This is a genomic window from Hoyosella levis, from assembly GCF_026008515.1.
Classification (GTDB): Bacteria; Actinomycetota; Actinomycetes; order Mycobacteriales; family Mycobacteriaceae; genus Lolliginicoccus; species Lolliginicoccus levis.
In genome coordinates this window covers 1-229,077 of record NZ_BQYM01000004.1, presented here as the reverse complement: position 1 = coordinate 229,077, position 229,077 = coordinate 1, and the positions used below count along the sequence as shown (strand labels likewise).

Sequence of the window (229,077 nt, the reverse complement as noted above, 5' to 3'; positions counted from 1 at the left end):
GATATGGCTGTACGCCTGCGGATGGTTCCCCAATGCTCGCTCGGCCACCGGATCGTATTCCTCGCTGAGCAGGCCGGTCGGCCCGGCCGCCGCCACGAGCTGAGCGAACAGTGCCTCGGCCTGGGCTCGTTGCCCCGTCAGCAGGTACGCCTCCACCAGCCAGGCCGCGCACAAGTGGAAGCCACCCTCGCCGCCAGGCAACCCGTCGTCGTGGTGGTAGCGGTACACCGTCGCCCCGCTGCGCAGCTCGGCCTCGGTCGCCACGACGGTCGCGGCGAAGCGCTCGCTCGACGGGTCGATGAGCCCGGAAAGGCCGATGTGCAGTGTGGCGGCGTCAAGATCATTGCCGCCGTAGGCCGCGGTATACGAGCTGATGTGCTCGTTCCAGCCCCGCTCGCGCACCTGCGCGGAGATGACGTCCCGCAACGTTGCCCAGCCCGGCGGGACCTCATGGCCGAACCGCTCCGCCATGCGCAGCGCCCGATCCACGGTGATCCAGCACATCACCTTCGAGTACACGTGATGCCGGGGCGCGCCACGGATCTCCCAGATCCCATGATCCGGCTCCGCCCAGCGCCGCGACACCGCCGAGACCATCGCCGTCACCAGGTGCCAGTCCCGGCCTGACAGTGGCTCGTCATGCCCGGCCTCGTGCCGGACGATCGCGAGATCGTGGATGAGCTCCACGATCGGCCCGAAGACATCGAGCTGCACCTGGTTGTTCGCCGCGTTGGATAGCCGCACCGGGCGCGAGCCCGCGTACCCAGGCAGGGAATCGATCACCGACTCGGGAGGCAGCGCGCCACCATGCAATGTATAGAGCGGATGCAGCCGCTCGGGCCCGGGAACAGTATCGAGCACCCGGTGCACCCATTCCAGGTACGCTTCCGCCTCGCCCACTGAACCGACCGCCACCAGCGCGGACGCGGTCATCGCCGCATCGCGCAGCCAGCAGTACCGGTAGTCCCAGTTGCGCACCCCGCCGATCTCCTCGGGCAGCGACGTTGTCGCGGCGGCGAGGATGGCACCCGTGTCGGAATGCACCAGGCCGCGCAGCGTCAGCGCGGAGCGCTTCATCAGGTCCTGCTTCAGCGGTGGCAGGTGCAGCGTATCCGCCCAGTCCGACCAGTAGGCCCCGGCAACCCGCCGCCGATCGGCCTCGGGCAGCGCGTGCGGGCCCAGGTCCCACGTGCCGCATCGCAGCTCCAGCACCACATCGGCCCCGTTCGGCCGCACCACTGCGGTCGCGGACTCCTGCACGCCATCGCTCTCGACGGACCACGCGACACCGGGGGAGCGCAGCACGATCGGATCGTTCGTGCCCTCCACGCGCAGCCCCTCGGGCTCGGCGATGATGCGCACTGGGACCTGCCCGAACTCCGGCCGGGGCGCGAACGTCACCCGCGCCGCCGCATCGCCACTGATCACCCGCGTCACATCCGTGCGCCCGGCCGGTGCGTCATGCGGTAGGTAGTCCGTCACGAGCAGGCTCGACCAGCGCGTCTCCACCGTCATGGTGCCATCGATGTACTGCTGGCTCAGCGGCAGCGATTCCCGCTCCGGGCCGATCGTGAAGTGCCCCGAGCCAACCCCGCCGAGCAGGTGCGCGAACACCGCCGCCGAATCCGGCTCCGGATGGCACAACCAGCTCAGCGTCGCGCTCGGCGTGAGCAACGCGACCGCCCGCGGGCTCGCCATCATCGTCAGCCGCTCGATCGGCGTCGCGCTATCACCGTGCAGCCAGGTGCGCCGCTCCTCCATCAGGAACGCCAGCGCTGCCGCCACCTCGTTGGTCGACTCGATGCGATGCGCGGCCAGGGTCTCGCCATCGCCGACCTTCACGCCCACATCGGGGCCATGCAGGCGCCGGAACACCTTCTCGTCGGTCACGTCATCGCCGAAGAACACCGCCGCGGAGGCGCCCTCCTGATGGCGCAGGATATCGAGGGCTTGGCCCTTGTCGGTGGAGATGACCGCGAGCTCGATCACTGCCTTGCCCTCGGTGACCTGCACCCCCTCCCAGGTCGCCGCGCCCGCGCGCACCGCATCCAGGGCACGCCCCCCGGTGTCGGCGCTGTCAGCGCGACGGACGTGCAGCGCGATGCTCGCCGGTTTCGACTCCACCGTCACGCCAGGATGACGCTCGGCGATCGACTCCAGCTCGGCCTGCAGGTCGCGGAGCAGCGCCTTGGCCTCCGCATCGATCTCATGGACAAAACCGACCTCGAACTCGGAGCCGTGGCTGCCCACCAGATGCACCTCGGCGGGAAGCCGCGAGAGCGTGGCGAGATCGCGCAGGGCCCGGCCCGAGATGACCGCGGCAATAGTCGACGGCAGCGTCGCCATCGACCGCAGGGCCCGGACCGACGCCGAGTTCGGGTGTGCCTGATCGGGGTCGGCCACGATCGGGGCCATCGTGCCGTCGTAGTCGCATGCCACCAGCAGCCGGGGCGTGCGGGCGGCCTGTACCAGCGCCCGGCGCAGCTCGACCGGCAGATCCTGAACGCTCATGGCTGGGTCCCCTTTCCCAGCGCCAGGGCATCGAGGAAGGATCGCGCCCAGCGATCGACATCATGCGCGAGGACCTGCCTGCGCATCGCCTTCATGCGGCGCTTGCCCTCCGCCGGCGCCTGGTCAAGAGCCTCGAGCAGCGAGTCCTTCACCCCATCGAGATCGTGCGGGTTCACCAGGTACGCCTGGCGCAGCTCCATCGCGGCGCCGGTGAACTCGCTCAGCAGCAGCGCCCCGCCGAGGTCGCTGCGGCTCGCCACGTATTCCTTGGCCACCAGGTTCATGCCGTCCCGGACCGGAGTCACGAGCATCACATCGGCGGCCGCGAAGAACGCGATCAGCTCCTGCCGGGGGATCGGGCGATGGATGTAATGCACCACCGGGCGCCCCACCTCGCCATAGTCGCCGTTGATGCGGCTCACGTTGCGCTCGATCTCGTCGCGCATCTGCATGTAGTGATCCACCCGCTCGCGCGAGGGAGTGGCGAGCTGGACGAAGACGGTCTCGGATGGCTCGAGCCGCCCCTCCGCGAGCAGTTCCTGCAGCGCGAGCAGCCGGATATTGATGCCCTTGGTGTAGTCGAGGCGATCCACCCCGAGCATGATGCGCCGCGGATTGCCGAGCTCGGCGCGGATCTGCTTCGCCCGCGCCCGCACGGACTTCGAGCGGGCGAGCTCATCGATCTCCGCCGAGGCGATCGAGATGGGGAACGCCCCCACGCGCACCGTGCGGAATCCCACCGAGACCTCGCCGAACTTGCTGCGCACCCCCACGGTGCCGCGGCTCGTCGAGTGCCCGGCCAGCCGGTTAGCCAGGTAAAGGAAGTTCTGCGCGCCCCCCGGCAGGTGGAAGCCCACCAGGTCCGCGCCGAGCAGGCCCTCGATGATCTCCGCGCGCCACGGCAGCTGCATGAAGATCTCCACCGGCGGGAACGGGATGTGCAGGAAGAAGCCGATCGTCAGGTCCGGGCGCAGCATCCGCAGCATCTTTGGCACCAGCTGCAGCTGGTAGTCCTGGATCCACACCGTCGCGCCCTCGCGGGCCACCTCGGCGGTGGCCTCGGCGAACCGCCGATTGACCTCTACGTAGGTGTTCCACCAGGTGCGGTCGTAGACCGGCTTGACCACCACATCGTGATAGAGCGGCCACAGCGTTGCATTGGAGAAGCCCTCGTAGTAGTCCGCCACCTCGCGCTCGGACAAGCGCACCGGAAACAGCGACAAGCCCTCCTCGACAATGGGCTCGACATCCGCGTCCGCCACTCCGGGCCAGCCCACCCAGGCGCCCTTGTTGCGTCGCAGCACTGGCTCCAGGGCCGTCACCAGTCCGCCGGGGCTGCGCTTCCACTTGTGGGACCCATCGGGCAACTGCTCGAGATCCACCGGAAGACGATTGGCCACCACGACTAGCTGCGCGCCCGGTTCCGGCGTATCGGGAACAGGCACCGCTCCCGCACCGGTCTTGCTGCTGGAGGAAGCTCCAGAGGACATCACGAACACCTCGCTGGCTCGTCGGGCCCAACCTGGCTACCGGGCAGCGGCAACCGTATCGACGATAACCGCTCAGCGATCACTCCGCGCGAGCGACCGGACCTATTCCCAGCATGGAGAGGAACATGCGGCACTCATCGGCGTCCTTGGCATGCGCCGCGACAACACGCTGCGCCTGCCGGGCCGTCTCGTCAGCGAGCGGCTCGATCTCGTCATCAGTGATGACATGGTTCTCGGCCCGTGCAGCCATGCTTGTCCTCCAGTACTGTCACCGTCAGCGTTGTCGTCGCTCGTCACCGGCGGGCCGCCGCCATGGGCAGCGCCCAGCACGAGCGGCACGAGCGAGCGTGCGTGACCTACAGCATGACCGAACTGCCGATCCGATGCGAAATTCGGGCATCCAACAGCCAACCAGCAGCGCCGCGCGTCGGCTAGTGTCGGCGGAGGATGGCCCCAGCAGGGAGGCGACATGGAGGATTCACCACCACGATCACGGCCCCCCGTGGCGCGCGGCCGTGAGATCCTGCCGCGGGTGTTCCGCCGTAATCGCTTCCTCTTTCCGCTGGCCGTTGTCCTGCTCAGCATCTACCAGCTCGCCGAGACGCTTGTCCCCATCGCGATCGGGCTGCTCATCGACCGCGTGGTAGGCACTGCCGAAACGGATTCGATGCTCGAGTACGGTGCGCTGCTCGTCGGCCTCTTCATCGTGATCGTGGTCTCCTGGCGGCTCGCGCAACGCCTGCTGCGCCGGGTCATCGAGACCGAGGCGCATAGCCTGCGCATCGAGATCGTCTCCCGCATCCTTGACCCGCGCGGGATGCGTCGGCGCCCACGGATCGGCCAGCTCCTCACGATCAGCACGCAATCCGCGGATCGGGCCGCGGGCATCCTCGGCGTGGTGGCCAGAGCCGTCGCGGCCCTCGTTGCCGCCCTCGTCGCGGTCGCCGCGCTGCTCGTGATCAACCCAGCGCTCGGCGGTGCCGTGGTCATCGCCACCCCGCTGATCCTCGGTGCCCTCAACCGTGCCGCGCCAGCGCTCACCCGGCACGCCGCCGAGCAGCAGACCGCCGCGGGGTGGGCATCCGCGCTCGCCACGGACCTCGTCAGCGGCCTCCGGCCATTGCGGGGCATCGGGGGCGAGGAGATGGCCGCACACCGGTACCGCACGCAGAGCCGCATCGCCCTGCGCGCCGCCACCCGCTACACACGGGTCAATGGGCTCTTCACCGGGGCATCGCTCACCGCCAACGGCGTGCTCGCGGTGCTTGTCGCGGGATACGGCGGATACCTCGCCCTCGCGGGAACCATCACCGTCGGCGAGCTGATCGCTGTCGTCGGGCTGTCACAGTTCCTGCCTGGTCCGCTCGGCACGCTCTCCGCGCTGCCCCGCGCGCTGGCCACGGCCAGGGCCTCCGCCCGCAACGTCTCGGCGATCCTTGGTGCCGAGCACCTCCTCGAGGAGCGTCGCGCCGAGCTGCCCCCAGGACGTCGGGACATCACGCTGCGCGATGTCACCTACAGGTCCCTGCGCGGACTGACCCTCGAAGCGCGCGCGGGGGTCCTCATCGGGATCGTCGCCTACGATCCGCACGACGCCGAGGCGCTGGTCGAGATTCTCTCCGGCCAGGTGCCCCGCCGTGACTACAGCGGAGACGTGCTGGTGGGGGACATCAAGCTGCAGGACATCGATGCCGAGCAGGCGCGCGGCGCGCTCATCGTCGAGCCGCACAGCACAGACCTTTTCACCGGCACCATCGGCTCCAATGTCACCGCGGGCCGCCCGGACGCGACCGGGGACCACGTCGACCGGGCGCTCGTCGCCTCCGCCGCGGATGATGTCGTCTCGCTGCACGACGACGGCCTCGACCATGCCGTCACCGATCGCGGGCAGAGCCTCTCCGGCGGCCAGCGGCAACGCATCGCGCTCGCCCGCGCCCTCGTCGCTGCCCCGTCCGGGCTGGTCCTGCACGACCCCACCACCGCGGTGGATGCCGTCACCGAGAACACCATCATCGATGGCCTCGTCGAGTTCCGGCACCGTTCCACGCCGCGCGCCCACACCACCATCCTCGTGACCTCCAGCCCCACCTTGCTGGCGCGCTGCGATGAGGTCATCGTCATTCGCGACGGGCAGATCGAAGCGACGAGCACCCATGAGCGCCTCGTCGGATCGAGCGAGGACTATCGCAAGGCGGTGCTGCGATGATGTCGAGCCGAACGCCCTCGCGCTCGGGCCTGCCCATCGCCACATCCCGGCAGGCCGCGGTGTGGCTCCGCTCCATGCTGGCCCGCGAACCGTGGCAGGTCTCGTTCGCGGTCCTGTTCTCGATCATTGGCGCCATCGCCATCATCGTGCCCGTGTACGTGCTCGGGCGCCTCGTCGACGACGTCCTTGCCGGTGCCCCCACCTCGCGCATCACATCGGTCATCGTGCAGATCCTCCTCGCCGCGATCGTGGCTGGACTGCTCACCGGCGCCGCCACCTTCCTCGTCGGCAAGACCGGCGAGACCATTCTCGCGAACCTCCGCGAGCGAGCCCTCGAGCATGCGCTCCTGCTGCCTCTCCCCGTTCTCGAGAACGCGGGCAAGGGGGACCTGCTCACTCGCATCAACGATGACGTTGCCGCGATCGCTCGCTTCGTCCGCAGCTCGCTGGCGAGCATGATGTCCACCCTCACCCTCGTGGTGCTCAGCATCGCGGCGATCGCCACCATCGACTACCGGCTCGGGCTCGGCGCGGCCATCTCCATCCCCCTCGGCCTCATCGTGCTGCGCCTGCACCTGCCGGGGACCCGCCGCGCGATCACGCAGGAGCGCCAGGCGACCTCCCAGCGCGCCCAGGCGCTCATCGCCGGAATGCAGGGCGTTCCCACCGTTCGCGCGTACGGGCTCGAGCACGAGCAGACCACCCAGATCTCCGAGGCGTCCAGCCGGGCGAAGGAACAGATCCTCGCCGGCTACCAGTCGCTGTCCCGCCTCGTCTCGGCCGGCAAGGTCGTCCAGTACATCGGGCTCGCCACCGTCCTCGCGATCAGCTTCATGCTCATCCAGGAGGGCCAGCAGATCACCGTCGGGGAGGCCACGATAGCGGCCTTGCTGTTCTACCGGCTCTTCGCGCCCATGCAGGACATCCTCTTCTCCTTCAACGACATCCAGGCCGCGGGCGAGGGCATGCGCAGGCTCGTCGGGCTGATCAACAGCGAGGTCGTGCGCGAGCGGGGACGGCACGAGCAGCCCACGAGCGCCACCCTCGAGCTCGAGGACATCACGCACTCCTACGACGGCACCGCCATCGTCCTGCGCGACGTCACCCTCACCATCGAGGCGGGGGAGCGGGTGGCCCTCGTCGGCTCCACCGGCGCGGGCAAGACCACCGTCGCCGCCATCGCGGCTGGCGTCATCCGGCCCAGCTCCGGCACCGCCCGGATCGGCGGAGTAGACCTCGCCGAGCTTGGCTCCCGTGATCTCCGCAAGCAGGTAGCGACCATCAGCCAGGAGGTGCACGTCTTCTCCGGACCGCTGTTCGAGGACCTCCGCCTCGCGAACCCCTTCGCCGGGGACGAGGACCTCCAGGCCGCTCTCCGCACCGTCGGCGCCCACGCGTGGGTGCACAACCTGCCCGAGGGCATCGCGACGATGGTCGGCGAGGGCGGGTACCAGCTCACCGCGGCACAGGCCCAGCAGATCGCCCTCGCCAGGCTCGTCCTCGCGAACCCGCCCGTTGCCGTCCTCGACGAGGCCACCGCGGAAGCAGGCAGCGCCGGAGCCCGCGAGCTCGAGCACTACGCCTACGAGGCCACTCATGGGCGCACCACCCTCATCGTCGCCCACCGGCTCACCCAGGCCGCCCGCGCCGACCGGGTCATCGTCCTCGAGCATGGACGCATCATCGAGCAAGGACCACACCGCGAGCTCCTCAAGAGGGGAGGCCGCTACGCCGAGCTATGGAACGCCTGGGAAGGCCGCGACAAGGACAGCATCAACGACGACGACCTCGCGTGAGGCAGCCCGCTCGGTCAACGGTCCCGGCAGCGTGGCGCGGCGAGTGAGAATAATCGCCCCGCGGAAGCCCACATGCGAGCACGAACTCGCACCACAACCGATAAGCTGCCACAAGCAACACAACAGTCGGAACCATCGCCCGGAACATCACCGGACCCGCGATCACGCCCGGCGCGACGAATGGACGAGACCAAACCGTGCCTAGTACGGTATTGGCTGGTCGAGCAGCAGGGACGGGACACCGGACTGCCCCCCGCGGGGCGCGACGCTGGAAGCAGAGTGAGGACAGATGAGCACCAATCCTTTTGACGACGAGAACGGCCGTTTCTACGTGCTGATCAACGACGAGGAGCAGCACTCGCTGTGGCCATCGTTCGCTGACGTGCCCGCGGGATGGAAGGTCGTCTTCGGCGAGGACAGCCGGGCCGCCTGCCTCGAGTATGTAGAGCAGAACTGGACCGACCTCCGGCCCAAGAGCCTTCGCGACGCCATGGCCGCGGACGCCACCGAGGACGACGACGAATAGCTCCGGGCATCCTCGCCAGGCGAGCGTGATCGCCAGGTGAGAAGCACCCTTCGTGAACGAGCGACCCCCGCGGCCCGATCTCGGACGCGGGGGTTACTGGTGCGGGAGGCGGATAGCGTGCTGCACGAGGAGCGCTGCGGCCCCTCGGCTAGCCGCCATCCACGAGATCGGATTCGCGCAGCCCCGTAGCGGCCAGCGCTTCCTCGACCGTCCCATGGCGGAACATCGACGTGACCTGGTCATCCACCACGCGGAACGCCGAGGCCGCCTCCGCCTCATCGCCAGGAGCGCTGCCGGCGATATGCTCCTCCACCACGACCACGCCATCGTGCGCGAAGATTCGCCCCGGAGAGAGCGTCACCGTCAACGCACTAGCCCACTCGCGCAGCGCCGCGATTCCCTGGCTCGCATGATCCACCGCCGCGATGTCCACATCATCGCTCGACAGATCCACCAGGGTCTCCAGATCGCGACCGTTCAACGCCTCGTGCCATGCAAGGACCGTAGCCATATCCGACGTGCTCATGCCCCAACGCTAGTACCGCCGACCAACATTGGCACGGGCAATCGCGCACAAACCACCGAGCGCCGCGCAAGCGCCGACGGAGATTCGGCAACGACCATCCCAAGCCGCTACTATGATCCCCGGATCCGCGGGATCCAACGCTGGCGTGGCGCAATTGGTAGCGCACCCGACTTGTAATCGGGCGGTTAGGGGTTCAAGTCCCCTCGCCAGCTCTCTGAGAGCAAGGCCAGGCACTAGTGCCTGGCCTTGCTGCATATTTGGTCGCTTGATCCGCGTTCTTTGACCCCGCTATGCCTCCTGCCGGGGGAACCGGTGCCGCGCTGATTCGAGGAACGGGGCGAGCGGACCATGCGCCCCCGTCGCCGCCGCGGTGAGGTGGCTCGGCGCGGGCAGGAACGTGCCGAGCTTGTCGATGCCGTCCATGATGTGTGGCAGCAGCGGGAGCAGCGTCGGGGTGTGCGGCTTGCGGCCCTTGCTGATCGGCTCCGGCTCATCGTCGATGGTCATAGCGTTGTGGTGGCGGGCATAATCGGTGATCGCGCTGCGCAGCTGGGCATGCTCCCTGCCGGGGAGCGCGGTGACGCTCCATCCGAGCAACTGGGCGAGCAGGGGGCGCCACGTCTCGGCCCGCTGGTCATTGTTGCCGTGGATGGCGGTGAGCACGATCGTGGCGGGCAGCATCAGGTTGACGGTGTGGAATAGGATCGCCTCGCGCCGGTATGACTTGCGTGCCTGCTCGTCCCACAGCAGCGCGATGGCGATGTCGCACGCGGCGGTGAGGGGATTGGTGCGGGCCGCGATGCTGGCGGTGCGCGCCTTGTCATAGTTGAACTCGGCCTCGCGGATCTTGTTGCTGACCGCCTGGAGGGTGGCGAGCCGGGCGAGCGCCTCGGCCTGGAGCGCGTGCCGCTCGACATGCTCGAGCACCGTGGCGGCCTCCTGGTAGAGGGTCATCGCGGTCTTGGTGTCGGATGCCGCGGCGTGCGCTTCCGCGAGCCGCATGGCGCAATGCCCGGCCTCGGGGGCCTTCTTCGCTTGCATGAGCGCGGCGAGCGCGGCCTTGAAGTGATGGCGGGCCTGGCTGTCGTGCAGCGCGTACGTCTCGGCGAGCTTGACGTGGGACTTGGCCAGCCACACGGAGGCGTTGTGCTCGCGGAACACCCCGGCCGCGGCTTGGAGGTGACGGCGCGCATCGTCGATGCGGCCGAGCTTGATGCAGGTCTCGCCGAGGTGATGGTTGGCCACCGCGAGCTCGCCACTGCTGCCACTGCGGGTGAGCTGCCGGGCAGCCTCGTGGAATGCTGCCTCGGCATCGTCGAGCTCGCCGCGACGCAGGTGGGCGAGGCCGATCGCCGAATCGCAGATCGCCCGGTACTCCGCCAGGTTCAGTCTGCGGGCATGGGCGCGCTCGGCCCGCGCGTCGGCGAGCAATTGCTCGGTATCCCCGGCCGCGACCCAGCGTTGCCAGAGTGTCCGCGAGGTCGTGGTGACCGTCGCGTGGTCGTCGGCATCGCGCGCATCGCGCCGCCGGGCCATCAGCCCGGTCAGGGTCTCGGCCTGCGGCGGGGCGTCGCTTGCCACGGTGCCTCCTCAGGATGCGGTGCCCTCGCTGGCTGCATGCCGCCGAGGACCAGGGGATCGTCTTCGGCCAGGGTCGTGATTACCGTACGCGAGGGCGATGATGTACCTGGAGCACGCTCCGTTACTTTTAGGGCACGAACACTCAGGCAGCAAGGAGCGCACGGTGAACGAGCAGCAACTTGGCACCCCCTCAGGACCACTGACCGCCTGGCTCTTCCATCCAGAGGACGGAGCAGTGTCGCGACCACTACCGGGAGTGGTGGTGGTGCACGATGCGATCGGCCTGATCGACGACACGAAGCAGATCTGCCAGCGCATCGCCAACCAGGGCTACGTGGTGCTCGCGCCGGACCTGTACTCGCGGGGAGGCAAGGCCCGCTGCGTCACCCGCGTGCTCAAGGACCTGTGGGCGCAGGAAGGCCGCACCGTTGACGATCTCCTCGCGGCCCGCGACTACCTCCTCGGCCGCGACGACTGCACCAGCACGGTCGGCATCGTCGGGTTCTGCATGGGCGGGGGATTCGCCATCGTGATGGCACCCAAGGGCTTCGGGGCGAGCGCACCCTTCTATGGCGTGGTGCCGCGCAATCTCGCGGAAGCAGTGCAAGGCGCATGCCCGCTGGTGGCGAGCTTCGGCAAGCGCGACCCCGTGCTCATCGGGGGAGAGAAGCGCCTGCGCAAGGCTTGCGACGAGCACGGTGTCGAGCTGGATTCCCGCACCTATCCAGGCGTGGGTCATAGCTTCGTCAACAATCTCGACTTCGGCCCCGCCACACCGCTGCTCAAGGTCACCGGCTTCGCGTATGGCCACGACGCGGCCGAGGATGCGTGGCGGCGCGTGTTCGATTTCTTCCGCACGCATCTCGCGGACTGAGCCCGCTGGGGCGGGGGTGTGGTGCGCGTCGGCGGGGCGTGGTGCCCGCGAGGTGGCAAAAGCACCGGAAACTGGCAAACGCGATAGAAACCGACCTGGATTCTCCAAGGTTTCTATCGCGTTTGCGGATGCCGAGGCGGCGGTCGGGCTGCCGGGCTGCCGAGGCGGCAGTCGGGCTGCCGGGCTGCGGCTGGCAGCCCGGAGACCAGCCCCTAGCTGCCGGCCATCTGGTTGAACCCGTCGACGAGCACATCGGCGAGCCCACCGACCGCGACGGGCCCCACCCGTCCGGTGTGCAGCTCCTCGCCCGGCACGTCGCACCACCATGACACGGTGTGGATGCCGCCGATGACGTACGGCACTTGCTGGGTGGCGGTGCCGTTCGGGGGCACGATCACCGCCGGGGGCAGGCCGAACCAGGAGAGCGGCGAGCCGAAGAAGTGCAGCAAACCGCCGCAGGTCGCCGGCGAGGAGCTGGTGTTGGTGTAGCTGATCTCCAGCGTCGTCTCATTGACGCTGGTGGTCTCCACGATGGGCGCGGCGCTGGCGATGGCAGGCGCAGCGAGCAGTGCCGAGCCGGCAGCGAGGGCGATGACGACGGCGCGGGTGCGGCGCATGATTCCTCCAGGAGCGATGAAAATGAAAGCCTGGAGGTGATCCTATGCCGTTGTCCCGCACGCTACGTCGGATTCATGCGCGTGGATCACGGGAGCAGCTACGCCGGGTTCTCGGCAAGGCTCGCGGCCAGGTCCACCGCGCGGGGCTTTCGCCGGCGCCCGGGGAGCATCGAGACGAGCTCGCCCACTGGGCCCACCGCTCCGTTCACCACACCAGCGGCGTCCTGCAGCGCGCCCACGCTATTGGCGAGGAGGTCGAGGCTCGGCCCTAGCCGGTCGAGGCTGTCCGACAGGGAGATGAGCTGATCCAGCGTGCCACCTTGCTTGAGCATGCGCTCCATCGAGCTGTTCTCCGACAACAGGTTGTCGAGCAGCCCGTCCTTCTTCAGGAGGTTCTCGAGCGGGCCATCGGGCTGGAGCAAACGATCGAGCGCGCCGTCCTTCTCTAGCAGCCGGTCGATCAGGCCATCCTTGTCGATGAGCTTCTCCACGAGTCCGTCCTTCGCGAGGAGTCGCTCGACGGGCCCGTCCTTCTCCAGCAGCCGGTCGATCAAGCCGCCTGGCTCGGCGAGCTGGTCAAGCACGCCATCCTTGGCCATCAGCCGCTCGACGGGTCCGTTGGCATCGAGGACACGGCCGAGGGCGCGCTCATCACCTGCGCTGTCCGAGACCTTCTGCAGCAGCGCGAGCGGGCCGCGCGGGTCGATGAGGCGCAGCATGGTGCTGGTCTCGTCGACGACGGTGGCCGCAGTATCGGTGGCGATCCCGATGACCGCCCCCGCAACGGTGGCGCCGGTGCGGGCGGGAGCGGTGACAAGCGTGAACAAGCTCATTGTCGAATCGTAGGTTTCGCCCGCTCGCGGCGCTGTTACGTCGCTCTCGCTGTGTCCAACATCATGGTGGCCGCGGTGGCGGCTTGCCCCGGCGGCGAGTAGCAGCCGCCCCGGCGGCTCGCTCCGGCGGCGAGTGTGCGAAAAACGACAGGTTCGAGCACGGGAGCTGTCGTTCTTCGCACACTCACGGGGCAAGCCGCCCGACTGAGCCGCTCGACCGCGCGCCCCGGTGGGACTATGCCGAGGAGGGTTCCGCGGGCACGTGGTCGCCGTGTCCGAGCTCGCGCAACGCTGCCCGCAGGCGAACCGCGGCCGCGTCGAGCTCGGCGTCGTCGGCCGCCCGCGCGCCAGAGATGTCGAAGCCCTCGATGCTCCAGGCGGGGAAGACATGCAGGTGCAGGTGTGGCACCTCGATGCCGGCGATGAGCAATCCGGCACGGGGAGCGTCCCATGCCTTGCGCACGCCCTGGCCGATGTGCTGCGCGATCCCGCTGCAGCGCGCGAACAGGCTGGGGTCGACGTCCTGCCACTGGTCGATCTCCGCGCGGGGCACCACCAGGGTGTGGCCAGGGGCGACGGGCGCGATGGAGAGGAACGCCACCACGTCGTTGTCCTCCCAGATGAACCTACCGGGCAGCTCCCCGGCGATGATCTTGCTGAAGACGGATGCCATGCCACGAGCATGGAGGATCAGCGAGCCCCGCGCCACCATCCGCGCCGGAATTCCCCGCGTTTGGTGGCCGAGGGCAGGTCGGCCAAGTCCCGGTGCCGGCGATCCCGGTGCGAGCACGTAGGCTGGTTCACCGTGCGAGTCCTCGTTATCGGTTCTGGTGCCCGTGAACATGCATTGCTGCTGGCGTTGCAGCGCGATCCGTCGGTGACGGCGCTGATGTGCGCTCCCGGCAATGCCGGAACAGCTGACATCGCGGAGCAACGCGATGTGGATGCAGCCTCCACGGATGACGTGGTGGCGCTCGTCCGTGACTGGCAGCCTGACCTGGTGGTCATTGGCCCCGAGGTTCCGTTGGTCCTTGGTGTCGCCGATGCCGTCCGCAAGGTCGGTGTGCCCTGCTTCGGGCCCTCCGCCGCCGCGGCGCAGATCGAGGGCTCGAAGGCTTTCGCGAAGGACATCATGGCCGAGGCCGGGGTGCGCACCGCGCATGCCGAGATCGTGGATACCCCTGCGGCGCTCGATCCGGCGATGGACCGGTTCGGCCCCACCTGGGTGGTCAAGGATGATCGCCTCGCCGGCGGCAAGGGCGTGGTGGTGAGCGCCGACCGTGCAGAGGCACGATCCCACGCTGCCGAGCTGCTCGAGAAGGGCCACCCGGTGCTGCTCGAGTCCTTCCTTGATGGGCCCGAGGTATCGCTGTTCTGCCTCGTCGACGGCGAGACAGTGGTGCCGCTGCTGCCCGCGCAGGACCACAAGCGCGTCGGCGACGATGATTCGGGCCCCAACACCGGCGGCATGGGTGCCTACGCTCCGTTGCCCTGGCTGCCCGAGGGCATGGTCGAGCAGATCGTGCGTGACGTCGTGGAGCCAGTCGCACGGCAGATGGTGCAGCGCGGATGCCCGTTCAGCGGGCTTCTCTACGCCGGGCTCGCGATCGGCAAGGACGGCCCCGCAGTGGTGGAGTTCAACTGCCGCTTCGGCGACCCCGAGACCCAGGTGGTGCTCGACCTGCTCGACAGCCCGCTCGGCAGCGTGCTCAACGCTGTCGCCACCGGCACCCTTGCCGAGCTGCCGCCGCTGCGCTGGAAGCAAGGCAGCACGGTCACCGTGGTGCTCGCCGCCGAGAACTATCCTGGCCCGCCGCGCACGGGCGATGTCATCACCGGCGCCGGTATCGACGGCGTCCTCCATGCCGGCACTGCTCGCAACTCCGACGGCAACCTCGTCTCTGCTGGTGGCCGCGTGCTCAGTGTTGTCGGCCACGGCACCGATCTCGATGCTGCCCGCGCCGATGCCTACGACAAGATCGGCCACATCACACTCCGCGGCGGGCATCACCGCACCGATATCGGCAAGGCCGCCGCCGAGGGGCGCATCTCCTTGTGAGACCGTCGGCCATTGATCGGCAGCAACCATGACCAGGGCGCGCATCTCCCAGCGGTCGGGCATCGCGCCGTTCTACGTCATGGACGTGTGGAAGGCCGCGGCCGAGCGGCAGCACACCCACGGTGACGTCATCGCGCTCGCCGCGGGCCAGCCCTCGACGCCCGCGCCCCGGCCTGTCCTCGATGCTGCTCGTACAGCGCTCGACCAGCACGTCCTCGGCTACACCGAGTCCACCGGCATCCGGCCGCTGAAGGAAACCATCGCCGGGCACTACCAGCGTCGCTACGGCGTCACCGTCGATCCGGACGATGTCGTCATCACCACAGGATCCTCTGGTGCGTTCACGATCCTTTTCCTCGCGGCCTTCGACGTCGGTGACACCATCGTCATGGCGCGGCCCGGGTACCCCGCCTACCGCAATGTGCTCCAGGCCCTCGGCTGCCACGTCCACGAGCTCGACTGCGGGCCCAGCACCCGCTTCCAGCCCACGGTCGCCCAGCTCGAGGCGCTTCCCGAGCCCCCGGCGGGACTCATCATCGCTAGCCCCGCGAACCCCACGGGAACCATCATTGATCGCGCCGAGCTCGCCGCGATCGCCGCGTGGTGCGAGCGCAACGGCACCCTGCTCGTCTCGGACGAGATCTACCACGGCATCAGCTACGGCAATCACTCCGAGACCTGCGCGTGGAACCTCTCCCGCGAGGCCGCCGTCATCGGATCGGTCTCCAAGTACTACTCGATGACCGGCTGGCGCCTCGGCTGGATGCTGCTGCCCCCGCAGTACCGCGACGCCACCAACCGGCTCGCGAGCAACCTCACGGTCTGTCCGCCCGCGATCTCCCAGCATGCCGCCATCGCCGCGTTCACCGACGAATCGCTCGCCGAGCTCGACGGCCACGTGCAGCGCTACCGCATCAATCGCGACATCCTCCTCGAGGGGCTGCACGACCTGGGCATCACGCGTCTCGCCCCCGCGGACGGCGCGTTCTACCTCTACGCCGACATCAGCCACCTCACCGGCGACACGATCACCTGGAGCTCGCGGCTGCTGGCCGCCACCGGTGTAGCCGTGGCGCCCGGCATCGATTTCGATACCGCCCACGGCCACACCCACATCCGCCTGTGCTTCGCGGGCTCCACCGCCGACATGCACGAGGCCCTCGAACGTCTCCAGCGCGCGCTGCCCCACCTCGAGCGTTGATCCGGGTTGCGGCGAGGCAGTTAGCCAACTGATACGTGTTCGGCTGACAGCGTCGTGCGCCAGCTGTGACGATTCGTCGGTGACCCCCGCCCCGTCGAACCCTGCCCCGACGAACCCAGGCTCGACGAACCCAGGCTCGACGAACCCGGCTTCGACGCCCAAGGGCGAGCGGCGCAAGCAGGCATTGATCGAGGCTGCGGCCAACCAGCTCGAGGAGCTAGGGCTTGACGCGGTGACGCACCGGGCAGTGGCGCGGCGGGCAGGCCTCCCGCTCGCCTCGACCACCTACTACTTCGCCACGCGCGATGAGGTGCTGCTCGCTGCGCTCGACCATAGCGGGCAGCGGGAGCTCGATCAGCTCGGACGCAGCGCAGCTAGCGATGCGCCCGTGCCACGCCAGGCCCGCGAGCTCGCCGGGCATCTCGCCATGATCGTTGCTGGCGGTCCCGCGGGATCACGGCGCATCCCCGCCCGCGTCGAGCGGATGGTGGCAGTGGTGCGGCGACCGGCGCTGCGCCCTCATGCCCAGCGATACCAGGATGCCGAGGCAGCGATCCTCGCGGACGTGCTGGACCGCGCGGGGCGGGTAGCTACCGTGGATTCGCTGCGCACGCTGCGCGCCCTGCTCGATGGGATCGTGCTCGAGGCGCTGATCAGTGGTGCTCTTGATGCCGAGCTGGTGGTCGCGCGGTCTCTCGAGCCGGTCCTCGACGCTCTGGCGCCGCTGGCCCCGTCGCGATCGTGAAGTTCGAGCCACGTCCGGCGTGGCCTGATCTTCACGATCGGCGGACCACCCCGCGATCCCAGGCCAGCAGGAATTCGCGCATTCGGCGCCTGCCACTACACTCGTGGGCTGTGACCACCGAGGATCCCAAGCGCCCCGTGCCCAATGTCCTGGCTACCCGCTACGCGAGCGCGGGAATGACCCACGTGTGGTCGCCGGAGAACAAGATCGTGCTCGAGCGGCAGCTGTGGATCGCGGTGCTGCGCGCCCAGCAGCAGCTTGGCATCGACGTGCCCGCAGGCGTCATCGAGGCCTACGAGGCCGTCGTTGATCAGGTCGATCTGGCCTCCATCGCGCAGCGGGAGCGGGTCACCCGCCATGATGTGAAGGCCCGCATCGAGGAGTTCAGCGCGCTCGCCGGGCACGAGCACATCCACAAGGGCATGACGAGCCGTGATCTCACCGAGAACGTCGAGCAGCTCCAGGTGCGGCGTGCCCTCCAGCTCGTCCACGATCGCGGTGTCGCGGTCGCCGCGCGCCTCGCCGAGCGAGCCACCCAGTACTCCGGTCTGGTCATGGCGGGTCGCAGCCACAATGTCGCCGCGCAGGCCACCACCCTCGGCAAGCGGTTCGCCTCCGCCGCCGAGGAAGTGCTCGTGGCGCTTGCCCGCGTCCGCGAGCTCATCGACCGTTACCCGCTACGTGGCATCAAGGGCCCGATGGGCACCGCGCAGGACATGCTCGACCTCCTCGGCGGCGATGCCAGCAAGCTCGCGGCGCTCGAGGCATCCATCGCTGGCCATCTCGGCTTCGGCGAGGTCCTCACCAGCGTTGGCCAGGTGTATCCCCGCTCCCTGGACCACGAGGTGCTCTCCGCGCTCGTGCAGCTCGGTGCCGGACCCTCCTCCTTCGCGCATACGATCCGCCTGATGGCCGGGCATGAGCTCGTGACCGAGGGATTCCAGCCGGGCCAGGTCGGCTCCTCGGCGATGCCGCACAAGATGAACACCCGTTCGTGCGAGCGCGTGAACGGCCTGCAGGTCATCCTGCGCGGCTATGGCTCCATGGCCGCGGAGCTCGCCGGTGCCCAGTGGAACGAGGGCGATGTCTTCTGCTCCGTGGTGCGGCGCGTGGCCCTGCCCGATGCGTTCTTCGCCATCGACGGCATGTTCGAGACCTTCCTCACCGTGCTCGACGAGTTCGGCGCCTACCCGGCGGTGGTGGAGCGCGAGCTCGACCGCTACCTGCCCTTCCTCGCGACGACGAAGGTGCTGATGGCCGCGGTGCGCGCGGGCGTGGGCCGCGAGACCGCCCACGAGGCCATCAAGGAGCATGCGGTGGCCGTCGCTCTCGCGATGCGCGAGCAGGGTGCCGGGCAGGACTTGCTGGATCGGCTTGCCGCGGATTCGCGCATCCCGCTCGACCACGCGGGGCTCGAGGAGGCGCTCGCCGACAAGAAGGCATTCATCGGTGCGGCCGAGGACCAGGTCGCCGGGGTGGTGGCGCAGGTATCCGCACTGGTGGAGCAATACCCGGACGCCGCTGCCTACCAGCCCGCGCCCATCCTCTAGGAGTCCTCGTGGCGTGCATCTTCTGCGACATCATTGCCGGACGGGCCGAGGCCAGCGTGGTGCACGAGGACGAGCACGTCCTCGCGTTCATGGACATCCGTCCCATGACTCCCGGGCACCTGCTGGTGATCCCGAAGCAGCACGCCACCGATCTTGCCGAGCTGGATCCGGGTCTTGCGGGGCCACTGCTCGCGACGGCCCAGCGCCTCGCGGCCGCGCTGCGCCGCAGTCCCCTCAAGCCCGCGGGCATCAACTTGTTCCTCGCTGATGGTGTCGCCGCGGGCCAGGAAGTGTTCCACGTGCACCTGCATGTGCTGCCCCGGACCCCCGGCGACGGGTTCGGCCTGCGTGGCAGCTTCCAGTGGCCGCATCGCATGAGCCTCGACGCCCAGGCCGGCCAGATCCGCAGCGCACTGCCCGAATAGCCTCCCCTCGCGGCCGATCAGCAGGGCGGCAGGGGGTGAGTTTGCCCAGCAAATGAGCGGTTCGCGGAGATTGGCTCCCAGTTTGTCGGCAGGAAGCACTAGGGTGTACGCCGTGCGTCCTACATTGGCTGATTACACCCACATCGCGTCCGGCAAGGTGCGCGACCTGTACGACATCGACGGCGAGAGCCTGCTCATGGTGGTGTCCGACCGGATCTCCGCCTATGACCACGTGCTCGAGACCCCGATCCCGGACAAGGGGCGCGTGCTCACGGCGATGAGCGTGTTCTTCTTCAACGAGCTGGGCGTGCCGAACCATCTTGCGGCCGCCGCCGACGATGCGCGCATCCCGGAGGAGGTGCTGGGCCGGGCGTTGATCGTCAAGAAGCTGAAGATGATCCCGTTCGAGTGCGTGGCCCGCGGATACCTCTCCGGCTCGGCGCTGAGGGACTACCAGGCCACCGGGTCCGTGTGCGGAGTGACGTTGCCCGAGGGGCTGGGCGAGGCATCCAAGCTGGAGGAGGCCGTCTTTACCCCCGCGACGAAGGCCGCGATCGGCGAGCACGACGAGAACATCACCTTCGATGCCGTCGTGGAGAAGCTCGGCTCGGACATGGCGTACACGCTGCGCACGGAGACGCTCGACATCTACCTTCGTGCCTCGACGCTGACAGAGGCCCGCGGCTTGATCCTGGCGGACACGAAGTTCGAGTTCGGGGTGGACTCGGGCAACAACCTCATCCTCGCCGATGAGGTGCTCACGCCGGATTCGTCGCGCTTCTGGACGGTGGAGGACTACGAGCCGGGCAAGGTGCAGCCGAGCTTCGACAAGCAGTTCGTGCGCAACTGGTTGACCGGCCCGGATTCGGGCTGGGACCGTGACTCCGACAACCCGCCCCCGCCACTGCCCGATGATGTGGTCGACGCGACCCGCAAGCGATACATCGAGGCATACGAGCGCATCTCGGGCATGTCCTTCGACGATTGGCTGGGCGAGTCGGCGTGGACGAAGGCATGACGGTTCCCGTCCCGCCCCGCGCCAAGCAGGTACCGCATCACCGCGAGCACCACGGCGATGTGGTGGTCGACAACTATGAGTGGCTGCGCGACAAGTCCGATCCCGAGGTGATCGGATACCTCGAGGCTGAGAATGCGTACACCGAGGGGCGCACCGCGCACCTCGCGGGGCTGCGGGAGAAGATCTTCACCGAGATCAAGAACCGCACCCAGGAGACCGACATGTCGGTACCGGTGCGCCGTGGCCCCTGGTGGTACTACAGCCGCACGGTCGAGGGCCAGCAGTATGGCCTGAGCTGCCGCTGCCCCGTCGCCGACGACACTGACTGGACCCCGCCCGCGGTCGAGGCGGGAGCGGACATGCCGGGCGAGCAGGTCTTGCTCGATGCGAACAAGGAAGCCGAGGGGCATGAGTTCTTCAGCCTCGGCAGCTTTGCCATCACCGAGGACGGCAACCTGCTTGCGTACGGGGTGGATACCGCCGGGGACGAGCGCTACACGCTGCGCGTGAAGGACCTGCGCACCGGCGAGCTGCTCGGTGATGAGATCCCCAATACGTTCCCCGGGGCGCTGTGGGAGCCCAGCGGGACGTACCTGTTCTACCTGACCGTCGATGACTCATGGCGGCCCGACACTGTCTGGCGCCATCAGCTCGGCACTCCGAGCAGTGACGATGTCGTGGTATTCCACGAGCCTGATGAGCGCTACTGGACCGGCATCGGCATCACGCGCAGTCGGCAGTACCTCGTCATCGAGGTGGGCTCCAAGATCACTAGCGAAGCGCGCGTGCTCGCGGCCGACGACCCCACCGGCGAGTTCACCGTGGTGCTGCCGCGACGCGAGGGCGTCGAGTACGGCATCGATCATGTGGTCGTCGCGGGGGAGGACCGCTTCCTCATCCTCCACAACGACGGTGCCGAGAACTTCGAGCTCGCCGATGCACCCGTTGCCGACCCCACCGCGCAGCGGATCCTCATCCCGCACCGCGAGGACGTGCGGATCGAGGACGTCGAGTCCTTCCGCGATCATCTCGTGGTCGGCTACCGGCGCGGAGCCATTGCCCGGCTCGCGCTGTGGCCGCTCGCCGCGGACGGCTACGGAGAACTGCAGGAGATCGACTTCGGCGAGGAGCTCTACACCGCTGGAGCTGGCACCAATCCCGAATGGTCGGCTCCCTACCTGCGGCTCGGGTTCACCTCGTTCATCACGCCCGTTCGGGTGTTCGACTACGAGCTCGCCACCGGCGAGCTGCTGCTGCGCAAGGAGCAGCCCGTGCTCGGTGGATACGATCGCGGCCAGTACGTGCAGCGCCGTGAGTGGGCGACTGCCGAGGATGGCACCCGCATTCCTCTGTCGATCATCCAGCGCGCCGACCTTGATAGCCCTGCCCCGACGCTGCTCTACGGCTACGGTTCCTACGAATCCTGCACCGATCCCTCGTTCTCGGTGTCGCGGCTTTCCCTCCTTGACCGCGGCATGGCGTTTGTTGTCGCCCACGTCCGCGGTGGTGGCGAGATGGGCCGGCATTGGTATGACACCGGCAAGACCCTCACCAAGAAGAACACGTTCACCGATTTCGTCGCTTGCGCCCGGCACCTGCGCGACAACCGGCAGGCCAGCAGCATCATCGCCGATGGTGGCAGTGCCGGCGGGCTGCTCATGGGCGCGGTGGCCAACATGGCGCCCGAGCTTTTCGATGGCATCCTCGCCAACGTGCCGTTCGTCGATCCCCTTACCTCGATCCTCGATCCGTCGCTGCCCCTGACCGTCATCGAATGGGATGAGTGGGGCAACCCGCTCGCGGAGAAGGCCGTCTACGAGTACATGAAGTCCTACTCGCCATACGAGAACGTCACCGAGCAGGACTACCCGCCTATCCTCGCGATCACCAGCATCAATGACACGCGCGTGCTCTACGTCGAGCCCGCCAAGTGGGTGGCGCGGCTCCGCGAGGCCGGTGCCAGCGATGTGCTGCTCAAGACCGAGATGAGTGCCGGGCACGGCGGCGTGAGCGGCCGCTACGAGAAGTGGAAGGAAGTGGCCTTCGAGTTCGCCTGGGTCCTCGACCAGGTCGGGCTAGCGGACGCCTAGCGGACGGGCGCGCTAGCCGACGGCGAGCCCTGAGTGGTCGAGGAGGTCGCGGGCCTCGTCGGTGCGGAGGTGCTCGACGAACCGCTGCGCGGCAGCAAGGTCCGGGGATTCAGCGAGCGGCGCGGCGAGATTAGTGGTTGTCGCCGGAAAAGGCAGGTCGAGGACCGTGATGTCCTCGGTTGTGCCGTGCGTCGCGGTGGCAAGGACGAGCCCCGCTTCGGCGGTGCCGTCGCGGACCCGATCGAGGACCTCGGTGGTGGTCTGCTCCTGGAGGTCGTCGTCGATGGCGAGACCAGCCCGGCGCGCGACTTCGTGGGCGGCGTGGCCGCAGGGGAGCTCGTCCGAGCAGGTGGAGACGGCCATCGCGCTGGAGACCACATCGTCGAAGGTGGAACTGGTACCTCTGGGAAGAGCCACGACGTAGGCGTTGCGGGCGAACATGACGGGATCCCCAGTGATGAGGCCCTGGTCCACCGCCTGCCACATGAGCGACGCGTCCTCGGTGATCAGCACATCGTATTCCGCATCGGCGGAGCTGGCGTGATCCAGCGAGCGGACGGCTTGCTCGCGGGAACGCGGAGGGCCCTCGTACCGGATGGTGACGGTGATGCCCGGGTTCGCCTCCTCGAACTGCGCGGCTACCTGGTCGAGGACGCTCCGCAGTGACTCGGGCGCGCGCACGGACAGGGCTTCGCTGGGCTGGGCGGAAATGCAACCAGCAGCGAGCGCTGCCAGCAGGCTTGTAGCGGCAAGGATTCCCCAGCTAGCTCTCATGCGGCAAGTCTCACACGGTGCTCGCGCGGCCCAGTAATGCTCTGGTAATCCCGCAACGCAATGGTCGCTGGTCCTGGATGAATCCGTGACCTGCAAGCGCTGCGTCGGTACGTTGGTGGCATGTCGACAACAGTTGCCTCCATGCCCTTGCGAACCCTCGATGGGGAGCCGACCACTCTCGCGGATCTTGGCGCTGGCCCGTACCTGGTGGTGAACGTGGCGTCCCGCTGCGGGCTCACGCCGCAGTACCGGCAGCTCGAAGAGGTCGCCGGGCGCTACCGCGACAGCGGGCTGACCGTGGTGGGGGTGCCGTGCAATCAGTTCGGCGGGCAGGAGCCGGGTACGGCGGAGGAGATCGCCACGTTCTGCTCCACCACCTATGGGGTGACGTTCCCGATGCTGGAGAAGGCCGATGTGAATGGCGCGCAGCGGCATCCGTTGTACGCGGTGCTCGCTGCCTCCGCCGATGAGGACGGCGAGGCCGGGGACATCCAGTGGAACTTCGAGAAGTTCCTCGTTGATACGAGCGGCTCCGTGGTCAAGCGGTTCCGGCCAGGCACCACGCCCGACGATCCCGCTGTGACCGGGGCGATCGAATCGCTGCTGCGCTGAGCCTTGTGTTCACCGTGCCGGGCGGGCCAGCGCGACACGGGCGCGAAACGTTCGCATTCCGGACACCTCAGGGCCAGTGCTCGTACATCCGGTGATGTGACCGTGGGACTATGAGCGCAGAACTGTTGGTCTCGGTGTCCGGCATCCGCGATACCACCGTGGATCTCGCGGCGAGCTTCCTCGAGGAGCTCGAGCGACGGAACGTGCCGGCATCGCTGCTCGTCGCGCCCCGCATGAAGGGCAAGTACCGGCTGCTCAATGACCCAGCGACACAGGGATGGCTGCGCGGACAGCAGGAGCGTGGCGCCTCGATCGTCATGCATGGCTACGACCAAGCCGCGACGAAGAAGCGCCGCGCCGAGTTCGCGACCCTGCCCGCGCACGAGGCGATGCTCCGCCTGATCGCGGCTGATCGCGTGATGGAGGAGACGGGCCTGCGCACCAGGCTGTTCGCCCCGCCTCGCTGGATCGTCTCCGAGGGCGCGCTGATGATGCTGCCGCGCGCCGGGTTCCGCATGTGCGCCGATCTCACCGCGATCCGCGACCTCGAGCACAACCTGGTGACCCGGGCACGCGTGCTCGGGGTGGGGGAGGGGTTCCTCTCGGAGCCGTGGTGGTGCCGCTCGCTGGTGATGACCTCCGAGCGCGTCGCGCGACGTGGTGGGGTGGTGCGCCTCGCGATCAAGGCCAAGCACTTGCAGCGCACCGGGCCGCGGCAGGCATTCCTCGATGCGATCGATCTGAGCCTGCACCACGGCGCCACGCCTACCACGTATCGCTGGCCGTACCGGCGGGCCATCGCGGACGCCGCATAGCACTCAGGGTTTCCCCCGAGCCCGGACACGTTTTATCCGGGGGCATGTTCGGATGGCGCGGGGGCGTTCCGGTTGGAATGATGGGGCGCATGGTCGAGACGAATCCAGGCCGCGATGACATCGCCGCCAGCGCAAGCAGCCTCATGAAGATCTACGGCAGTGGAGACACCCAGGTACGCGCGCTGGACGGGGTCGATGTCGAGTTCGCCCGGGCCCAGTTCACCGCGATCATGGGCCCTTCCGGATCCGGCAAGTCCACCCTCATGCATTGCCTCGCCGGGCTCGACACCGCCACCTCCGGGTCGGTGAACATCGGCGGCACCGAGCTCACCGAGCTCAACGACCGGCAGATGACGCAGTTGCGGCGCGATCGCATCGGCTTCGTCTTCCAGGCGTTCAACCTGGTACCGACACTGACGGCACTGGAGAACATCACCTTGCCGCTCGATATCGCGGGCCGGGCAGCGGACAACGAATGGCTCGATACCGTCGTGTCCCGGCTCGGTCTCGGTGATCGGCTCGATCATCGGCCGAGCGAGCTCTCCGGCGGGCAGCAGCAGCGCGTCGCGTGCGCCCGCGCGCTCGTGGGCCGTCCCGAGATCATCTTTGGCGATGAGCCGACCGGCAACCTAGATTCCCGCTCCGGCACGGAGGTCCTCGAGATCCTGCGGGCCTCGGTCAACGAGTTCGGGCAGACCGTCATGATCGTCACCCACGATCCGCGCGCCGCGAGCTACGCCGACCGGGTCGTGTTCCTCTCCGACGGCAACATCGTCGATGAGCTCTACGAGCCCACCGCGGACTCCATCATCGACATGATGAAGAACCTGGAGAAGATCTGATGCCGGTGACTGCCGCGCCGTCGCGCGCGCCCATGCGCAAGGTGTCGCTGCGCAACCTCGCCGCCCACAAGCTGCGGTTGTTCCTCACCGTGCTCGCCGTGGTTCTCGGCACCGCGTTCGTGACCGGCTCGTTCGTGTTCACCGACACCTTGAAGAAGACCTTCGACCAGATCTTCACCGGTGACTCGCAGGGCGTCGACGTGCGAGTGGTTCCCGAGAACCAGGCCTCGCTGGGCGTGCCGCTCGACCTCGCCGATCAGATCGCGACCCTGCCGGACGTGCGGGACTCCATCAAGTACGCCGGCGGGCAAGTCATCCTCATCAAGGATGGCTCTGCCGTGCAGACCGGCGGGGCGCCCAGCATGGGCCAGCCCTACTTCCCGCCGGAGACCGCGATCGGGCAGCCTATCGAGATGGTGGCCGGCGAGCCCCCCTCGCGCGAGGGCGAGGTCATTATCAACTCCTCCGGGATGGAGAGCGCTGGGCTCGAGGTCGGCGACGAGGTGGACGTCCTCGTTCCCAACAGCGGAACCATCACCGTCACCGTCACCGGTACCTACGACCTGCCCGTCGATGTGGGCGGGTTCATCGGGGTGCAGTTCGTCGAGCAGCAAGCCCTCGACCTGTTCTCCGACGGCGACCATGTCACTCGTCTCGACCTCGCCGCCGCCGAAGGGGTCTCGCAGGACGATCTGCGCGATCAGGTCGCCGCGCTCGTTCCCGACGGGTTCGATGTCCTTTCCGGCAGCGAGGCGCGCGATAGCCAGCAGAACGAGCTCGAGCAGAACCTCTCGTTCATCAACTACTTCCTGCTCGCGTTCGGTGCCATCGCGCTGGTCGTCGGCACATTCATCATCTACAACACCTTCGCGATGATTGTTGCCCAGCGCCTCCGCGAGATGGCGCTTCTACGAGCGATCGGTGCGAGCCGCAAGCAGATCAGCCGGTCGGTCATCTTCGAGGCGCTCGTGGTCGGCACCATCGGCAGCATCCTCGGCCTCGCCGCAGGCGTCGGCATCGCCTACGGTCTGCGCATTGTTCTCGACGCCACCGGCTTCGGGCTGCCCGGTGGCGCGCTCGCCCTCGAGCCACGCACGGTGATCGTCGCGCTCGCGGTCGGCATCCTCGTCACCATTGTCAGTGCCTATGCGCCCGCGCGGCGCGCCTCCCGCATCCCGCCGGTCGCGGCCATGCGGGAGGAGAACTCCTCGGCGAGCGAGTCCACCCGATCGCGCACCCTCATCGGCGCGGTGATCGGAGTGCCCGCGCTCGCGCTGCTGATCTGGGGCACCGAGTACACCGGCCAGCCTGGCGCGATCCGGGTCGGCATCGGCGCTGGCCTGCTGATCCTCGCTGTGCTGCTGGCTACCCCCGGCCTCTCCAAGCCCGCTATCGGTGCCCTTGGGGTGCTCAGCAAGCCGTTCGGGGCGACGGGCAAGCTCGCGCGCACCAACGCGATCCGCAACCCGCGGCGCACTGCCGCCACCGCGTTCGCGCTCACCCTCGGCCTCACCCTTGTCACCGTCATCGGCGTGCTCGGCAACTCGGCGAAGGCCAGCATCGACGATCTCATCGACCAGGGTGTGCAGGCTGACTACGTGCTCAGCGGGCCGCAGATGACCGGTGTGCCGGGCGTGGTCGCGCCCGCTGTCGAGCGGGTGCGTGGCGTCGAGAAGGCCGCGGCGCTGAAGATCGCCACCGGTTTCATCGACGGGCAGAGCGTCACCGGGACCAACCTCGACGGCGGTGTGAATGGCGTCATCGAGGTCCCCATGATCGACGGCAGCAGCGACCTCGAGGGGCGCAGCGTCATGCTCGACGAGGCGACCGCGGAACGATTCGGGCTGGCGATCGGCGACACGGCCAGCATCGAGCGCCCTGCTCGCGATGGCACCGTCGATGCCGAGGTCATTGGCATCTTCGAGCGCAACAGCCTCACCGCGTCGATGGTGCTCTCCGACGAAGCGATGGACGCGCTGATCCCCGCATTCGTGCAGACCACCATCTTCGTCATGGTCATCGCCGAGGACGGTACCGACCCGGCCGGGCTGCGCGAGAGCATCGAGCAAGCGGTCGAGCCATTCGTGGTGGTGCAGGTCATGGACCGCGATGAGTTCAAGAACTCGCAGGCCCAGCAGATCAATCTCATCCTGTCGCTGCTGTACGCGCTCCTCGCGCTCGCCGTGGTCATCGCCGTCCTCGGCATCATCAACACACTGGCGTTGTCGGTGGTGGAGCGTCGTCGCGAGATCGGCATGCTGCGTGCCGTGGGCATGCACCGCAAGCAGGTGCGGCGCACCATCTACATCGAGTCCGCCCTCATCGCGGTATTCGGCGCGGTGCTTGGTGTTGTCCTTGGCATCCTCTTCGGCTGGGCGTTCGTCGAGACCCTCCGCGATGAGGGGCTGCGCATCCTCGCCGTGCCGTGGGGGCAGGTGGTGCTCATGCTCGTCGGATCCGCCATCGTCGGTGTGCTGGCAGCGCTCTGGCCTGCTAGCAGGGCGGCGCGCACCAAGCCTCTGGAGGCCATCGCGGACCTGTAGGGGCGCGTGGGAGCGGGCGCATTGCTTGCCGCCCGTCGCCCGCCGCATGTCGCCAGTCGCTGCAAACGCGATAGAAACTGCCCTGAAACTAGGGCGGCTTCTATCGCGTTTGGCGATTCCAGGTGCTTTTGCCCCGCTGCCCCGCTGCCCCGCTGCCCCGCTGCCCCGCTGCCCCGCCACCCCGCTGCCTCGCTGCCTCGCTGCCGCCACCGCTGCGGCGGTCAGCCGTCGCGCTCGATGCTGGTCTCGACCTCGCCCTCGAGCGCGCGGAACCGCGTCCCGGGCCGGGCCATCTCGGCGAGCCGGGAGTAGTAGACGCCCAGGCCGTCGTCGGACAGGATCCCCTGGTGAACCGGTATCGCGGTGCCAGGCTGCACGGCGCGCAGGTAGTCGATGGCCTCGGCGATGCGCATCCACGGAGCCGCGGCGGGCAGGGCGAGCGCCTCTACCGGTTGCGGCGGCACGTACAGGGAATCGCCAGGATGCAGGAGCTGGCCCGGGCGCTCCGCGGTGCCGAGCAGGTACGCGACGTTGTCGATGACGGGGAGGTCAGGATGGATGACGGCGTGCCGACCGCCCCCGACGGTGGCCTGGAGGCTTCCGATGGTGAGCTGCTGCCCGGGGAGCGCGGCCTGCCACCCATCGCCGAGGCTGCTGGCGGTGGAGGGGTCGGCGATGAGCCGGGCGGTGGGGTTGTGGGCGAGCAGATCGGGCAGGCGCGCGGTGTCGATGTGGTCGGGGTGCTGGTGGGTGATGAGAATGGCGTCGAGGCCGGTGATGCCTTCGAAGCCGTGCGAGAACGTTCCGGGATCGAGGAGCACGCGGGTGCCCGCGATCTCGGCGAACAGGCAGGAATGTCCGAAATGGGTCAACCGCATGTGTCCCAGTATCGGGGCCGGGGCGGCGATCGTGGGGAAAAACTGCTCCCGGGAACCGGTACGCTTAGGGCTGGCCGCGCTCCGCGCGTGGTGCAGTGCTTGCAGTGGTATCGAGGTGGCGAGGAGTGCCGGGTGGCTCGTGTAGTAGTCAGTGTCATGCCGAAGGCTGAGATCTTGGATCCGCAGGGGCAGGCGATCGAGCGCGCGTTGCCGCGCCTGGGGTTCGATGGCGTGCTCTCGGTGCGCCAGGGCAAGCGGTTCGAGCTCGAGGTCGCGGACACCGTGGACGATGAGACGGTGGCGCGGATCGCGGAGTCGCTGCTGGCGAACACCGTGATCGAGGATTGGGAAGTTGCCCGGGTCGAGGTCGAGGCGTGAGCGCGCGCATTGGGGTGATCTCGTTCCCCGGCACGCTCGACGATGTTGACGCGGCGCGGGCGGTCCGGCTCGCGGGCGGCGAGGATGTCGCGCTGTGGCATGCCGACGCCGACCTGAAGGGCGTGGATGCGGTCATCGTGCCAGGCGGCTTCTCCTACGGCGACTACCTGCGGTGCGGGGCGATCGCGCGTTTCGCGCCCGTCATGGGCGAGGTCGTCGCGGCTGCCCGCCGTGGCATGCCCGTGCTGGGCATCTGCAATGGCTTCCAGGTGCTGTGCGAGGCCGGCTTGCTGCCGGGCGCGCTGACCCGCAACGAGGGCCTGCACTTCATCTGCCGCGACGAGTGGCTTCGCGTGGAGTCGAGCGCGACAGCTTGGACGTCACGCTACGAGGCGGGCGCGGAGATCCTCGTCCCGCTGAAGTCGGGCGAGGGCCGCTACCAGGCCTCGGAGGCAACCCTTGATGAGCTCGAGGGCGATGGCCGCGTGGTGTTCCGCTACGCGGGCGCCAACCCGAACGGGTCGCAGCGCGGCATCGCGGGCGTGGCCTCGGCGAATGGCCGGGTCGTGGGCCTGATGCCCCATCCCGAGCATGCCACCGAGCCGCTGACCGGGCCGAGCGATGACGGGCTGGGCATGTTCCTTTCCGTCCTTGACGGCGTGCTCACGGCCTGACCTCCACGAGGGTGGCTGGTGGCCCCGCGACCCTCTGCTGCTCGCTGCTTGCTCCGGCGGCACCTGTGCCGGTCTCGTCTGCGCGTGCCCAGGCAGGGCGTCGCGCCACGATCACCGCGCCGATGAGCAGGGCCATCGCCATCCAGAACTGGCCATTGCCGACGACGAAGTTGTAGGCGTTCGCAGCGATCCCGCTGGGCTCGTCGATGGCGTAGCGGTGCGGCGCGACGATGAACACCACGATCGCGGTGCAGATCAGCGGGCGCCATGACCGGTATGCGGGCGCGACCGCGATCGGCAGCAGCACGAGCGCATACACCCAGTGGTGGGTGACCGCGAACGGCGCCGCCGCCAGCGACGCGAGCGCGACCAGGCCGAGCGCCACGATGTGATCCCCACGGCGCGTGAACCGCCACGCGCACCACGTCGCCGTAGCGACGATCAGCAGGGCTCCCGCGACCCACAGGGCATCCTTGGCGGTGCCCTCGAGCCCGATCCGGGCCAGCACTCCGGTCAACGCCTGGTTGGGGCCGTAGGAGTGCCCGCCGGCGCGGTCGGTGCGGAAGAACTCGTACGTCCAGTACCACATCGAGGATTCGGGCCGCACGAGGAAGCCGATCGCGATGGTCGCGAGGCCCGTGGCGATGGCGCGGGCGACGGAACCGAGATCCTTGCGCAGCAGGAACACCAGTCCGAACGCGGCCGGGGTGACCTTGATCGCGGCAGCGATGCCGGTAGCTATGCCGCGGAAGCGCCGGGGGATGGTTCCGGTGAGATCCGCGACCACCATCGTGATGAGCACGAGGTTGATCTGTCCGAAGTACCTCGTGGAAACGGTCGGCTCGAGGAAAAGAGCCACTCCCAGCAGTGCCGTGGCGACGATCGCTGTCCGCGCGGCCGTCGAGCGCAGGGCCGGCCAGGCATGCCGGAGCAGCATCCACAGGATCGCCCATACCAGGATGACGTTGACGATGGTCCAGGCAAGTCTCAGCAGCGGCAGGTCGACCAGTGCCATTGGGGCGAAGAGCATCGCAGCGAACGGCGCGTAGATGAAGCGCAGGCCGTGCGGACGCTGGAAGTCGTTGCTATAGAGGGGCGTCCCGTCCACGAATGCCTGCCCCGCGGCCTGGAACACCGCGAGATCGATGAGGTCCCCTGTTGCCGCGCGGTACATCACCACCCCGATCGCGATGATCGTCGTGATGATTCCCAGGAGGATAAGGGAGGACGCTAGAGAAATGCTCTTGCGCTCATTTTTTCCTTTTGTCGCGCGCTGGCTAATCTGGGTCAAAAGAATCTCCAAAGAGTAAGTAAAAGAATTGCTCGGCTGGTTCAGTGATAGCGACGGTACAGAATTGTGACAGATCTGGCACGTGAGTGGGGTCACAAATGGGTGCCGCCTGTTGGCCCCGTGCGCGTACCGTTGAGGGGATATCCCGGAACCAGGCAGGAGGAGCGTTGTGACCACTGCGATCACCAAGCAAGCTCCCCGCGTGGTGTGGGTGGATGTCGCCAAGGGCATGTGCATCCTGCTGGTCGTTGTGTTCCACTCCACGAATTTCGCCATCACGCGCGGCTACGGCTCCGACTGGTGGGTCGCCTTCAATGCATTGCTGGAGCCCATCCGCATGCCGTTGTTCTTTCTGGCATCGGGGTTCTTCGCGGCCGGGATCCTGGCACGGTCATGGAACGACGTATGGCGCCGTCGCATTTTCCTCATGCTCTATCTGTATGGCCTCTGGGTGGTGCTCCGGTTCGCGTACTTCACCTTCATTCCGGGCGCCAGCCTGACGCATGAGGAGGAGCACCCCTGGCGGCTGCTTACCGGCATCCTCGTTCCGCACAATGGATTGTGGTTCGTTTACGCGCTCGCGATCTACTTCGCCGTGGCGAAGCTCCTGAATGACCTTGATGTCCGTGTGCAGGTTGGAATCGCGTTCCTGGTCTCCTGGCTCGCCTACGCGCAGGACATCCTGCCGTGGACCTGGCAGAACATGGCCGCCTATTTCCTGTTCTTCCTCATCGGCGTGCGTGGGCGCGACCTCCTGACCGCGCTGGCCCGGCATGCCTCGCTCGGCCTGGTCGGTGTGCTGGCGCTCGCATACGCAGGGATGTACTACCTGTCGCTGCAAGGCGGGCTCGCGGACACCGCGCTCGGCAGCATCCTGCTGACGCTGCTGGGCCTCGCGGTGGGCATTCTTGCCGCGGCGAGCATCACCTGGGAGCCTGCGATGCGGGCACTGGCCTACCTCGGAACAGTGACGCTCCCCATCTACTTGATGCATGAGATCGCGCTGGGAACGATCGCCTACCTCGCGCTGGAAAACGGCCTCGTGCCGTCCGTTGGCACGGTGCAGGCAGTGGGACCCATCGCCATCGCTGTCGCGGGCGTCGTGGGTGCCCTAGCGCTGCACCGATCGCTGCTGGCAGCCCGAGCGACCTGGTTGTTCGGGCTCCCCAGCTGGTTGCAGGCCCCGGCGCCAGCGCGCACCGCCGCGCGGCCGGACCCACACCTGCCGGACTGGAACGCGATCATCGCCCCGGCGCGCTAGCCCTCCCGGCTCCCGGGAACCGTGTCGCTCGCATTGCCGCGATGCCCATGGCCGCGATCGCGGCCGGGGCAGCGAGCACGACCATCCACGGGGAGAGCAGTGGCACCACGGTGCCGGCGGTGGCCAGCACGGTCACCGCGGCGGCGGGAGGTGCGAGCTGGCGCAGCAGGGGACCGGCTGCGATGCCATGGCGCGCGCACCATCCGGCGATCACATGCAGCAGCGCCGCCCACGAGCCGAGGACGATCAGGCCGGTGCCCGCCAGCGGCGGAGCGGTCCCGGACAGCGCGAGCAGGACTATCGCGACCCCTACCGTCGTGAGCGCGCTCGCCCCGCCCCAGCGCGGATGGCTCGCCACCAGGGCGGAGACGACACCTGCGAGCGCCACGCCGATGCCCAGCGCCGACCGGGTGGCTCCGGCTGCTGTCGCGTCGTGGAGCGCCAGCAACCCCGTGGCAGCGATCGCCACCCAGCCTGGCACGGCGACGATCAGGGCGCTACGGATCATCGTCGCCTGCCCTGGCCGCTGTCCCGCGTCGTTCGATGCAGCAACCGGAATGCCTGCTGCAGGTCAGCGCCGTCATTGTCGCTCGCGTTCCAGGCCACCACTTGAACACCCACCGACTCGAGGTCACGGGCAAGCTTGCGCCGCTCGAGCCGCCACAGTTGCTCGGTGAGCGGCTCGACGGGCTCCTCGAACGGCAGCGTGCCCGCCAGCACATCGACGAGCACCACGGGGTGGCCGCGGCGGCGCAGCTCCATCATCGCCAGCGAGAACTGTGACTCGAGCAGGGGCGAGAACGCGATCGCAATCGCGCCAGGCGGCAGCGCATCAAGCGGCGCGAGGGTGCCAGGCACGGCGAGAGCATCCGAGCCCGCGCCGATCACGACATCGATGATGCGATAGAACTGCGTGCGGCCCTGCTCGGCGGTGATCCAGTGGGCGCGGGAGCCCAGCGTGGTGACCCCGGCCCGGTCGCCGCGCTGCAACGCTGATCCGGTGATCTGGGTAGCCCCGCGCACGGACCTGTCGAGGCTCGCGCTGGCCGGGCCGGGCGCATGCGGATAGGTGTCGATCAGCGCGACGATATCCGCGGCGCGGTCGGTGAAGCGCTCGTTGATGTACAGCCTGCCCGCGCGGGCGCTGGCCTTCCAGTTGATCGCGTGCAACGGATCGCCGGGCTGGTGCGCGCGCGTATCGGCGAACTCGATGCCCGAGCCCCGGCGGCGCGTCAGATGCGTGCCGATGCGATCCGGCAGGGGGACCCTCGGCAGGGCGACCGGCTGCGGCGGGGCGAGCGGATACACATGCAGCCTGCCGATGGGCACGGCGCACTCGGCCGCCCACAACCCGTGAGGCGCGATCACCAGGCAGGAGAGGCCGATCGGATAGTTGCCCCACCGGGAAGCGGTCGCGGTGACCTGCTGGGGCTCCGCGGTCGGCTCGACATCGAGGCCGGGGAGGGGGAGCGGCTGGACATGGAGCGATCCGGCCCCGTCGAGGCTGATCGCATGCTCGAGCGTCACGGTCTCGTCCTCGAACAGGCGGTGGGGAGCGCCCTCGGGCGGCGCGGTCACCGCGCGAGCGATGGGGCCCGCGCGGGACGGCGTGGCAAGGAGCGCCCCGAGGAAGGGCGCCGCGAACAGTGCCAGGGCCCAGGCGCCCGACAGCAGCGCCGCCGACAGCGCGAGCGCGCCGCATCCGGCGATCGCGAGGAGCAGCGTCGAGGGCTGCCAGCGGAGGGCGTGCATCACTGCTCCGGCGATCGACCGCTGACACGGGGCACGGGCAGCCGCGCGAGGATCTCCTCGACGATCTGCTCGCCCCGGATCCGGCGCACCCACATCTCCGGCCGCAGGGTGATGCGGTGCGCCACCGCGGGTACTGCCAGGGCCTTGATGTCCTCGGGGATCACGTAGTCGCGCCCGGCGAGCACGGCCCGGCCGCGCGCGAGCTGCACGAGGTCGAGCTCAGCGCGCGGGCTCGCGCCCACCTCGATCTTCGGGTGGGAGCGGGTGGCGCGCGCGAAGGAGACGACGTAGCGCAGCACATCGGGGTGGACCGTGACGTTCTCGAGGGTCTCGCGCATATCGAGCAGGTCGCCGGCATCGAGGATGGCCTGGGCGGTCGCGGGCTTGGAGCCCCGGTCGAGCCGGCGCTGCAGCATCGACCGCTCGTCCTCCTCCCCGAGGTATCCGACGCTCAGCCGCACCGCGAAGCGATCGAGCTGCGCCTCGGGCAGCGGATAGGTGCCCTCGTACTCGATGGGATTGTCGGTAGCGAGCACGATGAACGGGACGGGCAGCTCGTGGGTGATGCCATCGACGGTGATCTGCCCCTCGGCCATGGCCTCGAGCAGCGCGGACTGCGTCTTGGGCGGGGTGCGGTTGATCTCGTCGGCGAGCAGCACGTTGGTGAAGGCAGGCCCCTCGCGGAACTCGAACACGCCGGAGCGCATGTCGTAGATGGTGGAGCCGAGCAGATCGGAGGGCAGCAGGTCGGGCGTGAACTGCACGCGGGTGAAGCGCAGGCCGAACGTGGCGGCGAACGACCGCGCGATGAGCGTCTTGCCCAGCCCGGGCAGGTCCTCGATGAGGGCGTGCCCGCCGGCGAGCACAGTGATGAGGATGAGGGTCAGGGCCTCGCGCTTGCCGACGACGATCTTCTCCATCTCGGCGAGCACGGCGTTGGCGCGCGCGGTGGTGGTGGCGGCGCTGGAATCGTGGGGGCTCAACTGCGTTCCAATCGGGAGAGGATCTCGGTGAGGGCGGCGCGTCCCGGGCTGGGCCGGGCTGCTGCTTGCCGGGCGGGCGCTACCTCGCGCGGGTCTACCCAGGGCCAGAGCGTGCTGCCGAACAGCGCGAGCCCGGTGCTGGTGTAGGTGTCGGGATCACGCTGTGCGTGGAGGTGGAACGATTCCTCGAACTCGCGGGCGAGCATGGGGCGCAGGTGCAGGTTCCATTCCTGCTCGGTGCCGTCGGCCCATTCGGCGGTGAACCGGGCCCGGGCGAGCCAGCGGTCGAGCAGGCCGCGCGCGGCGGCCTGTGCATCGACCTCGGCGCTGGCCTCCGGGGCGTCGGTGTCCAGCATGAGGATGTGGTAGAGCAGGGCCAGGAAGAGGCAAGCCACGATCAGGGATGGCACCGAGAGCAGCAGGTCGTGGCGGCCCAGCAGGGCGGCGAGAAGCTGGGCCGCGGCGACCGAGGCGATCCCGGTCAGGACGAGGGCGCGGATAATGTCCTCCTCAGGTCGGCGAGCATGCTCGACAATGCTGCGGCGGCGGACTGCTGGTCCTCGCGGGTCATGGGGTGCTGGCTGAAGCGGGCCTCGGTGAACAGGTCGACGAGCACCGTGGCGGGCTCCTCGCTCAGGTAGCCGCGCCGCGAGGCACGCTGGATGACCTCGCGGGGGGTGTCGGACTCGCGTGGCGACGCATCCTGCGCGTCGCGCAGTGCTTGTTCCATCGCGGCGTAGCAGGCGATGATCGCCGCGCGCGGGTTGTCGGTGGACTGGCCGATCGCGACGAGCCCTTGCTCCGTCGCGGCGCGCAAGGAAGAACCGCGATCGATCGGGGAAGGTTGCGTCGTCGCGGGCTCGATGATGACGTTGCCGCGTGGCAGGCGCAGGACCAGCCCCATGCCTACTACGAGCAGCGCGAGCAGCACAGCCATGCCGACGAGGAGCCACACCCCTAGTCCTGGCTCGGTCGCGGCATCAGGCAATTGGCCCCCCGCGCCAGGAGCCTCGTCCGGGGGAGGCGCAGTGGGTTCGGTGGTCCCGGGCGGTGCGATCCGGATGGTGGCGGACGGCTGGCGCAGGAACAGGAGCGCCCCCGTGGCCAGCACCGCGGCGAGCGCGAACCACGCCGCGACGCGCCGGGCGGCGGGAGCGCGCCCCGGGGAGCGGGCGAATCGCCGCATCGGCGCGGCAGGCAGCGGTGGCGGACGCCCTGGCGGGTGCCGCCACACGAACAGCATCGCTAGCGCGGTGATCACGATCGCCGCGAGCAGCACCAGGGCGAGCATGACGGCGGTCCACTGGTAGGGCAGCAGGGGCCCTCCCGACGGGGCCGGATGGCGCAACGCATGGATGACCGTGCCGCAGGACAGGCCGGTCGCCGCGATCAGGGCAACGGGCGTGCGGGCCGGGGCCATGTCGGGATCGCCGCGCATGTCCACATCCTGACACGCGCGGCGCGTGCACTGGGCCCTGTTCCGCTCCGGGATTCCAGCTCATCACGCGATTCCGGCGTGCCGCGGTGATCACGGTAGACTCCTCGGTGGCACGCCGCCAGACTCCGCGACGGCGGGCCACCGCGTCGAAAGGACCCCAGCCTCCGTGTCGTCACCAGCACAGTCTGCCTCCGATTCCGTCACCGCCGAGCCGCAGCAGGCCCGTATCGATACGGTCTCTCGCGCCGGGGCGACCCCGGACATCCCCCAGCCATACCGGGAGCTGGGGCTCAAGGACGATGAGTACACGCGGATCCGCGAGATCCTCGGCCGTCGCCCCACTGATGCCGAGCTCGCGATGTACTCGGTGATGTGGAGCGAGCACTGCTCCTACAAGTCCTCCAAGGTGCACCTGCGCTACTTCGGGGAGACCACCACCGAGGAGATGAAGGAATCGATGCTCGCCGGCATCGGCGAGAACGCCGGCGTGGTCGATATCGGTGACGGCTGGGCCGTCACGTTCAAGGTGGAGAGCCACAACCACCCCTCCTACGTCGAGCCCTACCAGGGCGCGGCCACCGGTGTGGGCGGCATCGTGCGCGACATCCTGGCGATGGGCGCGCGACCGATCGCAGTGATGGATCAGCTCCGCTTCGGCGCGGTGGACCATCCGGACACGCGGCGCGTCGTCGACGGCGTGGTGCGCGGAGTGGGGGGATACGGAAACTCCCTCGGCCTGCCCAACATCGGCGGCGAGACCGTCTTCGACGCGTCCTACCAGGGCAACCCGCTGGTCAATGCCTTGTGCGCGGGCGTGATGCGCGTGGAGGACCTGCACCTGGCGTTCGCGTCGGGAGCGGGCAACAAGATCATCCTGTACGGCGCCCGCACGGGCCTCGACGGCATCGGTGGTGTGTCCGTGCTGGCCTCGGAGACCTTTGATGGCGACGAGTCCGGCGGCGGCCGCAAGAAGCTGCCCTCGGTGCAGGTGGGCGACCCGTTCACCGAGAAGGTCCTCATCGAGTGCACCCTCGAGCTCTACCACAAGGGCCTCGTGGTGGGCATCCAGGATCTCGGTGGCGCCGGCCTGAGCTGCGCGACCTCCGAGCTCGCCGCGGCCGGCGATGGCGGCATGCACATCGAGCTCGACAAGGTGCCGCTGCGGGCCGCGAACATGACCGCCGCCGAGGTGCTGTCCTCGGAATCGCAGGAGCGCATGTGCGCCGTGGTCACCCCGGACAACGTCGATGCCTTCATGGACGTGTGCCGCAAGTGGGATGTCATCGCCACCGATATCGGCGAGGTCACCGACGGCGAGCACCTCGTCATCACCTGGCATGGCGAGACCGTGGTTGATGCGCCGCCCAAGAGCCTTGCCGACGAGGGCCCGGTGTACGAGCGCCCGCTGGCCCGCCCCGCCGACCAGGACGCGCTGGTCGCCAGCCCCACCGCGGGACTGGCGCGCCCCGCCACTCCCGAGGAGCTGCGCGAGACGATCATCGCGATGATCTCCTCGCCGCAGCTGTGCAGCCGCGCCTGGATCACCGAGCAGTACGACCGCTACGTGCGGGGCAACACCGTGCTCGCCGAGCATGCCGATGCAGGAGTGATCCGCATCGACGAGGAGACCGGCCGGGGCATCGCCCTGGCCACCGACTGCAACGGCCACTACACCAGGCTCGACCCGTACCGGGGCGCGCAGCTCGCGCTCGCCGAGGCGTACCGCAATGTCGCGGCCACCGGTGCGACGCCGAAGGCCGTGACGAACTGCCTGAACTTCGGCTCGCCCGAGGACCCGGCCGTGATGTGGCAGTTCCAGCAGGCCGTGCGCGGCCTCGCGGACGGCTGCGCCACCCTCGGCATCCCCGTCACCGGTGGCAACGTCAGCTTCTACAACCAGACCGGCAGCCAGGCCATCCTGCCCACGCCCGTGGTGGGCGTGCTCGGCACGATCGACGATGTGCACCGCCGCACGCCGCAATCGTTTGGCATCGACGACGGTGAATCGCTCATCCTGCTCGGCGAGACCCGCGACGAGCTCGACGGCTCCGTATGGGCACAGGTCGCGCACGATCACCTCGGGGGAGTGCCGCCCCAGGTCGACCTCGAGCATGAGCGGCTGCTCGGCGACATCATGGTCGCGTCGAGCCGCGACGGCCTCATCAACGGAGCGCACGATCTGTCCGAGGGCGGTCTCGCGCAGGCCGTCATCGAGATGGCGCTCGCCTCCGAGACAGGCTGCCGCATCGTGCTCGCCGAGGACGCGGACCCGTTCGTGCAGCTGTTCTCCGAATCGACGGGACGCGTCCTCGTGGCCGTGCCCCGCACCGAGGAGCCCCGCTTCACCTCGATGTGCACCATGCGCGGCATGCCGTGGCAGCGCATCGGTGTCGTCGTCAACGGCTCGGACGAGGTCGAGCTGCAGGGCGTGGGCGCGTTCACGCTCAGCGAGCTCGCCGAGCATCGTGGCGGCACCCTGCCCCGGCTGTTCGGGCACACCACTGCCTGAGCCGGTGCCAGCCTGAGTCATTTCCCGGGCCCACCACGGCCCGGGCGAGCGGACCGCGACGGGGAGGTGATGCGTGACCAGCGCATCTCCTCCCCGCGCGCCCGCCGAGCTCCTTGACGAGATCGCGCGACGGACGCCCGAGCCGGTGCGCCGGGCCTGGCTGCTGCTGCGCCTCGACCTCGTGGGTCTTGCGTTCGCCGGGATGTTCTTCGCCTGGTCGATGACTCCATCCCTGCTGCCCCGGGAATGGACCTACCAGGGCCTGGTATCCGGCATCAGCCTGGCCGCTGGATACGGCACTGGAGTGATCGTCGCCTGGTTCGCGCGATCAGTGGTGCAGCCACTGCTCGAGCTGCCCCCGCTGCCACGCCGGGGGAGGTGGGCGCTCCGGGGGATCACCACCGCGGTGACGCTGTTCCTGATGGTCACCGCTGTGATCGCGTCCGCCGAGTGGCAGCGCCAGATCCGCGAGCTCATCGGCATGGATCCGCCCTCGGGCACCTCCCACCTTCGCGCCGGCCTCTCCGCGGTCGCAATCGCGCTGGGCATCATCCTCGTGGTCCGCCTGGTCCGCGTTCTCGTGCGGCTCGTCGGCCACGCCCTGCGCAAGCTCCTGCGCCTGCCCAGGCCGGTCGTCGATGCACTGGGAATCATCCTCGTCTCGGCGCTGATCATTACTCTCGTCGATGGTGTGCTCATCCGCGGCATGGTCATCGCCGCCAACTCGGTGTTCTCCGTGCAGAACGCTGAGATCGAGGACACCGTTGTCCAGCCGATCGAGCCGGAGCGCTCCGGCAGCCCGGCGTCGCTCGCCGACTGGGAGACTCTCGGCCTGCAAGGGCGCCGCTTCGTCTCGCGCGGGCTGCGGGCCGCCGAGCTCGAGCGGGCCACCGGCGAGCCTGCCGAGGAGCCCATCCGCGTGTACGTGGGCAACGACTCCGCGCCCAGCATCGACGAGCGCATCGACCTTGCCCTCGACGAGCTCGAGCGCACTGGCGCGTTCGAGAGGGAAGTGCTCGTCGTCGCCACCACCACCGGTACGGGCTGGATCAATCCGGTGGCCGCCCAGTCGCTCGAGCTCATCCACCGCGGCGACACCGCCTTCGCCACTATCCAGTACTCGTACCTGCCCAGTGCGATCTCGTTCCTCGTCGACCGCGAGATCGCTCAGGAAGCGGGCAAGAAGCTCTTCGATGCCGTCCACGCTGAATGGTCCCGCCGCGACCCCGAGGACCGGCCCGAGCTGCATGTCTACGGGGAGAGCCTCGGCTCCTACGGGTCCGAGGCAGCGTTCACCGGGCTCGCCGACCTCCGGGAGAAAGCATCCGGGGCGCTCTGGGTCGGCCCGGTCAACGCCAACCGGCTCTGGCAGGCCGTCACCGAGCGCCGTGATCCTGGTTCCCCCGAGATCCGGCCCACCTACGCGGGGGGCTTGATCGTACGCTTCGCCAACAAGCCGGAGGACCTGCCCACCGCGGACGAGCTCGAGGCCGCCCCGTGGCTCGAGCCCCGCGTGCTCTACCTCCAGCACCCCACCGACCCCGTGGTGTGGTGGTCGCCCGACCTGCTCTTCCAGCGGCCCGACTGGCTGCGCGAGCCCCGCGGGCACGATGTGTCCCCAGCGATGCAATGGCGGCCCATCGTCACCTTCTGGCAGGTCGCTTCCGATCTCGTCAACGCGGGACGGATCCCCTACGGGCATGGGCATCTCTACGGCGACCTCATCCTCGACGGCTGGCTCGCGATCGCCCGGCCCGACGACTGGACCAGCGCGGAAACCGAGGAGGCGCACAGGATCATGGACACCTTGTCGCGGTACGTGCTGCCCCGCCAGAGCCCGATCGGCGAGGAGGGACCAGTCGGGTGAAACGGATGGTGCTTGCTCTGTCCGCCAGCGGTGCCGCACTGGCCTGGAACAATGTGATCGTCCCGCGTACCGATTGGTCCTGGACTGGCCGCACCGTCGCGCACGCCGCTGTGGGGATGACGGCCGTGGCGATCGCGCATGGCGCGGGCAGCGGCACCGGATGGAAGGCGCTGGGCCTGCATCCCGGCCACGCCCGTGCCGGATTGGCCGCCGGGGCCCGCGTCGCCCTGATGCCCTCGCTTGCCTGCGCCGCAGCAGCTGGGGCCTTGGCGGCGCGCCGCCGAATGGCCGGGCGGCCCGCCCCACCGATGGGACCGCTCGCCGCATGGACGTTGTTCCACATCCCGATCGGTACCGTGCTCGCCGAGGAACTGCTGTTCCGGTCCGCGCTCGACGTCCTCTGGAGGGACGCGCTGCCGCTGGCCCGGCACGGGCGGTGGCCGGCCCGGCTCGCTAGTGCCGCCACCTTCGGCGCATGGCATATCGCGCCAGCGCGCTCCGCGGGGCACTCCGTGGGATCGACGGTGCTGGCGACCATGCTCGGAGGTGTGGTGTTCACCTCATTGACATCTGCCACCAGCAGTGTCGCCGCGCCCGCGGTGGTCCACTACGCCGTGAACGCCGGAGGCGCGCTTGTCTCCCATATGGTGGATGCCAAGCAGGACGCGATCCCAAGGGGCAGGAACATGGCACGAGGACGAAGCACCCCCGCGCGGCCCGAGGACGTGCGTGCGGCGGTGCTCGCGGTCGCCGACTGGCTGCGCGACCCCGACCACACCGAGGCTCCGCCAAAGCCGCTGGTAGCGGCCGCGGCGCGGGCATGCGCGCACGCCCTCGAGCAGAGCGCGCCCGGGCACAGCGTGGAGGTGCGCGTACCGCCCCACGTGGCGATCCAATGCATCGAGGGCCCGCGTCACACCCGGGGCACGCCACCCAACGTCGTCGAGCTCACCCCTCGTTCCTGGCTGCTGCTGGCGACCGGACTGGCGTCGCTGGAGCAGTTGTGCGCGGCCGGGCAAGGGGATGCCTCGGGCTCCCGCGCCACCGAGATCACCCGATGGATGCCGATCGTGCCCCTGTGAGAAGTTCGCGCGAGCACGGCCGCGGACCGTAGACTCGAATCGTTCCGACCCCTCGCCAAGGGAGCACTGCGCTGTGACGACCCACCCTAGCCTCGACACCGCCACGAACCCTGATGCGGACGTTTACCAGCCCGCGCTCGACGTGGAGGAACAAGAGCCACGCGAGGAATGCGGGGTCTTTGGAGTCTGGGCCCCGGGCGAGGATGTCGCCAAGCTCACCTACTACGGCCTGTACGCCCTGCAGCACCGCGGCCAGGAGGCAGCGGGCATCGCTGTTGGGGACGGCCGCCAGGTGCTGGTTTTCAAGGATCTCGGCCTCGTGAGCCAGGTGTTCGATGAGCAGACGCTGATCGCCATGCGCGGGCACGTCGCTATCGGGCACTGCCGGTACTCCACCACGGGCGCGACGACGTGGGAGAACGCGCAGCCGATCTTCCGCACCACCTCGGCCGGCACGGGCATCGCCCTCGGCCACAACGGCAACCTCGTGAACACCGCGGAGCTCGCCGCGAAGGCGCGCGAGGCAGGCCTGCTCGGCGGGCGCCGCCGCAAGGCCGCGACCTCTGACTCCGACATCGTCGGCGCGCTGCTCGCCCACGCCGCCGCCGACACCACTATCGAGCAGGCCGCCAAGGAGCTCTTCCCGCAGCTGAAGGGTGCGTTCTGCCTGACCTTCATGGATGAGAACACGCTGTATGCCGCGCGTGATCCGCATGGCGTGCGCCCGCTCTGCCTGGGCCGCCTGGACCGCGGCTGGGTCGTGGCCAGCGAGACCGCCGCGCTCGACATCGTCGGTGCCTCCTACGTGCGCGAGATCGAGCCGGGCGAGCTGCTCGCCATCGATGCTGACGGCGTGCGATCGATGCGCTTCGCGAAGCCCGAGCCCAAGGGCTGCGTGTTCGAGTTCGTCTACCTCGCTCGTCCCGATAGCACCATCTCGGGCCGCTCCGTGCATGCCACCCGCGTGGAGATCGGGCGCCGGCTCGCCAAGGAGCACCCCGCCGTGGCGGACCTGGTGATCCCCGTTCCCGAGTCCGGCACCCCGGCCGCCGTCGGCTACGCGCAGGGCTCCGGTATCCCGTACGGCCAGGGGCTGATGAAGAACGCCTACGTTGGCCGCACCTTCATCCAGCCGTCCCAGACGATCCGCCAGCTCGGCATCCGCCTCAAGCTCAACCCGCTGCGCGACATGATCCGTGGCAAGCGCCTCGTGGTGGTCGACGATTCCATCGTGCGGGGCAACACGCAGCGCGCGCTCGTGCGGATGCTCCGCGAGGCCGGTGCTCTCGAGATCCACGTGCGCATCGCGTCGCCGCCGGTGAAGTGGCCGTGCTTCTACGGCATCGACTTCGCATCGCCCGCGGAGCTCATCGCCAACGGCGCTGATTCCACGGAGGAGATGCTCGAGGCCGTGCGCTCGTCCATCGGCGCGGACTCGCTGGGCTACATCTCTGTCGACGAGATGACCGCGGCGACCGAGCAGCCCGCGTCCCGCATGTGCCGCGCCTGCTTCGACGGTGTCTATCCCATCGAGCTGCCGCACGAGAGCCGCATCGGCAAGAACGTGCTCGAAGCGATGTTCGACTCCACCGAGGGCGATGCCACCAGCGCTGGGCCCGCCTCGCCAGCAACTCCCTCGCTGGGCGTCCAGTAGACACGCGCCCCTCGCGCCTCTTCAGCCCAGCGGTCACGCCCAACGGGCTGGCTCGTGGTCGGCAACTCACCCTGGCATAGGTGCCCCCTTCCTCGCTAAGATCAAGATGTGGGGCAGATCACAGGGAGAAGAAACGATGGCTGCAAACCAGACACAGGCACCCCGATCCGGAGATAGCCTCGAGCCCCTGGCCGTGCCGGAGTTCACCCCGGCCGACCTGCCCGACCTCACGGGCCGGACCATCGTCATCACCGGCGGTGATGGCGGGCTCGGGAAGGAAACCTCCAGCGCCCTTGCTAGCGCGGGAGCCAGCGTCATCATTGCTTGCCGGAACCTCGATCGTGCCCGGGCAGCGCTCGACGACATCAGCGCCGCCGCCACCGCGGCCAAGCCAGTCCTCGTCCAACTTGACCTCGCCGATCTCGAATCGGTGCGCGCGTGCAGCGAGGAGATCGCCGAGCACACCAGCTCGGTAGACGTCCTCGTCAACAACGCAGGCGTGATGGCAGTGCCCTACCGCACCACGAAGGACGGCTTCGAATCGCAGATCGGCATCAATCACCTCGGCCCGTTCGCACTCACCGGGCGCCTGCTCCCGCTGCTGCTCGAATCGCCCGAAGCACGTGTCGTCACCCTCTCCTCGCTGATGCACCAGCAGGCCAAGCTCGACGTCGATGACCTCGACTACGGCCGCCGCAAGTACTTCCGCATCAACGCCTACACGCAGTCGAAGCTCGCGAACCTGCTATTCACGCGCTCTCTGGCCAGCCGCTTCGACATAGCGGGGACCGATGCCCGGTCGATCGCGGCGCATCCCGGAGCCGCCGCCACAGATCTGTTCGAACCCATCGTGCCCACCCTCGGGCTGCGCCGCATGGTGCGACAGATCGTCGCACTAACGGCCAAGTCAGCAGAGGAAGGTGCCTACAGCACCCTCTACGCCGCGGCCATGCCTGATGTGCGCAACGATGACTACCTCGGCCCGGCTGATTTTGGTGGCGTGCGCGGCCCCGTGCGGCGTTGTCCACGCAGTGCACAGGCCGCCGACACAGTGCTCGCCGAGGCGCTGTGGGAGCGATCCGTTGAGCTCACCGGGGTCGACTACAGCGAGATCTCCTGATGCCCGCGCGGCTCCGCTAGCATGCCGGCCCTGGGCGGCTCCGGTCCCATCCCGCAGGCCCCTGCAGGCAGCGAGGTGTAACCGGGGCCTCAAGTCCGGTAGCGTAGCCCCGTAACGTGTGACAATCCCACGGGCGGAGCTAACGGACCCCATGATCGACGACAACACCCACGATTCCGGAGCATCGTACGCCGCGGCCGGCGTAGACATCGATGCTGGCGAGCGGGCAGTGGAACTTTTCAAGCCGCTCGCGCGGAAGGCAACCCGGCCCGAGGTCGTGGGTGGCCTCGGTGGCTTCGCGGGGCTATTCGCGCTGCGCACCAACTACAAGGAACCACTGCTGGCCTCGTCCACCGATGGCGTGGGCACCAAGCTCGCGATCGCGCAAGCGATGGACAAGCACGACACCGTGGGTCTCGACCTCGTCGCGATGGTGGTCGATGACCTCGTCGTATGCGGAGCCGAGCCCCTGTTCCTGCAGGATTACATCGCCGTCGGCAAGGTCATCCCCGAGAAGGTCGCCGCGATCGTCTCCGGCATCGCCGAGGGCTGCGTGCAGGCCGGATGCGCGTTGCTCGGTGGGGAAACCGCCGAGCACCCCGGAATGATGGGCGACTCCGACTACGACCTCTCCGCCACCGGCGTTGGCGTGGTCGAGGCGGACGCCGTGCTCACCCCTGACAAGGTGCGCCCCGGCGATGTCGCGATCGCCATGGCCTCGTCCGGACTGCACTCCAACGGCTACTCGCTGGCCCGCAAGGTGCTCCTCGACATCACCCGCATGTCGCTCGAGGCTCACGTCGAGGAGTTCGGCCGTACCCTGGGCGAGGAGCTCCTCGAGCCCACCCGCATCTATGCCAAGGACTGCCTCGCGCTCGCCGCCGAGACCGACGTGCGCACCTTCTGCCACGTCACCGGTGGCGGCCTCGCCGAGAACCTGTCCCGCGTCATCCCGGCGGGCCTTGTCGTCGACCTCGATCGCGGCACCTGGAGCCCCGGCGCGGTGTTCCGGCTCATCGAGCAGCGCGGCAAGGTCGATCCCAGCGAGATGGCACGCACGTTCAACATGGGGGTCGGCATGGTCGCCATCGTCGCCCCCGAGGACGTCGACCGGGCGCTCGCGGTGCTCACCGCGCGCCACATCGACTGCTGGCCCATCGGCTCCGTGCGCCGCGCCAACGACACCGAGAACGGCAACAGCATCCGCGCCGCCCTGGTGGGCAACCACCCGCGGTTCTAGTAGCGGGGCTTGGCCACCTGCGGTCGCCAGGCACAGCTGCCACACATGGTCGCTAGCGGCCACCTTTGCGCGGGCCTGCCACGGAAATAACCGTGGCCGCTGGGGGCCAACCGTGGCGGCTGCGCGTGAAGGGTGTCAGATTCGGGCGAGAGAAGAACCCCTGGCGATGCCCGGCGAGGGAAGACCGCCGGGCCGAGCCGTAGCAGCAACTGCACGCGCCCGCCGCCAACCGCCCGCTGCTGTGACATGAAAAGGTGGGGCACTCTCGAGTGCCCCACCTTTTAACGATATTCTCAAATGCGGGAAGCGTGGCTGCTCAGCGGCCCCAGCTCTGATAATCGTCGTCGACCCAGCGCGAGTAATCCGGCTCGTATGGATCATCAGCGTTCCGGCCGTCGCGATGTCCTTGCGACGACGACCCGGACAGCTCCTTCTGGAGCTGCTCGAAGTCGGTGTTCGGAGAGCTGTACTTCAATGCCCGTGCAACCTTGGTCTGCTTCGCCTTTGCCCGGCCGCGGCCCATGGCTGACCCCCTCGCGCGATGTCGGGGTGGCCTGGGGATTTGGCGACCCCGTTCGTGTCTGATGATTCTTCCTGGCTCACACTCTACCGCTAGATGCGTATTTATGCCGCAACGACGTCGTCAACAATCCTGCGGTACGCGTGCGCGACCTAGCGGCAGGGAGTGAAACTACCAGTTCAGCGCGCTACAGGCGAAACCCGGGCGCGCACTTCGCCGACGGTGTGACCTCCGCCAAGGACGGGGGCGTCGGGCAAATCCGCGGCTTCCGGGACCTCGAGGAGCTCGAGCACGGCCCGGACGAGGGGCAGGCGGGCCCGGTCGTGACCGTCGGAGATCTTGAACGCGAACGCACGACCATCGGGGAGAGCGCCAGCGAAGACGCCGTCGGCGCCGGACTTGCACATCATTCCGGGCACCGCCCCCATGATGATCGCGTCGGGGGCGCCAGTGCCCGAGATGAGCATCGGATGCTCGCGCACCGCGGCGGCCACCGCGTTCTCGTGGCTGCCCCCTGGAGCGCCGACGAGGCGGGCGAAGGCCAGCGCGAGCCCGGCGAGGGGCACGGGGATGATCGGCAGGCCGCAGCCATCGATGCCAAGCGGGGTCTCCTCGGCGCCGCTGAGCTCGCGGACCGTGCTGATGATGGCTCGCTGCAAGGGATGATCAGCCTGCAGGTAGGTGTCGAGCGGCCAGTCGTTGCGCTGGCAGGTCGTGAGCATCGCCGCGTGCTTGCCGGAGCAGTTCATGCAGAGCCGCCGCGGACCGAGGCCGTTCACGAGCATCTTCGCGCGCGCCTGCTCGTCCAAGGGCAGGTCGGGCGGGCATCCCAGCTGCTCCTCGTGCAGGCCAGCCGTACCGAGCATGTGCTCGATGATCGCGAGGTGCTGGGGCTCCGCCCAATGCGAGGCGGTGGCAAGAGCCAGCTCCTCGCGCGAGGCGGGCTGGTAACCGGCCCGGAGCAGCCCCACGGATTGCAGGGGCTTGTTGGTGGACCGGGGGAACATGGGGGATCGGGCGTCGCCGTGCTCGAGGAGAACCTCCCCGTCCGGGCCGAGCACGACGAGCGCTCCGTAGTGCGTGCATTCAGTGAAGCCGGAGCGCACCACATCAACGAGTGGCACGAACCGCGTGCTGCTGCTCATCGGCCGCGCAGCCGGTCCACCGCGGCCCGGCCGGGCTGGACCGCCTCGTAGGAGGGAAACGTATCAGGGTCGATGGAGGCGGCGATCGTGTCCTTGCCCGCATGCAGCGCGGCCTCGAGCGCAATCGAGCGCTTGAGCAGCGCGAGCGCGAGCACCCCGTCCTCGTGGTGATCCACGACGGTGCCGATGCGGCCGACAGTACGACCATCCGCGAGCACGGGATCGCCGGTCGCGGGACGCTCGTCGGCCGAGCCATCGAGGTGCAGCAGCACGAGGTGGCGTGGCGGGCGGCCGAGGTTGTGCACGCGCGAGACGGTCTCCTGGCCGCGATAGCAGCCCTTGTAGAGATGCACGGCGCCATGCTCGGCGGTGCTGCCGATCCAGCGGGCCTCGTGCGGAATGGTTCGCTCGTCGGTATCGACGCCCACGCGCGGGCGCATGGCGGGAACCCGCAGCGCCTCGAACGTCCAGGTGCCCGCGGGCCGGGCGCCGGCGGTGGTGAGCGTGGACCACCAGGATCGCAATGATTCCCGGGGGACGATCAGGTCCCAGCGCTGCCCCTCGACCGGCCAGGGGAGCGGACGGGCGATTCCCCCTCCCGGCAGTGCCGCGGCGCGGTCCGGCGCCGTTATGGCGTCAACGCTGGTGACACCTGGCCCGAGGAGGGTGAGCACGCCCATATCGGCCTCGCGGACCTCGACCTTCGACCAGAACACCATCTTCGTGAGATGGCCCAGCAGGTCGGCGGTGCGCTCGGCCTCGGTATCGAGCCATAGCGTGCCATCGAGGTCGGTGGCGATGAAGTGGTGCTCGATGCGTCCGTTGACGTCGAGCAGGAGGGATTCGGTGGTCTCCCCATCGGCGAGGTGGGTGAAGTCCTGGCTGGCGAGCGAGTGGAGCCAGGTGAGCCGATCGGGACCGGTGATAGTGATCACGCCCCGGTGCGATCGGTCAACGACCGCGAGGCCATCACGGGCTGGCCGCTGCTCGGTGAGGGGATCCCCATAATGCCAGGCCACGCCGTGGTCCGGGGAGTCATCGGGGTGGCGAATCGCGCCAGGCAAGGCCAGTAACGGACTTGTATAATCCGGGGTCGCTGCATGGGTCGGTGGGCGCTGTGGATCTGTTGCATCGTTTACGGCCACGTCATCGATCCTACGGCCCGCGCGGCCAATACGCTTCATAGCTATGGCTGAGCAGGTTCTGGTGACTCTCGATTGCGAATTGCGTGACGCGGGCGAGCCGTTCCTCCATGCGGATGATCTCGCTGCCCTGCGCGGTGATGGTGTGTTCGAGACGCTGCTCGTGCGGCATGGCAGGGTGTGCAACCTGGACGCGCACCTCGCGCGGATCGCGCGGTCCTCGCGGGCGCTCGGGCTACCGGTGGTCGCTGCGGGTGATTGGCAGGATGCGATCAGCATGGCGGTGCAGGCGTGGGGGGACCGGCGGGAGGGAGCGCTGCGCCTGGTGTACTCGCGGGGCCGGGAGCACGCGGGCAGTGCCACAACGGGCTATGTGCTGATCAGTCCGCTGAGCCAGCGGATGCTCAAGGCGCGTGCCGGGGGAGTGGGCGTGCTGACCCTGGAGCGGGGCTATGCCAGCGATCTCCAGGACCATGCGCCGTGGTTGCTGCTTGGCGCGAAGACGCTCTCGTACGCGGTGAACATGGCGGCGATCCGCTACGCCGTGGAGAACGGCGCGGAGGATGCGATCTTCGTCAGCTCGGATGGCTACATCCTCGAGGGCCCGAGCGCAGCGGTGGTGCTGCTGCGGGGCACGACGTTGGTGACGCCGCCTGCCTCGCTGGGAATCCTGCCGAGCACGACGCAGCAAGCAGTGTTCGATGAGGCGGGGGAACATGGCTTTGGCACCGCCTACGAACCGATCACCGTGGTGGACCTGCTGAACGCGGATGGCGCATGGATGATGTCGAGCGTGACGCTGAGCGCGCGGATCACGAGCGTCAATGGGCTCCGCCTGCCCGAGCCCCCGTTGGCCGGGGATGTGGCGCGCTTGGTGGATCGCGCGGTGGAGCGGGACTAGCGGGCGGGATGGCTGTGACCAAGGTCTACTACTTGAAGTAGTTCATACTACGGCGAGTAGTAGTACCGTGGTGGTTGCTGGCCTCGTTTTTCCCGCCGCACGATCCAGCGGCGTCGTATCGTCAGCGCAACAGCCGCTCGGTGGGGCAGCGCCGCCCCGGTTTGGAGAAGCTCGTGTTTGGCCTCGACTTCCTCGACACCGTGGACATCTCGCGATGGCAGTTCGGCATCACGACGGTCTACCACTTCATCTTCGTGCCCCTGACCATCGGCCTTGCCCCGCTCGTGGCCTTCATGCAGACGATGTGGGTCATCACCAAGAAGGACCACTGGTACCGGCTCACCAAGTTCTTCGGCAAGCTCTTCCTCATCAACTTCGCCCTCGGTGTCGTCACTGGCATCGTGCAGGAGTTCCAGTTCGGCATGAACTGGTCCGAGTACTCCCGCTTCATCGGCGACGTCTTCGGGGCGCCACTGGCACTGGAGGGCCTCGCCGCGTTCTTCATCGAATCGACATTCCTCGGCCTGTGGATCTTCGGCTGGGGACGGCTCCACAGGCTCGTGCACCTCGCGACGATCTGGCTCGTGGCCATCGGCGTGAACATGTCCGCCTACTTCATCATCGTCGCGAACTCGTTCATGCAGCACCCAGTGGGCGCCACGATAAACCCCGAGAACGGCCGGGCCGAGCTGACGAGCATCTGGGCGCTGCTCACCAACAGCACCGCTCTCGCCGCGTTCCCGCACACCATCGCGGGCTCGTTCCTCACCGCCGGGACGTTCGTCGCCGGAATCGGTGGCTGGTGGATGGTGCGCCGCATGAAGCAGGCCCGCGACGCCAGCCCCGAGGTGGCCGCGGAGCTGCGCGAGGAAGCCCGCGTCATGTGGCGCCCGATCACCCGCGTCGCCCTCGTGGTCATGATCGCCTCCGGTGTGGCCCTCGGCATCACCGGTGATATCCAGGCCAAGCTGATGTTCGAGCAGCAGCCCATGAAGATGGCCTCCGCGGAGGCACTGTGCCACACGGAGCAGCCCGCCGCGTTCTCCATCCTCACCGTGGGCGACCACAACAACTGCGAGAGCGTCAGCCACTGGATCACCATTCCCGCGCTCACCTCGTTCCTCGCCACGAACGACTTCGGTGCCGAGCTGCCCGGTGTCACCGAGCTGCAGGCCGAGTACGAGGAACGCTTCGGCCCCGGCAACTACCGACCCAACCTGTTCGTCACCTATTGGTCGTTCCGCATGATGATCGGCCTCGCTGCCGGATCAGCCATCCTCGCGCTGGCCGGGCTGTGGGTCACCCGGCGCGGGCGCGTCCCCGACCAGGACTGGTACGCCAAGCTCTCCCTGATCGCCATCCCCACCCCGTTCCTCGCCAACAGCGCGGGCTGGGTGTTCACCGAGATGGGCCGCCAGCCGTGGGTGGTCGCGCCCAACCTCAACGGTGTCGACCAGATCCGCCTCACCGTCGACCAGGCCGTCTCCGGGCACCCCCCGGCGCTCGTCCTGCTCTCGCTGCTCACGTTCACCGCCGTCTACGGGGCGCTCGCGCTCGTCTGGTTCACCCTGATGCGGCGCTATGTCGTGGAAGGACCGCTCGAGCATGACCGCCACCCCCACCACGATGACGACCACGACGAGGACGACGGCGTGAAGCCGCTGTCGTTCGCCTACTAGGACGGATCGCCACGATGGAACTCACCACGCTCTGGTTCATCCTCATCGCCTTCCTGTTCGTCGGATACTTCGTGCTCGAGGGGTTCGACTTCGGCGTCGGCATGCTCATGCCGGTCCTCGGCCGCAACAGCCGCATGAACGCCGACAAGCGCCGCCGCACCGTGCTCAACACGATCGGGCCCGTGTGGGACGGCAACGAGGTGTGGCTCATCACTGCCGGCGGTGCCATGTTCGCCGCGTTCCCCGACTGGTACGCGACGCTGTTCTCCGGCTTCTACCTGCCGCTGCTGCTGATCCTGCTCGCGCTGATCTTCCGCGCGGTGGCCATCGAGTTCCGCGGCAAGATCGACGACGATCGCTGGCGCGCCCGCTGCGACGCCGGGATCATCATCGGCTCGTGGATCCCGGCGGTGCTGTGGGGCGTGGCATTCGCGACGATCCTCGCCGGGACGCCCATCAACGACGACAAGCAGGTCGTCGGGGTGTGGGAGGCCATCCTCACCCCGTACGCGCTGCTCGGTGGGCTTGCCACCACCATGCTGTTCCTGCTGCATGGAGCCGTGTTCGTCTCCCTGAAGACCGGGGGCGAGGTCCGGGCCGATGCGGTGCGCATCGCGGCCCGCCTCGCCCCGGCAACCCTCGTTGTCGCCGGGGGCTTCGCGGTGTGGACGCAGCTCGCCTACGGCTCCTCGCTGTCGCTGGTTTTCGTGGTGCTCGCTGCGGCCGGGCTCGTCGCGGCGGTGGTGCTGACGGCCCGCGAGCGCGAGGGCTGGGCGTTCATCGCGACGTTCCTCGCGGTGCTGTCGGCGACCGGGATGCTCTTCGCGGCGCTGTTCCCCAACGTCATGCCCTCGACGATCGACCCGGCGTTCAGCCTCACCGTCGAATCGGCCGCATCTTCCTCCTACACCCTGACCGTGATGACCTGGGCGGCAGCGTTCCTCGCGCCGGTGGTGATGATCTACCAGGGCTGGACGTACTGGGTGTTCCGCCAGCGCATCAGCGTCGAGCAGATCCCCGAGTCGATCGGGCTGAAGGCCTGGCGATGAGCGGGCCGGCGTGAAGCCCTTCGATCCGCGCCTGTGGCGGCTCTCCCGGCCGGTGCGCCCCTACCTGGTGCTCACCGTCATCACCGGCGCGATCACCACCGCGACGATCCTGGCCACCGCGATCCTGCTCGCGCGGATCCTCGCCGGGGCCGCCGCCTACCCCGCGCTGCGCGCCATCGATGCATGGACCACCGAGCTCGTGGCGCTCGCGGTGATCGCCGCGATACGGGCCGCAGCGTCCTGGGCGCAGGCCCGCCACGCCCAGCGCAACGCCGCCGCAGTGGTCTCCGGACTCAAGTCCGATGTGCTCGAGGCCGTGGCGGAGCTACCGCCACGGCGGCGTGCCGAAGCCCGCGACGAGGCGGCGCTGCTGGTCACCCGCGGCCTCGACGGGCTCCTGCCCTACCTCTCGGGCTACCTGCCGACCCTGGTGCTCGCGGTGCTCGTGCCCCCGGCGGTGCTCGTCACCATCGCGCTGCACGACCTGCCCGCGGCCCTCATCATCGCGGCCACCCTGCCACTCGTGCCGCTGTTCATGATCCTCATCGGCCTGCTCACCAGGAACCGCGCACGCAACAAGCTGCGCGCCATGACCGCGCTGCAGGCACAGGTGCTCGATCTCATCGCGGGCCTGCCGACGCTGCGCGCGCACCGCCGCGAGGCCGGGCAGGCCGAGCGGGTGGAGGAACTCGGCGAGAACCATCGCGTGGCGGCGATGGGATCGCTGCGCATCGCGTTCCTGTCCTCGATGGTGCTGGAGGCGCTCGCCACGCTGTGCGTCGCCCTCGTGGCCGTCAGCGTCGGGCTCCGGCTCGTCTTCGGGAACATGCAGCTCGACGATGCGCTCGTCGCGCTGATCCTCGCCGCCGAGGCATACTTGCCGCTGCGCATGGTGGGCACCCAGTTCCATGCCGCCGAGGACGGGGCCGAGGCCGCCCAGCGCTCCCTCAGGCTTCTTGACCCAGAGACCATTGATCACGAGCGCCAGGCAAGCCTAGAGGCGCGCCAGATGGTCGCAGCGCCGTTCACTATCACCGCCCGCGGGTTGTCGATGCGGGCACGGGACGGAAACGCGCCCGATGGCCTCGACGCGGTGCTCGAGCCCGGCCTGGTCACAGCGCTCACTGGCCCGAACGGTTCCGGCAAGACAACGGCGCTCCATGCCATCCTCGGGCTCGCGCGGCCAGGCGAGGGCACGGTTCAGATCAACGGCACCGCGGTCTCCCGCCTCGACCCCGACCACTGGTGGTCGCACGTCGCGTGGGTGCCGCAGCGACCGGTGCTCGTGCCCGGGACCGTCCGCGACAATCTCGAGCTCGCCGGCCCACTGCCGCCGGACGCGCTAGCGCGCGGCATCGAGGAAGCCGGGTTCGGCGAGGTGCTCGCCGATCTGCCCGACGGCCTCGGCACGCTCCTCGGCAGTGGAGGCACGGGGCTCTCGGTGGGGCAGCGGCAGCGGCTCGCTCTCGCCCGGGCACTGGCGCGGCAGGCCGAGGTGCTGCTGCTCGATGAGCCCACCGCCCACCTGGACTCGCGCGCCGCGCGGCGTGTCCTCGACGCGGTCCGGCGGCGCGCCCACCAGGACGGAGCGACCGTGATCCTCATCGCCCACGATCCTGATGTGCTCGCCGCCGCCGACCACGTCATCGAGGTGCGCGCGACCAGTGCTGCTGCTGGTCAGAGCACGCCCACGGAGGCGCGGCGGATCCACGGCACCAGTGCCAGCGTCACCAGCCCGACCGCGATCGACACTAGGCCCAATGACAGGAAGTAGGGGGCCTCGCGCGCGGGGTCGTAGAACCGGGCCAGCGTTCCCGCCAGCGCCGATCCCATCGCCACCGACAGGAAGTACAGCGCCATCATCTGCGACCGGAAGCGCGACGGCGCTAGCCGTGTCGTCAACGACAGCCCGACGGGGGAGAGGAGCAGTTCCGCGATGGTGAACACGAGCAGGATCCCGATCAGCGCCAGCAGTGGCGCGCTGCCCGGTCCGCCTCCCGCGAGCGGCAGGAAGAGCAGGAACGCCACTCCCATCAGGATGGTTCCCGCTCCCAGCTTCCACGGCGAGGACGGGCCCCGCTCGCCCAGCCGTGTCCACGCGTATGCGAACACGCCTGCGAGCAGCACGATGAACACCGGATTGATCGACTGCACCCACGCCGCCGGGAACGTCCACCCGAGCACCTCCCGGTCCAGGCGCTTGTCAGCGAACGTCGCCACCACCGTGAATTGCTGCTGGAACAACGCCCAGAAGGCGACGTTGGCGAGGAACAACGGCATGAACGCGCGCACCCGGCTACGCTCCTCGCCGGTGACCTTCGGGCTGCGCAGGATCACCACGAAGTACGCCACCGCGGTGACGGCCACTACTGTGACCACCGCGGTGGACAGGTTCTCCAGGGTCAGAATGCCAGTGAACCCAGCAAGGGCCACGAGCGCCGCCGCGCCGAGCACAGCGGCCACTATGCGCGGACCGCTGCCCGCCGGAGCGGGATCGCACACGGTCGCCGCGCTCAATGGCAGCCAGTCCCGCGTGCGCCAGTACACGGCAAGGCCGATGGCCATGCCGATCGCGGCGACGGAGAATCCCGCATGAAAGCCCCACGTGGACTGGGTGAACCCGGTGAGCAGCGGCCCGACGAGCGCGCCGAGGTTCACGCCCAGGTAGAAGATCGAGAACCCGGCATCGCGGCGCGGATCGGTGCGCGCGTACAGCTCGCCCACGATCACCGAGGCGTTGGCCTTGAGGCCGCCGCTGCCCACCGCGACGAGCACCAGGCCGACCGCGAGGCCCGCGAGGCCCGGCAGCACCGCCAGGGAGATGTGCCCAGCCATGATGAGCACGGCGCTGAGGAACAGGGTGCGCTCGGCACCGAGCATGCGGTCCGCGGTCCACGCGCCGAGGATCGTCGACAGGTACACGAAACCGCCGTAGGCACCGACGATGGAGGTGGCGGCGGCGAAACTGATGGCCAGCCCGCCGTCGGTGACGCTGTAGTACAAGTAGTACAGCAGGATGGCCTGCATGCCGTAGAACGAGAACCGTTCCCACAGCTCGATGGTGAACACCGTGGCCAGGCCCCGGGGATGCCCGAAGAACGAGGTGGAGGCGGCAGCGGGATCACCGGCGCCGCGCGTCGCAAGAGTGGTCATGGAGGGAAACGATGGCACGCGAATGTTGCGGCCGGGAAAAATAGGACACCTATGTATCCAGCGTCACGCGCACGACCCACCTGGAAAGACCTCCGGCGCGGCGTTGCCCTCCTCGACGTCCCCCGCGACCGCACCGTGCTCGCAATCCTCGCCGCCACCGTCACCCTCGGCTCCGCCCTCGCCCTCGCCGCCGTGTCCGCCTGGCTGATCATGCGCGCCTTCGCCATGCCCCCGGTGCTCGACCTCACCGTCGCCGTCGTCGCCGTCCGCGCCCTCGGCATCAGCCGGGGCGTCTTCCGCTACCTCGACCGCCTCGCCACCCACGACATCGCCCTGCGCGGCACCGTCGCCGCCCGCACCACTCTCTACCGGCGCCTCGCCACCGGCAACCCCCGCACAGCCCTCGCTGCCCGCCGCGGACAGCTCCTCGCCCGCACCGGCGAGGACATCGACACTCTCGGCGAGACGGTGGTCCGTGTTCTCATCCCCGTCGCGGTGGCCCTGCTGATCGCCCTCATCGCGGTCGGTGGACTTGTCCTGATCTCGCCGCTGGCCGCGTTCATCCTCGCGATCGCGCTGCTCCTTTCCGGAGCAGTGGCCCCCGCCCTTGCCGCGCGGGCCGCGACCATCCGCGAGCATGACGCTGATCAGCATCGCGGCGAGCACCGCGACGCCACCATGACAGTCCTCGACCACGCCGCCGAGCTGCGCGTCACCGGTCAGCTCCGCCCCACGCTCGACCGCGCCGCCCGTTCGTTGCGCCACACCGACAGGAGCATCGACCGGGCTGCCACCACCACCGCCCTCGCGAGCGCCACCACGCCCCTGGCCATCGGGGCGAGCGTCATCGGCTCGCTGCTCATCGGCCTCGAGCTGTACGGCAACGGCTCCCTCGCGCTGACCTCGCTCGGCATCCTTGTGCTGCTGCCGCTCGCCGCCTTCGAGGCCACCGGGCCCCTTCCTGATGCCGCGATCCATGCGCTGCGCGCCCGCAACGCCTCCCACCGGCTGCTCGGGCTCCTCGATGACGCCAGGTCGGGTGATGTCGCTCCGGTGGCTCCTGGTGCCCCGGCCGCCGGCCTCGAGCTGCGCGGCCTCGAGCATGGCTGGACGAGTTCGCTCGCACCGCCTCTGGACGCCACCTGGCCGGAAGGCAGCCGCGTCCTCGTCACCGGGCCCAGCGGCACGGGGAAAACCACGCTCCTGCTCACCCTCGCCGGGCTCATCCCGCCTATTGATGGGAGCGTGGAGCCTGGTGGGGCTGCATTGCGCGAGCGAAGCCTCTTCCTCGCCGAGGACGCGCACATCTTTGCCACCACCGTGCGCGACAATCTCCTCCTCGCGCGCGGTGACGCCACCGACGCGGACCTGCTCGAGGCCTGCGAAGCCGTAGGGCTGGGGGAGTGGCTCGCTACTCTTCCGGACGGCTTCGGCACCATCCTCGACGGCGGCGAGGACGCCCTCTCCGGCGGCCAGCGTCGCCGACTCCTGCTCGCCCGCGCAATGCTCTCGCCCGCCTCGATCCTGCTTCTCGACGAGCCCACTGAGCATCTCGACGCCGCGAGCGCGCTCCGACTGCTCGACGCGCTGCTCGACCGCGAGAACGGTCTGATCGACGCGCGCCGTACCGTCGTCGTTGCCAGCCATCTTGAGCCGACCGTCGAGCCGGATGAGTGGGTGCGGCTGGGCTGCTAGCTGGCGGCTTCTGCCGGGCGCGCCGCGGCTGGGCTCGCGGCAAACGCGATAGAAGCCGCGGAAAACCCAGGCCAGCTTCTATCGCGCTTGACGGTTTCCCGTGCTTCTGCCGGCCCGTCGGGTCCAGCGCCCCTAGCAACGAGCGGCTAGCGCCCCAGGGCCGATTCGAGGAACGGGCGCACCAGGGCAATGATGGTGTCCGCGGTGTCCTCGATGCTGCGCCCGGGCAGCACGCTGTAGCTGAGCAGCAGGCGAATGATCGTATCCGCGAGCACGCGCCGGTCCGTTTCCTCGATCTCGGGAAACCACTCCGAGGACAGCTCCACCATGCGCGCCGCAGCTCGCTCGAGAAGCCGGTCCCCATGCACGGTCAGCAGGGGCAACAGGCTCGCGGCCGAGGAGTCCTCGGTCAGGATCGCGTTCACTATCGGATTGTCCGACAACGCCTCGAGCACCAGCACCAGCATCCCGCGGACCGTGCCCACCGGATCATCCGCGCGGTGGGCGGGCGCTGGCAGCGCCCCGCGGATGACTCCGGTGAGCCGATCGACCTCCCGGTCCAGGTATGCGCTCGCAAGCTGCTCGCGGGTGCCGAACACCCGGTACAGCGTCGGCTTGCTCACCCCCGATGCCTGCGCGATCGCTTCCATCCGGGTCCGTGCCCAGCCACCGGCGCGGATCAGTCGATCAGCGGAGTCGAGCACCACATCGACCAGGAGCTCGCGCGCCTGCTCCGGGTAGGGGCGGGGCGCATCATCGGGAGTGTTCGGCACCCCTCTGTTCTACACGGGCGGTCTGCTACGCACCGGTGGTGGTGCCCGGGCCGGTAGCGCGTGCCTTCGCCTGATGCTTCGCGATGCGCGCGAGGACCTGCTCCCGCTTCGGCGGATGGATGTTCATCAGGGACGGATCGTTCCCGTAGAAATCGAACACGCGCTTGTCCATGACGCGGCGCCACAGCGGGGGGATCACCGCGAGCGTGATCATGGTGCCGTAGCCGCTCGGTAGCTGTGGTGCGTCCTCCATGTGCTGCAGTGCCTGGTATTCGCGAGTGGGATTCGCGTGATGGTCCGAGTGGCGTTGCAGCTGCAGGAGCATCAGGTTGCTCGGCATGGCGCAGGAGTTCCAGCTGTGGCGCGGAGCGCAGCGCTCGTACCGGCCTGATTCGGTCTTCTGCCGCAGCAGTCCGTAGTGCTCGAGATAGTTCACCGACTCGAATAGCAAGATGCTTACCCCTGCCGAGATCACGATGAAAGGGATGAGGGCAGGCCCGAAAAGCGCGATCATGGCTCCCCACAGCACGACGCTCATCGCCCAGGCGTTGAGCACGTCGTTGTGCACGCTCAGCACCCGATCGCCGCGGCGGCGCAGCCGGGTAGCCTCCAGGTTCCAGGCGGAGCGGATGCCACCGAAGGCTGTGCGGGGCAGGAACGTCCAGAACGACTCCCCGAGCCGCGACGAGGCGGGATCCTCGGGCGTGGCGACGCGAACGTGATGGCCCCGGTTGTGCTCGACGTAGAAGTGCCCGTAGCAGCACGGCGCGAGGGCGATCCGGGCGATCCAGCGGTTCACGGTTTCCTTCTTGTGGCCGAGCTCATGGGCAGCGTTGATCGCCAGCGCGGTGAGGTAGCCCACCGACCAGCTCAGGCCGAGGTAGCCAATCCACGAGATGTCCTGCTGCGTGACGATCCATGCGGCCAGGAACGTCACCACGTACTGCAGCGGGATCATCGTGTAGATGATCGCCCGGTAGTAGCGATCATTCTCCAGCCACCCCACCAGCTCCGGCGGGGGATTCTCTGGATCCTTGCGCACGAAGGTGTCGGCCAGCGGCATCAGGACGTGGAACACGATGGGGCCGATGAACCAGAAGAGCTCCCAGCCGGTCAGCTCGACCAGGCCCCACGCGACAAAGATGAGCAGTGGCATCAGCCCGCTGATGATGAACAAGTAGCGCTTGCGATCCCGCCAGGTTATGCCCAGGTCGGCGGGGGTGGGATGGGTGACGCTCATGGTGTCCTCTCCGTGCGCACGTCGGTGTGCAACACATCACACCTTGATTTTGACATAGTTCCCGCATGTGTCAACAGGTGAAACGAAATCGAATTCAGCGTTAACTCATGAGTTCAAGTGCTTGGCTGCGTAACGAGCAGGTGGCGGCGCTGCGGGAAGCGCGGGTTTCAGCCTGCGCTGCCTGCTGCTGCCTGAAAAAAACACTTGCCGCCGCCACGGGGCCGGGAGTAAACAAGTAGGTACACGAGAGAGGAGGTGGTCCAGCTGATTGGCTATAGGACACGTGAGGTGGCTGCCCGCTAGCAGCCGCGCCAGGGTCCGCCCTGTCGCGCGAGCGGCGAGCGAATCCCCAGCAGCAACCCAGCCCCCGGGACCGCCAGCACGTCCAGCTGGCACCGCGCCTCTCCTTGTGAGTGCGCACGGTCCCGGGGGCTGTTGCGCGGGGAGGTCCCGCAGTGGAAATCTGCCGCTGCGGCGGGAATCTGCGAGCGAAAGTCAACAAATCAGGCCCAAGAACCGGATATCTGTTGATTTTCGCTCGCAGATTCGGGGGTGACGGTTGGACCCTCCGGGGCGCCGGGGTCGCCGGCACAGCCGCGCCAGCGGGGTCACCGCCCCTGCGATTGCGTGACCAGCAGATCCCTCGCTGCCGACACCGTGTTCGGCAGCCACAGCATCTGGACGGGAACCAGGGGTGGGTCCGCTAGCTCGATGACGACCGCTTGGTGGTCCATCACGGGGCCAGGGGGGTCCGTGACGAATGCGACGCCCTCGTTGTCCAGGACAGCCGAGGCCGGTGGCGTGCCTTGTACCCGGTTGACCGTGATCATCGGCTCGAACCCGGCCCGACGACACGTGCTGAGGATGAAATCGGTGTAGAAGGAGGCTCCAGGCGGGCTCCAGACAATGATGCGCTCGCCGCGCAGATCGCTCACGGCAACTGATCGGCAGGCGGCGAGGCGATGGCTTGCCCGGACGGCGATCCGCGCCGGGGTGTAGGCGATGGTGGCGGCGGCCAGGTCCTGGGGGACGGCGACGCCCCGTCGCAGAGCTGCGTCGATCCGGCCTTCGAGAAGCGCCTGGTGGAAGGATCCCGGGTACATCTGGATCACGGTGATCGGCAGGTCGGGCAGCGCGGCGAGCACCGGCTCGAGAAGGCCATGGACTTCAGCAGGCGTGACGGCCGGCGTGTGCCCGATGACGAAGGGCTGCAGCGATTCGGCGGGCGCGTCGCGGGTCTGCCGCACTAGGTGATCGGCGGCCGCGAGCAGGACTCCCGCGCCGTCGTAGAGTGCCCGGCCAGCCTTCGTGAGCTGGACGTGGCGAGTTGTGCGATCGAAGAGCGCGACGCCCAGGTCTGCTTCGAGCCGGGCGATGGAACTGCTCAGGGCCTGCTGGCTCAGGTGGAGCTCCTGGGCCGCGCGGGTGAATCCTGCCGCGTCCGCGACGGCGAGGAACTGTTGCAGGCGGCGCAGGTCCAGTGGCGGAAGATTAACAACCATGGCTTGTCAATCTACCTCAACATTCTGTTTCTCATTTGTGGCCGACGCTCCTAGCGTGGAGTGTGCAATCAGCCAATCAAGCGGGAGCAGTGGCATGAACACATTGGAAGGCAAGTCGGCGGTCATCGCGGCCGGAGCGAAGAACCTCGGCGGACTGATCAGCACGGCACTGGCGCAGCGAGGCGTGAACGTGGCGGTCCATTACAACAGCGACAGCACCGAGGCTGATGCTGACAAGACCGTGGCCGCAGCACAGGACGCGGGCGTCAAGGCATTCAAGTTCCAGGCGGACCTGACCCGGCCCGAGAGCATCGCGGAACTCTTCGACGCCGCGGAAAGCGCCTTCGGCAGCGTCGACATCGCGATCAACACGGTGGGCAAGGTACTGCGCAAGCCCATCGTCGAGACCAGCGAGGACGACTACGACGCGATGTTCGACATCAACGCGAAGTCCGCCTACTTCTTCATCAAGGAAGCTGGTCGCCGCCTCAATGACGACGGCAGCGTTGTCACCATCCTGACTGCCCTCCTCGCGGCGTTCACGGACGGGTACTCCACCTACGCCGGAGGGAAGTCACCCGTAGAGCACTTCGCCCGCGCCGCCGCGAAGGAGTTCGCCGGTCGGGGCATCTCCGTGAACAATGTCGCCCCGGGGCCCATGGACACGCCCTTCTTCTACGGGCAGGAGACGCCCGAGCGCGTCGTCTTCCATAAGTCGCAGGCCATGGGCAATCGCCTGACGCGCATCGAGGACATTGCTCCCATCGTCGAGTTCCTCGTCGACGGTGGCCACTGGATCACCGGCCAGACGATCTTCGCCAACGGCGGATACACCACCCGCTAGATCTTGACGGAGGAAGGATGACCAGCGAGCTGCCCGCAGCAGTCCAGCAACTGATCGCCGCGACTGACTCTGGCGACCTCGAAGGGTTCCTCGGGAGCTATCCCGACGATGGCGTCGTGGACGACTGGGGCCGCGAGTAACCTTCCGCGCCACGACTGCAAACGCGATAGAAGCTGTGGGAAACCCCTGTTCAGCTTCTATCGCGTTTGGCGGTTTCTATCGCGTTTGCCGGCGGGCGCGGCGGCTCCACCGGCCTGCATGACCTACTCCTCGCCAGGGAAAGTCCCATCCACGTACAACCACTGCCCCTTCTCGCGGGTGAACCGGCTCCGCTCATGGAGGGAATGGCGCCGGCCGCCAGCGCGATATTCCGCGACGAACTCCACGACGCCGGTCGAATCCAGCAAGCTGCCCCGCTCGGTGCCGACGATGCTCAGTCCTAGCCATTCCTGTCCGGGATCGAGCTCGAGGCGCCGCGGCCTCGTCGTGGGATGCCATGTCCGCTGCAGGTATGCCACATCGCCCAGCACGAACGCGGTGTACCGCGAGCGCATCAACGCCTCTGCGGTTCCGGCCTTTCGTTCTCCGCTCAGCAGAGCGCCGCAGCACCCGTCGAGATCCTCGCCGCTGCCGCACGGGCATCGCGTGCTCATGACCACTCACTCATCCAGGCGAACTCATCACCGTCGCCGATCGCGTCACCAGGACGGTATTCGAGCGACACCCAGCCGTCGTAGCCGCCTGCTCGCAGGTCCTCCAGGTGCTCGCGCAACGGCACCGATCCCGTCCCCGGCGCGCCCCGGCCAGGTGCGTCGGCGATCTGCACATGCCGGATATCCGCCCGGTGCTTGTCGATCGCCGCGGGGATCTCTACCCCATTGGCAGCCCAGTGGTAGAGGTCCGCCAGCAATCCCGGCCGGATCCCCCAGGCAGAATCCACTTGGTCGATCAGCACCACCGCATCGCCGGGCGTGTGGATCGGGTAGCGTGGCGCGCCACTCAGCGGTTCCACCAGCACTGTCGCGCCGATCCGCTCGGCGGAGCGGGCCGCGAGGCCCAAATTCTCCACCGCTAGCTCGTCCTGCTCGATCGAGGAGAGCCCCTCCCGGCGATTGCCCGGCAGGGCGTTGAACCCCGTCGCGCCCAACTGCTCGCCAATGCCCACGACAACATCAACATTGTCCAGGAACTCCCGGCTGTGGCGCGGATCCGAGAGCAGCCCCCGCTCGCCCGCCGCGAGATCGCCCGCTGCGAAGTTCAATGTCGACAATCGCACTCCCGCATCGCGCACGGCGCTCACGAAGGCATCCACCTCCCGATCGGGCGGGCACGGTGAATCAAACGGCCACCAGAACTCCACTGCCTCGAAGCCCGACCGCCGCGCTGCGGCAGGGCGCTCGAGCAGGGGCAGATGCGTCAGCAGGATCGAGCAGTTGACAGTATAGGAATGCGCACTCATCGACGTTGATCCTAAAGGAGTCCACCGTGGCAACGACCGACGCGGCCCCGGACGCTGTTCCGGCCGCAGCAACCCCTGCAGTAGCGGTCGTCACCGGGGCCGGCAGCGGACTGGGTCGCGCTATCGCTCGCGAAATGCTCGACCACGGATACCGCGTCGCGCTCGCCGGACGCCATGCCGCCTCGCTCGACGAGGCCGGAGGGGGCCATCCCAACGCGCTCGCCATTCCCGCCGACGTGACTGACCCCGAGTCCGTTCGTTCCCTGTTCGCCGGGGTCATCGAAGCGTGGGGGAGGGTGGACGTGCTCGTCAACAACGCGGGAACGTTTGGGCCCGTCGGCAACCTCGACGAGATTGCGGTCGAGGACTGGACAGCCACGCTCACCACTAACGTCACTGGCTACTACCTGTGCGCGGCGGAAGCCATGCGCGCCATGAAGCAGCAGCCCGACGGTGGACGCATCATCAACAATGGCTCGATCTCCGCCCACGTCCCGCGCCCCGGCACCGCCGCCTATACGACCACCAAGCACGCCATCACGGGGCTCACGAAATCGATCTCGCTGGATGGCCGCCCCTTCAACATCGCGTGCGGGCAGATCGACATTGGCAATGCCGCGACCGATATGACCCACGGTTTCGCGGCTGGAGCCCGGCAGGCTGATGGCTCCATCAAGCAGGAACCCACCTTTGATGCTCGCCACGTCGCCGAGGCCGTCCGGCACATGGCAGACCTGCCCTTGAGCGCGAACGTGCAGTTCATGACGCTCATGGCGACGGCCATGCCTTACATCGGGCGCGGCTAGCTGCTCGTCGCCGGGGTCGTCGTCATCAGGCAGGGCCGCGGAGATTGCTCAGCGACTGGGTGGTGGGTCGCGGCGAGGTGGTGGGTCGCGCTCCTAGCCGATGAACCGCTGCAAGCGGGCCGACAATCGCGGCACTAGCTCGCCATCGGGGTTGATGCGCTCCTCCACGTATGCCAGATCGCCACCCTCGACGATCCCGTACAGGCGCTTCGCGCCGCCCATCAAGGCAGCCGACTGCGAACGAATGACCACATCGGTGGCAAGCTCCCATGACGACTGCGACAACGCCTCGCCGTAGTACAGCTCCACGACACCGGAGGCGTGGGTCAGCAGCAGCTCGATGACTTCCTCGCCATCGTGGTCGGCCACTCGCCAGAAACCGGACTCGCGCAGATCCGGGCCAACAAAGTTCTGCTCGTCATCGATCACCCACGTGCGCGAATCCCAAGCCAGGTACTCGCCGCCGTTGTGGGAAACGATGATCTCCTGGCCGAAGCGATAATCACCTGACTTGGGATGGTTGCCCTCGCCAGTGCCTCGCCACACACCCACTAGTGGGATGAGCGCCAGCAATGCATCGTTGAGGTTCTCGCCCTCGCGCAGGTTCGCGGTATCCGCGGGCAGGGGCAAGCCACCAAGCGACGGCACATTGCGCGCAGCCGTCTCCCGGGCGCGCTCCGCCGCGGCCTCGACCGCAGCGTTGCCGCTACCCGGCGCCGGCGCTATGCCGGAACCGTCTGCCTGCGCAGCGGCGCTCGGCCCAGCCGGGTCACGATCAGCTGGGTCGGGAGCGGCAGCGCCATCGCTCGGATTGTGCGCGCCACTCACTGCTTCTGCTCGTCCGTGACGAGGCGATACACCACGTACACGGAGAACCATGTGATCATCAAGCTGGACAGGACCAGGAGTGCCTCAAAGAAGTAAACCACCACGACTGAGATTGTATCCGCCCGCCTCGCGGCCAACCACACGGGGCGGCCGGAACGCCTGCGGTGCTAGGTCGTGCATGCCCGCGGCCCGTCCTCCGCAGCTGCCCCGGTGGAAACTTCTCCCGCTCCGAGGAGGAAAAGTCTCCACTGAGGGCGGCGAAACCAGTACCCAGAACCTTGGTCCCGCGACCATCACCCCACCCGCCAAGCCTCCGAAACAGCACACTGGCCCGGACCGTTCGTGACGGTCCGGGCCAGCGTTGGTGCCGGTATGGCCATCCTGGGATGGCTGCGCCGGTGGCTAGCGCGGTGGCCAGAGGGGCGCCCTGGCCACCGCGGGTGCTGCTATGCGCCGATGGTGATGTTTACCTCGTGGACGCCGTTGCTCTCGGGGGCCACGGTGGCCTGGCCGTTGCCGGCGTTGGAGAGGGCGCGGACGGTCCAGCTGCCGGGGGCGGCGAAGAAGCGGAAGTCTCCGCTGCCGGAGGCGACGACCTCGGCGGTGAACTCGCCGGTGGAGTCGAGGAGGCGGACGTAGGCGCCGCCTACCGCGGTGCCGTCCTGGCCGACGACCTTGCCGGTGATGACTGTTTCCTTCTCGGCGTCAACGCCGGAGGGCAGGTTGTGGCCCTGTACAGGTGCTCCGCACATTACTTTGCTGCTCCCAGTTCGATCGGTACGCCGACGAGAGAACCGTACTCGGTCCAGCTGCCGTCGTAGTTCTTGACATTGTCGTAGCCGAGGAGCTCGCGGAGCGCGAACCAGGTGTGGCTGGAGCGCTCGCCGATGCGGCAGTAGGCGATGATGTCCTTGCCGTCGTCGAGGCCCTCGGTCTTGTAGAGCTCGCGCAGCTCGTCGTCGCTCTTGAAGGTGCCGTCCTCGTTGGCGGCCTTGCTCCACGGCACGTTGATGGCGGTGGGGATGTGGCCGGCGCGCTGCGACTGCTCCTGCGGGAGGTGCGCGGGCGCGAGGATCTTGCCGGAGAACTCGTCGGGCGAGCGCACGTCGATGAGGTTCTTGCCACCGATGGCGTCGATGACCTCGTCGCGGAATGCGCGGATGGTGACATCCTGGGCCTGCGACTTGTAGTCGGTGGCCTCGCGGTTGGGGACCTCGGTCACGAGGGGGCGCCCGTCGAGCTCCCACTTCTTGCGGCCGCCGTCGAGGAGCTTGACGTCCTGGTGGCCGTAGAGCTTGAAGTACCAGTAGGCGTAGGCAGCGAACCAGTTGTTGTTGCCGCCGTAGAGGACGACGGTGTCGTCGTTGGCGATGCCCTTCTGCGACAGCAGCGCGTTGAACTGCTCCTGGTTGACGAAGTCGCGGCGTACGGGGTCCTGCAGGTCCTGCTTCCAGTCGATCTTGACGGCACCCTCGATGTGGCCGCCGTCGTAGGCCGAGGTGTCCTCGTCGACCTCAACGAGGACGATCTTGGGCTGGTTCAGGTTCTGCTCGGCCCAGTCAGCTGTGACCAGGACGTCGGAGCGAGCCATGGGTTTCCTTTCGTGAGGGGTGTGCGTGTGTGATTACGCTGCGGTGCCGCGCCCGGGGAGGGCGAGGCGAGCCGCGAGGGGGTAGATCTGGCAGCCGAGGCAGATGCCGAAGGCAGCGTTGAGGAATGCCGCGGCGAACGCGAAGCCAACGAGCACCTGCGCGGCGAGCAGAGCGCCCGCGAGGTAGGCAATGAGCCCGGCGGCGGCAAAGATGAGCCCAACGAACTGGGCGAACTGTACCGGTGCCGCGGGCTCGCGCTCGGTAACCGGGCCGAGGCGGGGCGCCACGATGCGGCTGAAGAGCATCCCGTAGGGGGAGTACCGGGGGCCGCGGGTGGCGCCGATGCCGAAGATGAGGGCCTGGGCGGCGAGAAGTGGCCACCAGTTGGTGGCGAGAACGAGGGCAAGGACGGCGGTAGTGATCCACGCGGCGAAGCGGGGACCACGCACGTCAATGCCGGGTGTGGTCTGGGTGAGTGCCATGGGGTCTGCTCCTGGTGTTGAGGTTCCCGCGCGTGGCACGGGGTCAACTATGGGCCTGGACGGGAATTCGTCTGGGCGTGGCGGAACAGCGACGCTCGCGCGTCACATGCTGTTCCGGCTCAGGAACAGAGACAACAACAGCTACCGAGGCGGCACAGGTCTACCGTGCGGCGTCGGGTGAGCATGAGCTCATGGTTGGTCTGCACGGTTCTCACCATACCGCGCTCTCTCGTTTTGTCAGCTTTCATGTCCACTTATTGAGACGAGTGCATCGGCGAGGGCTTCGCGTGTCGGCACTCCGGGAATGCGAAAGCGCTGGTGGCCATGGGTGTCGTAGAGCAGCGTGGTGGGCAGCGAGAGAATGCCGAGCTCCCGGCTGAGTCGCGGATGCGCGTCGATGTCGAGCTCGATGTGGGTGACATCCGGGAACTCGGGCAGCGTGCCCTCGATCACGCGGCGCACAGCGGCGCAGGGGCCGCACCAGTCGGCGGTGAAGTGCACGATGGTGGCATGGCCGGGAAGCACTCCGGCTTCGACGAGGCCCTCGTGGTGCGGCGCGCGGGAGAGGGTGCTGGGCGCGGCGGCGATGACGCTGCCATGACGGCGCTGCCAGAGCAGCCCGATGGCGGTGGCGATGGCAGTCGCGCTGCCGAGGATGATGAGCCCGGTCATGGCTGTCCTGCCCTGTCCGTGGCCCTGTCGTGGTCGAGGTCGAGCCTGACGTTCTCGGTGATGGCCTCGACGACGATGCGGCCGCCCTGCGGGTAGGCGTAGGCGGGTTCCTGGCTGAATGGCACCTCGGGAATGGTCATGGTCATCTCGAAGGAACGCAGGGCTTGCTCGCGCAATTCCTCGGGGATGGGGATATCGCGGTCGCGGTTGGGGCCGTTGTAGAAGCGCAGGGGCGCGATGGTGAGCACATTGCCCTCGAGGCGGAGGCGCGCTTCGACGGTGACGGGTTCCTCGTCGATCGATTCGGGTGGCGTGGCGGTGAGCATGACGGGGCGGAACCTGTTGATGACATCCTCGGTGGCGGCATCGAACGCGTCGATGAACGTGACGGGGAAGAAGGAGAGCCGCAGGTCAGGGAGATCGAATTGCCGCCCGAGCTCGGTCTGCCCCATGACGACCCGTCCGGTGAGCTCCTCGGCGGCGAGTGCGGTGATGCGCTGCTGGTACCAGCGGTCCGGGGTGATCCGCGCACCGGTCAGCGCTGCCTCCAGTGAGACACGCCCGGCGTAGTCGGTGGGCACATGCTCGACCTGGATGTCGATCTTGTCGTACTGGCCGGTGATGATCTGGGGGAGCACCGGGAAGCCCCGCAGGATCACCTGCGGATCGGAGTCGAGCTGAGCGCTATCGCGCAGCGCGCGGGAGATCCTGTGCTCGGCATATGCTGCGGTGCCGAGCTCGGCGATGATGGCAGCGGCGAGAAGGACGAGGACACCTAGGATCAACTTGCGCACTCCCCTATTGTTACTGACACCGGGCGGTAGAACGTCCGTACTGTGAGACTGACGCGTTAGTCTGTGTGGGTTCGAGCGACGCTCATGCCTTGCGGCGGGCAACCTCGGGCTGCTGGCTACCAGTGGAGATGAGGAAAGGGGACGGCGTGGAGCTGCTCTTGCTGACGGCCGATCCAAACCCGGAAGCGGTCCTGCCGTCCTTGGCTCTGCTGCCCCATACGGTCCGCCCCGCGGCGGCTGATGTGTCCTCCTTGCTGGAGACGAGCAACGCGGATGTGGCGCTGGTCGATGCGCGCAGCGACCTTGCCTCGGCGCGGGGGCTGTGCCGGATCCTCGCGAGCACCGGGGCCTCGGTACCAGTGATCGCGGTGCTCAACGAGGGCGGACTGGTCGCCGTCAGCTCCGATTGGGGAATCCAGGACATCCTCTTGCCCGGTACCGGCCCGGCGGAGCTGGATGCGCGCTTGCGGCTGCTGGTGGGCCGCACCACGATGCAGGCGCCCGAGGAGGAGACCGGACTGGTCACCCTGGGTGATCTGATCATCGACGAGGGCACCTACACCGCCCGGCTGCGGGGCAGGCCGCTCGACCTCACCTACAAGGAGTTCGAGCTCCTCAAGTACCTGGTGATCAACGCTGGCCGGGTGTTCACGCGCGCGCAGCTGCTCCAGGAAGTGTGGGGCTACGACTTCTTCGGCGGCACCCGCACCGTCGATGTGCATGTCCGGCGCCTGCGCGCCAAGCTCGGCGCCGAGTATGAATCGCTGATCGGCACCGTGCGCAACGTGGGCTACAAGGCCGTGCGACCGACCAAGGCGAGCAAGGCAACCCAGGAACCGGCCGCCAGGGATGCCGACGACGAGCTCGGCGTGACGGACGACGATTCGACGAACCAGGACCAGTGAGGTAGTGCCGCCGATGGAGATCGTGCCACTCGACAGCGACCGCGAGGCCGAGGTGGCCGCGTTGCTCGGCGCCGCGCGGGATCACGATCAGGCTAGCCCGGTCTCCGAACAGGGATTGCGGGCGCTCGCGGGGGAGATCGAGTCGCACAACGTCGGGGTTCTCGACGAGGGCAACCTGGTGGGGATCGCCACAGTGCGCTGGGAGAACGGCACGGCCAACGTCGAGCTCGCGGTGCATCCGGGGGAGCGGCGGCGGGGCGCGGGCAGCATGTTGCTCTCCGGCATTCGCGCGATCGCCGGAACTGGCGCGCAGGTGTGGTCCCACGGCGACCTGCCAGCGGCGCGTGCCATGGCGAAGGTCAGAGGACTGTCGCGGACCCGGGAGCTGTTGCAGATGCGCCGTCCGCTTGGCGAGGGCAGCACTCCCTTGCCCGCTCCAGCGCCGCTCGAGGGCGCACGGATCACCACCTATGCCGACAGCGCGACGAATGCTGGCGCACTGGACAGGGAGATCGTGCGGGTCAACAATGCGGCGTTCGCGTGGCATCCCGAGCAAGGCGGCTGGACGGTAGGCGATGTGGAAGAGCGCCGCGGCCTGCCGTGGTTCGACCCATACGGCCTGCTGCTCGCCTTTGGCGCGGACGACCACGACAGGCTGCTGGGGTTCCACTGGACGAAGATCCACCCGGCAGAGGGCGATGAGCCGAGGATGGGCGAGGTGTACATCGTCGGGGTGGATCCCGCGGCGCACGGTCGTGGCATCGGGCGCGCCCTGACCCTGGAAGGCATGCGCCACCTGCAGGAGCAGGGGCTCGCCACAGTGAGCCTCTATGTGGAGTCGGACAACAAGGCGGCTTTGCGCACGTACGAGCGGCTGGGCTTCGAGCGGGTCTTCACCGATGTGGCCTACACCCTCGGCTAGACCTGCTAGACGGAGTCCTCCGGGATCTTTCCCGTCACGAGGTAGATGACCTTGCGGGCAACCTCGACGGAGTGGTCAGCGAATCGCTCGTAGTAGCGCCCGAGCAGCGTGACATCGACGGCGGCGGCCACACCGTGCTTCCATTCGCGATCCATGAGCACGCTGAACAGATGACGGTGCAGGTCGTCCATGGCATCGTCCTCGTCGAGCAGCTGGAGGGCCTGCTCGGCATCGTGGTTCTCGAGCACCTCCGCCGCTCCCTTGGCGAGGTGCGCGGCCACGCGGCCCATCTCGGCGAAGTAGGCCTTGACCTCTTCCGGGAGTGCCTGCTTCGGGTGGCGCCGCCGGGTGATCTTCGCGACGTGGAGCGCGAGGCGGCCCATCCGGTCGAGGTCGTTGACGGCCTGGATGCCGGATACTACGGAGCGCAGGTCCCCGGCCACTGGCGCTTGGAGCGCAAGGAGCGCGAAGGCCTTCTCCTCGCACGAGGCTCGCATCGCATCAAGCTCGTCATGGTCGGAGATGACCTTCTCGGCGATCGCAAGATCGGCCTGCAGGAGTGCCTGCGTGGCCGATGCCATCGCCGCATCGGCCTGTCGGCACATCGTGGCGAGAGAGAGCGACAGGTCGGCGATCTTCTCGGTGTAGGCAGCTCGCATGGTGACTTAGCCTACGTTGCCAAGCGGGAATCGTCATTCGCGCGTGTTGAACGACGCGTGAATTCACGTGCAGGACAGGTCGCCGGCGTTGGTGACAGACAGATCCTCGGGGAGCGGCACATGCTGCACCACGGAGCCGTCCTCCATGATCGACACCTTTGTCCCAGGGCTGGCTGGTGCTGCCACCGAGGCATCGGAGTCGGTTCCCAGGATGATCTCGACGATGCTGCCGAGGCCGCGACGTTCCTGCAGCACCGCGCTGGGGAAGGAGGACGCGATGGTGGCGGCCTCGGCCTCGTTGCCCTCCGCATAGCGGATCACGGTCTGGTTGAGCACGCGCGGGTGGTCGCCCACGCTGTAGATCTGGAAGCCATGCCCCGCGAGAGCGCTCGCTGCGCTCCCGGCGATGCCAAGGGTTCGGGAACCGTTGGAGACCTGCACGCTCACCTGGCTAGGGTCTACCGCTTCGGCATCGCGTGGCTCGGCCTGCCCGGCGGCGGGAGGGGAGTCGCTGGACGAGCCGGGGGGCGCATCATTGGTGTTGTCGTCGCTGCTCGCCGCAGGAATCTCCTCGCCGGGCAAGGGCCAGTCGTAGATGATCGCGTCGAAGATGGCATCGATGTCGCGGTCGCGGGGGATCTCGTTCATCTGCTCGTTCGGGCCCGCGGTGGGAATTGTGAGGAACGTGACCTGTCCCGCGTCGACACCCTGCATGGAGCGGGCGAGCATCAGTAGTGATTCCGCGTCGACGTTCTCGACGAACGTGTGGCTGACGAACGCATCGATGAAGCTGTTGAGCTTGGTGGGATCGAGCAGGACGCGGCTGGAGAGGACCTCGCGGAGCAGCGAGGACAGCAGCACCTGCTGCCGGTGCATGCGGCCGTAGTCGTTGGTGCCCTCGGAGGGAACGTGGCGCGCGCGCACGTAGTCGAGGGCGGTTGGCCCGTTGATGACCTGGCGTCCCGCCTCGGGGATGATGAGCCCGAGCTCGTCGTCCCACATCGGCTGGGTGGCGCATACCTCGACACCGCCGATGGTGTCGACCATGTCCTGGAAGCCCGCGAAATCAATGCCGACGAAGCGGTTGATGTTCATTCCCGAGATCTGCTGGACTGCTTTGATCAGGCATTTCGGGCCGCCGGTGTAGTAGGCGTCGTTGAGCTTGACGTTGGGTTCCGGGGGGACGTAGTTCTCGGAGTAGGTGGCGGAATCGTTGTCGAAGCGCTGGCAGCGGGGGCGGGTGATGTTCAGGTCGCGCGGGAAGGAGACAGCGACGACGCGCCGCCGGTCAGCGGGGATGGTGACCAGCATGATCGTGTCCGATCGGGCACCTTCGTGCATCCAGCCGGTGCCGCCGATCTGCGCGTTGATGCCCGCGCGGCTATCGACACCCACCACGAGGAACGTCTCGTCGCCGGCCTGGTCATCCATGCCGCGCACGTCATCGGAGCCCATGTCCAGTGCTTCGATGACGGTGAGGTTGTTATTGGTGCTGCGGATGTAGTTCCACACCGTTCCGGTGAGGACGAGCGCGCTCAGCGACACGAGCGCGATCATGACGCGCGCAGCGATGAGGATGCGGGGATGCCGGTGCGCGACGGGGGAAGGCGGCATGACCACGCCGACCTGTCCTGCCGCGCGGGGCGTGCCGCTGCTAGGCGAATCGCTCACTCATCCATCCTCGGGTCCTGGTGCGCGCCACGGCCCCGGCCGTGGTGGGCCGGTCCGCGGGCAAAGTAGTTCCTACTAGAGTAAGCATGCACACCAGTGCACGCGCCATCATGGCAGTATCGATACCCCAATCCTGGGGGCTAGCGTGACGAATGGTGCGAGTGTTGCAGGATTGCTAGCCGCCGGAATGCATCATGTCCGCCCCCTCCGGGACCGCGCAATCATCGGGATCCTCCAGCCATCCCTCGGGCAGCATCACCTTTCCCGGTGATCCCTGCCGCCCCCGCGGGCCCTCCGCCGCAGCGGGGAACGGGACATCCGGGTCAAGCTCACTGAGCAGCGTTTTCAACTGGGCGAGGCTTTCCACGAGCGAGAGCGCCGACCGCAGGTCCGAGCCAGCGGGGAACCCCCGCAGGTACCACGCGATGTGCTTGCGCATCTCCCGCGTGCCCCGATGCTCGCCATGATGGTCCACGAGCAGCTCGGCGTGCCGCTGCATGATCTGCGCCACTTCGCCCAGCCGCGGTGGCTCGGGCACCGGATTGCCATTCAGCCGGGCGCTCAGCTCCGCGAACAGCCACGGCCGTCCCAGGCAGCCCCGGCCAACCACCACGCCGTCGCATCCCGTGACCGCCATCATCCGTTCGGCATCCTCCGCCGCGAAGATGTCGCCATTGCCAAGCACCGGGATCGTGGTGACGTGCTGCTTGAGGCGAGCGATCTCGTCCCAGTCCGCCACGCCCGAGTAGCGCTGCGCCGCCGTCCGGGCATGCAAAGCCACCGCGGCCGCGCCCTCGCCCTCCGCGATGCGCCCCGCATCAAGATGCGTGTGGTGGTCGGCATCGATGCCAATGCGGAACTTCACCGTCACCGGGATCGACGTTCCCTCGGTCGCCCGTACCGCGGCCGCCACGATCTGGCCGAACAGGTTGCGCTTGTACGGCAACGCCGCGCCACCGCCCTTGCGCGTCACCTTCGGCACGGGGCAGCCAAAGTTCATGTCGATGTGATCAGCGAGGTCCTCCTCGACGATCATCCGCGCCGCCTCATAGGTATAGCGCGGATCCACCGTGTAGAGCTGCAGCGAGCGTGGCGTCTCGGTCGGGCCGAAGGTCGTCATGTGCATCGTGGCCTCATTGCGCTCTACCAGGGCGCGCGCCGTGACCATCTCGCATACATACAGCCCCGCCGTGGACCCTGCCCGCGCCGTCTCGATCTCCCGGCAGAGCGTGCGGAACGCCACATTGGTGATACCGGCCATCGGGGCGAGCACCACGGGGCTGCCGAGCTCGAGGGACCCGATGCGCAACGGGGCGGGAGAAGTCTTGGATGCCACCATCGTGCTAGTTCTTGCCCCCACCGAGCAGGCCGCCCAGCACGCCGCCGAGCCCGCCCTGCGACTGCTGCCCGCTCAGCACGCTGCCCAGCATTCCACCGAGGCCACCCTTGCTGCCCATGTATTGCTTTGCCAGGTAGGCCATCACGATCGGCGCGATCATCGGCAGCACCTTCGCCACTAGTGATTCATCGCCACCGCCCGTGCCGTCAGCGCCATCAGCGAGCGCACGGATCGCTGTGTCCTTGTCCTCGCCGAGGATGCGGTCGACAATCTTCTCGCCATCGTCCGTATCGACCTCGTCGAGATTGATCTCGCGGTCCGCCAGGGTCGTGTCCCGGCCATCGAGCGCGCTGGCCAGGGAATCCGCGCCCTGCGAATCCTGCGCGTTGCGGTCGAGCCTGCCGAGCAGCGTGGGCAGGGCCTGCTTCACCACGCCCTCCGCGGTGGAATCATCCACTCCGAGCTTCTGGGCGATCTGGCTGATGGGGACCTGGCGGAGCAGATCGTCGAGCGCGGCCATGGCAGGGACCTTTCCTTGAAGCGGGCAATCACGTACGACGATAACCGCGCGGGGTGGGACCGGACCAGGATCCGGTCTCGGCGAGCGAGTGATCCAGCCGCGGGAGCGGGGCGATCGCTTTGCGGTTGTGCGCGCTTTCGCACCCGGTTTCGCGGGCTAGGGGGTGCATTCGGTAACACTTCCGGCGCGGTGCCCGCCCCACCCGGGATGGCCAGGCGGGGGAGTGATGTGCCCCCTCTCGGGCTCGAACCGAGGACCTGCGGATTAAAAGTCCGTAGCTCTACCAACTGAGCTAAAGGGGCATGTTCCGTGGGAACGCACCCATGCTAGCGAACGCGGCGGTTATTTAGCACACCGGCGGGGTGGTGCGCGGCGTGCATGGCATCCCGCCTCTTGAATACCCCCTGGGGTATTGCGCTATGCTGATGGCATGCCCCAGGGGGTTACGGATAGGAATCCCCGAGCGAATCCCACCACGAGGAGGCCAGGATGATCCTGGAGCAGTACTACATCGACTGCCTCTCGCACGCGTCGTACCTGATCGGCGACGAGAAGACCGGCAACGCTATCGTCGTCGACCCCCGGCGTGACATCACCGAGTACCTCACCGACGCCAAGGCCCACGGGCTGACCATCATCGGCATCATCAACACCCATTTCCACGCGGACTTCGTCTCCGGCCACCTCGAGCTCGTCGAAGCCACCGGCGCATGGATCGGCTTCGGCCACCGCGCCGACACCGAGTACCCCATCAAGCGGCTCCACCACGGCGAGCGCCTCAGCCTCGGCGACGTCGGCATCGAGATCCTCGAGACGCCCGGCCACACCTGGGAATCCATCAGCCTTCTTGTCCGCGAGACCGCGCAAGCCAGCCCCACGGCCGTGCTCACCGGAGACTCCCTGTTCATCGGCGACGTCGGTCGGCCCGACCTCGCCAATCTCGGCGATGGCAGCAACACCGACCTCGCCCGTGCCATGTACAGCACCATCCACAACGTCCTGCTGACCCTGCCCGATGACGTCATCGTCATGCCTGCCCACGGCGCGGGCTCCTCGTGCGGGAAGAACCTCTCCACCGAGCTCACCTCCACCATTGGCGAGCAGCGCCGCACCAATCTGTCCGTACAGCCCATGAGCGAGGGCGCCTTCGTCGCGCTCATCACTGATGGCCAGCCCGCGGTGCCCGGCTACTTCCTCACCGACGCTGAGCTCAACCGCCGCAACCGCGCCCTGCTCGCCCAGGACCGCCACGTCCCCGCGATCACCGCCGCGTACGTCGCCCAGCATCTCGACAACGGAGGAGTGGTCCTCGACGCCCGCTCGCCCGACGATTTCGCGGACGGCCACGTCCGCGGCTCCGTCAACGTCGGGTTCGATGGCCGCTTCGCCGAGACCGGCGGCATGGTCGCCGGGCCGCAGGACGACATCATCGTCATCACCTACCCGGGCGAGGAGCAGGACGCGGCGATGCGCCTCTCCCGCATCGGCTACGACAACGTCATCGGCTACCTCGCCGTGAGCGGCACCAGCTTCCCCGCCGCGCTCGCTGGACGTGTGGCGCCCGCGCCCCGCTACACGGTGGAGGAACTCGCCACGAGCCTCGACGCGGTGACTCTCGTGGACATCCGCAATCCCGGCGAGCGCGAGGGCGGCTACATCGAGGGCTCCGTCCACATCCCGCTCGCCCAGCTCGACGCGCGTCTCGGTGAGCTGCCCGCGGGCAAGCCCATCGTCGTGCACTGCGCCGGGGGGTGGCGCTCCAGCGTCGCCGCCAGCCTGCTGCGCGCCCGCGGGATCGGCGGAGCGAGCGACCTCGTGGGTGGCTACAACGCCTGGCTCGCGGAGCACGCGGCGGTGTAGGTGCGCGGCCCGCTCCGATCGTGAGGATCCACCCACGTACAGCGTGGCCAGGCTTTCACGATCGGGGCTAGCGCGGCCGAGTGCGCAACAATGGGCCGATGAGCCGCCAGTCCCGCCGCAGCCAGGGCCCCAGCCAGGCAGCCCGCCGCCAGGATTCCCGCAGCCAGGCCAGCCGCGTTCCCGCAGCGCCCGGCCAGGATCCGTGGGCTACTGGTGTGCTACCCGTCGACTCGGGCACCTGCGAGCTCGTGGCGGAGGGCGAGGGCGGCTGGGTGCTGTACGTGAATGGGGCGCCAAGCTCGTTCATCTCCCCGGGCGATCCCCGCCGCCTCGGCTTTGGCTACATGCACTGGATCGCGGCCGCTATCGAATGCCAGCGGCCGGGCGACGGCGCGGGATTGCGGGTGCTGCATCTCGGCGGGGGCGCGTGCACGTTGCCGCGATATGTGGCAGAGGTGCTGCCGGGCGCGCGGCAGCTCGTGGTGGAGATCGACGCGGAGCTCGCGCGGCTGGCGCGGGAGTGGTCGGACCTGCCGCGGGCGCCACGGTTGCGGATCCGGGTGGGGGAGGCCCGCGAGGTGGTGGAGGGGCTCTCGCCGGGCACGAGGGATGTGATCGTGCGGGATGTCTTCGCGGGCGACGAGACGCCGCGAGCGCTGACGACGACGGGCTTCCTCGATGGGGTGCGTCGGGTGCTCCCTCCGGGCGGGACGTACGCGGTCAATTGCGGGGCGCTGAGGGGGCTGCGCGAGGCGCGGGAGGAGGTGGCGACCCTGCTCGCCCGCTTCGGCCATGTCCTGATCGTCGGTGATCAAGCCACGCTGAAGGGACGTCGACCAGGGAACGTCGTGGTGGTAGCCAGCGATGCGCCGATCGATGCGGTGGCACTGGGGGCGAGGCTGCGCGGTGGGGCGGACGCAGCGGTGGTGCTGGACGGGGACGCGGTCGTGGAGTTCCGCAAGGGTGCGCAGCCCCGGGAGGATCCCGCGCCCGGGTTGCTATCGGAATAGCCCGATGATGACGTCGCCGAGGATCACGGCGGCGAGCACGAGGACGAGGTAGGAGAACCAGCGCTGGAGCTGGCGGGCACTGATGCGGTGGGCAACGCGTTGCGCGGCGAGCGAGCCAACGATGGCGGTGGCGGCGAAGACGGCTGTGATGGTCCAGTCGAGCTCAACGGTTCCGAGGTGGGAGGCGAGCCCGGCGAGCGAGTTGGCGATGATGATGAGCAGTGATGTCCCGACCGCGATGGACATGGGCAGGCCGAGGAGCAGGACGAGCGCGGGGACGATGAGGAATCCGCCGCCCACCCCGAACATGCCAGTGAGCACGCCGACAGCGAGCCCGGCAGGGATGGACCGGGAGGAGCAGCGCTTCCAGTTGATGTGGGGTGGCCCGCCGCCTTCCTCGGTGACGGCGCACGCGGTTCCGGTGTGGTCGGGGCTGTGGAGCATGCGGTACGCGGCGAGGATCATGATGGCGGCGAATCCGGCAAGGAGCACGTCCTCGGGGATTGCGCGGCCGATCCAGCCGCCGAGCAGTGCGGCGGGCACACCCGTGGCGGCGAAGATGCCCGCCAGGCGCCAGTTGACTGCGCGGAGGCGAGGGAGGACTCCGGTTGCCGAGGCGAGCGCGACGACGATGAGGGAGAGCGGCACCGCTTGGTGGATGGGCATGCCGACGACGTAGACGAGGGCGGGCACGGCAAGGATGGCGCCGCCCCCGCCGAGGAGGCCGAGGAGGATGCCGATGGCGATACCGAGAATGGCAACGGTGATGGTGGTGGCCATGCTTGCTCCCGTCCTGCCGCCAGTGAATCGTGCTTGGCCCAGGATATACCCTATGGGGTATCAAGGGCCATGGCGCGGGGCGCGCCTGGCTCCACGAACCATCATGCGCCCATCGCGCGGAGCTGCGCGCCGCCTTTGCCCGCCTAGGCGATCGTCTGCATCCACCAGTGAAGGGCAGGGCGCGGATCCGAAGGTGTTGCGGGGGTGTGATTACCAGCGGAAACGAAAACTGACCACGCGTTTTGTGTTTTCTCCAAGTTCTGTCCTATGCTAGTCCCGCTCCCAACGGAAACCTGTTGGGGATGCCGGCCAGGAAACTGGCAGGCCCCCTTCGTCTAGAGGCCTAGGACGCCGCCCTTTCAAGGCGGTAACGCGGGTTCGAATCCCGTAGGGGGTACGCTCTCCTAGGTCTTGGCGTAGTAGAGTAACGATGCATGGCCCTGTGGCGCAGTTGGTTAGCGCGCCGCCCTGTCACGGCGGAGGTCGCGGGTTCGAGTCCCGTCAGGGTCGCAAGTCCAGTAATGGGCATGTTTTCATCGCCGGGAACGGCGTTGATCCGGCCAGGTAGCTCAGTTGGTACGAGCGTCCGCCTGAAAAGCGGAAGGTCGCCGGTTCGATCCCGGCCTTGGCCACATTAAGTCCCCCAGGTTCAACCTGGGGGATTTTTTGTATCCCGGGGACGTGCGGCTCCTTCGCCTGCCCGTGCGAGGCCGCCACCCGGCGGCGGTGGGTGCTCGCGCCCGGCCAGTGGAAACTATTCCCGCGAGCGGGGGGAGAAGTTTCCACCAGGACGAGGATGTCGGCCAGCGGGCTAATGGACGATCAGCCGCCGCCGAGATGGTCGGCAGCCGCCGACAGGGGTTTCCTTCAAGCGAGCCCACCAAGCCACCCGGTATGCGTCTGGCGATTCGGGGCCCTAGATCGTAGTGTTTGGGGAATGAGTGGATGGTCTTCGGCGGAGATGGGCGGCCAGGCGGGCCGCACGGTGATCGTGACGGGCGCCAATAGCGGACTGGGCGCGGTGACTACTCGCGAGCTCGCGGCGAAGGGCGCCTCGGTGGTGATGGCGTGCCGCGATACCGCGAAGGGCGAGCAGGCGCGGGAGGCCATCGTCAAGGATCATCCTGATGCGGACCTGGAAGTGCGCGCGCTCGATCTCGCGGACCTGAGCTCGATCTACGAGTTCGCGAAGGACGTCTCGACGTTCGACGTGCTGATCAACAACGCGGGCGTGATGGCCGTGCCGAAGTCGCGCACCAAGGATGGCTTCGAGATGCAGTTCGGCACGAACCATCTGGGGCATTTCGCGCTGACGGGCTTGCTGCTGGGCCGCATCCGCGATCGGGTGGTGACGGTCTCGAGCATGGCGCACACCCTCGGCTCCATCGATTTCGATGACCTGAACTGGGAGAAGCGGAACTATCAGCGGTGGCGCGCGTACGGGCAGTCGAAGCTGGCCAACCTGCTGTTCACCTATGAGCTGCAGCGTCGTCTCGCGGATGCTGGCTCGCCGGTACGGTCGGTGGCCGCGCATCCGGGCTATGCGTCGACGAACCTGCAATCGCACACCCAGTCGGTGCAGGACAAGCTGATGGGCATCACCAATCTTGTCCTGGCGCAGAGTGCCTACGCGGGCGCCCAGCCGAGCTTGTACGCCGCGACGGCTCCGTCGATTCCCGGTGGCAGCTTCGTGGGGCCGGGTGGCTTCCGGGGCATGCGGGGGGCTCCTGTGCTGGCGAGATCGAATCGTCATTCGCGTGATGTTGCGGTAGCTGGTCGGCTTTGGGAAGAATCCGAAGCACTCACTGGTGTGGTGTACGACATTCGTCAGCGCCGTTGACGTAGTGGGGGCATTGGGCTAGGCACAAGAACAGTCTCGCGCTGCAGTGCGTCGGCCCAGGCAGGACTAGCCCAGAGAGGCGCGGGCAGGACAGGCGCGGGCAGGGTTGGCCCAGCCAATATGGGCAGGCTAGGCACGGCACGAGACTGGGACTGGGGGTGGGCATCCTGAGCGCGGCAGCACGCATGCTTCCCACTGGCTTCTCGGTACGTCTCGATAGCAAGGTGCGCATCGTCGATGATGGGTGCGTGCTGCTCGCTCCCTGGGGTACGGTGCTGCGCTTGTCCATCGCGCAGGCAGCTTGCCTCGACGACGGGGTTGTCGAGGTCGTGGACGAGGCTTCCTCGAAGCTGGCGCGCATGCTGCTCGACGAGCAGTTCGCGCATCCGCGCCCGCTGAAGGGACCGGGGCGCGCCGATCTGACGGTGGTGATCCCGGCGCGCGGCGATGCTGATGCGGTGCGCGAGGTAGTCGCGAGCCTCGGTGGGGTAGCGGTGATCGTGGTCGATGACTGCACGGACGTCCCTATCGAGTGCGCGCGCGCCACGGTGATCCGGCATGACCGTGCGTTCGGCCTGGCAGAGGCGCGGAACACCGGATTGCGCGCGGCGCGCACGCCGTACGTGGCATTCCTGGATCCGGGGGTGGCACCGGATGCGCTGTGGATCGAGGCGACCCTGGCGCACTTCGCGGACCCCGATGTGGCGATGGTGGTGCCGCGAGTGCTGCCGCTGCCGGGCCGCAAGCGCTGGATCGAGCAGTATGAATCGATGCGTCCGGCGATGGACCCGGGGCGGCGCGAGTGCGACCTCAATACCCGGCGCTGGGACTACAGCGTGCCAACGACGGCCCTGGTGGTGCGGCGCGATGCGGCGGTGAAGGTGGGGGGCTTCGATGGAGCATTCCCGGCTTTCAACGCGACGGACCTGTGCGTGCGGCTCGGTCGCGCGGGCTGGCGGGCACGGTTCGATCCGGTGGCGGTAGTGCGCGCTTCGGCCCCCTCGTCGATGGTGCCGTGGCTGCAGATGCGGGCGGCCACCGGCTACGGCTCGGCGCGGCTATATGTGACGAAGTCGAGCCCGGAGCGCATCGCTGCGGTGGCGCGCTCGTGGTTCGTGCTGGGCCTGACCCTGTTGCTGGCGGGCGCCCGGCGGGCGGCACTGGTGTCCGCCGTGGTGAGCGTGGTGCACACCGTCCGGCTGGCGCGGGCGATCCCGGTGGATGAGCGTCCGTTGTGGACGGCGATGTCGATGAGCGCGCTGGGCCTCAGCGGGATGGCGCAACGCTGCGCGGTCCTGATGCTGCGCAACGTCTGGCCTGTGACGATGCTGGCGGTGGTGCTGTTCCCGCGGGCCCGCCGGGTAGTGCTGGCGGTGATGATGGCGGAGGGCGTGGCTGATTGGCTGGCGCGCCGAGATGTGCCGGACCGCATCGATATGGCCCGGTTCGTGGTGCTGCGCCGTCTTGATGATGTGGCGTTCGGCTGGGGATTGTGGCGCGGCCTGCTCGAGGTGCGCTACGGGGATTCGTCCTCCTCGAGCACGGGCTGGAAGGCGCGTGGCGTGGCTCCGGTCCATCTCCTGAACGCGCGGCGGAACGCGCTGGGCTCGGAGAACCCGAGCGCGGTGGCGATCTGATCGGTCGTGTCGCCGCGGCGCAGCCGGGCGAGCGCGGCCTCGCGCAATACCTCGTCGCGGATGCGGTTGGCGGTGGTGCCCTCGCGGTGCAGGAGCCGGCGCAGGTGTGATTCGCTGAGCGCGAGCTTGGAAGCGATCTGCTCGTTGCTGGGCAGCTCGTGCAGTGGCGAGCGTTGCAGCATCCGGAGCACCTGCGTCGTGCGGGGCGTGTTCCCGGCTGGTTCGGTGAACAGCCTGGCGGGCGCGGTGCGGAGGAACTCGAGGAGGGATTGCTCGGTCTGCACGATGGGGGCGTGGAGCGCGCGGGGCTCGAACACGATGGCCGCGGTGGGTGCGCCGAGCGTGGGTGTCACGCCGAAGAGCGCCCGGTAGAAGGTGGGCGCGTAATCGTCGCGCGCGGGGTAGGGCAGCGCGACGCGGGCCGGGGCGATGGGGTGGTCGATCAGCCAGGCAGCGAAGCGATGGATCAGCAGGAACGCGAGCTCGATGAGCAGCTGGGTGGCCTCGTCGGGGTGGTGGCCGCGCAGGTCGAGAGTGATGGCTCCGGTGGCGTTGTCGATGCTGAACGTGATGGGGGTCATGGCGGGCAGCGCGGGCAGCGAGGAGATCATCCGGGCGAGCGCGTGCCCGAGGTCGGGGGAGTGGATGAGCGCGAGCGTGACGAGGCGAAAGGTGCCGCGGGGGACGGGGGCGGCTCCGAGGCCGCCGAGCTCATCGTTGGTCAGTGCCCAGACGGCTTGGGTGAAGGCGGATGCCTCGCCGGGCTTGATGGCGGGGCCGCTCGCGTCGAGGGCAGCGAGGGGTATGCGTGCGGCATCGAGGGCAGGGCGGAGGTCGATGCCGCGGGTATCGGCGGCGTGCACGGTGCGCCGGACGTATTCGGTGGGGATGCGATGCGGCATGGTCCTCCCACCCTATGCGATCGTTTCGGTCATGGACATGGGGCGGTTTGGTCATCGCCAAGCATTTAAGTGGGGCGTACTGTGACACCAACGATCGTGTCTACTTCAAGAAGGAGCCACCCAGCGTGGAACGCACCATCTACACCCCCGAGCAGATCATGTTCCGTGATTCCTACCGTGGATTCCTCAAGGAGCATGTCGCTCCCCACCATGAGCAGTGGGAGAAGGACGAGATCGTGCCCCGCGAGGTGTGGGCGGAGGCAGGCAAGCTCGGCTTCCTCGGCACCGCCGTGGACGAGCAGTACGGTGGCGGCGGCGATCCTGACTTCCGCTTCAACGCCATCGTCTCCGAGGAGACCGCCCGCGGCGGCTTCAGCGGCATTGGCTTCACCCTCCACAACGACGTGGTGCAGCCCTACCTGACCGAGCTGTGCAACGACGAGCAGAAGCAGCGCTGGCTGCCCGGCTTCGTCTCCGGCGAGATCATTACCGCCATCGCGATGACCGAGCCCGGCACCGGGTCGGACCTGCAGGGTATCAAGACCACTGCGAAGAAGGATGGCGACGACTGGATCCTCAACGGGTCCAAGACGTTCATCACCAATGGCATCAATGCCGATCTCGTCATCGTGGTCGCCAAGACCAACCCGGACGCGGGCGCGCAGGGGTTCAGCCTCTTTGTCGTCGAGCGCGGCATGGAGGGCTTCGAGCGGGGCCGCAACCTCGACAAGATCGGCATGAAGGCCCAGGACACCGCCGAGCTGCACTTCGACAACGTGCGCGTGCCCGCCGCCAACCTCCTCGGCGAGGAAGGCATGGGCTTCATCTATCTCATGCAGGGCCTCCCGCAGGAGCGCCTCTCCATCGCCGTCGTCGCGGCAGCTGCCATGGAGGCCTGCCTCGACATGACCATCGACTACTGCCGGGACCGCAAGGCCTTCGGTCGTGGCATCGGCAAGTTCCAGAACACCCGGTTCGTGCTCGCCGAGCTCGCCACCGAGACCCAGATGGTGCGCCTCGCCGTCGACAAGTGCATCGAGCAGCTCAACGAGAAGAAGCTCACCGTGCAGGACGCCGCGATGATCAAGTGGTGGTCCACCGACAACCAGGTCAAGCTGATCGATCGCTGCCTCCAGCTGCACGGCGGCTACGGCTACATGCGCGAGTACCCCATCGCCAAGGCGTACCTCGACTCGCGCGTGCAGACCATCTACGGCGGCACCACCGAGATCATGAAGGAGATCATCGGCCGGGGGCTGAACCTCTGATCCGGCCCAGGCGCAGCGTGGGATCAGCCCTCATGATCGGTGGGAAGCCGGGACGCCCCGGCCAACCGGTGCCCGGCCTCGGCGAGCACCTCGTGCCGCTTGCAGAACGCGAAGCGCACGAGGTGCCGCCAGCCCGGCTGGTCGACGGCGTCAACGAACGCGCTGACCGGTACCGCGGCCACGCCGATGCTGCTCGGCATCGCCCGGCACAGGGCGCGCGCGTCAGCATGCCCGAGCGGGCGCGCATCGGCGATCACGAAGTACGTGCCAGCACTCGCCCGCACCCCGAAGCCCGCGTCGGCGAGCGCTGCGGCGAGGGCATCGCGCTTGCCCTGCAGCCCTGCTCGCAGTCCCTCCACCCACTGCTGCTCACCGCGCAGCGCCGTGGCCACGGCGGGCTGCAACGGCGCGCCCGAGACGAACGTCATGAACTGCTTCGCCGCCCGCACCGCCGCGACGAGCTCGCGCGGGCCGCACACCCAGCCGATCTTCCAGCCGGTGCAGTTGAAGGTCTTGCCCGCGCTCGAGACGCACAGGGTGCGCTCGCGCATCCCGGGCAGCGCGGCCAGCGGGCGGTGCTCCGCGCCATCGAACACCAGCCGCTCGTACACCTCATCGGTGATCACCACGAGGTCATGCTCGATGGCAAGATCCGCGATCTGCGCGAGCTCGGTCTCGTCGAGCACGCTGCCGGTCGGATTATGCGGCGAGTTGATCACCAGCAGCCGCGTCGCGGGCGTGATCGCGGCCCGCAGCGAATCCACATCCAGGACGAAGCGATCGCCGTCCTCGACGAGGCGCGCGCAGCGCTGCCGGGCCCCGGCCATCGCCACCGCCGCTGGGTAGGAGTCGAAGTACGGCGCCACCAGCACCACCTCATCGCCCCGGTCCGCCAGCGCGATGATCGACGCGGTGATGCCCTCGGTCGCACCGACCGTCACCAGCACCTCGTCCGCGGGATCGTAGACGGTGCCATACCGGCGCGCGCGGTCCTCCGCGATGGCCTCACGCAGCTCCGCGCGACCAGCCCCCGGCGGGTACTGGTTCGCTCCGCTCGCGATCGCCTCCCGCGCGGATTCGAGCATCGCGCTCGGCCCGTCCTCGTCCGGGAAGCCCTGGCCGAGGTTGATCGCCCCGTGCCGCACCGCCAGTTCGGTCATCTCGGCGAATACGGTGGAGCGGAACGGTTCGAGACGAGGTACGAGCATCCCGCCACTGTAGCCACCACCAGCATCAACCACTGAAGAAAGGAAAGCACTCGTGACCACTAACGAGGCATTCATCTACGAAGCGATCCGCACCCCGCGCGGGCGCGGCAAGGCCAACGGCTCGCTGCACGGGGTCAAGCCCGTCTCGCTGCTCGTCGGGCTCGTCGAGGAGCTGCGCCGCCGCTTCCCCGACCTGGACGAGAACCGCATCTCCGACCTCATCCTCGGCTGCGTCACCCCCGTGGGCGACCAGGGCGCGGATATCGCCCGCACCGTCACCCTCCTCGCGGGCATGCCCGACACCGTCGGTGGCGTGCAGATCAACCGCTTCTGCGCCTCCGGCCTCGAGGCCGTCAACATGGCGGCCCAGAAGGTCCGCTCCGGCTGGGACGAGATGGTCATCGCGGGTGGCGTCGAATCCATGTCGCGCGTGCCCATGGCATCCGACGGCGGCGCCTGGGCGATGGACCCCGCCACCTCCTTCGACACGTACTTCGTGCCGCAGGGCATCAGCGCGGACCTGATCGCCACCATCGAGGGCTTCACCCGCGATGACGTCGACGCCTACGCGGTGCGCTCGCAGGACCTCGCCGCCAAGGCCTGGACCGGCGGCTACTTCGCCAAGTCCGTCGTGCCCGTCACGGACCAGAACGGCCTGATGATCCTGGACCACGACGAGCACATGCGGCCCGGTACCACCACCGACAACCTCGCCAAGCTCAACCCGTCCTTCGCCGCGATGGGCGAGATGGGTGGCTTCGACGCCGTCGCGCTGCAGAAGTTCCACCAGGTGGAGAAGATCAACCACGTCCACCATGGCGGCAACAGCTCCGGCATCGTCGATGGCGCCGCCATCGTGCTGCTCGGCACCGAGAAGGCTGGCCAGGACCTCGGCCTCACGCCCCGCGCCCGCGTCGTCTCCACCGCCACCAGCGGTGCTGACTCCACCATCATGCTCACCGGGCCCACCCCGGCCGCGCAGAAGGCGCTCGCCACCGCTGGGCTCACCGTCGATGACATCGACCTGTTCGAGCTCAACGAGGCCTTCGCCTCCGTCGTGCTGAAGTTCCAGCGGGACCTCAACATCCCCGACGAGAAGCTCAACGTCAACGGCGGCGCCATCGCCATGGGCCACCCGCTCGGCGCTACCGGCGCCATGATCCTCGGCACCATGGTCGACGAGCTCGAGCGCCGCAACGCGCGCCGCGCTCTCGTCACCCTGTGCATCGGCGGCGGCATGGGCGTCGCCACCATCATCGAGCGCGTCTGACCACCTCCGAAACTTCTCGAAAGGCAACAATCGTGACTGACAACATGATCGCGTGGGAGCAGGACGGCGACGGCATCGTCACGCTCACCATGGACGACCCCAACCAGGGCGCCAACACCATGAACGACCTATTCGGCTCGTCGTTCCAGGCGACCGTCGACCGCGTCGTCGCGGAGAAGGACAGCATCAGCGGCGTCATCCTCGCCTCCGCGAAGAAGACCTTCTTCGCCGGCGGCGACCTCGACTCCCTGATCACCGTGCAGCCCTCCCAGGCGCAGGAGATGTTCGACCAGGTGCAGGCCCTCAAGGCCGCGATGCGCACCCTCGAGACCCTCGGCAAGCCCGTCGTCGCCGCCATCAACGGCGCGGCCCTCGGCGGTGGCCTCGAGCTCGCGCTGGCCACCCACTACCGCGTCGTCGCTGATGTGCGCGGCGTGCAGCTCGGCCTCCCCGAGGTGCAGCTCGGCCTGCTCCCCGGCGGCGGTGGCGTCACCCGCACCGTCCGCATGCTCGGCCTGCAGGTCGCGCTGATGCAGGTGCTGCTGCAGGGCCAGCGGCTCAAGCCCGCCAAGGCCCAGGAGATCGGCCTCGTCAACGAGGTCGTGGGCTCGGTCGAGGAACTGATCCCCGCCGCGAAGGCATGGATCAAGGCCAACCCCGAGTCGCAGCAGCCGTGGGACGTCAAGGGCTACCGCATCCCCGGCGGCACGCCGTCGAGCCCCAAGCTCGCGCAGATGCTGCCGGCGTTCCCCGCGAACCTCCGCAAGCAGACCAAGGGCGCTCCGATGCCCGCGCCGCGCGCCATCATGGCCGCTGCCGTCGAGGGCTCGCAGGTGGACTTCGACAACGCGTCGACTATCGAGTCCCGCTACTTCGTGCAGCTCGCCACCGGGCAGGTCGCCAAGAACATGACGCAGGCGTTCTTCTTCGACCTGCAGGCCATCAACAAGGGTGCTTCACGGCCCGAGGGCATCGCCCAGCGCCAGGTCAAGAAGGTCGGCGTGCTCGGTGCCGGCATGATGGGCGCGGGCATCGCCTACGTCTCCGCCAAGGCGGGCATGGAGGTCGTGCTCAAGGACATCAGCATCGAGGCAGCCGAGAAGGGCAAGGCCTACTCCGAGAACATCGAGTCCAAGGCGCTCTCCCGCGGCAAGACCACCGAGGAGAAGTCCAAGGAGCTGCTCGGCCGCATCACGCCTACCGCGGATGCCGCTGACCTCGCCGGAGTGGACTTCGTCATCGAGGCCGTCTTCGAGAACCCCGACCTGAAGAACAAGGTGTTCCAGGAGATCGAGGACATCGTCGAGCCCGACGCCGTGCTCGGCTCCAACACCTCCACCCTGCCCATCACCGGCCTCGCGCACGGCGTCAAGCGGCAAGAGGACTTCATCGGCATCCACTTCTTCTCGCCCGTGGACAAGATGCCCCTGGTCGAGATCGTCAAGGGGGAGAAGACCTCCGCCGAGGCCCTCGCCCGCGTCTTCGACTACGTCCTCGCCATCAAGAAGACGCCGATCGTTGTCAACGACAGCCGCGGCTTCTTCACCTCCCGCGTCATCAGCACCTTCCTCAACGAGGCCATCGTCGCCCTCGAGGAAGGCGTCGAGCCGTCCACCATCGAGCAGGCCGGCCTGCAGGCCGGATACCCCGCGGCACCACTGCAGCTGTGTGATGAGCTGAACTTCCTCACCATGCAGAAGATCTTCAAGGAGACCCGCGAGGCGCTCGAGGCCGAGGGCAAGAAGATCGACGACGCCGCCATCAAGGCCGGAGCCATCGTCGACCGCATGGTCTCCGAGTTCGACCGCACCGGCAAGTCCGGCGGCGCCGGGTTCTACGACTACAGCGACGGCAAGCGCGCCGGACTGTGGCCCGGGCTGCGCGAGACGTTCAAGTCGAGCCCCGATGCGGGCGTCTCCATCGAGGAGCTCGGCGACCGCATGATGTTCGCCGAGGCCATCGACACCATCCGGTGCTTCGACGAGGGCGTCCTCACCACCCACGCCGACGCCAACATCGGCTCCATCTTCGGCATCGGATTCCCCGCCTGGAGCGGTGGCGTCATCCAGTTCATCAAGGGCTACCCCGGTGGCGTCGATGCCTTCATCGCGCGCGCCGAGGAGCTCGCTGCCAACTATGGCGAGCGCTTCGCCCCGCCCGCCTCCATCAAGGATGTGCTGGCCCGCGGCTAGCTCTCCTGGTTCTCTCGCCAGCCCGGTTCCCGTTCGCGCGGGGGCCGGGCTGGCTTTTGTGGGTTGGCCCCGGCTTGCTAGCCCGCGGTTGTGTGCGGTTTTGCACCCTGCTAGCGGCTTGGGAGGGTGCAAAAGGTAACACTTCCGGGGGAGGGGGCAGGGGCTATCCCCGGTACCCGGCCGCAGCGAGGGCCTCGCGGATGTGCGCGAGCACGATATCGGCGTCGCGCAACGACTCGGGCAGCACACGGATCACCCGCCACCCCGCGCGCAGGCAGCCATTGGCCCGGTGCGCATCGCGGCGTGCCTGCCGCGGATCGGTGAAGTGATGCGCGCCGTCATACTCCACCGCGACCTTCCACTCGGGCCAGGCGAGGTCCGCGCGAGCGATGAAAAGCCCGCGCTCGTCGCGGATGACATGCTGGGCCCGCGGCCGAGGCAGGCCCGCGCGCACGATGAGCAGGCGCAGCTTGGTCTCCTGCGGTGATTCCGCTCCTGGATCGGCGAGGTCGAGGACGGCGCGAAGTGCATTGATGCCCCAGGCGCCCCTTCGTTCCGAGGCGTAGCGGCCAAGCTGGGCGGGGGTGAGCCTCGTGGCCTGGTAGAGCGCATCGACGAGGGCGACTGCCTCATCGAGCGGCTGGCGGCGGGCCAGATCGAACGCTGTGCGCGCAGGCGTAGTGGTCCGCATTCCGCGGACGGTGGTGACGTCACTATCTCGCAGCTCGTCGCGGTGCGCGATCAAACCAGTCGCGCGCACCACGCGTGGGTACACGATCTCGGGAGGGGCATCGGGCAGCCAGCGGGTGCCTAGCACCGCGGCCGCGGAGATCCCCGAGAGCACGCACTCGCCATCCGCCCACACCCACGCGGCCCGGGCCTTCACCAGCGGGGTCAGCTCCGCGCCTCGATCCACGTACACGCCACCGAGGACGCGCTGGTACTTGCGGAGCTCGCAGCGAGTGAGCCCGGCGCGGCGGGGCTTGAAGGGATCCACGCCAATCTATGACGCACGCGATCGCGCGGAGGTTCGCGGATGCGGCGCGGATCACAGTCTCGGTTCGAGATCCCACCGGTTGTGTGCGGTTTTGCACCCTGCCGGGGCGCCTGGGTTCAAGGGGTGGTCGTAACACTTCCGGGGGCAGGGGCGCGGCGGGGCGAGCGGCCCTAGCGCTCCGAAGCGGTCTTGCAGGCTTGCAGCTTGCGGGTGTGGAGGCGGACCTCGGCGTCGAGCCCGCCGCGGTGGCGGCCGTTGACCTTGGGCATGACGAGGAATCCGATGATGATGATTCCGAAGAGGCCGACGGAGGCGATGAGCCACCAGGCGTTGATGCCCTGCACGAGCAGCACGGCGTAGAGCATGAGCATGACAGCGGAGTAGGCCATGAACACGATGCTGAGGATGGTCTCGAACTTCTCGCTGGGCGTGTTCATGGTGCTGGGGTTCCTCCGCTGTCCTCGGTGCATGTCGCTGCCCATAAGGGTGGTGGATTGGTTCCCAGCGGAGTTAGGAGCTTGGTCACACCATGAAGGGTCATCCTCGTCACAGTCAGCAATCCCGAGCCGCCCCGAATGTCCCTTTCGTGCGGGTGATCAGGCACGTTAGGCACCTAACGGGGTGTTATTTCCAGGACATAGGCGTGGCGCCGTAGGGTAGGGACATGGAGCAATCGACTCGTTCCCCGATCCAGCCCGTTAGCCTGCTCGATGCCGCGAAGGCGTTGCCCGCGTTGATCCCGGATGCGCCCGGCATGCTCGTCGATGCGGCGAGGCTGCTGTCGATCCGGGCGACCACGCGCAACTCGGTCGGCAAGGTCTTCCAGGATGCCGCGGGGAAGCATCCTGATCGGCCTTTCCTGCGGTTCGAGGGCAAGGACATCTCGTATGGCGACGCGAACGCGCTGGTGAACCAGTACGCGGCGGTGTACGCGAGCCAGGGTGTCAAGCGCGGCTCGGTGGTGGGCATTCTTGCGCCGAACCGTCCCTCGACGCTGCTGGCGGCGCTGGCCGCTGCGAAGCTCGGCGCGGTGGCGGGCATGCTGAACTACAACCAGCGCGGCGAGGTGCTGGAGCACAGCCTGAAGCTGCTCGACTCGACCGTGATCGTGGTGAGCTCGTCCGCCCGTGAGGCGTTCGATTCACTGCCGGAGGGCCAGGTCAAGGGCACGGTGCTGGGCCTGCGCGATGAGGACGCGAAGCTCGAGGGCTTCCCGGATCTTGATGACCTCGCGGAGGGGGAGCCGACCGCGGACCCGGAGGTTACGGTGCAGCTACGCGCGAAGGAGAAGGTGTTCTACATCTTCACCTCGGGCACGACGGGCATGCCGAAGGCCAGCACGATGTCGAACATGCGCTGGTTGAAGAGTATGGCAGGTCTCGGTGGCCTCGGCGTGCGCCTCGACGGCGACGACGTGCTGTACTCGTGCTTGCCGCTGTATCACAACAATGCGTTGACGGTGTCGTTGTCGTCGGTGCTGGGGGCGGGCGCGACGCTGGCGATCGGCCGGTCGTTCTCGGTGTCGCGGTTCTGGGACGAGGTGGTGCAGTCGGAGGCCACCTCGTTCTGCTACATCGGCGAGCTGTGCCGGTACCTGCTGAACCAGGACCCCAAGCCCATCGAGCGCCATCACCGCGTGCGCGTGGTGGTGGGCAATGGGCTGCGCCCGGAGATCTGGGAGGAGTTCCAGGAGCGGTTCGGCATCGAGCGCATCGCCGAGTTCTATGGGGCGAGCGAGTGCAACCTCGCGTTCGTCAATGCCCTGAACGTGGAGCGCACTGCCGGGATCTGCCCGCTGCCGTTCTCGATCGTCGAGTATGACGAGGAGAACGAGGAGCCTCGCCGCGGTGCTGATGGCAAGCTCCGCAAGGTCAAGAAGGGCGGCAAGGGGCTGCTGATCACGAAGATCACCAGCCGTGCCCCGTTCGATGGCTACACCGATCCGAAGGCCACCGAGAAGAAGGTGCTGCGCGACGCGTTCAAGGAGGGCGACTCCTGGTTCAACACCGGCGATCTGGTCTACAACCAGGGCTTCCGGCATATCGCGTTCGCCGACCGGCTCGGGGATACCTTCCGCTGGAAGGGCGAGAACGTTGCCACCACCGAGGTGGAGGGCGCGCTCGGCTCGCTGTCCGAGGTCGATCAGGCCGTGGTGTACGGGGTGGAGGTGCCCGGTGCAGATGGCAAGGCGGGCATGGCGGCGATCCAGTTGCACGACGGAGCATCGTTCGACGGGAAGAAGTTCGCGAACCACCTGATCGAGACGTTGCCCTCGTACGCGGTGCCCTTGTTCGTGCGGCTCATCGACGAGGTGGAGCAGACCTCGACGTTCAAGTCGCAGAAGGTGGAGCTGCGCAACGCCGGCTACGACCCCGAGCAGGTGGACGACCCGCTGTATGTCCTCGCCGACGCTGAGCGTGGCTACATCGAGTACTACGCGGAGTATCCAGAGGATGTGGCGAGCGGCAAGATCCGCTTCTAGCCCCGGCATCAGCCCCGCGAGGGGCACGCGGCCAGCCCCGCGAATGTGCGAATAACGACAGCTCCAGCGCAAAAGCGTGTCGTGGATCGCACACTCGCGGAGTTATGAGCAAAAGGGCCCCGGCAGTGGAATGATTCCACTGCCGGGGCCCTCGTGCTACAGGCTCAGCCCTGGAACTGGCTGATCAGGTCTGCGATGAACACTGCCCCGTCGAAGAGGCCCTCGATGCTGTAGGAGACCTCCGCGAGCGAGTAGAAGAAGCCAGCGATGTCAGCGATGGAACCCATGGTTATCCTTTCGGGGTTGTCCGTTCGGGAGCCGATTCAGCTCAGGAGACGCCGATGGCCTCGGCGATGACGGGCCACGAATCGTGCAGGTCGTCCTCCCAGTAGCCCCACGAATGGGTACCGGTGGGACGCCAGTTGAAAGTAGCCGGGATGTCCAGCTGGGCCAGCCGGGCCTGCAGATTGACGGTGCAGGGGATGGTGGCGAGCTCGATGGCGCCGCCAACGATGATCTGGTTCGTCAGGGTCGCCTGATCGCCGCCGACGCGGGAATCCTCGATGGTGTCGTGCTCGCCAGCAAGGCCGGAGCCGTTGGAGACGTAGATCGTGGTGCCGCGCAGTTGCTCCGCGTTGATGACCGGATCATGCGCCACCCAGCCGGGGCCGCCGTAGGGTCCCCACATGTTGGTGGCGTCGGCATTGCCGCGGCCCTCGACGACGGCGCGGACGTACTGCTGGCCGAGCGGATCAGCCGTCTGGGCGCAGCCACTGTAGGCAGCGACCGCGTTGAACAGGCCCGGACGGGCGATGGCCAGGTTGAACACACTGGTCGCGGAGGTCGAGATGCCCGCGACAGCATTCACGCCGTTGGTGCCGAGAGCGCTATCGATCACGGGGGGAAGCTCCTCGGTGAGGAACGTCTCCCACTTGTGGCGGCCGAGAGTGGGATCGTCACGCTCCCAGTCGGTGTAGTACGACAGGCGGCCGCCGATGGGCGTGATGACGTTGACGTCCTTGTTGGCGAAGAACTCGTCCGCGTTGGTGCGCGCGGACCAGGTGGCGGAATCCTCGCCGCCACCAGCACCGTTGAGCAGGTACAGGGTGGGGCGCGGCACGGAGGTATCGGCGGGGCGCAGGACCTCGATCGGGATGACCCGGTCCATCGAGGGGGAGAAGACGTTGACCGTCATCTTCTGCGTGCCGGTGATCTCGGTGGACACCACGTACGCGCCGGACGTCTGGCTAACGGCAGTGGTGCTCGTGCCCACGACGGGGGCGACCAGCAGGGCAGTCGCAGCGGCCGCGGTGACCAGCCTGCGTCGGAACGATGCTCGGCGCATGAATGAGACCTCACCTTGTTGAATGCGGAACAGAAGTAGTTCGCGGGGAACATTAATCGATCGCTTCAGGGCATACCGGGCGTTACTGGAGATTGGTGCACGTCCGCGACCGTGCTGTGTTCTCCCGGTGCTGCCACGGCCTTTGGCGGTTGCGCGGGCGGCTCCTGATACACCGCACCCCCGGGCGCAGGTGCACGCTCGGGGGTGGGGGATCACTCAGGGAGCGAGAGTCACTCAGCGGCGGCGGTGGCGGTGGCGTCAGCCTCGGCGCCAATGCTGCCGAAGCTCTCCATCGAGCCAACGACGCCGTAGCGGACGCCATCGCCATCGGTTCCGCCGAGCAGCTCAGCGATGCCGGAGAGCAGGTCGCCGGTGCCGCCGTTGTAGTCACCGAGGCCGGAGAAGAAGTCGCCGCCAGCGGAGAGAGCGGAGATGAACAGCTCGGCGTCGGCTGCGATCTGGGCAAGTGCGTCCATGGTGAGGCTCCTTGGTTCGGGTCGTGCTACGTGAATGGTGCTGCGCCGGTTTGGCGCTCGGTGAAATTTCTACCGCACCGCACGAGCGATCGGGAGCCTACGCCTGGCGTTGTTAACGCGATTGACGCGGATCTCGCGGCTATCACATTTTGGGCACGCTCAGATTCGTACGCGGATATGCTGTGAGTTTTCTGAGCGTTTACTGTGGCGTCACCAACAGTCTTGTGAGGGACGTCACCGTCGGGTTTCCCGTTCAGTTAACCCACGGTTTACCAATGTCCCAAGCTGTGGGACGCGGCCGGTTCCCTGGGGTTTCCCGAAGCAGCACCCGGCAAACCGGGCAGGGTGGACTGCTGGGCGCCATCCAATACGGGAAATCTAAGCGATGCCAGGCCGGTGGGTTGGGCGAAACGCGGACCTATGAACAAATTGTAATGTGATGCGTATCTCAATTCACCTTGGTGACATAGGGATATGCGAATGCGAAAAGGATATGGGGGTGGTGTGCCGTGCGCGCCATTCAGCGCAGCTCCGGCGGCAGTTCCTTGTCCTTGAGGATGGGATACGTGCGTGACTTCTCCGCTTCCTCGGTGCGAACCATGTTCTTGCGCAGTACTTCCCACTCGACATGGGGGATCGCCCGCACTGCCCGCGCGAGCACGTCGGTATCGCGCGCCCCCCAGGCGATCGGCATCGGGCGCACTTGCTGCCACACCTTCGAGCCCGGGGCGCCCGACGTCACTGCCACGCATGCCACCCGCTCGCCCTCGCGACGCTCATGGCCGGGAAGGTTCTGCACCCGTCGCGGCACCAGCGCCCACACGGGCGGCCCCGACCGGTCCCGCGTCACGTTGACCAGCGCGAGCAGCGTCACCCCGCGCGGCCGCACCGCGGTCACCATCGCCGGGACGAGCTCGTACTCGCTATAGAGCTTTTGCAGGTCCGACGCCCGCCGCGGGGCATAGATGCCCGCGTAGCCCATGCCGACCGCCGCCACGAGCAGCGCGCCCGCCACCGCGAAAGCCCAGGCTTCACCGACCATGAACAGGCCTACCGCGCCACCGATGAGCAGCGCGATCACGATCAACGCCGAGAACTGCACCCGGCGCAGGTCGCCGAGCATCTCGTTCACACGTCGGGCGTGGGGCACATCAACAAGGAATTCCAGGGTTCGCACGCCTACCAGCCTACGTCGGTGGCCGGTCCTACTCGGATGCAGCGTCCCCGATGGCGGGACCGAGCAGATCATCGGCATCGACGATCCGGTACGCATAGCCCTGCTCGGCGAGGAACCGCTGCCGGTGCGCCGCGTACTCCGTATCGAGGGTGTCGCGGGAGACCACCGAGTAGAAGTGCGCCTGGTGCCCGTCCTTCTTCGGCCGCAGCAGGCGACCGAGCCGCTGCGCCTCCTCCTGCCGGGAACCGAACGTCCCCGAGACCTGCACCGCCACCGAGGCCTCCGGCAGATCGATCGAGAAGTTCGCCACCTTGCTCACCACCAGCGTGCTGACCTCGCCCCGCCGGAACGCATCGAATAGTTCCTCGCGCTCTTTGTTGCGGGTGGAGCCCTGGATCACCGGGGCATCGAGCTGCTCGCCCAGCTCCTCCAGCTGGTCCAGGTAGGCGCCGATCACCAGGGTCTGCGCGCCCTCGTGCCGCGCCAGGATCGACTTGACCACCGGGATCTTCGTGCGCGCCGTCGAGCACAGCTTGTACCGCTCCTCCGGCTCCGCCACCGCGTACGACATGCGCTCCGCCTCGGTGAGCGTCACCCGCACCTCCACGCAATCCGCTGGCGCGATCCAGCCCTGCGCCTCGATGTCCTTCCACGGCGCGTCATACCGCTTGGGCCCGATCAGCGAGAACACATCGCCCTCGCGGCCGTCCTCGCGCACCAGTGTTGCCGTCAACCCCAGGCGGCGGCGCGATTGCAGGTCCGCGGTCATGCGGAACACCGGCGCGGGGAGCAGATGCACCTCGTCGTAGATCACCAGGCCCCAGTCGCGCGAATCAAAGAGCTCCAGGTGCTTGTACTCGCCCTTCGAGCGCCGCGTGATCACCTGATACGTGGCGATCGTCACCGGGCGGACTTCCTTGCGCTCGCCCGAGTACTCGCCGATCTCCTCCTCGGTCAGCGACGTCCGCGCCAGCAGCTCGCGCTTCCACTGCCGGCCCGACACGGTGTTCGTCACCAGGATCAGCGTCGTCGCCGAGGCCCGCGCCATCGCCGCCGCCCCCACGATCGTCTTGCCGGAACCGCACGGCAGCACCACCACGCCGGAGCCGCCATCCCAGAACGAGTCCGCCGCCATCTGCTGGTAGTCGCGCAGGTGCCAGCCGCCGCTCGTATCGAGCGCGATCTCATGCGCCTCGCCATCGACATAGCCCGCGAAGTCCTCCGCCGGCCAGCCCACCTTCAGCAGCATCTGCTTCAAGCGGCCCCGCTCCGAGGGATGGACCACCACCGTGTCGTCGTCGATGCGGGCCCCCAGCATCGGGGCGATCTTCTTGTGCCGCATCACCTCCGCGAGCACCGCCCGGTCCAGGCTCACCAGCGTCAGCCCCTGCACCGGATGCTTCACCAGCTGCAACCGGCCATAGCGGCCCATCGTGTCCACGATGTCCACGAGCAGCGCCTGCGGCACCGGATAGCGGGAGTACCGCACCAGTGCATCCACGACCTGCTCGGCATCATGGCCGGCCGCCCGCGCGTTCCACAGCGCCAGCGGCGTCACCCGATAGGTGTGCACATGCTCCGGCGCGCGCTCGAGCTCCGCGAATGGCGCGATGGCCGACCTCGCTGCCGGCGACGACTCATGGTCGATCTCCAGCAGCAGGGTCTTGTCAGACTGCACGATCAGCGGACCACCCGACACGCACACGCTCCTCACGCTCTTGGCAACAGACCCTCCATTGTGCAGAAAATCAGGCGTCGTGCACCGTCACCGCACTGATCCGATGCATCGGGAACCGCCGCGCCACCCCCGCCGAAGCGTCCACGGCCTCGAGCTGGCCGCCCGCGACGGACACCGGCACCACCGTCCGGACCCCTGCCACGCCCTGCGCATCCACGTAGCCGATCGTCACCCGCGACCGGCTTGCCAGCGCCAGCTGCAGCATCGCCAGGGTCTCTGACATCGACGCGCCCACCCGGCCCGGCTCCGCTGCCGCCGCCCGCACGTTGCGCACAACCTGCTCGAGCTGCTCCCGCGGTGGCGCGTGCAGGATCCCCGCGGCCGCGCGCCGTGGCATCCGATGCGGGGGCACCCGCGTCCCCCGCGGCCGCATATCGACGATCGCCCCATCCACACCCTCGCCAGCGGGGGAGAACCCCGCCGTCCGCAACCGCTCCAGCACCTCCGTCAACGGCGCCTGCGAGACCGCGACCGTCGGCGCCAGCGCCCGCAGGCCCAGCGCATCGGCCACCGGCGACGCCAGGATCTCTGACAACAACGCGGAATCCTCGCACCGCACGAAAGCCGAACCGACGCCCACCCGCAGCCGACCATGCCGCCGCGCCATGTCATCGACCAGGTACGACATCGCCTGCGGCACCGGGGTGCGGGATCGCCTCTCGAACAACTGATGCACCTGCGCCGCCGACCAGCCCGCGTCCAGCGCCCGCAGAACGCTGCGCTCGGTCACCCGGAACACCGTCGCCGCGCCCGCCGACTCGACATCCGCGACCAGCGTCATCTGCTCCTGCAGCTCCGGCATCAACGGCCCCGGCGCCACCACGGTCAGGTCCGCCTGCACCAGCACATGATCCAGCGGCTCCGGCAAGATCCCGTCCACCGCCCGCGCGAGCGCCGTCAGGTCGCCCTCCTCGAGCAGAACCTGCCCTGGAGCAGAGACGCCCAGCCCCGATAGCACTCCGCTCGCGACTACTCCCAGCTGCCGCGCCTCCGCGAGCACCGAGCGCACCACGAGGCCACCAAAGCGGCGCGACAAGCGCGGCCACCGCCACAGCAACCACCGCTGCACCTCGAGCGCATCAGCACCACGGCCTGCCGCGACCGCCTCCACGATCACCCGGCGATCCGCCGGAGCAGAAACCTGCCCAACCTCGTCCGAGAGCACCACCACTGGCTTGCCATCGCGATCGCGCTCGCCCACCAGCCATGGCCTGCGCGGCATCAACCACCACGCCCGCGCCAGCACCGACCAGCGGTGCGCCATATCAGCCCGGCCCCACGCATCCGACGCCTCCGTCGGCGCCCACTCCAGCACCAGGCCGCTCGTCGCCGGCTGGCTCCCCACCAGCCCGGCCTCCACCAGCACCTCCAGCAGCAGGGCAGACCGCTCCTCCGCCACTCCGGACTGCTTGGCGAGCCGACGAAGCTCCCGCACGCCCACGCCACCCGCGCGCAACCCTTGCATCGGCGAATCGCCCAGCGCGACGACTAGCGCATCGCACTCGCGCAGCAGGTCCGCCACCTCGCCCGCCGCGGCACCATCCACCTGCTCCTGGCCCGGAGCCCGGCGCGCGCCACCACTGGGCTCGGCCACCGCGTGCGGATCCACCATCGCATCGCCGCGCAACCACTGGCCCACATGGTGCGGCAGCTCCACGGTTCGCTCATCCACCCGCACGAGCAGCCCCGCATCGATCAGCCGCGGGACTGGACGCTCCGCATCCGCACCGGGATCCGCATCCCGGGTGGAACCCACCGGCGAGCCATGCGCCAACGTGTCCAGGATCGACCGCTGCGACTCGTCCACGCCTGCCACCAGCCCTGGCACGGCATCGACGGAAGCAACATCGCGCAACGAGGCCAGCCTGCCCGCGCGCCACGGCACGCACTCGGCCACGCCCACCAGCAACTGCACCGGCTGCCCGGCATCCGCGTCGCCAGCGCCAGGATCGTCCCCCCACAGCAGTGCGCGCTGCCGCAGCCACCTCACCCGCTCCGCGAGATCAGCCTCCGCGAACGCCAGGCCCGCGCTCCGCAGCACCTCGGCCGCGGCATCCGGCGACACCCTCGAGCGCACCGCCCCCGCCACCACGAACGCCTCCACTACCGACAGCGTGAAATAGTCCGCCTCGTCCATCGCGCGCTGCACCGACGCCCGCAGCCGCACCCGCTCGCACAGCACCCGCCCATTCAATGGAGGGGGCACCGCTACATCCGGGCGCACCGAGAGCAGCGTCACGAGCCACTCCTCGCCACGCCCCAGCAGCCATGCATCGAATGCAGCATCGTCCGAGCTTGTTCGCGTCATCGAGTACCAGCGTAGAGACTCCGCACCCCTAAATGGGACCGCGCCCGCGCGCGACCGAGCCGGACCTGTCAAAATAGAACCGTGGCTGACAAGAAGAAGAACCAATACGTTGACTCCGGCTGGCCCGCGCTCCCCGACGGCGCGCATGCCGTCACCGAGCTCGCCTCCGACATGGCGGGCGCGCTCTCACCGTTCGGCGAGACCAGCTTCCCGCTGCCCGCCGACAAGCTGCCCTATATCCACCCCTACACCGTGGTGAACCGCTGACCGCAGCACCAGCCGTGGACGACACAAGCGAACCGCAGCACCAGCAGCCCCGATTGACCCACGTCGACAATCGGGGCGCCGCGCGCATGGTCGACATCAGTGACAAGAACGTCACCGCCCGCACCGCCATCGCGCAGGGGACCTTCCACACCACCGCCGGGGTCATCGCACTCCTCGCCGAGGACGGGCTGCCCAAGGGCGACGCGCTGGCCACCGCCCGCATCGCCGGCATCATGGCCGCCAAGCGCACCCCCGACCTCATCCCGCTCTGCCACCCCCTCGCGCTGACCGGCGTCACCGTGGACCTCGAGCTGAACGACACCACCGTCGACGTCACTGCGCGCATCACCACCACCGGCAAGACCGGCGCCGAGATGGAAGCCCTCACCGCCGTCGCTGTCACCGGGCTCACCCTTCACGACATGGTCAAGGCCGTCGATCCAGGTGCGACGATGAACAACATCCGCGTCACCAGCAAGCACGGCGGCAAGTCCGGGGATTGGCAGCAACCATGAAAGCCGCCGTCATCGTCGCCTCCACCCGCGCCGCGGCTGGTACCTACACCGACCGCACCGGCCCCCTAATCGCCGAATGGCTCCAGGGCCGCGGATTCGCCGTCAGCGAGCCCACCGTCGTCGCCGATGGCGAGCCTGTCGCCCAAGCGCTCCGCGACGCCCTCTCGAGCGGCTGCGGCGTCATCCTCACCACGGGCGGCACCGGGCTCAGCCCCACCGACACCACCCCGCAGCACACTGCCGCGCTCCTCGATTACCAGATACCCGGCATCGCCGAGACACTGCGCCAGAGCGCCGTCGCCCGCATCCCCACCGCCATGCTCTCCCGAGGTGTCGCCGGAATCGCCGGCAAGACGCTCATCGTCAACCTCCCCGGATCCCGCGGCGGCGTCAAGGACGGCCTCGCCATCCTCGATCCCATCCTCGAGCACGCCCTCGACCAGATCCAAGGACACGGCAACCATGACTAGCGGACGAAGCGCGCCCGAGCCGGACGACGATGGGGGAGCCTCGGGGGAATCTGCCTCGGCCTCGGCGGGTTCTGGTGTCCCGGCCTCGGTGGCTCGGGCCTCGGCTGGTTCGGGTGTCCCGGCCTCGGGCGGGGGAGCTGGGGGTGCTGAGGTGCGGCTAGCCGCCGTCACCACCGACCCCATCGACACCACCGAGCACGAGAGGCTCGTCGAGCATCCCGCGGCCGGCGCCATCGTCACCTTCGCCGGAGTCGTCCGCGACCACGACGGAGGGCGCGGCGTCACCGCCCTCGACTACACCGCGCACCCCACCGCCGGCAGCATCGTCGAGCGAGTCGTCGCCGAGATCGCCCAGAACGCCCGCGGAGTCCGCGCCATCGCCGTCAGCCACCGCATCGGCCCCCTCGCCATCGGTGACGCGGCCCTCGTCTGCGCCGTCGCCGCCGACCACCGCGCCGAGGCCTTCGCCACGTGCGCCGAGCTCGTTGATCAGATCAAGGAGCAGCTTCCCGTCTGGAAGCGCCAAGTATTCACCGACGGCACCGACGAATGGGTCAACAGCGCCTAGCTTCGCATTGGGTGGCTAGCCGCGGTGCCCTGGCTTCGGCACGCCAGTCTCGAACCCCGGCCTCGGAAGTGTGCGGTTTTGCACCCTCTCAAGCGCGGTGGAGGGTGCAAAAGTGCACACAACCGGGGCAAGCCGGCAAACCAGAGAGCCGCGACCAACGAGCCTCGAGCGGGGGAGCGGGGGAGCGGGCGAGCAGCCACAGCGCCGAAGGGTGGCGCGCAACGCGAAAGGCCCGCCCTTGGCGGGGCGGGCCTTTCGGATGGTTCAGCGCTTCACGGGTTCAGCCGCGGAGACTCGTGGCGAGGCTCAGAGGCTGTTGACCAGGTCGAGCAGCTCGGGAGCGACGGGCAGGCCGGCGGCGCGTGCATCGCCGATGAGGCGGAGGAGCTCGGCGCGCACGGGGCTGGCGTCGATGGCCTGCTCAGGAGCGGAGATGTTGGTGGGCTGGCCGGGGTTGGCGCGCGGGGTGGGCGCGCTGTTGAGGCCGAGCTTGCTGGAGCAGGCGGGCCATGCGCCCCAGCCCTGGCCGGCGAGGGTGCGCTCGGCAACGGCGATCTGCTGCTGGCGGGTGGCGAGGTCGGCGCGGGGCGCGAAGTCGGTGCCGCCGTAGCCGGCCCAGGTGCCCTGGGAGAACTGGAGGCCGCCGTAGTAGCCGTTGCCCGTGTTGATGTTCCAGTTGCCGCCGGACTCGCACTGTGCGAGGCGGTCCCAATCGGAGTCGGGGGCGGCGTTGGCGGGAGCGGCGAAGAGGACGCCAGCTGCGGAGATCGCTGCGCCGGTGAGCAGAGCCTTCTTGGAGAAGTTGCGGCGGGCGGTCTTGGTGGGCTGTGCGTTCATGGTTACGGTGTTTCCTCTCGGTTGCGCTACTGCGTGCGTGTCGGTGTGCCTTGGTGGTGTCTGTGGCATGCGGCCCGTGGTGCCCCTGTGGTGCGTGCTAGCGGTGATCGTCGGGTGATCGCTGTAGCTAGCAGGTGGGGCGCCGTGCGGGGTGTTCCGCTTGACTGGCAGTGACGCTACGGAGGGTCGTGGGGGTCGCAAAAGGTATTGGTGACGTGGCTCTCAAATGCCACTTTCAATCACGTACACGTCAAAACAGTGCATAAGTCCAGGTGGAACGGGAAAAGTCACGATTCGTTGCCGTCCTGTTATACGTTCGTGATGTAACCGGCGTCACACTTGCGGCGCTGGTTCAGATCTCAATATTTGAGATCCCATTTGCATACAGATAGCAAAATGGGCGAAATGCGCCCTCGTGCGGTCCGCGGGCTAGCCGGGAGGACGTGCAGGTCGCGCGCACCGATAGGCCGCGCGCGAGGCAATGCCGGTCAGCGGAGCCGCGGCATCGAGGCAGCGAAAGCCGATCAGCCGCCAGCAAACGGGGGGAGCGCATCAACGGTGCAGCCCGGGACGAGGACAACGGTCTGGTCCGACACGGCCTGCTCGTCGATGAGGAACTGGCAGCGGCCCAGTACCCGGGCCAGCTCGGGGCCTCGTTCCGACAAGCTTCCCACTAGCCCGGCGAGCGTGGTTCCGCCAGCGATGTCGAGCTGCTCCTCGTCCTTCCCGGCGGCTCGGCCCGCTGCGGCGAAGTAGCGCATGGTCACGGTCATCTCAGCCACCGATCGCGCTCATCGAGCGTGCGGGCTGCAGGAAGGAAGGGTCATTGATCGCATGCCCGGGCAGCTTGCCCCAGGTCGCGTCCCGCCACGCCTGCGCGATCACGTGATCACCATCGGCGTCATTGGTGACCGCCCGGGGGCCACGGAGCAGGGCGCGCAGATCCATCTCGCCGTGGGAGAACAAGCAATTGCGCACCTGCCCATCCGCTGTGAGGCGGGTGCGATCACAGTCTCCGCAGAAGGGGCGGGTCACTGAGGCGATGATCCCGACCGCGGCGGGGCCACCGTTGACCAGGAAACGTTCCGCGGGGGCAGCGCCACGATGCTCGGGGTGGGGCGCGAGGTCGAACCGGGCGGAAAGCAGCTCCAGGATCCGATCGGCGGTGATGAAGGTCTCCCGCTGCCACTCGTGTCCGGCATCGAGCGGCATCTGCTCGATGAAGCGCAGCTCGTAGCCATGGTCGAGGCAGAACTGCAGGAGCTCGGCGGCATCGGTCTCGTTGATGCCGGGCTGGATGACCGCGTTGACCTTCACCGGCCGCAACCCCGCCTGGTGCGCAGCGTCGAGCCCGGTGAGCACGTCGTCGAGGCGGTCGCGGCGCGTGATCGCGTGGAAGTGGCCAGGGTCGATGGTGTCGAGGGAAACGTTGACGCGGTCGAGACCCGCTGCCTTCAATGCTGCTGCCTTGCGGGCCAGGCCGAGCGCGTTCGTCGTCAGCGAGATCTCGGGACGGGGGGAGAGGCTGGCCGTATACCGAACAAGCTCATCGAGCTTGCTGTAGAGGAGGGGTTCCCCGCCAGTGAAGCGGATCTCCTCGATGCCGAGCATCGTCACCGCGATGCGCAGGAGGCGCTGCAGCTCGGCCAGTTCCAGGGCCTCGTCGCGGTCCATCCAGTCGAGTCCTTCTGCGGGCATGCAGTAGGTGCAGCGCAGGTTGCAGCGATCAGTGAGGGAGACGCGTAGGTCCTTGGCAGTGCGGCCGTGCTTGTCCAGCAGGCCCCCGGAAGTGGGCGCGCCCGCTGCTCCGATGGCGCCAGCGCCGCCCGGCATGGAGGACGGGCTCGCTGGCATCGGGATTCCCAGTCTGACAGTTGCCATAGTGACTACCAGCGTACATTTGCGGGGTTATGCCCGTATTCCAGCAATCTCACTGCGTGTTCCGAGTCATCGTGAGGGGGATGCTCAGCGTGGGTAGCGCTGCGCTCCCTGGAAGGGATCGGGGCCGTACCCATACCCGTTGCGGTAGTTGCTGGCCTGATCGACCGGAACGATGCGCTTGCCCAGTGGCATAAGCGAGATCGGGATCATCTTCAGGTTCGCGATCGCCAACGGAATACCAATGATCGTGATGGCCTGCGCGAACGCCGTGATGACATGCCCGAAAGCGATCCAGATGCCCGCCACCAGCAGCCAGATGATGTTGCCCACGAGGGTGAACGTCCCCGACGTCGGCCGATCAACCGTGGTGCTGCCGAACGGCCACAAGGCATAGAGGGCGATGCGGAACGACGCGATGCCAAACGGGATAGTGATGATCAGCACGCAGCAGATGATCCCGGCCAGCAGATACAGCAACGCCAGCCACAAGCCGCCGAAGACCAGCCAGATGATGTTCAGAATGATACGCAGCATTTTTCCTCCCCCTCCTAGTGTGCCCGAGCCTCGAAGAACCAGCCACGCGGGAAAAGCTGCGGGCGCTACCGCCGCCTGGAGCGTTCGCGGGCCGTGCTGAGCACGGGCACCAGTACCGCCATGATGAAGCCGACCGGGCACAGCAGGCTCGCCAGGTAGAGGGCAAGGACTGGCGCTGCCCCGGTGGCATGCAGCACGAAGATCGCGACCAGCGCGAGAGCGCCCACCACGAACATCACTACGCCGGCTCGAAGCGCCAGCGTCTCGGCCCGTGCTTGCGGCTCTCGCGTCCGCGTCCAGCGTCCATACTCGTTTCCCACGCCCACTACGGTACCGGGCGCGACCGACAACTCCTATGGCAAGCACCGTGCCCCGGGCCGCTCCGTCGGATATAAAGCGAAGGACACCTAAGCAGGCAGGGGGATCGATGGCGATCATCGACAACGCGATCTACGTCGACGGAGTGCGGGTCGCTGAGCCCGGCACCCTCGCGCAGACCTATGGGCTCATCCGTGAGCACGACGGCATCGCCTGGATCGGTCTCTACCGCCCGACCATGGAGGACATCGACTCCCTCGCCACCGAGTTCGGCCTGCACCACCTCGCGGTCGAGGATGCCATCTCGGCGCACCAGCGCCCCAAGATCGAGCGCTACGACAATGTCCTGTTCACCGTGCTGCGCCCGGCGCGCTACATCGACGCCGAGGAACGCGTCGAGTTCGGCGAGCTGCATGTCTTTGTTGGCCCAGATTTTGTCATCACCATCCGCCACGCCGAATCCTCCCAGGTCGGCGTGGTCCGGTCCCGCCTCGAGAAGGCGCCAGAACTCCTGCGCATGGGCCCCGAGGCGATCCTCTACGCCATCCTTGACCGCATCGTCGACGAGTACGAGCCCGTGGCCCGCGGGCTCGAGAACGACATCGACGAGATCGAGGACCAGATCTTCACGGGCGATACCCAGGTGGCCCGGCGCATCTATGCGCTCTCGGAGACCGTCATCGAGTTCCAGCGCGCCATCCGGCCCATCCCGACCATCATCGAGGCGCTGCAGCGGGGGTTCGGAAAATATCAGGTGGACGTCGAGCTGCAGCGCTACCTCCGCGACGTGCTTGACCACGCCTTGCGCCTCGCCGACCACGTCGACCAGTTCCGCGCCACCCTGCAGACGGCGCTGACCGTGCACTTCACCCTCGTCGCGCAACAGCAGAACGAGGAGATGCGAAACATGACAGCAGCGAGCCTCGCGCAGAACGAGCAGGTCAAGAGCATCTCATCGTGGGCGGCGATCCTGTTCGCGCCCACTCTCGTCGGCACTGTGTACGGCATGAACTTCGAGCACATGCCCGAGCTGCACTGGACCCTCGGCTACCCCATGGCTATCTCGATGATGCTGCTGACCGGGCTCACCCTCTTCGCCGTGTTCAAGCACAACAAGTGGCTCTAGCCGCCGTATCGGTGCGCGCGGGCCGGAAACACGGGAAATGCCCTAACCACCTCGGAAGCGCTACCATTGCAGGCGCGCCCCGCCCACCGGCGGGCTGCGCGGCTGGCGTGATTTCGCGACCAGCATCGATGAAGCATTCGAGTGATGAGCGGGTGACACAGTGCCTAGCGGCAAGGTGAAGTGGTTCGATGCGGAGAAGGGCTTCGGCTTCCTCTCCCAAGACGACGGCGAGGACGTGCACGTGCGTGCCTCCGCGCTGCCTGCTGGCGTGGAAACGCTCAAAGCGGGACAGCGCGTCGAGTTTGGCATGGCCGTTGGTCGACGGGGCCCGCAGGCGTTGAGCGTCAAGGTGCTCGACCCGATCCCCTCTGTTCGTGGCAATGCCCCGAAGAAGGAAGCCCCGGTCAAGCGGCGCGAGCCCGAGGAGCTCCACGGCATGATCGAGGACATGATCAAGCTGCTCGAGGCATCCGCGCAGTCCACCCTCGGCAAGGGACGGTATCCGGAGCGCAAGACCGCGCAGCGCCTCGCTGAGGTCATGCGTGCCGTTGCCCGGGAGCTCGACGCGTAGCTCTGCGCGCGGCGGCCCAGTGCGCCCGCTGCGAGCCCAGTGCTCCCGAGGAGCTGCACACAAGCGCGGAACACTAGTTCGGGCGCCAGCCATGCATAGTGGCTGGCGCCCGACCTGTATTCGCGGAACGCGTCGTCGGCAGTGCTCCGACGAGGCTGAGCCTGGGGGAGCCCACTGATACCGCCCGAAGTGTTACCTTTTGCACCCTTCCAGCGCCGACGGAGGGTGCAAAACCGCACAGTTCCGGGGCGTCCGGGAGCCCGGGGCGTCCGAGCGTGGGGCGTCCGAGCCTGGGGCGTCCGGAGCCCGGGACGCGGGCGGAGCATCCCGAGCGATGCGCCAGCCACGTGGCCAGCTAGCCGCGGCCTTCCTTCGGGGGCAGTCCCGCCTCGATGCGCGTGCGGTACCGCTCGGACGTCCGCTTCCGGCCGGGCAGCGCGTACGGCGCGCGGCGACGGATATCCGCCATCACCCGGTCGGAGAACTCGGACGGGGATTCATCCGCCCGCATCTGCCCCTGCTCGGGCTCGAAGAGCTCGATGCGGATGGCGGGCCGCTTGGGGAAGCGCACGATGTCCACGCTGCCGGTGATCGTTCCGAGCACGACCTTCGCCTCCGGAACGGCTTGTGCCAGCCGGCCAACGCCACTGCGCGCGCGCATCGTGGCGCCCCGCGAGATGGTGCCCTCGGGGAAGATCCCGATGCATGCGCCGCCCTTCAGCTCGGCGATCGCTGAGCTGAGCGCGGTGGCGTCGCCCTTGCCGCGCTCGATGGGGATCTGGCCCATGCGATCGACGACCCAGGCGACCGGCCGGTACTTCCACAGGCTCGACTTGGCCAGTGCGCGCACCTGCCGATGCGCGATCAGGCCGGTCCCGAACGCTACCGGGTCCCAGTAGCTGTCATGGTTGGCGACGAGCAGCACCGGACCCTCGGCCGGGAGCAGCTCTCCTCCGATGACCTCGAGCCTGCCCCAGTGCTTGACCACCGGGGAGGACACCCGCATTACTGCCCGATAGACGGGCGATACCTCAGAACTGTTCACAGTGCCCCAGCATTCCAGTTCCGCGGGCTACTCGCGCGCTCGGCCCCCTGCGCGGCGTGCCGGACGCGCTACTCGGACGCGGCATTCTGCGGGGTGTCGACGAACACGATCCAGGTGGCAAAGGTGCCGAGCTGCTCCGCGCCGGTGTTGTCGACGAACACGGTGGGCATGTCGAGCTGGATGCCGCCGAGCGTGCGGCCTTCCTCGTCGGTGACGGGGAGGGAGAGCGAGTGCCGATCGCCAGGGGCGTAGGTCTCGTCGGAGAAGGCATCCTCGGAGTCGGCGGGCTCGTAGAGGGCTTGCACGCGGAGCGAGTTGCGGGTCATTTCCTTGGGCAGGGAGATCTGCACCGTATCGCCCGGTTCCGCCTCGATGATGGTGGGCATCTGCGGCTCGTCGCACACTTCCGCGAGGGCATCGTTGAACGCGTTCTGCTGCTCGACGCTATTCATCGGCATGTCCGCGAACTCGCTCACGGTCTCGCGGATGCCGTCGGGGTCGCAGTACTGGATGGGGCCGATCTCGTGGGTCTCGCCGCTCGCGAACACCGCGAGGTGGGGGCGATGCACGTCATCGCGACCGAACCGGACCTGCAGCCCCACGATCGTCGCCACCGCCAGCGTGGACACGACCATCACCGCAATGGCGATGATCAGGAACTTGCGGGGAATAAGTGACATCGAGGAGCTCTCCCAAGGCGTGTCGTGGAATGCTGCGGTTCAGGGCTGCGCGGGTTCGTCGCCGGTGTGCTCGGGGCGGTGCCCGCCCAGGCCCGGGACCAGCGATCGTCCCCGCTGCGTCAGGATAGCCTGTGCCAGTCCGGCTGCCACGCACGCGCCCACCACGCTGAACCCGATCCACAGCTCCGTGGGCATGAGGATGCCCAGCGCGCCGCCGAACACCCAGCTCAGTTGCAGCGCGGTCTCCGAGCGCCCGAACGCGGACGCCCGCGACGCATCGGGCACATCATCCTGGATGAGCGCGTCCAGCGATACCTTCGCGAGGGCGCTCGAGGCGGCGAGCACCGCGGCGAGCAGGGCTACCACCGCGAAAGCGTTGGTCACCGCCACCGCCACCACCATCACCGCGACCACGATGGTGCAGCGGACCACGACCGTCGCGGGCCGGGCCAGCCTGATCCGCGCCCCGACCGCGTTGCCGCCGAAGTTGCCCAGGCCCGCGGCGACGCCGATGACGGCGAGCATCGCTACTTGCATCGCGGGTTCATGCTCGGTGCGCGACTTCGCCACGAACGCCACGAACAGCGTGAGGAACCCAGTGACGAGGCGGATGGTGCACGTGCCCCATAGGCCCACGATGACCAGGCGCCCGAGCGGTTGCCGCCGTCCGCCGGTGATCCGCGTCCGCCACGACGACAACGAGCCTGGCCGTGGATGCTCCCGATATGTGATCGACGCGGGCACCTCGCCCTCGGTGACCTCCACCCACGCCGGGATGCGAATGCTCAGCCATGCCCCGGCCGCCGCGATGACCAGCAGCAGAAGCAGTGCCCCGGGCCAGCCAGAGATCGCCGAGAACGTCATCTCCGCCAGGGCTGCCAGCGCGCCCACCGTGATCGTGCCGACCACGAGCCCGAAGACAGTGAGGCGCGAGTTGGTCCGCACCAGGTCGATGCCGGGAGGCAGCACGCGCGGCGTGACGGCGGCCTTGAGCACGCCGAAGGATTTCGACAGCACCAGCATCCCTAGCGCTGCCGGGTACAGCACCCACGGGATGAAGCTCGCCGTGGCGGTGTCGTAGCTGCTGATCAGCACGAGCACGAGTACCCCGCGCAGCACGAAGGATAGTGCCAGCGCGAGCCGGCGGCCCCGCTGCAACCGGTCTAGTGCCGGTCCGATCAGGGGGGCGATCACGGCGAAGGGCGCGATCGTCACGAGCAGGTAGAGCGCCACCATGCCGCGGCTCTCGCCCGTGGTCGCCGAGAAGAACAAGGTGTTGGCCAGGGCGACCGCGAGGGCAGCGTCCGCGGCGAAGTTCGCGATGGTCGCATAGGTCAGGGCAGTCAGGCCGGACTTGTCGGCGCCGTCGGCGGTGGCGGCGCGGCGGAACGCATCGACGCCCTGCATCGTCAGCTGCCGCGACCGCATAGCCGCTACGCGCGTCACCGTGATCCTGCGTGGCAGGCGAGGCGCTCCGGGAGCGGTGGGCGATTCCGTAGCGGCTGGTAGCGCGGCAGGCCCGGTGCCGGGATCATCGAGGCCGGGATCATCGAGGCCGGATGGTGGATAGTTGTAGAAGCCCGGATGCTCCCCGAACCGTGCCTCGGCGTCATCATCTGGTGGCGTCGCGGAATGGTTCACCGGTCAATTCTCGCGCATCCGTGCCGCGCGCGCCGCCCCGCGGGTGCCGAACGGTTTGCTAGCGGGGCACGAACCGGGCCTCGAGCATGACCGGCCATAGCTTGCCCGTGATGAGGAAGCGGTCCGTGCCGGATATCGCGGCGATCCCATTGAGCACGTCGGCGCCCTGCCTCTCCTCGCGCGAGAGCAGCCCGGATGCATCGATCACGTCCTCGATGGCGCCGGTGCGCGGATCGATGCGCACGATCATGCTCGTTGTCCACACGTTGGCGTATATCCCGTCGGGGGTGCACTCGAGCTCGTTGAGCAGCTCGACGGGCGCGCCGTCGAGGGTGACGGGAATCGTCTCGCGGGCCTCGAACGTCGCCGGGTCCCGCACCGTCAGGGTGCTGGTGCCGTCGCTCATCACGAGGTGATCACCTCGCTCCGCATCCTCGTCGTACGAGCACAGTCCCCAGCCCTCGCCCTCGTAGGTGGTACGGAACTGCTCGTCGAGCGTCTCTGGATCGCGGGCGATCGCCACGCCGTCCTGCCACGTCACTTGCCAGGCGATGTCCTCGGTGACGGTCAGTCCCTCGCCGAAGAAGGGATCGGTGACATCCGCCCGTGCCAGTACCTCGCCGCCCGGGAAGGTCCGCGCCTCCATCCAGGACGATCCCACCAGTCCGGTCGACTCGTAGAGGACGCCATCCGCGAGCTCGAGGCCCTGGGTGAACGAATCGCGCCCGTGCGGATGGCGCTCCACTACCTCAACAGTCGATGTCGCGTCCTCGGGACCCGGGGTCACGGGCTCGGGGCTGGCGGGGGACGGAGCCTGCGAGCCAGTACCAGGCAGGCCGGGCTCCACGCACGCCGCGCCGAGCAGCGGGACGAGCAGGGCCACGGCGATGAGCGGGCGGGAGGGGCGAGGGATTGCATGCATGTGATCAAGATTGCCTGACATCGCTGCGGCACGGAGTCGAGATTTTGCAACGGAATGAGGCAAGATGGACGACGTGAACGCATCCGTCGTGTCGCGCCCGCACAGCTCTGCCGCGGACCCCCGTGCCGCAGCGGACGTTCCTGCGGTGCTGGCACATGCAGTTGATCTCGCGCGCGCGGCAGTGTGCGAGGTCGCGGACCCGGCTTCGGTCGGGGAGCACCTTGGCCTGGTCGCCGAGGAGGAATGGGCCGCCTCCCATCGCTTCGCCGCGCACCTGCCTGGCTACCGCGGCTGGGAATGGAACGTCGTGGTGGCTTCCTGCCCCGGCGCCGATTCCGCCACGGTCAGCGAGTTCGCCCTCCTGCCAGGCAATGGCGCGCTGCTAGCGCCCCAGTGGGTTCCGTGGGAGGACCGCATCGATGCCGGGGATCTCTCGCCCGGTGACATCCTCCCGCCCAAGGATCACGATGAGCGCCTCGTGCCCGGCAGCGTCGAGGCCGACGTGCCCGACGTCGAGGACATCGCCACCGGACTGGGGCTGAGTCGCAAGCAGGTGCTCAGTGTCGAGGGGCGAGCGCTGGCGGCGGAGCGCTGGCTTGCCAGCGATTTCGGCCCGGAAGCGCGCATGGCGAAATCGGCTCCGGGCGCATGCCACGACTGTGGCTTCTACCTGCCTCTCGCCGGCCCGCTCGGTCATGCGTTCGGGGTGTGCGGCAACGAGTACTCCGCCGATGGTCACGTCGTGCATGCCAGGTTTGGCTGCGGCGCGCATTCCGATAGCACCCTGCCCACGGGTGCCGGCTCGCCCCTGTACCAGCCATACGATGACGGCATTCTTGACGTCGACGCCTAGCAGGCCCCGATGGTCATCGAGCTAGACGTTGCGCTGCTGGAATGGGTCATCGGCGCGCGCAGTCCAGGATGGAGCGACTTCTTCACCGCGATCACCGTCTTGGGCAGTGGAATCGCTGTCCTTCTCATCGGGTGCGCAGCGGCGGCCTGGTCAATGGCGCGGCGGCGACCGCACGACGCGGCGACCATCATGTGCGTGCTGGTCAGCGGATGGATCCTGATGTGGATCCTCAAGTTCGTCATGCGCCGGGAACGTCCCGGTGCCGGGGTGGCTCTCGTCGAGGCTACAAGCTCCGCGTTCCCGTCCGGCCACGCCATGATGAGTAGCATGCTCGCCATCGTGCTCGCCGCGACGGTCGTACGGGCCCGCGGCGCCTGGCCCCTGCTTGCCGCGCTGCCCGTGCTGGTGGGGCTATCTCGCGTCTACCTGGGCGTGCATTGGCCCACCGATGTCGTAGCGGGCTGGCTCGTCGGCATCCTCTGGGCGCTAGCGTGCCTGATGCTGCATGCGGTAATGATGCCAGCCAGACCGCGCCAGCATCAGCTAGAGCGCAACTAGCGCGCTGATTGCCAGCCGGGCCGAGGCTTCACAGGCCACTCTGCGCGGAGCGATCGCCCCGCCGGACCGAGCGGCGCTGCAGCAGGAAGATGATGCCGCCGAAGGCAGCGACGCCGAGGCCCGCGATGCACAACGGCACGTAGTGCGACAGGGAATCACCCGAGGCCACGACAACGATTGTTGCGAGGATCCAGCTAAGCAGGCCGACGATGATCACGGGACGCGGATCAGCAAGGCGCGGCGGCAGCGGAGGCGGTTCGGGATGTGTACCCACAGCGCCAACTTAGCGTGTCGTCGACGATCACCGCCAGCGAGTCGGATAACCCCTTGGCCGCGCAACGAAACTCGTGATGGGGCAACGGACGTCAAGCGCGTGGTCGGCTCAGAAGAACATGCCGCCCTGCGGGGTGGCTGCCGTGGCGAAAGCCCGATCGAACACATCAAGGGATTCCTCGTCCGCCGCCCACACCCGTCCGGCCTGCGCCAGCGTATCGGCACGATGCTCACCGAAATAGATCGACGCCAGATCGCCCGCCGTGATCCGCACGCGAGGCTCCTCGTCCACCCGATAGCACTCGCCCGTCTCGCCGCCGCCCGCCGCGCGCAACCGATAGACCCCGCCCTGATCGAGGAAATCGTCCACCACCTCGAACGGCAGGTCCAGGTCCGAGAAGTAGGCCCGCGCCGACAACACCGCCGGAATATCCAGGATCCGCGCCCACAACAGATCGAACGAGCCCGTGATCGCGGGCAGCCGGGGGTTGACAAGCAAGTAGGGAAGCAATGATGTGCGCGGTTCCGAGACCGTGATGGTCTCCATCAGATCCAGTGCGCACAACGCCCGCCACAACGCGATGTAGGCCTCCGGCGTCACCGCGAAAAGATCCGACACCTCCACCGTCATGCGCTTGGCATGATCGCGCACCCGGTACGAGACGAACCCATCCGCATGCACCATGTAGAACAATGCCGAAGCCCCACCGCGGTCCGACTCCGGATCCGCGAACACGCCCCGCCAGAACGCATCCGGCCGCCGCACCGCGCCCGCGCACGTCCGCCGCCAGCGGTCATAGATCGCCGGAACAACCTCCTGGGCCTCCTCGACCCTGGCTAGCCGCACCCCGCCCGGATCAGCCGTTGTATCCCGGAAGCGCGCGAAACGCCGATCCAGCGTGCGCGTGTACTCCACCGTGATCGGCCCATACCCGAACCGGCCGTAGATCCCGCCCTCCGACGCCGTCAGGATCGAAATCGGCGCGCCCGACGCCCGGAACCGCTTGTGCTGCTCGGTCAGCATCGACCGCAGGATGCCCTTGCGCCGATGCGTCGGTGCCACCGACACCCACGTCACGCCTGGCGCATCCACCAGGGCCCCGCCTGGGACCGTGATCTGCAGCTGGTAGTGCATCGTCACGCCCACGACCTCACTGCCGATCGTGGCCACGAGCACGTTCTCATCCGGAGCCAGGTCCCGCGTGATCCCCGTCTTCAGATCAGCGATATGCGCGCCGAACGCGAAGTTGTCCAGCTTGAGGATGTGCGGCCAGTCCTCCTCGGTGGCAGTGCGGACCTTGACCTCGGAAGCATTCTCACTCGTCACCCCTCTAACCTTGGCACAGCCCCTCGGCGAGCGGAACCACCGGCCTCGCGAGAGCCTGCCGGCAACCGGCAAGATGGGGGAGTGGCTCAACCCGTAGACATCACCGACCCCGATGATCCCCGCGTCGACGAATTCCGGGACCTCACCACCGCGGACCGTCGCCCGGATCGGCCCGGCGGGCGCGGCCTCGCCATTGGCGAGGGCACCATCGTCGTCGAACGCATGATCCAGAGCCGCTACGCGCCCACCGCCCTCCTTGGTGTGGCGCGACGCTACGACGAGCTCCACGGCGCACTGAGCGCTATCGAGGCCCCCTACTACCGCGCCAGTGCCGAGACCATGGCCCAGGTCGTTGGCTTCCATCTCAATAGGGGAGTCCTCGCCATCGCGCCCAAGCCACGTCCGCTCGATCTTGACGACGTGCTCCGCGAGGCGCGCACCATCGCCGTCCTCGAGGGGATCGGCGACCACGAGAACCTCGGCTCGATCTTCCGGCACGCCGCCGCGCTCCAGGTCGATGCGATCATCGTGGGCCCGCGCTGCTCCGATCCGCTCTACCGCCGGGCCATCCGCGTCTCGATGGGTCACGTCCTACGCGTGCCCCACACCACCGTCGACGACTGGGACACGCTCGCACACTCCCTCGGACGCCACGGGTTCCACACCGTTGGCCTCACTCCCCAGCAGCCATCCGTGCCGCTCTCTGCCGTCATCGACACGCCGCGCATCGCGTTCCTCCTCGGCGCCGAGGGCCCCGGCCTCAGCGACCACGCGCTGCAGCTCGCGGATACCCGCGCATGCATCCCCATGACTCCAGGCGTGGACTCCCTCAACGTCGCCACCGCTGGCGCCATCGCGTTCTACGAGCGTAGCCGCGAACGGGATGCCCGCGCTGCGACCGAGACCGCATGACCACGCCGACCCCATGGGGCACCGGGCTCGTGTTCGCTGGCTTCGTCGCCATCACCACCGGGTTGCTCGTTGGCATCATTGGGTGGGGCCTGCTCGCCATTCATCCCGTTGTCGCGCTCGGGCTCAACGCGCTCATCGCCGTCGGCGCGGCCCCCGTGCTGTGGGAGCGCCGGTCCGAGCCAGTGCAGCGCTGGGCCGCTCTCGGGCTCGCAGCGGGCACGGTGGGCGCCTGGATCGTTCTCGCTGGCATCGCCCTTGGCGGGTGAGGGGGCTGGGTTGGTGGCTGCGCCGCTAGTGGAAACTTTTCCCCTGCTGAGCGGGAAAAGTCTCCACTACCCCGGCGAGAGCCAGCGGCTAGGTCGAGATCGGAACCGCCGGGCTCGATGGATGCGAGCGAAACGGCGAATGCCCCAGGGGTTTCCCTGGGGCATTCGCGCGACTAGCTATTACTGGGCGCCAGCACGGACGCCGAGCAGCACATCCTCCCAGGATGGCATCGCGGGCTTGTGCGGCTTGCGATCCCGCTTCGGCTCGGATTCATGCTCGGCCGCGGGCTGGGACTGAACGGTCGATGCGCGTTCCTGCTGGCCCCGGCTGCCGGTCTCTGTCGAGGTGGTGGATTCGGATGCCTTGGCCGACTGATGCTGTGGGGTCTCCTGCTGCGAGGCCTGGGTCCTTGGCGACTGCTGCTTGGCAACCTGCGGCTTGGCGGTAGCAATCGGCGTGACCGGGCTCAGCGACGGCCGCGAGCGCGGCGCATCCGGCAGGATCAGCTCGCGAGCAAGATCGTTGAGCGGGGCAGCGGTGCCACCATCAGCGCCAGCGTTGAAGCGCCACAGCGCCTTGTTCTCGGTACGGCCCGCCATCCATCGCAGCTGGACCACCCAGCGCCCCTGCTCGTTGCGCCACGCATCCCACGAGGCGTCATCGAGCTTGTGGCCGCGCGAGCCAAAGGCCATCGCCACCACGGTCGACAACGGATGCTGGGCCGGGCCGTCCTCCCGCAGCGGGTAAGCGCCCTGGGCAAGGCTGGCGATACGAGCCCGCTCGAGCAGCACAGGATGCGCGAACGTCTCTACCCGCGACTTGTGGATGCCCGAGGACTCGACGATCTCCTGCACGCTCGCGCCGGCGCGGATGCGATCCTGGATCTCGCGCGGCCGCAGCTTTGCCTCCATCGCGATCTCGGCCTGGCCAAGGCGGCTCACGTCGCCGTTGGCGGCGGCGCGAAGGCGATCATCGGCGGGAATCTTGAACTTGGCTCCCGTGTTGACGTCGGCGCAAACGATAGCGTTGCCGCCCGGCTCGATACCGACGACCTTGAGTTCCCGCACCCTGACCTCCTTGTGCCGCTGTGCCTTTGCGTTGCCTTGCCGCGGTGCGGCTCAGCGAACTTCAGCTTCTTTATTGCACTGTAATGGTGTCGTGACAAAAATCACCGGTGCGACACGCGGAGAGATGTTGTGCAGGGCGAGGTTTCGTGGAAAAGCCGCGTCGTGTGGTAAGCGGCTGTAGCCACACCGGTGGAGGCCTGGGCTCGGGTGGCTTTGGGGCCGGGCGGCCTTGGGCGCAGGCCAGGTCGTCTTGGGACCGGGCCGGGCTAGCCACCGCCGGGAGTGGAAACTTTTCCCGCTCAGGGGAGGAAAAGTTTCCACTCCCGGAGCACGAGCGGCCAGGCCTGCCGTCCCGGAGCGCGAGCGGCCAGGGCCTGCGCGGAAGCTGCCACAGCCCGTGCCTGCACTCGCACGAAAGGGGCTGGACCGCAGCGCATCACGCGCCCTGCGATCCAGCCCCTTCCGGAGCGGCGTCTGCTAGCCGAGCTTGCTGACGACGTACTCGATGCACTCGGTGAGCTTGGTGATGTCCTCGGGGTCGATGGCCGGGAACATGCCGATGCGCAGCTGGTTGCGGCCGAGCTTGCGATACGGCTCGGTGTCGACGATGCCGTTGGCGCGCAGCACCTTCGCCACGGCTGCGGCATCCACGTCATCGCTGAAGTCGATGGTGCCGACGACCTGCGAGCGGTGCGCGGGGTCGGTGACGAAGGGCTTGGTGTACGAGGTCTTCTCGGCCCAGGCGTAGAGCCGCGAGGACGAGTCGGCGGTGCGCCGCACGGCCCAGTCGAGCCCGCCGTTCTTGTTCATCCACTCGATCTGGTCGGCGAACATCAGGAGGGTGGCCAGCGCAGGCGTGTTGTAGGTCTGATTCTTGAGGCTGTTCTCGACGGCGATGGGCAGGGACAGGAAGTCCGGTGTCCAGCGGCCGCTGGCCTTGATCTCCTCGACGCGGGCGAGCGCGGCGGGGCTCATGATGGCGACCCAGAGGCCACCGTCGGCGGCGAAGCACTTCTGCGGCGCGAAGTAGTAGACGTCGGTATCGGCGATGTCCACGGGCAGCCCGCCAGCGCCGGAGGTGGCGTCGATGGCGATGAGCGCGTTCTCGGAGCCCGCGGGGCGGGTCACGGGCACGGCGACTCCGGTGGAGGTCTCGTTCTGTGCCCAGCCGATGAGATCGACCGAAGGATCGGAGGTGGGCTCGGGGGCACTGCCAGGCTCGGCGCTGATGACGATGGGGTCACCGAGGTGCGGTGCCTTCTTGGAGACCGAGGCGAACTTGTTGCTGAACTCGCCATAGGTGAGGTGCAGCGACCGCTCGCGGATGAGCCCGAACGCAGCGGCATCCCAGAACGCGGTGGTGCCGCCGTTGCCGAGGATGACCTCGTAGCCCTCGGGGAGGGAGAACAGGGTGGCGAGCCCGTCGCGGACGCGGCCGACCACATTCTTGACAGGAGGCTGCCGGTGGCTGGTGCCGAACACGGACGCGCCAGTGTCGACGAGCGACTGGAGCTGCTCGGGGCGGACCTTCGAGGGCCCGCAGCCGAAACGGCCATCCGCGGGCTTGAGGTCGCCGGGAATGGTGATGTCGGTGGTTCCAGTCACGGTCGATGCATTCCTTACTTGGTCTGGAGGCTTCGTTCTGGACGGTATCGCGCGTCCAGGATAGTCGATCGGTGTGGTACGGGCCTCATGCTGCGCGAGGCTAGCGGCCCCATGCGGAGACGAGCAGCAGGCCTGGCCGATCCCGCCCGGCGGCTCCGGCCGATCTCGGCCAGAGCCACCAGCAGGTGCTCGCCAGGCTAGGCACCTAGCGCAGGATGCGGCGCAGCAGGCCCTGCTGCGATTGGCCACCCTCGCCACGGATGGTGTCCCAGCCCTCCACATCGCGAGCGAGGCGGGGAGCGGGCCCGGTGTAGAGCGCGGCGGGCCGGACGAGCTTGCCGAGCCGCTTCTGCTCCATGATGTGCGCGCACCAGCCGGCGGTGCGGGCACAGGTGAACATGGCCGGCATCATGTGCGGTGGCACGCCAGCGAAGTCGAGGATGACCGCGGCCCAGAACTCGACGTTGGTCTCGATGGCGCGATCCGGGCGGCGCTCGCGCAGCTCGGCGAGGGCGGCTTGCTCGAGCGCCGAGGCAGCCTCGAAGCGGGGCGCATTGAGCTTCTTGCAGGTATCGCGCAGGACGCGGGCGCGGGGATCCTCGGCGCGGTAGACGCGGTGACCGAAGCCCATGAGGCGTTCCTTGCGGTCGAGGATTCCCTTGACCATGCCGCGGGGGTCGCCGTTGCGCTCGGCCTCCTCGATCATGGGGAGGACGCGGGCGGGCGCTCCGCCGTGCAGCGGCCCGGACATGGCACCGATGGCGCCGGAGAGGCTCGCAGCGACGTCAGCGCCGGTGGAGGCGATGACGCGGGCGGTGAAGGTGGAGGCATTGAGGCCGTGCTCCGCGGCGGAGACCCAGTAGGCGTCGATGGCGCGGATGTGATCGGGGTCCGGCTCGCCCTGCCAGCGCGTCATGAATCGTGCTGTGACGGTGGGGCATTCGTCAATGATCTTCTGCGGCACGGCGGGCTGGTGGAGGCCACGGGCCGACTGCGCGACGTAGGACAGTGCCATGACGGAGGCGCGCGCGAGGTTGTCGCGGGCGGTGTCGTCGTCGATGTCGAGCAGCGGCTGGTATCCCCAGATGGGGGCGAGCATGGCCAGGCCGGCCTGCACGTCGACGCGCACGTCGCCGGTGTGGACGGGGATCGGGAAGGGCTCCGCGGGTGGCAGGGCGTCGCCGAACTTGCCGTCGACGAGGAGGGCCCAGGCATCGCCAAAGGTGACGTCGTTGCTGACGAGGTCCTCGATATCCACGCCCCGGTAGCGCAGCGCGCCGCCGTCCTTGTCAGGCTCCGCGATCTCGGTGGTGAAGGCGAGGACTCCTTCGAGCCCGGGTGAGAAGCCTTCGGGAAGTTCGACTGCCATGTATGACGCTCCTGTTGTCGTTCTGGGTCGTATGCGGCGCGCGCCCAATGGAACCGGGGCCTGGTGGGCGGGTTCCGCGATGGTGCGATCCGGGCAGGGGCACAATGGGGCTCATGCTCCGGGAACGCTGCTCGGGCGTAGCGTATGGGTGTGGTGCGTAACCCTTCCGATTCTCTCGATCTCGCGCGCATGCGGGTCAGTTATGGGGACAGAACAGTGCCGAGCATGTCGGGCGAACATGCTGATCTCGATGAGGCGTGGCTCGAGGACGGCTGGTTGCCGCTGTTCGCCCGGTGGCTGCTTGACGCTACTGAGTATGTCGCATCGGACGGCGGGCGCATCACCGAACCCAATGCAATGGTGCTCGGCACAGTGGATGCAGCGGGCGTGCCAGCGACGCGGACGGTGCTGTGCAAGGGCGTCGATGAGCGCGGAATCGTGTTCTTCACGAACTACGAATCCGCCAAGGCGCAGCATCTTTCGGCTCATCCGGTGGCTTCGGTGACGTTCCCGTGGATCCCGCTGGCCAGGCAGGTTCACTTCCGTGGAGCTGTGGAGAAGATCTCATCGGAGGAGACGCTGGCCTACTGGCGCACCCGCTCGCGCGGCTCTCAGGTGGGGGCGTGGGCGTCGCGGCAGTCCTGGCCCCTCGGGTCGCGGGGCGAGTTGCTCGCGGCGGCCGAGGAGGTGCGGGAGAGGTTCCACGATCTGGACGAGCTTCCGGTGCCGCCGTTCTGGGGCGGGTATCGAATTCGCCCATTCATGGTCGAGTTCTGGCAGGGTGGACAGGACAGATTGCATAATCGGATCCGTTGCGAGCTTGGTGAGGGGTCCTGCCAGGTTTTGCGCGTGCAGCCATGACCACACCGCTACCCGGGTTCGCCCGGTGAGGTGGGTTTCGACTAAGTTCGTGGATATGGTTGTGCGTTGAGTGGTCGCGCATGTGCCGATACGCTACTGACCAGTTGAGTCTGAGAAGGAGCCCTCGTGCCCGCTGAGAATGAAGACAAAGTGGTACTCAGTTACCCCGGTGGTGACTACGAGATGCCGATCACTCGGGCGACCGAGGGCAATGACGGGTTCAACCTCGGCAAACTGCTCAGCGAGACGGGATACACCACCCTCGATGGGGGATTCGTCAATACGGCGTCCACGTCGTCGGCGATCACCTACATCGACGGCGAGAAGGGCATCCTGCGCTACCGGGGCTACCCGATCGAGCAGCTCGCGCAGAACTCCAGCTTCCTCGAGGTCTCCTACCTGTTGATCTACGGCGAGCTTCCCACCGCGGACCAGCTCTCGGATTTCACCTATCGCATCGAGCGGCACACCATGCTGCACGAGGACCTGAAGCGATTCTTCGACGGTTTCCCGCGCAACGCGCACCCCATGCCGGTGCTGTCGTCCGCCGCGAACGCGCTGTCCGCCTACTACCAGGACTCGCTCGACCCGAACGATCCCGAGCAGGTCGAGGTATCGACGATCCGGTTGCTCGCGAAGCTGCCGACGATCGCGGCCTACGCCTACAAGAAGTCCGTGGGCCAGCCCTTCCTGTACCCGGACAACTCGATGACCCTCGTCGAGAACTTCCTGCGCATGACGTTCGGCTTCCCCGCCGAGCCGTACGAGGCTGATCCCGAGGTCGTCAAGGCCCTCGACATGCTGCTCATCCTGCATGCCGACCATGAGCAGAACTGCTCCACGTCCACCGTGCGGCTCGTGGGCTCCTCGAACGCGAACCTGTTCACCTCGATCTCCGGCGGCATCAACGCCCTGTGGGGCCCGCTGCACGGCGGCGCCAACCAGGCCGTGCTCGAGATGCTCGACGACATCAAGGCGCAGGACCTCGACGTGAGCGAGTTCATTCGCAAGGTCAAGGACAAGGAAGAGGGCGTGAAGCTCATGGGCTTCGGGCACCGCGTCTACCGGAACTATGACCCGCGCGCTGCCATCGTCAAGAAGACCGCGCACGACATCCTCGACAAGCTCGGCGCTCGCGATGAGCTGCTCGAGATCGCCATGAAGCTCGAGGAAGCCGCCCTCACTGACGACTACTTCGTCGAGCGCAAGCTCTACCCGAACGTGGATTTCTACACCGGTCTGATCTATCGGGCCATGGGGTTCCCCACGCGCATGTTCACCGTCATGTTCGCGCTCGGCCGGCTGCCCGGCTGGATCGCGCACTGGCGCGAAATGCATGCGGACCCCACCACCAAGATCGGGCGTCCCCGCCAGATCTACACTGGATACACCGAACGCGACTACACAGAGGTTTCGGCGCGATAAACCATGACAAAACCAGAAGTTGAGTTCCAGCCAGGCCCCCCTCCCACCGAGCTCGTCACTAAGGACCTCGTGGAAGGCGACGGCGCGGAAGCAGTGCCCGGCGCCACCGTCGAGGTGCACTACGTCGGCGTTGACTACGAGACCGGCGAGGAGTTCGACTCCTCCTGGAACCGTGGCGAGTCCATCAGCTTCCCGCTGCGTGGTCTTATCAAGGGCTGGCAGGAGGGGATCCCCGGCATGAAGGTCGGCGGTCGCCGCCAGCTCACCATCCCGCCCGCCCTGGCCTACGGCCCGAGCGGATCGGGGCACCGCCTTGCCGGACGCACCCTCGTGTTCGTCATCGACCTGCTCGCCGTGCAGTAGACGCGGCTTAAAGCAAACAAGGCCCTGGCCTCCCGAAACCTTCGGGATGCCAGGGCCTTGCTCTATTGCAAACGCGAGAGAAATCTCGGAAAACCCAGGTCAGCTTCTCTCGCGTTTGACGATTTCCCGTGCTTTTGCCGATACGCGCCCGTCGAGCGCCGAGCGCTATGCGGCCTGGCGCGCTGTCCGCCACCGATAGCCCGCGAGCCCGAGCGCGACCAGCAGCAGCATGCCGCCAGCACCGAGCCCCAGCAGCGCCACCATGGTGGGCACATCAAGCACCCGCCCCTCGCCCAGCGGCTGGGCCACGGCAACCTCGACCGGATCAGCCGACAAGCTCGCGCGCGGTGTCACGCTGACCACGCCGTTCACGCTGGTGCTCACCTGCTCCGCGGTGCTGCCGAGCTGGCCCAATCCTGCGACTAGCTGCTGGGATCCGTCGGTGAGCTGGCCCGACCCGTCATCGAGCTGGACGAGGCCGTCACGCAGCTGCACGGCTCCGTCCCGCAGCTCGGCAGAACCGGCGGCGAGCTGGCCCGCGCCCGAATCAACCTGGCCCGCGCCATCGGCGAGCTGTGCCGCGCCCACCCGGAAATCACTGGACGGATCATCGAGCTGGAACGCGAGCTGCCGGGCGCCTTCCCGGAGCTGCTCGAGCTGGACCAGCGCGGCGGCGATCTCCGGGGCGAACGGAGCCGCCGCGGACTTCAGTGGCAGCAGCTGGGCCACGAGCTGGTCCACACCGCCGCTGATCTGCGTTGCGCCGTCACCGAGCTGGTCGATGCCACCCTGGAACTCGTTGACGCCCACGCGGAGCTGCCCCGTTCCTTCCTTCAATTGCCCGGCTCCGGCCGCGAGCTCGCCGGCGCCGCCCGCGAGCTGCTCGGAGCCAGCGCGGGCCTGCCCGATGCCCGCGGCAAGCTCGCCAGCGCCAGCGTTGAGCTGCTCCGATCCCTCCAGTGCCTGGCCGGAGCCGGCGGCGAGGAACGTCGCTGCGAGCTTGTCGCGCTGCAACTCGCGCAACGCATCCTCCAGGCGCGTCAGGTCCGGGCCGCCGCTGTCCACGACCTGTGTCGTCGTGGCCGAGGTCGCTGGGGGAGTGGAAGCCAGCGTCACGGAACCGCCAGCGGCGAGCGCGGTCGCGGTGATCGCCAGCGCCGCGGGAAAGCGGTAACGTCGGATCGTCGACTTCGGCCGTGTGCTTGCCATGCAGAACTCCCTAAGCTGTGTGGTCCGGGGCGGTGCCAGCGCGGTGCAATCGTGATAGCGGCCCGATGGCGGTCCGTTGTGTATTCGGCGCGGCGAGCGGGCAGTATTGGTAGCTGTGACCGGTGTCCCAGTGCTACTGGGCACAGTGGTCCTGGAGGTACCCGTCGGCGATGCGGCTTGGCTGGATGCGCGGCACCTGGAAGTGCCCGTCCTGGATGTGCCCCGTGCATTGCGCAAGGCCGCCGATCGGTGCCGGTGCCGTGTGGATCCCAGTATGGGCAGCAGCGAAAGGAAAAGGACAATCGCGACCAATAGTGCGACCGAGAACACAATCGTGTGGTTCCGCCGCGACCTGCGGCTCAACGACCTCCCCACGCTGCTCGCCGCCGCCGACTCCGCGCGCAACGCGCTCGCCGTGTTCGTGCTCGATCCGGCACTCATCAAGCCCTCCGGCGTGCGCCGCCGCACCGCCCTCATCGCGTGCCTCAACAGCCTCGATGAAGCCCTCGGCGGGCGACTCCTCGTGGTCCGCGGCAACCCCGTCGACATCATCCCCGACCTCGCGCGACGCATCGAAGCGACCCAGGTCCACATCAGCTCCGATCACGGCCCCTACGGAACCCGTCGCGATATGGCCGTCGAGCAGCACATCCCGCTCGTGCGCACCGGCTCCCCGTTCGCCGTCGCGCCCGGCCGCATCGTCAAGGACGACGGCACCGCCTACCGCGTGTTCACCCCCTTCTACAAGCGGTGGCTCGACCACGGCTGGCGCGCCCCCGCCGCCACGAGCGCCAGCACCAACGCCTGGATCGACCCCGCCGACCTCACCGGCATCGAGCGCGCGGAGCTGCCCGCCAACATCAAGCCCGTCTGCCCGGTCGGCGAGCCCGCCGCCCACGAGCAATGGCAGCAATACCTCGCCAATGGCATCGACGAGTACAAGGAGCACCGCGACCGCCCCGACCTCGACGACACCTCCCGCATGTCCGTCCACCTCAAGTGGGGAACCATCCATCCCCGCACCATGCTCGCCGACCTGCGCGACCACGACAGCGACGGAGCGCGGGAGCTGCGGCGCCAGCTCGCGTGGCGCGACTTCTACGCCGACGTGCTCGCCCGCGAGCCGCGCTCTGCCCGCCAGAACCTCAACCGCGACTTCGACCGCATGCCCACCAGCACCGACACCCCCGAGGCGCAGGAGCTGCTCGCCGCGTGGAAGGCCGGGCGCACGGGCTACCCCATCGTCGACGCCGGAATGCGACAGCTTCTCCAGGAGGGCTGGATGCACAACCGCGTGCGCATGATCGTTGCTTCGTTCCTCGTCAAGGACCTCCACCTGCCATGGTGGTGGGGCGCACGGTTCTTCATGCGCCACCTCGTCGATGGAGATCTCCCTGCCAACCAGCACGGCTGGCAATGGATCGCTGGCTCCGGCACCGACGCCGCGCCCTACTTCCGCATCTTCAACCCCATCACGCAGGGGCAGCGCTACGACCCCCAGGGGGACTACGTGCGCCGCTGGGTGCCCGAGCTACGCGGCATCGCGGGCAAGGAAGTCCACACCGTCGGCCAGCGAGGCATCCAGGTGGACGGCTACCCCGCGCCCATCGTGGACCATGCCGTGGAGCGCCGCGAGGCACTCGCCCGCTACGAGCACGTCAAGCACGCCGACTGAGGCGCAGCGAGCCTTCCGATCGTGAACACCTGGCCACGTGACGCGTGGCTCGCGTTCCACTATTCGCTGGAGCCCGAGTCGCTGCTGCTGGCCGGGACGCCGACCGCGGCCGAGTGCCGATCAGTCCGCGGGATGCGGATGCGCAACGTGAGCCGCGTGCCACCGAGCGGGCTGGTGGTGATGAACGCCCGGCCACCATGGAGCTCGGCCTGCTGGGCGACGAGGGACAGGCCGAGGCCGGAGCCAGAGCTCGTGGTGTTGGAGCCGCGGCTGAACCGCTGGAAGACCGACTCCCACTCCTTCATGGGGATGCCGCAGCCGTTGTCGTCGATCGTGATGTCGAAGTAGTGGTTGCGCTGCGGCTTGGTGGCGAGCTGCACGATGGTGGCGCGGCCATGCTTGATGGCGTTGGTGATGGCGTTGTCGAGGCAGAGGCGCAGGCCAGCAGGCAGGCCGCGCATGGTGGCATTGTCGACGTCGCCGAGCTCGATGGAGGCCGTGGGGTGCATGCGGCTCGACTCGTGGACGACGCGGTCGAGCAGGTCCGGGATGTTGACGTCCTCGTAGTCGTCCTGGCGGGCGAGATCGCCGGCAGCGAGGCGCTCGAGCGCCTTGAGGGTCTGCTCGATCCGCGTGATGGATTGCAACGTCTCGGTGATGATGACGCTCCGGTCCTCCGGCGGGGGATCGAGGGTGTCGAGCACCTCGAGATTGGTGCGCAGCGCGGTGAGCGGAGTGCGGAGCTCGTGGGCAGAGACCGAGGAGAAGTCGCGGGCAGTCTCGAGAGCGTGGTTCTTGCGGCGTTGCTCGCGGGTGATGCGGGCAAGCATCGAGGAGATGGCCCGCGAGAGCTCCTCTGCCTCGATGGCGCCCGTGATGATCGGGATGGGGCGCAGATCGTCAGCGGTGATGCGGCGGGTCTGCTCGGTGAGCTGGCGCAGAGGCCGTACCGCGAACCCGGCGAACAGCCAGCCGAGCGCGGCCGCGGCGGCGATGGCGAGCATGGACACGATGACCGTGAGGCGTCGCTCTGCATTGATCTGCTCGACGGTGGTGCGCGTGGGGACAGCCACGGAGAGAAAGGCGCGCGGCTCCTCGACCAGGGTGACGGTCAGGATGCGGTACTGCTCGCCCTTGATGGTGAGGGTGGTGAGGCCATCGGGCAGGCGGGGGATCTTGACGCTGCGGGCAGCAATGAGGATTCGATCGGCGTGATAGGTCGCCTCGAAGCCCTCCGGGAGCTGGGTCCGGGCGGCGAAGAGCGAGTTCGCGGAAAGGCTCGCGGCGATCGAGGTGACGGCACTGAGCTGCTGGTCCAGGGTGGCGTGCTTGTCGGAGCCGATGCGATACCACATGAACGACCCCACGGTGGCGACGATGATGGTGGCGCCGAGCGCCGAGGCGATCGCGACACGCGTGGCGAGGGAGAGCGAGGGCAACCGCGAGGTTCCGAACCAGCGCGCTAGCTGGCGGGTGAAGCGTTGCAGCGCGGTCCTGGTCATGGATGCGGGCCCTAGGGATCGGTGGTAGTCGAGAATCTGCTCATTCGGTGCGGAGGATGAATCCGATTCCGCGCACGGTGTGCAGCATGCGTGGCGTGCCGTCGGTCTCGAGCTTCTTGCGGAGATACCCAACGAACACATCGACGACGTTGGTGTCGGCGGTGAAGTCGTACCCCCACACGATCTCGAGCAGCTGCTTGCGCGACAGTACCGCATCCTTGTGCTGGACGAGCGTGGTGAGCAGCTCGAACTCCCGCTTGGTGAGGTCGAGCTCGCGATCATTGCTCGTGGCCCGCCGGGCGGTGACATCAATGGTGATGGGGCCAGCGGCGAGGGTCTCTCGGGGCGCGGCAGGCGAGTCGGTGCGGCGCCGCAGCATGGCGCGCACGCGCGCGACGAGCTCGCCGAGCGCGAACGGCTTGGTGAGGTAATCGTCGGCGCCGGCCTCGAGCCCAGCGATCCGGTCATCGACGGAGCTGCGGGCACTGAGCACGCAGATCGGCACGTCGCTGCCCATGGCGCGCAGCGCGGTGACCACACTGACCCCATCGAGCCGGGGCATGGTCACGTCGAGGATCACCGCGTCGGGCTGGTACTCGCGGATGCGGCGCAGCGCCACCTCGCCATCCTCGGCGGTGGTGGTGTTGAACCCGGACAAGCGCAGGCCACGTTCGAGGGAAGCGAGGATCTCGGCGTCGTCATCGACGATCAGCACCAGCGCGGACTCGGGCATGTCGTCATAGTGCCAGTTTTCGCACGATTCTTACAGTGCGCGTGATGTGGCTGATCGCCGTTGGCCACGTGCTTGGCCGGCTCAGCGGGGTGGGAGCCCGAACTCGCGGTAGCGGCGCAAGCGCGCGGCGTGGCGCTGCTGCGGTAGCTTCAGGGCGAGGGAGCGGATCTCGCGAGCGATGGCAGCGGCGACGCGCTGGCTGAACGGGATGGGTTCCTGCGCGGCATCGGGGTTCTCCGGGATGATCGCGTCGACGATTCCGGCGTGCAGCAGGTCCCGCGAGCGGATGCCTTGCTGCGCGGCGATGTCCGCGGCGCGGCCGGTGCTGCGGTACACGATCGCGCTGGCTCCTTCCGGGGGAAGTGGCGCGAGCCAGCCGTTGAGCGCGCAGAGCACCCGGTCGGCGGGCAGCATGGCGAGCGCGCCGCCGCCGGTTCCCTGGCCGAGCAGCACGGAGACGGTGGGGCAGCGCAGCGTGACTAGCTCAGCGAGGCAGCGGGCGATCTCCCCGGCAAGACCACGCTCCTCGGCGTCCTTGGACAGGGCAGCACCCATGGTGTCGATGATCAGGACCAGTGGCAGGTGCAGCTCCTCGGCGAGCCTCATGCCGCGGCGCGCCTCCCGCAACGCCGCCGGGCCGAACGCATCGCTGTCCGCGGAGACGGCGCGGTCCTGCGCCAGCACCACGCAGGGGGTGCCGGAGAGGCGTGCCAGGTACAGCAGCATGGAGCGATCCGATTCGCCCTGCCCCGTGCCGCTCAACGGTGTCAGGGTGGTGGCGCCGTGCCGGAGGACGCTGCGCGCGCCCGGCCGGATGGGGCTGCGGGAGGCGAGCACCGACTCCCAGGCGGGAATGTCGGGCAGCTCATCGACCAATGGTGCTGGCTCGAACCGGTCCGGCAGCTTGGGAGTGCCCCCGACCACGCGCAGCACCCGATCGAGGATGGGGCGCAGCCAGCGCACGGGCACCACGCCGTCGATGACGCCGCGCTGGTACAGGTTCTCCGAGGTCTGCACGCCCTCGGGGAAGCTGGCCCCGTGCAGCGATTCATACACGCGCGGGCCAAGGAAGCCCACGAGCGCGCCCGGCTCGGCGACCGTCACATGGCCGAGGGATCCCCACGACGCGAACACTCCGCCGGTAGTGGGATGCCGCAGGTACACCAGATAGGGCAGGCGCGCTTCCTTGTGGATCTTGATGGCCGCGGCGATCTTCACCATCTGCAGGAAGGCGACGGTGCCTTCCTGCATGCGGGTGCCGCCGGAGGTGGGGGAGGCGAGCAGGGGCAAGCGTTCCGCCGTGGCCCGCTCGATGGCCGAGACGATCCGCTCCGCCGCGGCCACGCCCACCGAGCCGGCGAGGAACCCGAACTCGCACGCGATCACCGCGACACGGCGTCCACGGATGCGTCCCTCGCCCGTCACCACGGACTCATCGAGGCCGGACTTCTCCCGCGCCGCGTCCAGATCAGCCTGGTACTGCTCGGACATGGCGACCCGCACAGGCTCGGTATCCCAGGACACGAGCGATCCAGCGTCGAGGACGTTGTCGCATAGTTGCGCGGACGTGGTCACAGTAGGCATCGGAATACGCTCCCTGGGCCGACCGGCATCGGTTCCATGCCCGCCACGCTACCGCCAATGCCCCAGCGCGAGCGGACGAAACAGGATCCTTCGGGCGATCGCGCCCGAGGTGGAATCCCCAGCCGGCAGCGAGCGTTGACAGTGCCGTGACTGTTCCCAACGTGCGACTCCATGATGGCAACACCATCCCCCAGCTCGGCTACGGCGTCTGGCAGGTACCCGACAACCAGGCCAACGAGGCCGTGACGACGGCGCTCGACATCGGCTACCGCCACATCGATACCGCCCGCATCTACGACAACGAGGCCGGCACCGGCCAGGCGATCCGCGAATCCGGCATCCCCCGCGACCAGATCTACGTCACCACCAAGCTGTGGAACGACGACCAGGGCCGCGACCGTGCCCTCCGTGCCTTCGACGACAGCCTCGTCCGGCTTGGCCTCGACCACATCGACCTCTACCTCATTCACTGGCCCAAGCCATCCGAGGGGCTCTACACCGAGACGTTCGCCGCGCTCCAGCAGCTCAAGGCTGACGGCAAGGTGCGGTCCGTCGGCGTCTCCAACTTCCAGGTCCCCCACCTCGAGCAGCTCATCGAGGCCACCGGCGAAGTGCCCGTCATCAACCAGATCGAGCTGCACCCCCGGTTCTCGCAGCCCGAGCTGCGCGAGTTCCACTCCCGCCACGGCATCGCCACCGAGGCATGGAGCCCCCTTGGGCAGGGGCAGATCCTCCAGGACCCCGTGCTCACCGAGATCGCCACCGAGACCGGGGCCACTGTCGCGCAGGTGATCCTGCGCTGGCACCTCCAGCTCGGCAACGTCGTTATTCCCAAGTCCGTCACCCCCGGACGCATCAAGGAGAACTTCGACATCTTCGGGTTCGAGCTCACCGACGAGCAGCTCGACCGCATCACTGCCCTCGACGTCGCGGACGGCCGCATCGGTCCCGACCCCGACCGGTTCTAGCGGCCCAGGTACTAGCGGCCCAGGTACTAGCGGCCTAGCTTCCTCGTTCTCGCCCGCGGCCCCCGGCACCACTCGGACCGGGGGCTGCGTCGTGTCCCGGGCAGGCGACCGCAGTAGGGTTCAAGGAACAGGGCCCGCGAACATAACAGATCGAGGTAGGAATGCTCGGGATCAGTCGTGACCAGGACGTCGTGACCATTGAGCTGCAGCGCGAGGACCGCCGCAACGCGCTCAACACCACCATCTGCACCGGCATCACCGAGATGGTGCGCGAGGCCGAGGAGACCGGAGCCCGAGCCATCGTCCTCACCGGGCGCGGCGCCGCCTTCTGTGCTGGAGCGGACCTCGGCAGCGCCGCCTATGACCGCGACTTCATCGGCTCCCTCTACGCGATGCTGCACGCCCTCCAGCACACCCCTCTTCCTGTCATCGCAGCCGTCAACGGGCCTGCCATCGGCGCTGGCGTGCAACTCGCGGTCGTGGCAGACCTCCGTGTGGTCGCCGAGGATGCCTACTTCATGGTGCCCATCGCCAAGCTCGGCCTCGCCATGGACAACTGGACCATCAACCGGCTCAGCGAGCTCGCGGGCGGATCCACCGCGCGCGCCATGCTCATGGGCGCCGAGCCGCTGCCCCTCGATCGGGCGCTCCAGTGCGGACTCGCCAACCGCCACGGTGATCTCGCCGCCGCGCAGCAATGGGCCGCCGAGCTCGCCCAGCTCGCGCCGCTTACCATCCGACACCTCAAGCTCGTGTTCAACCACACGCCGCAGAGCGAGCCCACCGCCGAGCAGCAGGCCGCCCACCGTGCCGCGTGGACCAGCTCCGACGTCGCCGAGGCTCGCCAGGCACGCAAGGAAGGCCGCCGCCCCAACTTCACCGGCGACTAGGGGGCTCGGGGTCTCGGTTTTTGGCGCGGGGTTTGGCGCCGGGTCGCGGGGTTTGGCGCCGGGTCGCGGGGATTGGCGCCGGGTTTGGCGCCGGAAGTGTTGCCTTTTGCACCCCTCCGAAGCCGCGTCAGGGTGCAGAACCGCACACAACCGGTAGAGCCGAGGCGCTCTAGCCGCGGCTGCGCTTGCGCACGACCGTGAGGGCGATGGCCCCGCCGATAGCGCCGAGGACCGCGCCGATGAGGAAGCCATCGGCCAGGCCGCCGATCATGCCTCTGGAGTTGTCGTAGGTGCTGCGTAGCTGGAAGGCGATGCTGATGATCGCGGCGATGACCAGCGTGAAAGCGAGGATTGCGCGGGCGCCGAGGCGGGTGCGTTCCATCGGGTCGACATGCAAGGCGCTCGCGTACAGCATGGTGCACCAGGACACCGCGCCCACGACGACGAGGATGCCCATCGCGAACCAGGTCCCGGCGCTGCCCGCGATCCAGGGGAGGATGAGGGCAGCGATGAGGCCAGCCCACAGCATGAGCTGGAAGCCCGCGGCCGAGGCCTCGTTCCACACATCGCGGTCGCGCTCCTCGCTGTAGAAGGGGCTCTCGAAGTCGCCGATGGCGTGCATGGCGCGGATGAAGAGTGTGTCGCTCATGGGGCTTCCTCGATGGTGGGGAGTGGGAACAGTGCTTCCAACTCGGCGTGCAGGGCCCTCGCGATCCGCAGGGCCAGCCATACGCTGGGGCTGTACTGCCCGCCTTCGATCGAGACGATCGTCTGGCGGCTCGTGCCGCATGCGTGGGCCAGGTCGGCCTGGGTGATTCCTGCGGCGACGCGATGGTCCCGCACGGCGGTGGGGTGTGATTCGCGAGGCACATCTTGAGTAAAGATAACTTGACACCGAATGTCAAGAAAAGTTGTCATCGCGTGGTGCGGGTCGCGCCGCCGCCGCGCTGGTGGAAACTTCTCCCGATGCACGGGGGAGAAGTTTCCACTCCCCAGGCGAGACCGGGGCGGGCCGGACAACGGCGGCGGGGCCGAGTGCTCCTGCGAGCCAATCGCCTTCGCCCCGCGCGCTCGGCACAGTGCGCCTCCGCGCCGCGCCCAACCCTCCGCTGCAGCACCTCGACATGCGGCTTTGGTCGGGGATGCACTATGTTGAGGAAATAAGCGATTCGGTTGAGGAGTAGAAATGCGGTTGTTGGGAAAGTTGTCCGCAGCAGGTGCTGGGGTTGCGCTTGTTCTTGCTGGGGCTGCCCCGGCCGCGGCTGATCCGCTGGGTGATCTGTGGGATTCGTTGAACCTGCCGGGCCCCGCGCCCGTCGTGGAGCTGCCCGAGATCCCGATGCCGCCCAACGGTTCCGAGGGCATCCTCCCGCCCGCGCCCCAGGCTCCTCCCGCGCCGCCCGCGCCCGCCGCGCCGCAGCCACCCCTCGCCACGCCGCAGACCAACCAGGTGATCGGCGAGTTCACCACCAGTGGCTTCGCGGCCGATTCGGGCGTGAACATCCGTCGCGTCGCCGAGCAGGTCAACGGTGCTGTCGTGGCACCGGGCGCGGTCTTCTCGCTCAACGGCTACACCGGCCCGCGCGGAACCGCGCAGGGCTACATCGAAGCCGGCGTGATCTCCAACGGTCGCCCGGGCAAGGCCATCGGCGGCGGCATCTCCCAGTTCGCCACCACCTTGTTCAATGCTTCGTACTTCGCGGGCATGCAGGACGTGGAGCATCACGAGCACTCCTACTACATCTCGCGCTACCCGGCCGGTCGCGAGGCCACGGTCTGGCAGGGCGTGCTCGACGTGAAGTTCCGCAACACCTCGCCCAACAGCGTGCGCATCGAGTCGTGGGCCAATGGCAACTCCGTCACCGTCCGCATCGTGGGCACCAAGACCGTCAACGTCGAATCGGTCAATGGCGGCCGCTGGAACTACACCCAGCCGGGAACCATCACCCTGAACGCCGGCCCGGACTGCATCCCCACTACTGGAGCGCCCGGCTTCACCACCAGTGACACGCGCATCATTCGCAACGCCAGCACGGGTGCCGAGATCTCTCGCAACACCCGCACCGTCGTCTACGACGCGCTGCCCACCGTCTACTGCCGCTAGTTTCGGCGCGAGCTGGCCCGCCTCCGATTGGGGGGCGGGCCAGTTTTGGTTCTGGGCTGGGTGCTTCGGCCTCGGCGCCGGACCCCGGCCCCTGGACCTAGGCCCCGGAAGTGTTACCGAATGCCCCCTCCACCAAGCGATCTAGGGTGCAAAACCGCACACAACCGGTGGGTGGCGCCCGCACACAACCGGCGGGTGTCAACCCGGCCAGGCCCCGCTATCCGCCCTGGAAGAACACGCGGGTGTCCTCGAAGCTGAGGCTCTCCTCGATGAGGATCACTCCGCCTGCCACGGCCTCGGATGGCACGGACCAGCACTGGTTGGCCTCGCGCGTGGCGCCCGGGAACTGCTCGTTGAACTGGTTCTGCACGAGCACCTGGGGCGTCGTACCCGGGGTGACCGATACAACGTTGACCTGCCAGTTGGGACCCAGCTCGACGGAGGTTCCAAGCGGGACGGGGTTGCCGCGCGTGCCGAAGGGCGTCCTGCGGCGCGGTATCGAGCGCACTGGGGACTAGTGCAAAGCTGCGACAAAGGCGGCGTGGGGCTTCTCCAGGGCAAGCGCCGAACCATCCACGCGGAGCCTAGCCCCGAACAGGTTCTTCGCCCGCGCTGATCGCAGCGATATAATTCCGCCCCAGATAAGCAGGATCCCCGCGAACAGGGGAAGCATGAAGATCCGCGGAGTATCGGGCATGCCTGCGCCGATCCAGAACGCGAACAATGACGCGATCCCCAGCAGGACGAACGCAACGGCTCGCCAGTAGTAGAAATGCAAGCGCTGGAGACAACGATCGCACATCGCGAAATCCGCATGGAGCCAAGCCTTCCCGCGCATCCGCTGCTCCGCTCGGTGAAGAACAGTGCGGAAAGGGATCTCCCAGATCCCGAAGCTTGGCCGAGGATAGGACTCGACCACGAACTCATGGCTCCGCGATGACGATTGCCCGTGCGGCACGCATACCGCATGCAGGCTGGTGACAAGCTCGTACGAGCCTGGCGCGATATCCGGATAGCGCTTGTAGCGGTGCTCACGCTCTTCCCGTGTCAAGCGCGTCGGTTCCATCGCTCTTATTGAAATGGCACGCTCACCGACCGCAAAACCGTCTAATCCCCCGGAGTTTGCGCGCGCCCCTACGGTGTTGATTGTTTCCCCCATTCAACGAGTATGCGGTAACGGCGTTGGAAGGTTCAACCTGAGTCGAAAGCGCAAAATGGCTCATTCGATTCTTATACTCGCTGCTGGGGTGGTGTTCGGATTCCTGAGGGGGAGATCATGACGGATGTGAGCGTCGCCCGACAGCGCCGGGGGAACTCCCGCGGTCCATGGACCTTGACCAGGCAGACAGAGGAGGCGCTGAAGGCCGAGGCAGGCTTCGATCGTCTTGCCGAGAGTGCCGAATGACGCCTGATCTCGACACCTAGTGGGAAAAACGTGCCTTCCGGCAGGGGGATGCGTAGCTTCATAAGCATGATGGACCCCACCCGAATCTCTGGCGTAGCACTGGCTGCCGCGATCAAGGCTGGGCAGATCAGTGCCCGCGATGCGGTGGAGGCCCACATCGCCGTGTTGAAGCGCGGACGGAGCCTCGGCGCGCTGGCCAAGCCTCGATTCGATTCCGCGCGCGCTGAGGCTGATGCCGCGGACGCTCGTATCAGTTCGGGCTCACCGGACGACCTGCCGCCGTTGCTCGGTGTGCCGGTGACCGTGAAAGAGCTGATCGCGGTGGAAGGCATGCCTCACGCGGGTGGATTCCACCACAGGAGGACGCTGCGCGCCGAAGCTGATGCACCGATCGTCGCGCGCATCAAGGAAGCGGGGGCCATCATCCTCGCGGGAACCAACTCCGCGGGGCCGCTCTTCTGGGTGGAGACGCACAATCCCTTGTACGGCATCGCCCGCAATCCCTACGATCCCCGGCGCACTGCGGGTGGCTCGTCCGGCGGCGACGGGGTTGCCGTGTCGATAGGCGGCGCGGCATTCGGGCTGGGGTCGGATCTAGGCGGCTCGCTCCGCATCCCTGCCATGTTCAATGGCATTTTCGCGCACCTTCCCACCCCTGGTCTGGTACCGAACACTGGACATTTTCCGATGACTGCCGGGATCCGTGATGCGCTCCAGCTCGGACCCATCGCTCACCATGCCGAGGATCTTCATGCAGCGCTGAAAGCCATCTCGGGCCCCCACGAATCGCACGCGGGCATGAGTGATGTCCCGCTTGGCAATCCCGATGATGTGTCGATCACCGGCCTCAATGTGTACGTTGCCGTGAATTCTGCTGCGCACAAGGCGAGCCCCGAGATCGAGCAGGCGCGCCTCCGTGCCGCGGAGCAGATGGATCGGGCCGGAGCGCATGTTTCTGAGATCGAGCTGCCACGAATGCGCAGGGCGATGGGATACGCCGCGGCCACTGTCGCGGGCGAGATGGATTTCGCGGCGACGTTGGCCGAGATCATGGGGCTACCGGAGTTGCGGAAGCGGCGACTCGTGCACCACCTCGCTAGCTCGCCCTTGGCCGTGATCAACCTGACCGAGACTGCACCGGTCAAATGGGTGCGGACAAAGAGCGTGCGCCGGCTGATTAGCGCAGCGCACCATGCAGCTGATCATATTGCTGAGACATTGGGAGACGGGGTTGTGCTGTACCCGCCATTTCCTCGGGTCGCGCCGAAGCACTTCGGCACCTATCTCCGCCCATGGAGTGTCGCCAACACAACTGTCTTCAACTTCCTCGGGCTCCCCGCGACCCAAGTACCGCTGGGGATGAATAGCGACGGGCTACCGATCGGGGTCCAGGTCGTTGCGGCGCCGGGCAACGATCATCTCTGCCTTCGCGTCGCTCAGGAGCTCGGCGTGTGGGATCCGCCGACTTTGTGAGCTTCTTCCTTCAAGACTTGCCGCGTATCGACCATGCTTTAGTTGCCAGGAAATCTGCTTGACGCAGTGCCAGTATCCGGGAGCGGTCCTGGACCCTACAGCGCCCGCTTTACCGGCTACGGAGTAGCCCAAGCCCGCAACCTGCTCGTCGAGGTTCTCGCCCCCGTCCCGGCGCCCCGGAAGTGTTACCGAATGCACCCTCCACCGCGCGATCCAGGGTGCAAAACCGCACACAACCGCGGATGGGGTACCACGCCCCCGACCCGCCCCTGCTCCCAATGGGCGCGCGAGAGCGGATCGTCATAGAGTGGCAGGGTGATTCGACGCATTGCGCTCGCTGGAGCGTTGACTGCTAGCGCGGCGGCCGGGGCGGTTGCTTCGGCGCGGGTGTCGCGGGCTACTGGTGCCTCGCGGGCGAGGATCCGGCCCTATGCCGCTGGTTCGCCGCACTACCGGAATGGCCGCTTCCATAATCTGGAGCCGGTGGCGGCTTTCTCGCGGGAGCAGGTTGTGGACCTGGTGAAGGCGATGGCGCGCCGGGGCTCGGAGGGCTCGCCGTCGCGAACGATCCCGGTCTCGGTGCCGCTCGCGCCCGCGGTGGCGGCTGACCTGGCGGTGACGTGGATGGGCCATGCGACAACGCTGGTGGAGATTGATCGGCATCGGTTCTTGACGGATCCGGTGTGGAGCGATCGTGTGTCGCCGTCGCACTCGATGGGGCCGCGGCGTTTCCATCCGATGCCGGTGCGCGTGGCACAGTTGCCGAAGCTGGACGCGGTGCTGATCTCGCATGATCATTATGACCATCTCGATGAGTGGTCGGTGCGGGCGATCGCGGCAGCGCAGCCGGTCCGGTTCATCGTGCCACTGGGCGTGGGGGCGCATCTGCGCTCGTGGGGCGTGGCGTCGCATCGGATCACGGAGCTCGATTGGAATGAGTCGACGACGGTGGGGGAGTCGAGCCCGGTGGAGGTGACGTGCACTCCGGCGCGGCATTTCTCGGGGCGGGGGCTGTCGCGCAATGCCACGTTGTGGTCGTCGTTCGTGCTCGCGGGCGCGCGGCATCGGGTGTTCTTCGGTGGTGACTCGGGCTATATGGCGGAGTTCGCGCGCATCGGTGCGGATCATGGCCCGTTCGACCTGACGGTGCTGCCGGTGGGCGCGTATGCGGAGCAGTGGCCGGATGTGCACATGAATCCGGAGGAGGCTGTGCGGGTGCATGGCGAGCTGACGGCGGGCCCGCGCGGGGGCGTGCTGCTGCCCGTGCACTGGGGCACGTTCAATCTGGCGTTCCATTCGTGGGTCGAGCCGATGGTGCGCTTGCAGGCGGCGTCGGAGGCTGCCGGGGCGCGGGTGGTGGTGCCGCGGCCGGGGCAGCGGGTGGATATGGTGAAGCCGTTGCCGACGGATCGCTGGTGGCTGCGATGCGCCTAGGCTCGTCAGGGATCTGCGCCAGCGACCTGAGCGAACTGGACTTGGCGGTCCGTCGTGGAGCTCAGTCGGAGAAGACTGACCAGCAGATGCTATTGCGCCGGATCTGGTCTTCAAGAACCAGGCCGCGGATCGGGTCGGTCAACCGTTCGCGCTGCCAATCGCGCTCGATCCGGCCTGCGCTGGGGTTGCCGGGGCGCGCGCTGCGCGCGGCCTTGATCGCGTAGGCCGCGGCGCCGAGATCGTGCTCGGCGACATGTCCGACGCATGCGGCTTGCCCGGCCGCGTAGGCAGCGAATCGGGCCGCGCCAGCTAGTTGGCGAGCGGCGCCCATCGCGTGCCCGCCTCTTGCGCGTGCTTCCATCATCGGCATCTCGCCTCGCGCCCACGCTCTCGCGGCGGCGATCGCGTCCCGAGGGCGTGGATCGTCGGGTTGCTCGTGCTCGAAATGGTCGAGCACATGCTCGGCGCACTCCGCCGCCCACAGCGCGAGCAACTGGTGGTCGGTGTCGGTGAGGGAGCCGCCTCGGCGGATCGTCACCATCCGGGGATCGCGGATCGTGGGGAGGATCATCGTGGCTCCGGCCCCCGCTCGTGCTGCCGTGCCGTGCGTGGCTGGTCTCGCAGGCGGTTGTCGAGCTCGTGCACGAGCTCGCTGACCCGGTTCACGCCGGCCTCGATCCTCGGGTAGCGGCACAAGACGTCGATCAGCAGTGGGGTCGCGAGGCCGACCATGCGCGTGATCGGGTCGCCGATGCCGTCCTCGCTGGGGAACAGTTCGAACACCCGGATGGTGTGCGCCGTTGCGCGCAGGATGTGATTGACCTGGGCGGCATCGGCCAGCGGATGAAGGTACGCCGATGCGGCGGCGTCTCCCGCGGCCATCGCGGCGTGGAACGGTAGAGGCGACGCCGCCTCGCGTCCCGCTCGGTGGGCAGCAGTCGCCGTCACACGCTGGGAGCGGGAGCGGCGATCTCCGTGGACGAACGCGGAGGCGGCGGCGAGCGCGTCGCGGGGCCTGCTGTCGTTGGGGTGGCACGCCTCGAACTGGGGGAGCGCCTGCTCTGCCGAAGCCAATGCGAAGGCGGTCACTGACCTGATCTCGTCCATGGTCAAGGTGAAGTCTGGAGCGCGCGGCTCGCGCCGGAGCGGAGGCTCTGACTGGGGTCTCACGCTCTCTGATTCTAGTGTTGAGCAGTCGCGCCCAGGTCGGGAGCCGGGGGTGTGCTGGCGGGCAGCGCATCCCGAACTATTCGAGACGCGCTGTCGCAGGAAAATGTGCGCGCCGGGCGGCCGCTCTAAAAAGTTACTGACGATTGATTAACAAATGGTTCGTGAACGCATGGTTACACCGGGCAAAAAAAGGAAGAACAATTCCCGCCCATGCGATTCCGGGCTGCCCGAGGCGCCCAGGAGGGCGCCCGGAACGCCCCGATCGGTCCGGTCGCCGACAGAGGCGCAGGTTCACTAATCGCCAGGTCATCCCAAGATCCGCCGCTTGGGCGTCGTCGCGCGAAGGGCGCATGACACGCCAATGGTGGTACTGGCCACATCGAGTGGAGTTTTGTCCAGCTTGCTGCGACACTAAAGGCCAAGCGGGGACAACCCCCCGACCGCAGCAGGCACGATTCTCAAGGTGCCGCAGTTTTTTTAGGAGCAACATGAGCACAATCGATTCGGTCAAGGGCATCGCCAACAAGGCAAAGGCAACCGTCGAGGCGAACAGCACCAAGGCGAAGGCTGCCTTCGAGGCCAACAGCACCAAGGCCAAGGCCGCTTTCGAGGCCAACAGCACCAAGGCCAAGGCTGCTTTCGACGCGAACGCCAGCAAGGCCAAGGCTGCTGTCGCCAGCCGCAAGGGCCAGATCGACTCGGCCGTCGACAAGGCTGCCACCTTCGTTGACACCAAGACCAAGGGCAAGTTCAACGCCCAGGTCACCAAGGTGCAGGACTCGGCCAAGAAGATCGTTCCCGCTGAGTAATTCACTCGCGTGAGCCTTGGCGCCCCGTGCGCCAGCGATGAACGCTAAGGAGCCGCAATGCCGGTCACCACGAAAGTGCTGTATGACCGGGATTGCGGCTTCTGCGTTTCCTGCCTCAACCTGCTCGCTCGCATCGACCGGCGCCACCGCGTCACTGCTGTTGCCTACCAGGAGCCGGGCGCGGTCGAGCAATTCGATGTCACCACCGACGATGCTGCCGCCGCAGCCTGGGCGCTCGAACCCGATGGCACCCGCCACCGCGGCGCCGGAGCCATCAATGCTGGCCTCGCCGCAGCGCTCGGCACCCGGCTTCCGCGGCGCGTCTACCACCTCCCGCTCGTCCGGCAGGTGCAGGACGGCGTCTACCAATGGGTCGCCGACCATCGTCACCTGATGCCAGGCGGCTCGAAAACCTGCACACTGGGCTAGGTGAAGCACCTCTCGTCCCGCGCCGCCCTCGCCGCCCTTGCCGCGACCATCCTCGCCGGATGCACCGCCAGTCCCGGTCAAGACCCAGCGCCCACCTCCGGACCCGCCGAGCCGGGCGTGGGGCTCAGCGCCAGCGAACCACCTCGCGGTCCCTACTCCATCGCCTCCACGGATGAGGACGAGCGCGGCTCGATCATCGAGTCGACGCCCCTCGATGGGCTCGATCCACTGATCGCGCAGCATGCCGCGGACGCCCAGCGCGTCACCTACCGCTCCACGTCGGGCATCGATGGCACCGGCACCACCGTGACCGCCGCTATCCTCACGCCCGTCGGCACCCCGCCCGAGGGTGGCTGGCCCGTTCTCGCCTATGGGCACGGCACCACCGGTGTCGCCGCCCAGTGCGGCCCCTCCCAGTACCCGGGCCTGCTCGGCCAGGGCAACCGCATCGCTGCCTACCTCGACGCCGGATATGCCGTCGCCGCGACCGACTACGAGGGCCTCGACGGCAATGCCGCGCCGGATGGGCCCGATCACCCCTACCTCGAGCCCGTCACTGCCGCTTACAACATGATCGACGCCGTCCGCGCTGCCCGCGCGAGCAACGAGGACGTCAGCGACAAGTGGGCCAGCATCGGGGTCTCCCAGGGCGGGCAAGCCGCTTGGTCCGCGCTCGAGGCGGCCCCGCATTATGGCGACGGGCTGCAATTCATCGGCGGAGTGGCCATCGCTCCCGCCGCTGACCTCACGCCCATCACCGACGGGCCGCGGCCCTGGACCCTCGGCCCGTTCCAGCTCGGCCTGCTCCCATACGTCCTCGATGGCTATCGCGTCGCCGATCCCGGCCTCGACTTCGACGACTACCTGCGCGGCTCCCTCGCTGACGGGTTCGGCGCCCTCGAGGGCTGCACCAGCACGACGGGCTTCGCGTCCGCGCTGACCATCCTCAGCAGCACCCCCGACGAGGTGGGGCCCTTCACCGACGAGGCAGCAGCCGACATCCGGGACTGGCTCGAGGACAACGCCCTTCCCCTCGATCCCACCAGCGAGCCGCTGCTCGTCCTCTACGGCGACAGCGACACCGTGATCCCGCCGACGTGGACCGAGGAAGCCGTGCAACGGGCCTGCGCTGAGGGCATGACCGTCGACGCACGCCTCATCGAGGGCGCTGACCATTTCTCCATAGGGCAGACCGACGTGATGATCGACTGGCTCGACGAGCGCTTCGCCGGGCAGCCCGCGAACTCCACCTGCTGAAGCTAGCTAGGCGCCCACCCTGGGGAAATCTGCGAACGAGAGTCAACAGATCGGGCTGGGATCGCCTTGTATTGTTGACTTTCGCTCGCAGATCCGGGGGGCGGCACTAGCGCAGATCCGGGCTGAGTATCGCAGCGACCGGCCACCTATCCGCTGGTGCGGGCAGCGACCTTCTTCTCCACGTACTGCGCGAGCTTGGTGAGCGCGTAGTTGGTGAGGATGAACATCGCGGCGACCACGATGTAGACCTGGATGGGGTTGGACAGGTTCTCGATGACGAGGCGGCTCATCTTGAGCAGCTCGATGTAGCCACCGAGCACCGCGATCAGCGAGGTGTCCTTCAGCACGACGACGAGCTGGCTGATCAGGGCGGGCAGCATGACACGGAATGCCTGCGGCAGCAGGATCATGCGGAGGCTCTGCCAGCGGGTGAGGCCGAGCGCGAGCCCTGCCTCGTTCTGCCCGCGGGGGAGCGAGACCACGCCGCTGCGCACGATCTCGGCGATGATCACCGAGTTGTAGGCGGTGAGGCCGATGACGAGCACCCACAGCAGGCCGCCGCCGGGGAGCACATCGAGGTCGAACCGGAACTCGGCGCCACCTGGGAGTGGGATCCCGACGCGCATCTCGTCGGCGATGCGGGAGACGAGGTAGATGGCGAGGATGACGGGGAGACCGCGCAGCAGCTCGATGGCCGCGACGATGGGCGGCCTGGCGAACTTGCCCGCGGTGAGGCGGGCGACGCCGATGGCCACGCCGATGATCAGGGACAGTGCGATGGCTAGCGCCGCGGCGAGGAGCGTGCGGAGGAACCCGTCCCCGAGCCGCGCCCAGACATGCACGAAGCTGTCATGGGTGGGGTCGAGGAGCGGCGCCCATTTGTCCCACGTGAACTGCCCGCCATCGACGAGCCGGAACAGAGCTAGACCGACGATGCCGAGCACCGCGATGACCGCGATGACGGTGAAGATCGCGATACGTCGCCGGGCACGGGGCCCGGGCGCATCGAACAGGACGGTGGCGCTGCGCTCGGGCGCTTTGCCGCTGGGACGCTGCTGGCCGGGTGAGATGGTGGGCGTGCTCATCGTGCGATCGCCGCCTTCCGCTCGATGACCTGCAGGGCGATGCCTGCCGGGATGGTGATGCACAGGTAGCCGATCGCCACTCCGACGAACACGGGCAGCGGTGCGTAGCCCTGGGCGCTCGACAGGTTCAGCCCGGTGCTCCAGAGATCACCGCCGACACCGAACGCGCCGAGGACCGCCGAGTTCTTGAACATCGCGATGAGCACGCTGCCCAGTGGTGGCACGACGGTGCGAAGCGCCTGGGGAAGCACGATCAGCGAGAGGGACTGGCTGAAACCGAGGCCGATGGAGCGCGCCGCCTCGGCCTGCCCGGCGTGCACCGAGTTGATGCCGGAGCGGATGGCCTCGCACACGAACGCCGAGGTGTAGATGATCAGCGCAGCGAGCCCGAACCGGTAGAACGAGCTATTGATGCCGATCTCGGGCAGGCCGAACGCGAAGAAGAACAGCACCAGCGTGAGGGGGGTGTTGCGGACGATCGTCACGTACGCGGAGCCGACCCACTGCAGGATCGGGATGGGGGAGACCCGGAACGTCGCGATGATGGTGCCCAGCAGCAGGGATCCCACGAGGCCGAAGAAGCAGATGCCCACGGAGGTGAGGAAGCCCGACCAGTACAGGTCGAGGTTGTCGGTTATCGCGCTCATCGAATCGTTCCTCCGATCGTCGCGCGGGATTCAGGGCGGTAGCAGGTCAGGTGCATGGGTCTGGCTCCGGGAGCTCGGGGGTCTGCGCGCCCTCTACCGAACCGGCAGTGGCTTCCCACGCCTCGGTGTACGCGCCGGACTCGTAGGCGAGACGGACCTGCTCGTTGATGAACTCGCAGAACGCGACATCACCCTTGGGGATGCCAATGCCATACGGCTCATCGGTGAACTGCTGCCCAGCCATCCTGAACTCACCGTCGGACTTCGCGACCAGGCCAAGCAGGATCACGTTGTCGGTAGTGACCGCATCGACCTGCCCCGTGCGCAGCGCGTCGGCGCACTTGGAGTACACGTCGAACAGCACGAGCTGATCCCTGCTTCCCAGGTACTCCTGGATGGTCTGGCTGGGCGTGGAACCGGTGACCGAGCAGACCTTCGCGTCGGGGTACTCGCGGAATGCTTCGGGCCCCGTGATGCGTTGATCGTCAGCGGCGACCATGAGCTGCTGCCCCGCCAAGTAGTAGGGGCCAGCGAAGCTGATGCGCTCGCGCCGTCGATCATTGATCGTGTAGGTGGCGACGACCATATCGACGTTGTTGTACTCGATGAGCTCCTCGCGGCGCTGCGACGGCGCCTCGTAGTACTCGATCTCCTCGGGCTCGAACCCGAGGCCCGCAGCGACGAACTGGGCGACCTCGACATCGAAGCCGGTGAACCCACCTTCGAGGCGCAGCAGCCCGAACCCGGGCTGATCGAACTTGATGCCCACGCGGAACTTGCCGTCCTCGACGATGCGGGCCATGGTGGTGCCCTCGGGGAACGATGGATCCTCGGCCACGGGCACGCGGGATTCGATGTCAGTGCCGCTGACGCTGCCGCACGCGGTGAGCATCATCATCAGTGCCGCCGCGCCGGCGACTATTCGACGATTCATTGGCGATGTCCCAGCTTCTCGTTGACAGGGCTTTCGGGGCCAGGGCTTTGGATGGTCAGGGCGGTCGGGAGTCAGTGGGCGAGGATCTTCGACAGGAAGTCCTTGGCGCGGTCGCTGCGTGGATTGGTGAAGAACTCCTCGGGAGTGTTCTCCTCCACGATCTGCCCGTCTGCCATGAACACCACCCGATCGGCGGCGCGGCGCGCGAATCCCATCTCGTGCGTCACCACCACCATCGTCATGCCCTCCTTCGCGAGGGCTGTCATGACGTCAAGGACCTCGTTGATCATCTCCGGATCGAGCGCGGAGGTGGGCTCGTCGAACAGCATCACCTTCGGGTCCATCGCCAGCGAGCGGGCGATCGCGACGCGCTGCTGCTGCCCGCCCGACATCTGCGCGGGGAACTTCCGCTCCTGCGCGTCCACGCCCACCCGCTTGAGCAGCTCGCGGGCCCGCTCGACGGCCTTGGCCTTGTTGATCTTGCGGACCTTGATGGGGCCGAGGGTGACATTGTCGAGCACGGTCTTGTGGGCGAAGAGGTTGAACGACTGGAACACCATGCCCACGTCCGAGCGGAGGCGCGCGAGCTCCTTGCCCTCCTCGGGCAGTTGCTTGCCATCAATGGTGATGGTGCCGGAGTCGATCGTCTCGAGCCGGTTGATGGCACGGCATAGCGTGGACTTCCCGGATCCGGATGGGCCGATGACCACAACGACCTCGCCGCGCCGGACAGTCAGGTTGATTTCCTGCAGCACGTGCAGGTCGCCGAAGTGCTTGTTGACGCTCTCGAGCACGACGAGCGGTTCGCGAGAATCGGTCATGCGCCGACTCTAGGCGCGACGTGAAGCGCCGGCGTGATGATCATCGAAATTGGTCTGGAATGTTTACCGGAATGCGGCAAACCGAATCACTCGAACCGCTGCTTCGAGGTGGCGGGGCGCCCGGCTGGGGGTGTGGCTAGCGCGCGGTTGGCTAGCGCGGTGGGCTCGGAAGTGTGCAGTCTTGCACCCTGTTTCGCGACTGGGAGGGTGCAAAACCGCACACTTCCGGGGGCGCCCCAGCCTGGGCGGCAGCGACCCAGCCCCGGCGTAGGGAGCCTAGCCCGGTATCAGCGCGCGACGGTGCGGTAGGCCTGCGCGACGGCGATCATCGAGAACGGCACGACCACCAGCATGCCGATGATCGTCACCACGCCGGCGACGGTGATGACGTAGAGGACGAGGGTGAGGATCAGCAGTGGCCCGACGTTCGCGCCCACGGTCCGCCAGCTCGATCGGATCGCGTCCACTGCGGATTCGCCCCGGTCGATCACGTAGTGCACGGCGAACATGCTGAAGAACGCCGCGAGCAGGCCAGGAACGATGCACAGCAGCGTGCCGAGGAACGTCATCGCGGTGACCAGGATCGCGGTGAGCACGACCTGCGCCAGGTTCGGGATCCGCACGAACTCGCGCAGGGATGGCCGCTGCCCCGAGCTCTCCGCGAGCGCGCCGTTGACCATGGCGGCCTGCACCAGGATGCCGAGCAGCACGAAGAGCGCCGTGCCCGCAGCAGCGAGGGAGACCGCCAGGATCGGGCCGGCCGTGGTGCTCTCCAGCGGGGCGTAGAACACCAGCGACAGGGGGAACGCCACCAGGCCGGTCACGATGATGGCGAGCACCACAAAACCGAGCCAGGCCCCGGCGTTGGCGACGAAGCGCCGCCAGGAGAGCTTCAGCAGCTGGCGGATCCGGAACGGGGTCTCGGCGTCGCTGCGCCGGAGGGACGGGAAATGCCGATGGCCCGACGACACTCCGTACTGCACCGGCGCATCGTCAGCGGGCGGGTAGGAGCCCGGTGGCGGTTGCAGGCCCTCGCCGCGGTAGCCACCCGGTGGCGGGTACTCGCCCTGGTGCGGGTAGCCCCCCGGCGTGGGTGTGGCGCCCGGCTGGGGGATGTTCTCGGGTGCCGGGAAGCCCTCCCCGCTCGAGGACGGGCTGTCACCGGGGAAGTCGTTCGTCATGGATCCTGTTCCTTCGGTCGTCCGCTGAGGCGGGCGGGCACACGCGTCGCCTCGCAGGCCGTGAGGGCGAGCATGGTCTCTTGCCACCACCGTAGTGGCGGAAAGAATGCTGGCGCGGGATGACAAGATCCCGCGCCAGCATGGAGGTCCCGGATAGGAATTACTGTACCGGCTGGCGACCCGAGAACGTACGGAAGGCATACGCCGACATCATCGTGCCCAGGGGGATCGTGACGAAGGCGCCGAGTCCACAGGTGATCAGCGTGAGGATGCCCAGCACGATGAACGCGAGGACCAGCAGCAGCGCCTGGCCGACGTTCGAGGACACCAGCGAGAACGAGTTCTTGATCGCGCTGATTACGTCCATGTTGTTGTCGAGCGCGGAGTGGATCGTGAACATGGCGAGGAAGGCGATCACCAGGCCAGGGAGGATCAGCAGGATGAGCCCGATCCCCACCATGATGCTGACGAGGATCGAGGCCAGCACCACGTGGAGGATGTTGTTGAGCTGCGCGAACTCGCCAAAGGCGGGCTTGCGGCCATCAGCCGTGAGCAGGGCCCCTCGCAGCATCATCCAGCCGATCACGGTTCCCGCGACACCGACGAGGAAGGTGAGTAGCGAGACCCCGATGGAGCCCTGGTCCTGGCCCAGCCCGGCGACGAAGTTAACGATCTGCAGTACCGCGAGGATGGCGACGAAGCCGAGCCATACAGGGGCGTTGTCGGCGAAGCGGCTCCATGCCCAGCGACCGGCCTCCATCACATCGAAGCCTCCGGCTCCACCCGCGGGGTAGCCGCCCTGGGGGTTGTAGCCGTAGCCCTGGCCGCCCATCGGGGGCGGTGGCGGGTAGCCGGCGCCGCTGTCGCCTCCGATCGGCGGTGGTGGCGGGTAGCCGCCGTAGGGGTTGTCGCCCTGGGGGCCGGTTCCCTGAGGGCCATTGCCGTAGGGATCGTTGCCCTGGGGATCGTTGTTCTGCGGATCGTTGTCCTGGGGCTCGTTGCCCCAGGGGTTGCTCCCGGGCGGGGGCGGCGGGTACTGCGTCATGCGGTGCTCCTTGCGTCGGTCGATCCGGGCATTGCACTAGAGTCTGGTCAACGTCGGGACTCACAGCAACACGAACGACACCGTTTGCATCACAAGTCGGCACCGGATCGGCAGACTGGCAGGCATGTCCTCCATCGTGGCGGTGCTCGTCACCGTCGGGCTGGCCGTTGTCGCGGTCCTGGCGATCGCCGCCTGGCTTCGATCCCGCGCTGGATTCACCACCCCGGCCGAGCGTGCCGTGCATGCCGCGCTGGCCACCGCCGGGGCCGCGGCCCGCGCGCTCACCGGTGGGCTCACGGAGAAGAGCGCCGCCGATGCCGCGCCCTATCTGCGGGAGCTCATCGATGCCCGGGCCGTCGCGCTGTGTGATGCGCACGGCACGTTGCTCGCGCTCGACGGGGACGCCGCTGGCATCTCCCGCCAAGCGCTGCTCGACGCCGCTGCCGCTAGCGCCCGCACGGGGCGGCAGCACCTCGCGGACCCTCGCGACGGCCTTGCGCGCGCGGTGGTGTGCCAGCCGTTGTTCTCCGATGGCGCCAGCGATGATCGCGCGTGCATCGGTGTGCTCGTCGCTGTCCTGCGCGCCAGCCCCACCCCTGGCCTCCTGCGCACGCTGACCGAGGTGGGCCGCTATGTGGAGAGCCAGCTCGCGCTCGCCGAGCTCGATGCCTCCCGCGAGCGGCTGGCCCACGCCGAGATGCTGGCCCTGCGCGCCCAGATCAGCCCGCACTTCATCTACAACGCGCTCACCACCATTGCCGCGTTCGTGCGCACCAATCCCGATCGCGCGCGCGAGCTGATCCTCGATTTCGCGGACTTCACGCGCTACTCGTTCCGCAAGGCGGGGCAGTTCACCACCCTGGCGGAGGAGCTGCAGAACGTGGAGCGCTACCTCGCGCTCGAGCAGGCCCGCTTCGGTGATCGCCTGCGCGCCCGCCTGCACGTCGCCCCCGAGACGCTGGGCATCGTGATCCCGTTCCTGGTGCTGCAGCCGCTCGTGGAGAACGCCGTTCGGCATGGCCTCGCCGGGCAGGAAGGTGGCGGCACCGTCACCATCACGGCTGCCGATGCGGGCCCGGAATGCCTGCTGACGATCGAGGACGACGGCGCGGGCATGGATCCGCAGCGGTTGCGGTCGGGGGAGCTCGACCATGACCCCGCCGATATCCATGTGGGCCTCAACAATGTCGATGAGCGCATGCGGCAAGTGTTCGGCGACGAGTACGGGATCATCGTGGAAACAGCACCGGGCGCGGGCACCAAAGTGATTCTGCGACTTCCCAAATTCCGTCCCGGGGTGCGGGCATGATGGATCGCATGACGACCACCGATGCGGCGCCGCTGACCGTGCTGGCCGTGGACGATGAGGCACCCGCGCTCGATGAAATCGTTTACCTGCTCAGTGCCCAGCCTCATATCGGCACTGTTCACGCTGCCCGGGATGCCACCACCGCGCTGCGGCTGCTGCGGACCGAGCGGGTGGATGCCGTGTTCAGCGATATCCGCATGCCCGGGCTCGACGGGGTGGAGCTCGCGGGAATCATCAGCGAGTTCAAGCAGCCCCCGTTCGTGGTCTTCGTGACCGCGCACGAGGACCGCGCCGTCGACGCGTTCGACATCGGTGCGGTGGATTACCTGCTGAAGCCGATCCGTGTGCCCCGGCTCGTGCAGGCCATCGACCGGATCCTGGAGCAACGGGCCCGCCAGGCGCAGCATGCCGCCGTTCCACCGCGCGCGGCCACGCCGTCCGATGAGGTCATCCCCGTCGAGCTAGGCGGGACCACTACCCTTGTTCGACGTTCCTCGGTCGGCTGGGTCGAGGCCGACGGCGACTACGCCCGCCTGCACACCACCGGCGGCTCCCACCTCGTGCGCATCCCCATCAGCGCGCTGGAGGAGCGATGGGCCGCCGCCGGGTTCGTGCGGGTGCACCGCTCCTACCTCGTATCACTGCGGCTGGTCACCGGGTTGAGGTCGGTGGGCAGCGGGTATGTCGTTGCGTTGCGGGGCGAGCGCGACCTCCGGCCCGTGGAGCTGCCAGTGAGCCGTCGCCACACGCGCGCGCTCAAGGATCTGCTCGTGCGCAGTCACAAGCAGTCCTGGCAGGACCGATGACGCGGCCGCGGCCCCAGCGCGAGCGCGTGGTGCTCTCTGCCCGGGCCGGTGCTCGACCCGTGCGAACCCGCGTCGAGCTCACCGAGAGCACGGCGGTGGGGGATGTGCTCGTGCGCGGACTGATGACCACGCAACGACGCCTCGCGCTGCGGATGGCCGCCCTCGTGCTCGCGTGCGTGCTGGTGCTGCCCGCCGCGTTCGTGCTGGTGCCTGGCCTCGCCGCGGTAACTGTGGGCGGCGTGCTGCTGCCATGGCTGCTGCTTGCCGGGGCGGTCTATCCGTTGCTGCTGGGCGTGGGCTGGCTGTACCTGAGGCAGGCCGAGCGCAACGAGCAGCGCTTCAGCGAACTGGTCGACGACTGACCATGCCCGCCACCGGCTCCGTCGGCACGATGCTCGTCCTCGCGGCCGTGCTGCTCGCCGCCCTCGCCACCGTGGTGATCGGCGCGTTCGGTGTGCGGCTCGCGCGCACGACGTCTGACTTCCTGGTGGCGGCGCGCAGCGTGGGGCCACGCACGAATGCCGCGGCGATCTCTGGCGAGTACCTCTCGGCCGCATCGTTCCTCGGCGTGGCTGGCTTGATCGCCAAGCACGGTGCTGATGCCCTGTGGTATCCGGTGGGCTTCACCGCCGGCTACCTGTTCCTGCTGATGCTGGTGGCCGCGCCACTGCGACGCTCCGGCGCCTACACCGTGCCGGACTTCGCGGAGTTCCGGCTTGGCTCCGCGCGGCTGCGCCTGCTCGCGATGATTCTCGTCGTGCTGATCGTGGGCCTGTACATGGTGCCGCAGTTCCACGGGGCGGGGCTCGCGCTGCGCATCATGCTGGGCGTGCCCGAATGGGTGGGCGTGGTCGCGGTGGCGGGAATCGTGATGGCCAACGTGATCGCCGGGGGCATGCGGTCGATCACGTTCGTGCAGGCATTCCAGTACTGGCTGAAGCTCACCGCCATCGCGATCCCGGCACTGGCTATCGGCATGCACTTCCTGGCCGCCCCGCAGCCGGTGGGGGAGCCGATGCCGCCCCGCGCCCCGAGCGATCTCACCGTGACCATCGCGGACGGCGTTCTCGTAGAGATCGAGGCGTCCACCGTGCTCGACGTGACGGGCCAGGTCGACGGCGTGGCGGTCGACGGCGCCGTCGCGCTGGATGCTGGCCGCCACGAGCTCGGCGAGGGCACGGAACTGCGCCTGCGGGCAGGCGAGGCGATGCCCACGATCGCCGGGATCCCCGGCAGCGCGGACGACTGGCTGCGCCCCGGCTCCGGGCTGGGCGCTAGCGATGGCGAGGGTGCCGGGCTCGCGCTGTACGAGGTGTACTCGGTGATCCTGGCGATCTTCCTCGGCACGCTCGGGCTGCCCCATGTGCTAGTGCGCTTCTACACCAACCGCACCGGCAGCCTCGCCCGCTGGACCAGCCTGATCGTCATCGCCATGCTCTCGGTCTTCTACCTGTTCCCCGTGCTGCTCGGCGCGCTCTCCCGCACCTATGTGCCCCAGGTGCTGCTCACCGGCGCCACCGACGCCACGGTACTGCTCCTGCCCACCGCGGTGTTCGACGGGATCGGCGGGCAAATGCTGGCCGCGCTCGTGGCTGCGGGCGCGATCGCCGCGTTCCTTTCCACTGCCTCCGGGCTGCTCGTGTGCGCGGCGGGCGTCATCTCCACCGATGTGCTCCGGGGCTCCGTCCGGGATTTCCGGATCAGTGCGTTCGCGGCCGGGATCGTGGTGATGGGCCTCGCCCTCGCGGGAACGCGCCTCGACATCTCCCAATCCATCGGGATGGTCTTCGCCGTCGCAGCCTCGACATTCGCGCCCCTGCTGCTCCTCGGCATCTGGTGGCGCGGGCTGACGGTGGCCGGGGCTGTGGCAGGTCTCGTCGCGGGGGGAACCACGAGCCTCGCGGCCGTGCTCGTCGTGGTGGCGCGCGGCGGCGCGGGCACGGGCTGGGGAGCGGTTCTCCTCGCGCATCCTGCAGCGTGGACAGTCCCGCTGGCCTTCGCCGTGATGGTCGGGGTCAGTCTCGCCACCCGTGCCTCGGTGCGCGACGATGTCGCTGCGGTGCTCGCGCGCATGCACGTGCCCGAGCGGTTCGGCATGGTGCGCGACCGTGACGCCGAGCGGTGGGGGTGAGGTGGTGGCCCTGGCCGCGCTGGGGGACAAGGATGCGACCATTCCCAAATAGTGGTGCGCGAGCCCGATGATTGGGATCATTTAAAATGTACGCGTTTGATTATTCTATTTCTCGAAACATGCTTTCCGGTGTGCTCTAATCATTAGAGGTTCTGCAGGCCTGAAGGCAAGCTCACGTACCACAATCTATGGAGGAATCGCATGTCCATTGAACTTCTTCTCGGCGGCGGCGCGGAAACCATGTTCTCGTTCGTCACCGACTTCTTCTCCGCCTTCCTCGGCGGCGGTGGCGGCGCGGAGGGCGGCTTCGCCTCCTGAGCATCGAAGTGCTGGTCCGGCCTGTCCTCGCTGGGGGCGGGCCGGACTTTTTGTCCAGGATGGAAATCGCTAGAGCGTATGCACAGGGGCTTGGTTTGAATTATCGCGAGCCCAATTAATCCACACATTGTTATTTACATACTGACGATAAAAGAATCCCTCGCTCGCGGTAGAGAATTGCCTGATTCTCGGTGAGAAAATCGCGCTGCGCTAGGGGGTGATTGCCACCCCTCGCTTGCGGTGACCAGGGATCGCAACTTCAGGATCAGCGGGCTACGTCATGGCGCTGGCGAGCATGGCCTCGAGCTCGGTGATGATGTCATCCACGGGGTCGGTGGAGCGAGCGGAGCGGGCGAGGATCACGGCACCCTCGATAGCGGCGATCGCGGTGCTGGCGAGCCGGTTGGCCCGGCCATGCTCCACGCCGCTGTCCTCGAGAGCCTCGGCGAGAGCGGTGTGCCAGGTAGTGAAGATATTGGCGACGATGGGCGCGAGGTGCTGGTCGTCGGGCGAGCCGCCAACCGCGGCAGCGGCGACGGGGCAGCCCGCAGCGAAGTCGCTATCGCGGAGGATGCGGTTCCAGAACCTGCCGACGGTGTGAAGCGTAGCGAGGGGGCCCTTCCGGGCGGAGTCGTCGATGATGGCGGTAATGGTGTCGCCGGCGATGCTGAGGCTCTCGGTCATGATCTGGTTCCGGCCACCGGGGAAGTGGTAGTACACGGATCCGCGGGGGGCCTGGCTGCGGGCGAGGATGGCGTCGATGGTGACCCCGGCGGCGCCGCGCTCCTGCAGCAGCTCGACCGCGCTGGTGAGCATTCGTTGCCGTGTGTTGCTCTGCGGTGCCACTGGTTGGCCTCCCTTTGCCGCGATGCGTCCGTGTGCCGCGTGGGGCCGCGCGGCAGAGTGTTGATCAGCTTAGTGGTGCGGTTAGCGCAGGTAGTTGCCTGGGACGCCATCACCCATATGCTCTACCCCATAGTCCGCGCTTTGGTGGGCGAGGGCAAGGCGATCCCGGCAACCCGCGATCCGCGCGCCGCCCACGTGGCTCTACGGCCCGCGGCGCCCGACCGCTCGTCGTGGCTGCCAAGCCGCTCGTCGCACGGATCAACCCCTCGACCCGTGATGCGCGCCACACCCATTTCTTGTGACCTGCATCTCATTACCGTCGGGATATCGCATCCCAACGTCGAGGAGAGCCGCAGTGACCACCCCGCCCGCATCCCGCACCGGGACGGTGGACGCAGTGCCCCCCGCACCGTCCGCCGCACCCGCATCCCCGCCCCCGCATGCCGGGCAGCCGAGGACCCCATCGCCCGAGGACTTCGAGCGCATGCAGGCCAGCCCGGAGTTCCAGGAACTGCGCCGCAGGCTGCGCCGCTTCGTCTTCCCCATGACGGCGTTCTTCATCGGCTGGTACCTGCTCTACGTGCTGCTCGGCATCTACGCCACCGGCTTCATGGGCACCCCGGTGCTCGGCAACATCAACATCGGCATCCTGCTCGGCCTCGCGCAGTTCGTCACCACGTTCGGCATCACCGCCTGGTACATCGTGTTCGCCAACCGCGAGCTCGATCCGCGCGCCGCCGCCATCCGTGACGAGATGGAAGGAGCAGCAGCATGAACCTCCTCGCCCAGGGCACTACCGCGGCAGTCGGCAACCCCCTGATCAATATCTCGATCTTCGCGCTCTTCGTCGCCGCCACGATGGCTTTCGTCATTCGCGCGGGCCGCACCAACAAGACCGCCTCTGACTTCTACACCGGTGGCCGTGGATTCACCGGCCCGCAGAACGGAGTCGCCATCGCCGGTGACTACCTGTCCGCCGCCTCGTTCCTCGGCATCGCGGGAGCCATCGCGGTCTTTGGCTATGACGGCTTCCTCTATTCGGTTGGCTTCCTCGTCGCCTGGCTCGTGGCGCTGCTGCTCGTCGCCGAGCTGCTCCGCAACACCGGCAAGTTCACCATGGCGGATGTGCTGAGCTTCCGGCTCAAGCAGAAGCCCGTGCGCACCGCCGCGGCCGCATCCACCCTCACCGTTTCCCTGTTCTACCTGCTCGCCCAGATGGCCGGTGCCGGTGGCCTCGTCGCGCTGCTGCTCGACATCAATGATCGCGCCACCCAGTCACTGATCATCGCGGTCGTCGGCGCGCTGATGATCGTCTACGTGCTCGTTGGCGGCATGAAGGGCACCACCTGGGTGCAGATCATCAAGGCGATCCTGCTCATCACCGGCGCGGGCATCATGTCGGCCCTGGTGCTGTGGAAGTTCGGCTTCAACATCTCCGGGCTGCTCGGCTCCGCGCAGGAGACCGTCAACAGCTCGGTCGAGGGAGGCCGGGACGTGCTCGCCCCCGGGGCGCAGTTCGGCGGCAGCGAGATCTCGAAGCTCAACATGCTGTCCCTCGCCCTCGCCCTCGTGCTCGGCACCGCTGGGCTGCCGCACGTGCTGATGCGGTTCTACACCGTGCCCACCGCGAAGGAAGCCCGCCGCTCGGTGGTGTGGGCCATCGCCCTCATCGGCGCGTTCTACCTGTTCACCCTCGTCCTCGGCTATGGCGCCGCCGCGATCGTCGGCCCCGAGCGCATCCTCGGGGCTGCCGGTGGACAGAACTCCGCCGCGCCGCTGCTCGCCTACGAGCTTGGTGGCACGATCCTGCTGGGCATCATCTCCGCCGTCGCGTTCGCCACGATCCTCGCGGTCGTCGCGGGGCTCACCATCACCGCCTCGGCGTCGTTCGCCCACGATATCTATGCAAACGTCATCAAGAACGGTGATGTCGACGAGAAGCAGCAGGTGCGGGTCTCCCGCATCACGGCAGTGGTGATCGGTGCGCTGGCCATCGTGCTCGGCATCCTCGCCAACGGCCAGAACATCGCGTTCCTCGTGGCGCTGGCCTTTGCTGTCGCCGCCTCGGCGAACCTGCCGACGATCCTCTACTCGCTGTTCTGGAAGCGCTTCAACACCACCGGTTCCCTGTGGAGCATCTACGGCGGACTCGGATCCGTGCTGGTGCTGATCGTCTTCTCCCCGGCAGTGTCGGGCTCGCCCACCGCGATGATCCCGTCGATGGACTTCGCCTGGTTCCCGCTCTCCAACCCCGGCATCGTCTCGATCCCGCTGGCTTTCCTCCTCGGCTACCTCGGCTCCGTCCTCTCCTCGGACCAGGGCAACGCCGCGAAGAACGCCGAGATGGAGGTCCGGTCCCTCACGGGCGTAGGTGCCGAGAAGGCCATCTCGCACTGAATCCCGCCCAGCCCCGCAACGGGCGCCGGAGCCGCACCACGCTCCGGCGCCCGTTGCGGCATGCTGTGACCCATGCCCCCTCGAGGTCGCGGTGTGAGTCGTAACAAGCCTGGGCGACGATTGGGTCACTGCCAGGTATCTCTCTGGTCTCGAACCCTGCTCCGGCGTGGACAGCCCGCACCCGGGATCAGCACAGTGGAGGGCGTGACCGGCCAGCTCGACATGTCCAGGACCGCCGTCGAGACCACCCTCGGCGGTGGACGCGTGCGCGGCACCATGGTCGACGGCGTGACGCTGTGGCGGGGCATTCCGTATGCGGCCGCACCGATCGGCGACCTGCGCTTCCGTGCTCCCGAGCCACCCGAGCCATGGAGCGGCATCCGCGACGCGACGCGGTTCGGTCCCATCCCGCCCCAGGAAGTGTCCCGCAAGCTCGCTGATCCGGGCGACGACGTCGAGCTCAGCGAGGACTGCCTCAACATCAATGTGACCGCGCCCGCCGGTGCCCGCAGGGAGCCGCTACCCGTGATGGTCTACATCTACGGCGGTTCCAACACCAGCGGCTCGGCCGCCCTCGACATCTACGACGGCAGCACGCTCGCCCGCGACGGCAACGTCATCCTCGTCTCGTTCAACTACCGGCTCGGCGCGCTCGGTTTCCTCGACTTCTCCAGCTACGCAAGCTCGCGGCAGGCATTCGATACCAACCTCGGCCTGCGCGACCAGATCGCCGCGCTCGAATGGGTGCGAGACAACATCACCGCGTTCGGCGGCGACCCCGGCAACGTCACCATCTTCGGTGAATCCGCGGGCGGCATCGCCGTCACCGCGCTCCTCGCCTCGCCCCGCGCGCAGGGATTGTTCCACCGGGCCATCGCGCAGAGCCCCGCCATCGCCACCGCCTACGAGCCGCAGCGGGCACGCGCTGTCGCGGCCGAGTTCCTCGACATCCTCGGCGTCTGCGAGGACCACGCCGCCGAGGTGCTGCGGGGCATCTCCGCCGCGGAGTTCGTCGCCGCCGCCGATGAGCTCAAGCACCGTGTGGTGCGGGCGTCGCCGGGAGCCATGGCATTTGGCCATGTGCTCGATGACCTCCTGCCCGAACGCCCCCTCGACGTGCTGGCCAGTGGACGAGCGTCAGCCGTGCCGCTGCTGATCGGCACGACGGACCGGGAGGGCGCGCTGTTCGCGCGGGGCCCGGAGGTCATCCCCACCTCGGTGCCATCGATCGAGCGCATGTTCGCCCGCACCGATCCAGCTCGCCGCGATGCCGTCATCAATGCCTACCGGGGCTATCCGGGGCGCCGGGCCGCCATCGAGCTCGGTGGAGACGCGATGTTCTGGCAGCCCTCCATCGAGGCCGCTTCCGGGCACAGTGCCGCAGCACCCACCTTCATGTATCGCTATGACCTCGCGCCGCGCATGCTGCGCCTGCTGCGCATGGGTGCCACCCACGCCACCGATCTGCCCGCGGTGTTCGGCACCCTCGACAGCCGCGCCGCGAGAGTGCTCACCTCCGTCGGGGGACGCCGGGATCTCGCTGCGGTGAGCCAGCGGATGCGCGAGCACTGGACACATTTCGCGCATACGGGCGCGCCCCGGCCGGACTGGCCACGCTACGACACCTCCACCCGTCGCACGAAGATCTTTGATCAGGAGGATCGCGTCGATCGCGACCCGCGGGCCGCTTGCCGCCTAGCCTGGAACGGGTACCAGACCTACCGGTGAGCCGTGCCGCGCCACGGTGCCCGGAACCACTTCCGAAAGGCAGTCCCGCATGGCTAGCACCAGCGTCGCCCTCGATACGCACTTCACCCCGCAGGAAGCCTGGGAGCGGGCATCCGACCTCTCCCGGTACGGCGATTGGCTGCTGCTGCACGATGGCTGGCGCGGCGAGCTCCCCGAGCAGCTCGGCCCCGGCACCACCGCGACGTCGGTGATATCGGTAAAGGGCATGCGCAACCGCATCGACTGGACCGTCGAGGAGTATGACGAGCCCCGCCGCGTGGCACTGTCCGGCCATGGCGTCGGTGGCACCAAGATCACCCTTGCCCTCGAGGTCGCTCCGGCCAAGGCTGGCTCACGCGTGCAGCTCGATGTCCAGTTCTCCGGGCCGCTCGTCGCTGGGCCGGTCGGGTTCGGCGTGTCCAAGGCGCTCAAGGGTGACCTGCGCAAGTCCCTGGAGAAGTTCGACGCCATGGCGTGATCTCGCGGCCGGGTTGGCGGGCCGCGGCGGTTGGGTGGTGGTCTCGGTTCGCGGGGCCGCTGGCCGCAAACGCGATAGAAGCTGCCCGAATCCCGGGTTGGCTTCTATCGCGTTTGGCGGTTTCCGGTGCTTTTACCGCGAGGCCGGGCCGCCGGCGAGGCGTGAGGCGCGAGCTGCACCGGGCCAAGGACCGCTACCGCCAGTAGCCGGTGAACACGATCTGCTGCTTGGGCATGCCGCGCGCCACCAGGTCGCGACGGGCGCGGGTGACGAGCTGGTGGCCGCCGGCGAGGCATGCGTAGCCGGGGGTGCGCGGCAGAGGTGTCGATGCGAGCAGGTCGAGCGCGGACTCGCCCTGGTCGCGGCATGCCCAGCTCGCGTCGATGCCAGGCAGGTCGGGGAGCTCGGGGATGTCATCGGCCTGCGCGAGCTCCACGATCACCCGCAGCGGGGCAAGGCGCGGGGGAGCGGAGGATCGGTAGGAGTCGAGGATGCCCATGATGCCGGGCAAGGCCGTCTCATCGCCGACGAGCAGGTTCCACTCCGAGCCGGTGGGCGGCTCGAAGATGTAGCCCTCGTCGAGGATCGTGGCCTGGTCGCCGGGCCGGGCATCGAGCGCCCACTGGGCTGCGGGGCCGAGCTGACCTTCCGCGTCACGGTGGAGCGCGAAGTCGATGTCGAGCTCGGGGCCCTCGGCCCCGGTGGCTCCGTTGCTGGCAGGCCGGAATGCTCGAACCGTGTAGTTGCGGCACAGCGGCCGCGATTGCTGCGGGATGAGCATGTACTGGGCGTACCAGAGGTTGCTCGTCAGGGTGGGCAGCCGGAGGGTGCCGTCGGGGGCGGGGAGGAACAGCCGGAACCATTGGTCCTGGCCCATGCGCGTGAACCGGCGCAGATCCTCGCCCCCGAGCGTGACACGAGCGAACCCGGTGCTCGTCTGCTTGGAGGCGATCACCTCGGCCCGCAGGATCTCGCGGTGCGCTGGCTTGATGTACTTCCCCCGCTTGGACATGGCCCCTCCCCGGTTCGGCTGCGTAAGGCAAGCATAACCATAGTTCTCCTTGCTAGTGCGGGCCATGCAGGACTGCCCGCACGGGGCCATGCACCTCGCAAATCCCCGCTGCGGCATAGCGAACAAAGTGCCCTCCCGATGGTGGGCAACCGGCAACGGGCCGGTAACGATCCCCGGTGAACTGGGCAAACTGTGAAACGCCTCGATGTCGACCGCGCGATGTAACGAGTACGACCGTGATCCCCAGCACAGAGGAGTTCCAGTGGCGCGACGCCAGCACCGAGCCGCAGCAGCAGGATTGCTCGTTCTCGCTCTCTCCGCGGCAGCGTGCGCGAACGATACCGGCACACTGTCCTACCAGTACGACCAGCGCACGATGCCCAGCAGCAGCCCGTCGGCCGACGACGACGATCCAGGCCTGGATGACGGTGAGGGGAGCAGCACGCGCGAGACATCGGGCTTCGCGACAGCCCCCGCCCGCGCCACGTCGGGCGACACTCCCGGTGACGCTGCCCCGGCAACGAAGCCCGATGGCACCAAGCCGGACGCCGACAAGCCCGAACTGACAGACGTCTCCGGCCCCACGTCCACGCTCGTCATCGCTGCCCGCACTCTCGCCGGAAGGCCCATCGCTGGGGTCACGGTGCAGGCGATGCGGATGGAGCCGTGCGTCTCGGCCCCCGACTCGACCATCGTCGACACCTATCGGGGCGTCACCGACGCTGCCGGATACGCCACGCTCGAAGTCGCTCCCGGCTGCTTCCACTACGCCATCAATGACGTGCCTGACAACGCGTATCCCGCGCCGTTGGACATGCACTGGGTCGAGCTCCGCGAGGCCAACGCCACCGCTAGCGGCGAGCTCCAGTTCCTCGACGGACCACCCGGCCTCGGCGACGACTGGCAAATCGGCAGCCTGCGCGTTCTCGATGCCGACACGGGAGAGCCCCTCGCGGGCCTGCAAGTGCGACTCCTGCGCTGCGGAACCGACGGCCCCGGCTACATCACGCCCCCCTCGTTCGACAACGGTCGCATCCCGCTCGCGCTCGGTCCCGCCTGCTATGCCGCGACCGGGATCGAGGGATCCACGGATTGGGCAATGACGAGCAAGGCCGTGAGCTTCGACGCGGCCACCGGATTCGCCGACATCCCGATCGAAGTGTGGAAGCCCTGCGAGCAGCCCGGAAACTGCGGCAACCCACCCGCCACGGGCTCCTTCACCGTCACCACAGCCACCGCGGACGGCACGCCCGTGCCCGGCATCACCGTCAACATCGGCGAGTTCGACCAGTGCACCACCGCCAGTGACGACAACCTCAGCCGCCGGGTCGACACCATTGTCACCGGCGAGGACGGCACCGCCACCGCTACGCTGCCGCTCGGCTGCTACGGCTTCGGCACCATGCTCGGGCCCATCAAGCACGCCCTCACCGACCTCGACGAGCCCGGCGAGCAGCGGAATATCACCCTCACCATCTCCGATGCCTGGCTCGACGGCAGCGAGGAGGGCGACGGTAGCGAGGAGGGCGACGGTCCTACGGGGCAGTAGAGCGCCAGCGCCATCGCCGCAAAAGCCTACGAGACTCAACCATGGTGCCCGGTCCCGAGCGCTTTCCGTTGAGTTCCGTAGGCTTTTCCGCGCCCGGGATTAGCAGGTGACGAGCTCGTCCGGGGCATGCGTGGTGCTCAGCCAGCGGCCGTAGGCCCCATCGCCGGCGTTGCGCACCGCTTCGCACATCGCCTCCTTGGTCGTGCCCGCGAACTTGAACACCGCGTAGATCGGGTGCCCATCCAGGGACTGCCGCAGCGACGGGCAAGCCCGGTCCGTGCGCAGGTAGTGCGCCCCCGGATTCTCATCGAGCAGGCGCTGGATCTCCTCGTCGTACTGGCCCGGCGTGACGGCATTGCCCAGCACGACGATTCCGATGGCACCGGAACTGCCACACGAGGGGCGGGTCATGGGCACGCCCACAGCGAGCTCCACCTCGGATCGCTCAGCCGTGTCCTCGGCGGGCGATGCGGGTTGCCACAGCGCGAGGACAGCAATTCCAGTAGCGAGCACCGCAAGCAGGCTGGCAGCGATCACCGGCGCACGCCGCGGGGAACGTTCACTGTCATTGGGCTCGCCCAGCGGGGCGAGAAACGTCTCGGGATCCGGATAGGGAGAGCCATCCCAGCTAGCTCGCACGGAACCATCCCTTCCCTCGGATCAACCACGGCACGCAGCGGTGCCACGCAGGTGTCGTACGCATCCGATAATAGTGGGCTGCTCCGACGCTCGCGTGAGGAGCGGGCCGATCAAGCCGGCACTGTGGCGAGGCTCATAGCGGCCGCAGGGAACCAGCGGGGCTGCTCCCGCATCGCGCGCTGGAGATCGAGCTGCTCAGGCAAGCCCGAACTTGCGTGCCACGATCTTCTCCACCAACCGGCGCGGCGCGAGGCGCTTGAGCACGAACACGACCGGAGCGTTCGAGCCCACCGCATAGAAGGGCGCGGGCGACGATGCCTCGATCGCCTCGATGATCCTGGCAGCAACCTGATCGGCGGTAATACCCGTCGCTTCCTTCGCGTCGAGCGTCGAGATCGCCGTCGTGAAGCCCTCGCTGTAGGGGGAGTCCTCGCGGAGATACTTGGTGCGCCGCTCACTGATGCCCGTGTTGATCGAGCCAGGCTCCACGGTGGTGATGCCCACGCCGAACGGGGCGAGCTCGAGCCGGGCCGCCTCCGCGAACCCCTTGATCGCGGCCTTCGACGCCACATACGACGACCGGTACGCCAGCGGGAAGCTCGCCAGCATCGAGCCGACCATCACTACCCGGCCGAAGCGGCGCTCCCGCATCCCTGGCAGCAACAACTGGGTGAGCCGCACCGCTCCGATCACGTTCACCTGGAACAGTCGCTCCAGGGCCTCGCGGGGCAGCTCCTCGAGCGGGCCAGACTGGCTCTCCCCGGCATTGTTGACCAGCACATCCACCGCGCCGGCCTGCCCGGCGAGTGCCGCGAGGGAAACCTCGTCGGCGAGATCGAGCCGCAGGTACTCCACGCCCGGCAGCCGCAGCGACTCCGGGATCGAGCTCGGATCGCGGCTCGTGCCGATCACCCGGTAGCCGCGCTGCACCAGTGCCGCCGCCGTGGCCAGTCCGATCCCCGAGGACGCGCCCGTGACGAGGGCCGTCTTTGTCGTGCTCATGCCTGCTCCTTTCCGAGAGCGAGCCCAGCGGCCCGGCCCGAGAAGATGCAGCCACCGAGGAACGTGCCTTCCAACGCGTTGTAGCCGTGCACGCCACCGCCACCAAAACCGGCGATCTCGCCCGCCGCGTACAGGCCCGGCATGGGCGTGCCGTCACCACGCAGCACTTGCGAATCAAGATTGGTCTGCAGCCCGCCGAGCGTCTTGCGGGTCAGGATGTTCAACCGCACCGCGATCAATGGGCCATGCTCCGGGTCCAGGATGCGATGCGGCGGAACAGCGCGCGCCAGCTTGTCGCCCAGGTACCGGCGCGCATTGTGGATCGCCATGACCTGCGCGTCCTTCGAGAACTTGTTGGCAACCTCGCGATCCCGCGCCACGATCTGCTTCTCCAGGCGGGCCAGCTCGATCTCGGGGCCGCGCGCGATGCGGTTCATCCCCGCCACCAGTTCAGGCAGCGAGTCAGCGACCACGAAATCAGCCCCATGCTGCTTGAACGCCTCCACCGGGCCTGGCGCGCCCTTGCTGATGCGGCTCGACAGCGTCAGCTTCAGGTCCTTGCCGGTGATATCCGGGTTCTGCTCCGAGCCCGAGAGCGCGAACTCCTTCTCGATGATCGTCTGGGTCAGCACGAACCACGAGTAGTCATGGCCCGTGGCCAGGATCGCCTTCATGGTCGCGTTCGTATCGAAGCCCGGGAAGTTCGGAGCAGCCAGCCGGTTGCCCGCCGCATCGAACCACATCGACGACGGCCCCGGGATGATGCGGATCGCATGATCCGGCCAGATCGGATCCCAGTTGTTGATGCCCTCGGTGTAGTGCCACATGCGATCCCGATTGACGATCCGCCCGCCCGCGGCCTCCGTGATGCCCAGCATGCGCCCGTCCACATGCGCGGGAACGCCCGAGATCATCGTCGCCGGGCATGGTCCAAGCCGCTCGGTGGGCCAGTTGCGGCGGATCAGCTCATGATTGTGGCCGATCCCGCCCGCCGCGACGATCACCGCCGGGGCGCGCACCTCGAAGTCATCGATCACAGTCCGCGACGAGGCGACCCCGCGCTCCGCGTCCGAGGGCTCGAGCACCGCACCGCGAATCCCCACCACCGCGCCTTCCTCGACGATCAGCTCATCGACCCGATGCCGGAACCGCAGCTCCACCAGCCCCCGCTTCTCGGCATCGAGCACACGATCCGCGAAGATGCCCATCACCGCCGGGCCCGTGCCCCACGCCAGATGGAAGCGCGGCACCGAGTTGCCATGCCCGCCAGCAAGACCCCCGCCTCGCTCCGCCCACCCCACAAGGGGCGTGAACCGCAGGCCCAGATCATGCAAGTACTGGCGCTTCGTTGTCGCGGCGAACTCCACGTACGCGCGCGCCCATCGCTCGCCCCACGTATCCTCATCCGGCCGATCGAAGCCCGCCGAGCCCTGCCAGTCCTGCCACGCCAGCTCCACCGAGTCCTTGATGCGCATGCGCCGCTGCTCCGGCGAATCCACCAGGAACAAGCCACCCAGCGACCAGAATGCCTGCCCGCCCAGGTTGCCCCGGTTCTCCTGGTCGACGATGGTCACCCGCTTGCCCGCCCGCACCAGCTCATGGGCGGCTACCAGCCCAGCTAGCCCAGCACCAACAATGACCACATCCGGAGACCGCAGCGACGCCATCCCACCACTAAACCGCATCCCCTGGGTTTGCGCACCCGCCACGCGCGGTCGCGGCTCAGCTGGCTCGCCTCGGCTGTCCGGCTCCGTCGGCCCGTCGCTCCCAGTGGAAACTTTTCCCGCTCCACGGGGGAATAGTTTCCACTGGCCGTGTGAAGGACGGTGGCCGCGTGAAGGGGGTGCTCGACCGAGGCTGCGCGACGGAGGTGGCGGCCGAATGGGCAGCGGTTGGGCTGGGGCAGCGGCGCGGGCGATGAGTGGCCGGGAGAGCCCCCAGTTCCTATGTAAGGCAAAAACAGGACATACAAATATGATGTGCATCACTAGTCTTTTTCTCAGGGTGGGGCTGGATCAAAGGAGATGGCATGAAGAACCCGACTCGAGCGGCTATCGCTGCTGTGGCGAGCGCAATAGTAATTTCTGGTGCCCCGTCCGTGGCCAATGCCCAGGACCTCTCGTCCACATTGTCGATCGGCAGCATGGAATTGCTTCCCCTGCTCAGCGTCTACACGCCCAACTACTATCCCTATTATGGATACGGCTGGGCAGGCCCGGCCTTCGACCTCGGCGAGACCGCGATCACGGGCACGGCCGACGTGATAGGCCAGGGGATCGGCATTTTGCCCAGTCTCTTCTGAGCCAGGACCGACGAACCTGGATCCGCGGCTGCGCACCATGCAAAGGTCGCGGATCCAGGGTTTCTTGGTGCAGTTATTGACCGCATGCTCAATGCAGCATTGAGGGACGGCGTGGATTTTGCTTCCGCTGCTGCGGTCAAGCTTGTGCCAGCAGTTCTCGAAAAGGCCTCGCAAAGTTCATTCCACGAATGTGATCGTGAAGATTCCGCCACACCACGCGTGGCTAGATTTCCATGTTCGAGGGGCGCGCCGAAGGGCGGAATGATTCCCGCCTGCCCGGGCCGAACCGGATTGCCGCCTCGTGCGGGCCGAGGTGGCGCTCCAGGCGCACGGCCGGTGGAGTGACCGGCTCACGGCCCCTCGCGATCGTCTCCTATCTGGAGAGCGTCGTCGCGAATCCCGGCGTTCGCACGGCAAGGGTGGAACTGATCGCGACCTTGCACCACACTGGGGGGAGCGGATGTGGCGCACGCCACATGTGGCGCCTGCCGGGCGGAAGATCGAATCCGAACAAGGAGTGCTGATGAATCTCGCGACGAAGCTCATCGCGTCCCATCTCGAATCAGGTGATCTGACGCCCGGCGCCGAGATCGCGCTGCGCGTGGACCAGACACTGACCCAGGACGCGACCGGGACACTGGTCATGCAGGAGCTCGAGGCCCTCGGCCTCGACCGCACCCACGCCGAGGTCAGCGTGCAGTATGTGGACCACAACCTGCTGCAGGCCGACGAGCGCAACGCCGAGGACCACGAGTTCCTGCGCAGCGCGTGCGAGCGCTTCGGGATCTGGTACTCCAAGGCCGGCAACGGCGTCTCCCACCCCACCCACATGCAACGGTTCGGCAAGCCCGGCAAGACCATGGTGGGCTCGGACTCGCACACCCCCGCGGCGGGGTCGCTCGGGATGCTCGCCATCGGGGTGGGCGGGCTCGAGGTAGCCCTCGCCATCGCCGGGCGGCCCCTGTACCTGAGGATGCCGGAAATCTGGGGCGTCGAGCTGACGGGGGAGCTGCCCCCGTGGTGCTCGGCGAAGGACGTGATCCTGGAGATGCTGCGCAGGCACAGCGTCAAGGGCGGAGTCGGGCGGATCATCGAGTACTACGGACCGGGCCTCGAGACCCTCGCCGCGATGGATCGGCATGTGATCGCCAACATGGGCGCCGAGCTCGGCGCCACCACTTCCGTGTTCCCGGCCGACGAGGCGGTGCGCGAGTTCCTCCGCGCCGAGGATCGGGAGGACGACTTCGTGGAGCTGCGGGCGGATCCCGGAGCTACCTACGATGTCACCGAGCACATTGATCTCTCGACGATCGAGCCCCTGATCGCGATGCCCTCCGCGCCCGACAAGGTCGTACCGGTGCGCGAGGTCGCCGGGAAACCGGTCAGCCAGGTCGTGATCGGCTCTTCGGCGAACCCAGGCCTTCGCGACTTCGCCATCGCCGCGGCGATGGTCGCGGGACGGCAAACCGATGCGGCGGTCAGCTTCGACGTGAACCCCAGTTCCCGCCAGATCCTCGCCGACCTCACCGATATGGGCGCCACGACGGACCTCATCAAGGCCGGCGCCCGGATCCACCAGTCCGGCTGCATGGGCTGCATCGGGATCGGTCAAGCGCCCGCCACCGGCCACAACTCGCTGCGCACGTTCCCGCGGAACTTCCCGGGCCGATCGGGCACCAAGGAGGATTCCGTATGGCTGTGCAGCCCGGAGACCGCGGCGGCCTCAGCGCTGACGGGCAGGATCACCGATCCCCGCGACTGGGCGAGCGAGAACAACGTCGACTATCCGGCCATCCAGTTGCCGCAGCGATCCGCGGTCAACCGGGCCATGCTCACTCCACCGCCCGACAACGATGAGAGGACCGAGCTGGTCCGAGGGCCGAACATCAGTTCCTTGCCGGATTTCGAGCCGCTCCCGGACCGGCTCGAGGCGCCGGTACTGCTCAAGGTCGGCGATGACATCTCGACCGATGACATTTCCCCCGCGGGCGCGCGAGCGCTGCCCTACCGGTCGAACATCCCCAAGCTCGCGGAGTTCAGCTTCGCCCGAGTCGACGAGACATACAAGGACCGGGCCACCGACCCGCACATCATCCTCGGCGGCGAGAACTACGGCCAGGGGTCCTCGCGCGAGCACGCTGCCATCGCTCCCCGGTATCTCGGCCTGCGCCTCGTGATCGCGAAGTCGTTTGCCCGCATCCATTGGCAGAACCTCGCCAACTTTGGTGTCGTTCCCCTCGAGTTCGGCGACCCGGCCGACTATGACCGCATCGACGAGGGCGATGAGCTCGACATCGACAACCTCAGGGAGTCGCTAGCGACCAAGTCGAGCTTCACGATGCGCAACACGACGAAGGACACAGAGATCGAAGTGCGGCACCGGATGTCGCAGCGGCAGATAGACACGATCCTCGCCGGTGGCATCATCCCGCAGCTCGCCGACTGACGAACCTAGCTTTCCGGGCCTTCGGGCGGGGCAGCCCAGGTGGCGTCGAGGATCAGCCGTGCTGCTTCCTCGGGCTGGTCCCAGTGCGGGAAGTGGCCGCAGTCGTCGAACCAGTGCAGGTCCGCGCCAGGAAAGAGATCTTGCGCCCGCTTCGCCTGCCGGGGAAGCGTGACGCGGTCGTTGCGCCCCCACCCGATGGTCACCGCGCCGTGCTGCGTCCCCGCTGCCGGCCCCTCCTGCTTGGGGCCGTGCACCAGGGAATGCAGCGCCTCGTCAAGGCTGGGGGAGTCCGCGAAGCCGCGCAGCTCATTGAGAACCAGTCGCGGCTCCAGCCGCCACGGCTTGGCCGAGAACTGCAGCAGCAACGCGGTGCGCCCGACGCTGCTGCGCGTCAGCGTGGGAAGCAGCGGTTGGATGCGGCGAACCAGGGCTACCGACGCCTTGATGGAGGCGCCGAAGACCCGGACCTCCCCATCGGTCCAGAAACCACCAGGGTCGAGAGCCACCACCGCGCCCGCGTATCCGCGCCGCGCCATCTCCAGCACCATGCGCGCGCCCATCGAGCTGCCCACGATATCGACGTCGTGCAGGTCGCGCTTGGCGATGAATCCCTCGACCGCATCGGTGAGGGCCGCGATGGTGACCTCGCCGGACAATGCCGGGCTGTCCCCGAACCCGGGCAGGTCCACGGCATAGACGTCGCGCTCGCCGGCCAGCGTGGATAGCACCGGGTCCCAGTTGCGCACGCTTGACCCGAGTCCGTGCACGAGCAGCAGTGGACGTCCCGCCCCGGCGCGGACGAAGTGCATCCGGGCGCCTACGTCGTGATTGGATCCACTCATCCCGCACTCCCTCTCATCGACGCGCTTGTGGGCGCATCGTACCCGGGCGGCGTCGTCGCCAAGCCTCATTTGGCCATGCCGGGTTGCCGGTGAGGGAAGGCTAGAGGTGGGCAAGGGCGCTTCGCCAAGCTCGGACACTTGGAACAGTGGCCTAGGCAGGCCGGTCTATAGCATGATTCCTGCATGCATTCTGAGGATCTGATCCGCCCAGCGAAATACGGTCGAAAGGACGTGCTGCAAAAGCAGTCTCCGGTGCCTGCAGCCCCAGGCGTCTACCTTTGGTGGTTCAACCAGATCCCAGGCGGGATTGACACGACGGAATGCATCCGCAATGGCTCGCTCGCTCTTCTCTACGCAGGAATAAGTCCTAGCGCACCACCGCAGAACGGGAAACCGCCCAGTAGGCAGAACCTCAGAACGAGAATCCGAACCCACTATGCAGGAAATGCAGAAGGTTCAACGCTGAGGAAGACATTGGGTTGCCTCCTCGCCGATGAACTCGACATCGAGCTGCGGCGGGTGGGATCGGGCGGCAGACGCACGTTCGTCGCTGGTGAGTCAGTGTTGTCTTCATGGATGGAGGAACATGCGTTCGTGTCGTGGCTCGAGCGCCCGGAGCCGTGGCTCGCCGAGGCTGACCTGATCCGGCATGTAGACCTTCCCCTTAACCTGGACCAGAACAGCCACAATCACTTCTATATGACACTAAAAGCAGCCCGCGCCGCAGCGGTAGCGAGGGCCAACGCTCTGCCAATCCTCCCCAATCCCGGAGTTGGGGGGCGCGGTGCGTCAGGGCTAGGCCGACTCTGAATCTACAGCCGGTGTATGGAGCGCAACGGCCACGTCACAGCTTCTGCACGATGTTCGAGGTATCGTCCGCGCGGCCTGCCTGGCCTGGCATTAGTTGCGTAGGCCAGTCGCGGTGCTTGCTCCAGTTCTCGCTCGGATCCCGAGGCTCGAAGTGTTCACTCGCGTTCAACTGGCTCCATCGTTCGTGATACCGAAGACTGGAGCAATACATGAAGTACTTGAACCGGGGCTTGCTGCTGGTCGCGGCGTCCGTGGTCGCGGGCAATGCCTTCCTTGGGGCTGCCGTTCCCATAGCCGCAGGCCAGGCGACGGGAGCAACTGTCACGACGGCTCATCCGGCAGCGAGCAAGAGCGTGCAGGCGATCAGCGTCGCTGAATGCATGGCCGGGGGCTCGCTGGGAAGCGTCGGCTCCACGGGCGGGCAATGCGAGGAGGGCCCCACGGGTCCGGCAGGACCCACTGGCCCTGCGGGGCCGACGGGTCCGGCAGGCGAGACTGGCCCCACGGGCCCGGCAGGACCCACTGGCCCTGCGGGGCCGACGGGCCCGGCAGGCGAGACGGGTGCCACGGGTCCGGCAGGCGAGACGGGTGCCACGGGGCCTGCGGGCGAGACGGGTGCCACGGGGCCTGCGGGCGAGACGGGTGCCACGGGACCTGCTGGCGAGACAGGCCCCGCCGGTGAGGGGACCATGCTGCTCGCGGGTGGACCGGCAGTCCTGACCACGCTCATCGGAGGCGTGGCCGGGACCACTGCGATTCTTCCGCTATCCGGGCAACTGCTGGAGCTGAATTCCTCCGTGACGAGCGCGGACCCGGCTCGGCAGCGTGTGACGCAGGTCTTCCCGGCTGATGCGACGCTGACCGGGATCACCGGCCAGTTCGTGACGACTGCTGCGATTTCGCTCGTGGGCACCACGGTCACGGTGGAGGCGCAGTTGTACTTGGCGTCGACTCCGGGCGGAACGCCGACGGCTGTTCCGGGCGCTACCTGCACCGCGACGCCGGGATTGACGGGCATCATCTCGCTCGGCACGACGGCGACCTGCAACGTCACTGGCCTCGCCATTCCCGTGACGTCCCAGTCGACCGGCTATATCGAGGTGCGGGCGAGCGCCGCGGGCCTTACCTTGCTCAACACTGTGGCCCTGGATACTGCCGTCAGCCTGGACCTCGACTGATCGAAGGTGGGCCTGGCCGATCCGGGTCCCGCAAACGTGCGCGATCGTGAAGGTCTAGCCACCTCCCTCGTGGCTGGATCTTCACGATCCGGCGGTCCAGGCCAGTGGGCCCAGGCGTCTCAGGCCGTCACTACGAGCTTCTTGGCCGCGGCACGCACCACGTCCGGGATGGGGACGGGCGCGCGGGTCACGGCGTCGATGTAGACGTGGACGAATCGACCGGTGGCGGCAAGCTCGAGATTGTCGCCGTCGGCGCGGAAGATGGCGAGCGCGTAGGTGATGCTGCGATTGCCGAGCCTGCTGACGGAGAGCCCGACGCGCAGCGAGTCGGGGAAGGAGAGCTCGCGCACGTAGGTGCAGGAGGTCTCGGCGACGATGCCGATGGCGCCGATCGTGCGGATGTCGCAGCCAGTCTCGCGCATCAGCCAGGCGTTGACGGCGGTATCGAAGTAGGCGTAGTAGGTGACGTTGTTGACGTGCCCGTAGTGGTCGTTGTCGGCCCAGCGCGTCTCGACGGGCCACAGCACTGGGTAGGTGTCAGTGTTCACGAGGCAACCTTGATGATCTGTCGGAGCGCTTGGCCGGTGTGGAGCTGGTCCATGGCATCGTTGATGCGGTCGAGGGGGAGCGTGCCGGAGATGAGCTTCTCGAGCGGTAGCCGTCCTTCCCGCCACATGTCGACGTAGCGGGGGATGTCGCGGGCGGGGACGGCGGAGCCGAGGTAGCTGCCGATGATGGTGCGTGCTTCCGCGGTGAGCTGCAGCGGGGTGATCTGGGATCGCGCGTCGGGGGAGGGCAGGCCGACCGTGACGGTGGTTCCCCCCGCGGCGGTGAGGGCGATGGCTGTCTCGAATGCCCGTGGATGTCCCGCGGCCTCGATCACGACGGGCGCTCGCACTCCTTCCGCGATCGCGTCGTCCGGGGTGTAGGCGGCCTCGGCGCCGAGCTGGCGGGCAATGTCGAGCTTGCCGGAGAGGGCATCGACCCCGATGACGTGGTGGCCGAGCGCGACAGCGGTGAGCACGGCGGCGAGCCCGACGCCTCCGAGGCCGACGACAAGGACGGTGTCGCCGGGCCCGGGGCGGCCCGCGTTGATGACGGCACCACCGCCGGTGAGGACGGCGCAGCCGAGCAGCGCGGCGATCTCGGGTGGTACGTCGTCATCGATGGGCACGACGGAGCGATGGTTGACCACGGCGTGGGTGGCGAACCCGGATACGCCGAGATGGTGGTGGACCGGCGCGCCGTCACGGTGGAGCCGCATCGCGTTGCCGAGCAGCGTGCCCGCGTTGTTCGCGACGGTGCCGGGCTGGCAGGGGAGCTTGCCGTCGGTGGCGCAGCCGGGACAGGAACCGCAGCGGGGGAGGAACGTCATGATGACCCGCTGGCCCACGGCGAGGTTATCGACGCCGGGGCCGAGCTCACGGATACGTCCGGCGGATTCGTGGCCGAGCAGCATGGGCACGGGCCGAACGCGGCTGCCATTGACGACGGAGAGGTCCGAGTGGCACAGGCTCGCTGCCTCGATCTCGACGAGGATCTCTCCCTCGCCGGGCGGGTCGAGATCGAGTTCGCTGACGGTGATCGGTGTGCTGTCCGCATAGGGGAGCGGCGCACCGATCGTCTCGAGCACGGCACCTCTGATCCTCATTCCCCAACCCTACGGCGCGCGCGCTACGCGGCGCGTGCTGACTCGCGCGATGCGCCGGATGCCCGGTCGGTCCAGTTCGCTGCCTGGGTAGTGGCCGAGCTCAGGGGCGTGCGGGCGGTGCGCGGCCGGATCGGCCCATCGTGGGGTTGGCGGCTCGCGAGCACCATCAGCATGGCCCAGCCGACGATCACGGTGAGGTGGCCTAGCTCGCCGGTGAGCGTCGTGGTAGAACCGGCTACTCCGATCGCTGCGGATGCCAGCAGCCCGAGAGATGCCACCCCCATCAGGGTCACCATGCCGCGGGCACGGGACGGCTGGATCGCCGCCGCGAGGAAGCCTGCCGCGAGCGCGACCTTGAGCACGGTCACCTCGTGGGAGGCGTGCCCGTGATGGTGCGACATCGCGGCAATGACAATGGCGATTTGCAGCAGGGCGAGGATTATCAGGGCGATGCGTGGCCACCATGCCCACAGTCGCTGGTGGCGGGGAGCGGAACGGAGAGCATCGACGAGGCTCGCGGACCTGTCCGGCACGACCGGCATGGGCATGAGCCGACTGTGCCGGCGCAAGTCCGTCGCCGCGCTGTGCCATGCCCGGCATTCCGCGCACCCAGCAAGGTGCGTCTCCACCACATCGGATGCGAGGGGCGCGTGCTCCCGGTCGAGCAAGGCCGACAGCGACTCCCGCACCTCGGAGCAGTCAATCTCCACCATGTCCCATTAGTCGCTCCGGCATCGCGATGAGTTCCCGCAGGATCAATGGCGCGCACCGTCCGGTAGCGTGACGGCGTGCACGATCCGCTGCTGCCCCTTGCGCTCGCTGCCCGCGATGGGGACGCGAAAGCGCTCGATGACCTGGTCCGCGCCACCCAGGCTGATGCGTGGCGGTTCTGCGCGCACCTCGTCGATACGGCTTCCGCCGATGATCTCGTGCAGGACACCTATCTGCGGATGATGCGCGCGCTGCCTCGGTTCCGGGGTGCCTCGACCGTGCTCACCTGGCTGCTGTCGATCGCCCGGCACGCCTGCCATGACGAGCTGCGACGACGCATCCGTCGACGCGGGCACGAGACCGGCACCGAGAGCTCCCCGCGGTTGGCGAGCGACCCGGCCGGGCATATCGCGATGACCGTGCTCATCGCCGCGCTCGATCCGGACCGTCGCGAGGCATTCGTGCTCACCCAGGTCTTTGGCATGAGCTATGAGGAGGCCGCCACGGTGTGCGAGTGCGCCGTCGGCACCATTCGGTCCCGCGTGGCGCGCGCCCGCAGCGAACTCATCGCGATGAGCAACGCGCCCGGGCAGCGATCAACGGGAGCCTCACGCAAGAACGCCTGATGGGCGCGCGGCAATCTCCGGGAACTATTGCGGCTCGTGCTGCGACTAACGGGGAAAGGCTGGGTCGCATCAGGACGAGGGGGAGCGTGGTGGGGACTGCGGTGAGCAGCACGCGGGCACGTTCGTGGTTGCTTGTGCTCGTGCTGATCGGCGCGATCCTTGCTCCCGCGTTCCTCGTTGCACCGCCCGAGGCTTCCGCGCACGCATCGCTTGTCGAGACAACGCCGAGCGACGGCAGCCAGGTCGATCGGCAGCCGGGCGCGGTGGTCCTGCGCTTCAGCGAGCCCGTCACGCTGGTCGAGGATTCGATCCGCGTGCTCGACCGCGATGCCGAGCGCGTCGATACCGGCGAGATCCGCCAGGAACCCGGCCGCGACCATGCACGCGCGACCCTGCGCCCCAGCCTGCCCGATGGCGTGTACACGGTGGCCTGGCGCGTCATCTCCGGCGACTCCCACCCGATCCGCGGATCGTTCACCTTCACCCTCGGCGACCCGGCTGACACCTCCGCGGTGCTTGATGCTGATCTCGCGGATGAAGCCAGCAGCTTGTGGGACGGTCTCGCGCTGGCCCTCCGCTGGATCATCTACGTCGGCGCCCTTGCCGCGGCGGGCCTCGTTGTGCTGGGACGATTCATCCTGCCCCGCGACCAGCAATACCTGTCCCGGGAGCTCGTGCGCGTGACCCGGATCGCCGCGGTGACCGCGCTGCTCGCCATCCTCGTGTCGCTGCCGGTGAACGCGATCATCGTCGCGGGCCCGGGGCTGAGCGGGAACGCGCTGTCCACGGTGCTCGGCTCCTCGTTCGGCGCATCTGCCCTGCTCGGCCTCGTCGGGCTCGCGCTCATCCTCGCCGTGGCCCAGCTGGCCCGCCTGGCCCGCGGAATGCTCCCGGTCCTCGGGGCCGCGCTCGCGACTGCCGCTTTTGTGGTTGCCGGGCATTCCGTGACGGCCGAGCCGCGGAGCCTGGTCCTAGCCTCGGATCTCGTGCATGTCGCTGCCGCCGCGGTGTGGCTCGGAGGCCTTATCGGACTGCTCGTCCTTTTCCGCGGCCACCCGCCGGCCGAGGCCATGGCACGCGCGGTCGCCCGGTTCTCCACGATCGCCGCGATCCTGGTGGCGCTGCTCGCGCTGTCCGGCACCGCGATGGCCTGGGCCGAGATCCGCGACTGGAGCAGCCTCGATACCCGGTACGGCTGGATCCTCCTCGCCAAGATCGCCGTTGTCCTCCTCGTCATCGCGGTGGCCGCCTACAACCGGTGGCGCCTGCTCCCACGCATCCAGCAGCGCTCCAGCGATGCACCGCGCATACTCGCTCGCACCCTGCGGATCGAAGCACTCGGCCTGCTGATCGTGCTCGCCCTCACCGCTGCGCTGGTGGCTACCTCACCGCCGCGGCCCACGGCTGGCCCGTACACCGCGACGCTCGAGCTCAGCGACAGCCTCGACGCCACCATTTCCGTCACCCCTGCCGTCGTGGGGAGCAACAGGATCGAGCTCCTGCTCCGCGACGACCAGGGCGAGCCGGTGACCGGGCTGGACGCGGTGACCCTGCGCTTCAGCCATCCCGCATCGGGCATCGAGAACATCGAGCGGCCCGCCACCGAGCACGCTGCAGGCACTGCCGAGTTCCACTACGACGGCAGCGACCTCGCGATCCCGGGCGACTGGGAGATCGAGGTGCGCGTCCTCGTCAGCGACTTCGAGCTGCTGACCGCCACCACCACCGCCCGCATCCACGAAAGGACACCATGACCAGCACCACCCGCAAGGTTGCCGCCGCGCTCGCCGGCCTCATCCTCACCCCGATGCTCGCCACCCCGGCACTCGCCCACGTCACCGCCAATCCCGATGAGGCAACCTCGCGCTACTTCCGGACCGCGCTGCGCGTCGGCCACGGCTGCGAGGGATCGCCCACCACCGCTGTGCGCGTCCAGATCCCCGAAGGCGTCGAGAACGCCGGCGCCGAGCAGATCGCCGGATGGGACGCCGAGGTCATTCGCGAGGATCTCGCCGAGCCCATCGAGGGCGCGCACGGCCCCATCACTGACCGCGTATCCGAGATCGTCTTCAGCGGGAACAGCCTGCCTGATGAGCAGTTCCAGGAGTTTGGCCTCAGCCTCACCCTCGCCGACAACGCGCCCGACGTGCTGTGGCTGCCCGTCATCCAGGAATGCGAGGACGGCGCCAACCGCTGGATCGAGATCCCCGAGAGCGTGGACCAGTGGGGCGACCTCGATTCGCCCGCCCCCTACGTGACCGTCTCGATGGACCCCGGCAGCAGCGACTCGGACGTCGACACCACCGCAGCCGGGGCCGCGGACGAGAGCAATGTGCTGCCCATCAGTGCGCTCGTCGTCGCGATCCTCGCGCTCGGTACCGCCGGGTTCGCCGTGGTGCGGACAGGGCGGCGGTAGGGGAGCGCTACCAGCCCGGCCGGCTAGTGGAAACTTTTCCCGCTTGGCGGGTGACAAGTTTCCACTAGCGAGGAGGCACCGGGCGAGCTACGCAGGAACGGGCGAGGCTACTGCCTCGATCCGCGCGGGCACGTGCTTGTGCCACGGCGTGCCCGCGATGGAGTCGCGCCACTTCAGATCGGTGAGGTCATTGGGCGCGACGCCCACGCGTTCCGTCGCGCCATCGTTGCCAGGGATATCGAGGCCGAACCCGTTGGGCAGGGAGGCATGCCCGCTCTGCATCCGCTCGTTCACCTCGACCGAAGCGAGCGCGCTGCCCCGCGCCGTGGTGATGCGCGCGTGCCCACCGTTCTCCAGCCCGATGCGCTCGGCATCCTCGGCGCTGACGCGGAGCGAGCCCTGCGTATCGCGGCGGCGCCAGGTGGGGTCGCGGAAGATCGTGTTCGCGGTGAAGGATCGGCGCTCGCCCACCGAGAGGATGATCGGGAACTCGTCCGAGGCGTGGCCCGCGCGGGTGGTGCTGAGGCCCGCGAGGTGGTCGAGCAGCTCGGGGATGGCGAGCGGGATCCGGCGGTCCTTGTGCGGCAGGTAGTTCCACGCGTCACCGTGCTCATCGAGGGTGAAGGTGACGCCGGAGCGGCTGGCGAGGATCGCGTCGAACAGGGCGTTGGCGCTCGCATGCCCGGCGCGGTGCATGGCCTTGCCGTGGAGCTTCTCGATGCGCAGCGCGAGCGCCCACAGCACCGAGGTGGCCCGGGCGCCCTCGGGCAGGGTGGGGCCGAGCGTCTCGTAGAGCAGGTACGGGGCGATGCCAATGGTCTTCTTGTCCGTCGCGATCAATGCCGCGAACGCCACCTTGTAGGCGGTGCGCCCGAGCTTGGCAGCCGTCCGCAGCACCGCTAGCTGCTTCGAGGAGACACCGCCGATCTCGCGGATGAGGCGGGCGTAGATCTCGGGCTCGGGCAATGTGCCGGGGAGTGGCTCGAGCAGCGGCGCGCGCAACTGGAAGGTGTTGCGGGGGAACTCGAGGGTGAAGAAGGTGGCTTCCCACTTCTCGAACTGGCTGGCAGCGGGGAGCACGTAGTCGGCGTGGCGGCCCGTCTCGGTGAGCGCGATATCGATGACGACCGAGAGCTCGAGGGCTTCCATGGCCTCGCGGAAGCGCTTCGAGTCCGCGAGGGAGTGCGCGGGGTTGCTCGATTCGATGATCATGGCGCGGAAGCGGTCGGGATGGTCGGTGAGGATCTCCTCGGCGATGACGTTGCACGGCACCATGCCGCCGAGGATGCGCGCCCCAGTGACGGGCGTGAGCCGCTCGGTGAGGCTGTAGTTGGCCAGCGGAGCCATCCAGGAGTGGGGCTGCATCGCGCCTGGCTTGCCAAAGTTGCCCGTCAGCAGCCAGGTCAGCTTGTTCAAGTAGGAGATGAGCGTGCTGTTGGGTCCCTGCTGCACGCCGAGGTCCTCGTAGGTGGCGACGCTCGAGGCGCCCGCGATCAGCCGGGCCACGTCGCGGATGGTCGTCTCGGGGATGCCGCACGACGCGGCGCTAGCGGGAACGTCGATGTCGCGCAGTGCCGCGAGGACGGGCTCGGCATCGTTGGTGTGATCGGCAAGGAACTGGTGGTCGACGAGATCCTCCTGCACGAGCACGCCGAGGATCGCGGACAGGCACCAGGCATCGGTGCCGGGGCGGACCTGCAGGTGATGGTCGGCGAGGTCGGCGGTCTCGGTGCGGACGGGATCAAGCACGATCATGGAGCGGGCGGGATCCTTGGCGATCTGCTGCAGCACGGTGCGGGCACGGGGGACGCCGTGCGATTGCCAGGGGTTCTTGCCGATGAATAGCGACACCTCGGCGTGCTCGAACTCGCCGGTGGTGTGGCTGCCGGTGAGGTGCGCGTCGACGAATCCCTCGCCGGTCTTCTCCTGCGCGAGGGCGGTGGAGCGGTAGCGCGCGCCGAGCAGTCGCAGCAATGCCCCGCTGTAGGCACCGCCGAGGTGATTGCCCTGGCCCCCGCCGCCGTAGTAGAAGATGGACTTGCCGCTGTGCTCATCCCGGATCGCCGTGAGGCGGGTGGCGATCTCGCGAATGGCGGTGTCCCAGCTGATCTCGGTGAACGATCCATCCGCTTCCCGGCGCAGGGGGCTCGTGAGGCGGGTGCCGCCGTTCTGGTAGTGATCGAGGCGAAGGGCCTTGTTGCAGGTGTAGCCCGCGGAGGCGACATGCTCCTTGTCGCCGCGGATCTTGGCGAGCCTGCGCCCATCGAGGGCCACCGTGATGCCGCAGTTGTTCTCGCAGAGGATGCACGCGGTCTTGTGCCACTGCTCGTGCTTGGTCGGTGATGCCTTGGTGGGTGATGCCTCGGTGGGTGATGCCATTGACTGCTCCCTGGTGTTCGCGCTGCCCCTTCTGGATACTATGACAGATTGCATAGCAGGGCTAGGGGATCTGGGCGGCGATGTCGCGGGGCTTGCTGGCTCCCCCGCCGCTGGTTCCCCCGCCGCTGGTTCCCCCGCCGCTGGTTCCCCCGCCGCTGGTGGAAACTTTTCCCGCTCAGGGGAGGAAAAGCTTCCACTCGCCAAGGGGTCGACCACGGGACCAAGCCGTCAAGCGGGCCACCGGCCGCCAGCCCACGCCGCCAGGCCAAGCCACCTCCCAGCATCAACCCAGCTCGGCGGCCAGAGATTCGATCAACGGGATCACGCGGTTCTCGATGCGGCGGCTGAGCACGATCTCGGTCCGGGTGCGCACGACGCCGGGGGTGGCGATGATGCGCTGGATGACGCGCTCGAGCTCATGGTTGTCCTTGGCCACCACATGACAGATCAGGTCGCCCTCGCCGGCGATGGAGTCCGCGGCGATGATCTCGGGGATGGCGGCGAGCAGGCGGCTCGTGGTGTCGAGCTGGCCCTGGGCGAGGTGGATGTGGATGTAGGCGAGCCCGCCGAAGCCGAGCGCGGTGGGGGAGATGCGCGGTGCGTAGCTGGCGATGACGCCGGAGCGTTGCAGCTTGTCGATGCGGGCCTGGGCGGTGCCGCGGGCGATGCCGAGCTGGCGGGCGTACTCGCGGACCCCGGCGCGTGGCTGCTCGAGGAGGAGTCGCAGGATCGTGAGATCGAGCTGGTCAAAGGTGGCGCTCATGAGTGCCGTCCTGGGAGGCGAGCGGAGTAGGCACCTGGCCCTCTGCGGCATTGCCTGAAGGGGTAGTGCTGGGCCATTGGCTCAATGTATCGCTGCAGGGTTGCGCAGTGGTGTGGTTTGGGCGCTGAATGGTAAGCACATGGACAACTATGAGCTGCATCACACCCGATGTCTGCTCGCCGCCACCACCACACCCCGGTGGGGCGACCACAGGAGGTGCCCGTCATGACGATCCCGCAGCACGACCGCCCCCGCCACGAGCAATCCAGTCCCGAGCAAGCCAGCCCCGGCAAGCCCGGCACGCGTCGCCAGTCCAGCCCGGATGGCTTCTATCTCGATGAGCGCTACGAGCGCGAGGATGGCGTCGTCTTCCTCACTGGTATCCAGGGGCTCGTGCGGATGCTGCTCGATAGGGCCCGCCAGGATCGCCGCGCGGGATCGCGCACCGCCACGTTTGTCTCCGGCTACGAGGGCTCGCCCCTGGCGGGCTATGACCTCGAGCTGATGCGGCAGCGCTCCTTGCTCGATCCGCTCGACGTGCGCCTGCAGCCCGGGCTGAACGAGGAGCATGGTGCCACCGCCTGCATGGGCGCGCAGCTCGCCCGCTCGGCCGCCACCCTCGACGGCGTCGATGGCATCACGAGCATCTGGTACGGCAAGGCGCCCGGCCTTGATCGCGCCGCCGACGCATTGCGCCACGCCAACATGATGGGCACTGACCCGCGCGGTGGGGCGGTGGCGATCGTGGGCGATGATCCTGGTGCCAAGTCCTCGACCCTTCCCTCCGCCACCGAGCGGCAGCTCGCTGACCTGCGCATCCCCGTGCTGTATCCGGCGGATAGCCAGGAAGTGCTCGAGATGGGCCTGCACGCCCAGTACCTTTCCCGCTTCACCGGCACCTGGGCGGCCTTGAAGATCGTCACCGCGGTCGCCGATGGCGCCAGCACGGTGCGCGTCCATCCGCACCAGTCCCTTCCGATCCTGGGTGGCTCCGGCCCGAGCACCCATCAGCCGACCGGTCGAGTGCTCGGCGCGAGCCTCGCCGCGCTCGAGCGCAGCCTCCACGAGACCCGCCTGCCCCGCGCCCTCGAGTACGCGCGCAACAACGGCCTCAACCAGATCGTGCGCAGCGGCACCGGTGACACGGTGGGCATCGTCGCCGCGGGCAAGACCTACCTAGACCTGCGCAGCGCGCTGCGGACGCTGGGCCTCGGCGAGGACGAGCTGGCCCGCCACGGCATCCGGCTGCTCAAGATCGGCATGCTGTGGCCGCTCGAGCCCCGCATCGTCGAGCAGTTCGCCGACGGCCTCGAAGAGATCATCGTGATCGAGGAGAAGCATGACTTCCTCGAGTCCGCCATCCGCTCCGTGCTGTACGGGCGGCGCTCCGCGCCCCGCATCGTGGGCCGTCGCACCGCCGACGGCAGTGTCCTGTTCCCCGCCATCGGCGAGCTCGACATCGACATCGTCACGCGTGGCCTGGCGCGCGCACTGGGGCCGCGGGACATCGCTGGCGTGCGGGCCTGGCAGCATCGGTCCCGCCCCCACCGCATCCCCGTGCCGCTCGCGGTGCGCAGTCCCTACTACTGCTCCGGATGCCCGCACAACTCCTCGACCCGCGTCAACGACGGCACACTCGTGGGCGGGGGCATCGGTTGCCACGCGATGGTGCTGCTGATGGATCCGAAGCAGATCGGCAATGTCATGGGCACCACCCAGATGGGCGGCGAGGGCGCGCAATGGATTGGCATGTCCCCCTACGTCACCGAGCGCCACCTCGTGCAGAACATCGGCGACGGCACCTTCCTGCATTCCGGTTCGCTCGCGATCCGGGCCGCCATCGCCGCCAAGGTCAACATCACCTACAAGCTGCTCGCGAACAGTGCCGTCGCCATGACCGGCGGGCAGCAGCCCGTGGGGGAGATGCCGGTGGAGCAGATGGCCCGCATCCTCCACGACGAGGGCGTGGCCCGCATCGTCATCACCAGCGAGGACCCCGCCCGCATCCAGCGCCGCCGCCTCCCTCGGGGCGTCCAGGTCCGGCCTCGCGAGGAGCTCCTCGACGTCGAGCGCGAGCTCTCCACCGTGCCAGGGGTGACGGTGCTCATCCATGACCAGGAATGCGCCGCGCAGAAGCGCCGCAAGCGCAAGAGGGGCACGCTCCCCACCCCGGCCACGAAGGTGATGATCAACGAGCGCATCTGCGAGGGCTGCGGTGATTGCGGCGAGAAGTCCAACTGCCTGTCCGTGCAGCCAGTCGACACCGAGCTCGGGCGCAAGACGCGCATCAACCAGTCATCCTGCAACTTCGACTACTCGTGCCTGAAGGGGGACTGCCCGTCCTTCATGACGATCACCCCAGGTCGAGCGTCGCAGCGTGACCTCCCGCCGCTCGGCCTCGATGAGCTTCCCCATCCGCGCTATGCGACGGGCCGCGATGAGTTCGACATGCGCCTGATGGGCATTGGTGGCACCGGGGTGGTCACCGTCAGCCAAGTCCTCGCCATCGCTGCTGTCATCGACGGGCACGCCGTGCGCACCCTCGACCAGACGGGCCTCGCGCAGAAGGGCGGTGCCGTGGTCTCCGACATCACCATGACCGATGCGCCCGAACAGATCTCCGCGAAGGTGGGCGAGGGGCGTGCCGATCTCTACCTCGGCTGCGATGCGCTCGTGGCCACCGATCCCGCGAACCTGAAGGTCGCTGACCCCGCCCGTACCGTCGCGGTGATCTCCACGCACCATGTGCCCACCGGCAAGATGGTGACGACGACGAGCGAGGACTACCCCCGCGATGAGGCCATCCACGGCGCGATCGACGAGGTTGCCCGCGAGGTGCACTATCTCGATGCGGCTGATCTCGCGCACCGGCTGTTCGGCGACGAGCAGCTCGCGAACATGATCCTCGTCGGCGCTGCCCTGCAAACCGGGGTGCTGCCGGTGAGCGAGTCCGCGATCGAGCAGGCGATCATGCTCAACGGCGTGGCGGTGGACCGCAATGTCCAGGCATTGCGGCGCGGCAGGCAGGCGGTGGCCGACCCGGAAGCATTGTCGCGCCTGATGCAGCCCGAGCGGGTGGAGCATCAGATCTCCGGGCGTGCCCGGGAGCTCGGCGCGCTGATCGGATTGCCCAGCCCGTCGGACGCGATCGACCTGCGCATCGATGAGCTGATTGCCTACCAGGACGACAAGTACGCGCGTCGTTTCGTTGGCCTCCTCGCGGAGGTCCGGCGGGCAGAGGCGCGCGTGGACGCGGGATCGACCGCGCTGACCGAAGCGGTAGGGCGCGGGCTGCACAAGCTCATGGCCTACAAGGATGAGTACGAGGTGGCCCGGCTCGCGCTCGACCCGCACGTGCGCGCGGATATCGAGGCCGAGTTCGGCGAGGGCGCGACGGTGGTGAACCAGTTGCATCCGCCGATGCTGCGAGCCCTGGGGATGCACCGCAAGATCGGCGTGGGCGGGTGGTTCTCGCCAGCCTTCCGCGGGCTGGCCACCATGAAGCGCGTGCGCGGCACCCGGCTCGATCCGTTCGGGCAGACGGAGGTGCGTCGCACCGAGCGCGCGCTCATCGACGAGTACATCGACGCGATCCGGGAGGTCCTTGTCGTCCTTGATGGCGGCAACCTGGCCAGCGCGGTGGCGATCGCTGAGCTGCCGGACATGGTGCGCGGCTACGAGGACATCAAGATGCGGACGGTCGTGGCGTACCGCGCGGAGCTGGCGAGGCTGCTGCGCGAGCTTGGCTAGCGCGCTGCTCGCGCTCGAGGCCGTCGAGGATGAGGTCGAGCCCGCGGTCGAACTCGTCGCTGTAGGCGTAGCCGGGTCGCAGGGCGTGCTCGGTGATGAGCTCGGTGAGGTGCGGGTACTCCTCAGCGATGGCGGGAGTGGCGAGGATGCCGTCGGCGATGGTGGCGAGCTCCTCGGTGCTAGCGAACGGTAGCGCGGTCTCCTGCAGGACGAACCCGTAGATGTAGCTGTCGAGAACGGCCACCGCGTGCGCGGCCAGCGCGATGCTGAAGCCGTTTTGCCGGAGGCAGCCGAGCACGGCGTCATGGTGGCGCAGCGTGGCGGGGCCCGGCGTGGAGCGGGAATCCATCAGGCCGAGGGCCCAGGGGTGGTCGCGGAGCGTAGTGCGGGCGGACCGGGCGCGGTGGAGCATGCCCGCGCGCCATTCGGCCTCCGGCTCGGGGAGGCTGATCTCGCTGAACACGTGGTCGACCATTGCGTCGAGCAGGGCGTCCTTGTTGGCGACGTGGTGGTAGAGGGACATGGCTTCCACGCCGAGATCCTTGGCCAGCGCCCGCATGGTGAGGCCGGTGGTGCCGTTGTGGTCGGCGAGGCGGACGGCGGCGGCAAGTATCTGGTCGCGGGTGAGCCCGGGGCGCGCTCGGCGCTGGGTGGCCCGTCGGGTCTCGGGCATCGTGCTCCTCTCGAATGGCAGCGTTCAACCATTGACTACCTTACGCCATAAGGCGTATCTTACGACGTAAGGCAAAGGGTGCTGGGACTTGATGAGGGAGCCAGAAATGTCGTCACGCAAGATCCAGAAGGTATGCATCGTCGGTGCATCGGGGAAGCTCGGCAAGTACATGGTCCGGCACGCTCTTGAGCGGGGCTACGAGGTCGTAGGGGTATGCCGCGAGCAGAGCGTGGGCAAGCTCGACGAGTTTGCTGGCCGCATCACCGTCATCCCGGGCCGCACCGATGACCGCGACGTGATCCAGCGGGCTGTCGCCGGATGCGATGGTGTTCTTGTCGTGCTGGTTCCGTGGGGCGTGCGCGACTACGCGAGCGGCACCGCCCAAGCCGTGCTCGACCACGCCGAGCCGGGCGCGCGCCTGGTGTTCTCCTGCGGCTGGCACATCACCCGCGATGGCAAGGATGTGTACTCACGCAAGTTCCGGGCCATGGTGGCGGCAGTAACCGTCCTCGCGCGGCTCGCCAGGCTTGTTGATGTGCGCGACCAGGTGGAAGCCTGCGACCGGATCTTCGCCAGCGGCACGCTATGGACAGTGGTGCGCGGCAGCGACCTCGAGGAGGGCGAGAGCCAGGGGCTGCCAGCATGGAGCCGTCACGTGGGTGATCCCATTCTTGCCAGCAACATCACCAGGCGCATCGACTTCGCCCTGTTCATGGTGGAGGCGCTCGCTGATGACTCGTTGATCCACGAGGCTCCGGCGATCGTGGGTTGCCGCACGGAATCCGCGCTCGCTCACGCGGTGGCCCGCTAGCTCGCGCTGGCAGTCAGGTCGGCCCACCCTCGCTGGCAGTGGGGTCGCTGAATCCGCCTCCCCCCGAGATCTGCTAGCTAATGTCACGCGACACGCCGCGACACGGGACCGCGAGCGAGACATTAGCTAGCAGATCTTGTTCGAGCCATCTGGCAGGGCGCGCGCCGAGCCTGCCACGCCCAAGAAAAAGGGGGCCTGGGGTGCCGCGCCGCTCCGGGTTGGGGGTCGGAGCGAGGGTTGACGCGGCACCCCAGGCTGCTCAGGGGCCTGCTCGGAGGCAGGCTGCTCAGTGGTGGAAGGCGAGCGCTATTCGGCGTTCTCGAACATCGCGGCCATGCGCTTGTGGAGCTCCTCCTCGCTGACATCCTCGATGTGCGTGGAGATGTGCCAGACGTGGCCGAACGGGTCGGTGATCACGCCGACGCGCTCGCCGTAGAACTCATCGCGGAGGGGCATCTGCAACGTGGATCCCTGTGCGACCGCCTTCTCGACGACGGCATCGACGTCCTCGACGCTCAGGGCGATCGTCACGGGAGAGCCGCCGAGCGCGATGGGGCCGAGGTTGCCCCAGTCCGGGTTCTCGTCGGCCACCATGATCTTTCCGTTGCCGATCGCCAGCTCCGCGTGCCCCACGGATCCGTCGGGCATGGCCAGGCGGAGCTCCTCGGTAGCGCCGAGCACTTCCTTGTAGAAGGTGATCGCGGCGTCGGCGCCCTTGACGGTCAGGTAGGGGGTGACGTCGGGGGAGTTGCTGCTCATGATGGATCCTCTCGGTGATGCGTGCGCGGGTCGCTGCGGGGCCGCCTCGACCAGATCTCGAACAAACGTTCGAACAAGTGGAACTTTATTCCATCCGGGTCACTGTGGCAAGGGACACACTGCGGAGTTCTTCCACTCACGAGTATTGACCCGTCCGGGCCTGGAAACTCATCGCTCGCCCTCACCGCACGATCGGTTTCACGATGCCGTCACGGACGTGTTCACCCGCATTCATCCGCTGTTGGCGCGAGTCGATCACGATCACCCGGGTGACCTCCACGACCGAACGCGTGCTGCCCGCGACCGGCCAGCGCGGCATCCGGGGGCGGCCGTGGCGCGACTACTTGCTCTTCCTCGCCCTCGCCGGGCCCAACCTGCTGCTGCTCGCCCTGTTCACCTACCGGCCGCTGCTCGACAACCTGCGCTTGTCGTTGTTCGACTGGAACCTGGCCTCGCCGGACCTGGAGTTCGTCGGGCTCGACAACTACCGCGAGTGGTTCACCCGTGGTGATTCGTGGACGATCGTGCAGAACACCGTGCTCTTCACCGTGCTCGCGGTGGGCGGGTGCATGGTCCTCGGGCTCGCGCTCGCCCTGCTGCTCGACCAGCAGCTCAAGGGTCGCAACCTCGTGCGTGGCGCGATCTTCGCTCCGTTCGTGGTGTCGGGGGCGGCGATCGGCATCGCGTTCCAGTTCGTGTTCGACCCCAGCTTCGGGCTCGTCCAGGACCTGATCCGGCGCGTCAACCTGCTGCTCGGCCAGGTCGGGTTGCCCGCGATCCCGGCGCCCGACTTCTACCAGGAGCCGCGCTGGGCGCTGGTGATGATCACGGTGACCTTCATCTGGAAGTACCTGGGCTATAGCTTCGTCATCTACCTCGCGGCGCTGCAGGGGGTGCGCCAGGATCTCCTCGAGGCCGCCGCGATCGACGGGGCAAGCGCCTGGACAACCTTCCGGCGTGTGCTCATGCCCCAGTTGCGGCCCACCACGTACTTCCTGTCGATCACCGTGCTGCTCTCCACGCTGCAGGTCTTCGACATCATTTATGTGATGACGAGGGGCGGGCCGCTGGGCAATGGCACCACGACGATGGTCTTCCAGGTGTACCAGGAGACGTTCGTGAACTTCCGGGCCGGCTACGGGGCCACCGTCGCGACCCTGCTCTTCCTCGCGCTGCTGATCGTCACCGTCATCCAGGTGCGCATGATGGACCGAGGGGAGGCCCGATGACCACGCTCGCGCTCGTCCCCCAGGATTACGGTTCGCATGCCCGGCGGCGACGCATGATCCGCCTCGCTGGCTACACCGCGATGATCGCCGCGCTCGCCATCATCGTGCTGCCGCTGCTGTGGATCGCGCTCACCTCGTTCAAGACGGGCGGCGAGGTCTACACCCAGCCCGTGACATGGTGGCCCAGCAGCGTTTACCTCGACAACTACACCGACGCGACCAGTCTCATCCCGTTCTGGACGTTCCTGCGCAACTCCTTGCTCATCACCACGGTCCTCGGCACGCTCAAGTTCGCCCTCGGCATCCTCACCGCGTATGCGCTGGTGTTCCTGCGCTTCCCCGGCAAGACGCTGGTGTTCGTCACGGTCATCGCGGCATTGATGGTGCCCAACCAGATCACCGTCATCTCCAACTACGCGCTCGTGGCCGAGATGGGCTGGCGCAATACGTTCCAGGGCATCATCATCCCGCTGGCCGGGGTGGCGTTCGGAACGTTCCTGATGCGCAACCACTTCCTGTCCATCCCCGCGGAGATCATCGAGGCCGCCCGCATGGACGGCGCGGGCCACGCCATGCTGCTGTGGCGGGTGATCCTGCCGGCCTCCCGGCCCACGATGGTGGCGTTCGCGCTCATCACCCTCGTTAACGAATGGAACGAGTACCTGTGGCCGTTCCTCATCGCCGACGACTATCGTGTGGCACCGATCCCGGTCGGCCTGATGTTCCTCCAGAACAACGAGGGGCTGACCAACTGGGGGCCCGTCATGGCGGGCACCATCCTCGCGGCCATCCCCATCCTCATCGTCTTCATCATCCTGCAGAAGCAGATGATCAAGGGCCTCACCTCGGGCGCAGTCAAGGGCTGACCCCACCGTCGAAGGAGCACACCACATGACCGGATCCCATCCCCTCAACAGGCGGGCCTTCCTCGGCTACACCGGGATCGCCGCCGCGAGCCTCGCCGTCAGCGCCTGCGCTGGCGGGGGCAGCGGCAGGTCCAGCAGCGACCCGAGCACCATCCAGTTCTGGTCCAACCATCCCGGCACCTCGCGCGACACCGAGCTCGAGCTGATCCGTCGCTTCGAGGCCGCCAACCCCGGGCTGACCGTGCAACTCGTCTCCTCGGGCCGCAACTACGAGGAGGTGGCGCAGAAGTTCAACGCCTCCCTCGCCGGCGGTGACCTGCCCGATGTGGTGGTGCTCTCGGACGTGTGGTGGTTCAACTACGCGCTCAACAAGACCATCGAGCCGCTCGACGGGCTCTTCGACGACCTCGACGTCGACACCGGCAGCTATGTCCCGGCACTGCTCGCCGACTACGCCTTCGATGGCAACCGGTGGGCGGTTCCCTATGCCCGCTCCACCCCGCTGTTCTACTACAACCGGGACGCGTGGCAGGAGGCAGGGCTGCCCGACCGTGGCCCCCGCACCTGGAACGAGATGGCCGAATGGGCCCCCGAGCTGGTGTCCGCCTCCGGCGACCGGCCCGCCCACTCCTGGGCCAATGGCGCCGAGTACCTTGCCTGGTACTACCAGGGAGTCAACTGGACCTTCGACGGGCGCTACTCCGACGAATGGACCGTCACCATCGCTGACGAGCAAGCCATCGAGGCCGCCGAATGGTTCCGCGGCACCATCCACGATGGCGGCTGGGCCAACATCACCCCCGACAACGCCAACGACTTCGGTGCCGGGCTGTGCGCCTCCACCCTCGCCTCCACCGGCAGCCTCGCCCAGATCCAGGCCGCCGCGAGCTTCGAGGTCGGCACCGCCTTCCTGCCCCGCACCGAGGGCCGCGACTCCTGCCCCACCGGCGGTGCCGGGCTCGCCATTCCCGCCGGGATCCCGGACGAGCGCAAGCGCAACGCCATGCGGTTCATCGAGTTCATCACCAACCCGGAGAACACCGGCTACTTCTCCCAGAACGTCGGCTACATGCCGGTGCGCACCAACGCCTCGGAGATCGGGGAGTTCCGCGAGTACCTCGACGCCAACCCGAACGCGCGCACGGCCGTCGAGCAACTGCCGCTGACCTCCCCGCAGGACAACGCCCGCGTCTTCGTTCCCGGCTCAGACCAGTTCATCAACGGCGGGCTCGAGCGCATCGGCCTGCGCAACGAGAACCCCGCCGATGTGCTGCCCGGAGTGCGGGACCAGCTCCAGGGCATCATCGACCGGCAGATCGCCCCCAAGCTCCCCAACTGACCATTCCCCTCGCCCCGGGGCGCGGCACACCCCTCTCCGCGCCCCGGGCATCCCGCTTATGGAGGTCCAGGCCCATGGCCGGAATCCGCTTCGACGGTGTCACCCACCGCTACCCGGGCAGCACCACGGCCGCGGTGGACGCGCTCGACCTCACCATCGACGACGGCGAGTTCCTTGTCCTCGTCGGGCCTTCCGGCTGCGGGAAATCCACCACCCTGCGCATGCTCGCCGGCCTCGAGCCCATCGAGTCCGGCCGCGTCCACATCGGTGACCGTGACGTCACCGGCCTTCCGCCCCGCCAGCGCGATGTCGCCATGGTTTTCCAGAACTACGCGCTCTACCCCAGCATGACCGTCGCGGAGAACATGGGTTTCGCGCTCCGCAACGCCGGAGTGCCGCGCGCCGAGCGGGACAGCAAGGTGCGCGAGGCCGCCGCCATGCTCGACCTCCAGGGCTTGCTCGACCGCAAGCCCGGCAAGCTCTCCGGCGGCCAGCGCCAGCGCGTCGCCATGGGTCGCGCCATCGTCCGCCACCCCAAGGTGTTCTGCATGGACGAGCCGCTGTCCAACCTCGATGCCAAGCTGCGCGTCAGCACCCGCTCCCAGATCGCGGCACTGCAGCGCCGGCTCGGCGTCACCACCGTCTACGTCACCCACGACCAGGTCGAGGCCATGACCATGGGTGACCGTGTAGCCGTCCTCGATCACGGCATCCTCCAGCAGGTGGACACGCCCCGCGTCCTCTACGACGATCCGGCGAACACCTTCGTTGCCTCCTTCATCGGCTCGCCCGCGATGAACCTCCTCCCTGCCCGGGTGGAGAAGGGGCGGGCCGTTGCCGGGGGCATCCGCGTGCCCGTGCCACGCGCCGTGCTCGCGGCGGCATCGGCGCCAGGCGCTATCACGCTCGGGGTGCGGCCCGAGGACCTCGCCCTGGTGCCCGAGGACCAATCCCTCGCCCTGCAGGTCACCCTCCACGAGGAGCTCGGCTCCGAAGGCTTCGTCCACGGCCGCCCCGAGCAGCCGGGGGAGTGGGAATCGGTGTCCGGCGAGATCGTCGTGCGGGTCGAGGCCCGCACCGGCGTCACCGTGGGCGAGGCGCTGCGGGTGCGGCCCCGGCCCGGCACCGTCCTGTTCTTCGACACCGCGACCGGGCAGCGGCTCCGCGGATAGGATCCCCGGTTCCGCCGACCGTTGACCGCCCCGCTGCGCCACAATGGAAGCATGACCGGCACCACGACTCACACCAATGACCCAGCGCTCATCCATCAGGTCCTGACGACACCCGCGACCTGGGCGGTCGTGGGGCTCTCCACGCATACCGGGCGCACCGCGCATGGTGTGTCCCGCTGGATGAAGGAAAAACTCGGGCAGCGCATCGTGCCCGTGCACCCCCTCGCCGAGAAGGTGTTCGGCGAGGACGGCTACGCCAGCCTCTCGGACATCCCCGACGGGGAGCGCATCGACGTCGTCGATTGCTTCGTCAACTCCCAGCGGGTGGGCGCCATCGTCGATGAGGCAATCGCCAATGCCCAGCGGCTCGGCATCACCACGCTCTGGCTGCAGCTCGGGGTGATCGACAACGACGCGGCCCGGCGCGCCAAGGATGCCGGGCTCGGCGTCATCATGGACACCTGTCCCAAGATCGAGTACCCGCGGCTGTAGGGGGCTGGCCTCGGCTGCGGCGGCCCTGGCTGCGGCCTCGGCTGCGGCGGCCCGGGAGTGGAAGGTTTTCCCGCTTGAGCAAGGTTTTCTTTCCACTCCCGGATCGTCGACCGCCCCGGGTCGGCCGACGGCCCCGACTGCTAGCCGCCCGCGGTCAGTTGGTGCCGAGCTCCTCGCGCCAGCCCGCTTCCTTCTGGATGTACTCGTTGTCGGAGTAATCCTCGAAGTCGCTCTCATCGCTGACGCGCCGGACCTCGAGCTTGGTCCCTGCGCCGAGGGGGCAGCGGCGCGCCCATTCCGCGGCCTCCTCCTTCGAGGAGACCTGGATGATCCAGAAACCGTTGAACAGCTCGTGCGTCTCCCCGTACGGCCCGTCGGTGACGATCGGCTCCTCGGCCGAGAAATCCACCACGAACCCTTCCTCGGGGCCCGCGAGGCCCTCGCCCGCGAGCAGCACGCCTGCCTTCATCATCGACTCGTTGTAGGCACCCATCGCATTGATGATCTCCTCGAACGGCACATCCTTCGAGGCTTCGATGGCAGCGTCGGTCACGCGCATGATCAGCATGTACTTCATCGGTCTTCCCTCTCGTCCAGGAGCACCCCCGTGGTGCCTCCTACTATGACGTCGAACGGGGCCCGCGCGGATCGACATGGAGCGGAAAAAGAAAGATCCCCTCCCGGATATCGTCCGGGAGGGGATCTCGAAGTGCGCCATCAGGGACTCGAACCCCGAACCCGCTGATTAAGAGTCAGCTGCTCTGCCAATTGAGCTAATGGCGCGTGCTTTCGTTGCGGGAAAGACATTAACAGGTTTGCCGCTCGATCGGAAATCCGCTGGTAGGGAGGGTGTGCTCGATCCACTTCGAGGGCTGAGGAGCGCTGCGCGCGCGTGGGGCCTGGGGTCGCGCGGTCCACTTCTGCAGGGGAGCGCTCCGGGCATTTGGTGACGTGTTGTTGCGTGGGCCACCCCGGGGTGAAAACAGATGAGCAGTCCCGCATACTTGCCTGATGATGGGCTGATGTACGCGTGCCCGGCGGCATGGGCCCGGAGCACCGGGAGGTGAGGTTCGCATGACACTAGTACACGATCCACAACGAGCTTGGCGTTCGAGCGTGGCTGCGGTCGCTCTGGCAGCAGCACTGTCCCTGATATCCGCCTGCACGATCCCGACGAGCTCGAGCACCGCGCCCGAGCCGCCGCCGCTCCCGGCCATCAGCGTCTCCGCGCCTGATGGCGCCGAAGGCGTTGCCCCGCTCGATCCCGTCACCCTCGCCGTGTCCGAGGGATCCCTCGACTCCGTGGAGCTCCTCAATCCCGAGGGCGAGCCCGTGGAGGCCGAGATCGCTCCCGATGGCACGTCCTGGACCACCACGGAAGTGCTCGGCTATGGGCGCACCTACACGCTCGCGGCCATAGCGACGGGCCCGGGCGGCGCGTCCGAGCTGAACAGCACCTTCACTACAGTTGTGCCCAACAACCTGACCATGCCGTATCTCATGCCATGGGATGGCGCGGTCGTTGGCATCGGGCAGCCCGTCGCGGTGCAGTTCGATGAGCCGATCCCGGATCGCGCACGCGCGCAGGAACTGATCACCGTGACCACGGATCCACCCGTGGAAGGTGCCTTCTACTGGGTGAACAATCGCGAGGTGCGGTGGCGCCCGGAGAACTACTGGGAACCCGGCACCCGCATCACCGTCGATGCCAATGTCTACGGCCACGACCTCGGCAACGGCCTGTACGGCGAGTCGGACAAGCATGCCGAGTTCACCATCGGTGATTCCGTGATCGCCGTGGCCGACGACTACACCAAGACCATCACGGTCTCGGTGAACGGCACCGTGGTCCGAACGATGCCCACCTCGTTCGGCAAGGCCTCCGCGCCGACTCCGAACGGCACCTACATCATCGCGGAGCGACACCGCGAGATCGTGATGGACTCCTCCACCTATGGGGTGCCCGTGAGCTCATCCGACGGCTACCGCACCGATGTCGAATGGGCCACCCGCATGTCCTACAGCGGCATCTTCGTGCACTCGGCGCCGTGGTCCATCGCCGACCAGGGCCGGCGCAACGTCAGCCACGGCTGCCTGAACGTGAGCCCGGCCAACGCGCAATGGTTCTACAACAACACCAAGCCCGGTGACATCGCCGTCGTGCGCAATACCGTCGGCGGGACCCTCAATGGGCTCGACGGGCTCGGTGACTGGAACATCCCGTGGTCGCAGTGGAAGGCCGGCAACGCCGAGGCGTGACGGGGGATTGGCGTCCTAGCGCGGCCGCTACGATCCGCAGGTGCCGGGCCGGTCCTCCGAGCGTGTGATCGGCACGTCCACGGAGAACGGGCGGCCCACGTCCGGGGTGAACTCGATCGGCCCGTCCACCGAGCAGGGCGCGGTGCTCCCTTGCAGTCCCACGACCTGGTAGCAGGTGGTCGCGAGGGTGAGCTGGAGCGTGCCGTCCTCGGCTGCGGTGCCGGTGGCGAGCGGGATCTGCGAGCCGCATCGCGCGAGGACGAGGCCGAGCCCGCCAATTGGCTCGTCGCTCGCGGAGTCGGTGAGCCGCAGCGTGCCGTTGACCGAGGCCTCGCCGGAGCGGGCGGGACCTTGCGCGAAGTCGAGGCGCAGCAGGCCGGTCTCGCCCTCGTTCTCGATGGACCCGGGGAAGGGGCCTTCCTCGAGCGGGTAGTAGCTAGCGGGCACGGAGGCGAAGCGGACCGAGAAGCAGCCAGGGTCGAGATCGGTGACGGTGGCGGTGCCCGCATTGTTGCTGCGCACGGTTAGCAGCTCGCGCCCCTCGGGCTGCTCGTCGCCCTCGGGGCAAGGCTCGACGCGATCCACCGCGTAGGAGACGTCGGGGATCTTTGTGCCGGCGAGTGTCTCGGACACGATGACGATGCTTCCCTCGCCGTTCTGCCCGGCCGAGGCAGTCGTGCCGCCAGAGGTTCCGTTGTCGGTGCCTGAATCGCTGGAGGCCGGTTCGCCGGAGGTGCTGCTGGTGGTCACCGGGGCGCTCGTGGTCTCGGCCCTAGTGCTGGTACCGGGCGCCGATGTGGCGGAGGTCCGATCGGCGGGGAGCATGCCAGGGGTGGCGTCATCAGTGCATGCCGGGACGAGCAGCACAGTGGTGGCGGCCAGCACGGCAAGGCCGCGAGCGGGCGTCGCGCCGAGCGAGCGGTAGTGGGAGGCGAGGCGTCGCATGAGGTGGCCTTCCAGGTCGTGTCGAGGTAGCACACGGGAGCGGCGCGGGCCGCCCATATGACAATACCTGGGACATTGGCAGGCACGACGAAGGCCCGGCACCTAGAGGTACCGGGCCTTCGTGGAGGGTGAGCGACGGGGCTCGAACCCGCGACATCTGGGATCACAACCCAGTGCTCTACCAGCTGAGCTACGCCCACCATTACCAAACGTGCACGGCAATCACCGCGCTGTCGGCTCCCCGATACTATCGCGTAGGGGGCTGGTTTGCCGAATCGGCAGGTCGATCAACCTTTTTGCCCGCAGCGAGGTCCTTGGCGATGCGGTTGGCCTCGCTGCTCGACGGCCCCGGCTGGGGGACGAACGCGGTGTGCCGGTAGTAGTCGAGCTCGAGGATCGATTCCTTGATGTCAGCGAGCGCGCGGTGCGCGAGGCCCTTCTGCGGCTGGCCCCGGTAGATGCGCGGATACCAGCGACGGCACAGTTCCTTGATGGAGCTGACGTCGATCATCCGGTAGTGCAGGTGCGCGTCGAGCTCGGGCATGTCGCGGGCGATGAACCCACGATCGGTGGCGATGGTGTTCCCGGCGAGCGGCGCGGTGCGCGGGGTGGGCACGTGCTCGCGGATGTAGTCGAGGACCATCTTCTCGGCCTCGGCGACGGTGATCGTGGAGGCCCGCACCTCGTCCGTGAGCCCGGAATTGCGATGCATCTCGGTCACGACGGGGACCATGTTGTCGAGGGCCTCGTCATCGGCATGGATGACGATGTCCACCCCCTCCCCGAGGACGTTGAGGTCCTTGTCGGTGACCAGGGCAGCGATCTCGATCAGCTTGTCGCCGCCGAGCTCGAGGCCGGTCATCTCGCAATCAATCCACACGAGTCGTTCCTGCACGTCATTCACGCCTCCCAGCATGCCAGGTCACGCGGGCATGGTGGGAAACCCGGCCGAGGATGGCGGTTCGGGGTGGTGGCCCTGGTCGGTCGTTCGGGAGCAAAGCACAGGGCCAGGCTCCCGGTGGTGGGGGAGGCCTGGCCCTGCGGCAAAGCTGCAGTGCTGCGGTCGGGGGCTACTCGGATGCCGTCTCGGTGGGATCGGGCAGTTCCCGGGGAACGACCTTGCCGGTGGCGTTGCGGGGCAGCTCCTCGAGGAACATGACATCGCGGGGCACGCTGAACCTCGCGAGCCTGTCCTTGACCTCTGCCTTGACGCTGTCGACGGTGAGGGCCTTGCCTGCCTCGGTGTCCTTGCGTACCAGGTAGGCGGCAAGGCGCTTGCCGAACTTCTCATCGTCCACGCCGACCACCGCGCACTCGAGCACGCCGTCCATCTCGCTGAGCACGTTCTCCACCTCGCGCGGGTAGACGTTCTCCCCGCCCGAGACGATCATGTCGTCGGAACGGCCGTCGATGAACAGCAGGCCATCGGCATTGAAGTGGCCGAGATCGCCGGTGGACATCAGCTTCTCGCTGACCTGCCGGTCGGCGCCATCACGGGTGTAGCCCTCGAAGATCATGCCGTTGCCGACGAACACGTTTCCGACGGTATCGGCGGGAACGTCGTTGCCGTCATCGTCGAGGATCTTCACGACGGTGCCCAGCGGTGCGCGGCCTGCGGTGGTGGGATGCTCCATCAACTCCTCGGGCGTGGCGATCGCCGCCCAGCTCACCTCGGTCGAGCCGTACAGGTTGTACAGCACTGGGCCGAGCTCCTCGAGGGTGCGCTTGACCAGCGCGGTCGGGATGGCCGAGCCGCTCGCGGCGACGACCCGCAGCGCGGAGAGATCCACGTCGCGCTGCTCGTCGGGCAGGTCGATGATGCGCTGCAGCATCGTCGGCACCAGGAACAACGATGCCGCCCCTGTCTCCGAGACGAGCCGGATCGTGTCGGCCGGATCGAACTTGCGCTGCATCACCAGCGTGGAGCGCAGCGCAAGGTTGATCTGCACCGTGGCGAAGCCCCAGGTGTGGAAGATCGGTGCGGCGATGAACGACTTCTCGCAGCTCGTCAGCGGGAACTTCGACAGCAGCGCGGACGCGGGCATCCAGCTGCGCGGCTCGGGCCGGCGCGCGCCCTTCGGCGTGCCCGTGGTGCCCGAGGTCAGCACGATCGTCTTGCCCCGGCGCGGCCGCGACGGAAGCTTCCCCTCGGCGCTGCCCGCTGCGGGCGCGTCGTTGATCAGGCGGGTCAGGGTGGTCCACCCCTCGCGCAGCACCGAATCGTCCGTGTCGACCCAGGACAGCGCGACCCGCGAGTCGTCGAAGTCCTCGGCGAGCAGCTCGACGAACTCCTCGTCGAGGAACAACCAGGCGAGCTTCTGCTCGGTGATGACGGCCTCGAGCTGCCCGGAGGAGGCACCCGTGTTCAGCATCACCAGGTCAGTGCCCAGCCGTGCGGACGCGCCGATCGCCTGCAGGAAGCCGCGGTGATTGCGCGCCAGGATGCCGATCCGGTCGCGCTCCTTGACCCCAGCGTCGTGCAGGCTGCGTGCCAGCGCGTCGGCGGCGTCGTTGAGCTCCTTGTAGGTGACCGTGCCCGCGTCGTCGATGACGGCTGGATGGTCGGGACCCCGGTGCGCCGCGAACGCGATCAGGCCACCGGGGGTGAAGTCGAACCGGAACCACGCTGCTGCGACCTTGCCCAGCTTGTCGGGCCGCATCGGTGCGACGATCCCGGCCTTGGTGATCGGCACCAGGCCCTTCACCAGGTCGAATGCTTCAGACATCGAAACCATGGATCAACCTCTCACTCTCCGCCGAGCTTCTTGTAGATGCCACCCACGATAGGGGCCATGACGCCGCGCGGCGTGTAGTTGCCCGCTGCGGACATTGCCTTGCTCAGCACGCCAGGAACGACGCGCATCTTGTTACGGAACAAGCCATCGATCGACAAGCGCGCCGTGTACCGCGCATCGATCCACAAGAAATCCGGTACGAGCCGATCCACCAGCGAGGCATCGTCCGGCTCGGGCGCGTCCAGCCGCACCGGGCCGGGCGCCAGGAGCGTCACATGGATGCCTCGTGGCTTCAGCTCGCCACGCAGCGACTCGGAGAACGAGTTCACGAACGCCTTCGATGCCGCGTACGTCGCATTGTTGGGGATGGGCATGTTGCCCGCTGCCGAGCCGGTCATCAGGATGCCGCCACCTCCGCGCTCGAGCATCCCGGGCAGCGCCGCGAGCGCGAGGTCATGCACCGACACCGCGTTGAGGTCCACGATGAACCGCTCGTAGTCCGCGTCCAGGCGCTCCAGGGGGCCAAACGTCGCGATGCCTGCGTTCAGGCATAGGACCGCGACGTCGCGCGCCGCGATCTCCTCCGCGAGCTTGCCCCGCTGGCCCCGGTCCGCGAGGTCCACGCCGCGCACGTCGACCTCCACGCCGTACCTCTCGCGCATGCCCGCAGCGAGCCCCTCGAGCACATCCACCCGGCGAGCAACAGTAACGAGGTTGTAGCCGCGCGATGCCAGGTCCTCCGCGAGAGCCATCCCGATACCGGATGACGCCCCCGTCACGACAGCACAATTATTCGCGGTGGGATGTGGAACAGCCATACCGGTGATCGTACTGTGCCTGCGCGCGCAGCGGCCGCCCGATGCCAGGAACCCGCGTGCCGTGGGGGCATTCCCGGATCAGGAGGGCCGCACCCGCAGGACGCGGTCACCCGACCTGTTCGACGTAGTGAGCAGCAGCGAGCCATCCGGCTGGGAATGCACGCTGCGGATGCGGCCCACGGCGCCATCGAGCTCCGGCGGCTTGCCCTCCGCCACCACCGAAAGCCCATCATCAGACAGCTTCAGGAAGCGCAGCTGCTGGCCGCGCAGCGCGCTGATCACCGCAGCGCCTTCCCACTCGCCCCACTGGGACCCTTGCAGGAACGCCATCCCGCCGGGAGCGATCGGGGGAGTTCCCGAGCTCCACACCGCCTCGATGGCGCCGGGCACTCGCACCGGATCAGTCATCGGCACTGATTCGTCGTAGAAGCCTGCCCGGTCCGGCCGCCAGCCGTAGTTTCCGCCCGCGACCAGGCGATTGACCTCGTCGTCCCGATCCGGGCCATGCTCCACGCTGTAGATCTCGCCCGAGACGGGGTGCCGGGCCAGGCCCTGCGGATTGCGGTGGCCCAGGGTGAATACCGGGCTCGTGGGGTCGGGGTTGCCCGCTGCGGGATCCCCGCTCGTCGTCACGTGCAGCACCTTGCCGCCGAGGACATCGGGATCCTGCGGATTCGTGCCCACCGCCGCATCGCCGGTCGCCACGTAGAGACTGCCGTCCTCAGCAACCAGCAGGCGGCATCCGCCATGCCTGCCCGTCACGGTGGGGAACCCGTCGATGACGGTGCCCGTGGGCGTGAGTTCCGACCAGTCCTCCGCAACAGTCCACGAGGTGACCCGGATATCGCGGGTATCGCCGTCATCGAATCCGTGACAGGCGTACAGGATGCGATTGGACGCGAAGCCGTCATCGAGCGCCAGGCCCATCAGTCCCGTCTCGCCCTGCGCCCACAAGTCCGACAGGTCCGCCGCCACCTCGCGCACCGTGCCGCCCGGCAGCCGGGCAACGAACCTGCCCGCGCGCTCGCCCGTCAGCAACGTCCCGTCCGGTGCCGTCACCACATCCCACGGCACGGACAGCCCATCGATCTCTGTCGAGACCGTCAATGCCGGGGTCTCCGCGAGGTCCTCCTCGCCCATCGACGGCGACATGCTGCCCGAGCCCAGCGCATCGAACGGCGACGAGCACGCCACCCCGATCGTCGCCAACGACGTGGCCATCACCGTCGAGCCAACAAATGCGGCACGAGCAATACGGGGCAGGGCAGGCATGGCAGCTCCTCCATCGGCGATACACTCGTCCCCGAACCTACGGGCATGGCTGCGCGCGAGGCCGCGCCTCAGGATTTCGTGACGAGACCGCTACGCGCGGAACGCATCACGGCTCGAGCATCACCTTGATCGCCGTCCGGCCATCCATGTCGGCATACGCGCCAGCGACATCATCGAGTGGCCGCACGGCATCAAACACCCGCCCCGGATCGATGATGCCGGACGTCACATCGGGCAGCAGGTCACGGATATAGTCCCGCACCGGGGCAACGCCTCCTGCGACCCGTAGGTTCTTCGAGAAGATCGCGCCGACCGGGAGCTCCGGGCCGCCCGCTGGCACGCCGACGAAGCCCAGGCTCCCACCCGGTCGCAGCGACGACAACGCCTGCGCCATCGATGCCTTCGTGCCGACGCATTCGAGCGCGCAATCCGCCCCCGAGCCGCCCAGCAGGTCCTTCACGCGGGCGACGCCTTCCTTGCCGCGCTCGGCCACGACATCGGTCGCTCCGAACTCCCGCGCGAGCTGCTGCCGGGACTCGTGCCGCGACATCGCAATGATCCGTTCCGCGCCGAGCCGCTTCGCCGCCAGCACCCCGCACAGCCCGACCGCGCCGTCGCCCACGACCACCACCGACGCGCCTGGCCGTACGTTTGCCATGAGCGCCGCGTGATGACCGGTGCCCATCACATCGGACAAGGTCAGCAGCGACGGCAGCATCGCATCATCCGGGTGATCGTCAAGCGCCACGAGCGTGCCATCGGCGAACGGGACGCGGATGTACTCCGACTGCGCCCCGCCGAGCTGCTCGCCCGCCCGGTTCAGGCCTCCCCAGAAGCCACCCTGCACGCAGGAGGTGAAGATTCCGTTCGCGCAGTGCTGGCAGGTGCCGTCGCTGTCGGTGAACGGGGAGATCACGAACGTGCCGGGCTTGATCGACGTCTCCGGCCCCGACTCCTCGACGACACCGATGAACTCATGCCCGATCGGATGTGGCTGATCGACCGGTTCCGTGCCGCGATAGGCCCACAGGTCCGAGCCGCACACGCACGTGCGCACGATCCGCACGATCGCATCCGTCGGCGCGGCTATCGATGGGTCCGCGACATTCTCGATCCGTACATCACCGGGGGCATGAATCAACGTGGAGCGCATGACCACACGCTAGCCCTCCCGCGCGGGGAGTGCTACGGCTTGGTGCTGTTGCTGGTCGGGCCGCTGCGCGGGAGTGCGAATCGCGTCAGCTTGCCGCCTGTGGCCTGTCGGTTTTCGCACTGGCGAGCGGGGCTCGGGGCGAGCACTGCGCGACCGAGAGGTGCAGGATACGATTCGCGGGGCGAGGCGGACTGCCGAGGAGGCGACCATGACCCATGAGCACCCCATCACCGACCCCGAGACGCTGCGTGGAATCCTCGGTGACGTGCATCCGCGCGCGGGCACCAAGGAACGCGCACGGCTCCACGAGCGCGATCGGCAATGGCTCGCGCTGTCGCCATTCTGCGTCATCTCCACCAGCGACGCGCAAGGCAACTGCGATGCCTCCCCCAAGGGCGACCCGCCCGGATTCGTGCATGTCCTCGACGATCGCACCATCGCCATCCCGGAGCGGCCCGGCAACAGGCGGGGCGACGGCTACTTCAACATCCTGGAGAACCCGCACATCGGGATCCTGTCGATCATCCCCGGCCGTACCGAGACACTCCGCATCAATGGACGCGCCCGCCTCGTGCGCGACGCCCCCTTCTTCGATGACCTGACCGTGCAGGGCAATCGCCCCATCCTCGCGATCATCGTCGACATCGACACGATCTTCCTGCATTGCGCCCGCGCGTTCCTCCGCTCGGGGCTATGGCAGCACGACACGTGGACACCCGAAGCGCTGCCATCGACAGCGCGCATCGTCAGCGAGGTGCAGCCCAGCGCTGGAGAAGCCTCGGAGATCGAGCGGGTCTACAGTCCTGAAACGATGCGCAACACCCTTTACTAGGGGTCCGCGAACACCCCGGTACGACGCGGCGAGTGTGCGAAAAACGACAGCTCACGGCACGAAACCAGTCGCTTTTCGCACACTCGGGGGGCGGGGCGGGCTGCCCCGAGCTCTGAGCCCCGAGACCCAGCGCCTAGCTCATGGCGAGCGGACGGTGCAGGTCGAGGTAGCGCACGTCGCCCATGAGGCGTCGTTCCTCGTCCATGGCGGCCTGCCACGATGCGGGCATCTGGAGGCGCTCATGCTCGCGTGCCTCGGCCTCGCTCGTGAAATAGACGGCCTCGATGTAGCCGTCATCGCCGTATCGTGCGAGCGTTCCGCCGATGACCTCGGGTCGCAGTTCGTGCATGCGCTGGCTTTCCTCGGCCTGGATGGCGCGCATGCGGTCGATGTCAGGGGAGTGTCCTTCCATGACCTGTACGAAGCCGGCCTTGCCGGAGGGGCCGCCGAGCCATTCGGTGACGTCGGGACAGTCCATGAAGGTGACCTCGCCGTCGAAGCATTTCTCGGCCTCGGACCACCACTTGCCTTGCTCGGGGCGCTCGCTGTTGCGGCGGGCCGACTCCTCGGAGTCGAACCTGACCATCGCGACGAAGGTGCCGTCGTCACTGGATCCGCAGGTGGCGCCGAGGTAGCCAGTCGCGCCGGGGCGGATGTCGCGGGTCCATTGGTCGAGGCAGTCGCGGAGGCGTTGCTCGTCGGCCACGTGGCCTTGGAATACTTGCATGTACATGGTGCTGAACTCCTCATGCGGTCTTGTGATCCGCGTTGAGTAGTCGTCGTGGTCGTCGCGCGGTAGCGACCGTGGGTGTCGGCCTTGCCGCCGCGACCACTGCACGTCCCATGTTTCGCCCCGATCGGTGGGAGCGCAAGACCCTGCGCGGACGAATCGGTAGCGCGCGTCGCGAGAGCGCAAGACCCTGGCGAGTGGAACATTTTCCGTCACCAGCGAGGAAAAGTTTCCACTGCCAGGGCCCGCTCCCAAAGCCGAGCCGCCAGAGGACCAGCCAGAGGACCAGCCAGAGGACCAGCCAGAGGACCTCTGCGTCAGAGCGCGGCGGCGAGCTCGGTGCCCTGCCTGATGGCGCGCTTGGCGTCGATCTCGGCGGCCACGTCCGCGCCGCCGATGATGTGCAGGCTCGTGCCGGCCTTGCGAAGCTCGGCCTCGAGGTCGCGGACGGATTCCTGCCCGGCGCACAGCACGACGGTGTCGACGTCGAGGACCTTCTTGTCCTTGCGCTCCTCGCCGAAGGAGATGTGCAAGCCGTCATCGTCGATGCGCTCGTAGTTCACGCCGGTGAGCTGGTTGACCTTCTTGCCCTTGATGGCGGCGAGGTGCACCCAGCCAGTGGTCTTGCCGAGTCCCTTGCCGATGCGGCTGTCCTTGCGCTGCAGCAGGTAGACATCGCGCGGGGAGGGGGAGGGGTTGCGCTTGGTGACGTAGCCGGGGTTGTCCTCGGTGTAGTCGATGCCCCATTCCTCCTTCCACTCCTCGAGGTCGAGGGCGGGGTGGGTGTCGTGGGTGAGGAACTCGGAGACGTCGACTCCGATGCCGCCGGCGCCGATGACGGCGACCTTCTTGCCGACGGGCTTCTGGGCCTTGACGGCCTCGGCGTAGGTGACGACCTTGGGGTGGTCGACGCCGGGGATGCCGGGGACGCGAGGGGTGACGCCGGTGGCGAGGATGACCTCGTCGAAGCCGGTCAGCTCGGCCGCCGTGACGCGGTGGTTCAGGTGGACCTGCACCTTCTTGACCTCGAGCTGCCGCTTGTAATAGCGGATGGTCTCGGAGAACTCCTCCTTGCCGGGGATCTCCTTGGCGATGGCGAACTGGCCACCGATCTCGGCGTCGGCCTCGAACAGCTCGACGTCATGGCCGCGGTCGGCGAGGTTGACGGCCGCGGAAAGACCAGCGGGGCCTGCTCCGACGACGGCGATCTTCTTGGCCCGCTTGGTGGGCAGCAGCACGAGCTCGGTCTCGCGCCCGGCACGCGGGTTGAGCAGGCAGGAGACCTTCTTGTTGACGAAGGCGTGGTCGAGGCAGGCCTGGTTGCAGGCGATGCAGGTGTTGATCTCGTCCTCGCGCTCCTCGGCGGCCTTGTTCACCCAGTCGGGGTCGGCGAGCATGGGGCGTGCCATGGAGATGAGCTGGGCGTCGCCGTTGGCGAGGATCTCCTCGGCCATCTCGGGCATGTTGATTCGGTTCGATGCGCACACGGGGATGCCGACGTACTTCTCGATCTTGGAGGTGACCTCGACGAACGCGCCGCGCGGCACGGAAGTAACGATGGTGGGGACGCGGGCCTCGTGCCAGCCGATGTCGGTGTTGATGATGTTGATGCCGGAGCTCTCGAGGTCCTTGGCGAGCGCGATGATCTCGTCGAACGTCTGGCCGTCCTCGACGAGGTCTGCCATGGAGAGCCGGAAGATGACGATGAAGTCGGTGCCCACGGCCTCGCGGATGGCCTGCGAGATCTCCACGGCGATGCGTCGCCGGTTCTCGGCGGAGCCGCCCCACTCGTCGGTGCGCTTGTTGGTGCGCTTGGCGAGGAACTGGTTGATGAAGTAGCCCTCGCCACCCATGATCTCCACGCCGTCGTAGCCAGCGTGCTTGGCGAGCTTGGCGCAGCGGGCGTAGTCGCGGATGGTCTTCTTGATCGCGATGGAGGGCAGCGCGATCGGCGTGAACGGGTTGATCGGCGACTTGATGCGGGAGGCGGAGCCGCTCAGCGGGTGGTAGCTGTAGCGGCCGCCGTGGAGGATCTGCAGCGCGATCTTGCCGCCTGCCTCGTGGACGGCCCCGGTGATCCGGCGGTGCTGCTTGGCTTCCTTCTTGGTGGTGAGCTTGCCCGCCAAGGGGTAGAGGCTGCCTTGCAGGTTGGGGGAGTATCCACCGGTGACGATCAGGGCGACGCCACCGCGGGCACGCTCGGCGAAGTACTCGGCGAGGGCCGGGATGTGCTTGGCGCGATCCTCGAGGCCCGTGTGCATCGAGCCCATGATGACGCGGTTCTTCAGCGTGGTGAAGCCGAGGTCGAGGGGCTCCATGAGGTGCGGATACGTGGGGTGTGCCATCTGTGGATCACTTTCTGTGTGGTGTCCGCCGGGCGGGCTGTGCCTGGCGGGGCGTGCGGGAACGAAAGTCAGGCGCTGGTCTGGCGCTAGGGGGTCAGGCGCTGGGGGCCTGGCGGCGAGGTGGACGCGGCGGGCGTGGCATCCAGGGCGGCGACCACCTCATCGCACCAGGAGAGGAAGGACTCGGCCTCGATGATTCCCGCGCGCAGCACGAGGTACTGGTGCAACGGGGTCCCGGTGAGTTCCTCGGGGCTTGCGTGACCGCTCCTGGCGAGGTCGCGAGCCTCGATGTCGCGGTAGGTGGCGAGGCGTTGCTCGGCGAGCGCGCGGTGGCGCTTGAACTCGAACGCGAGGGCGGAGGAGTCGCCGTAGGCGGCGCCGCGGAGCTTGACGGCGAGGATGCTGCGGAAGTTGGTGCTGTCGACGGGTTCGGCGATCCAGTCACGCAGCGCATCGAGGCCGGACTGGCTGGGCCGGTAGATGGTCTTGTCGGGGCGCCCCGTCTGGGGGACCTGCTCGCCGACCACCCATTCGGTCTCGGCCATGCGCTTGAGGGTGCGGTAGATCTGCTGGTGGCTGGCGGACCAGAAGTAGCCGATGGAGCGGTCGAATCGGCGCGCGAGCTCGTACCCGGAACCGGTGCGTTCCTGGAGGGAGATGAGGATGGCGTGCTCGAGCGACATGCACAGATAGTACCTATGCAACTCGTTTCATAGCAATAGTGGGGGACCGTCGGTGCGTCGTGCCTCGCTGCGCCTGCCGCCATGCCCGGTTTCCCCTAGGCTTCGACCATGCACCCTGATAGCTCCGGCGCACCGACCGAGGGCCGCATCGCGAACGCGACCAGTCGGCGCCAGATCGCGGCATGGTCGTTCTGGGACTGGGGATCAGCGGCCTTCAATGCCGTGATCGTCACCTTCGTCTTCACCGTGTACCTCACCGATGCGGTAGGGCGTGATCTGCCGGGCTCGGTCGGCGCGGAGACCTGGCTAGCGTGGACGCTGGCCGTTTCGGGCCTGTTCGTGGCGCTGCTCGCCCCGGTAATGGGACAGCGCTCCGATGCCGCGGGCCGGCGCAAGCGCTCCCTGGCGCTGCTCACCATGTTCGTGATCGTGATGATGCTCGGGATGACCTTCGTCAAGGCCGACTATCACTACCTGTGGCTCGGGCTCGCCCTGCTTGCCCTCGGGTCGATCGCCTTCGAGCTGTCGAACGTGCCGTACTTCGCGATGCTGCGGCAGGTATCCACGCCACGCACCATCGGGCGGGTATCGGGGTTCGGCTGGGCCATGGGCTACTTCGGCGGCATCATCCTGCTGCTGGTGTGCTACTTCGGCTTCATAGCGGGCGAGGGCGACACCCGCGGCGTCCTGGGGCTCACCACCGACGGTGGCTTCAACGTGCGCATGGCGGTGCTCGTCTCGGCGATCTGGTTCGCGGTGTTCGCCCTGCCGCTGTTTTTCTCGATCCCCGAGCTGCCTCCGGAGCCCGAGCGCGCCGGGCGGGGGAAGGGCATCAAGGCCGCCTACGCCAAGCTGTTCCACGACGTGCGGGTGCTGTGGCGCGAGGATCCGCGCACCGTGAAGTTCCTCATTGTCAGCGCCATCTTCCGCGACGGCCTTGCCGGGGTGTTCGCGTTCGGCGCCGTGCTCGCTGTGCTCGTCTACGGCATCAATGAGGCGGATGTGATCCTGTTCGGCGTGGCCGCCAACGTGCTCGCCGGCATCGGGGCGCTGATCGGCGGGCGGCTGGATGACACCATCGGCCCGAAGATCGTGATCGTGGTCTCGCTGGCCGCGATGATCGCCGCCGGAATCGGCCTGTTCCTCGCCGACGGTCCGGTTGCATTCTGGTTCCTCGGCCTGATCCTGACCATCTTCGTGGGCCCGGCCCAGTCGGCGTCGCGCACCTTCCTCGGACGGCTGACGCCCCCGGGCAAGGAAGGCGAGATGTATGGGCTCTACGCCACCACCGGGCGGGCCGCGTCGTTCATGTCACCGGCGTTGTTCGGCCTTTTCGCCTGGCTTCTCGACGGCGCGCGCGGGGGCATCATTGGCCTGATGCTGGTGCTCGGCGTGGGCCTGCTCGCCTTGCTCGCTATCCCTGCGCCGCAGGGCGATCGCGCGACCGACGCGGCGGTGTAGCACCTCGGACAGCACCCAGAGGGTCGCGCCGATCGCGAGGCAGATCAGCAGCACGACCAGGGCGGGAACGCCGTGGCGCAGCAGCTCGGGGTAGAACGCGTAGTGCGTGACGTAGATGTAGAGCGACGCGCTCGCGAGCAGCCCGAGCGCCGGGACCAGGATGCGCGGCACCGGCAGCCGGTGCACCAGCACGACCGCGAGGATCCCCAGCGCCACGATGATCTCGCGGCCGGGGTAGTCGAAGTAGCCGGGCAGCATGGCCGCCGCGACGGCGAGCACCAGCGCGGTGTGCCACCAGCGCGAGGCCCGGAATGCCACCCATCCGAGCAGGAAGAACCAGGCAACGCCGAGGGTGTGCATCTCATGCTCGGGGAACTTCGAGGCCGGGTCCCGCACCAGGAACTGGGCCACGAGCGCGAGGGCGAGCAGGACAATGGGGAAGCCGAGCGGGAAGCGGGCCTCCAGCGCGCGCACCGGCGGCACGGCGAGGATGATCCCCAGCAGGAGCAGCAGTTGCACCAGCGCCTCGACGAACCAGTAGCCCCACGATTCGGACACCAGCGTGATGTTGTTGATGAGCAGCACGTTGGTGATGCCCACATCCCCGGCGAACGGCACGCGGGCGAGCAGCAACCACAGCATGGTGGGGATCGCGATGCGGGTGGCGCTGCGCATGATGCGGCCCGCGGGGGACTCGGCGGCATCGGCGAGCACGAACCGCGCGAAGCTCCAGCCCGCGATCACCAGCAGGATGTGCGCGCCGCCGACGATCGAGAATGCCCCGATGTGGGATCCAGCTATGGCGATGATGGCGAGCGCCCGCAGCACCACATTGGTCTCGACCATCTGGAGGTAGCGGCTAGGTCGCTTGGCCTGCGCCTCGAGCTCGGTGACGCTCATGGTCGGCCAGCCGCGCGGCGGGGTGCCGATGATGCGCTCGAGCCCGATCGATGTGCTGACGTAGCTCAGCGAATCCCCACCGAGATCGACGAAGGACTGGCCGTCGTGCACGCTATCGACGCGCAGCACGCGACGATAGAGATCCGCGACAGAGGAGGCGTCCGGCGCGCCCTCCGGCGTGCCCGAGCAGGCTGCCCGCAGGGCGGGGTAGTCGACCTTGCCGCTCGCGAGCCGCGGCAGCTGCTGCCACTCCTGGACGGCGATCGCGGAGCCGGGGAGCGTGATGATCGACCGCAGTTGCTCGCGCGCGGCATCGGCACTCGTGCTTCCGCTGCACGCCACGACGAGGGTCGTGTCGTCGCCGGTGCAGGCGATCTCTGCCCCGGGCGCCGCGAGCTGCTGCTCGATGTGATCGAGATCGACGCGCAGGCCGTACAGCTTGAGGAACCTGCTGGCTCGCCCGGTGATGCGGATCAGGCCCTGCTCGGTGCGGGTGGCGAGGTCGCCGGTGCGCAGCTCATGGATGTCGCGGCCGCGGGCCAGGTCCCGGGGTGATTCGGCGTAGCCCATCATCACGTTGGGTCCGGAGTAGACAAGCTCGCCGGATGCCTCCCCTGGCCCTGCGTCGATGCGGAACCTGCCGCCGGGGATGGGGATGCCCACGCACTCGGGGTGCTGCTCGGCGAGCTCGGGCGGGAGGTAGGCCATGCGTGCCGTCGCTTCGGTCTGGCCGTACATGACGAAGAAGCGCCAGCCATTCCCGGCGCCCATCCGGGCGTAGTGCCGCACCCGTTCTGGGGCCAGGCGTCCACCGGCTTGGGTGATGTAGCGCAGGTCGGGCGCATCGGTGCTGTCGAAGCCGGCGCGGTCGAGCAGGTCGAAGGTATGCGGAACGCCATGCAGGCTGGTGGCGCGCACGGCCCGGACCATCTGCCAGAAGCCGGGCTCAGCGACGGATTGGTCGGTGAGCACCAGGGCGGCGCCCCGCGCGAGGTTGGAGTTCACGATGGACAGCCCGTAGCAGTAGTGCAGGGGCAGCGAGGCGACAGCGCGGTCGGTGGGCCGGATGCCGAGATAGTCGGCGATGGCCTCGGCGTTGGCGGTGACCCCTGCGGCCGAGAGCCGCACCAGCTTCGGCGAGCCCGTCGAGCCCGAGGTGGAGAGCAGGAGCGCGAGATCAGGATGGAGCTCGTGGTTCGGTGAACGGGTGAGATGGGTGATGGACCAGTGCTCGCGGCGCGGCGAGCAAAGGACATCGGGGGAGTACGCGGAGCGCAGCCGCTCGATCATGGCGGGGTCACCGGCGGGAGCGAGGATCGCGGGGTGCCCATGGCCGAGCGCCGCGAGGTAGGTGGCGAGCGCATCAACGGTGGGGGTCATGGCGATCAGGACGAGTCGCTGCCGGGTACCGAGCTGGGCGGCGGCGGCATCGACGCGGTCGGCGAGCTCGCGATACGACAGGACTGGCCCGTCGGCCCCGAGGATGGCGGGGGAGTCGCCGAAGGCGCGGAGCTCACGGGCAAACTGGACTCCGCGGTGATCGGTGACAGTTGTTGCGCCGATGGTCGTCGAGGGCATGGGCCGTCCTCCGCGTGGCTCCGGGTACTGCCCGCCAGCGTGAGGCATGAAGCCGATCTTCACCGCAAAGCGGACATTAGGCTTGGCTAGTCTAACGAGGCCAGGGGAGTCTGCCAAAACTGCACGATCGGGTGCTGGCGCTACCGGAGGGCGCGGTGGACCAGCGCGGCGACATCCGCGCTATGAGCGACGAGCAGGACGGTGGCGGCCGTCTGGGTCGATCGGATCGCCGCCACTGCTTGGCGGGCGGCATCGGCGAGAGGCCAGCCATAGGCGCCGCTCGAGATGAGCGGAAACGAGACCGATGTGGCGCCAAGCTCATCAGCGATGCCAAGGCTGGCGGTGTAGGCGGAGCGCAGGACGGGGGAGCGGTCCTCGGAGCGGGAATGCACGGGGCCTACGGTGTGGATGACCCACGTGGCAGGCAGGTCTCCGGCAACGGTGGCGACAGCATGTCCCGCCGGCAAGCCATCAGGCAGGGTGCTCGCCCGCAGTCGGCGGCACTCCTCGAGGATGCGGGGGCCACCGGCACGGTGGATCGCGCCGTCTACTCCACCGCCGCCGAGGAGGGTTGAGTTCGCGGCATTGACGATCGCATCCGCGGCAATCGTGGTGATATCGCCGTGGACGACCTGGATGCGCGGTGGGGAGCCCATGCTTGCATTATCTCGCGGACCAATCGTGCGCGCGAGCAAATTGCGCATCTATTGTAGGCGGCGGCGAGCTGCTGCGCGTACCTTTCCAGAAAATCACTACAGCACAGAAAACGCGAATGCCCCGAGGGTCATCCCGGGGCATTCGCGGTTCTTATCAGTGCCTAGCAGATCACTCAGGCATCATGACGGTGTCGATGACGAACACAGTGGCGTTGGCGGTGGGGATGTTGCCGCACAGCACGGTCGCGCCGTTCACCTGGATGTCATCGCCGGAGCCGGTGACCTCAAGGGTGCCGCCCTGGACGGTGTCGAGGGTGCCGGCGTCGAGGATGCCGTCACGATCAAGGCGCTCGCCCACCACGTGGTAGGTGAGGATGTTGGTGAGCTGCTCCTGGTCGGCGAGCACCGCGTCAAGGGTCTCCTGGCCGAGTGCCTCGAAGGCCGGGTTGTACGGCGCGAACACCGTGTACGCGGCTTCCGTGTCGTTCAGGGTGTCCACGAGGTCAGCCTCGCCGACAGCCGTTGCGAGGGTGCTCAGCAGCGGGTTGTTGCTCGCGGCGGTGGCTACCGGGTCGTCGACCATGCCGTCGAGGGATCCCTCATCGGAAGTGTCCTGCGGGATGGCATCGCATGAGGAGCCGAACGTGTCGTCGACAGTGGTGACGCCGTCGCCGCCGCCCATCATGTCGCCCATGGTGTCAGTGGCTTCGGACATGGTGTCGCCCATGGTGCTCTGCGCGTCGTCCATGGTCGATTCGGCATCGTCGCCGCCGCAAGCGGAAAGGGTGAGGGCAAGGGCAGATGCTGCGGAAAGGGCAGCGATCTTAGAAGTTACACGCATTGAGTCAGTCTCCTTGTTCGGACGGGGGCCCCGGGGACTCTATCCGGTGCCTTCTACCGTAATTCGCTGCTGCCGTCGGGGTGGATTGGTTGGCCGAGAAAGTTTTTATTTTTTTACTCGGCGGTGAACGCGATCGAGTGCCAGCCCGACGCGCCATCCGGGATGGGGGGCACGCGCTCGCTGGTCTGGGTGTTGCCGTTGCGGTCGGTCGCACGGCAGGTGATGCGATGCGAACCAGGGTCGAGCGCGAGCTCGATGCGCCACATGCGCCAGGTATCGACATTCACCGGAGCGCCCAGCTCAGCTTCCTGCCACGGGCCGTCGTCGACCTGCACCTCGACCTTGTCGATTCCGATATGCGGCGCCCAGGAGATGCCCGCCGCGATGAAGCCCCCGGACGGTACCCGGGCAAACGACCGTGGCCGGTCGATGCGCGACATCGTCTTCACCGGCCCGCGCTCCGCCCAGTTGCGGCGCACCCAGTACGCATCGAAGTCGGCGAAGGTGGTCAGCTCCATGTCCACCAGCCACTTGGTGGCCGACACGTAGCCATACAGGCCGGGAACGACCATGCGCACCGGGAAGCCGTGCTCGACGGGCAGTGGCTCGCCGTTCATGCCAATCGCGATCATCGCATTGCTGCCCTCCGCCATGACGACCTCGGTGGGGGTGCCGCAGGTCCAGCCGTCGTCGCTGCGGGTGGCGATCTGGTCCGCACGGGGGTCGACCCCGGCCCGCCGCAGCACCTCGGCGAGATCCACGCCGATGAAGTTCGACGTGGAGATGTAGGGGCCGCCCACCTCGTTGGACACGCACACCAGGGTGATCGTGCGCTCCACCAGCGGCATCTCCAGGAGGTCCTGGTAGCTCAGGGTGATCTCCTCATCGACGAGGCCGTGGATCCGCATCTCCCAGTTCTCGGCGCGCAGCCGCGGCACGGTCAGGGCCGTGTCCACCCGGTAGAAGTCGGCGTTGTCGGTCAGGAATGTCGGCGTTCCGTCGGACGCGAAGTCCGCGCCCTCGGGAATCGGTGGGGCTGGCTGGTCCGGCACGAGGTCCAGCGAGCGCCGGGACGCTTCCACATCGATGCTCTGGCCGGCGAGGCGCCCGCCCAGTGCCGCCGCTCCTGCGCCCACGGCAACCGCGGTCGAAGTGACAAGGAACGTGCGTCGGCCCAAGCCGGGTATCTCCCAGGTGAACTCCTTCGTGCGCGCCTCGCCCTCGTCGCCGGAGGTCGCACCGGTTGCTGGCCCGGCCTGACTTGAGGGAGCGCTTTGCTGGGCGACGCTTTGCTGGGCCGCTCGGTGCAGCAGCAGGAACACCGCGATGCCCGCCGCCGCGCTCATCACTGGGGCGATAAGGTCAGTGATCTCGAACGTGGGCCGCGTGGCCGTCGCGAGCACCGCGACCACGCCCAGCCCGCCCAGGAGGACCAGGCCGATCGTTGTGGTCCGCCGGGATAGCGCTCCCGCGACGGCGGCGAGCGCCAGAAGCGTCAGCGCCATCGACGCGAGCAGGACCTTCTTGTTGTCCTCCCCGAACTGCTGGATCGCGAATTCCTTCATAGCAGCCGGGGTCACATCGATGACCGCATCACCGACCGCAAAGATCGGCGAGGACTCGATGCGGACGAGCCCGGCGACCAGATGCCCCATCGCGAGGGCGGCGGCGACAGCGAGCACGCCCGCCACAGCCCCCCTCCACCAGGTGGCCTCACCAGTTCGTGCCATGGGAGTTACCTACTTTCGCTCGGTCATTCAAGGGGAAGAACCATGATGGGTGGCGTGGTCCCCTGGGGGGACCCGCCCGCGGGCTCGACTGTCAGCGCGAGCTGCGCCTCGTCCCCGATGCCCTGCGCGAGCATCGACGCGGAGTCGCTGCCTGGATCCGGGTTCATCACTCCCGGGGAATGGGTGCCATCGGGCTGGATCACCCACAACTGATAGGCAAGATCCGGCGGCAGCGGAGCAAGATCATGCGTGACGAACAGCGCCGAGTCGTGACTCATCGCGAACACGGCCGACGCCGTGCCGCCGCCCTCGATCTCGGTAACGGCAATTCGGGCATCATCGGCGGTTACTAGGCCAGCGAACTGCTCGTACTGCTGCGCCAGGAACTCCCGGGCCTGGGTCTCCTCCGACAACTGCTGGTTGACCTGGCCGAGCTGGATGCCCAGGCCGATCGCCACGACCATGCTGGCCGCGGCAAGAACAGCCGATGCCGCAGGTATCCACGACCGGTGCGAGCGATCCGGCTTGACCTCTGGCGGGCGCTGCCTCGTCTGCGCGACCTCCGCCATCACGCGCTCCTTCAGCTCCGGTGGCGGCGCCATGGCCGAGGCAGCCGCGATGCGGGCCGTGGCCTCGTGCAGCTCGGCGACCTCGTGGGCGCACATCGGGCACCTCTTGAGGTGCACCTCGAAGCGTTCCCGCTCGAACACGGGCAGCGCATCAAGAACATAAGCCCCCGTCAAAGAATGAAAATCGATCCTCATCTCGAAACCCCCAGACAATCCCTTAGCCGGATGAGACCATCCCGCATCCGGGTCTTCACGGTGCCCAGCGGCACCTTTAGCAACGACGAGACCTCGGGGTAGGTGTACCCCTGGTAAAACGCGAGCATCACGGACTCTCGCTGCAGCTCGGTCAACGAACCCAGGCAACGTTGCACCTGGTGGCGCTCCAGGCTCGCCTCGACGGCCTCGCTCACCTCGTCATACTCGCGCCGCTCCGACAACATCGCCGAGCGATGATCCCGGTCCGTGGAGGCCTGCGCCGACCGCACCCGATCAATGGCCCGTCGATGCGCCAGCGTCAACGCCCATCCGGTCGCCGAGCCCTTGGCCGCATCGAACCGCGACGCCGTGCGCCACAGCTCGACCATGACGTCCTGCGTCACTTCCTCGGACTGAGCGCGATCCCGCACTACCCGGCACACCATGCCGAACACTGACGGCGAGATGACGTCGTAGAACTGCGCGAACGCGGCCTCGTCACCGAGCGCCGAGCGCGAGAGCAGCACCTCGGGCGTATCGACCTGCGGATCCGGCTGCGGCGAGATGGCACGGATCCTGTCATGTTCTGGCATGGACGCCATCCTTCCTATGGTGTCTCCAGCATGCGCCATCCACCACGGCTTCGGTGCGAAGCATTAACAAATTCAGGCCACCCCATGCTTCCGTGGCAGTGGGCGCCCCGGCGACCGGGTGCGGATCACCGGGCTATCAGCCAGGAGCCCCACCCCGATCAGGAGCAGCGCTACCAGCACATTGGCTACATGCGCGGCACCGTTCAAAGCCAGCACGTTCCATGACGTCGCCGACACGATCGGTCCCACGAGCCCCAGGACGGCAAACCCCACGCCGATGACCGTGTTGGTGCGCCGGGCCACCTGCACGCCCGCCGCGGCGCCAACGATCAACAGCGCGCCAAGCAGCAGGTGAAGCACGTTGTGCAAGACATTCACGCCCAGCACCCCGAACAGCTCACCGCCATCCGGTCCGGCCACGGCGTGTCCCCCCGACACCGTGAAGCCCACGATGCCGACAGCAACGAGCAGAACGCCCAGGGCCATGCCCACTGGCTGGTTCACGCTACGCACCATCAGCTCCCTCCCCGCTCGCAGTGAAAACACACTGACTCCACGCTCGAACTTGATTCATCGGGTATTCGCAGCACAGCGGGCGACAGATTGGTCAGCGGGCCACTACCAGGGCATTCCCTCCATTCGCAGTCGGGAGTACGATCAATGTGTGGCGTCGCCAGTCGTTGATGCACCAGGTGCCGGGGAAACCCGACCAGGCCCGGAGGACAGCGCGGAAGCTGTCGCGGACAAGGTCTTTGCCGCGCTCCTCGGGTCCCTCGAGACGCAAGCCATCTATCTCGGCGACAAGCTCGGCTACTACCGCGCCCTCGACGGCAACGGCCCGACGACTGCCCCCGGCCTGGCGCGCATCACCCAAACGCACCCGCGCTACACGCGTGAATGGCTCGAGCACCAAGCCGTCAACGGCTACCTTCTCGTGGATGACCCGAGCGCCGGACCGGACGAGCGCCGCTACACGCTGACCGACGGTGCCGCAGCTGTCCTCGCCCGCGATACCGAGCTCACCTACATGGCACCATTCGCCTCCCTCGCCGCGGCCACCGCGAGCCACCTCGATGCGCTCGTCCACGCCTATCGGAACGGCGGAGGAGTGAGCTGGAAGCAGCTCGGCGATGACGCCCGGGAAGGGCAAGGTGCCGCGAACAAGCCGCTCTACCTCGGACCGCTCATCAACGAGTACCTCCCGTCGCTCGGCGAGATCCACGAGACGCTGTCCTCGGGCGGCGCCGTGGCGGACGTGGGCTGCGGCACGGGCTGGTCGAGCATCGCCATGGCGACCCGCTACCCCGCGAGCCACATCGACGGATACGACATCGACGACGCCTCCATCGACCAGGCCAGAAGCAATGCCCAGGCCTCCGGCAGCCCACCGAACCTCAGCTTCGTTCCCGGCGATGCCGCCGCCGCGGGCCAGGACGGTAGCTACGACCTCGTGTGCGCGTTCGAGTGCATCCACGACATGCCCGATCCGGTCTCCGTGCTCGCCACCATGCGCCGCATGGCCAGGCCCGGGGGCACCGTCATGGTCATGGACGAGAAGGTCGCCGAGAAGTTCACCGCGCCCGGGGACGACACTGAACGGCTCATGTACGGATTCAGCATCCTGTGCTGCCTGCCCGATGGCATGTCGCACCAACCCTCCGTGGGCACCGGAACCGTCATGCGACCTTCCACGCTCGAGGAATACGCGCGGTCCGCAGGATTCGACGGGCTCGAGATCCTGCCCATCGACAACGACTTCTTTCGCTTCTACCGGCTGCTCCTCCCGGAGCGCTGAGTAGCAGCGCGTCGGCCAGAACGCGCGCCGAACCATGCCAGCACACCGAGCAGCAACAGCCATCCCGCGATCTCGTACTGCGAGGAAGGCCTCCCGGAGAGCGGGGTCACCAGGAAGAAGCACGTCGCTATGCCAACGTGGGGCAGCCAGCGCGGGCTGCGAAAATGCGCAGCCGTGGATTCCTCGCGGCGCAGCACGATCACCGCCAGGTTAACGACGGTGAAGACCCCGAGCAGCAGCAATGACGTGGTGCCGCCCAGGTTCTTTGTCACCTCGCCCGGGCCATAGGTGACGAGCACGAGCAGGACCATCGCGATCCCAGTAGTCACCAGGATCGAAAGCCATGGGGTGCGTCGTGATTCCCACACCACGCCGAGGCGCCGCGGCAGCACCCGCTGGCGGGCCATCCCATAGAGCAGGCGGCTCGCCATCATCATATTGATCAGCGCCGAGTTCGCCACCGCGAACATCGAGATGATTGGCATCAGCTCGCTGATCGGTACCCCAGGCGCGCCCCGCTCCACCACCGTCACCAGCGGAGCTGGATTGCTCGCCAGCTCGCCAACCGGAACCAGCGCCACCACGCAGAGCGACACCAGCACATAGATCGTTCCCGTCAGCGCCAGCCCAGTGAACATCACGCGCGGGAAGATCCGTACTGGATCGCGGGTCTCCTCCGCCATGTTCACCGAGTCCTCGAAACCCACCATCGCGAAGAAAGCCAGCGACGTAGCCGCCGTCACCGCGAGGAACACGTTCTTGCCCGTGGGCGACTCGAATACCACGACCCGCGAGAAGTCAGCATTGCCCGCCCCGATGGCCCACACCCCCACCAGGATGACCAGCAGCAGACCCGAGAGCTCTACCATCGTGAGCACGACGTTCGCGCGGACGGACTCCGCGACGCCCCATAGGTTGATCGCCGCGAGAAGGCACAGGAACAGCAGGGCAACCAGCATCACGCCCGATCGGCCCGCCTCGAGCCCCAGCGCGATCGAGAAGTTCGCGGCAAACGCGGTCGCTGCCGTCGCTGCCGAGGTGACGCCCGAGGCCATCACCGCGAAAACCACGACGAACGTCACGAAATGCACCCCGAATGCCTTGTGCACATAGACGCCCGCCCCGCCTGCATGCGGGAACTTCGTCACTAGCTCCAGGTAGGAGAAAGCAGTGATCGTGGCTACCCCGAACGCGACCAGGAACGGCAGCCACGCGGCCCCTCCCACCTCGGCAGCGACCTCGCCGGTGAGCGCGTAGATCCCGGTCCCGAGGATGTCGCCGACGATGAACAGCAGCAACAGCTTCGTGCCGAGAACCCGCCGCAATGCTGGTGCCGCGGTGTCCTCGCGGCCCATTGCTCCATCCATTTCCTAACAGTGAGCCGCTCGACAGCCGCTGTCCATGCCTGACGGCCACGGAACAGTAACAACAGGTCGTGCCCGGGCCGATATACCGTGCAACGTCGTGCCCACGCTCGATCCCCGGCATTCGCTCGACAGCTCCATGAGACCGACGAAAGGCCACCACGACCATGACCATGCCGCCTCCCTACTCCGGACAGTCGCCGGATTCCGGCCAGCCGCCCTACGGCGCACCCGGCTTCGCGCACCAGTACCCGCACCCGGGCCAATACGGCGCGCCCCACAACCCGTCGATGGGCCCGATGATGGGCCCCATGATGGGCGACCCCTACGCCCCGTTCGGGCGCGATCCCCTGACGGGCGAGCCACTGTCGAGCAAGTCCAAGATCGTCGCCGGAATACTGCAGATATTCCTCGGCGTGCTCGGCGTCGGGCGGTTCTACATCGGCTCCAACACCATCGGCATCCTGCAGCTCGTCACCTGGTTCATCGGGCTTCTCACGCTCGTGATCTTCATTGGTGCCGTCATCTGGTTCTTCCTCGGCATCTGGGCGTTCATCGACGGCATCGTCCTCATGGTCAGCCGCTCCCGCGACGGGAACGGGTACCTCCTGCGCTAGCGTTTCCCCTGTGGAGACCAGGAAGCACAGCACAGGGCTCGCTGCGCTGCTGCTGATGACGGCGCTCGCTTTCGGCGGGCATGCCATCCTGTTTCCCACCGTGCCCCTGTGGGTCGTCGAGCACGGTGCCAGCACCACTGGCGCGGGTGCTGTCAACGCCGTGCTCATGCTGTTCACCGTGCTCACCCAGCTCGCCATGCCCACCGCCCTCCGGCGAATCGGCTGGCCACCCACGTTGATGCTCGGCGTCCTGCTCCTCGGGCTGCCCTCCCTGCTGCAGCTGCTCTCTCAGGACCTCGGACCGATCCTTGCGCTAGCAGCCCTGCGCGGAATCGGCTTCGGCATCATCACCGTCTGCGGCGCCACTGCCGTCGCCGAGCTCGCCGATCCCGCGCGCCGCGGAGCCGCCATCGGCGCCTACGGGTTCGCCATTGCCGCGCCCCAGTTCGTGCTCACGCCCGCCGCGCCCTGGGCCGCGCAGAACCTCGGATACGGTCTCGTCTTCCTCGTCGGCGCCTGCCCCATCCTTGCGGTGATCCCGGCCCTCCGCCTGGGCCGCGCGGTCCACGCCGCCATCGACGCCCGCGCCGCGGCCAGCACCACCGCCGCCCCGCGCCCTGCCCTGGGGGCAACCCTCCGGAACCTCATCGCACCCATGCTGATACTCCTAGGCGTCACCGCCGCGGGCGGAGCGCTGCTCACCTTCACCCCGCAGATGACCGCCTCCGCCACCGCCGCGCTGCTCGGCCTGCTCGCGCTCACCGGCATCGCCGCCGTCAGTCGGTGGGGGTTCGGCATCCTCGCCGACCGTCACGGCACCCGCCCGTACCGCGCGCCACTGATCGCCCTCACCGTCGCCGGACTGATGCTCGCCGCGTGGGCCGTCACCACTCCGGCCAGCACGCGGGCCCTCGCGCTCATCGCCGGGCTTGCCCTCATCGGGATCGCCTACGGCGGGCTGCAGAACCTGACTCTCATCGATTCGTTCGCCGCCGTCGGCCCCCGCCACTACAGCACAGCCAGCACCACCTGGAACATCGGGTTCGACGCAGGCACCGGGCTTGGCGCGATCACCACCGGGTACGTCGCCGCGCAGCAGGGCTTCCCTCCCGCGCTGATCGTGCTCGCCGCCCTCGCGCTCGTCACCGTTCCGCTGGCGCTACGGCGCTGAGGGGGCCTTCGGGCGTGGGACGGGATGGCGCCGGGCGGACGGGCTCGCGTCGAGCTGGCTGCCCGGAAGTGTTACCGAATGCACCCTCCACCGCGCTCCGAAGGGTGCAAGACCGCACACGTCCGGATGAAGCTGCGCGGGCAACAGGCCGGGGCATCAGCCGCGGAACCTAGCGAGCTGAGCGCCCCCGGCAGGACTCGAACCTGCGACCTAGGGATTAGAAGGCCCTTGCTCTATCCACCTGAGCTACGGGGGCGTGCGTTGTGGGCGCGTTGGCAGTGTAGCGGATGCCAGTGCCGCCTCCCGGGGCGTCGCCGCCCCTCGCGCCAGCGCTGCGGGAGAGTCACTCGCTGGATGCGCTGGTGGTGGGCTCTGCGGTTGTGGTCGTCGCCGTAGTCGTTGGGCCGGGCGCCGGTTCGACGGTCGGTGCCGGGGCCCCTGAGGTGGTTTCCCGGGCGGTGGATTCCTGCGCGGGGGGAGCACTCGTAGCTGGTTCCGTAGGAGCTGGAGCGATCGTGGTGGTCGGTTCAGCTGATGGCGCGGCAGGGGGAGCGCTGGTAGGCGGAGTGCTAGTAGGCGCCGTGGTCGTTGTTGGTGCCGGAACGCTCGTCGTGGTGGGGATGCTCGTCTCGGTGATGGTGGTGTCCTCCCCAGTGGCTACGTCGGGGGAGGCCTCGCTGTCGACCTCTGTGCTGGCGGCTTCTTCGTCCTCGGGCGCCAGCGGCTCATCCTGGAGCTCCTCCTCGAGCTCCTGCGCTTCGATCGCCTGTGGTTCAGCGAGCGCTGCATCGGTCTCGGCAGGCTTGCTGCGCATCGCGATCGCGGCAGGCACGGGTCCGGCGAGGGAGCATTCGGAGCGGCCGAGGACGGTGTCGACGGTGGCGAGGACTGCAAGCCCGAGCACCGCTCGGACCTCGACGTAGAGCCTTGCCTCGGAGACGGCCACGCCATTGGTCGTATCGAGGTGGGTAGTGGTTTCTACCTCGCCCCTGATGTTGGCGACCGCGAGGCCGAGCGCGCCGAGATAGTTGAAGTTGAATGTCGTGGGGGCGCCGGGGCCGGGCATCGGATAGGAGTTGTAGGAGCCGGCGAGGGTACGCCTGAGCTGCACGGTCCCGGCGGGTGCCGTGGTAGTGCTCCCGGCGGGGTCGAGGGCGCAGGTAGTCCTGGTGATGATGGGGCTAGAGAGGCGGATCATGTTGTCAATGGAGAGCCCGACCAGTGCGAGGCTGAAGTTGTAGCTGTTGAGCGTGCTCGTCGCGTCGGTATCGGATGGTGGCGGCGTCGCGCAGTTGCTGTGTGGCCCGCTTGTGCCGACGGTGTAGGCGGCACAAGTGCTGGCATTGCCGTTCAGCGAGAACAGTAGTCCGGTGTTGCTGAATCCTCCGCCCGCCGTGCTCTGTCCCGGCGGGTCCTCGTCCCGGAACGAGGTGGATCCATTGACGCTCGTGCCGCTGAAAACGGTGTTCCCCGCAGTGCCGCGGGCGTATCCCGAGGTTGGCCACACGTCTGCCGTGAGCTCGCCGAGGGCATCGACCTGGTCGGTGAACGCCGCATCGGTTGGGGTGATGACGCGCGCCGTGGCGGGGAAGGCGAGGGCGAGCACGGCGACGGTGGCGAGCGCGAGGCGGACGCGAGGCCTCATGCTCGGGTCCCGGTGGTGGTCGAGGCTGCCGGTGTGGCGTCTTCCGCAGCGGCGTCGTCAGCATCGTCGTCGAGCTCGCGACGGGGCCAGAATGCCCAGCCAACGAGCAGCGCCGCGAGGATCGTGATGAGGCCCATCACGCGGGGGTCGGAAAGCCGCACTACGAAGTGGGCGAGGCCGGGGAAGCTGGTGACCATTTCCCGCACTGTGCTGACGCGGTATATAGCGGGGTCGGGCTGGGGGTTGGCATCGCCCTGCATGGTCAGGTGGGTAGTGCCGTCCGGCCCGGGTTCCATTCCAATGATGCGGTGGGTGACCGGCAGCCTGCCGCGCCCACGGTCCACGGTGACGATATCGCCGACCTCGACGCTGGTGGCAGGTACCTCACGGACCACGGCGAGGGAGCCCTGGGGGATAGTGGGGTTCATCGAGCCGGTCTTGAACATGATGAGGGAGATGTTGAAGACAACGGCGAGAATGACAAGGACGATGCAGATCAGTCCCGCGACAGCGAGCAGATTGAGCAGGGACTCGCGCACGAAGTGGCCGATGCGCGCGGGGATGCTGCGCCTGGTGGCGCTGCGTGAGGACATGATGTGGTTCCCAGGGGTGGTTGTTGGGGGCTAGCTGGTGGAGCTGGCGGTGAGTGGCCAGCGGGCGCGCGCGGTGGAGCCCGGCAGGGCGGGGTTGGTCCAGTTGGGTGTCGTGTCCGGCAGGTGCAGCTCGAAGCAGTACTGCCTCGCCGCCCCCGGTGCTGCCGTCGCTGCGGCGAGAGTGATCGCTTCGGGTGCGGATCCGGTACCGAGCGTCGCGCGCGTGCTGTTGTCGCCAACCACGTAGTCCGCGGCCGGGCTGAAGGCGCTCGCGTCACAGGTTGATGTCTCGACGACGCGGTAGCGAAGGGCATTGAACAAGCCAACGGATCCTTCGCTGGAGGCCCCACCGAGGGTGGCGAGCGCGCCAAGCGAACCGGCCTCGGTGCGCACGCTCAGTGGCGCATAGCGCGTGCCGCCCGGGCGGATCGCTGCGGCGGAAACAGTGAACGCAAGGTTGTTCTCATCCTGGTACCAGGTAGCACCGCTGTCGGTGCTGGCCTCGATGCCGAAGGATCCGACGCCAAAGGTTCCCGTGGTGAAAGTCGCATCGCTCCACGACGCCAGGGTGAGCGCGGACCCAGTGCCAAGGACGATGCCTGCTGCGGCGAGGACGCGGCCGCGCCGCAGCAGGGTATCGCGTGATGCCATGGATCAGCTGACGGGCTCGGAGTAGAACTCCCACAGCACCGTGGCGGTCGAGTTGGGGGGCACGCTGGTCATGTCGACGCCATCGGGGAGGGTGACCGCGAAGCACAGGTCAAGGACGGTGGAGTCACGCAGCAGCGTGAAAGCGGGGCTTCCGGGGACGGTGCCCGCGCCGGTGTCGAGGGTGACGGGGGTGGCGTCCGACCCCACGAGCGGGTTGCCCGCCGAGAGGTCGCCGCCCTGGCAACTGGCCACGGGGACATCGGTGTAGACGGTGTAGCGGAGCTCGTCGGCGAGGACGCTGGCGGCCCAGGTGCCACCGCGCAGCTCCACATCAGCGTCGTAGCTATTGCGGGTGGGATCGACGCGCAGCGAGACGGGCGCATGGACGGTATCGCCAGGAGCGAGGTTCTCAGCGATCAGCGGCAGCTGGAGGATGCCCGGTGCCAGTTCGTCGTCGTACTCGAGGAAGCCTGCTCCGTCATGCACATCGCCCTGGATGTTGAAGTCGCCGACCGCGAAGTCGCCCTGGACGAATACCGAGTCGTTCCAGGCGGCGAGGGTGACGGTGGCGCCGACGCCGAGGACGACGCCGCCGGCGAGGATGGCGCGGATCTTGCGCTTGCGGTCCGCAGCGCGGGCGGGGGAGGGCGTAGTGGATGCCATGTGTTGTCTTTCTGGTGCGGGAGGCACACGTGTGATGTGTGTTGTTCGAGTGTCCTACTGTGAGGTATCACACGGTTCGTCCTATTCGTTACACAATGTGGAGAAATATTCGAGATTCGTTGTCACGAAGATCTCGCTCCTCGCGTTTCAGCACCAGGGCCGCTCGGCCGTACCCTGTGAGGCATGGCCTCCGCACCATCCACCGCGTCGCCACCGAGCGCCGATGACGATCAGCAATCTCCGGTAACCGAAACTCCGCGCGCTGGTCTCGTCACGGTGGCGGTCGGTGCCCTCGGGATCGCCGCCCTCGTCGCGATCGCGCTCGCCGGCCTCTCCACGACAGAGGCGCTCGCCCAGCTCGGTCTGCCCGACCCAGGCGTCGTCACCCGCTACGGCCTGCCCGCGATGCAGGCGATCGCGATAGTCGCTGGAGTCGCGGCCGTTGGTGCCGCGCTGCATGCAGCATTCCTTGCGGCGCCGCAATCCAACGGACTGGTCGACGTGGATGGATATCGCTCACTGCGTATTGCTTCCGGCGCTGCAACGGTGCAAGCCGTGTGCGCGTTCGCCCTGGTGCCGCTCGTCCTGTCCGATACCACGGGGCAACCACTGCGAGTGGCGTTGCAGCCCGGCAATCTGTGGCCCAGCATTCCGCTCGTGGAAGCCGCGCTCGCGTGGTCGTGGACAGGGGTCATCGCGTCGGCTGTCGCGCTCGGTGCCCGGATCGTGCTGCGCTGGGGCTGGGCCCCGGTGGTCTTCGCGGGCTCGGTGCTGGCCCTCATGCCGCTCGTCGTCACGGGCCACTCATCATCTGGCGGAAGCCATGACATCGCCACCAACAGTTTCTTCTGGCACGTCGTCGGATCCGCTGTGTGGCTCGGTGGCCTGTTCGCGCTTCTCGTCCATGCATGGTTCAAGGGCGCGCATCTCGATGTGGCGGTGCGCCGCTATTCCTGGATCGCGGGCATCGCGTTCGTTGCGGTGGGCGTGTCCGGGGTCGTCAACGCGCTCGTCCGCGTCGCGCCCGAAGACCTGTTCGCCACCACCTACGGTTGGCTCGTCGTGGCCAAGGCGATCATGCTGAGCATCCTCGGAGCCTTCGGACTCGTGCAGCGCCGCCGCGTCGTCGAACGCATCGCCACCGATCCGCGAGCCCGTCGCCCTTTCATCGGTCTCGCCTCGATCGAGGTACTGCTGCTCGCCGCTACTTTCGGACTAGGAGTCGGCCTCAGTCGCACGCCGCCGCCCCCGCCGAGCAGCATCCCCACCTTCCAGGAGGTCGCGCTCGGGTACCAGCTCGAGCAGGGGCCATCACTGTGGGTGTTCCTCACCGAGTGGCGCTTCGACCTGATCTTCGGAACCGCGGCCATCGTTCTCGCCACCCTCTATATCGTGGGTGTGCGACGACTCTCCGCGCGCGGGGATGCCTGGCCGCTCGGCCGCTCCGTCGCGTGGCTCTCTGGCTGCGCTGCGCTGTTGCTTGCTACCTCCTCCGGCATGGGCAAGTACACGCATGCGATGTTCAGCGTGCACATGAGTTCCCACATGATCCTGTCCATGCTCGTGCCCATCCTCCTTGCGCTTGGTGGCCCGGTGACGCTCGCGCTGCGCGCCTTGCCTCCTGCCGGACGAGGAGGGGTGCCCGGCCCGCGCGAATGGATCGTCGCCGGCGTGCACAGCCCCGTTTCTCGAGCGCTCACGCAGCCGGTCGTCGCGGCGGTCCTGTTTGTCTCCAGCTTCTACATCCTGTACTTCGGCGGCATCTTCGGCGCGGCTGTGGACAGCCACACCGCGCATGTGCTGATGAACGTGCATTTTCTCCTCACCGGCTACCTCTTCTACTGGGTCATCATTGGCGTCGACCCTTCCCCGCATCCCATGCAGCCCTTCAGCAAGCTGGCTCTGCTGTGGGCGACCCTGCCGTTCCACGCGTTCTTTGGCATCGCGCTGATGAACATGGATACCGTGATGGGGCAAGAGTTCTACCAGCAGCTCGCCCTGCCGTGGGTGCCTGACCTGCTCGATGACCAGGCCATTGGCGGAAGCATCGCCTGGGGTACCGGGGAGATCCCCATCGTGATCGTCATGCTCGCCCTTCTCGTGCAATGGTCCTCAAGCGACCGCCGGGTAGCGCGCCGCATCGATCGCGCGGCGGACAAGGACGACGATGCCGACCTCGCCGCCTACAACGCCATGCTGGCCGAGCTCGCCAAGCGGGAGCGCTAGACCGGCTGGGCTTGCCCGGCGGGGCGTGCTGCTGCGGGCAGCGTCGCCGTCCGGCGCTGATCCGCCCAGCCTCGGGCCGCAGCCGTCGTTGCTGTGGCGATCCGCCGTCACCGCTGGAAATGCATTCTGCCTCCCAGTAGCTCGCGACCCCCAGTTATCCACAGCGGCCCTGCTTATCCACAGATCCGCCATGGCAGTGGATCAGCCACGCCGAACCCGCGACGCTAGTGCTGCCGGCTGACCGCCAGCGGGCAGCAACTCACTCCGGGAGCACCCATGTACGAATGCAGCACCACAGTCATCGGAACCGTCATCACCCCAGTAGCGCCGCGCACGGTGAACTCGCGCGGTGACCGGGTCGCCGGATTCACTGTCGTCTCCACCTCACGCGTCTACGACCGGGCCAGCAACGAATGGCGCGACGGCACCAAGCTGTTCGTGCGTGTCAACTGCTGGAACCGATCCGCCACCAACGTGGCCGCGGCCGTCGAGAAGGGTGACCCGGTGATCGTGCAAGGCGACCTCTACACCAGTACCTATACCGACAAGGAAGGCGTCGAGCGCTCTGCGCTGGAGATGCGCGCCCGTGCCATCGGCATCGATCTCGCCCGCCACGCGCCTACTGCTGATGGCGAGGCGCCAGAGGCAGGAAACGCAGTGGAGGCAAGCGACGAGACCAGCTTCCCCGCTCCAGATCCGTCCGCGGAGCAGGATCAGGTGGGCGCCGCCGGGGAGGATTCTGCTGATCGGGACAGTGCCAGCGAGTTGGCTGCGGCGTAGGGTCGAGCACCAGAGTCGCGCGGTGTGAGCCGGGGAGCTATCTGCGCTAACCTTCAACGCGAGGGTTTCCACCCCTGGTGGCCACCGCGCGATGCGGCTCGCCCGCCGGAACCCGGCAGCATCACGTCTGCCGCATGCCGACGGCTGCGCGCGCATCCTTAAACGCAAATAAGTCGAAGTCGAGAGGTAACTGTGGCTGAGTTCATCTACACCATGCAGCGCGTGCGGAAGGCGCACGGTGAAAAGGTCATCCTGGATGACGTCACCCTGGCGTTCCTGCCCGGAGCAAAAATTGGTGTCGTCGGCCCCAACGGTGCCGGCAAGTCCAGTGTCCTCAAGATCATGGCGGGGCTCGACCATCCCAGCAACGGCGACGCTTTCATCGCTCCAGGAAAGACCGTGGGGATCCTCCAGCAGGAGCCCCCGCTCAATGAGGAGAAGACCGTTCGGGAGAACGTCGAGGAGGGCCTCGGCGAGCTGAAGGTCAAGCTCGATCGGTTCAACGAGATCGCTGAGCTCATGGCCACCGACTACTCCGATGAGCTGATGGAGGAGATGGGCAAGCTCCAGGAAGAGCTCGACCATGCCGACGCGTGGGATATCGAGTCGCAGCTCGAGCAGGCCATGGATGCACTACGCTGCCCGCCTCCGGAGGAGCCCGTCACCCAGCTGTCCGGCGGCGAGCGCCGCCGCGTCGCCTTGTGCAAGCTGCTGCTCAGCAAGCCCGACCTGCTGCTCCTTGATGAGCCCACCAACCACCTTGATGCCGAGAGCGTGCTGTGGCTCGAGCAGCATCTCGCGAGCTACGCCGGTGCAGTCCTCGCCGTGACACACGACCGGTACTTCCTCGACCACGTCGCCGAGTGGATCCTCGAGCTCGAGCGCGGCAAGGCGCACGGCTACGAGGGCAACTACTCCACCTATCTGGAGAAGAAGGCAGAGCGGCTCGAGGTTCAGGGCAAGAAGGACCAGAAGCTGCAGAAGCGGCTCAAGGACGAGCTGGCGTGGGTCCGCTCGGGAGCGAAGGCTCGCCAGGCCAAGAGCAAGTCCAGGCTCCAGCGCTACGAGGAGATGGCTGCCGAGGCCGAGAAGTCACGCAAGCTCGATATGGAGGAGATCCAGATCCCGGCCGGTCCCCGGCTCGGCAGCGTGGTCGTCGAGGTGAAGAACCTCGATAAGGGCTACGGCGACCGCATGCTCATCAAGGATCTCTCCTTCACGTTGCCGCGCAACGGCATCGTCGGTGTCATCGGGCCCAACGGCGTCGGCAAGACCACTTTGTTCAAGACGATCGTCGGTCTCGAGGAAGCCGACTCAGGCGTCGTCAAGATCGGTGAGACGGTCAAGCTGAGCTATGTCGACCAGCACCGCGGCGGCATCGACCCCAAGAAGACCGTATGGCAGATCGTCTCCGAGGGGCTTGACTTCATCCACGTCGGCAATACCGAGATGCCCTCGCGCGCCTACGTCAGCGCGTTCGGGTTCAAGGGGCCCGACCAGCAGAAGCCCGCCGGCGTGCTGTCCGGTGGCGAGCGCAACCGCCTCAATCTCGCGCTCACTCTCAAGCAGGGTGGCAACTTGATCCTGCTCGACGAGCCGACCAACGACCTGGACGTCGAGACGCTCAGCTCACTGGAGAATGCGCTCGAGCATTTCCCCGGCTGCGCCGTCGTCATCTCCCATGATCGCTGGTTCCTCGATCGCACTTGCACTCACATCCTCGCCTGGGAAGGGGATGACACCAACGACGCCAAGTGGTTCTGGTTCGAGGGCAACTTCGAGGCATACGAGGCGAACAAGATCGAGCGCATGGGGCCCGAAGCGGCCCGCCCCCATCGCGTCACCCACCGCAAGCTCACGAGGGACTAGAAAAATGGCAGAAGCGAACGGGCCCTACTCCACCACTGTCGAGATCCGGTGGGGCGACTCCGACATGCTTGGTCACGTCAATAACACCAAGTTCATCGAGTACGCACAGGAAGCGCGCGTCCGCTTCATCAGCGAGGAGTTCTCGGAGGGCTTTGGCCCTGACCGGGCCGTCGTCATCCGGCGCCTCGAAGCAGACTTCGAGCGGCCTCTGTTCACCGAATCGGGGCCGCTCGCGGTCGAGCTCGCTGTCCTCGCGATCGGCCGCAGCTCGTTCACAATTCGCCACACAATGTTCGACAACCAGGGCAATCGCGCCGGATCTGTCGACGCGGTCCTCGTCGCCTTCGACGGTACGACCAACTCTTCCCGGCCTCTAGCCGACACCGAACGTGCAGCACTGACCAAGTACCACGACGCCTAGCCGCGAAATGTTCACCCCCCGGTGAACTTTGCGCAAGTGTGCCCATAACTCGGTCACGCCTAATAGCCTCGTGGCAGATGGTGCTGCGTCAGGAGGCAAAAGCAATGAGTGATTCCCGCGTACACGCCACGGCGAACACTGCTCTCGATACCGATCCGGAGAGAGGAACACAGCCAGTGGAACCGGATGCTAGCGCGGATGGCGACCTCACCCGGCTCTACCGCACCTATTACCGCCAGGACGCGATCCCCGCGACTGCGGCGGATGCTGCTCGGCACAAGCCCAGTGACACCGCCGGCGCGCACCAGCAAAGAGCGTACGACCTGCTCGCCAAGCACCGCGACCTCGCCGCACGCCGCGCCCCTGGCGCACCAGCAGTAGCTATCTGGGCCGAGAGCAACGGCCAACCCAACGGTGGTGCATCAACCCGGTCAGTGCTGCAGATCGTCACCGACGATGTGCCCTACCTCGTCGAATCCGTCACCGCGCTGCTCGGCGGAGTGGGTATCAGCGTCGAGCAGATCGTGCATCCCGTGCTTATCGTGCGGCGCGACAACGATGGCAACCTCCTCGAGGTCCTCACTGACCGCACCACCTTCACCAAGCCCGACGACGCCATCGCTGAATCCTGGATGCACCTGCAGCTTTCCGGGACGCAACGCCAAGTCCTCGACCAGATCGCGCAACGCATCCGCGAGCTCCTGAGCGACGTCCGCCAGGTGGTATCTGACACCCCGACGATGCGCAGCACCCTCTCCGACATTGCCACCGAGCTTGAATCAGGTCGCGGAATCGGTCCCGCGCCCAGTTCCGAGGCCAATGAGTCCGCCGGGTTGCTCCGGTGGCTCGCGGCGGGCAACTTCCGCGTCCTTGGCTACCGCCGATACGAGACCGGCTCGGCGGACGGCCAGCAACTCTCCATGGTCCCCGGCAGCGGGCTTGGTGTACTGCGTTCGCCGGAGATGACGGATCTCCGCTTCCGCCTCTACTCCGATGAGTCAGAGGCCCAGCGCATCCTGGTGTTCGCGCAGGGCCAGGCCCCTGCGATGTCGCTGCGCGTTGTGTACCCCTTCTTCGTGTGCGTGCGCATCTTCGGCGAGGACGGCTCCATCACCGGAGAGCACCGCTTCCTCGGCATCTTCACCGTCACCGGGCTCCACGAGAACGTCCTCGACGTGCCCGTGCTCGCCTCGCGCGTGCACGAGGTGCTGCGCAAGGCCGGGCATTCCCTTGACTCCTTCACTGGTCAGTCGATGCTCGAGATCATCCAGTCCTACCCCCGAACCGAGCTTTTCACCGTCGACGTAGACACGCTGCACCGGACGGTCACCGAGGTCGTCGCGATCGGTCTGAGCCGCGAGCTACGACTGTTCCTCCGTGCGGACCCCAACGGCCGGTTCGTTTCCGCGCTCGTCTACATGCCCCGCGACCGCTACCGCACCGGTGTACGCCACGCCATGCAGGACATCCTTCGCGCCGAGTTCACCGGTTCCAGCGTCGACTACACCGCCCGGGTCACCGAATCCGTGGTGGCCCAGGTGCATTTCACCATTCGTATTCCCGACGGGTGGAGCGCCAGCACTGCTCCCGATGTCTCCGAGGCCGCTCGAGAGCGACTCCAGCAGACGCTCAGCGAGGCCACCCGGAGCTGGGAGGATCACCTCGCCGATGAAGTCGCCCATCGCGAGCCCACAGCCCCCACCACCCAGGCAAACCGGTTCGCGGGAGCGTTCCCCCAGGCCTACAAGGAAGACTTCGCCCCGGCGCGGGCGCTCGCTGACCTCCGCCGCATCGACGCGCTCGGCGAGGGCGACATCGACCTCGCCCTCTACCGCAAGCGCGATGCCGAGCCGGGCCGATGGCAGCTCTCCCTGTACCTCACCGGTGACGGGGTGTCTCTCAGCCGCATCCTGCCCGTGCTGCAGTCCATGGGCGTGGAGGTTCTCGACGAACGTCCCTACCACCTCGACCGCATCGATGGCGAGCCCAGCTGGATCTACGACTTCAGCCTCCTCGTCAACCCCGAGACGCGGCAGAGCGCATCCGTGATGGAGCTTGCCCAGACGCTGCCCACGATGCCCGTCGGCACCATCAACGAGCCCCACGTCGGCGGCGACCTCGAGAAGCGCTTCACCGACGCGTTCATCGCTATCTGGAACGGCCTCGCCGAGGCCGACCGGTTCAACGAACTGATCCTGCGCGCGGGGCTCGACTGGCGGCAAGCCTCGATGCTGCGCGCCTACGCCCGGTACCTGCGGCAGATCACCTTTCCGTACAGCCAGGCGCACATCGAAGAGGTCTTGCTCGAGAACGCCCCCACCGCGGCCGTGCTCGTCGAGTTGTTCGAGGCCACGTTCGACCCGGTCAACCATTCCAAGTCGCGGGCAGAAGAACTCAGCAAGGACGTCAACGCCCGGCTCGACAAGGTCGTCAGCCTCGACGCCGATCGCATCCTGCGCGCCTACCTGCGCCTCATGCAGGCGACCCTGCGCACCAACTACTTCGTGGGTGCCCGGCCCGACATAGACACCATGGTGCCCAAGCACCGCTACCGCGAGGTCCTGTCCTTCAAGTTCGACCCGCGCAACGTCCCCGAGATCCCCAAGCCCCGCCCGCGCTTCGAGATCTTTGTCTACGCCCCGCACATCGAGGGCGTGCACCTGCGCTTCGGCGAGGTCGCCCGCGGTGGACTGCGCTGGTCCGATCGTCGCGAGGACTTCCGCACCGAGGTCCTCGGCCTCGCCAAGGCCCAGGCCGTCAAGAATGCTGTCATCGTGCCCGTCGGCGCCAAGGGCGGATTCGTGGTGAAGAAGCCACCCGTGCCCACCGGTGACCCCACTGCCGACCGTGAGGCCATCCGCGCTGAGGGCATCCGCTGCTACCGGCTATTCATCTCCGGCCTCCTCGACATCACGGACAACCTCGACCAGGTCACCGAAGCCACCCTCTCGCCCAGCGACGTGGTGCGCCGCGACAAGGACGACTCGTACCTCGTTGTCGCCGCGGACAAGGGCACGGCCACGTTCTCTGACATCGCCAACGAGGTAGCCGGCATCTACAACTTCTGGCTCGGCGACGCCTTCGCCTCCGGTGGCTCGGCTGGGTATGACCACAAGGTCATGGGCATCACCGCCCGCGGCGCCTGGGAATCCGTCAAGCGGCACTTCCGCGAGATCGGTGTCGACACCCAAGCGCAGGATTTCACTGTCGTGGGCATCGGCGACATGAGCGGCGATGTGTTCGGCAACGGCATGCTGCTCAGCGAGCACATCCGTCTCATCGCGGCCTTCGACCACCGGCATATCTTCATCGATCCGACCCCCGACGCCGCCACCTCGTACGAGGAGAGGCGCCGCATGTTCGACCTGCCACGGTCCTCCTGGGAGGACTACAACACCGACCTCATCAGCGAAGGCGGCGGGGTCTGGCCACGTAGCGTGAAGTCCATCCCCGTCAGCGAGCAGGTGCGCGCCGCTCTTGGCCTGCCCGCGCACCAGTCCTCAATGTCGCCTCCCGAACTGATGAAGGCGATCCTCCTCGCGCCGGCCGACCTGCTCTGGAACGGTGGCATCGGCACCTATATCAAGTCGTCCGCGGAGACGCACGCCGACGTCGGTGACAAGGCCAACGACAACATCCGCGTCAACGGAGCGGATCTGCGCGTGAAGGCTGTCGGCGAGGGCGGCAACCTCGGGCTCACCCAGAAGGGCCGCATCGAGTTCTCTCGCCACGGCGGCATGGTCAACTCCGATGCCCTCGACAACTCCGCCGGAGTCGACTGCTCCGACCATGAGGTCAATATCAAGATTCTTCTCGAATCATTGATCAGTACCGGAGCCCTCGAGCCCGAGGACCGCAACGAGTTGCTTGCCTCCATGACAGAGGAGGTCGCCGAGCTCGTGCTGCACGACAACCGCATGCAGAACGAGCTCATGGGCACCAGCCGTGCCAACGCCGCGCAACTGCTGAGCGTGCATTCCCGGCAGATCGCCGACCTCGCCGCCAACCGCGGACTCGACCGCGAGATCGAGGCACTGCCTAGCGAAGAGGCCATCAGCGAGCGGATGAAGAACAACGAGGGGCTCTCCTCGCCAGAGCTCTCGACCCTCCTCGCTCACGTCAAGCTCGCCATCAAGGACGACCTGATGGAAAGCGACCTTCCCGACAATGAAGTGTTTGCCACGCGGCTGCCCGAATACTTCCCGACGCCGCTGAGGGACAACCACTACCAGGCCATCCGCAAGCACCCCCTGAGCCGGCAGATCGTCACCACCATGCTCGCCAACCAGGCGATCGACAATGGCGGCATCACCTATACCTTCCGCCTCCTCGAAGACGCCGGCGCTACCACCACCGACTCGATCCGTGCCTTCGCTGCCGTCACCGAGATCTTCGGGCTCCGCGAGCTCTGGGACGAGATCCGCCAGGCCGACATGCCCACCCAGGCCTCGGACCAGCTCATGCTCGGTACGCGGCGGTTGCTCGACCGGGCCTCGCGCTGGTTGCTCGCCAACCGTCCCCAGCCCATCGCCGTGGGCGCCGAGATCAACCGGTTCGCCATCAGCGTGCGCGAGCTCGGACCCAAGGTCCCCGAATGGCTGCACGGCAATGACGCCAAGTTCCTCAAGGTGCGTGTCGACGAAGCCGTCGGGATCGGTGCTCCCCGGGACCTCGCCACCCGCGTCTACGCCCTTCTCCACGAGTACTGCCTGCTCGACATCGTCGAGGTCGCCGACCTCGCGGAACGTGAACTCGGCGAGGTCGCCGAGCTGTACTACACCCTCACCGCGCACCTGGGCATCGACACCCTTCACGGGGCCGTCTCCAGGCTCGCCCGCGGCGACCGCTGGCACGCTCTCGCCCGCCTTGCCCTCCGCGACGACCTGTATGGTTCTACCCGAGCGCTCTGCCTCGACGTCCTCGACTACGGGGAGCCGGACGAGAGCGCCGAGGAGAAGATCGACGAATGGGAACTGTCCAACGCATCCCGTCTCGAGCGGGCGCGGTCGGCACTCACCCAGATCGCGAACTCCGGCGCCCTCGATCTCGCTACCCTCTCGGTCGCGGCACGGCAGATACGCAGCATGGTCTATTCACGCAGCCTGAGATCGGAGGCCGGAAGGTGACATCCGCGGGGGAGCCCCACGCCACGCCAGAGCCACGTGACACAGGCACCCCCGCTATGGGCAGCGTCTACCGGGCCTCCGTGCCCGTCCGCTGGTCCGACATGGACGTCTTCCAGCACATCAATCACGCCCGCATGGTCACCCTCCTTGAGGAAGCTCGCATACCCTGGCTGCTCACCCCCGACCGGCCTACCGCTGCTCTCGGGGCAGGAGCCGTCGTCGTCGACATGCACGTCCGCTACCGAGGGCAGCTCCGCCACAGCGACGGGCCCCTCACCGTCGAGATGTGGGTTGCGCGACTCCGCAGCGCGGACTGGACCATCGGCTATGCGGTGCGGGCCCGCGACGCCAGCACGGACGCCCCACCGGCCGTCACCGCTGAGATCCAGCTCGCGGCCTTCGATATCGACACCCAGCGCTTGCGGCGCCTAACGCAACTAGAGCGCGACTACCTGCAACGATACGTGCGGAGCTAACCACACAAACCATGACTGGCCAGCGACAGATCCTCATCGGCAGCCCCTCCGCGACCGCCGATCTCGGCACCTTCCTCACCCGCGCCCTGCGCCTCGACGACGCTGCGGTGGTGCGCATCACCAATCGTGGGCCCAAGCACTTCACCATCTGGTCCCGTACTGGTTTCGATGTGCTCGCCGCGCGCACTATCCCTGGTCGTGCGACTCCCGCTGATCTTGTGGCGGCTGCCGAGCATCTCCTGCATAACCTCCGCGGCGCGAACGGACTCACCGTGGACCCCGGCTACAGCCTCGACTCCGCCTGGCAGGGCGCGGTCCCGCCTCACCAGGGATTCACCCATATCGACGACATTCCTGCCAGCCGCATCATCGCCCTTGCCGAGCAGGGCCAAGCAGTGGCTCGCGAGCATGGCAGCAACCAAGGCCCGCCGGTGTCCCTGCTCGATCAGGAAGTCATCACTGTCACCGACGGCGCGGAGGCTACCGCGGCCGTCACCATGCGCAGCGTGTTCGCGCTCGCTGGGATGGGGTTCGTGCCCCGCGAGCCCGGCGAGGACGAGCGCGTCCGGGTGCGCCACCATGCCGCCTGGACCCGCATCGACGCCCGGTACGGCAGCATCTACGCCCGCCGCGCCTCGATGCCGCTCTTCACCCAGTAGCGCTGACCGACTAGGAGCCGGAGCCGACCTGCCCCGCGAGTGTGCAAGAAACGACAGGCTGGAGCAGGCGGTTTCAGGGAGCCATCGCAACACCTGCGATCAGTCCTGCCAGCTTGTCACAGGGCTTGCTCCAGCCCAGGGTC

208 protein-coding genes, 8 tRNA genes and 4 pseudogenes (1 of these 220 only partly in view) are annotated in these 229,077 nt (G+C 67.8%); 105 read left to right on the top strand and 115 right to left on the bottom strand.

What is annotated here, in order from left to right; genetic code table 11:
- From otsB to QC765_RS06410, 3 genes are all read right to left on the bottom strand, one after another.
- Positions 1–2,511, bottom strand: partial view of a trehalose-phosphatase gene (gene otsB, locus QC765_RS06420; protein WP_278313595.1) — the 5' portion only. It extends 36 nt beyond the left edge of the window; the window shows 2,511 of its 2,547 coding nt (coding positions 1–2,511); it begins with the start codon at positions 2,509–2,511; its stop codon lies beyond the left edge, outside the window.
- Entirely contained in the window at positions 2,508–4,001 is a 1,494-nt protein-coding gene (locus tag QC765_RS06415) for an alpha,alpha-trehalose-phosphate synthase (UDP-forming) (protein ID WP_278313594.1), read from the bottom strand. The genes otsB and QC765_RS06415 overlap by 4 nt, the downstream gene beginning before the upstream one ends.
- 79 nt (positions 4,002–4,080) lie before the next feature.
- Entirely contained in the window at positions 4,081–4,251 is a 171-nt protein-coding gene (locus QC765_RS06410; RefSeq protein ID WP_187774365.1) for a hypothetical protein, read from the bottom strand.
- A 219-nt stretch (positions 4,252–4,470) separates the two neighbouring features.
- On the opposite strand from QC765_RS06410, the gene QC765_RS06405 reads away from it, so the two are divergent.
- The 3 genes from QC765_RS06405 to QC765_RS06395 all read left to right on the top strand — a co-directional run bounded on the left by QC765_RS06405 (position 4,471) and on the right by QC765_RS06395 (position 8,529).
- Complete coding sequence (locus QC765_RS06405; protein ID WP_278313593.1) at positions 4,471–6,207, top strand: ABC transporter ATP-binding protein; 1,737 nt, start codon at positions 4,471–4,473, stop codon at positions 6,205–6,207.
- Positions 6,204–8,003: an ABC transporter ATP-binding protein gene (locus tag QC765_RS06400; RefSeq protein ID WP_278313592.1), complete on the top strand. Its 1,800-nt coding sequence runs from the start codon at positions 6,204–6,206 to the stop codon at positions 8,001–8,003. Before QC765_RS06405 ends, QC765_RS06400 begins: the two co-directional genes overlap by 4 nt.
- 289 nt (positions 8,004–8,292) lie before the next feature.
- The gene (locus tag QC765_RS06395) at positions 8,293–8,529 is read left to right on the top strand and encodes an MbtH family protein (protein WP_278313591.1); all 237 of its coding nucleotides are present in this window, start codon (positions 8,293–8,295) and stop codon (positions 8,527–8,529) included.
- A gap of 148 nt (positions 8,530–8,677) precedes the next feature.
- On the opposite strand, the gene QC765_RS06390 is transcribed toward QC765_RS06395, so the two are convergent.
- Complete coding sequence (locus tag QC765_RS06390; RefSeq protein ID WP_278313590.1) at positions 8,678–9,055, bottom strand: nuclear transport factor 2 family protein; 378 nt, start codon at positions 9,053–9,055, stop codon at positions 8,678–8,680.
- A gap of 139 nt (positions 9,056–9,194) precedes the next feature.
- Between QC765_RS06390 and QC765_RS06385 the strand changes: the two genes are divergently transcribed.
- Positions 9,195–9,267: transfer RNA gene (locus tag QC765_RS06385), tRNA-Thr, on the top strand.
- A 76-nt stretch (positions 9,268–9,343) separates the two neighbouring features.
- On the opposite strand, the gene QC765_RS06380 is transcribed toward QC765_RS06385, so the two are convergent.
- Entirely contained in the window at positions 9,344–10,636 is a 1,293-nt protein-coding gene (locus QC765_RS06380) for a tetratricopeptide repeat protein (protein ID WP_278313589.1), read from the bottom strand.
- 163 nt (positions 10,637–10,799) lie between these two features.
- On the opposite strand from QC765_RS06380, the gene QC765_RS06375 reads away from it, so the two are divergent.
- Entirely contained in the window at positions 10,800–11,510 is a 711-nt protein-coding gene (locus QC765_RS06375) for a dienelactone hydrolase family protein (RefSeq protein WP_278313588.1), read from the top strand.
- A gap of 212 nt (positions 11,511–11,722) precedes the next feature.
- Here QC765_RS06375 and QC765_RS06370 read toward each other — a convergent pair whose 3' ends face one another.
- The 3 genes from QC765_RS06370 to QC765_RS06360 form a co-directional block, all read right to left on the bottom strand.
- Complete coding sequence (locus QC765_RS06370) at positions 11,723–12,127, bottom strand: hypothetical protein (RefSeq protein WP_278313587.1); 405 nt, start codon at positions 12,125–12,127, stop codon at positions 11,723–11,725.
- A gap of 98 nt (positions 12,128–12,225) precedes the next feature.
- On the bottom strand, positions 12,226–12,960 hold the full coding sequence (locus QC765_RS06365) for a hypothetical protein (RefSeq protein ID WP_278313586.1): 735 nt from the start codon (positions 12,958–12,960) through the stop codon (positions 12,226–12,228).
- Positions 12,961–13,195: 235 nt separating this feature from the next.
- Positions 13,196–13,633 carry an HIT family protein gene (locus QC765_RS06360; protein WP_278313585.1) on the bottom strand — a complete coding sequence of 146 codons (438 nt, stop codon included), beginning with the start codon at positions 13,631–13,633 and terminating at the stop codon, positions 13,196–13,198.
- A 132-nt stretch (positions 13,634–13,765) separates the two neighbouring features.
- Here QC765_RS06360 and purD point away from each other — a divergent pair, with 132 nt between their 5' ends.
- From purD to QC765_RS06325, 7 genes are all read left to right on the top strand, one after another.
- A complete protein-coding gene (gene purD / locus QC765_RS06355) occupies positions 13,766–15,019 on the top strand; it encodes a phosphoribosylamine--glycine ligase (protein WP_278313584.1) in 1,254 nt (417 codons plus the stop codon).
- A 28-nt stretch (positions 15,020–15,047) separates the two neighbouring features.
- A complete protein-coding gene (locus tag QC765_RS06350) occupies positions 15,048–16,220 on the top strand; it encodes a pyridoxal phosphate-dependent aminotransferase (RefSeq protein WP_278313583.1) in 1,173 nt (390 codons plus the stop codon).
- Positions 16,221–16,299: 79 nt separating this feature from the next.
- Positions 16,300–16,965, top strand: coding sequence for a TetR/AcrR family transcriptional regulator (locus QC765_RS06345; protein WP_278313582.1), 666 nt, complete (start codon positions 16,300–16,302; stop codon positions 16,963–16,965).
- Positions 16,966–17,075: 110 nt separating this feature from the next.
- Positions 17,076–18,515, top strand: coding sequence for an adenylosuccinate lyase (gene purB, locus QC765_RS06340; RefSeq protein ID WP_278313581.1), 1,440 nt, complete (start codon positions 17,076–17,078; stop codon positions 18,513–18,515).
- An 8-nt stretch (positions 18,516–18,523) separates the two neighbouring features.
- Positions 18,524–18,940, top strand: a complete 417-nt coding sequence (locus tag QC765_RS06335; RefSeq protein ID WP_278313580.1) for an HIT family protein — start codon at positions 18,524–18,526, stop codon at positions 18,938–18,940.
- A 112-nt stretch (positions 18,941–19,052) separates the two neighbouring features.
- Positions 19,053–19,958, top strand: coding sequence for a phosphoribosylaminoimidazolesuccinocarboxamide synthase (locus QC765_RS06330; protein ID WP_278313579.1), 906 nt, complete (start codon positions 19,053–19,055; stop codon positions 19,956–19,958).
- Positions 19,955–22,048, top strand: coding sequence for a S9 family peptidase (locus QC765_RS06325; RefSeq protein WP_278313578.1), 2,094 nt, complete (start codon positions 19,955–19,957; stop codon positions 22,046–22,048). Before QC765_RS06330 ends, QC765_RS06325 begins: the two co-directional genes overlap by 4 nt.
- A 12-nt stretch (positions 22,049–22,060) precedes the next feature.
- Here QC765_RS06325 and QC765_RS06320 read toward each other — a convergent pair whose 3' ends face one another.
- Positions 22,061–22,822, bottom strand: coding sequence for a substrate-binding domain-containing protein (locus QC765_RS06320; RefSeq protein WP_278313577.1), 762 nt, complete (start codon positions 22,820–22,822; stop codon positions 22,061–22,063).
- A 141-nt stretch (positions 22,823–22,963) separates the two neighbouring features.
- Between QC765_RS06320 and QC765_RS06315 the strand changes: the two genes are divergently transcribed.
- The 4 genes from QC765_RS06315 (at position 22,964) to QC765_RS06300 (ending at position 27,634) form a co-directional block, all read left to right on the top strand.
- Positions 22,964–23,434 carry a glutathione peroxidase gene (locus QC765_RS06315; protein WP_309297295.1) on the top strand — a complete coding sequence of 157 codons (471 nt, stop codon included), beginning with the start codon at positions 22,964–22,966 and terminating at the stop codon, positions 23,432–23,434.
- Between the two features lie 110 nt (positions 23,435–23,544).
- A complete protein-coding gene (locus tag QC765_RS06310; protein WP_278313575.1) occupies positions 23,545–24,249 on the top strand; it encodes a DUF2334 domain-containing protein in 705 nt (234 codons plus the stop codon).
- Between the two features lie 89 nt (positions 24,250–24,338).
- A complete protein-coding gene (locus QC765_RS06305; protein ID WP_278313574.1) occupies positions 24,339–25,091 on the top strand; it encodes an ABC transporter ATP-binding protein in 753 nt (250 codons plus the stop codon).
- Positions 25,091–27,634 carry an ABC transporter permease gene (locus tag QC765_RS06300; protein ID WP_278313573.1) on the top strand — a complete coding sequence of 848 codons (2,544 nt, stop codon included), beginning with the start codon at positions 25,091–25,093 and terminating at the stop codon, positions 27,632–27,634. The genes QC765_RS06305 and QC765_RS06300 overlap by 1 nt, the downstream gene beginning before the upstream one ends.
- A gap of 221 nt (positions 27,635–27,855) precedes the next feature.
- Here the strand turns inward: QC765_RS06300 and QC765_RS06295 are convergent, their stop codons facing one another.
- Complete coding sequence (locus QC765_RS06295; RefSeq protein WP_278313572.1) at positions 27,856–28,512, bottom strand: MBL fold metallo-hydrolase; 657 nt, start codon at positions 28,510–28,512, stop codon at positions 27,856–27,858.
- Positions 28,513–28,644: 132 nt separating this feature from the next.
- Between QC765_RS06295 and purS the strand changes: the two genes are divergently transcribed.
- Both purS and purQ read left to right on the top strand, forming a co-directional pair.
- Positions 28,645–28,890, top strand: coding sequence for a phosphoribosylformylglycinamidine synthase subunit PurS (gene purS, locus QC765_RS06290; protein WP_149361652.1), 246 nt, complete (start codon positions 28,645–28,647; stop codon positions 28,888–28,890).
- Positions 28,887–29,564, top strand: a complete 678-nt coding sequence (gene purQ / locus QC765_RS06285) for a phosphoribosylformylglycinamidine synthase subunit PurQ (protein ID WP_278313571.1) — start codon at positions 28,887–28,889, stop codon at positions 29,562–29,564. Before purS ends, purQ begins: the two co-directional genes overlap by 4 nt.
- Here the strand turns inward: purQ and QC765_RS06280 are convergent.
- Complete coding sequence (locus tag QC765_RS06280) at positions 29,554–30,855, bottom strand: glycosyltransferase family 87 protein (protein ID WP_278313570.1); 1,302 nt, start codon at positions 30,853–30,855, stop codon at positions 29,554–29,556. The genes purQ and QC765_RS06280 overlap by 11 nt on opposite strands.
- A 169-nt stretch (positions 30,856–31,024) precedes the next feature.
- Between QC765_RS06280 and QC765_RS06275 the strand changes: the two genes are divergently transcribed.
- Positions 31,025–32,116, top strand: a complete 1,092-nt coding sequence (locus QC765_RS06275) for an acyltransferase family protein (RefSeq protein WP_278313569.1) — start codon at positions 31,025–31,027, stop codon at positions 32,114–32,116.
- On the opposite strand, the gene QC765_RS06270 is transcribed toward QC765_RS06275, so the two are convergent.
- From QC765_RS06270 to QC765_RS06250, 5 genes are all read right to left on the bottom strand, one after another.
- Positions 32,097–32,624 (bottom strand): hypothetical protein, encoded by a 528-nt coding sequence (locus QC765_RS06270; RefSeq protein ID WP_278313568.1) that lies wholly within the window; start codon positions 32,622–32,624, stop codon positions 32,097–32,099. The two genes, QC765_RS06275 and QC765_RS06270, sit on opposite strands and share 20 nt — an antisense overlap.
- Positions 32,621–33,868, bottom strand: coding sequence for a DUF58 domain-containing protein (locus QC765_RS06265; protein WP_278313567.1), 1,248 nt, complete (start codon positions 33,866–33,868; stop codon positions 32,621–32,623). The genes QC765_RS06270 and QC765_RS06265 overlap by 4 nt, the downstream gene beginning before the upstream one ends.
- Positions 33,868–34,851 (bottom strand): AAA family ATPase, encoded by a 984-nt coding sequence (locus QC765_RS06260; RefSeq protein ID WP_278313566.1) that lies wholly within the window; start codon positions 34,849–34,851, stop codon positions 33,868–33,870. The genes QC765_RS06265 and QC765_RS06260 overlap by 1 nt, the downstream gene beginning before the upstream one ends.
- Positions 34,848–35,261: a hypothetical protein gene (locus QC765_RS06255; protein ID WP_278313565.1), complete on the bottom strand. Its 414-nt coding sequence runs from the start codon at positions 35,259–35,261 to the stop codon at positions 34,848–34,850. Before QC765_RS06255 ends, QC765_RS06260 begins: the two co-directional genes overlap by 4 nt.
- A 71-nt stretch (positions 35,262–35,332) precedes the next feature.
- Complete coding sequence (locus QC765_RS06250) at positions 35,333–36,289, bottom strand: DUF4129 domain-containing protein (RefSeq protein WP_278313564.1); 957 nt, start codon at positions 36,287–36,289, stop codon at positions 35,333–35,335.
- Positions 36,290–36,515: 226 nt separating this feature from the next.
- Between QC765_RS06250 and purL the strand changes: the two genes are divergently transcribed.
- The 7 genes and pseudogenes from purL to purM all read left to right on the top strand — a co-directional run bounded on the left by purL (position 36,516) and on the right by purM (position 45,761).
- Positions 36,516–38,798, top strand: coding sequence for a phosphoribosylformylglycinamidine synthase subunit PurL (gene purL / locus QC765_RS06245; protein ID WP_507762902.1), 2,283 nt, complete (start codon positions 36,516–36,518; stop codon positions 38,796–38,798).
- 73 nt (positions 38,799–38,871) lie between these two features.
- A complete protein-coding gene (locus tag QC765_RS06240) occupies positions 38,872–40,665 on the top strand; it encodes an alpha/beta hydrolase (RefSeq protein WP_278313562.1) in 1,794 nt (597 codons plus the stop codon).
- A gap of 5 nt (positions 40,666–40,670) precedes the next feature.
- Positions 40,671–41,276: pseudogene (locus QC765_RS16460) on the top strand (CPBP family glutamic-type intramembrane protease); the annotation flags it as partial.
- Between the two features lie 75 nt (positions 41,277–41,351).
- Positions 41,352–41,747 (top strand): sterol carrier family protein, encoded by a 396-nt coding sequence (locus QC765_RS06230; RefSeq protein WP_278313657.1) that lies wholly within the window; start codon positions 41,352–41,354, stop codon positions 41,745–41,747.
- 142 nt (positions 41,748–41,889) lie between these two features.
- A complete protein-coding gene (purF, locus tag QC765_RS06225) occupies positions 41,890–43,401 on the top strand; it encodes an amidophosphoribosyltransferase (RefSeq protein ID WP_278313656.1) in 1,512 nt (503 codons plus the stop codon).
- A 136-nt stretch (positions 43,402–43,537) separates the two neighbouring features.
- Positions 43,538–44,521 (top strand): oxidoreductase, encoded by a 984-nt coding sequence (locus QC765_RS06220; RefSeq protein ID WP_278313561.1) that lies wholly within the window; start codon positions 43,538–43,540, stop codon positions 44,519–44,521.
- Positions 44,522–44,672: 151 nt separating this feature from the next.
- Positions 44,673–45,761, top strand: coding sequence for a phosphoribosylformylglycinamidine cyclo-ligase (purM, locus tag QC765_RS06215; protein ID WP_278313655.1), 1,089 nt, complete (start codon positions 44,673–44,675; stop codon positions 45,759–45,761).
- 316 nt (positions 45,762–46,077) lie between these two features.
- Here the strand turns inward: purM and QC765_RS06210 are convergent, their stop codons facing one another.
- The 3 genes from QC765_RS06210 to ygfZ form a co-directional block, all read right to left on the bottom strand.
- Positions 46,078–46,284: a DUF3073 domain-containing protein gene (locus QC765_RS06210; RefSeq protein ID WP_278313560.1), complete on the bottom strand. Its 207-nt coding sequence runs from the start codon at positions 46,282–46,284 to the stop codon at positions 46,078–46,080.
- A 176-nt stretch (positions 46,285–46,460) separates the two neighbouring features.
- Positions 46,461–47,426 (bottom strand): asparaginase, encoded by a 966-nt coding sequence (locus tag QC765_RS06205; protein WP_278313559.1) that lies wholly within the window; start codon positions 47,424–47,426, stop codon positions 46,461–46,463.
- Positions 47,423–48,490, bottom strand: a complete 1,068-nt coding sequence (gene ygfZ, locus QC765_RS06200; protein WP_278313558.1) for a CAF17-like 4Fe-4S cluster assembly/insertion protein YgfZ — start codon at positions 48,488–48,490, stop codon at positions 47,423–47,425. The genes QC765_RS06205 and ygfZ overlap by 4 nt, the downstream gene beginning before the upstream one ends.
- Before the next feature lie 124 nt (positions 48,491–48,614).
- On the opposite strand from ygfZ, the gene QC765_RS06195 reads away from it, so the two are divergent.
- From QC765_RS06195 to cydD, 4 genes are all read left to right on the top strand, one after another.
- A complete protein-coding gene (locus tag QC765_RS06195) occupies positions 48,615–49,469 on the top strand; it encodes an aminodeoxychorismate lyase (protein WP_278313557.1) in 855 nt (284 codons plus the stop codon).
- A 173-nt stretch (positions 49,470–49,642) separates the two neighbouring features.
- Positions 49,643–51,148: a cytochrome ubiquinol oxidase subunit I gene (locus tag QC765_RS06190; protein ID WP_278313556.1), complete on the top strand. Its 1,506-nt coding sequence runs from the start codon at positions 49,643–49,645 to the stop codon at positions 51,146–51,148.
- Between the two features lie 14 nt (positions 51,149–51,162).
- A complete protein-coding gene (gene cydB, locus QC765_RS06185) occupies positions 51,163–52,197 on the top strand; it encodes a cytochrome d ubiquinol oxidase subunit II (RefSeq protein ID WP_278313555.1) in 1,035 nt (344 codons plus the stop codon).
- A 10-nt stretch (positions 52,198–52,207) separates the two neighbouring features.
- Positions 52,208–53,971, top strand: coding sequence for a thiol reductant ABC exporter subunit CydD (gene cydD / locus QC765_RS06180; RefSeq protein ID WP_278313554.1), 1,764 nt, complete (start codon positions 52,208–52,210; stop codon positions 53,969–53,971).
- Here cydD and QC765_RS06175 read toward each other — a convergent pair.
- On the bottom strand, positions 53,875–55,350 hold the full coding sequence (locus QC765_RS06175) for a peptide MFS transporter (RefSeq protein ID WP_278313553.1): 1,476 nt from the start codon (positions 55,348–55,350) through the stop codon (positions 53,875–53,877). The genes cydD and QC765_RS06175 overlap by 97 nt on opposite strands.
- A 51-nt stretch (positions 55,351–55,401) precedes the next feature.
- Between QC765_RS06175 and cydC the strand changes: the two genes are divergently transcribed.
- Complete coding sequence (gene cydC / locus QC765_RS06170; RefSeq protein ID WP_278313552.1) at positions 55,402–57,045, top strand: thiol reductant ABC exporter subunit CydC; 1,644 nt, start codon at positions 55,402–55,404, stop codon at positions 57,043–57,045.
- Positions 57,046–57,191: 146 nt separating this feature from the next.
- Here the strand turns inward: cydC and QC765_RS06165 are convergent, their stop codons facing one another.
- The 3 genes from QC765_RS06165 to QC765_RS06155 form a co-directional block, all read right to left on the bottom strand.
- Positions 57,192–57,818, bottom strand: coding sequence for a TetR/AcrR family transcriptional regulator (locus QC765_RS06165; protein ID WP_278313551.1), 627 nt, complete (start codon positions 57,816–57,818; stop codon positions 57,192–57,194).
- A gap of 25 nt (positions 57,819–57,843) precedes the next feature.
- Positions 57,844–59,058, bottom strand: a complete 1,215-nt coding sequence (locus QC765_RS06160) for an alkane 1-monooxygenase (protein WP_278313550.1) — start codon at positions 59,056–59,058, stop codon at positions 57,844–57,846.
- 608 nt (positions 59,059–59,666) lie between these two features.
- Positions 59,667–60,560, bottom strand: coding sequence for a LysR family transcriptional regulator (locus tag QC765_RS06155; protein WP_278313549.1), 894 nt, complete (start codon positions 60,558–60,560; stop codon positions 59,667–59,669).
- Positions 60,561–60,654: 94 nt separating this feature from the next.
- Here QC765_RS06155 and QC765_RS06150 point away from each other — a divergent pair, with 94 nt between their 5' ends.
- Positions 60,655–61,404, top strand: a complete 750-nt coding sequence (locus QC765_RS06150; RefSeq protein WP_278313548.1) for an SDR family oxidoreductase — start codon at positions 60,655–60,657, stop codon at positions 61,402–61,404.
- Between the two features lie 17 nt (positions 61,405–61,421).
- Positions 61,422–61,544, top strand: coding sequence for a nuclear transport factor 2 family protein (locus QC765_RS06145; RefSeq protein ID WP_278313547.1), 123 nt, complete (start codon positions 61,422–61,424; stop codon positions 61,542–61,544).
- A 123-nt stretch (positions 61,545–61,667) separates the two neighbouring features.
- Here QC765_RS06145 and QC765_RS06140 read toward each other — a convergent pair whose 3' ends face one another.
- Positions 61,668–62,057: a YchJ family protein gene (locus tag QC765_RS06140; protein ID WP_278313546.1), complete on the bottom strand. Its 390-nt coding sequence runs from the start codon at positions 62,055–62,057 to the stop codon at positions 61,668–61,670.
- Positions 62,054–62,863 (bottom strand): hydroxypyruvate isomerase family protein, encoded by an 810-nt coding sequence (locus QC765_RS06135; RefSeq protein WP_278313545.1) that lies wholly within the window; start codon positions 62,861–62,863, stop codon positions 62,054–62,056. Before QC765_RS06135 ends, QC765_RS06140 begins: the two co-directional genes overlap by 4 nt.
- Before the next feature lie 26 nt (positions 62,864–62,889).
- Between QC765_RS06135 and QC765_RS06130 the strand changes: the two genes are divergently transcribed.
- Positions 62,890–63,669, top strand: a complete 780-nt coding sequence (locus tag QC765_RS06130) for an SDR family oxidoreductase (protein ID WP_278313544.1) — start codon at positions 62,890–62,892, stop codon at positions 63,667–63,669.
- Positions 63,670–63,762: 93 nt separating this feature from the next.
- Here QC765_RS06130 and QC765_RS06125 read toward each other — a convergent pair whose 3' ends face one another.
- The 6 genes from QC765_RS06125 to QC765_RS06100 all read right to left on the bottom strand — a co-directional run bounded on the left by QC765_RS06125 (position 63,763) and on the right by QC765_RS06100 (position 68,037).
- Positions 63,763–64,395, bottom strand: a complete 633-nt coding sequence (locus QC765_RS06125; protein ID WP_278313654.1) for a heme-binding beta-barrel domain-containing protein — start codon at positions 64,393–64,395, stop codon at positions 63,763–63,765.
- Positions 64,396–64,943: 548 nt separating this feature from the next.
- Positions 64,944–65,249, bottom strand: coding sequence for a DUF1416 domain-containing protein (locus tag QC765_RS06120; RefSeq protein WP_278313543.1), 306 nt, complete (start codon positions 65,247–65,249; stop codon positions 64,944–64,946).
- Entirely contained in the window at positions 65,249–66,088 is an 840-nt protein-coding gene (locus tag QC765_RS06115; protein WP_278313542.1) for a sulfurtransferase, read from the bottom strand. Before QC765_RS06115 ends, QC765_RS06120 begins: the two co-directional genes overlap by 1 nt.
- 33 nt (positions 66,089–66,121) lie before the next feature.
- Complete coding sequence (locus tag QC765_RS06110; protein ID WP_278313541.1) at positions 66,122–66,571, bottom strand: DUF4395 domain-containing protein; 450 nt, start codon at positions 66,569–66,571, stop codon at positions 66,122–66,124.
- A gap of 237 nt (positions 66,572–66,808) precedes the next feature.
- Complete coding sequence (locus QC765_RS06105) at positions 66,809–67,243, bottom strand: thioredoxin family protein (RefSeq protein WP_278313540.1); 435 nt, start codon at positions 67,241–67,243, stop codon at positions 66,809–66,811.
- Positions 67,240–68,037 carry an LmeA family phospholipid-binding protein gene (locus QC765_RS06100; RefSeq protein ID WP_278313539.1) on the bottom strand — a complete coding sequence of 266 codons (798 nt, stop codon included), beginning with the start codon at positions 68,035–68,037 and terminating at the stop codon, positions 67,240–67,242. Before QC765_RS06100 ends, QC765_RS06105 begins: the two co-directional genes overlap by 4 nt.
- Before the next feature lie 146 nt (positions 68,038–68,183).
- Between QC765_RS06100 and QC765_RS06095 the strand changes: the two genes are divergently transcribed.
- The gene (locus tag QC765_RS06095; RefSeq protein ID WP_278313538.1) at positions 68,184–68,942 is read left to right on the top strand and encodes a winged helix-turn-helix transcriptional regulator; all 759 of its coding nucleotides are present in this window, start codon (positions 68,184–68,186) and stop codon (positions 68,940–68,942) included.
- A gap of 13 nt (positions 68,943–68,955) precedes the next feature.
- Positions 68,956–69,864 (top strand): mycothiol synthase, encoded by a 909-nt coding sequence (gene mshD, locus QC765_RS06090; RefSeq protein WP_278313537.1) that lies wholly within the window; start codon positions 68,956–68,958, stop codon positions 69,862–69,864.
- A 5-nt stretch (positions 69,865–69,869) separates the two neighbouring features.
- Here the strand turns inward: mshD and phoU are convergent, their stop codons facing one another.
- From phoU to QC765_RS06065, 5 genes are all read right to left on the bottom strand, one after another.
- Positions 69,870–70,523, bottom strand: a complete 654-nt coding sequence (gene phoU / locus QC765_RS06085) for a phosphate signaling complex protein PhoU (protein ID WP_149361613.1) — start codon at positions 70,521–70,523, stop codon at positions 69,870–69,872.
- Between the two features lie 63 nt (positions 70,524–70,586).
- Positions 70,587–72,194, bottom strand: a complete 1,608-nt coding sequence (locus tag QC765_RS06080; RefSeq protein WP_278313536.1) for an LCP family protein — start codon at positions 72,192–72,194, stop codon at positions 70,587–70,589.
- 175 nt (positions 72,195–72,369) lie between these two features.
- On the bottom strand, positions 72,370–73,533 hold the full coding sequence (dusB, locus tag QC765_RS06075; RefSeq protein WP_278313535.1) for a tRNA dihydrouridine synthase DusB: 1,164 nt from the start codon (positions 73,531–73,533) through the stop codon (positions 72,370–72,372).
- A 4-nt stretch (positions 73,534–73,537) separates the two neighbouring features.
- The gene (locus tag QC765_RS06070; protein WP_278313534.1) at positions 73,538–74,053 is read right to left on the bottom strand and encodes a DUF937 domain-containing protein; all 516 of its coding nucleotides are present in this window, start codon (positions 74,051–74,053) and stop codon (positions 73,538–73,540) included.
- 229 nt (positions 74,054–74,282) lie between these two features.
- Positions 74,283–74,355 (bottom strand) — tRNA-Lys (locus QC765_RS06065).
- A 187-nt stretch (positions 74,356–74,542) separates the two neighbouring features.
- Between QC765_RS06065 and QC765_RS06060 the strand changes: the two genes are divergently transcribed.
- Together QC765_RS06060 and QC765_RS06055 are read left to right on the top strand one after the other, a co-directional pair.
- A complete protein-coding gene (locus QC765_RS06060) occupies positions 74,543–75,913 on the top strand; it encodes an MBL fold metallo-hydrolase (RefSeq protein WP_278313533.1) in 1,371 nt (456 codons plus the stop codon).
- A gap of 98 nt (positions 75,914–76,011) precedes the next feature.
- Positions 76,012–76,923 carry a spermidine synthase gene (locus QC765_RS06055; RefSeq protein WP_278313532.1) on the top strand — a complete coding sequence of 304 codons (912 nt, stop codon included), beginning with the start codon at positions 76,012–76,014 and terminating at the stop codon, positions 76,921–76,923.
- On the opposite strand, the gene QC765_RS06050 is transcribed toward QC765_RS06055, so the two are convergent.
- The gene (locus tag QC765_RS06050) at positions 76,912–77,703 is read right to left on the bottom strand and encodes a sulfite exporter TauE/SafE family protein (RefSeq protein ID WP_278313531.1); all 792 of its coding nucleotides are present in this window, start codon (positions 77,701–77,703) and stop codon (positions 76,912–76,914) included. The genes QC765_RS06055 and QC765_RS06050 overlap by 12 nt on opposite strands.
- A 324-nt stretch (positions 77,704–78,027) precedes the next feature.
- Here QC765_RS06050 and QC765_RS06045 point away from each other — a divergent pair.
- From QC765_RS06045 to mftF, 5 genes and pseudogenes are all read left to right on the top strand, one after another.
- Positions 78,028–78,100, top strand: a tRNA-Glu gene (locus QC765_RS06045).
- Between the two features lie 39 nt (positions 78,101–78,139).
- Positions 78,140–78,213: transfer RNA gene (locus QC765_RS06040), tRNA-Asp, on the top strand.
- 48 nt (positions 78,214–78,261) lie between these two features.
- Positions 78,262–78,335, top strand: a tRNA-Phe gene (locus tag QC765_RS06035).
- Between the two features lie 305 nt (positions 78,336–78,640).
- Positions 78,641–79,543: an oxidoreductase gene (locus QC765_RS06030; RefSeq protein WP_278313530.1), complete on the top strand. Its 903-nt coding sequence runs from the start codon at positions 78,641–78,643 to the stop codon at positions 79,541–79,543.
- A gap of 185 nt (positions 79,544–79,728) precedes the next feature.
- A pseudogene (gene mftF / locus QC765_RS06025) lies at positions 79,729–81,048 on the top strand (mycofactocin biosynthesis glycosyltransferase MftF); the annotation flags it as partial.
- An 11-nt stretch (positions 81,049–81,059) separates the two neighbouring features.
- On the opposite strand, the gene QC765_RS06020 reads toward mftF, so the two are convergent.
- The gene (locus QC765_RS06020; protein WP_278313529.1) at positions 81,060–82,082 is read right to left on the bottom strand and encodes an AraC family transcriptional regulator; all 1,023 of its coding nucleotides are present in this window, start codon (positions 82,080–82,082) and stop codon (positions 81,060–81,062) included.
- Between the two features lie 125 nt (positions 82,083–82,207).
- Here QC765_RS06020 and QC765_RS06015 point away from each other — a divergent pair, with 125 nt between their 5' ends.
- A complete protein-coding gene (locus tag QC765_RS06015) occupies positions 82,208–83,350 on the top strand; it encodes an acyl-CoA dehydrogenase family protein (protein WP_278313528.1) in 1,143 nt (380 codons plus the stop codon).
- A 23-nt stretch (positions 83,351–83,373) separates the two neighbouring features.
- On the opposite strand, the gene QC765_RS06010 is transcribed toward QC765_RS06015, so the two are convergent.
- Positions 83,374–84,558 (bottom strand): pyridoxal phosphate-dependent aminotransferase, encoded by a 1,185-nt coding sequence (locus QC765_RS06010; RefSeq protein WP_278313527.1) that lies wholly within the window; start codon positions 84,556–84,558, stop codon positions 83,374–83,376.
- A gap of 52 nt (positions 84,559–84,610) precedes the next feature.
- Between QC765_RS06010 and QC765_RS06005 the strand changes: the two genes are divergently transcribed.
- Positions 84,611–85,828, top strand: coding sequence for an acetyl-CoA C-acetyltransferase (locus QC765_RS06005; protein WP_278313526.1), 1,218 nt, complete (start codon positions 84,611–84,613; stop codon positions 85,826–85,828).
- A gap of 32 nt (positions 85,829–85,860) precedes the next feature.
- Positions 85,861–88,020 carry a 3-hydroxyacyl-CoA dehydrogenase NAD-binding domain-containing protein gene (locus QC765_RS06000; protein ID WP_278313525.1) on the top strand — a complete coding sequence of 720 codons (2,160 nt, stop codon included), beginning with the start codon at positions 85,861–85,863 and terminating at the stop codon, positions 88,018–88,020.
- Between the two features lie 163 nt (positions 88,021–88,183).
- On the opposite strand, the gene QC765_RS05995 is transcribed toward QC765_RS06000, so the two are convergent.
- Positions 88,184–89,017, bottom strand: a complete 834-nt coding sequence (locus QC765_RS05995) for a type IV toxin-antitoxin system AbiEi family antitoxin (RefSeq protein WP_278313524.1) — start codon at positions 89,015–89,017, stop codon at positions 88,184–88,186.
- A gap of 170 nt (positions 89,018–89,187) precedes the next feature.
- Positions 89,188–89,454 carry a hypothetical protein gene (locus tag QC765_RS05990; protein WP_278313523.1) on the bottom strand — a complete coding sequence of 89 codons (267 nt, stop codon included), beginning with the start codon at positions 89,452–89,454 and terminating at the stop codon, positions 89,188–89,190.
- A 227-nt stretch (positions 89,455–89,681) separates the two neighbouring features.
- Here QC765_RS05990 and QC765_RS05985 point away from each other — a divergent pair, with 227 nt between their 5' ends.
- Complete coding sequence (locus QC765_RS05985) at positions 89,682–91,499, top strand: long-chain-acyl-CoA synthetase (protein ID WP_278313522.1); 1,818 nt, start codon at positions 89,682–89,684, stop codon at positions 91,497–91,499.
- A gap of 164 nt (positions 91,500–91,663) precedes the next feature.
- Here QC765_RS05985 and QC765_RS05980 read toward each other — a convergent pair whose 3' ends face one another.
- The 6 genes from QC765_RS05980 to QC765_RS05955 form a co-directional block, all read right to left on the bottom strand.
- Positions 91,664–91,786, bottom strand: a complete 123-nt coding sequence (locus tag QC765_RS05980) for a hypothetical protein (RefSeq protein ID WP_278313521.1) — start codon at positions 91,784–91,786, stop codon at positions 91,664–91,666.
- A 41-nt stretch (positions 91,787–91,827) separates the two neighbouring features.
- On the bottom strand, positions 91,828–92,844 hold the full coding sequence (locus tag QC765_RS05975) for an alpha/beta hydrolase (protein WP_278313520.1): 1,017 nt from the start codon (positions 92,842–92,844) through the stop codon (positions 91,828–91,830).
- Between the two features lie 230 nt (positions 92,845–93,074).
- The gene (locus QC765_RS05970; protein ID WP_278313519.1) at positions 93,075–93,320 is read right to left on the bottom strand and encodes a hypothetical protein; all 246 of its coding nucleotides are present in this window, start codon (positions 93,318–93,320) and stop codon (positions 93,075–93,077) included.
- Between the two features lie 520 nt (positions 93,321–93,840).
- Positions 93,841–94,497 carry a DUF3239 domain-containing protein gene (locus tag QC765_RS05965; RefSeq protein ID WP_278313518.1) on the bottom strand — a complete coding sequence of 219 codons (657 nt, stop codon included), beginning with the start codon at positions 94,495–94,497 and terminating at the stop codon, positions 93,841–93,843.
- Positions 94,498–94,525: 28 nt separating this feature from the next.
- Positions 94,526–96,196: a DNA repair helicase XPB gene (locus QC765_RS05960; RefSeq protein WP_278313517.1), complete on the bottom strand. Its 1,671-nt coding sequence runs from the start codon at positions 96,194–96,196 to the stop codon at positions 94,526–94,528.
- 49 nt (positions 96,197–96,245) lie between these two features.
- Positions 96,246–98,543 (bottom strand): helicase-associated domain-containing protein, encoded by a 2,298-nt coding sequence (locus QC765_RS05955; protein ID WP_278313516.1) that lies wholly within the window; start codon positions 98,541–98,543, stop codon positions 96,246–96,248.
- Positions 98,544–98,624: 81 nt separating this feature from the next.
- Between QC765_RS05955 and QC765_RS05950 the strand changes: the two genes are divergently transcribed.
- The 4 genes from QC765_RS05950 to QC765_RS05935 all read left to right on the top strand — a co-directional run bounded on the left by QC765_RS05950 (position 98,625) and on the right by QC765_RS05935 (position 100,363).
- Positions 98,625–98,810, top strand: a complete 186-nt coding sequence (locus QC765_RS05950; RefSeq protein ID WP_278313515.1) for a hypothetical protein — start codon at positions 98,625–98,627, stop codon at positions 98,808–98,810.
- Positions 98,811–98,824: 14 nt separating this feature from the next.
- Positions 98,825–99,325, top strand: coding sequence for a cyclic pyranopterin monophosphate synthase MoaC (gene moaC / locus QC765_RS05945; RefSeq protein WP_278313514.1), 501 nt, complete (start codon positions 98,825–98,827; stop codon positions 99,323–99,325).
- On the top strand, positions 99,322–99,795 hold the full coding sequence (locus QC765_RS05940; protein WP_278313513.1) for a MogA/MoaB family molybdenum cofactor biosynthesis protein: 474 nt from the start codon (positions 99,322–99,324) through the stop codon (positions 99,793–99,795). The genes moaC and QC765_RS05940 overlap by 4 nt, the downstream gene beginning before the upstream one ends.
- Before the next feature lie 151 nt (positions 99,796–99,946).
- Complete coding sequence (locus tag QC765_RS05935; protein ID WP_278313653.1) at positions 99,947–100,363, top strand: molybdenum cofactor biosynthesis protein MoaE; 417 nt, start codon at positions 99,947–99,949, stop codon at positions 100,361–100,363.
- Positions 100,364–100,669: 306 nt separating this feature from the next.
- Here QC765_RS05935 and QC765_RS05930 read toward each other — a convergent pair whose 3' ends face one another.
- The 5 genes from QC765_RS05930 to QC765_RS05910 all read right to left on the bottom strand — a co-directional run bounded on the left by QC765_RS05930 (position 100,670) and on the right by QC765_RS05910 (position 103,935).
- A complete protein-coding gene (locus QC765_RS05930) occupies positions 100,670–101,200 on the bottom strand; it encodes a transglycosylase family protein (protein ID WP_278313512.1) in 531 nt (176 codons plus the stop codon).
- A 524-nt stretch (positions 101,201–101,724) separates the two neighbouring features.
- The gene (locus QC765_RS05925) at positions 101,725–101,973 is read right to left on the bottom strand and encodes a MoaD/ThiS family protein (RefSeq protein WP_278313652.1); all 249 of its coding nucleotides are present in this window, start codon (positions 101,971–101,973) and stop codon (positions 101,725–101,727) included.
- 1 nt (position 101,974) lies between these two features.
- Entirely contained in the window at positions 101,975–103,081 is a 1,107-nt protein-coding gene (moaA, locus tag QC765_RS05920) for a GTP 3',8-cyclase MoaA (protein WP_373876693.1), read from the bottom strand.
- Between the two features lie 84 nt (positions 103,082–103,165).
- Positions 103,166–103,612 carry a YccF domain-containing protein gene (locus tag QC765_RS05915; RefSeq protein ID WP_278313650.1) on the bottom strand — a complete coding sequence of 149 codons (447 nt, stop codon included), beginning with the start codon at positions 103,610–103,612 and terminating at the stop codon, positions 103,166–103,168.
- 68 nt (positions 103,613–103,680) lie between these two features.
- The gene (locus QC765_RS05910) at positions 103,681–103,935 is read right to left on the bottom strand and encodes a hypothetical protein (protein WP_278313511.1); all 255 of its coding nucleotides are present in this window, start codon (positions 103,933–103,935) and stop codon (positions 103,681–103,683) included.
- A gap of 107 nt (positions 103,936–104,042) precedes the next feature.
- Between QC765_RS05910 and QC765_RS05905 the strand changes: the two genes are divergently transcribed.
- Both QC765_RS05905 and QC765_RS05900 read left to right on the top strand, forming a co-directional pair.
- Positions 104,043–105,059, top strand: a complete 1,017-nt coding sequence (locus QC765_RS05905) for a magnesium and cobalt transport protein CorA (protein WP_278313510.1) — start codon at positions 104,043–104,045, stop codon at positions 105,057–105,059.
- 160 nt (positions 105,060–105,219) lie between these two features.
- A complete protein-coding gene (locus QC765_RS05900) occupies positions 105,220–105,630 on the top strand; it encodes a cold-shock protein (RefSeq protein ID WP_278313509.1) in 411 nt (136 codons plus the stop codon).
- 355 nt (positions 105,631–105,985) lie between these two features.
- Here the strand turns inward: QC765_RS05900 and QC765_RS05895 are convergent, their stop codons facing one another.
- From QC765_RS05895 to QC765_RS05880, 4 genes are all read right to left on the bottom strand, one after another.
- Positions 105,986–106,675 carry a lysophospholipid acyltransferase family protein gene (locus QC765_RS05895; protein WP_278313508.1) on the bottom strand — a complete coding sequence of 230 codons (690 nt, stop codon included), beginning with the start codon at positions 106,673–106,675 and terminating at the stop codon, positions 105,986–105,988.
- 68 nt (positions 106,676–106,743) lie between these two features.
- Positions 106,744–107,355 (bottom strand): DUF2771 family protein, encoded by a 612-nt coding sequence (locus QC765_RS05890; RefSeq protein WP_278313507.1) that lies wholly within the window; start codon positions 107,353–107,355, stop codon positions 106,744–106,746.
- A gap of 39 nt (positions 107,356–107,394) precedes the next feature.
- A complete protein-coding gene (locus QC765_RS05885) occupies positions 107,395–108,996 on the bottom strand; it encodes an MFS transporter (protein ID WP_278313506.1) in 1,602 nt (533 codons plus the stop codon).
- A 58-nt stretch (positions 108,997–109,054) separates the two neighbouring features.
- The gene (locus QC765_RS05880; RefSeq protein ID WP_278313505.1) at positions 109,055–109,918 is read right to left on the bottom strand and encodes a glutaminyl-peptide cyclotransferase; all 864 of its coding nucleotides are present in this window, start codon (positions 109,916–109,918) and stop codon (positions 109,055–109,057) included.
- A 64-nt stretch (positions 109,919–109,982) separates the two neighbouring features.
- On the opposite strand from QC765_RS05880, the gene QC765_RS05875 reads away from it, so the two are divergent.
- Both QC765_RS05875 and QC765_RS05870 read left to right on the top strand, forming a co-directional pair.
- Positions 109,983–110,771, top strand: coding sequence for a DUF3027 domain-containing protein (locus tag QC765_RS05875; RefSeq protein WP_278313504.1), 789 nt, complete (start codon positions 109,983–109,985; stop codon positions 110,769–110,771).
- A gap of 9 nt (positions 110,772–110,780) precedes the next feature.
- Positions 110,781–111,329: a phosphatase PAP2 family protein gene (locus QC765_RS05870; protein WP_278313503.1), complete on the top strand. Its 549-nt coding sequence runs from the start codon at positions 110,781–110,783 to the stop codon at positions 111,327–111,329.
- Between the two features lie 28 nt (positions 111,330–111,357).
- On the opposite strand, the gene QC765_RS05865 is transcribed toward QC765_RS05870, so the two are convergent.
- Together QC765_RS05865 and QC765_RS05860 are read right to left on the bottom strand one after the other, a co-directional pair.
- Positions 111,358–111,603, bottom strand: coding sequence for a DUF2530 domain-containing protein (locus QC765_RS05865; RefSeq protein ID WP_278313502.1), 246 nt, complete (start codon positions 111,601–111,603; stop codon positions 111,358–111,360).
- 108 nt (positions 111,604–111,711) lie between these two features.
- Positions 111,712–112,929 carry a GNAT family N-acetyltransferase gene (locus QC765_RS05860; protein ID WP_278313501.1) on the bottom strand — a complete coding sequence of 406 codons (1,218 nt, stop codon included), beginning with the start codon at positions 112,927–112,929 and terminating at the stop codon, positions 111,712–111,714.
- Positions 112,930–113,010: 81 nt separating this feature from the next.
- On the opposite strand from QC765_RS05860, the gene QC765_RS05855 reads away from it, so the two are divergent.
- Together QC765_RS05855 and QC765_RS05850 are read left to right on the top strand one after the other, a co-directional pair.
- Complete coding sequence (locus QC765_RS05855) at positions 113,011–113,841, top strand: TrmH family RNA methyltransferase (protein WP_278313500.1); 831 nt, start codon at positions 113,011–113,013, stop codon at positions 113,839–113,841.
- Positions 113,838–114,107, top strand: a complete 270-nt coding sequence (locus QC765_RS05850; RefSeq protein WP_278313499.1) for a DUF2537 domain-containing protein — start codon at positions 113,838–113,840, stop codon at positions 114,105–114,107. Before QC765_RS05855 ends, QC765_RS05850 begins: the two co-directional genes overlap by 4 nt.
- A gap of 180 nt (positions 114,108–114,287) precedes the next feature.
- On the opposite strand, the gene sepH is transcribed toward QC765_RS05850, so the two are convergent.
- The 3 genes from sepH to QC765_RS05835 form a co-directional block, all read right to left on the bottom strand.
- The gene (gene sepH, locus QC765_RS05845; protein WP_278313498.1) at positions 114,288–115,175 is read right to left on the bottom strand and encodes a septation protein SepH; all 888 of its coding nucleotides are present in this window, start codon (positions 115,173–115,175) and stop codon (positions 114,288–114,290) included.
- A gap of 477 nt (positions 115,176–115,652) precedes the next feature.
- The gene (serC, locus tag QC765_RS05840) at positions 115,653–116,780 is read right to left on the bottom strand and encodes a phosphoserine transaminase (protein WP_278313497.1); all 1,128 of its coding nucleotides are present in this window, start codon (positions 116,778–116,780) and stop codon (positions 115,653–115,655) included.
- A 205-nt stretch (positions 116,781–116,985) separates the two neighbouring features.
- Positions 116,986–118,149: a citrate synthase 2 gene (locus tag QC765_RS05835; protein WP_278313496.1), complete on the bottom strand. Its 1,164-nt coding sequence runs from the start codon at positions 118,147–118,149 to the stop codon at positions 116,986–116,988.
- A gap of 144 nt (positions 118,150–118,293) precedes the next feature.
- On the opposite strand from QC765_RS05835, the gene pdxH reads away from it, so the two are divergent.
- From pdxH to QC765_RS05820, 3 genes are all read left to right on the top strand, one after another.
- Positions 118,294–119,010, top strand: a complete 717-nt coding sequence (gene pdxH / locus QC765_RS05830; protein ID WP_278313495.1) for a pyridoxamine 5'-phosphate oxidase — start codon at positions 118,294–118,296, stop codon at positions 119,008–119,010.
- A gap of 126 nt (positions 119,011–119,136) precedes the next feature.
- Positions 119,137–120,435, top strand: coding sequence for a citrate synthase (locus tag QC765_RS05825; RefSeq protein ID WP_278313494.1), 1,299 nt, complete (start codon positions 119,137–119,139; stop codon positions 120,433–120,435).
- A 3-nt stretch (positions 120,436–120,438) separates the two neighbouring features.
- On the top strand, positions 120,439–120,798 hold the full coding sequence (locus QC765_RS05820) for an FKBP-type peptidyl-prolyl cis-trans isomerase (protein ID WP_278313493.1): 360 nt from the start codon (positions 120,439–120,441) through the stop codon (positions 120,796–120,798).
- A 165-nt stretch (positions 120,799–120,963) separates the two neighbouring features.
- Here the strand turns inward: QC765_RS05820 and QC765_RS05815 are convergent, their stop codons facing one another.
- Positions 120,964–122,007, bottom strand: a complete 1,044-nt coding sequence (locus tag QC765_RS05815; RefSeq protein WP_278313492.1) for a hypothetical protein — start codon at positions 122,005–122,007, stop codon at positions 120,964–120,966.
- A gap of 274 nt (positions 122,008–122,281) precedes the next feature.
- On the opposite strand from QC765_RS05815, the gene QC765_RS05810 reads away from it, so the two are divergent.
- Complete coding sequence (locus QC765_RS05810; RefSeq protein WP_278313491.1) at positions 122,282–123,682, top strand: cryptochrome/photolyase family protein; 1,401 nt, start codon at positions 122,282–122,284, stop codon at positions 123,680–123,682.
- A 59-nt stretch (positions 123,683–123,741) separates the two neighbouring features.
- Here the strand turns inward: QC765_RS05810 and QC765_RS05805 are convergent, their stop codons facing one another.
- The 3 genes from QC765_RS05805 to QC765_RS05795 all read right to left on the bottom strand — a co-directional run bounded on the left by QC765_RS05805 (position 123,742) and on the right by QC765_RS05795 (position 127,501).
- Complete coding sequence (locus QC765_RS05805; protein ID WP_278313490.1) at positions 123,742–125,184, bottom strand: sensor histidine kinase; 1,443 nt, start codon at positions 125,182–125,184, stop codon at positions 123,742–123,744.
- A 40-nt stretch (positions 125,185–125,224) separates the two neighbouring features.
- Positions 125,225–125,917, bottom strand: a complete 693-nt coding sequence (locus QC765_RS05800; RefSeq protein WP_278313489.1) for a response regulator transcription factor — start codon at positions 125,915–125,917, stop codon at positions 125,225–125,227.
- 81 nt (positions 125,918–125,998) lie between these two features.
- The gene (locus QC765_RS05795; protein WP_278313488.1) at positions 125,999–127,501 is read right to left on the bottom strand and encodes a carboxyl transferase domain-containing protein; all 1,503 of its coding nucleotides are present in this window, start codon (positions 127,499–127,501) and stop codon (positions 125,999–126,001) included.
- Positions 127,502–127,662: 161 nt separating this feature from the next.
- On the opposite strand from QC765_RS05795, the gene QC765_RS05790 reads away from it, so the two are divergent.
- Together QC765_RS05790 and QC765_RS05785 are read left to right on the top strand one after the other, a co-directional pair.
- Complete coding sequence (locus tag QC765_RS05790; RefSeq protein ID WP_278313487.1) at positions 127,663–128,469, top strand: aldo/keto reductase; 807 nt, start codon at positions 127,663–127,665, stop codon at positions 128,467–128,469.
- A 161-nt stretch (positions 128,470–128,630) separates the two neighbouring features.
- Positions 128,631–129,359, top strand: coding sequence for an enoyl-CoA hydratase (locus QC765_RS05785; protein ID WP_278313486.1), 729 nt, complete (start codon positions 128,631–128,633; stop codon positions 129,357–129,359).
- 169 nt (positions 129,360–129,528) lie between these two features.
- On the opposite strand, the gene QC765_RS05780 is transcribed toward QC765_RS05785, so the two are convergent.
- Both QC765_RS05780 and QC765_RS05775 read right to left on the bottom strand, forming a co-directional pair.
- The gene (locus QC765_RS05780; protein ID WP_278313485.1) at positions 129,529–130,008 is read right to left on the bottom strand and encodes a hypothetical protein; all 480 of its coding nucleotides are present in this window, start codon (positions 130,006–130,008) and stop codon (positions 129,529–129,531) included.
- Positions 130,005–130,229: a helix-turn-helix transcriptional regulator gene (locus tag QC765_RS05775; RefSeq protein ID WP_278313484.1), complete on the bottom strand. Its 225-nt coding sequence runs from the start codon at positions 130,227–130,229 to the stop codon at positions 130,005–130,007. The genes QC765_RS05780 and QC765_RS05775 overlap by 4 nt, the downstream gene beginning before the upstream one ends.
- 574 nt (positions 130,230–130,803) lie before the next feature.
- Between QC765_RS05775 and QC765_RS05770 the strand changes: the two are divergent.
- Positions 130,804–131,463, top strand: a pseudogene (locus QC765_RS05770) (VanW family protein); the annotation flags it as partial.
- A 217-nt stretch (positions 131,464–131,680) separates the two neighbouring features.
- Here the strand turns inward: QC765_RS05770 and QC765_RS05765 are convergent.
- A complete protein-coding gene (locus QC765_RS05765; RefSeq protein WP_278313483.1) occupies positions 131,681–131,971 on the bottom strand; it encodes a hypothetical protein in 291 nt (96 codons plus the stop codon).
- 6 nt (positions 131,972–131,977) lie between these two features.
- Positions 131,978–132,622, bottom strand: a complete 645-nt coding sequence (locus tag QC765_RS05760; RefSeq protein WP_278313482.1) for a hypothetical protein — start codon at positions 132,620–132,622, stop codon at positions 131,978–131,980.
- Between the two features lie 312 nt (positions 132,623–132,934).
- Here QC765_RS05760 and QC765_RS05755 point away from each other — a divergent pair, with 312 nt between their 5' ends.
- Together QC765_RS05755 and QC765_RS05750 are read left to right on the top strand one after the other, a co-directional pair.
- A complete protein-coding gene (locus tag QC765_RS05755; RefSeq protein ID WP_278313481.1) occupies positions 132,935–134,341 on the top strand; it encodes an amidase in 1,407 nt (468 codons plus the stop codon).
- Between the two features lie 318 nt (positions 134,342–134,659).
- Positions 134,660–135,775, top strand: a complete 1,116-nt coding sequence (locus QC765_RS05750) for an MBL fold metallo-hydrolase (RefSeq protein ID WP_373876698.1) — start codon at positions 134,660–134,662, stop codon at positions 135,773–135,775.
- A 61-nt stretch (positions 135,776–135,836) separates the two neighbouring features.
- Here the strand turns inward: QC765_RS05750 and QC765_RS05745 are convergent, their stop codons facing one another.
- Positions 135,837–136,346, bottom strand: coding sequence for a putative immunity protein (locus QC765_RS05745; RefSeq protein WP_278313479.1), 510 nt, complete (start codon positions 136,344–136,346; stop codon positions 135,837–135,839).
- The gene (locus QC765_RS05740) at positions 136,343–136,945 is read right to left on the bottom strand and encodes a putative immunity protein (protein WP_278313478.1); all 603 of its coding nucleotides are present in this window, start codon (positions 136,943–136,945) and stop codon (positions 136,343–136,345) included. Before QC765_RS05740 ends, QC765_RS05745 begins: the two co-directional genes overlap by 4 nt.
- 488 nt (positions 136,946–137,433) lie before the next feature.
- Here QC765_RS05740 and QC765_RS05735 point away from each other — a divergent pair, with 488 nt between their 5' ends.
- From QC765_RS05735 to QC765_RS05725, 3 genes are read left to right on the top strand one after another with little or no spacing between them, the layout of a single operon-like run.
- Positions 137,434–137,754 carry an Rv0909 family putative TA system antitoxin gene (locus tag QC765_RS05735; protein ID WP_278313477.1) on the top strand — a complete coding sequence of 107 codons (321 nt, stop codon included), beginning with the start codon at positions 137,434–137,436 and terminating at the stop codon, positions 137,752–137,754.
- A gap of 57 nt (positions 137,755–137,811) precedes the next feature.
- A complete protein-coding gene (locus QC765_RS05730) occupies positions 137,812–138,183 on the top strand; it encodes a thiol-disulfide oxidoreductase DCC family protein (RefSeq protein WP_278313476.1) in 372 nt (123 codons plus the stop codon).
- On the top strand, positions 138,184–139,440 hold the full coding sequence (locus tag QC765_RS05725) for a lipase family protein (protein WP_278313475.1): 1,257 nt from the start codon (positions 138,184–138,186) through the stop codon (positions 139,438–139,440).
- A gap of 146 nt (positions 139,441–139,586) precedes the next feature.
- Here the strand turns inward: QC765_RS05725 and QC765_RS05720 are convergent, their stop codons facing one another.
- The 6 genes from QC765_RS05720 to QC765_RS05695 form a co-directional block, all read right to left on the bottom strand.
- The gene (locus QC765_RS05720; RefSeq protein ID WP_278313474.1) at positions 139,587–140,525 is read right to left on the bottom strand and encodes an amino acid ABC transporter permease; all 939 of its coding nucleotides are present in this window, start codon (positions 140,523–140,525) and stop codon (positions 139,587–139,589) included.
- A complete protein-coding gene (locus tag QC765_RS05715; RefSeq protein WP_278313473.1) occupies positions 140,522–141,172 on the bottom strand; it encodes an amino acid ABC transporter permease in 651 nt (216 codons plus the stop codon). The genes QC765_RS05720 and QC765_RS05715 overlap by 4 nt, the downstream gene beginning before the upstream one ends.
- Before the next feature lie 46 nt (positions 141,173–141,218).
- Entirely contained in the window at positions 141,219–142,106 is an 888-nt protein-coding gene (locus tag QC765_RS05710; protein ID WP_278313472.1) for a glutamate ABC transporter substrate-binding protein, read from the bottom strand.
- A 71-nt stretch (positions 142,107–142,177) separates the two neighbouring features.
- Entirely contained in the window at positions 142,178–142,927 is a 750-nt protein-coding gene (locus QC765_RS05705) for an amino acid ABC transporter ATP-binding protein (protein ID WP_278313471.1), read from the bottom strand.
- A gap of 287 nt (positions 142,928–143,214) precedes the next feature.
- Positions 143,215–144,108 (bottom strand): DUF7847 domain-containing protein, encoded by an 894-nt coding sequence (locus tag QC765_RS05700; RefSeq protein WP_278313470.1) that lies wholly within the window; start codon positions 144,106–144,108, stop codon positions 143,215–143,217.
- A 160-nt stretch (positions 144,109–144,268) separates the two neighbouring features.
- On the bottom strand, positions 144,269–145,153 hold the full coding sequence (locus QC765_RS05695) for a hypothetical protein (RefSeq protein ID WP_278313469.1): 885 nt from the start codon (positions 145,151–145,153) through the stop codon (positions 144,269–144,271).
- Between the two features lie 124 nt (positions 145,154–145,277).
- On the opposite strand from QC765_RS05695, the gene QC765_RS05690 reads away from it, so the two are divergent.
- The 4 genes from QC765_RS05690 to QC765_RS05675 are packed head-to-tail and all read left to right on the top strand — an operon-like array spanning position 145,278 to position 149,399.
- Positions 145,278–146,462, top strand: coding sequence for a sensor histidine kinase (locus tag QC765_RS05690; protein WP_278313468.1), 1,185 nt, complete (start codon positions 145,278–145,280; stop codon positions 146,460–146,462).
- Complete coding sequence (locus QC765_RS05685; protein WP_373876697.1) at positions 146,462–147,268, top strand: LytR/AlgR family response regulator transcription factor; 807 nt, start codon at positions 146,462–146,464, stop codon at positions 147,266–147,268. Before QC765_RS05690 ends, QC765_RS05685 begins: the two co-directional genes overlap by 1 nt.
- Positions 147,265–147,630 carry a DUF485 domain-containing protein gene (locus QC765_RS05680; protein ID WP_278313466.1) on the top strand — a complete coding sequence of 122 codons (366 nt, stop codon included), beginning with the start codon at positions 147,265–147,267 and terminating at the stop codon, positions 147,628–147,630. The genes QC765_RS05685 and QC765_RS05680 overlap by 4 nt, the downstream gene beginning before the upstream one ends.
- A 2-nt stretch (positions 147,631–147,632) precedes the next feature.
- Positions 147,633–149,399, top strand: coding sequence for a sodium/solute symporter (locus QC765_RS05675; protein ID WP_278313465.1), 1,767 nt, complete (start codon positions 147,633–147,635; stop codon positions 149,397–149,399).
- A gap of 591 nt (positions 149,400–149,990) precedes the next feature.
- Here QC765_RS05675 and QC765_RS05670 read toward each other — a convergent pair.
- Complete coding sequence (locus tag QC765_RS05670) at positions 149,991–150,563, bottom strand: TetR/AcrR family transcriptional regulator (protein WP_309297293.1); 573 nt, start codon at positions 150,561–150,563, stop codon at positions 149,991–149,993.
- 397 nt (positions 150,564–150,960) lie between these two features.
- Here QC765_RS05670 and QC765_RS05665 point away from each other — a divergent pair, with 397 nt between their 5' ends.
- From QC765_RS05665 to QC765_RS05650, 4 genes are all read left to right on the top strand, one after another.
- Positions 150,961–151,338 carry a DUF485 domain-containing protein gene (locus QC765_RS05665; protein WP_278313648.1) on the top strand — a complete coding sequence of 126 codons (378 nt, stop codon included), beginning with the start codon at positions 150,961–150,963 and terminating at the stop codon, positions 151,336–151,338.
- Positions 151,335–152,960, top strand: a complete 1,626-nt coding sequence (locus QC765_RS05660) for a monocarboxylic acid transporter (protein WP_278313464.1) — start codon at positions 151,335–151,337, stop codon at positions 152,958–152,960. Before QC765_RS05665 ends, QC765_RS05660 begins: the two co-directional genes overlap by 4 nt.
- Positions 152,961–153,164: 204 nt before the next feature.
- The gene (locus tag QC765_RS05655; protein WP_309297292.1) at positions 153,165–154,688 is read left to right on the top strand and encodes a carboxylesterase/lipase family protein; all 1,524 of its coding nucleotides are present in this window, start codon (positions 153,165–153,167) and stop codon (positions 154,686–154,688) included.
- A 49-nt stretch (positions 154,689–154,737) separates the two neighbouring features.
- Complete coding sequence (locus QC765_RS05650) at positions 154,738–155,166, top strand: type II toxin-antitoxin system Rv0910 family toxin (RefSeq protein ID WP_278313463.1); 429 nt, start codon at positions 154,738–154,740, stop codon at positions 155,164–155,166.
- 193 nt (positions 155,167–155,359) lie between these two features.
- On the opposite strand, the gene QC765_RS05645 is transcribed toward QC765_RS05650, so the two are convergent.
- Entirely contained in the window at positions 155,360–156,178 is an 819-nt protein-coding gene (locus QC765_RS05645; protein ID WP_278313462.1) for a siderophore-interacting protein, read from the bottom strand.
- Between the two features lie 262 nt (positions 156,179–156,440).
- Here QC765_RS05645 and QC765_RS05640 point away from each other — a divergent pair, with 262 nt between their 5' ends.
- Positions 156,441–157,727, top strand: a complete 1,287-nt coding sequence (locus QC765_RS05640; RefSeq protein WP_278313461.1) for an Ig-like domain-containing protein — start codon at positions 156,441–156,443, stop codon at positions 157,725–157,727.
- 99 nt (positions 157,728–157,826) lie between these two features.
- Here QC765_RS05640 and QC765_RS05635 read toward each other — a convergent pair whose 3' ends face one another.
- The 3 genes from QC765_RS05635 to QC765_RS05625 form a co-directional block, all read right to left on the bottom strand.
- The gene (locus QC765_RS05635) at positions 157,827–158,366 is read right to left on the bottom strand and encodes a serine/threonine protein kinase (RefSeq protein WP_278313460.1); all 540 of its coding nucleotides are present in this window, start codon (positions 158,364–158,366) and stop codon (positions 157,827–157,829) included.
- 195 nt (positions 158,367–158,561) lie between these two features.
- Entirely contained in the window at positions 158,562–159,368 is an 807-nt protein-coding gene (locus QC765_RS05630) for an SDR family oxidoreductase (protein ID WP_278313459.1), read from the bottom strand.
- Positions 159,365–161,035 (bottom strand): FAD-binding dehydrogenase, encoded by a 1,671-nt coding sequence (locus tag QC765_RS05625; RefSeq protein WP_278313458.1) that lies wholly within the window; start codon positions 161,033–161,035, stop codon positions 159,365–159,367. Before QC765_RS05625 ends, QC765_RS05630 begins: the two co-directional genes overlap by 4 nt.
- Positions 161,036–161,397: 362 nt before the next feature.
- Here QC765_RS05625 and QC765_RS05620 point away from each other — a divergent pair, with 362 nt between their 5' ends.
- Positions 161,398–161,670: a hypothetical protein gene (locus tag QC765_RS05620; RefSeq protein WP_278313457.1), complete on the top strand. Its 273-nt coding sequence runs from the start codon at positions 161,398–161,400 to the stop codon at positions 161,668–161,670.
- Between the two features lie 523 nt (positions 161,671–162,193).
- On the top strand, positions 162,194–164,116 hold the full coding sequence (locus QC765_RS05615) for an aconitate hydratase (RefSeq protein WP_373876692.1): 1,923 nt from the start codon (positions 162,194–162,196) through the stop codon (positions 164,114–164,116).
- A gap of 5 nt (positions 164,117–164,121) precedes the next feature.
- Here QC765_RS05615 and QC765_RS05610 read toward each other — a convergent pair whose 3' ends face one another.
- Positions 164,122–164,958, bottom strand: a complete 837-nt coding sequence (locus tag QC765_RS05610; RefSeq protein ID WP_278313455.1) for an alpha/beta fold hydrolase — start codon at positions 164,956–164,958, stop codon at positions 164,122–164,124.
- A 183-nt stretch (positions 164,959–165,141) separates the two neighbouring features.
- On the opposite strand from QC765_RS05610, the gene QC765_RS16470 reads away from it, so the two are divergent.
- Positions 165,142–165,768 carry a GIY-YIG nuclease family protein gene (locus tag QC765_RS16470; protein WP_373876691.1) on the top strand — a complete coding sequence of 209 codons (627 nt, stop codon included), beginning with the start codon at positions 165,142–165,144 and terminating at the stop codon, positions 165,766–165,768.
- A 209-nt stretch (positions 165,769–165,977) separates the two neighbouring features.
- Positions 165,978–166,946 carry a hypothetical protein gene (locus QC765_RS05605; protein WP_278313454.1) on the top strand — a complete coding sequence of 323 codons (969 nt, stop codon included), beginning with the start codon at positions 165,978–165,980 and terminating at the stop codon, positions 166,944–166,946.
- A 119-nt stretch (positions 166,947–167,065) separates the two neighbouring features.
- On the opposite strand, the gene QC765_RS05600 is transcribed toward QC765_RS05605, so the two are convergent.
- Genes QC765_RS05600 through QC765_RS05590 form a run of 3 tightly spaced genes read right to left on the bottom strand, consistent with a single transcriptional unit; the run spans position 167,066 to position 169,310 of the window.
- Positions 167,066–167,494 (bottom strand): acyl-CoA thioesterase, encoded by a 429-nt coding sequence (locus QC765_RS05600; RefSeq protein WP_278313453.1) that lies wholly within the window; start codon positions 167,492–167,494, stop codon positions 167,066–167,068.
- Entirely contained in the window at positions 167,491–168,597 is a 1,107-nt protein-coding gene (locus QC765_RS05595; RefSeq protein ID WP_278313452.1) for an alcohol dehydrogenase catalytic domain-containing protein, read from the bottom strand. The genes QC765_RS05600 and QC765_RS05595 overlap by 4 nt, the downstream gene beginning before the upstream one ends.
- Before the next feature lie 23 nt (positions 168,598–168,620).
- On the bottom strand, positions 168,621–169,310 hold the full coding sequence (locus tag QC765_RS05590; protein ID WP_278313451.1) for a zf-HC2 domain-containing protein: 690 nt from the start codon (positions 169,308–169,310) through the stop codon (positions 168,621–168,623).
- Between the two features lie 75 nt (positions 169,311–169,385).
- On the opposite strand from QC765_RS05590, the gene QC765_RS05585 reads away from it, so the two are divergent.
- The 3 genes from QC765_RS05585 (at position 169,386) to QC765_RS05575 (ending at position 172,350) form a co-directional block, all read left to right on the top strand.
- A complete protein-coding gene (locus QC765_RS05585) occupies positions 169,386–169,934 on the top strand; it encodes a sigma-70 family RNA polymerase sigma factor (RefSeq protein WP_278313450.1) in 549 nt (182 codons plus the stop codon).
- A 101-nt stretch (positions 169,935–170,035) separates the two neighbouring features.
- Complete coding sequence (locus tag QC765_RS05580) at positions 170,036–171,688, top strand: copper resistance CopC/CopD family protein (protein WP_278313449.1); 1,653 nt, start codon at positions 170,036–170,038, stop codon at positions 171,686–171,688.
- Positions 171,685–172,350: a YcnI family copper-binding membrane protein gene (locus tag QC765_RS05575; RefSeq protein ID WP_278313448.1), complete on the top strand. Its 666-nt coding sequence runs from the start codon at positions 171,685–171,687 to the stop codon at positions 172,348–172,350. Before QC765_RS05580 ends, QC765_RS05575 begins: the two co-directional genes overlap by 4 nt.
- A gap of 87 nt (positions 172,351–172,437) precedes the next feature.
- Here the strand turns inward: QC765_RS05575 and QC765_RS05570 are convergent, their stop codons facing one another.
- On the bottom strand, positions 172,438–174,729 hold the full coding sequence (locus QC765_RS05570) for a molybdopterin-dependent oxidoreductase (RefSeq protein WP_278313447.1): 2,292 nt from the start codon (positions 174,727–174,729) through the stop codon (positions 172,438–172,440).
- Between the two features lie 283 nt (positions 174,730–175,012).
- Positions 175,013–175,492 (bottom strand): Lrp/AsnC family transcriptional regulator, encoded by a 480-nt coding sequence (locus QC765_RS05565; RefSeq protein ID WP_278313446.1) that lies wholly within the window; start codon positions 175,490–175,492, stop codon positions 175,013–175,015.
- A gap of 225 nt (positions 175,493–175,717) precedes the next feature.
- Here QC765_RS05565 and QC765_RS05560 point away from each other — a divergent pair, with 225 nt between their 5' ends.
- Positions 175,718–179,242, top strand: coding sequence for an indolepyruvate ferredoxin oxidoreductase family protein (locus tag QC765_RS05560; protein WP_278313445.1), 3,525 nt, complete (start codon positions 175,718–175,720; stop codon positions 179,240–179,242).
- Here QC765_RS05560 and QC765_RS05555 read toward each other — a convergent pair.
- Complete coding sequence (locus QC765_RS05555; RefSeq protein WP_278313444.1) at positions 179,178–179,915, bottom strand: TetR/AcrR family transcriptional regulator; 738 nt, start codon at positions 179,913–179,915, stop codon at positions 179,178–179,180. The two genes, QC765_RS05560 and QC765_RS05555, sit on opposite strands and share 65 nt — an antisense overlap.
- A gap of 106 nt (positions 179,916–180,021) precedes the next feature.
- Between QC765_RS05555 and QC765_RS05550 the strand changes: the two genes are divergently transcribed.
- Positions 180,022–180,726, top strand: a complete 705-nt coding sequence (locus QC765_RS05550) for an NAD(P)-dependent oxidoreductase (protein ID WP_278313443.1) — start codon at positions 180,022–180,024, stop codon at positions 180,724–180,726.
- Between the two features lie 306 nt (positions 180,727–181,032).
- Here QC765_RS05550 and QC765_RS05545 read toward each other — a convergent pair whose 3' ends face one another.
- A complete protein-coding gene (locus QC765_RS05545; RefSeq protein ID WP_278313442.1) occupies positions 181,033–181,485 on the bottom strand; it encodes a VOC family protein in 453 nt (150 codons plus the stop codon).
- 269 nt (positions 181,486–181,754) lie between these two features.
- On the opposite strand from QC765_RS05545, the gene QC765_RS05540 reads away from it, so the two are divergent.
- The 5 genes from QC765_RS05540 (at position 181,755) to QC765_RS05520 (ending at position 186,583) form a co-directional block, all read left to right on the top strand.
- Positions 181,755–182,714: a carbohydrate ABC transporter permease gene (locus tag QC765_RS05540; protein WP_278313441.1), complete on the top strand. Its 960-nt coding sequence runs from the start codon at positions 181,755–181,757 to the stop codon at positions 182,712–182,714.
- The gene (locus QC765_RS05535) at positions 182,711–183,580 is read left to right on the top strand and encodes a carbohydrate ABC transporter permease (RefSeq protein ID WP_373876690.1); all 870 of its coding nucleotides are present in this window, start codon (positions 182,711–182,713) and stop codon (positions 183,578–183,580) included. Before QC765_RS05540 ends, QC765_RS05535 begins: the two co-directional genes overlap by 4 nt.
- Before the next feature lie 25 nt (positions 183,581–183,605).
- The gene (locus QC765_RS05530) at positions 183,606–184,919 is read left to right on the top strand and encodes an ABC transporter substrate-binding protein (RefSeq protein WP_278313440.1); all 1,314 of its coding nucleotides are present in this window, start codon (positions 183,606–183,608) and stop codon (positions 184,917–184,919) included.
- A gap of 74 nt (positions 184,920–184,993) precedes the next feature.
- A complete protein-coding gene (locus QC765_RS05525; RefSeq protein WP_278313439.1) occupies positions 184,994–186,091 on the top strand; it encodes an ABC transporter ATP-binding protein in 1,098 nt (365 codons plus the stop codon).
- A 51-nt stretch (positions 186,092–186,142) separates the two neighbouring features.
- Positions 186,143–186,583: a CoA-binding protein gene (locus QC765_RS05520; protein ID WP_278313438.1), complete on the top strand. Its 441-nt coding sequence runs from the start codon at positions 186,143–186,145 to the stop codon at positions 186,581–186,583.
- 154 nt (positions 186,584–186,737) lie between these two features.
- On the opposite strand, the gene QC765_RS05515 is transcribed toward QC765_RS05520, so the two are convergent.
- The gene (locus QC765_RS05515) at positions 186,738–187,160 is read right to left on the bottom strand and encodes a YciI family protein (protein WP_278313437.1); all 423 of its coding nucleotides are present in this window, start codon (positions 187,158–187,160) and stop codon (positions 186,738–186,740) included.
- A 133-nt stretch (positions 187,161–187,293) separates the two neighbouring features.
- Positions 187,294–187,366: transfer RNA gene (locus tag QC765_RS05510), tRNA-Lys, on the bottom strand.
- A 291-nt stretch (positions 187,367–187,657) separates the two neighbouring features.
- Between QC765_RS05510 and QC765_RS05505 the strand changes: the two genes are divergently transcribed.
- Positions 187,658–188,842, top strand: coding sequence for a L,D-transpeptidase (locus QC765_RS05505; protein WP_278313436.1), 1,185 nt, complete (start codon positions 187,658–187,660; stop codon positions 188,840–188,842).
- Between the two features lie 27 nt (positions 188,843–188,869).
- Here QC765_RS05505 and QC765_RS05500 read toward each other — a convergent pair whose 3' ends face one another.
- From QC765_RS05500 to QC765_RS05470, 7 genes are all read right to left on the bottom strand, one after another.
- Positions 188,870–189,787, bottom strand: a complete 918-nt coding sequence (locus QC765_RS05500) for a hypothetical protein (RefSeq protein WP_278313435.1) — start codon at positions 189,785–189,787, stop codon at positions 188,870–188,872.
- A gap of 126 nt (positions 189,788–189,913) precedes the next feature.
- Positions 189,914–189,988, bottom strand: a tRNA-His gene (locus QC765_RS05495).
- Between the two features lie 46 nt (positions 189,989–190,034).
- Positions 190,035–190,682: an oligoribonuclease gene (gene orn, locus QC765_RS05490; RefSeq protein ID WP_278313645.1), complete on the bottom strand. Its 648-nt coding sequence runs from the start codon at positions 190,680–190,682 to the stop codon at positions 190,035–190,037.
- A gap of 175 nt (positions 190,683–190,857) precedes the next feature.
- Positions 190,858–192,513 carry an AMP-binding protein gene (locus QC765_RS05485; RefSeq protein ID WP_278313434.1) on the bottom strand — a complete coding sequence of 552 codons (1,656 nt, stop codon included), beginning with the start codon at positions 192,511–192,513 and terminating at the stop codon, positions 190,858–190,860.
- A gap of 20 nt (positions 192,514–192,533) precedes the next feature.
- The gene (gene cmrA / locus QC765_RS05480) at positions 192,534–193,340 is read right to left on the bottom strand and encodes a mycolate reductase (protein WP_278313433.1); all 807 of its coding nucleotides are present in this window, start codon (positions 193,338–193,340) and stop codon (positions 192,534–192,536) included.
- Positions 193,341–193,418: 78 nt separating this feature from the next.
- Positions 193,419–194,612: a PQQ-dependent sugar dehydrogenase gene (locus QC765_RS05475; protein WP_278313432.1), complete on the bottom strand. Its 1,194-nt coding sequence runs from the start codon at positions 194,610–194,612 to the stop codon at positions 193,419–193,421.
- 106 nt (positions 194,613–194,718) lie between these two features.
- Positions 194,719–195,765 carry a zinc-dependent alcohol dehydrogenase family protein gene (locus QC765_RS05470; RefSeq protein WP_278313431.1) on the bottom strand — a complete coding sequence of 349 codons (1,047 nt, stop codon included), beginning with the start codon at positions 195,763–195,765 and terminating at the stop codon, positions 194,719–194,721.
- Positions 195,766–195,973: 208 nt separating this feature from the next.
- Here QC765_RS05470 and QC765_RS05465 point away from each other — a divergent pair, with 208 nt between their 5' ends.
- Entirely contained in the window at positions 195,974–196,597 is a 624-nt protein-coding gene (locus QC765_RS05465) for a pyridoxamine 5'-phosphate oxidase family protein (protein ID WP_278313430.1), read from the top strand.
- Between the two features lie 133 nt (positions 196,598–196,730).
- Here the strand turns inward: QC765_RS05465 and QC765_RS05460 are convergent, their stop codons facing one another.
- The 3 genes from QC765_RS05460 to QC765_RS05450 form a co-directional block, all read right to left on the bottom strand.
- Positions 196,731–197,330: a hypothetical protein gene (locus QC765_RS05460; protein ID WP_278313429.1), complete on the bottom strand. Its 600-nt coding sequence runs from the start codon at positions 197,328–197,330 to the stop codon at positions 196,731–196,733.
- A gap of 314 nt (positions 197,331–197,644) precedes the next feature.
- Positions 197,645–199,672, bottom strand: a complete 2,028-nt coding sequence (locus tag QC765_RS05455) for an NADPH-dependent 2,4-dienoyl-CoA reductase (RefSeq protein WP_278313428.1) — start codon at positions 199,670–199,672, stop codon at positions 197,645–197,647.
- Between the two features lie 86 nt (positions 199,673–199,758).
- Positions 199,759–200,355 (bottom strand): PadR family transcriptional regulator, encoded by a 597-nt coding sequence (locus QC765_RS05450; RefSeq protein WP_278313427.1) that lies wholly within the window; start codon positions 200,353–200,355, stop codon positions 199,759–199,761.
- Between the two features lie 108 nt (positions 200,356–200,463).
- On the opposite strand from QC765_RS05450, the gene QC765_RS05445 reads away from it, so the two are divergent.
- On the top strand, positions 200,464–201,816 hold the full coding sequence (locus QC765_RS05445; RefSeq protein WP_278313426.1) for an MFS transporter: 1,353 nt from the start codon (positions 200,464–200,466) through the stop codon (positions 201,814–201,816).
- Between the two features lie 30 nt (positions 201,817–201,846).
- Here QC765_RS05445 and QC765_RS16465 read toward each other — a convergent pair.
- From QC765_RS16465 to QC765_RS05410, 7 genes and pseudogenes are all read right to left on the bottom strand, one after another.
- A pseudogene (locus tag QC765_RS16465) lies at positions 201,847–204,006 on the bottom strand (AMP-binding protein); the annotation flags it as partial.
- Between the two features lie 428 nt (positions 204,007–204,434).
- Complete coding sequence (locus QC765_RS05435) at positions 204,435–204,950, bottom strand: O-acetyl-ADP-ribose deacetylase (RefSeq protein WP_278313425.1); 516 nt, start codon at positions 204,948–204,950, stop codon at positions 204,435–204,437.
- Positions 204,951–205,119: 169 nt separating this feature from the next.
- Positions 205,120–205,791, bottom strand: a complete 672-nt coding sequence (locus QC765_RS05430; RefSeq protein ID WP_278313424.1) for a fasciclin domain-containing protein — start codon at positions 205,789–205,791, stop codon at positions 205,120–205,122.
- A gap of 113 nt (positions 205,792–205,904) precedes the next feature.
- Positions 205,905–207,521 carry a molybdopterin-dependent oxidoreductase gene (locus tag QC765_RS05425; RefSeq protein WP_278313423.1) on the bottom strand — a complete coding sequence of 539 codons (1,617 nt, stop codon included), beginning with the start codon at positions 207,519–207,521 and terminating at the stop codon, positions 205,905–205,907.
- Between the two features lie 23 nt (positions 207,522–207,544).
- Complete coding sequence (locus QC765_RS05420; RefSeq protein ID WP_278313422.1) at positions 207,545–208,264, bottom strand: anti-sigma factor; 720 nt, start codon at positions 208,262–208,264, stop codon at positions 207,545–207,547.
- A gap of 17 nt (positions 208,265–208,281) precedes the next feature.
- The gene (gene sigK / locus QC765_RS05415; RefSeq protein WP_278313421.1) at positions 208,282–208,878 is read right to left on the bottom strand and encodes an ECF RNA polymerase sigma factor SigK; all 597 of its coding nucleotides are present in this window, start codon (positions 208,876–208,878) and stop codon (positions 208,282–208,284) included.
- 72 nt (positions 208,879–208,950) lie between these two features.
- On the bottom strand, positions 208,951–209,382 hold the full coding sequence (locus QC765_RS05410) for a DUF4383 domain-containing protein (protein ID WP_278313420.1): 432 nt from the start codon (positions 209,380–209,382) through the stop codon (positions 208,951–208,953).
- Positions 209,383–209,542: 160 nt separating this feature from the next.
- Here QC765_RS05410 and QC765_RS05405 point away from each other — a divergent pair, with 160 nt between their 5' ends.
- Positions 209,543–210,673 carry a class I SAM-dependent methyltransferase gene (locus QC765_RS05405; protein WP_278313419.1) on the top strand — a complete coding sequence of 377 codons (1,131 nt, stop codon included), beginning with the start codon at positions 209,543–209,545 and terminating at the stop codon, positions 210,671–210,673.
- Here QC765_RS05405 and QC765_RS05400 read toward each other — a convergent pair.
- Positions 210,646–212,040, bottom strand: a complete 1,395-nt coding sequence (locus QC765_RS05400; protein ID WP_278313418.1) for an APC family permease — start codon at positions 212,038–212,040, stop codon at positions 210,646–210,648. The genes QC765_RS05405 and QC765_RS05400 overlap by 28 nt on opposite strands.
- Before the next feature lie 164 nt (positions 212,041–212,204).
- Between QC765_RS05400 and QC765_RS05395 the strand changes: the two genes are divergently transcribed.
- Entirely contained in the window at positions 212,205–212,654 is a 450-nt protein-coding gene (locus tag QC765_RS05395) for a TM2 domain-containing protein (protein WP_278313417.1), read from the top strand.
- A gap of 10 nt (positions 212,655–212,664) precedes the next feature.
- Positions 212,665–213,825, top strand: coding sequence for an MFS transporter (locus QC765_RS05390; protein ID WP_278313416.1), 1,161 nt, complete (start codon positions 212,665–212,667; stop codon positions 213,823–213,825).
- A 182-nt stretch (positions 213,826–214,007) separates the two neighbouring features.
- Here the strand turns inward: QC765_RS05390 and QC765_RS05385 are convergent.
- The 5 genes from QC765_RS05385 to QC765_RS05365 all read right to left on the bottom strand — a co-directional run bounded on the left by QC765_RS05385 (position 214,008) and on the right by QC765_RS05365 (position 217,377).
- Positions 214,008–214,081, bottom strand: a tRNA-Arg gene (locus tag QC765_RS05385).
- A gap of 87 nt (positions 214,082–214,168) precedes the next feature.
- Positions 214,169–215,470 (bottom strand): RNA-binding protein, encoded by a 1,302-nt coding sequence (locus QC765_RS05380; protein ID WP_278313415.1) that lies wholly within the window; start codon positions 215,468–215,470, stop codon positions 214,169–214,171.
- A complete protein-coding gene (locus tag QC765_RS05375; RefSeq protein WP_278313414.1) occupies positions 215,467–216,063 on the bottom strand; it encodes a signal peptidase I in 597 nt (198 codons plus the stop codon). Before QC765_RS05375 ends, QC765_RS05380 begins: the two co-directional genes overlap by 4 nt.
- 30 nt (positions 216,064–216,093) lie before the next feature.
- Positions 216,094–216,714, bottom strand: a complete 621-nt coding sequence (locus QC765_RS05370; RefSeq protein ID WP_278313413.1) for a hypothetical protein — start codon at positions 216,712–216,714, stop codon at positions 216,094–216,096.
- A 3-nt stretch (positions 216,715–216,717) separates the two neighbouring features.
- Positions 216,718–217,377 (bottom strand): SipW-dependent-type signal peptide-containing protein, encoded by a 660-nt coding sequence (locus QC765_RS05365; RefSeq protein ID WP_278313412.1) that lies wholly within the window; start codon positions 217,375–217,377, stop codon positions 216,718–216,720.
- Between the two features lie 183 nt (positions 217,378–217,560).
- Here QC765_RS05365 and QC765_RS05360 point away from each other — a divergent pair, with 183 nt between their 5' ends.
- The 7 genes from QC765_RS05360 (at position 217,561) to QC765_RS05330 (ending at position 228,934) form a co-directional block, all read left to right on the top strand.
- Positions 217,561–219,603: a bifunctional copper resistance protein CopD/cytochrome c oxidase assembly protein gene (locus tag QC765_RS05360; RefSeq protein WP_278313411.1), complete on the top strand. Its 2,043-nt coding sequence runs from the start codon at positions 217,561–217,563 to the stop codon at positions 219,601–219,603.
- Between the two features lie 276 nt (positions 219,604–219,879).
- The gene (locus tag QC765_RS05355) at positions 219,880–220,383 is read left to right on the top strand and encodes a single-stranded DNA-binding protein (RefSeq protein WP_278313410.1); all 504 of its coding nucleotides are present in this window, start codon (positions 219,880–219,882) and stop codon (positions 220,381–220,383) included.
- A 192-nt stretch (positions 220,384–220,575) separates the two neighbouring features.
- Positions 220,576–222,252, top strand: a complete 1,677-nt coding sequence (gene ettA / locus QC765_RS05350; RefSeq protein WP_278313409.1) for an energy-dependent translational throttle protein EttA — start codon at positions 220,576–220,578, stop codon at positions 222,250–222,252.
- A gap of 4 nt (positions 222,253–222,256) precedes the next feature.
- A complete protein-coding gene (locus tag QC765_RS05345; protein WP_278313408.1) occupies positions 222,257–222,673 on the top strand; it encodes an acyl-CoA thioesterase in 417 nt (138 codons plus the stop codon).
- A gap of 104 nt (positions 222,674–222,777) precedes the next feature.
- Positions 222,778–227,799, top strand: a complete 5,022-nt coding sequence (locus QC765_RS05340; protein ID WP_278313407.1) for an NAD-glutamate dehydrogenase — start codon at positions 222,778–222,780, stop codon at positions 227,797–227,799.
- 56 nt (positions 227,800–227,855) lie between these two features.
- Positions 227,856–228,275, top strand: coding sequence for an acyl-CoA thioesterase (locus tag QC765_RS05335; protein ID WP_278313406.1), 420 nt, complete (start codon positions 227,856–227,858; stop codon positions 228,273–228,275).
- A gap of 11 nt (positions 228,276–228,286) precedes the next feature.
- Positions 228,287–228,934 (top strand): DUF8185 domain-containing protein, encoded by a 648-nt coding sequence (locus tag QC765_RS05330; RefSeq protein WP_278313405.1) that lies wholly within the window; start codon positions 228,287–228,289, stop codon positions 228,932–228,934.
- Positions 228,935–229,077: the final 143 nt, after the last annotated feature.

What these genes read in the sequence shown, in the direction of transcription:
- QC765_RS06415 (WP_278313594.1), bottom strand. Translation starts at nt 4,001, where the DNA reads ATGTCCTCTGGAGCTTCCTCCAGCAGCAAGACCGGTGCGGGAGCGGTG.
- QC765_RS06410 (WP_187774365.1), bottom strand. Translation starts at nt 4,251, where the DNA reads ATGGCTGCACGGGCCGAGAACCATGTCATCACTGATGACGAGATCGAG.
- QC765_RS06405 (WP_278313593.1), top strand. Translation starts at nt 4,471, where the DNA reads ATGGAGGATTCACCACCACGATCACGGCCCCCCGTGGCGCGCGGCCGT.
- QC765_RS06400 (WP_278313592.1), top strand. Translation starts at nt 6,204, where the DNA reads ATGATGTCGAGCCGAACGCCCTCGCGCTCGGGCCTGCCCATCGCCACA.
- QC765_RS06395 (WP_278313591.1), top strand. Translation starts at nt 8,293, where the DNA reads ATGAGCACCAATCCTTTTGACGACGAGAACGGCCGTTTCTACGTGCTG.
- QC765_RS06390 (WP_278313590.1), bottom strand. Translation starts at nt 9,055, where the DNA reads ATGAGCACGTCGGATATGGCTACGGTCCTTGCATGGCACGAGGCGTTG.
- QC765_RS06370 (WP_278313587.1), bottom strand. Translation starts at nt 12,127, where the DNA reads ATGCGCCGCACCCGCGCCGTCGTCATCGCCCTCGCTGCCGGCTCGGCA.
- QC765_RS06365 (WP_278313586.1), bottom strand. Translation starts at nt 12,960, where the DNA reads ATGAGCTTGTTCACGCTTGTCACCGCTCCCGCCCGCACCGGCGCCACC.
- QC765_RS06360 (WP_278313585.1), bottom strand. Translation starts at nt 13,633, where the DNA reads ATGGCATCCGTCTTCAGCAAGATCATCGCCGGGGAGCTGCCCGGTAGG.
- QC765_RS06350 (WP_278313583.1), top strand. Translation starts at nt 15,048, where the DNA reads ATGACCAGGGCGCGCATCTCCCAGCGGTCGGGCATCGCGCCGTTCTAC.
- QC765_RS06325 (WP_278313578.1), top strand. Translation starts at nt 19,955, where the DNA reads ATGACGGTTCCCGTCCCGCCCCGCGCCAAGCAGGTACCGCATCACCGC.
- QC765_RS06320 (WP_278313577.1), bottom strand. Translation starts at nt 22,822, where the DNA reads ATGAGAGCTAGCTGGGGAATCCTTGCCGCTACAAGCCTGCTGGCAGCG.
- QC765_RS06315 (WP_309297295.1), top strand. Translation starts at nt 22,964, where the DNA reads ATGCCCTTGCGAACCCTCGATGGGGAGCCGACCACTCTCGCGGATCTT.
- QC765_RS06310 (WP_278313575.1), top strand. Translation starts at nt 23,545, where the DNA reads ATGAGCGCAGAACTGTTGGTCTCGGTGTCCGGCATCCGCGATACCACC.
- QC765_RS06305 (WP_278313574.1), top strand. Translation starts at nt 24,339, where the DNA reads ATGGTCGAGACGAATCCAGGCCGCGATGACATCGCCGCCAGCGCAAGC.
- QC765_RS06300 (WP_278313573.1), top strand. Translation starts at nt 25,091, where the DNA reads ATGCCGGTGACTGCCGCGCCGTCGCGCGCGCCCATGCGCAAGGTGTCG.
- QC765_RS06295 (WP_278313572.1), bottom strand. Translation starts at nt 28,512, where the DNA reads ATGCGGTTGACCCATTTCGGACATTCCTGCCTGTTCGCCGAGATCGCG.
- QC765_RS06270 (WP_278313568.1), bottom strand. Translation starts at nt 32,624, where the DNA reads ATGATCCGTAGCGCCCTGATCGTCGCCGTGCCAGGCTGGGTGGCGATC.
- QC765_RS06265 (WP_278313567.1), bottom strand. Translation starts at nt 33,868, where the DNA reads ATGCACGCCCTCCGCTGGCAGCCCTCGACGCTGCTCCTCGCGATCGCC.
- QC765_RS06250 (WP_278313564.1), bottom strand. Translation starts at nt 36,289, where the DNA reads ATGCGCGGCGATCCCGACATGGCCCCGGCCCGCACGCCCGTTGCCCTG.
- QC765_RS06230 (WP_278313657.1), top strand. Translation starts at nt 41,352, where the DNA reads ATGGCACGAGGACGAAGCACCCCCGCGCGGCCCGAGGACGTGCGTGCG.
- QC765_RS06220 (WP_278313561.1), top strand. Translation starts at nt 43,538, where the DNA reads ATGGCTGCAAACCAGACACAGGCACCCCGATCCGGAGATAGCCTCGAG.
- purM (WP_278313655.1), top strand. Translation starts at nt 44,673, where the DNA reads ATGATCGACGACAACACCCACGATTCCGGAGCATCGTACGCCGCGGCC.
- QC765_RS06210 (WP_278313560.1), bottom strand. Translation starts at nt 46,284, where the DNA reads ATGGGCCGCGGCCGGGCAAAGGCGAAGCAGACCAAGGTTGCACGGGCA.
- QC765_RS06205 (WP_278313559.1), bottom strand. Translation starts at nt 47,426, where the DNA reads ATGAGCAGCAGCACGCGGTTCGTGCCACTCGTTGATGTGGTGCGCTCC.
- QC765_RS06195 (WP_278313557.1), top strand. Translation starts at nt 48,615, where the DNA reads ATGGCTGAGCAGGTTCTGGTGACTCTCGATTGCGAATTGCGTGACGCG.
- cydB (WP_278313555.1), top strand. Translation starts at nt 51,163, where the DNA reads ATGGAACTCACCACGCTCTGGTTCATCCTCATCGCCTTCCTGTTCGTC.
- QC765_RS06175 (WP_278313553.1), bottom strand. Translation starts at nt 55,350, where the DNA reads ATGACCACTCTTGCGACGCGCGGCGCCGGTGATCCCGCTGCCGCCTCC.
- cydC (WP_278313552.1), top strand. Translation starts at nt 55,402, where the DNA reads ATGTATCCAGCGTCACGCGCACGACCCACCTGGAAAGACCTCCGGCGC.
- QC765_RS06160 (WP_278313550.1), bottom strand. Translation starts at nt 59,058, where the DNA reads ATGAGCGTCACCCATCCCACCCCCGCCGACCTGGGCATAACCTGGCGG.
- QC765_RS06155 (WP_278313549.1), bottom strand. Translation starts at nt 60,560, where the DNA reads ATGGTTGTTAATCTTCCGCCACTGGACCTGCGCCGCCTGCAACAGTTC.
- QC765_RS06150 (WP_278313548.1), top strand. Translation starts at nt 60,655, where the DNA reads ATGAACACATTGGAAGGCAAGTCGGCGGTCATCGCGGCCGGAGCGAAG.
- QC765_RS06145 (WP_278313547.1), top strand. Translation starts at nt 61,422, where the DNA reads ATGACCAGCGAGCTGCCCGCAGCAGTCCAGCAACTGATCGCCGCGACT.
- QC765_RS06140 (WP_278313546.1), bottom strand. Translation starts at nt 62,057, where the DNA reads ATGAGCACGCGATGCCCGTGCGGCAGCGGCGAGGATCTCGACGGGTGC.
- QC765_RS06135 (WP_278313545.1), bottom strand. Translation starts at nt 62,863, where the DNA reads ATGAGTGCGCATTCCTATACTGTCAACTGCTCGATCCTGCTGACGCAT.
- QC765_RS06120 (WP_278313543.1), bottom strand. Translation starts at nt 65,249, where the DNA reads ATGTGCGGAGCACCTGTACAGGGCCACAACCTGCCCTCCGGCGTTGAC.
- QC765_RS06115 (WP_278313542.1), bottom strand. Translation starts at nt 66,088, where the DNA reads ATGGCTCGCTCCGACGTCCTGGTCACAGCTGACTGGGCCGAGCAGAAC.
- QC765_RS06110 (WP_278313541.1), bottom strand. Translation starts at nt 66,571, where the DNA reads ATGGCACTCACCCAGACCACACCCGGCATTGACGTGCGTGGTCCCCGC.
- QC765_RS06105 (WP_278313540.1), bottom strand. Translation starts at nt 67,243, where the DNA reads ATGACCGGGCTCATCATCCTCGGCAGCGCGACTGCCATCGCCACCGCC.
- mshD (WP_278313537.1), top strand. Translation starts at nt 68,956, where the DNA reads ATGGAGATCGTGCCACTCGACAGCGACCGCGAGGCCGAGGTGGCCGCG.
- phoU (WP_149361613.1), bottom strand. Translation starts at nt 70,523, where the DNA reads ATGCGAGCTGCCTACACCGAGAAGATCGCCGACCTGTCGCTCTCTCTC.
- dusB (WP_278313535.1), bottom strand. Translation starts at nt 73,533, where the DNA reads ATGGTGGCATCCAAGACTTCTCCCGCCCCGTTGCGCATCGGGTCCCTC.
- QC765_RS06070 (WP_278313534.1), bottom strand. Translation starts at nt 74,053, where the DNA reads ATGGCCGCGCTCGACGATCTGCTCCGCCAGGTCCCCATCAGCCAGATC.
- QC765_RS06060 (WP_278313533.1), top strand. Translation starts at nt 74,543, where the DNA reads ATGATCCTGGAGCAGTACTACATCGACTGCCTCTCGCACGCGTCGTAC.
- QC765_RS06055 (WP_278313532.1), top strand. Translation starts at nt 76,012, where the DNA reads ATGAGCCGCCAGTCCCGCCGCAGCCAGGGCCCCAGCCAGGCAGCCCGC.
- QC765_RS06050 (WP_278313531.1), bottom strand. Translation starts at nt 77,703, where the DNA reads ATGGCCACCACCATCACCGTTGCCATTCTCGGTATCGCCATCGGCATC.
- QC765_RS06030 (WP_278313530.1), top strand. Translation starts at nt 78,641, where the DNA reads ATGAGTGGATGGTCTTCGGCGGAGATGGGCGGCCAGGCGGGCCGCACG.
- QC765_RS06020 (WP_278313529.1), bottom strand. Translation starts at nt 82,082, where the DNA reads ATGCCGCATCGCATCCCCACCGAATACGTCCGGCGCACCGTGCACGCC.
- QC765_RS06010 (WP_278313527.1), bottom strand. Translation starts at nt 84,558, where the DNA reads ATGCTCGTACCTCGTCTCGAACCGTTCCGCTCCACCGTATTCGCCGAG.
- QC765_RS05990 (WP_278313523.1), bottom strand. Translation starts at nt 89,454, where the DNA reads ATGAACACGCCCAGCGAGAAGTTCGAGACCATCCTCAGCATCGTGTTC.
- QC765_RS05985 (WP_278313522.1), top strand. Translation starts at nt 89,682, where the DNA reads ATGGAGCAATCGACTCGTTCCCCGATCCAGCCCGTTAGCCTGCTCGAT.
- QC765_RS05980 (WP_278313521.1), bottom strand. Translation starts at nt 91,786, where the DNA reads ATGGGTTCCATCGCTGACATCGCTGGCTTCTTCTACTCGCTCGCGGAG.
- QC765_RS05975 (WP_278313520.1), bottom strand. Translation starts at nt 92,844, where the DNA reads ATGCGCCGAGCATCGTTCCGACGCAGGCTGGTCACCGCGGCCGCTGCG.
- QC765_RS05970 (WP_278313519.1), bottom strand. Translation starts at nt 93,320, where the DNA reads ATGGACGCACTTGCCCAGATCGCAGCCGACGCCGAGCTGTTCATCTCC.
- QC765_RS05955 (WP_278313516.1), bottom strand. Translation starts at nt 98,543, where the DNA reads ATGACGCGAACAAGCTCGGACGATGCTGCATTCGATGCATGGCTGCTG.
- QC765_RS05940 (WP_278313513.1), top strand. Translation starts at nt 99,322, where the DNA reads ATGAAAGCCGCCGTCATCGTCGCCTCCACCCGCGCCGCGGCTGGTACC.
- QC765_RS05930 (WP_278313512.1), bottom strand. Translation starts at nt 101,200, where the DNA reads ATGAACGCACAGCCCACCAAGACCGCCCGCCGCAACTTCTCCAAGAAG.
- QC765_RS05925 (WP_278313652.1), bottom strand. Translation starts at nt 101,973, where the DNA reads ATGACCGTGACCATGCGCTACTTCGCCGCAGCGGGCCGAGCCGCCGGG.
- moaA (WP_373876693.1), bottom strand. Translation starts at nt 103,081, where the DNA reads ATGGCAACTGTCAGACTGGGAATCCCGATGCCAGCGAGCCCGTCCTCC.
- QC765_RS05905 (WP_278313510.1), top strand. Translation starts at nt 104,043, where the DNA reads ATGGCGATCATCGACAACGCGATCTACGTCGACGGAGTGCGGGTCGCT.
- QC765_RS05890 (WP_278313507.1), bottom strand. Translation starts at nt 107,355, where the DNA reads ATGTCACTTATTCCCCGCAAGTTCCTGATCATCGCCATTGCGGTGATG.
- QC765_RS05880 (WP_278313505.1), bottom strand. Translation starts at nt 109,918, where the DNA reads ATGCATGCAATCCCTCGCCCCTCCCGCCCGCTCATCGCCGTGGCCCTG.
- QC765_RS05875 (WP_278313504.1), top strand. Translation starts at nt 109,983, where the DNA reads ATGGACGACGTGAACGCATCCGTCGTGTCGCGCCCGCACAGCTCTGCC.
- QC765_RS05870 (WP_278313503.1), top strand. Translation starts at nt 110,781, where the DNA reads ATGGTCATCGAGCTAGACGTTGCGCTGCTGGAATGGGTCATCGGCGCG.
- QC765_RS05850 (WP_278313499.1), top strand. Translation starts at nt 113,838, where the DNA reads ATGACCACGCCGACCCCATGGGGCACCGGGCTCGTGTTCGCTGGCTTC.
- QC765_RS05835 (WP_278313496.1), bottom strand. Translation starts at nt 118,149, where the DNA reads ATGGCAGTCGAACTTCCCGAAGGCTTCTCACCCGGGCTCGAAGGAGTC.
- pdxH (WP_278313495.1), top strand. Translation starts at nt 118,294, where the DNA reads ATGGGTGTGGTGCGTAACCCTTCCGATTCTCTCGATCTCGCGCGCATG.
- QC765_RS05820 (WP_278313493.1), top strand. Translation starts at nt 120,439, where the DNA reads ATGACAAAACCAGAAGTTGAGTTCCAGCCAGGCCCCCCTCCCACCGAG.
- QC765_RS05815 (WP_278313492.1), bottom strand. Translation starts at nt 122,007, where the DNA reads ATGGCAAGCACACGGCCGAAGTCGACGATCCGACGTTACCGCTTTCCC.
- QC765_RS05810 (WP_278313491.1), top strand. Translation starts at nt 122,282, where the DNA reads ATGGGCAGCAGCGAAAGGAAAAGGACAATCGCGACCAATAGTGCGACC.
- QC765_RS05805 (WP_278313490.1), bottom strand. Translation starts at nt 125,184, where the DNA reads ATGACCAGGACCGCGCTGCAACGCTTCACCCGCCAGCTAGCGCGCTGG.
- QC765_RS05800 (WP_278313489.1), bottom strand. Translation starts at nt 125,917, where the DNA reads ATGCCCGAGTCCGCGCTGGTGCTGATCGTCGATGACGACGCCGAGATC.
- QC765_RS05795 (WP_278313488.1), bottom strand. Translation starts at nt 127,501, where the DNA reads ATGCCTACTGTGACCACGTCCGCGCAACTATGCGACAACGTCCTCGAC.
- QC765_RS05785 (WP_278313486.1), top strand. Translation starts at nt 128,631, where the DNA reads ATGCTCGGGATCAGTCGTGACCAGGACGTCGTGACCATTGAGCTGCAG.
- QC765_RS05780 (WP_278313485.1), bottom strand. Translation starts at nt 130,008, where the DNA reads ATGAGCGACACACTCTTCATCCGCGCCATGCACGCCATCGGCGACTTC.
- QC765_RS05760 (WP_278313482.1), bottom strand. Translation starts at nt 132,622, where the DNA reads ATGGGGGAAACAATCAACACCGTAGGGGCGCGCGCAAACTCCGGGGGA.
- QC765_RS05755 (WP_278313481.1), top strand. Translation starts at nt 132,935, where the DNA reads ATGATGGACCCCACCCGAATCTCTGGCGTAGCACTGGCTGCCGCGATC.
- QC765_RS05745 (WP_278313479.1), bottom strand. Translation starts at nt 136,346, where the DNA reads ATGATCCTCCCCACGATCCGCGATCCCCGGATGGTGACGATCCGCCGA.
- QC765_RS05735 (WP_278313477.1), top strand. Translation starts at nt 137,434, where the DNA reads ATGAGCACAATCGATTCGGTCAAGGGCATCGCCAACAAGGCAAAGGCA.
- QC765_RS05730 (WP_278313476.1), top strand. Translation starts at nt 137,812, where the DNA reads ATGCCGGTCACCACGAAAGTGCTGTATGACCGGGATTGCGGCTTCTGC.
- QC765_RS05720 (WP_278313474.1), bottom strand. Translation starts at nt 140,525, where the DNA reads ATGAGCACGCCCACCATCTCACCCGGCCAGCAGCGTCCCAGCGGCAAA.
- QC765_RS05715 (WP_278313473.1), bottom strand. Translation starts at nt 141,172, where the DNA reads ATGAGCGCGATAACCGACAACCTCGACCTGTACTGGTCGGGCTTCCTC.
- QC765_RS05710 (WP_278313472.1), bottom strand. Translation starts at nt 142,106, where the DNA reads ATGAATCGTCGAATAGTCGCCGGCGCGGCGGCACTGATGATGATGCTC.
- QC765_RS05705 (WP_278313471.1), bottom strand. Translation starts at nt 142,927, where the DNA reads ATGACCGATTCTCGCGAACCGCTCGTCGTGCTCGAGAGCGTCAACAAG.
- QC765_RS05700 (WP_278313470.1), bottom strand. Translation starts at nt 144,108, where the DNA reads ATGACGAACGACTTCCCCGGTGACAGCCCGTCCTCGAGCGGGGAGGGC.
- QC765_RS05695 (WP_278313469.1), bottom strand. Translation starts at nt 145,153, where the DNA reads ATGACGCAGTACCCGCCGCCCCCGCCCGGGAGCAACCCCTGGGGCAAC.
- QC765_RS05690 (WP_278313468.1), top strand. Translation starts at nt 145,278, where the DNA reads ATGTCCTCCATCGTGGCGGTGCTCGTCACCGTCGGGCTGGCCGTTGTC.
- QC765_RS05685 (WP_373876697.1), top strand. Translation starts at nt 146,462, where the DNA reads ATGGATCGCATGACGACCACCGATGCGGCGCCGCTGACCGTGCTGGCC.
- QC765_RS05680 (WP_278313466.1), top strand. Translation starts at nt 147,265, where the DNA reads ATGACGCGGCCGCGGCCCCAGCGCGAGCGCGTGGTGCTCTCTGCCCGG.
- QC765_RS05675 (WP_278313465.1), top strand. Translation starts at nt 147,633, where the DNA reads ATGCCCGCCACCGGCTCCGTCGGCACGATGCTCGTCCTCGCGGCCGTG.
- QC765_RS05660 (WP_278313464.1), top strand. Translation starts at nt 151,335, where the DNA reads ATGAACCTCCTCGCCCAGGGCACTACCGCGGCAGTCGGCAACCCCCTG.
- QC765_RS05650 (WP_278313463.1), top strand. Translation starts at nt 154,738, where the DNA reads ATGGCTAGCACCAGCGTCGCCCTCGATACGCACTTCACCCCGCAGGAA.
- QC765_RS05645 (WP_278313462.1), bottom strand. Translation starts at nt 156,178, where the DNA reads ATGTCCAAGCGGGGGAAGTACATCAAGCCAGCGCACCGCGAGATCCTG.
- QC765_RS05630 (WP_278313459.1), bottom strand. Translation starts at nt 159,368, where the DNA reads ATGAGCACGACAAAGACGGCCCTCGTCACGGGCGCGTCCTCGGGGATC.
- QC765_RS05625 (WP_278313458.1), bottom strand. Translation starts at nt 161,035, where the DNA reads ATGGCGTCGCTGCGGTCTCCGGATGTGGTCATTGTTGGTGCTGGGCTA.
- QC765_RS05620 (WP_278313457.1), top strand. Translation starts at nt 161,398, where the DNA reads ATGAAGAACCCGACTCGAGCGGCTATCGCTGCTGTGGCGAGCGCAATA.
- QC765_RS05615 (WP_373876692.1), top strand. Translation starts at nt 162,194, where the DNA reads ATGAATCTCGCGACGAAGCTCATCGCGTCCCATCTCGAATCAGGTGAT.
- QC765_RS05610 (WP_278313455.1), bottom strand. Translation starts at nt 164,958, where the DNA reads ATGAGTGGATCCAATCACGACGTAGGCGCCCGGATGCACTTCGTCCGC.
- QC765_RS16470 (WP_373876691.1), top strand. Translation starts at nt 165,142, where the DNA reads ATGCATTCTGAGGATCTGATCCGCCCAGCGAAATACGGTCGAAAGGAC.
- QC765_RS05605 (WP_278313454.1), top strand. Translation starts at nt 165,978, where the DNA reads ATGAAGTACTTGAACCGGGGCTTGCTGCTGGTCGCGGCGTCCGTGGTC.
- QC765_RS05595 (WP_278313452.1), bottom strand. Translation starts at nt 168,597, where the DNA reads ATGAGGATCAGAGGTGCCGTGCTCGAGACGATCGGTGCGCCGCTCCCC.
- QC765_RS05590 (WP_278313451.1), bottom strand. Translation starts at nt 169,310, where the DNA reads ATGGTGGAGATTGACTGCTCCGAGGTGCGGGAGTCGCTGTCGGCCTTG.
- QC765_RS05575 (WP_278313448.1), top strand. Translation starts at nt 171,685, where the DNA reads ATGACCAGCACCACCCGCAAGGTTGCCGCCGCGCTCGCCGGCCTCATC.
- QC765_RS05570 (WP_278313447.1), bottom strand. Translation starts at nt 174,729, where the DNA reads ATGGCATCACCCACCGAGGCATCACCCACCAAGGCATCACCGACCAAG.
- QC765_RS05565 (WP_278313446.1), bottom strand. Translation starts at nt 175,492, where the DNA reads ATGAGCGCCACCTTTGACCAGCTCGATCTCACGATCCTGCGACTCCTC.
- QC765_RS05560 (WP_278313445.1), top strand. Translation starts at nt 175,718, where the DNA reads ATGACGATCCCGCAGCACGACCGCCCCCGCCACGAGCAATCCAGTCCC.
- QC765_RS05555 (WP_278313444.1), bottom strand. Translation starts at nt 179,915, where the DNA reads ATGCCCGAGACCCGACGGGCCACCCAGCGCCGAGCGCGCCCCGGGCTC.
- QC765_RS05550 (WP_278313443.1), top strand. Translation starts at nt 180,022, where the DNA reads ATGTCGTCACGCAAGATCCAGAAGGTATGCATCGTCGGTGCATCGGGG.
- QC765_RS05545 (WP_278313442.1), bottom strand. Translation starts at nt 181,485, where the DNA reads ATGAGCAGCAACTCCCCCGACGTCACCCCCTACCTGACCGTCAAGGGC.
- QC765_RS05535 (WP_373876690.1), top strand. Translation starts at nt 182,711, where the DNA reads ATGACCACGCTCGCGCTCGTCCCCCAGGATTACGGTTCGCATGCCCGG.
- QC765_RS05530 (WP_278313440.1), top strand. Translation starts at nt 183,606, where the DNA reads ATGACCGGATCCCATCCCCTCAACAGGCGGGCCTTCCTCGGCTACACC.
- QC765_RS05525 (WP_278313439.1), top strand. Translation starts at nt 184,994, where the DNA reads ATGGCCGGAATCCGCTTCGACGGTGTCACCCACCGCTACCCGGGCAGC.
- QC765_RS05520 (WP_278313438.1), top strand. Translation starts at nt 186,143, where the DNA reads ATGACCGGCACCACGACTCACACCAATGACCCAGCGCTCATCCATCAG.
- QC765_RS05515 (WP_278313437.1), bottom strand. Translation starts at nt 187,160, where the DNA reads ATGAAGTACATGCTGATCATGCGCGTGACCGACGCTGCCATCGAAGCC.
- QC765_RS05505 (WP_278313436.1), top strand. Translation starts at nt 187,658, where the DNA reads ATGACACTAGTACACGATCCACAACGAGCTTGGCGTTCGAGCGTGGCT.
- QC765_RS05500 (WP_278313435.1), bottom strand. Translation starts at nt 189,787, where the DNA reads ATGCGACGCCTCGCCTCCCACTACCGCTCGCTCGGCGCGACGCCCGCT.
- QC765_RS05485 (WP_278313434.1), bottom strand. Translation starts at nt 192,513, where the DNA reads ATGTCTGAAGCATTCGACCTGGTGAAGGGCCTGGTGCCGATCACCAAG.
- cmrA (WP_278313433.1), bottom strand. Translation starts at nt 193,340, where the DNA reads ATGGCTGTTCCACATCCCACCGCGAATAATTGTGCTGTCGTGACGGGG.
- QC765_RS05475 (WP_278313432.1), bottom strand. Translation starts at nt 194,612, where the DNA reads ATGCCTGCCCTGCCCCGTATTGCTCGTGCCGCATTTGTTGGCTCGACG.
- QC765_RS05470 (WP_278313431.1), bottom strand. Translation starts at nt 195,765, where the DNA reads ATGCGCTCCACGTTGATTCATGCCCCCGGTGATGTACGGATCGAGAAT.
- QC765_RS05465 (WP_278313430.1), top strand. Translation starts at nt 195,974, where the DNA reads ATGACCCATGAGCACCCCATCACCGACCCCGAGACGCTGCGTGGAATC.
- QC765_RS05460 (WP_278313429.1), bottom strand. Translation starts at nt 197,330, where the DNA reads ATGTACATGCAAGTATTCCAAGGCCACGTGGCCGACGAGCAACGCCTC.
- QC765_RS05455 (WP_278313428.1), bottom strand. Translation starts at nt 199,672, where the DNA reads ATGGCACACCCCACGTATCCGCACCTCATGGAGCCCCTCGACCTCGGC.
- QC765_RS05450 (WP_278313427.1), bottom strand. Translation starts at nt 200,355, where the DNA reads ATGTCGCTCGAGCACGCCATCCTCATCTCCCTCCAGGAACGCACCGGT.
- QC765_RS05445 (WP_278313426.1), top strand. Translation starts at nt 200,464, where the DNA reads ATGCACCCTGATAGCTCCGGCGCACCGACCGAGGGCCGCATCGCGAAC.
- QC765_RS05435 (WP_278313425.1), bottom strand. Translation starts at nt 204,950, where the DNA reads ATGGGCTCCCCACCGCGCATCCAGGTCGTCCACGGCGATATCACCACG.
- QC765_RS05430 (WP_278313424.1), bottom strand. Translation starts at nt 205,791, where the DNA reads ATGCGTGTAACTTCTAAGATCGCTGCCCTTTCCGCAGCATCTGCCCTT.
- QC765_RS05425 (WP_278313423.1), bottom strand. Translation starts at nt 207,521, where the DNA reads ATGGCACGAACTGGTGAGGCCACCTGGTGGAGGGGGGCTGTGGCGGGC.
- sigK (WP_278313421.1), bottom strand. Translation starts at nt 208,878, where the DNA reads ATGCCAGAACATGACAGGATCCGTGCCATCTCGCCGCAGCCGGATCCG.
- QC765_RS05400 (WP_278313418.1), bottom strand. Translation starts at nt 212,040, where the DNA reads ATGGATGGAGCAATGGGCCGCGAGGACACCGCGGCACCAGCATTGCGG.
- QC765_RS05395 (WP_278313417.1), top strand. Translation starts at nt 212,205, where the DNA reads ATGACCATGCCGCCTCCCTACTCCGGACAGTCGCCGGATTCCGGCCAG.
- QC765_RS05380 (WP_278313415.1), bottom strand. Translation starts at nt 215,470, where the DNA reads ATGAGGCCTCGCGTCCGCCTCGCGCTCGCCACCGTCGCCGTGCTCGCC.
- QC765_RS05375 (WP_278313414.1), bottom strand. Translation starts at nt 216,063, where the DNA reads ATGTCCTCACGCAGCGCCACCAGGCGCAGCATCCCCGCGCGCATCGGC.
- QC765_RS05370 (WP_278313413.1), bottom strand. Translation starts at nt 216,714, where the DNA reads ATGGCATCACGCGATACCCTGCTGCGGCGCGGCCGCGTCCTCGCCGCA.
- QC765_RS05365 (WP_278313412.1), bottom strand. Translation starts at nt 217,377, where the DNA reads ATGGCATCCACTACGCCCTCCCCCGCCCGCGCTGCGGACCGCAAGCGC.
- QC765_RS05360 (WP_278313411.1), top strand. Translation starts at nt 217,561, where the DNA reads ATGGCCTCCGCACCATCCACCGCGTCGCCACCGAGCGCCGATGACGAT.
- QC765_RS05355 (WP_278313410.1), top strand. Translation starts at nt 219,880, where the DNA reads ATGTACGAATGCAGCACCACAGTCATCGGAACCGTCATCACCCCAGTA.
- QC765_RS05345 (WP_278313408.1), top strand. Translation starts at nt 222,257, where the DNA reads ATGGCAGAAGCGAACGGGCCCTACTCCACCACTGTCGAGATCCGGTGG.
- QC765_RS05340 (WP_278313407.1), top strand. Translation starts at nt 222,778, where the DNA reads ATGAGTGATTCCCGCGTACACGCCACGGCGAACACTGCTCTCGATACC.
- QC765_RS05335 (WP_278313406.1), top strand. Translation starts at nt 227,856, where the DNA reads ATGGGCAGCGTCTACCGGGCCTCCGTGCCCGTCCGCTGGTCCGACATG.
- QC765_RS05330 (WP_278313405.1), top strand. Translation starts at nt 228,287, where the DNA reads ATGACTGGCCAGCGACAGATCCTCATCGGCAGCCCCTCCGCGACCGCC.